Origin of the sequence: Pseudomonas sp. RIT-PI-o (genome assembly GCF_001297215.1) — a bacterium.
Classification (GTDB): domain Bacteria; phylum Pseudomonadota; class Gammaproteobacteria; order Pseudomonadales; family Pseudomonadaceae; genus Aquipseudomonas; species Aquipseudomonas moraviensis_A.
This window is the reverse complement of record NZ_LHPA01000023.1, coordinates 1-230,686: the sequence shown is the minus strand read 5'-3', so window position 1 is coordinate 230,686 and position 230,686 is coordinate 1. Positions and strand designations below refer to the sequence as shown.

The window sequence follows — 230,686 nt, the reverse complement described above, 5'->3', positions numbered from 1 at the left end:
AGGGCCAGATCAAAGACGCGGCTGGCAAAGTCATCTGGAACGTCAACGCCTATGACTTCCTCGCTGAGGACAAGGCGCCGGAATCGGTCAATCCGAGCCTGTGGCGACTAGCCCGACTCAACGCCCACGCCGGTCTGTTCGAGGTCAGCCCCAAGCTGTATCAAGTGCGCGGCCTCGACCTGGCCAACATGACCATCATCGAAGGTGACGAAGGGCTGATCATCATCGATCCGCTGACCATCGCCGAAACCGCCAGGGCTGCGCTGGATCTCTACTACGCCAACCGACCGCGCAAACCGGTCGTTGCGGTGATCTACAGTCACACTCATGTCGATCACTTCGGCGGGGTGCGCGGGGTGATCGATGAGGCCGACGTCAAGGCCGGCAAGGTCAAGGTTTATGCGCCGGTCGGTTTCATGGAACACGTGATGAGCGAGAACGTCATGGCCGGCAATGCCATGAGCCGCCGCGCGCAGTACCAGTTCGGCAGTCTGTTGCCGCGCAGTGAAAAAGGTCAGGTCGACGCTGGCCTTGGCAAGAGCGCGCCCAGCGGCGGCACGGTCACGCTGATCGCGCCCACCGAGCTGATCGCCGAGCCGCTGGAAACTCGCACCATCGCTGGCCTGCAAGTTGAATTTCAACTGACCCCGGGCACCGAAGCGCCGGCGGAGATGAACCTGTATCTCCCCGAGTTGAAAGCCTTGTGCATGGCCGAAAACGCCACGCAGATGATGCACAACATCCTCACTCCGCGCGGCGCGCAAGTGCGTGATGCCAAGGCCTGGTCGCAATACCTCGATGACAGCCTGGCGCGCTATGGTGACAAAGCCGACGTGCTGTTCGCTCAGCACAACTGGCCGACCTGGGGCGGCGAGCGAATTCGAACTCTGCTTGCCGATCAGCGCGACATGTACGCCTTCATCAACGACCGCACTCTGCACTTGCTCAACCAGGGCCTGACGCCGCTGGAAATTGCCGAAGCAATCAAAAAACTGCCCGGCTCGCTCGATCAAAAGTGGTACACCCGTGGTTATTACGGCTCGCTGAGTTTCAATACGCGCGCGGTGTATCAGCGTTACATGGGTTTCTACGACGGCAACCCGGCCAACCTCAACCCGCTGCCGCCGGTCGATGCGGCTAAACGCTCGGTCGAGGCCATGGGCGGTGCCACGTCGGTGCTGGAAAAAATGCGCAGTGCGATGGCCAGCGCTGACTACCGATGGGCCGCGCAGTTGGGCAACCAGTTGCTGTTCGCCGATCCGGACAACGCGGATGCACGCAAGGCTCAGGCCGAGACCCTGGAGCAGCTGGGTTATCAAAGCGAAAACGCCACCTGGCGCAACATGTACCTGACCGGGGCGATGGAACTGCGCGACGGCGTGCCGCCGCGATCAGCCAATTCCGTGTCGGCGGACATGGTGCGGGCGATGAGTCCGGAAATGTTCTTCGACTACCTCGCGGTACGCCTGGACAGCGACAAAGCCGTGGCGAATGACCTGACGCTGAACTGGACGTTCGACGATGTGCAAAGGGATTTCACCCTGACCTTGCGCAATGGCGTGCTGACTCACCGCGCCGGCCTGAATCCGGCGGCGGATGCCAGTGTCAGCCTCAGCCGCGATACGCTGGAAAAGATCAGCCTCAAGCAACTGGACTTCCCGACGGCGATGCAGAAGGGGCTGGTGAAGCTGCAGGGCAATGGTCAGAAATTCGGGCTGTTGATGGGCAGCCTGGATACATTCGGACCGCAGTTCAATATCGTCACGCCGTAAGTCAAAAGCCCCTCACCCTAGCCCTCTCCCGGAGGGAGAGAGGACCGACCGAGTTGCATGGACGAGGTACGCCGACTTGGGATACCGAGTTGAATTCAATTTTGAATAACACGCAGATCGGCTCCCATGAGTCATAAGCCCCCTTCCCGGAGGGAGAGAGGACCGACCGAGTTGCATGGACGAGCTACGCCGACTTGGGATACCGAGTTGAATTCAATTTTGAATAACACGCAGATCGGCTCCCTTTCCCCCTCGCCCCCTTTGGGGGAGAGGGCTGGGGTGAGGGGGGAAATCTTGCTGACACCCTCAATGACGATCAAACACCTCGATCCTGCGTTCAACAGACCTGCCCAGTGTTCAGCCGAAACTGCTTCGGCGTAGTCCCGAACTGTTTGCGGAACGCGCGGATAAAGTTACTGGGCTGCCGATAGCCCAGCCGTTCGGCTATGCGCTCGATCGGCTGATCGCCCGCCGTCAGCCAGTGCCGCGCCATTGTCAGATTGTCCTGGCGCGCAGGTGCGCTGGCTTCAGCGTGCCAGTGGCGCAGCACGCTTTGGTGCAAAAACGGATTGGCGCCAGGCAAGGCCTGATCGAGACATGAGCGCGGCAATGTCAGGCGCAGGTGCTCGCCCTGCTCCACCGCAACACCAATTTCACGCAGCAAGCTCCCGGCCATTTGCGCAGCGCGCAGGCTGACATTCACAAACAAATCTCCCGGCGCCCTGCCTGACCGCCGGGCAATATTGCGCACCAGCGTCACGGCCGCCGCGTCCAGAGCGAAATGATGGAGCGGCCCCTGCAGCGAACTCATGCGCAAATGAGCAACGTCGCCTGCCTCGACCAACTCCACCGCGACGTAGTTGATCACCCGTGGCAAGCAGTCGATGAAGCACTTCAGACTGGCGCGCAAGGTCACCGCCGAGTCGAGGAGAATATTCAGTCCCTGCAGGCAATCGGTCGCCATCCCGTCGGCCAGTTCACAGCCGAACGTCGGCGCCACCCCCGCCCACTCACACTCACGCCACAACTGTTCAACCGATCGTGCGGCGATCAATTGATGCGCCCCAGCGAGCACTGACGGGCAAATCCCGGCGCGCGCCATCAAGTGTTGCGGGCACACGCCTGACTGTCGGGCATGAGCGAGAATCGTGCGGACAAAAGCGCTGGAAGCGAACACAGGCTGGGACATGAAGGCGTGCCATGGAAGACCAGGCGTGTACTTATGCCAGCGGACGTGCTATCGATCCAATGCATTAAAAGTATCCGCAAAATGCAGGAGACGCATGATGGACCTTCGCCAGCTTCGCCACCTGGTCGCCCTCGCAGACTGTCGCAATTTCGGCCGCGCCGCCGAGGCGATCAACTTGAGCCAACCGGCGTTCAGCCGCAGCATCCAGACGCTGGAGCGCGACCTCGATTGCGCGCTGGTCGAGCGCAGCAGCCGTGAATTCCGCCTGACCGGGCAAGGTGAATTGGTGCTGCAGCACGCGCGGCGCCTGCTCGCCGGCAGTCAGGCACTGCACAATGAATTGACGCAATACAACGGCCTCACCGGCGGCGAACTGCAATTCGGTTGCGGCCCGTATCCGGCGCAAGTGCTGGTGCCCGAAGCGCTGGCCGATTTCATTCAGGCGCATCCGGCGATTCGCACGCGCTTTCACCAAGGCGACTGGCAGCAACTGTCGCTGTGGTTGCGCGAACAGCAGATCGAGTTTTTCGTCGCGGACGCGCGGCACTTCGTCAGTGATCCGCAGTATCAGGTGCACCAGCTGCGCAGGCGGCCGGGACGGTTTTTCTGTCGCGCCGGGCATCCGCTGGTTGCGCAGGCAGACCTGCAATTGCGCGCCCTGCTCGATTACCCGATCGTCGGCACGCGCATTCCACCGATGATCCGCAAGGTGCTCGCCGATATCCTCGGTGAGTCCGACTTCACGCCGAGCGTGGAGTGTGCACAATTCGACGCCATCCAGCGTGTGGTCCTGCGCTCTGATGCCGTGGGTCTGGCGACGCTTGAGGCCTTGCGTGAACAGCTCGACGAGGGCCTGATCGAGCTGCTCGATTTTGTCGACGTACCGCACGACGAGGCGGCACTGCAATTGGGTTACGGCATCGTCAGCCGCGCCGGCTATACCCTGACGCCTGCCGCGCGGGCGATGATCGAGGCGATCCTTAGCGTCGATCAACGTTTGCTGACCGCCAATCGATGACCGCAAGAGCCTGCGCACGATGAGCAAATTCACGCCGTTCGCCGCCAATGCCTTTTACGCGCCGACCCTGTTGCCGGCCATTGAAGAATTGCTCGCGCGCGGCATTACCCAAGGCGCAATCGAAGCCCAACTGCGCCGCAGCCTGTCTGATCTGCGCACGCCGTTCATGCGCATGCCGCTGCTGATGTCGCGGCGCTTCTGGTCGTTTGCCGTGGAGCAGAGCGGAGATCCGTCGATCGGTCTGGCGGCGGGTGAACGCTTTGTTTCGACCGCCACCAACGGTTTGACCTATCTGTTCGATGTCGCCGTGTCGCTGCAACGTGCCTGCGAGTTTTTCGCCGAGTATTTTGCGTTTTTCAACGGGTATTTGCGCATGGAGATCATGCGTGAACACCGTGGGGTCACGCTGCGTCTGCTCGAGACGGGCAGTCTCGGTGCTCCGGCAGCGCTGACCGATTACATCCTTGTCAGCCTGTGCAGCCTGGTGCGACGCAAGTTGCTCGCCAGCGGTTTGAAGGGTGACCCGGTGCTGGGTGTGGCGCTGGTGTCGGCAAGCCGCGAACAACACGAAACAGCGTTCCGCGCCCCGGTGAGCGCAGAGCAGTCATGCGCGGCGATTCAACTGGATCCGCAGCTGTTCGCAATGCCGTTGACGCCGGGCAATCCGGCGCTGGAAGCAACCTTGATCGATTTGCTGGAGCAGACCCGCCGTCACAGTGAACCGACCTTGCTGGAACAGCTCAGCGATTACCTGATCGAGGATCTGGCGACAGCGCACTGGCAGCAATTCTGCGCAACGCAGCATGTGCTTGAGCGCACGGCGGCACGGCGCCTGAAGGCGTTGGGCTGGACCTTCAGCGAACTGCTGGACGAGTATCGCCACTACCGGGCCGAGGACCTGTTGCAGGCCGGGGCATTGGAATTGGTGGAAGTGGCGGATCGGTTGGGTTACAGCGATGTGCAGGGATTCAACCGGGCGTGTCTGCGCTGGCTGGGGTGCGCGCCGGGCGTATATCGGGCGCGGTTCATCAAGGGTTGAGATTCTCGCTGGCTGTGCTGTTTTTGTTCGCGAGCAGGCTCGCGAAGAGGCCCGCCCGAGTGACCTGAAACTCACTGCCCCGAAGCCACAGTGGCAGGCGCCCGCTCAGGCGTAACGATGCTGCCCAGATCAATATGCTTCCACTCGGGCTTGGCCCCCAACCGCGCATTGAAGCGGTAGTTGAAGGTGAACTCATCCGCCGTCGGTACGCTCAGCGGTTTGCCATACAGCGCTTCAATCCCCGCCAGGTCGTAACCCATCACCTGCAACAGCGTCGGGAAAATGTTGTAGTGGCTGGAGCGGTCCTTGTTGGCCGGCAGATTCGCCGCCCAGTCCGGCGTCTGCAGCCCACTTCCCTGAATCACCACCAACGGCACCAGCCCCTCCTCTTCCACCGGGTCGCCGCCGCAATGGGTATTCAAACCCGGGTTGCCGCGTTCATGCAGATCCTGGCCATGATCGGAGGTGTAGATCAGCAGCGCGTTGCGCAGATTGGCCTGGGCAAAGACCCGGGCGAAGAACTCGCCGACATTCCACAACAGCGTGTTCTTGTAGGCGTTGCGATACAGCACCCAGTCATCCGGCTGGCCGTTGAAACCGGCACGTTCCCCGGTGTCGGCGACTTCGGTGAACTGCCCGCGTGGCAGCGTTGGCCGGTAAGCCATGAACGCGTCCGGGTATTTGTCGTGCACCGGAAAATGCGCGCCGACCTTGTTGATCACGATCAGCTCGGGACGCTCGTCGTTGAGCAATTCGATCAGCTTCGCCGCTGCCGCCATGTCGCGATCACGGACGCTGGTCTGGTCGAACTGCACAAAGCTGTCGATGTCGTTTTTCTCGGCGGCGGTCATCAGGTTCTGCAGGTTGCCGGCGGTTCGCTGGGCGTCGATGTACACCGTGCCGAGCCCGGCCTTTTTCGCGTACTGCCAGATCGACGGCTGCGTGCTGTTGATGCGCCTGTAATCGGCGCGAGTGCCGCCGTAGCGCAAGGTGACATTGGTATCTGCGCTGCAATTGGCAATGGACGCGGCGTAGCCAAAGTTGAAGACATCGACCCCGGCCGGCGCCTGCTTGAGGTTGCTGTGCACGCCGAACGGCGCGTTGATGTCGAGGTAATTGCCGGAAATGCTTTCATCGATGATCAGCACGATGTCGTGGCCGACGGCAGGCGCGGCGCGCGCCAGTGTGACCGTCTCACGCGGGCCGACAGTGTCGTGCAGCGCTTCATAGGCAAACAGATTCAAATAGGCCAAAGGCGTGTACATGATCGGCAGGCCCCGGGCGCCCTCTCCCGCACGCAAAAACAACAGAGCGCTGAGCATCAACACACCGACGATGGGCGCCGCGATCCGCAACGTGTTCGGTACGACCAGTGGATGACGCGGCTTGAGCCCGATGCCGAACAACAGCAGCAAGCCGCTGAGCACCGCGCGCAGGATCGCGTCGCGATACTGATAGGCGGCTTCCTGAATGAAGCCACCGGAATACACCAGCGAGACAAAATCGCTGTACCTCAGGTAATCCGCAGTGACCCGGGTATAGACATCGAAAAAAACCGCCGCCGCAAACATCGTTAATGCGAATGCATGTCGAACGAGAGCTTGCCTTATATAGGCAGCCAGATATAACGCTAAAGTCAGCGCCAAAAACACCGCGCCAAAAACAAGTGCATTCAAACTCCACCCGATAGCATTTAACCGCTCCAGGTAATAGTCGGAATACAACAGCAAAAAGACAACTAAAAGGAGTTCTTTGGCATATCTGAACATGGCGATACCGGGCGGGCAGAAATGGCTGGATGTCAAAGCTTTGTCGGTCAGACCCTGACACTAGCACCCACCCCTAAAAGCGCAAGAATTGACTGATAGCCGGATTGACCGTCAAAAAAACGGTGCCTCAAATCTGACACACAAAATCTGGAAACCCCTTTAAAACCAATACTTTCGACCGCTTGTCGGTTACTTTAAATCTGAACAAATCTGCAAAAAAACAACAAATTCAATCGCAGCAATGACTTGATGGCCAATCGCCAAAAAGCCCTCAAGTGTTATACCCGTGCAACATGTCATTTTGCTGACACGCTTTTCCAACCCTGCGCTATACCCCTTTAACAATCTCATCCCGTAGTTAACTTTTCTGGTTTTATTTGAGGTGCGCAGATGGACGTGAGCGTATTTGGCACTGGCTATGTCGGACTTATACAAGCCGCCGCACTTGCCGATGTCGGCCATCGGGTTTTATGCATTGATATTGATCCGAACAAGATCAAACAACTGCAACAAGCGGTGCCGCCCATCAGTGAGCCAGGCCTGTCCGCAACACTTGAGGAAAACATCAAGGCCGGGCGCCTGTCGTTCAGCACCCAAGCCAGCGATGCGGTGACTCATGCCGAGCTGATCTTCATCGCCGTCGGCACTCCGGCGGACGAGGATGGCTCCGCCGATCTCAGCCATGTGCTCAACGTCGCCCGGCAGATTGCCGGACTGATGGAAGCCGATCGCACGCTGATCATCAAATCCACCGTGCCGGTCGGTACTGCCGATCAGGTTCTGGCCGCAGCCACCAGCGAATTGCTGCAACGGGGCAAAACCGAGCTGCAGGTACGCGTGGTGTCGAACCCGGAATTCCTCAAGGAAGGCAGCGCCCTCGCCGACTGCATGCGCCCGGACCGGATCATCATCGGCACCCGCGACGACGCTGCCCGCGAGCAGATGAGCGAGCTGTACGCGCCGTTCTGCCGCAACCACGAAAAACTGATGTTCATGGACAACCGCAGCGCCGAACTGACCAAGTACGCGGCCAACGCGATGCTCGCCACCCGCATCAGTTTCATGAACGAACTGGCCAACCTCACCGAACTGCTCGGCGCCGATATCGAGGCGGTGCGCAAAGGCATCGGCTCCGATCCGCGCATCGGCTACCACTTCATTTATCCGGGCTGCGGCTTCGGTGGCTCGTGCTTTCCCAAGGACCTGCGGGCGCTGCTGCACACCGCCGAACACAACGGCATGCCGTTGAAACTGCTGCGCAGCGTCACCGACGTCAACGACAGCCAGCGGCACATCCTCTTCAGCAAATTGCGCGCGCAGTTTCCTCAGGGCCTGGCCGGCAAATCCATTGCGGTCTGGGGCCTGGCGTTCAAACCGAACACCGATGATATGCGCGAAGCCCCCAGCCGTTATCTGATGGACGCGTTGTGGGCCGAAGGCGCCAGCGTGCAGGCCTATGATCCGGAAGCCATGTCCGAATGCCGGCGCCTCTATGGCTATCGCAACGACCTGCACCTGTGCGCCACACGCGACGACACCCTCGAAGACGCCGACGCGCTGGTGATCTGCACCGAGTGGAAAAACTTCCGCGTGGTCGATTTCGAGCTGCTCGCCGAGAAGCTGCGGTCGAAGGTGATCATCGACGGCCGCAACCTCTACAACCCGGAACAAGTGGCCGCCGCCGGCCTGCATTACAGCGGTATCGGTCTGCGCCACATCGCCCCTGAAGGGCCACGGCCATGAAGATTCTGGTGACCGGTGCCGCCGGTTTCATTGGTGCCCATTGCGTCCTGCGCTTGCTGCGCGACGGGCATGCGGTGGTTGGCCTGGACAATTTCAATCACTACTACGACCCGCAACTCAAGCATGACCGCGTGCAGTGGGTGCGCGAGCAGGTTGGCGATTTTCAGCTCGCCACTGTGGATCTGGCTCACGCTTCAGCCATCGACGCATTGTTTGCCCGCGAGCAGCCGCAAGTGGTGATTCATCTGGCCGCGCAAGCCGGGGTGCGGTATTCCCTGGACAATCCACGGGCGTACCTGGACAGCAACCTCAACGGTTTCCTGAACATTCTCGAGAGCTGCCGGCATCACCCGGTCGAGCACCTGATCTACGCCTCGTCGAGTTCGGTGTACGGCGCCAACCAGCACACGCCTTACTCGGTCAAGGATGGCGTCAACCATCCGCTGTCGCTGTACGCCGCCACCAAGAAAGCCAACGAGCTGATGGCGCACAGCTACAGCCATCTGTTCGGCATTCCCTGCACCGGCCTGCGCTTTTTCACCGTCTATGGACCTTGGGGCCGGCCAGACATGTCGCCAATCCAGTTCGCCCGGGCGATCAGCGAAGGTGAGCCGCTGAAGCTGTTCAATTACGGCGAGCATCAGCGCGATTTCACCTACATCGACGACATCATCGAAAGCATTGCCCGCCTGATCAATCAGCCACCGCAGGCCAACCCGCAGTGGGATCGCGAGCAGCCCGACCCCGCCAGCAGCATGGCGCCGTGGCGCCTGTTCAACATCGGCGGGCAGCAGCCGGTCGCGCTGAAAACCTACCTCGCGCTGATGGAAAAACACCTCGACCAGAAAGCCATTGTCGAGCTGCTGCCGCTGCAACCGGGCGACGTGCTCAACACCTGCGCCGAAGCCAGCGATCTGGCCCAGGCCACCGGATTCCAGCCCCGGATAGAACTGGATGAAGGACTGGGCCGCTTCATTGCCTGGTTCCGCGACTACTACCCCACTGCCCGTGCGCCGCTTGCGGCTGAATGAATGCGGAGGACGCCATGACTGGACATGAAAAAAGTGTGTCGATTGCACAGATGCGCCCTGACAAGCGCGTCGACCCGGAACATCGCATGCGTCTCGACGCAGCGATTCATCGCCAGGGTCGCGGCTGGCTCAGCGGCCGCGATGGTGGCCGCCCATGGCAGCTGTCGCGGACCAATCGAGTGGTCGCCTGCCTCGGTGCGCTGACCATTCTGCTGCTGATCTCGCCCTTGCTGTTGGGCCTGGCGCTGGTGATCAAATTCACCAGCCCGGGGCCGGTGCTGTTCGTCCAAAAGCGCACCGGTTATCGCGGGCGCAAGTTCGGCATGTTCAAGTTTCGCACCATGGTCAGCAACGCCGAAGAACTTAAAGAATCGCTGCGCCACCTGAACAAGCACGGCGCTGACGCCATCGATTTCAAGATCGACAAGGACCCTCGGGTCACCGGCATCGGCAGCTTTCTGCGGCGCACCAGCCTCGACGAGCTGCCGAACCTGATCAACGTGGTGACCGGCGACATGCGCCTGGTCGGCCCGCGTCCGACCTCGTTCAATGCCTACCGCTACAAGGACAATCACCTCGCGCGTCTGGCGATCTACCCCGGCATGACCGGTCTGTGGCAGATCTCCGGACGCAGCAACATCGACTTCGACCAGCGCGTTGAGTTGGACCTCAGCTACATCGCCGAGCAGAGCCTTCTGCTTGATCTGAAGATTCTGTTGAAAACCCCCTTCAAAGTATTCAGCGGCCACGGAGCAAGCTAATGGACGGTTCAACCAATAAAAGCCTGAGCATCGCCAGCCCCAGCGAATCGAATCTGACGTCGACCGTGCTGGATCTCGATCTGCGGATCCTGTTCCTGACCGCCGCCAATCCCGGCGCCGGCACCACCACCAGCGCGCTGGCACTGGCCAGTCAACTGGCGCAGATGAGCAGCGGCCAGGTGCTGCTGGTGGACGCCAGCCAGTCGGCGGACAACCTCACCCAGCAGATGAACCTCGGCAAGGAGCGCGGCCTGCGCGACCTGCTGTTCAACCCGGACAACCCGCCGTTGTTGCAGGACTGCGTGGTGCAGGTGTCGAGCCTGCCCTTCCATGTGCTGCCCAACGGCCGGCCGATCCGCACGCTGGAGCATCTGACTGCCGAGCGCCTGAGCCCGTTGCTCGACCAGTTGGGCAGCCAGTACCGCTTCGTGGTGATCGATGGCGACGCGGTGTACTCCGCCGCCGACACCCTGGTCATCAGCACTCAGGTCGACGGCGTGGTGTTTGTCGTCCGCGCTGAAGACACCCGCTGGGAAGTCGCCCAGGCCGCTGTGCAACGCCTGACTCAGGCCGGAGCGAACGTGGTCGGCAGCGTGTTCAACCGGCGCAAGTACTACATGCCCAAATGGCTTTACAAAAACCTGTAAGCGAACGCAAAGGATGACGCCATGAACGCCAGAATGCTTGTCCTGCTGTTGCTGCCGCTTGCGGGCTGCTCCAGCACTTCCGACACCCAGAACATGCCGGTGAATATTCTCACCGCCTCCCCGGCCAACGCCCAGGCGACCGATATGCCGATGATCGAGCAGACCCTGCGCCCGCAGGACGTGCTGGACGTGATCTTCCATATCAGTACCAGCGGCTCGGACGCTTACCGCGTGCAATCGGGCGACCAGATCGGTCTGAACTTCACCGCCGCCAGCCAGCTCAACGGCAATCAACTGGTGCTGCCCGACGGCACCATCGAGCTGCCGGGCGCCAACACCTCGGTGAAAATCGCCGGATTGACCAGCGAAGAAGCGCGTCAGGAAATCCAGCGCGTCTATCAGCGCAAACAACTCTTCCAGCCCAACCGCAACCAGCTCACCGTGCAGATCATCAGCCCTCTGAGCAATGAGCAGAACCTGAAAAGCGCGTTGAACCACCCGGCCACCGGCATGAGCCGCGAGATCACCGTCGGCACTGACGGCTACGCGAGTTTTCCGGAAATCGGCGCCGTGCCGCTGCAAGGCATGACCGTCAATCAACTGGAAACTTTCCTCAACAAAAAGTACGCGCAACTGCCGGGCCGGATGACTGTGGACGTGCTGCTCAAGTCCACCGCCGGCAACGAGATCTACGTGCTGGGTGAAGTCGCACAACCGGGCTCGTATCCGATCCGCCGGCCGGTGTCGGTGCTCGAGGCGCTGACCCTGGCGCGCGGTACCAACGTCAAGGCCCGGCTGGATTCGGTGGTGATCATGCGGCGCAACGGCAATCAGGTGAAAGCGGTGCGCTACGACGTCGAAAAAGCCCTGTCCGGCGATGCTCCGCAAATCGCTTACCTGCAACCGGACGACATGCTCTACGTGCCAAAAACCAAACTGGCCAGCGCCGGCGAACTCGCCCGCCAACTGGCTGATGTGGTGCTGTTCCAGGGCGTCGGTTTCAGCTTCGGCTACCGCGTCGACAACAAAGACAGTGACAACTAACTCACAGGTGACCGACATGAACCCAAAGGAAAACTACCTGCATGAGTTCTTCAGGATCTTCTTCGCCAACAAGCAACTGGTGAAGCGCGTGTTCCTGACCTTTGCAGTCATCGCCCTGCTCCTGCCGCTGCTGCTCAAACAGAGCTTCGACATCACCGCGCAGGTCATCGTACAGTCGAAAAAACTCTCTCAGGGTGACGCCACCACGTCGCTCACGGTGGACAATGCCACCTTCATTCCACCGTCACTGGCGGACATGGAAACCGAGAGCAACATCCTCCGCTCGCCAGCGCTGATCCGTCAGACCATCAGCGAACTGCGCGACAACGGTGAATACAGCCCGCCACCTGGGGTGTTCGCCAAGTTGCTCGGCGAACCGTTCAAGCGCTACGTCTCGACACCGCTGCGCGAGTACGTGATCAACCCGCTGCGCAACGGGCTCGGCATGGAAACCGATCCGGTGCGGGACACCACCCTCGACGCCCTGACCCAGCAAGCCGTCGACAGCCTGAAAATCGAAACCCTGCCCGGCTCCAACGTGATCTCCATCACCTACAGCTTCCCGGATCCGCGCCAAGGCACGACGTTCGTCAGCGCCCTGCTGCAGAACTATCTGGTCAGCCGTCAGGCGTTGCAATCGATCGATTTGCCGCAGTCGTTCTACGAGACCAAAAAGCACCAGTATCAGGTGCGTCTCGATGGTCTGGAAGGTAACCGCCAAGCGCTGCTGGAAAATGTCGGCGCGGCGGATCCGAAGGAAGAAATCACCTTCCGCCTCAATGCAATCAACACTGAAGAACAGGCGCTGAACCTGTATCAGGATCGCCTGCTGCAAAGCCAGCGCTGGCTCGAATATCTGAAAACCGCGCTCGCCGCCGCCAGCAGCAGCAAACTCAACGACTACACCTTTCCCTACACCTTCACCACCACCGTCGACAATGTGGCGTTCGAGGACCGGGAAATCAAACAGATGGGCGAGCAACTGACCAGTCAGGTCAGCCGCTACATGAACGATCTGGCGGTGTTCCAGCCCGGCAGCGAACCGATGCTGCTGACTCGCGAACAGATCGCCCGCACCCGTCAGCAGTTTCTCAAAGTGGTGAGCAACCGCATCCAGGAACGCACCGCCGACCTGGCCGTGGTCAAGCAGGTGATCGAGCAGAAAACCGCGCGCATCGCCGAGTTCAAGAACCGCATCCGCGACCTGCAACAGACCCAGAGCAAACTGCGTCAGATGGACACCGAGATCGATGCGCTGCACGCAGCGTTTTCGACCTATGCCCAGCGCTTTGCCGAAAGCAGCACCACGCGCTCGCTCAACGATGACCTGTCCAACGCCCGGGTACTCAGCCCACCGTTCGAACCGACCGAGGCGGCGTTCCCGAAACCGCTGCTGATCATTCCGTTCGGGCTGTTCACCGGCCTGCTGCTGGCGATCGCCTTCGTCTACGTGCGTGAGTTCTTTGATCACCGCTTCAAGCATCCGGCGCAAATCAGCCACGAGCTGGGCCTTCCGGTCCTGTTGGTGCTCAACGAAGAAACGTCGCAGCCGGGCAATCCGCACAAGAACTGGACCATGCCGAGCCTGGTTCACTGGGTGCGCAATTGAACGCGGTGTCCACCCCAATCGTCGCCCTGCCGATCATTCATTTGCTCAGCAGCGGCGGCTTCTACGGGGCCGAGCGGATGTTGCTGGATCATTGCCTGGCAACGCCGGGACAGCACCAGGTGCTGTTCCTCGATGCGCCACCAGAACTGATCGCGCGCTTTCGTGAAGCCGGGGTGGACGCCCGTGGTTGTGCCGGGCTGGGGGAGCTGTTGCGGCACTTGCGTCAGCGCCGGGGCGACAAGCCGTTGCTCAACACCCACAACTTCAAAGGGCTGCTGTTCGGCTGGGTCGGCGCCACGCTGTTGCGCCTGCCGCTGGTGATCACTCAGCACGGCTTCACGCCGCGCAGTCGCAAGCAGAAGTTCTACACCTGGTTGAGCCTGCAACTGTGCCGCACGGCGTCGGTGAAACGGGTGGTCTGCGTGGCGCAAAGCATCGCCACGCTGCACCTCCAGGCCAACGTCCGCGCGGAGAAGTTGCAGGTGATACCCAACGGTTTGCCAGCCGCGCCGGCGATGCAGCCGGTGGCAGACCGGCAACGCTGGCTGGTCGGGTACGTCGGTCGTTTGAGCAGTGAAAAAGGCCCGGACCTGTTTCTCGATGCGCTGATCGGCCTGTGTCACCAGCATCCGCAACTGGACGCGGTGATGCTCGGTGACGGCCCGGAACGCGAGGCCTTGCAGGCGCGCATTGATGCTGCCGGTTTGCAGCCGCGGATTCGCCTGCCGGGCTATCAGACGGCAATGCAAGGCTGGTGGCAGCAACTCGATGCGCTGGTGATCAGCTCGCGCACCGAGGGCACGCCGATGATTCTGCTCGAAGCGATGCAGGCCGGGGTGCCGGTGGTGGCGTTCGCGGTCGGCGGCATTCCCGATGTCCTGCAGGACCGCCACAACGGCCTGCTCGCCGCGCCGACGGATACCGCCGCCCTCGCCCGCCAGCTCGACACACTGCTGGCCGAACCGAAACTGGCAGCGCAGTTGCGCGACAACGCCAAACGTACACAACAGGAACGCTACGACCTCAAGGCTTTGGCCGAACGCTGGTCGCAGCTGTACATCCACACGGCACGGGAGGCACGCACATGATTTTCCCGCTCTCGATCGTCAGTCTGTTCGCTCTGGTCAGCTTGGGTTTGCTGGCCAGTCCCTGGCCTTATCTGGCTCCGGGAGCGGTGATTGGCCTGGTCGGTTTTACCGTCCTGTACCGCAAGCCGACCTGGGGCCTGCTCGGCATTGCCGCGCTGGTGCCGTTCGAAGGTTTTTTCAAAGACAGCTCAGTATCGGGGAGCAAATTGCTCGGCGCCTCGCTGGCGGTGATCGTGATGCTGCAACTGGCGTTGCACCAGATCCCGTCGCAGCGCCTGCGCAGCAATCTGTGGCACTGCCTGATCGGCTTCATGGTTTTGTATTTTCTCAGCCTGCTCAATACCGATGACATGGGCATGTCGCTGGGACACCTGCGCGAACTCAGCGTTGGTCTGGTGCTGTTTGTCATTACGTTGTTGATTGGCCGCGAACTGAACCTCGACCTGTTCGCCCGGCTGGTGACCCTTGCCGTCACCGCGACCAGCGCCATGGCGATGTTCTCGGCGAAGTTCCAGGATCAGGGGCGCGCCGCCGGCCTGCTCGAAGACCCCAACGCCTTCGCCATGCTCATCGCCTTCGCCATTCCTCTCGGACTGCTGCTGGTGATCCGCAGCCCGAACCTGCTGCACCGCCTGTTCTGGGGCGCCTGCTGCCTGCTGTTGCTGGGTGGCATGACCAAGACCGAATCACGCTCAGGCCTGGTGGTATTGGCGTTGAGCCTGCTCATCGGCATCTGGCACTACCGCGCGCAACTGACCCACATTCGTCCACGGCACCTGGGGTTCGTCATGCTCGGTGCGGCCATCGTGATTCCGCTGGCGATCTACGCCATGCCGGCCGGTTACCTGGCGCGGATCCAGTCATTGAGCATCCTCAGCGCCGGCTCCAAGGCGCAGGACGAATCCCTCGGGCGCCGTGCTTCCTACATCGTCGTCGGCAGCCAGATGATCCGCGAGCACCCGGTGCTCGGCTCCGGCCCCGGCACCTTCCCGTTGCATTACGCGACCACCGGTTACGCCAAGGCGTTTTCCGCCAACCGCAAGATCGGCGACCTGTACCGCCGCGCCCACAACACCTATCTGGAAATCTTCAGCGAACTGGGCGTGCCCGCCGGGCTGTTCTTCGTCGGCATGCTCGGGCTCGGTCTGTACAACCTGATCCGCGCGCGGGCGGCGTGGATGCTGCGCGGTGATGGACACAGGGCAGACATGATGACCCATTTGGGTGTGAGCTTTCTGTCGCTGACCCTGTTCCTGATGTTCCTCAGCGCGCCGAACCAGAAGTACGTGTGGATCATGCTGGCGCTGACCAGCGTGCTGCGCGTCAAGGCCGAGCAGGCGCCACTGACTACGGAGACGCAGGCATGAAGCGGATCAGCATCGTCATTCCGATGTACAACGAGGCGCGGCACATTGGCCGAACCCTGCTCGCCGCACAAAAAGCCGCACACGCGGCCAATGTCGAGTGCGAGCTGATCGTGGTCGACAACGGTTCGAACGACCAGGGCCCGCACATTGCCCGGCAGTTCGGCGCAACCGTGCTCAGTTTGCCGGGGCTGTTGATCGGTGCGCTGCGTAATCGCGGCACGGCGATCGCCAGCGGCGACTGGCTGGCCTTCATCGACGCCGACGTAGAAATGCCGGAAACCTGGCTGCAGCCAACGTTCGACATCGAGGCCAGTGGCCAGGCCGATGTGTTCGGCCTGGACCTGCACACGCCGGCCGAGGCGCCATGGTTCGCCACGGCCTGGCAGCGCCGCACTTCGCAGCCGTCGCACCGCGCCAGCCACAGCGTCGATTGGCTGCCCAGTTCCAACCTGCTGATGCGTCGCGCATGGTTCGACAAGGTCGGCGGTTTCAACGAGGCCCTGCGCACTGGCGAAGACAAGGAATTCACCCTGCGCTTGCACGAACAGGGCGCGCGCCTGCTGTCGGTCAACGACCTCGTCGCGCTGCATTGGGGTTACGAGATGAACTGGCGCGAATGGATGGGCAAAGAAATGTGGCGTCAGGGTAGCCATCTGCAACTGCTGCGCACCCATGGCATGAGCCTGCGCCTGCTGCGCTTCCCGATGCTGTCGTTGTTCGTCTGGCTGCTGGACTTTCTGGCGATCTCGGCGCTGCTCGACGGTTTTCCGCACCACGCGGCGCTAATGGTGACGCTGACCCTGATGCCGGGTCTGGTACTGAGCGTTCGCCAGAGTATCAAGCACCGTGATCCGGTCTTTACCCTGCAACTGTGGGGCCTGCACTGGCTGCGCCTGCACCTGGCCGGCGCCGCTTTCATCCTGAGTCTGTGTCAGTGGAACGCAAGGAGGCCTGCCCGTGGCTGAATTCATTTTCTGGATGTGCCTGTTGCTGCCGGTCTACGCCTACGTCGGCTACCCGCTGTTGCTGACGATCCTCGCGCCGCTGTTTCCGGCGTGGCGACACACGCCGGCACCGCCGCTGAACGTCAGCATCGTCATCGCTGCGCACAACGAGGCGCGGCATATCGAGCACAAGTTGCGCACGCTGCTGGCCCAGGATTATCAACCGGCGACGCTGCAGATCATCCTCGCCAGCGACGGCTCGACGGACGACACCGTGGCCTGCGCGCACAAAGTGATTGATCCGCGCATCACCGTCCTCGACCTGCCGCGTCAGGGCAAAGCCGCCACGTTGAATGCCGGCGCGGCCCTGAGCAGCGGCGACATTCTGGTGTTCACCGATGCCGACAACCAATGGTCGCGCGATACCCTCGGCCACTTGCTCGCGCCGCTGAGCGATCCGCAGGTCGGCGCCTGCGCCGGGCACATGGTGATACCAGTCACCGGAGGCGGCCTGAGCATCGGCGACAGTCTGTATCGGCATTACGAAGGCTGGTTGCGCCGGGTCGAGAATCGCACCGGCTGCATGGTCTCCGCCGACGGCGCCCTGCTCGCGTTACGCCGCGAACTGTTCCAGAACGTGCCGGCCGAAGTCAACGACGACTTCTTTATCAGCACCTGCGCACCGGTGGCCGGCAAGCGCATCGTCTACGTGCCCGAAGCGCAAGTGATCGACCATGGTGTCGACGAGGCGGACAAACAGTTCCGCCGCCGGCAGCGCGTTACCGTCGGTGGCCTGCAAAGCCTGGCCCAGCGCCGCGAGCTGCTCAATCCGCTCAAGCATGGCCTGTATTCCCTGGCGTTGATCAGCCACAAACTGATCCGCCGCCTGGCGCCGGTGCTGCTGCTGCCGTTGCTGCTGAGCAATTGCTGGCTGTGGGAAGAACACGGCTTCTATCGCCTGAGCCTGATCGCGCAACTGTTCGGCTACAGCGTGGCGATTGCCGGGCTGCTGGATGGGCAACACCGCTTGCCGAAACCGTTCCGCCTCGCCGCGTTTCTGCTGGTCACCCTCGCCGGGATGAGTCTTGGCCTGTGGCAGTTCCTGCGTGGCCAGCGGTATGCCCAGTGGAATCCGGAACAGAACCGTTAAGAGGACCGAAGCCATGGCGATCAAACAACTGATAAAAAGCACCAGTGGCTGGCTCTATCTCAACTCCCCGGTGGGTCGTCAGCAGTTGCAGGGCGCCGGGGTGATTCTGATGCTGCACCGCGTGCTGTCGAATGACCGCGCAGCCGACCTGCCGCACCGCAATGAATTGTGCGTCGGGCCCAAGGCGTTCGAGCATTTGCTGGTGTGGCTGCGCAAGCATTTCGACTGCGTGCCGCTGATGGAAATCCTCCAGCCCAACGCTTTGCGCAGCGAACGCCCGCGCGTGGCGCTGACCTTCGACGATGGCTGGCGCGACAACGCGGTCAACGCGTTTGCACTGCTGCAAAAACATCAAGTGCCAGCGAGCATTTTCCTCTCCACCGATTTCATCGGCAGTCGCCAACGGTTCTGGTGGGAAAGCCTCGGCGAAACCCTCTGGGGCAGCCACGGTGAAAAGGCGCGCATGCACCTGATTGAATGCCTGCACGCGTGCAAACATCCGCTGCCAGTGCTGCTCGATGACATCGATGTCGAGCGCCGCAGTCTGGCGTTGCTGCATTACCTGCAAGGGCTGAAAAGCCTGGCGCCGCAGGAGCTGGAACAGCTCACCGACGAATGCCCGAAAGACGCTCTGCCACAGGCACTGGACTGGCATCAGGTGCGTGCGATGGAAGCCTCCGGTCTGGTGCGTTTCGGCCCGCACGGCGCCAGCCACGCGATCCTCACCGGCCTCGACGACGTGCGCCTGAGCGAAGAAATCCGCCGCAGCCGCGACGCCTTGAACAACGGCTGCAACCGACCGTTGCCGGTTTACTGCTACCCCAACGGCGACAACGATGAACGCGTGCGCCAGCAGGTCGCCGATCATGATTACCCGTTTGCGCTGGGCACCGGCACCGGGATCTATCGCGGCGACGGCGACCCGTTGAACCTGCCGCGTTTCGGCGTCAGCCAGCGCACCGCCCGCCATCCGCAATTGCTGTCGTGGCGGATCTACCGGGGAGCGCGGCCATGAGCCGAGGCAACTACCTCAAGCACCTGGCGCTGAGCATGGGCACCAAACTGGCGATGATCGCCCTGCGTTTGCTGCGCAACGTGTTGCTCGCGCGGATTCTCGGGCCCAGCGAACGCGGCTTGTTCGCCCTGCTCAGCACTTTGCCGGATCTGATCAGCGCCGCCACCAGCGGCGGATTGAATGCGGCGGTCGGTTATCAGGCGGCGAAGCAGCGGCCGATGGGTTTGCTGCTCAGCCAAGTACTGGTGTTCGGTTGCCTGTTGGCCGGTTTGCTGACATTGCTGGTGGTCGCGCTGGTACGCGAATTCGGCGCGCAGCTGGACGTGACCGTGCAACTGGGCCTGCTCGCCTGGCTGTTGCTTTTGGCGGTGCCGTTGACCGTGTTGAAAAGCGGCCTGCTGACACTGCACAACGCCTCGGGTGGCGTGGTCGCGTTCAACGTCTTGCGGCTGATCGAATCGCTGGCGCCGCTGTTGCTGTTCGTCGCGCTGTTCTGGATGTGGCAGAGCGCAGCGCTGGAGGCGGCGCTGATCAGCTGGCTGGCAGGTATCAGTCTGGTGGTGCTCGCCGGTTGGGTCTGGCTGAAGCGGGCGCAGCCCTTGCAGCTGCAATGGGATCGCGCCAGCCAGAACGAACTGCTGCGCTTCAGTGCGCGCAGCCATCCCGATCTGCTGTTTCAGCAAGTGATTCTGCGCTCCGATTACCTGTTCATCGGCGCCCTGCTCGGCAGCACCGCGCTGGGCCATTACGCCATGGCGAGCGCTGCTGCCGAATTGCTGCTGATCGTCCCCGAAGCGGTGACCACACCCTTGATGAAGCGCCTGCTGCAACAGGATGAAGGCATGGACAAGGTCACTCCGCTGGCATTGCGCCTGACCGCAACGGTAATGCTCGGCGCCTGCCTGAGCATGGCCGTGATCGGCGAATGGTTGATCGTTACTCTGTTTGGCGCTGCCTACCAGCCGGCATATCCGGCGCTGCTGGCGTTGCTGCCGGGCCTGCTGGGCCTGTGCTACGCGAGCATTCTGCGCCTGGACTTGCTGGGCAAGAATCGCCCCGGCACGGTGTCGTTGTTGATGGGCCTGGGCGCGCTGCTCAATCTGGCGTTGAACCTGATACTGATTCCGGCCTACGGCATTGTCGGCGCCGCTGCCGCCTCATCGATCGCCTATCTGGCAGTGACCGTGGCCATGCTCGTGCTGTATTGCCGTTTGAGCGGCGTGCCGTTCTGGCAAACCCTGATCATCCTGCCCCGCGACGTGCTGCCGATGTGGTCGATGCTGCAGAGGAAGCCGGCATGAAAGGCTGGTACCTGCTGTTCGGACTCGGCTTGTCGCTGGACGCTTTGGCGGCGTCGATGCGCTGGGGCGAGATTCGTGACGGCAGTCTGTTTCTGCAAACCGATCAGCCCGACAGCGTGACTGTGCGCTGGACCCCGGCGTGGCAAGCGGATGCCAATGAAGAGCAGCTCTACCTGCTCGACGGTCGCGGCAAATTGCTCGGCGAACGCTTGATCAAGGCCAGCGAAACCCGTGGCAGTCAGCGCTGGCCGCTGCTGCCCGGTGCGGCGAGTTATCGGCTGGAAATTCCTGGCTACAGCTTCCGCCACTACCGCATCGAACACGATGAGCGCACCGTCGCCTTGTTTGCCCCGGCCAAAGTGCACTTCAGTGCCGAAAGCAAGAATGGCGACGTGCTGTATTTCAAAGTTGCGGCCGGTGAGCACGCGGTGCTCGCCGGCAAATTCCATGGCGGCGTCACCGCACTGCAGGCGCAGCAGGTCGGCGACCACCAGGCGCTGACCCTCGCATTGAAACCCTATCGCGCCTATTGGCAGTTCGATCAGGTTGCGTTGCCGGTCAGCCCGCGCGAGCAGGTCTGGCGCCTGCAACTGCAAGGCAGCGGCAAAGCGGCGTTCTGGCTCGATGGTACGGCCAATCTGTTTGCGCAGAATCCGCAGCAACTGCAACCGCTGCGCGAAGAGGTCGGAGATGTGCGGCTGGTACTGCATGACAAAGTCCTTGGACGCACGCCGGATCTTGGCATCGCTCTGCCCTACGTGATGCCGCCAGCGGCCAGCCATGCGCTGCTCGATGCGCTGAAGCCGACGGCGGCGAGCTATTACAGTTTTGTCGACGTCACCGCGCAGAATCCGCAGTTCGAGGACGCATTCCGCCGGGTCTATCAGCAGCGCTTCGGCATTCGCAACGACATCACCCTGCTGGCTGGCAGTCAGCGCCAGGCCGATCTGCGCGCCGACGTGCAGAGCAACAGCGGCCTCGACGCCTGGCTGGCGAGCACCCGCGCCCTCGGCGGCAACGGCACGCATTACATCGGCTTTGCCGACGAGCCCAATCTCAACTACTCCAGCTATGGGCAATATCAGGCGATTTTCGCCAGCATGGCCCGTCAGGTGCGCAGCGACCCGGCGAATGCCCGCGCCGGTGTACGCATCGCCATGCCGGCCAGTTCGCGATTGGTCAACGGCCCGTTCGCCGATAACGCGGCGGGCAAGCGCGGGATCGATTGGGCGCGGCGCCTGCTCAGCGAGTCAGCCGACCAGATCGATGCACTGGCCTGGCATGAATGGATGATTCGCGATCTGCTCGCCACCCGTGTCTACCGCGACAGTGTGCGGCGCGCCGCCGAACTGGTCGGCCTCGACGCCAATGGTCAGCCGCGCAAGGCCTTGCTCCTCGATCAGACCAACTTGTCCAGCGGCTCCAGCCTCAGCCCCTACGATCAGGAAACCCATTACACCTCGCTGTGGTGGGCGTCGGTGGTGATCAACGCCTCGCAGGACGGTTTGCTGAGCATGCTCAACTGGTTTCAGGCCGCCGATGAGCCGCAATACCCCAAAGGCATGTTGCGCGTATTGGGCGAGGATCGCTTCGAGCTGAAACCGGTCGGTCTGGCCCAGCAATTCATCGCCCGCCACTGGCTGCGGCAAGTGCTGCAATTGGACAACGACGCCTTCGAGGTGGATGTGCTGGCGATGGCCGGCGACGAGCAGCGCACGTTGCTCGGAGTGAACAAAGGAACGCGCCTGCAACGCGTCGATCTGAGCGGCGCCCGCTGCCCGTTGAACCATGGCGCGCTGCGGTACTTCGGCGCCGACAATCGCAGCCGCGACGCACCGTTTGCCTGCGACAACGGGCGCGTGCGTTTCGAACTGCCGGGACAAACCCTGTTTGCCCTGAGCTGGAGCGCTTCATGAGCCGCCCTTCGATGCTCTGCCGCGCGGGCTTGATGCCGCGCATGGCACCCTCATCAGGAGAAGAGACCATGGATGTTTTGCAAAAACTCAGCGGACATATTCGTCGGAAAGGCCTGCGAGCGACCTTGGGCAAGATCCGCAAACTGTACATTTTTTCCCATCAGCAACTGCTGTGGATGGAGCGCGACCTGGTCAGCCCGGTGCCGCCGCACCGCCTCAAACCCTATCCGCCACTGCGCGTGGTCAGGATTACGGCGGACAACGCCAGCGCTTTCGCACGCTACTTTGGCGACCGTGTCGGCACGATGGCCGAGCTGGCCAAAGAGGGCCATACCGGGCACATGCATGTCGACGAGCAAGGCGATGCCGTAGCGTTTATCTGGGGCACCCCGCGCGATTATTTCGACCGGCATTACTACGGCTGCCGGTTCCCGGTGAAACCCGGTGAGTTCTTCGAGTTCGGTGGCGAACTGGCCCGGGCGTACTGGGGGACGGAGCTGTCGGTAGACCTGCAATTGCGCCTGTGGGAAGCCATGGCCGCCCAGGGCTGCCGCAAAGTGGTCGATGTCTGTGAGTCGACCAACATACCGGCGCTCAAGCTGCACCTGCGCATGAGCTATACCGAACAACAGCGGATCATGAATATCTACACGCTGTTCGGTCGCTGGCGCTTCTATCGCGAAACCCGCTACAGCGGTTCGCGCCTGGCGGCGCTGGGTAAAACTTCCCGTCCACCTGTCAACGCAACGGCGGCCTGAACCTATGGTGATGCGATTCGAATGGCGCACGTCCCTGTGCGCCGCCGACTTCCCGGCAACCGCCTATGAAACGCTGCGCCTGGGCGTGGCCGACCATACGCCGTTCAACAACCTCGGCTGGTTGTGCGCGGCGGAACAGGCTTTGGGCGAGGACCAGCGCCTGCACATTCTGCTCGGTTGGGAAGCCGCAGAACTGCGTCTGTGCCTGCCGCTGGTGGCCAGCCGCGAGCGCTTCGCGGGCGTGCCGTTTCGGGTCTTGCATCACTTGGGTTATCCGCTGGCCGATCGTCTGGCTTTGCTGTCGCTGCTCGGCGGCGAGGACATGCACGAAGCGCTGGTGCTGATTCGCCAGCGTCTGCCGCATGCGCTGTTGCAACTCAATGAGCTGTCGGAACCGGCGGGAGAAGAAAGTGCCGTCACCGCATGGATGGCACGCAGCTCCACGGCCGAACGACGCCTGAGCTGCCGGGTGCCGGTGCATCTGATCAGCGAAGCCGACCATCAGGAAGTCTCGGGCGACCCGCGCTACAAACTGCGCCGGGCACGCAAACGGATTGCCGCGTGCGGTGCGCAGATTCGCCGGATCACCCCGGATGCGCTGAGCATGGGTGCCTTGTTGCAGACCCTCGGCGAAGTCGAGGCGGTGAGCTGGAAAGGCGATGAAGGCGTCGGGATTTTCGCCACACCGCGCAGTCGCCAATGGATCGAACGCGCCTTCACCGCCCTCGCCGGCCAAGGCCTGGTGCGCGTGGTGATGCTCGAGCTGAACGGTCGCTGCATCAGCTATCGCCTCGGCCTGCTCGAACAGGGCCGGCTCTACGATTACAACCTTGCATTCCTGCCGCAATACGCCGACCTGGGCAGTGGCCGGGTGTTGCTGGAGGAATGGATTCGCTGGGGCCTGGATGAGCACTGGCGCTGGATCGATGCGTCACGGGTGAGCCTGGAAAACTCCAGCCATCAACTGCACGAGCGCATGACCGGGCAACTGGAACACTGGCGCTGGAGTTTCTATTCGTGGCGCCCAAGTGGGCTGGCATTGGGTCTGGCGCTGCGCATCTGGTATCGCTGCAAGCCCGCCGTGCAGCAGTGGCGAGCCCGCCGTGCAAACAAAAAAACTGCAGCACTGGTGCAACCTGTCGCAATCACTCCGGAGGGCGGCCATGCCTCGCCAAGTCATAGTCAACGCTGATGACTTCGGTCTCAGCGCCAATGAAAACGCGGTGATCTTCGCAGCTTTTCAGGCCGGTCTGATCAGCTCGGCCACCGCCATGGCCAACATGCCGGCGTTCGAAGCCGCCTGCGCGATGGCTCGGCATCCAGCACTGGAAGGTCGGATCGGCCTGCACTTCAACCTGACCTACGGACGCCCGTTGAGCCAGGCGATCCTGGGGCGGCGGGCGTTCTGTGATGGCAACGGCGTGTTCGACCTCAACCTGCCCCGCCACAGCCTGTGGCTGGGTCGCGCAGACCGTGACGCGGTGCACGCCGAATTGCAGGCGCAATGGCAACGCTGCGTCGATCACGGGATGCGCCCGAGCCACATCGACTCCCACCAGCACGTACACAACATCTGGCCGATCGGCGAAGTCGTCGCGAAGTTTGCCGCCGAGCAAGGCGTACCGATCCGGCTGGCGCGCAACCTCGGGCACAACCTCACGCTGCCCAAGCGCATATTCAAAGGTTTGCTCAATGGCCGTCTGCAGAGTCTGGCGCGGGTTTCCGCTGATTACGTCTGCACCCCGGTAGACCTGCGCAATGCCAGCGTGCCCAGCGACGGCGTACTGGAAATCGTCGCTCACCCGACCCGCCTCGGCGTCGATTTCGGCGATGCCTATCTCGGCTCCGGCGAGTCGTTGAGCGAGGTACTCGAGCAGGGTTTGAGGGGCGTCGCGCGGGTCTCGTATGCCGACCTCAATCGACAAGAAACACAGGGCGCCACGGCGCTCGAATGAATCACCGCTGTAACGCAAGCCGACACGACACTCACCACAACACCCGGGCCAAGACCCTGGAGGGGCATCATGAGCATCATCACCAAAGTGCAAGATCGCATAAGACAGAAAGGCCTGGGCCGCACCGTCGGGACGTTGTGGAAACGCTACGTGTTCTTCCACTGGGAACTGCTGTGGATGGAGCGCGATCTGGTCAGCCCGGTGCCACCGCACAAACTGCGCCCGTATGAAGGCCTGCGCAAAGTCGACATCACCGCGCAGAATGCCGTGGCGTTCAGCAAACACTTCGGCGACCGCGTCGGCACCATGGCCGAGCTGGCTGCCGAGGGCCACACCGGGCACATGTATCTCGACGCCGATGGCCATGCCGTGGGCTTCATCTGGGGCAGCATCCGCGACTACCACGATTGTCATTATTACGGCTGCACCTTCCCGGTCAAACCCGGGGAGTTTTTCGAATTCGGCGGCGAAATGATCCGCGCCTACTTCGGCAGCAGCCTGTCGGTGGACGTGCAGGTTGCGCTGTGGCAAGCCATGGCGGCACAGGGTTGCAACAAGGTCGTCGACGTTTGTGAAACCCATAACATCCCGGCGCTGAAACTGCATATCCGCATGGGCTATCAGGAACAAGGCCGGGTGACCCACGTTTACTGCCTGTTCGGCCGCTGGAAGTTCTTCCGCGAAACCCGCTACGAAGGGTCACGCCTGGATCCGCTGCGCAAACCGGGCCGGCCGGTGGTAAGTGCCGCGGCGCAGGCTTGATCCGGCCTTGTGAAATGTGGCGGTCGCAAGGCCGCCATCGCGAGCAGGCTCGCTGCCACATTGGATAGTCGCCGTACGCGAAACCAATGTGGGAGCGAGCCTGCTCGTGAAGAGGCCCGTCGTCGCGACAATGACTCTCAGACCTTGCTCGCCACCAGGCTAAAGCACATCGGCATCTGCGCCTGCTGGTTCAGGTAGCAGTCATACACCTCTTCCCGATTCGAATGCGCATATTCCTGAAAATCAACGATGCTCAGCCCCGCTCCGATGGCGCCGCCGAAGATTGCGCCCAGCGTGTGCACGAACCAGTACGACTTTGCCGCCGGTTGCTCGACTTTTCCTACATAAACGATCGGCTCTTCCTGCACAAACGGCTCGGCACGGAAATACGAGCTGACGAGGCGCAAAGGATCATCTGCTTGCGGGTCAACCATTTCCAGAAACGGATGTGTTTCGTAGATCACCAGTTTGCCGCCCGGCTTCAGCACCTGCGCAACATGACGGAAGAATTCGCCGATGTCAGGCATCCAGTTGAGTACGCCAATGGTGATCAGGGCGACGTCGAAGCGGTTATGCAGCGATGCGGGCAGATGGTGGATGTCGCTCTCGACGAATTCGGCAATGTACGGCGAGCGGCTGTTCAGCTCGCGGGCCTGTGCAAGAAAGGCTGCCGATTGATCCACGCCGACCACACTGCGCGCACCCAGCGCAAACAGCGACAGGCTTTCCCGACCGTTGTTGCAGCCCAGTTGAATCACGTCCTTGCCGTCGACGTCCAGCAAGCCGCGCAAGGTGTCATCGAGACAGCAAAACTCCGCCTGCACGACATCGCGGAGCAATGCCTGCCAGTCCGGTGAATCCTGATGATGGCAGGCGGAATCGTTCCACGCCTGACGATTGCTTTCGATGGCGGTTTTGGGGTTGGGCACTTCCATGGCGCACTCCGGATAAGGCTCGTGATTGAGCGGCGTGAGTCTAGAACAGACCCGGAGTGGCGATTGTTGCAATGTTGTAAGCCCGTCACACGGCGCGAAACAGCGAGTCCTACAGAAAAAGGAAGGCACTCGGCAAACCCCAACCGTTTTCCTACATCTTCCGTCGGTTGGCCGTCGGAAGCGCTCAATCTAGGATTTGTCGAACTACAGATACTCACGGAGCTCGACCAAGATGCAGTTCATCCAGACAACGACGACAGCAATCCCTGTATCGAATAGCCTGCCAGGCATTGATCCTGGAGGCACTATCGAGAGCAAGATCTTCGCGGTTGATTCTGGATTTGAAATCGAAGGCCAGGCTGTAGGACATGATCGCTGGTTGCGAGCCAAGGTGCAGGCGTCCAGAGATGATCCCCATCCGAGCCTCCCCCATGAGGACGTGATGGCGGACATGCATGCCTTGATCGAATCCATTCGCTCAATCGAAAAGCGCCAGTTCCCTGAGAGTCCCACTATCAAAGATTCACATGACTCTGGTTAAGCCGCTCGCGCAAAAACTCCACCAGCGCCTGCACCGGCCGCGAAGCCTGGCGATGCTGCGGATAAACCGCCGACAAGGTCAGTGGCTCCGGGCGTAGATCATCCAGCACCGGCACCAGCCGCCCGTCCTTCAGCGCCGCGCCGACGATGAAGGTCGGTAGATAAGTAATCCCCATCCCCTGCACCGCCGCGTCCCGCAGCAGTTCGCCGTTGTTCACCCGCATGCGCCCGGTGACGTTGATCAGCAGCGGTTTGCCCGGTGCTTCGTTGAAGCGCCATTGCACCGAGCGCCCGTGGCCGTAAGGCAGGCAGTCGTGGCTGTGCAGGTCTTCGGGTTTGAGTGGTGTGCCGCGTTCGGCAAGGTACGCGGGGCTGGCGCAGTACACCCGTTCGATGCTGGCAATGCGCCGGGCGATCAGTGTCGAGTCTTCCAGCACGCCGATGCGCAGGGCCAGGTCGTAGCCCTCGCCGAGCAAGTCGACCGGGCGATCGCTCAAGTCGACTTCGACGGTGACCTCGCGGTACCGCTGCAAGAACAACGGCAACAGACAACCCAGATGCGCCACGGCAAACGACAGCGGCGCGCTCAGGCGGATCGTGCCGCGCGGCTCGGCGGTTTCGCCGGCGATGCCCTGCTCGACCTGCTCCACCTCACCCAGCAGGCGCAGCGCCGATTCGTAATAGCTCTGCCCCAGCGGCGTGACGTCGAGGCGGCGGGTCGAGCGATTCAACAAGCGCACCCCGAGGCGCTCTTCCAGTTGCATCAGACGGCGGCTGACGAACTGCTTGGACAGGCCCAGCTGATCAGCCGCGGCGGTGAAGCTGCCGGAGTCCATGACCTGGCAAAAAATACGCATGTCTTCGAACGGGTTCATTGTCACTCTCTGGTGGACAGTTAAACGCTTTATAGCCGCTTTTTCGCTTTTCAGCAGCCCATTAATCTGTGCTCACGGTGTTGCTGAGGCCGCAAACCCAGTGCCACAGCAGCCCGAAACTCAGGCAAACAATCAAAATTATTCAAAAGGATTTCCACCTATGAACATCGTCAAGAAAACCCTCGCCGCCTCCCTCCTCGCCCTGTCGGTCAGCAGCGCTTTTGCCGCTGGCAGTCCTGGCGTCGAACACAACACTCAGGCATTCCTCGACGCCCTCGCCGCTGGCGGTGGTCGCCCGCTGGAACAGCTGAGCCCAAAGGACGCCCGTGCAGTCCTGACCGGTGCGCAGGCTTCGGTGAAGGTTGATCTGTCCGGTGTGGAAGTCAGCGACAGAGCTATCAAGGTCGACGGCCAGACCATCAACCTGAAAGTGGTGCGCCCGGCCAAGGTCAAAGGCGAGTTGCCGGTGTTCATGTTCTTCCACGGTGGCGGCTGGGTGCTGGGTGACTTCCCGACGCACCAGCGTTTGATCCGTGATCTGGTGGTCGGCTCCGGCGCTGTGGCGGTGTATGTCGATTACACGCCGTCGCCGGAAGCGCAGTACCCGACCGCGATCAACCAGGCATACGCCGCGACGAAATGGGTGGCCGAACACGGCAAGGACATCGGTGTCGATGGCAAGCGTCTGGCGGTGGCCGGCAACAGCGTCGGCGGCAACATGGCGGCGGTCGTGGCGTTGATGGCCAAGGAACAGAAAGCCCCGGCGCTGCGCTTCCAACTGCTGATGTGGCCGGTGACCAACGCGCAATTCGACGACGGCTCGTACCAGCAATTTGCCGAGGGTCACTTCCTCACCAAGGGCATGATGCAGTGGTTCTGGGACAACTACACCACCAACCCGGCCGAGCGTGCGCAGATCCACGCCTCGCCGCTCAACGCCAGCGCCGAACAGCTCAAGGGCCTGCCCGCTGCGCTGGTGCAGACCGCCGAGTTCGACGTGCTGCGTGACGAAGGCGAAGGCTACGCGCGGCATCTGGATGCGGCTGGCGTGCCGGTGACCTCGGTGCGTTACAACGGAATGATTCATGACTTTGGCCTGCTCAATCCGCTGAGCCAGATTCCTGAAGTCAAAGCGGCGGTGCGTCAGGCTGCTGCCGAACTGAAAACTCATTTGCAGCCTTAACCGCAAAAGATCGCAGCCTTCGGCGGCACCTACCCTGGAATACGATTCCCGGTAGGGGCTGCCGCAGGCTGCGATGTTTTTTCTCACTAGCGTCGCGGAGTACCGGTCATGACTCTTTTCTACGCCCACCTGCTGTCCTGGAGTGCCGTCCTGTTGCTGCTCGACGCGGCACTCTGGCATTTCTCGCCCTTCACCCATCGCGCGCCGCGAGTCGGTGTGCGTCTGGCGCTGTTTCTGGCATTCAGCGCGCTGGTGATCAATGCCGGTGTCAGCCCGTTGCAGGCTCCGATATTCGCTGATGATCGCGTGGCACAACTGGGAGCGACGGCGCTGGGGATTCTCTGGTGGCTGTACGCAGCACGGGTGCTGACCGAAGTGATTGGCCTGGCGCTGATGCGCCGCATCGGTCACAGCGGTCGCTTGCTGCAAGACGTCATCGGTGCGCTGGTGTTTCTGGTCGCCATTGTTGCGGCGGCCGGCTACGTGCTGGAGCTGCCGGTCAAGGGCCTGCTGGCCACCTCCGGGGTGGTCGCCATCGTTGTCGGTCTGGCCCTGCAGAGCACTCTCGCCGATGTGTTTTCCGGCATCGTCCTCAACACCACCAAGCCCTATCAGGTGGACGATCTGGTGATGATCGACGGCGTCGAAGGCAAGGTCTTCGATATCGACTGGCGCGCCACGCACCTGCTGACCAGCGCCGGCACCATGGCGGTGGTACCGAACTCGGTGGCGGCCAAGGCGAAGATCGTCAACCTCAGTCGGCCGAGCAACATGCACGGCGTGTCGATCAGCATCCAGGTGCCCAACCACATTCGTCCGCGACGGGTGCTCGACGCCCTTGATCGCACCTTGCAGGGCAGCAGTTCGCTGTTGCTCAGCCCAGCGCCGAAAGCCGTGCTCAAAGAGGCTGGCGAAACCATGTCCGAGTACGTCGCCAGCGGTTTCATTGCCGAGCTGGGCAAGAAAAGCGAAGTGCGCAATCAGCTGTTCGACCTCGCCCACCGCCATCTCGAAGCGGCGGGCATTTCGCGCCATCCCGACGGCGTAATCGAACCGTCGAGCCGTGCTCGTGCGTTGCTGGATGAAGTGAAGATTTTCCGTTCGCTGAGCAGTGAAGAACGCGATCGCCTCGCTGAGTCGATGGTTGCGCAACAGTACACGGCGGGTCAGGTGGTGCTGGATCTGGACGAAGTGCCGGACAGCCTGTTCGTGATTGCCACGGGCGTGGTCAGCGCGACGGTGCCGGACGGCAATGGTCAGACCGAGGCCGGACGCATGGGGCCGAGCGAAGTCATGGGTGAGCAGAGCATCCTCGCCGATACGCCGTCGCAGGCGACGTTCACGGCGCTGACGTCGAGCATCATCTATCGCCTCGACAAGCAGTTGACCCGTGAGTGCATGGACAAGCGCAGCGAAGTCGGCCGGGCCTTGAACAAGTTGCAGGCGGTACGTCAGCAGAACAGTCGCCTCGCGTTGATGGCCAAACCGGTGGCGGTGAAAAAAGGCGGGTTCTTGGGTTGGTTGCAGAAGCGCTGATTCGAGGGCTTGAAAATCAAAAGCTTACCCCCCTCACCCCAGCCCTCTCCCCCCAAGGGGGGCGAGGGGGAAAGGGAGCCGATCTCCATGCGTTTCAAGAGCGGAGCTCGGCTCGGTATTGCAGGTCGATGCAACTCTAGCAAACAACGCCGTCAGTCCCCTCTCCCTCCGGGAGAGGGCCAGGGTGAGGGGCTTTTGACGTTCGACCAAATTACTTGGCGGTGAACTTGGTGTAGCTGTTGATCAGGTTGCGATAGTTAGGCAGACGCTCGGACAGCAGGTGCGCCAGGCCTTCCATGTCGTTGCGCCAGTCGCCCTGCAGCTCGCAAGCCACAGCGAACCAGTTCATCAGGTGGGCACCGGCGGCGGACATCCGCGCCCACGCCGCTTGTTGCACGGTGGTATTGAAGGTACCCGACGAATCGGTCACGACGAACACTTCGAAGCCTTCAGCAATCGCCGACAGGGTCGGGAAAGCCACGCAGACGTCGGTCACTACACCAGCGATGATCAGTTGCTTGCGGCCGGTGGCCTTGATCGCTTTGACGAAGTCTTCGTTGTCCCAGGCGTTGATCTGGCCTGGACGCTGGATGAATGGTGCGTCGGGGAATTGCTCGAGCAGCTCAGGCACGATCGGGCCGTTCGGACCTGCGTCGAAGCTGGTGGTCAGAATGGTCGGCAGCTTGAAGAACTTGGCGATGTCGCCCAGTGCCAGCACGTTGTTCTTGAACTCGTTCGGCGAGAAATCCTGCACCAGCGAGATCAGACCGGTCTGGTGATCGACCAGCAGGACGACGGCATCATCTTTGTTCAGACGCTTGTAAGGAACGCTCATGGCAAAACTCCTGGATGGATGGTTGTTGCGTGAAGCGCCGGCCCTGATGACCGGCGCTTTTTTCGAACTCAGAACGCGAAGCAGGAACAGCCGAACGCGCCCCAGAAACCGGCGAAGTCGCTGACGGGTGCATTCGACATCCGCGCTTTTTCATGGCTGTGGGTGTGCACGGCGCACGGCCCGCTGCACTGGTGAACCTGCGCCTGGAGTGGCGAGTTCGGGCGCCAGTGGCCCGGAACCTTGACCACCGGCGACCAGTCCGGCAGCACCGGAATCGAACGCGGGCCAAGGTCTTCGAAGTCGCCGGCGGCGTAGACAATCTTGCCGCCGACCACGGTCATCACCGACTCGATCCACTTGATCGCTTCTTCTTCGACGCTGAAGAAGTCCGCGCTCAGCGCCGCCAGGTCAGCCAGTTGACCGACGCGGATCTGGCCCTTCTTGCCCTGCTCCGAAGAGAACCAGGCGCTGCCGTGGGTGAACAGTTCCAGCGCGGTGCTGCGTGGCAGACCTTCTTCGTACAGGGCCAGACCGCCAACAGTGCGGCCGCTGACCATCCAGTACAGCGAGGTCCACGGGTTGTAGCTCGATACGCGCGTGGCGTCGGTGCCGGCGCCGACCGGCACGCCTTCAGCGAGCATGCGCTTGATCGGTGGCGTGGCTTCGGCAGCTTGCTTGCCGTAGCGATCGACGAAGTATTCGCCCTGGAACGCCATGCGATCCTGAATCGCGATGCCGCCGCCCAGCGCCTTCACGCGCTCGATGTTTTGCGGGGTGATGGTTTCGGCGTGGTCGAAAAACCACGGCAGACCATTGAACGGAATGTCGCGATTGACCTTCTCGAACACGTCGAGCATGCGGCTGATCGATTCGTTGTACGTGGCGTGCAGACGGAACGGCCAGCGCTGCTCGACCAAGTGGCGCACCACCGGCTCCAGCTCCTGCTCCATGGTCTGTGGCAGGTCCGGGCGCGGTTCGAGGAAGTCTTCGAAGTCAGCGGCGGAGAACACCAGCATCTCGCCAGCGCCGTTGTGGCGCAGGTAGTCGTCGCCCTGATGCAATTTGACGCTGCCGGTCCAGTTCTGGAAGTCGGTCAGCTCTTCTTTCGGCTTCTGGGTGAACAGGTTGTAGGCGATGCGTACGGTCAACTGGTCGTCTTTGGCCAGTTGCTCGATCACTTGGTAATCGTCCGGATAGTTCTGGAAACCACCGCCGGCGTCGATCGCACTGGTCAGGCCGAGACGATTGAGTTCGCGCATGAACTGGCGGGTCGAGTTGACCTGATATTCCAGCGGCAGCTTCGGCCCCTTGGCCAGTGTCGAGTAGAGAATCATCGCGTTCGGCCGCGCAACCAGCATGCCGGTCGGGTTGCCGTTGCTGTCACGGACGATCTCGCCACCTGGCGGGTTCGGCGTGTCGCGGGTGTAACCGGCCACGCGCAGAGCGGCGCGGTTGAGCAGCGCACGGTCGTAGAGGTGCAGGATGAACACCGGGGTATCCGGCGCCGCCTGGTTGATTTCTTCCAGGGTCGGCATGCGTTTTTCGGCGAACTGGAATTCGTTCCAGCCACCGACCACGCGCACCCACTGCGGGGTCGGTGTGCGATCGGCCTGATCCTTGAGCATGCGCAGCGCGTCGGCCAGCGACGGCACGCCTTCCCAGCGCAGTTCGAGGTTGTAATTCAAACCGCCGCGAATCAGGTGCAAGTGCGAGTCGTTGAGGCCAGGAATGACGCAGCGGCCTTTCATGTCGACCACTTGCGTGGCGCTGCCCTTGAGGGCCATGGCCGCGGCATCGTTACCGACGGCAACGAAGCGGCCGTCCTTGATTGCCACGGCGCTGGCCAGTGGTTTTTCCCGGTCTACGGTATGAAATTGGCCATTGAATAAAATCAGATCGGCGCTCATCGCAGTTCCTCAAGCAAAAGTGAAAAGAAGCAAACCCCGCTCAACGCGGCGAGGTTTCTTGGGAATCGAGGTGTTCATGGGCCTGGCTGGCTTCCAGCCACGGGGTGAACAAACGGGTGACCGGCGGCATTACCACGTACACCACCGAGAGGACGATGGTCAGGGTGATCAGGAACGTGGCGACCACGTAGTTGGACAGAAGCGGATGCAGCGCCAGCAGCGGCCCCCAGATCAGCGGCACCAGCAAGGTGTGCGGCAGAATCACCAGCAGCGAAACCACGGCCTGCTTCCAGCGCGGCGGCGGCGAAGCAGCATCGGCCAAGGGGGAGAACCAGAACTCGTTGACCGGGGCGACTTCAGTCTGATCACCGTCGGCCAGCATCGGCGCAGCTTCGGCGACCAGCGCCTGACGCTCGGAGGATTCCAGCCAACCCTGCATGGCCTCGGTGGAGCTGAAGCGCAGCACGCACGTGTAAAAATCCAGACGCCCGCGCTTGCCGCGCACCACGTCCACACCCAGATGCCCTTCGCGCTGCCCGGCAACGCGCACGATGTTGCGCAGCCATGCTTCATACGCCGACTCGAAACCGGCCTTGACCGAGTGTTTGATGATCAACGTGACAGTCTCATCGGCCCCCGGTGCTTGTTGATTAAGGACTTCAGGCATAACGCAGCACTCCGGGCAAACGAACAGGAATCGCCAGCCGTCCAGGCCCGGCGATCAATACAGTGGTGAAAAGAATCAACAGCAACCAGCCGAACTGCCCTTCAGCCACACTCCATTGCGGATGCACGACCAGCAACGCCACCAGCAGCACAAAGAGAATAGGCAAGCAGGCCAATCGCGCCAGCACGCCGGCGACGATCAGTAGGGGGCAGAGGACTTCGGCGAAGATCGCCAGGATCAGGGTCAGGTGGGCGCCGAGGTGGAACGGATCTTCGATCAGTTGCAGTTGCGCGGTGAAGTCCAGCAGCTTGGGCAAGCCGTGCACCCACAACAGAAACAACCCGCCGCTGACCCGCAGGAACAGCAACCCGATGTCGCGTGCCTGTTCATCCCTCGTAGCAATCATGACCCGACCCTTTGAATGTCATTGAGGGAATGATGCCAAGGCCGGGGCGGGAGAAATTGGATGGGTGTGCTTAGTTGCTTTCCATGCCCAGATCGTCTGCCGCCAACGACAAACAAAGGTGGGAGCGAGCCTGCTCGCGAAGGCGTCAGGTCAGTCAAAAAATACTTTGAATGACGCACCGCTTTCGCGAGCAGGCTCGCTCCCACAGGGATTGGCGGCATGCACTCAATTTGCAGACTGCCACAAAACATTGTGGGAGCGAGCCTGCTCGCGAATACGTCGGGTCAGTCAAAAAATACTTTGAATGACGCACTGCTTCACTTGAGTCGCGCTAACCCCGAGGACCTGCCAATACGTGTCCTTTACACACAATCACGGTAGGCCATGCCGTCATAAGGTTTGATTCTGACAGTCACGCCTTTGGCCGGAATGTTTGCAGGATCGAGTACATCGTTCTCCTCTTCGTCTACTGACGGTTTGAGCGGGAGGTTTGTTGTTTTGTGCATGGTGAGACCTCACACGGCGCTCGGTCGAGCGCCGTGTTCCCGGGTTGAAGCAAGGCTCAAGGGCAAGCGTTCATCGCTCGGTGTTCAGCTCGGCCCAGCGACTGGCCAGAAGTGCCCGGCCTCTGGAGGTCGGTGTAGCGTGATAAGACACCTTGCCCCTCAGCCGCTCCTGTACGGCGCTGCTGTCCCCGCCGCCATCGGCATGTCCCCAGGTCACGACGCGGCCGTCAGCGGTGAGCGCAGTAAATCCATGAGTGTTGTCGTATAGCGCTTGTACCTGAGTCAGCTCGGTGACGACCGTCGAGGTGTCGCCACCTACGGTCGCATCCCCCCAGGCGACCACTGTGCCGTTCTTGCGCAACGCGGCGAAAGCCATGGAGGAACCACACACCTGAACAATGTCATCGAGCGCCGCGATTTCGGCAGGCACCAGACCACCCTCCGCGGGAGTGCCCCATGCCACTACATGACCGTTGCCTCGGCGCGCTGCGAATGCGCGCCAGGTGGAACTGACCTCGACAATGTCCGTGAGCCCGCCAATCAGCGCGTCGATCGTCCCGCCATACGCGGCCGTTCCCCACGCCACCACCTGCCCGGTGGCACGCCTTGCAGCGAAGGCCTGCGCATTGGCGCAGCTCAATTCGATGATGTCGGTCAGAGACGCAATTTCAGCCGGCACAACGCCGCCATAGGTGGCGTCGCCCCAGCCGACAAGTCGCCCATTGCCACGATGCGCGGCAAAGGCACCATAGCTGCCGATCAGATTGTCGATATCGGTCAAGCCTGCAATTTCACCGGGAACCACCCCACCATTTGCCGCCAAGCCCCAAGCCACAACATTCCCGGCGGATCGTTTTGCTGCAAAAGCCTGACCCGCCGCCACCACTCGTACAATATCAGTCAGCGCGCTGATCTCTATGGGAATACTACCTCCATCGTCAGGTGTGCCCCAGGCAACCACCTGCCCGGTCGTCTTCAACCCGGTGAACGCAGTCGCATTACCGATGACTTCGACAAAACCCAGCGGATCTATACCGCTCATGCTTCCGCCCTCGGCGGCGGTTCCCCAGGCGACAACTGCACTATTGGCGCGGCGAGCCGCATAAGCGCTGCGCGTGCAGCTCACCTCAACGATGTCATCCATGGTGATAATGGTCGGAGGAATATCGGCGCCGTAAGCAGCGTTGCCCCAACCGGCGACATCCCCGACATCCCGGTGAGCGACGAAGGCAGCGAAACCAGTGACCGTGGTGTCGATCCCGTTGCCAATGATATTCGCCGAGTTGAGCGTGACCAGATCATCGGCAGTGCGCACCTGCAGCAGCTGCTGCGGTGCGGTGTCGCGCCAGATGGCAGCGGTCATCCACTCTGTGTCCGAAGCGTACTTCCACTGCGCTTGCAGCGGCTGCCCCGTGGTGGCGTTGAATGCGCTCAGCACACGCGTGGCACTGGACGCGCGATAAGTACTGCGGTTATAGCGCGCCCCCATGATCTTCAGGGTACCGCTGCCAATAACCCGGCGAACATCGTAAACCGTCGGCGTCGACGGGCCATCGGTCCCTCCCGCCTTGCGCTTGACCTCATAACTCAACGCGATGCTGTCATCGAGGTTGGCGCTGATGACCGTGTGGGCCACCTTGATCACGCTGAGTTCTTTGTCGGCCTCTGCTGCCAGAACCGTGTGGGTGTAGGGAGTGGTGGTTTTACCGACCACGGTCACGGTAATTTCATCGTCGGTCTTCAATTGCGCGGTGGCCGGGATCACCACCGTTGCGCCGTTGGGGTAGACATCGTCCGGGTTCAACTGATCCTTCTGCGCCCCCGTGGCTTCCCTGAAGGTGGCAACCGGTAGCCGGATCTCTTGCGCTTGCACGTTGAAGTCATAAGGTTTGCCGTCGGCCTCGCCGCCGTCAAACAACTCGACCCGATAATCGATAGTCACTTTTTTGTTCAAGCTGGCCTGCACAACGGACAGGTCAACAGTGAACTCGATCGGCTTGCCCTTGTTGTTGCCACTGACCGCTTTGTCATCGGTGTGATTGACCACTCCATCCGATGATGTCCAGGTCATATAGAAGTGATCGCCGGCATTCTCGGGATCATTGGCCGGTATCTCGACTGTCGCTCCGTCTGGAGTATTGGCCGGATCGAGTATGTCATCGGCCGCCTGCACAACGCGGGCCGGATCCAGCAATTGCGTGGACTCGCCGACGGAGAACACGAGGGGGTTGGAATAACTGATCGTGTCAGTTTCTTTGCGCCAGATTTCGTAACTGGCCGTGATCGTGGCACCGCGATTGGGCTCGATATGCTCGGCCACAAACTTGTCGCTGAGCCGGAATGGCACGTCGCTGTTCTCGTTGAGCGCAGTAATGTCGATGGAGTCGCCGGTCTTGCCTGATTGTTCCCCATCCCATTTGTAAGTCACCTTATCGCCGCGTTTCGTCGGTGTGACGATGGGTTTGGGAACAGTCAGCTGACCAACGCCGTTGGGTAAATCAGCAGGCTCCAGTGAGCCATTGCTTTCTCCGAGCACGATCGGTTTAACCAACTCGAATTTTGGCTCGCCCACGCTCAGCGTTGCCGCGGGACGTGACACACGCCTGACAATGGCGCCGTTCCCATCCACACTCAGATGGACATATGACAACACCAGTGTTCCGCCCTCAATGGACTTCAAGTGCAAGCCTTCGACAGTGAGGAAAAAACCGATCGGGTCGGCGATTTCCTCCCGGCTCGGTATATACCTTTCGAATTCCGGGACATAGACGCTGCCTTCCGAACGTTTACCGAACCACACCAGTTCAAACGCATCGCCATAGTTGAACAGCGAATCAGAGCGAATCAGAACCCGGGTATATGCCAGGTCAGGTTCAATGGCACCCTGGTTTTCATCCTCAGCAACAGGGGCATCCAGGCGCGTGGCCTCACCGTTGACTTGCACGAACTGACCTTTGGATTGCAGATCGGAAGTTCCTTCACGCTTGACCTCATAAGAAAAAATCACCTGGGTTCCGACAAGCCTGCGCAGATCGGCATTTTCGAAATCGAATTCATAGGTGTGGGGAAGATTGTCGACCTCCTGCCTGGGCGCAGTGAACGTGACGGTTTGACTGTCCACTGTGGTACCGCTGACTTTTACTTCAATCCAGTCCTGATGTTTGAATTCGCTCGAAGTTGCCCAGACCTGAACAACGACGTTTTTATCACCCAACCGGTCAAGGTCCAGGACATTGTTGAGCGCATCCTTGGCAATAGGGGCAACCAGCCGATTGGTGTTGAGCGAAACCCTGATCCGGGTTTCTCTACACCAGTCCTCCGAATAATTGTGGACGATATCCCGCACGCGAAAGCTCACGGCCAGGCCCACCTCATCGGTATCACCTGCCTTTTCTATAACTGCCCGCTTGACGTAAACAGTGATCGGATTCTTCACCGGATCACTGATTTGCTCCGCCGTCACCGGGTCGGACAAGATCAGCATGCCCCCCCAACTGAGCTCAGCTTGATCGCCCACGGCAATACCAGGATAGGGTTCGCCGCTACCGGATGCGTTTCGAATGACGATAGGCAAACCTACTGTCGGATCCGGATCATCCGGATCCTCCTTCGGCGGAGCGTTCTCGCTGTCAACTCCACCAGAGACGAACTCCGGCGGGATGAACATGTATAGATTGGAATGCCCCGGCCCCTCCTCCGTATCCTGTCCGCCGGGAATTTCCAGCTTGACGAATATTTTCAATGGCGGCGCATACGTCTCGGCGGGATCCAGGCCTAAACGCTTTACCCAATAGTCGATTTCATGGGATCCCGAAGCAAGATGCCGTGGAGCAACGAACAGGGTCGCACGCTGATCAGATTCTGATTGATCACGAATGATGTACCGATCCACCTCGACAGAGCCTTTCCTGAGCACCACCAGGTCGCCTTTATTCTTGGTCGTCCATGGGCTGAGGTAGACCTGCAATCCATCGTCCGGATAGACCCCTTGCGCCGCGGCCCGATTGATCCCCCACTCTCCCGAGGGAAGGATGGGAAGCATGCGACCGGTGATATCCGGCTCAGGAAGTGCCAGCGTTGCGACGTGTTTCTTGAGTTTCAAAAGCATGACAAAACACTCCTGCCGAGGGATTAGGCGACGGAGTGATTAACAGCCAGAAACAGTAAATCGTCACCTGTCACATCTGACAGGTGCAGAGCAGTTTCCGACGAACGGAGGGCTCAAGGTGACGGTATGTCCAGCGGTGCCGCCATGAACTGGCTGATGCGCGAGCGTAGCCACTTCTCCGCCGGGTCGTTGTCGTGCACCCCGCTCCACGCCATCGACAACTGCGCGGCATCAATCGGGAATGGCGGATCTTCGGCACGCAGGGCGCAGCCTTCGACCAGTGCACAGGCCGCGTAATCCGGCACGGTGGCGATCATCTCGGTACCGGCGAGCAAGGCACGCAAGCCACTGAATTGCGGCACACCGAGAACCACCCGGCGGCAGCGGCCGATCTTCGCCAGATCGAGGTCGATATTGCCGCTCAGGTCACCCGAGAACGACACCATCGCGTGCGGACGCTCGCAATATTCGTCCAGCGTCAGCGGCCCCGGACGATCATCGCCGCGCAGCACTTTGCAGGGGATGTCGCGCAGCTTCTTGCGCTTGGCGTTGGCGGGCAGATCCGTGGTGTAGCTGACACCCACGGAGATTTCCCCCGAAGCCAACAACGCCGGCATCAACAGATAGTTGGCGCGGCGCACCACCACGACGATTCCCGGCGCCTCCTGCTGGAGCTGGCGCAACAGCGGTGGAAACAGACCGAACTCGGCGTCGTCCGACAGACCGATGCGGAACACGTCGCAACTGCTCGCCGGTTCGAATTCCTTGGCGCGGCTGACCGCACCGGAAATCACGTCCATCGCCGGTTGCAGCTCCTTGAGGATCGCCAGCGCCCGCGCCGTCGGCTCCATGCCGCGACCGTTGCGCAGCAGCAACGGGTCGTCGAACAGATCGCGCAAGCGCCCCAGCGCCGCACTGACCGCGGGCTGGCCCATGAACAGTTTTTCGGCAACGCGGGTCAGGTTCTTTTCGAACATCAGCGCTTCGAAAATCACCAGCAGGTTCATGTCGACGCGGCGCAGATCGTTACGGTTCATGGGCGTGGTTTCCTTATCGGTGTCAGACGCTTTTTGCCACTGGCGCTGGGCACTTTACTCGATCAATGGCACTTTCGCCGCGCGTTTGTACGGGCCGTACTCCACCGGTACCCACTGGAAATGTTTGCCCTCGGCGGTGATGTGGCCGATGCCCGGAAACGGCAGATGTGCTGCGGTCACCCAGGTCTTGCTTGCTGCCGCGGCACTGAACACGGCCTGACGACTGCTGATCGCTTGCTGACTGTTGACGTCAAAACCGATCGACACTTCCGGGTGCAAAAACTGCACCGCCAGGTTGTGCACCAGATCGCCCATGAACACGATGCTCTGCTGCTGCGAGGTGAAGCGGTACGTCGTGCTGCCCGGCGTGTGCCCGGCTTCGAGGGTGGCTTCGACCAAGCCTGGCAACGGCGACTGCCCGGGGGCGAAAGTCTTGAAGCGACCGGCTGCAACATAGGGCGCGGTGGAGTCCTGGGCAATTTTGAAAAACTCTTTGGCGCCTGCCGGGGCCTTGGCCAGCGCTGCCGGATCGAGCCAGTAGTCGGCCTCGGCCTTGGCCGCATACACGGTGGCGTTGGCGAACAGCGGTTTTTTCTCTGCATCGACCAGACCACAGACGTGATCGAGGTGCAGGTGCGTCAAGAGAATCGTGTCGACCTGCTCAGGCTTGTAGCCGGCGGCCTGCATGTTGGCCGAAAGCTGCCCGGCGGTGGCGCCGATGCACTGCCCGGCGCCGGTATCCACCAGAATCAGCTGTCTGCCGGTGTTGACCAGGAACGCATTGAACGCCGTCTGCACCCCTGGGGTTTCAATCGAACGGCGGGCGAGGAGCGCGCGAATCTGGCTCTGGCTCATGCCCTGCAACAACTTCGGCGACAAATCGTTGTAACCGTCGAACAGCGCGGTGACTTCGTAATCGCCCACGGCCAGCCGGAAGTAACCCGGCGCTTGAGTGCCCACCTGCGGCGCCTGCGCCATCGCGCCGGACATCGCCAGCATGACCGCCACGGTCGTCGCTGCTTTCACCAAGACTTTCATTGCATTCCCCTTGAACCGGGCCGACGGCGGCCGCGCTTTATCGACATCGTCGCGCAAAGTGCCAGGCGCTGACTTGCAAGGATGTGCTGAGTTCCAGCCCGAGCCATGAAATTAACAACGATTAACTCGTCAGGCTTACGCCCTCACCCAACAATGAAGTCCTCTGCGCAGCGTTGCTTTTTTGACCTGAGGGAATGCGCCGACCGTGCCTTCCCCACCGACACGGACCTAGGCCATGGCTTATCCACAGCAAACCGTCGCCCTCGCCCCTGCCTGCGAACCGCGTAAAAACGCGACTGGCGGACTCAGTCCACAGCGCGAACGCCAGATCAAACAGTTGATTCTCGATCGCTTGGGCGAAAGCCTGGAAGTGGCTGAACTGGCCCGCGCCTGTTCGCTGTCACGCAGTCATTTCTCCCGCGCGTTCAAGTGCAGCACCGGCCTGTCGCCACAGGACTGGATTCGCGCCCAGCGTCTGGCCCGGGCCAAGCTGCTGATCCAGCACACCGACCTCAGCCTGACGCAGATCAGCCTGGAATGCGGGTTCTGCGATCAGGCACACTTCTGCCACATGTTCACCCGCAGCGAGGGGATCAATCCGTTCGCCTGGCGCTGTCGAGTCATGGGCAAACCGAAAAACAACGCAGCGCAGCCTGCGGTGTTTTGACTGCTGCCGTTACGCCACCCGTTGCACTGATGCTCAAACCTGAGGATTATGCCCGGACACCCCGGATCAGACGGCCTGCGCACGCGCCAGGCACTGGTTCGCCCTGTTCGCCGCATTACCGCAGGAGCGCGCTGTTGAGCTTTTCCCCGAATCAGGCCATTGCGTTTGGCCCCTATCGGATTCATCCCGGGCAACGACTGCTGATTGAAGGCCAACAGCCTTTGCGCCTGGGACGGCGGGCGATGGACATCCTCCTGATTTTGCTGGCCCACGCCGGCGAAGTGGTGAGCAAACAGCAACTGATGGCTGGCGTCTGGCCAGACAGTGTCGTTGAAGACATCAACCTGCGCGTGCACATGGCGGCGCTGCGCAAGGCGCTGGGCGACGGGCAGAACGGGCAGCGCTACATCGTCACCGTGGCGCAGCGCGGCTACAGCTTTGTCGCACCGATTGTGCTCGACAGCATCGAACAAAAGCCTGCAATGCCCGTCGCCAGGCACAACCTGCCGCTGCGTCGCACGCGAATGATCGGCCGCCAGCCCGTGGTCGATCATTTGATTGCGCAACTGCCGCGCCGACGCTGCATCACCCTGGTCGGCCCCGGCGGCATTGGCAAGACCACCGTCGCCCTGCGTGTCGCCGAACAATTGATCGGCCAGTATCGCGACGGCATCCGCCTGGTAGATCTGGCGCCCATCGCCGATCCCGCGCTGATCGGCTCGCATCTGGCGACGCTGCTCGATCTGTCTGCGCCTGAAGGCGATGCGCAGGCTTGCCTGGTCGATGGCCTGCGTGAACGGCAGATGCTGCTGGTGATCGACAACTGCGAGCACCTGATCGATGCGGTCGCATCGCTCAGCGAGCAGATTCTGCGTGGCGCGCCCAGGGTGCATATCCTCGCGACCAGCCGCGAGAGCCTGCGTGCCGAGGGCGAGTTCGTGCAGCGTCTGGAATCACTCGAATGCCCGTCCATGTCGACCGCGATGGAGCCGGTCCAGGCGCTGGGCTTTGCTGCGCTGCAATTGTTTGTCGAACGCGCCACGGCGGCGCGGGAAAGCTTTCAACTGAGCCACGCCGAGCTGCCGCAAGCGATCGAGATCTGCCAGCGCCTGGACGGTATTCCGCTGGCACTGGAACTCGCCGCCGCGCAGGTCAGCGAATTGGGCATGGATGGATTGCTCAAACAGTTGCGCGAGGGTTTGCCGCCGCTCTCAGCCAGCCACCACAGCAGCGCCGAGCGCCACCTGACCCTGCACGCAACAATGGACTGGAGTTTCAACCTGCTCAACGTCTGTGAGCAAACCTGTCTGCGCCGTCTGGGCATTTTCCGCGGCAGCTTCACTCTCGCCTCGGCGGCGGCAGTGGTCATCGGCCAACAGATCGATCCCGGCGCAGTATTCAACGCAATCACGCAATTGGTGGCCAAATCCCTGCTTAGCGTCGAAGTGGGCGACGAAGATGTTTTCTACCGCTTGCTCGACACCACCCGCCACTATGCACTGGAAAAACTCGAACAAGCCGATGAGCTCAGTGCAACCCGCCGACGCCACGCCGAGCGTTGCCTGACCTTGATGCAGCAGGCACAAGCGGATTGGGACAACACCCCGACCGTGCTGTGGCTGGAGCGCTATGCCCGGGGTCTGGAAGATTTGCGTGCGGCGCTGGACTGGAGCCTCAATGGGCCGGGACCGGATGAGCTGGGCGTTCAACTGGCAGCCGCTTCGGCGCCGTTGTGGCAGGAACTGTCGCTGCTGCGCGATTACAGCCGCTATGTGCGCCGCGCACTAAGCCTGCTTGAGGAAACGACCGCGCCCTGCCCTCGCCTGCAAATCGCCTTGAAACTGGCGCTCGGCAGCGCCAGCTATCACACCTGGGGCGGTACGCCACAAACCATCCAGGCCTTCATCGATGCCTGCCAATTGGCCGAAGAACAGGGCGATCTGGCTGGTCAGTTGCGTGCGATATCGGGGCACATGGCGGTCAATCTGAGTTGCGGGCATTACCGCATGGCGTTGGCCCAGAGTGAGCAATTCGACCGCATCGGCGTGCACGGCGAGCCACTGCTCTCGCTGAGCACACATCGCTTGCGCGTGCTGGCCCTGCATTATGCCGGCGACCAACCGCAGGCGCGCGCGCATGCCGAGCAAGTGCTGCAACGCATGGCCCACAGCGGCCATCTCAATCGTTTCACTCATGGTTTTGGCGTGCAGTACGACCAGAGCGTAGCCTCGTTGACGGTGCTGGCACGGGTGCTGTGGCTGCAAGGTCTGCCCGAACAGGCATGGCGCGCCGCACGGCAGGCGCTGGACATCGCCGTGCAGATCAACCACGGCACCTCGATCTGCTACACCCTGGCACTGGCCAGTTGCCTGATCGCTCATTACAACGGCGACCGCGAAAGCGCCCGCGCGCTGCTGCAGCTGCTGCTGGAGCAGTCGCAGAAACATTCGGTGTTGCTGTTCAATAATTGGGGCCGGCATTACGCGCAGGTCATTGATCCTGACAATGCCGCGCCCGTGTCAGCGCAAAGCAGCGGGCTGATCCGGGAGGTGATGGTTACGCTGGATGAACGTTTCGTGGATGACGCATTGATTGAGCGAGCGCGCAATGGCGATGCGGGTTGGAGTGCGGCAGAGATATTGCGCGCGCGCGCGGCGGCATTGTTGATGGGCTCAGAGAAGCCCCTTCGCGAGCGGGCTCGCGAATCGGCCCTCTCTCTAACCGCTGAAACCCAAGAAGCCGAACAAACCCTGCAACAAGCCTTGACCATCGCCAGAAGCCAAGGCGCGCTGGCCTGGGAACTGCGCAGCGCCACGGACCTCGCAGAGTTATGGCACCGCCAGTCGCGCTACCGCGATGCCCTGGATCTGCTTAACCCGATCTACCAGCGCTTCACCGAAGGCTACGCCACTCCGGACTTGTGCAAAGTACGCCGGCTACTCGACCGCCTGCGCGACCAGTGCCCGGCCTGACGCATTGCGCGTTCGGCTGAGATAGCGCGCATGGCGATGGTCCAGTTCGAGCTTGTCGTCGCTGCGCTCGAATTGATCACGAGCATAGCGACGCACGGTGTTGAGCATCCAATAGCGGACCGTTGCATGGATCGGTTGCTGGATCAGCAACGATTTGCGTGCCAACCCTTCGATTATCGCGCTCAGCCTGGAACCGGCCAGATCCACGCTGCTGATCACGCTCAGTGCGGCCTCCAGAGTAAAGCCCGTGCTGAACACCGACAGACGCAGCAGCACTTGCTGCTCCATTTCTGTCAGGCATTGATAGCTCCAATCGATAGCAGCAGCCATCGACTGATGGCGCGGTTCCGCGGTGCGCCGGCCTTGGCCAAGCAACTGCAGACCGTTTTCAACCTGGGCCTGTAAGCCGATCAAGCCCAACGCATCGATCTGCGCCGCCGCAAGTTCGATCGCCAGCGGCAGACCGTCCAGTTGACGGCAGATCTCGCGCACGCCTGGCAAATCCTGTTCACGCAAAGTGAAGCCATGCTGCCGCGCCCGCGCGCGATTGACAAACAACTGCACCGCCGGATAGCCCATGGCTTCTTCGACGGTGTTCAATGCCGAGCGCTTGGGAATCGCCAACAGCGGGACGTAATGCACGGTCTCCTGAGCGACGTGCAAGGCTTCGCGGGCGCTGACCAGAATCGACAGGCGGGGCGCAGTATGCAACAGGGTTTCTACCAGAGCCGCGCAGCTGTCGTGCTGGTGGTCGCAGTTATCCAGTATCAACAAGGCGTGCCGGCCGGTCAGGGTGAAAAAGTCCGTGTTCAGGGTGCGCAACAGGTGCTCGAGCAATGGAATGTCATCTTCGACGCCGGCGAGGTCGACCCACCAGGCGCCATCGCGAAAGTACTGCAGCAGCAATTCCGCCACGCGCAATGCCACAGTGGTTTTGCCGACTCCCGGCGCACCGGTAATTGTCATCAATCGGCACACCGGCATTTGTCGAACCAGACTACCGACCAAGGCATCGCGCCCACTGACTGGCGTCAGTCGTGCTGGAAGATTATGCACAGGCGTGAGCGCGGCGACGGGCGTGGGCAGCGCATCACTTGTGTGCCGCTGCACCGGGGCGACAAAACTGTAGCCGCATTGCGCCACGTGAACGATGTAACGCTGCCCGTTGGTGCCGTCGCGCAGTGCGCGCCGCAACGCAGCAATGTGCACCCGAAGATTGATCTCTTCGACGATCGACGTCGGCCACACTTGAGCAATCAATTGCTCTTTGCTGACCACCTCGCCCGCGTTATCTAGCAGCACCTGCAGAATGTCCAGGGCGCGCCCGCCCATGCGCAGCGGCTGCTCTCCTTCAAGGACCAGACGCTGGCGCACATGAAAGGCGTAGGGGCCAAAACGCAGCACCGAACCGTGGTTTGTGTCGTTGTGATTATTCATGCCAGACATCTTGGCACCCTTGCGTGACGATACAACCGCCACAGCCGACACAGTACGGACATCCGGCTGCGCCAGACGGACAGAACCGCTCTAGCTGAACTGTTCCCGGTATTGTAACGGTGTAAGACCGAGCTTTTCGGCGAACAGCGAGCGCATGTGCCGGACACTGCCGAAGCCACTTTTATAGGCAATGGTTTTGAGGGGCAGATCGCTGGTCTCCAACAGGTTTCGCGCGCAGTCAATGCGGGCGTTCTGCAGGAATTCCATCGGCGTCATGTTGACGTCACGAGTAAACAGACGCGCGAAGTGGCGTGCGCTCATGTTCGCCAAACCGGCCATGCGCTCGACGGTGAAAGCTTCTTCCAGGTGTTCAAGCACGTAATTCTGCGCGCGGGTGATGGGCGTCTCTTGCGGAGAGACTGCCGCCATCAAAGGGCTGAACTGCGCTTGTCCGCCTTGGCGCTTCATGACCACCAACAAGCCCTTGGCCACGTCCTGGGCGATTTTCTTGCCGTGATCCCGGGCAACCACCGCCAGTGCCAGGTCGATGCCGGCGGTAACGCCTCCCGAAGTGATGAGGTTACGATCCTCGACGTAGATCTGATCGGTGGTCACCGTGGTTTTCGGAAAGGCCTTGATCAGCCGCTCGGTGTAATTCCAGTGCGTGGTGACGCGATAACCGTCCAGCAGACAGGCATGACCGAGGATGAATGCGCCAGTGCAAATCGAACCATAGCGTTCGGCGCGCGGCACGGCGTTTTTCAACCAGGTGAACAGCTCCGGAAATCTCTGGTTGTAAGCGCCGGGTCCGCCGGGCACCAATAGCAGGTCATAGCGCTCGGCGGCTTGGTCGATGTGCAAATCAGCCTGAACCTGCACGCCATTGGACGCCCTCAGCAACCCGCGCTCCGTGCCTAACGTCGTCAGTTGATAATGCAAATCCGGTTTCAAATAACGGTTGGCGACGGAAAACACTTCCAGCGGCCCGGCCATGTCGAGCATCAGAAAGTCAGGAAACAGCACCATTGCCACGGTTTTCATGGGAGGCATCACACATTTCAGGGGTAAATACGCACGCTGCAACCCGGGCATTATGGCCAACTCAGGCGTAATCAGCGCACACGAATGGGTGAACCATAACGCAAAACTGTCAACCTGAGCCGGACAGTCTTTCAATTTCCATCTACTTATTGCCTTGTCCGGTAACCAGTAACCTTCTCCTCACTCGGACGAATTCACGTCCCGCCAGGAGATTTCATCATGCTGACTCTTCGCAAAGCCTCCGATCGCGGCCTCGCCAATCACGGCTGGTTGAAGTCATTTCACACCTTCTCTTTCGCCAGTTACCGCAACCCGCGTGAACAGGGGTTTTCCGACCTGCTGGTGATCAACGATGACCGGGTCGCCGCCGGCAAAGGTTTTGGCCAGCATCCGCACCGCGACATGGAAATCTTTTCCTATGTGCTCGAAGGCGCGCTGGAACACAAGGACACCCTCGGTACTGGCTCGGTGATCCGCCCCGGCGATGTGCAATTGATGAGTGCTGGCAGTGGCGTGGCGCACAGTGAGTTCAACCACTCAGCCGCCAAGCCCGTACACTTTTTGCAAATATGGATCGTGCCGGATGTCAGTGGCGCCAAACCGCGCTATCAGCAGGAGCACTTCAGCGCGGAGAAAAAACGCGGTCGCCTGCAACTGATCATCTCGCCGGACGGTAACAACGGCTCTCTGAAGGTCCGCCAGGATGCGCGGGTCTATGCCGGGTTATTCGACGGCAAGGAAAGTGCCACGCTGAAATTGCCCGCCAATCGTTACGCCTACGTGCACGTTGCGCGTGGCAGCGTCGAACTCAACGGCCAGTCCCTGCAGGAAGGCGACGGTGTGCGGGTTCGTGAAGAACAGCTGCTTACGTTGAGCAACGGTGTCGATGCCGAAGTGCTGGTGTTCGACCTGCGCCCACAGGAGTTGCCTGAAATGCCATGATTTGGCGCGATGCAGAACGGCCTTCCAATGAAGGCCGTTTTTCATTGCGGCGGCACCGTTGTGGGTCGTGCGACTGGTTGGGGGACGGACACCTCCTTGCCAATCTGAATCGCCGCCAGCGTGGTTTGTATTGTGGTCAACACCGCCGCCTGATTGGCGAAATGCGCGCCTACCAGCAACGAAGCCACGCCGAGGAAATGCACGGTGGTGGCAGCCCAATAGTTGGCCTTTACCGTTGATGCCTGCCTGATCGCTTCCCGCGATTCGTCGGCAATTTTCTGCACGCCCATCCACATCAGGTCATAACGCTTGTCCCGTTCCTGTAGGGCCCTGTCCCGTTCAAGATAGACCTTGTTCTGCTCTGCCTGAGCAGCGAGGAACCCGCGAATGTCGGCGCGCATTTCTGCTACGCGACCGTCCATTCTCGTCTCGATGGTTTCTATCCTGGCATCGAATTCTTCGCGGCTTAAGGTGCTCATGATTTGCCTATCCCGACCTGCGTCCGATTTGTCCCCTGCATATTGATTCACTTCCCTGATTTTCAATTCGACACCTTTGTGTGGCTACCGAGGCCTTCCCTGGCGCTTCGTTTCGATGCAGGCCTGAGGTCTGCATCGAACTGCAGTCACAATAGAATTCATCACTGGCGACGACAAGCCGGCCCATTCTGCCTCGGACGTAGGCTGTTTCGTCAGACGTTGTAGCCTCGGCAAAACCCTGAATCCACTATTGGTTTTCCAGCGCAAAAGCCTCAACGATTTGCTCGATGACCGCACGTACCCGCGCGGTGTGACGGAGGTCGGCGTGGGTGACCAGCCACACTTCATACGGCAACGGCCGGGTCCGCTCCGGCCAGAGTCTGACCAGGCCGTCGCACTCGCCCATGTACACCGGGATCTCCCCTACGCCGAGGCCGGCAGCAAGGGAGCGACGCACCAAAAGGCTGGAACTGAGCGTGGCAACAATGCGCCCTCGGCCTAACGGCTCGGAGACCAGCGTGAGGTCTTTTTTGCTCTGCAAATAAGGCTGATAGACCACCAGATCATGGCCTTCGAAAGCTCTGCCCGGCTGCGGTTCGCCGTTGCGATCAACATAGGCCTGCGCAGCGAAAAGTCCTACAGGCCAACGGGCGATTCGCCGGGCGATGAGATCCGGGTTATCCGGCCGGGTATTGCGCACCGCGATATCCGCCTCGCGCTTGGCCAGACTGAGAATCTGCGTCGACGCATCCAGCTGGATCTGCACATCCGGATGCTGACCATGCAGGCGTGCCATCGCCGGGATGATGAAGTCGATGGCCAGCGAGTCAGTGGTGCTGATCCGTACATTACCGGTCAGCCGGTCATCCAGCCCGTGGATGTGCCGCTCCAGTTCCAGTGCCGAATGCTCCATTTTTTCCACGCTTTTGAGTGCAGCTTCACCTACGGCCGTCAACGCATAGCCGTCAGACGTGCGCAGGAACAGCGTCGCGCTCAAAGACTTTTCCAGCGCGGTGATGCGCCGTCCAACAGTGGCTTGGTCAACGCCCAGAACACGCGCCGCACCGCGCAAAGTCGACTCCCTGCAGACCGCCAGAAATACTCGCGCATCATCCCAATTCATGCCGGCTCTCCTAGAAGCATTTTTGCATCACTCTGCCGCTTAATCGCTGCGTATACGCAGCAACGATAGCCGATAAGCTGAGCGCCATACACCTCTGATGAGATCGCTATCATGCGTACTGCAAACTCTTCCGGCATCTGGCTGCCGATCTTCGCCGGACTTTGCGCCAGTCTGGTCAGCATTGGCCTGGCGCGTTTCGCTTACACGCCACTGATCCCTTCGCTGATTCAGGCGCAGTGGTTTTCGGCCAACGATGTCGTCTACCTCGGCGCGGCCAATCTGGTCGGCTACTTGATCGGCGCCCTGCTCGGGCGGCCCATGGCTCATCGTTTGGGTAATCGCAATGCCTTGCGCTTGATGATGCTGGCGGTCACGGGAGCATTTTTTGCCTGTGCTTATCCGCTGTCGGTGAGCTGGTTCTTCGGCTGGCGTTTGCTGTCCGGCATTGCCGGTGGCGCGATCATGGTGCTGGTGGCGGCAACCGTGCTGCCCCACGTTCCGGCGGCGCGCAGAGGTTTGGCCAGTGGCGCAATCTTCCTTGGCATCGGCCTCGGGATTGCCGGCTCGGGAACCCTCGTGCCGCCGCTGCTGAGCCTCGGCTTGCAGGCCACCTGGCTGGGACTGGGCGCGCTGGCGCTGTTGCTGACCGCGTTGAGCTGGTTCGGCTGGCCTGCGGATACCGCGCATCCTGTGGCTGCGCACGCAACGTCGGCTGATGAGCCGACACCGCCGGGCGTGTACCTGTTGTTCGCTCAATACGCGTTCATGGCGGCCGGCCTCGTGCCCGCCATGGGGTTTCTGGTGGATTATGTGGCTCGCGGACTGGGCGCGGGGGCACATACCGGCGCAATGGTCTGGGTCATGTATGGGCTGGGGGCGATTGTCGGGCCAGTGACTTACGGTTTTCTGGCCGACCAGCTTGGCGCACGCACTGGCATTCGCGTGGTGCTCGTAGTGCAAGCCATTGCCCTCGGTTTGCTGGCCGTCTTTCATTCGTTTCTGGCACTGGCTTTACTGGCGGTGATTCTCGGCTCGTTCCCGCCGGGCATTGTGCCGCTGGCCTTGGCCCGGGTGCATGAACTGGTGCCATCCCATCACCGCCAGCAGATTGCCTGGAGCCGCGCCACCGTGTCGTTCGCCACCTTTCAGGCGCTGGCCGGGTTTGCCTACTCCGCACTGTTCAACGCTTCGGGTGGGCAGCACACGCTGCTGTTTGTGATCGCAGCAGGCGCAATAGCAGTGGCTCTGCTGCTGGAGCAAGCCATGCGCTGGCTGCCCGCTGCGACTGAAACCCGTTGCGCGGCGAACTGAAGGGAATCATTGCCCACTGCCGGCGCTCCCATCTACACGACCTTTTTCACAGGAATCGACATGTCACTGCCCAATGAAATGACCCGTATCGAAATCACTGAACCAGGCGGCCCTGACGTATTGCAAGCCAGGCGCGTGCCTCTGCCAACCGTTGCCGAAGGCCAAGTGCTGATCCGCGTTCACGCCGCCGGTATCAATCGCCCGGACGCCCTGCAGCGTGCCGGCAAGTATCCGATGAAACCCGGCATGGACCCGATTCCCGGCCTGGAAGTGGCTGGCAAAGTGGTTGCACTGGGGGCGGGAGTAACGCGGTTCGCAGTCGGCGATCGCGTCTGCGCGCTGACCAATGGCGGCGGCTACGCCGAATATTGCGCGGTTCCAGCCGGGCAAACGCTTCCCGTGCCGGACGGAATCGATTGGGTCCAGGCCGCCGCGATTCCGGAAACCTTTTTCACCGTATGGGCCAACCTGTTCGGCCTCGGCGGTGCCAAGGCCGGCCAGCGCGTGCTGATTCACGGCGGAACCAGCGGCATCGGAACCACCGCGCTGATGCTCTGTCGTGAATTCGGCATCGAGGCGTTCGCTACCGCTGGCAGCGCTGAAAAATGCGCGGCAATCAGTCAGCTGGGCGGACAACCGATCAACTATCGGGAAGAAGATTTCGCCAAGGTCATTGCCGAGAGGACGGCAGATCAGGGCGTGAACGTGATCCTCGACATCATGGGTGGCTCCTATCTGAACGGCAACATCAGTGCCTTGGCAATGGACGGGCGTCTGGTAATGCTCGGCTTCCTCGGCGGCGCCCGCGCCAATGACGTTGATTTGTTGGCCATCCTCGGCAAACGCGCGGTGGTCACCGGTTCGCTGCTGCGCGCGCGCACGGCTGCGGAGAAAGCCGCGATCGCCGATCAATTGCGCGACCAGGTGTGGCCTGCCCTCGCCGCCGGGCGCTGCCTGCCGATCATCGACAAGGTTTACCCGCTCGCTGAAGCGGCCAAGGCCCATGCCCGCATGGAGGGCGGCGACCATATCGGCAAGATCGTGCTGCAGGTGGCGTGAGCGATTGCAGCATCTTGTAATCGTTGCGCATGCACGGTGGTCGAAAAACAGTCACGCGCAGACCGAGGCATCTGGTAAAAAGCGTTCTTTGTCTGCGCCGTGGTGAAACGATTAATGTCCCTGTCCTTCCTGACTCGTCTGCGACGCCGCCGTCTGGTATTTGCCTTGATGGCTGCGCTGATCGTTGGCGTGCCGACGAGTTGTGCCGTACTGGAACACACTGAGCGCAAACTGCTGTTCCGCATCGAACCCGGCACCGCCGGCTGGTATCGCGGTCTGCCCGGCAGCGTTCAGGAACTCGATCTGCAACCGAAAAGCTTCAAGGCCGGGCAGAACATCCATGCCTGGTGGTGGCCGGCGGAACGTGCCAATGCCCCGGCAATCCTTTATTTGCATGGCGTGCGCTGGAACCTGACCGGGCAATTGTTTCGCATCGAACAGCTGCGCGCGGCGGGTTATTCGGTGTTGGCTATCGACTATCGCGGGTTCGGCCAGAGCAAGGGCGATTTACCATCCGAAAGCAGTGTTTATGAAGATGCCCGCGTAGCTTGGGAGCGCTTCCAGCTGCTGCAACCCGATCCGAACAAGCGCCTGATCTACGGCCATTCCCTCGGTGGCGCAGTGGCGATCGATCTGGCGGCTGAGCTTGGGAAGAATGCCGCGCGCAACCACACGCCTCTGCCGGTGCGCGGGCTGGTCATTGAATCGACCTTCACCTCGCTGGCCGATGTGGCCGCCGCCGTGGCGAAGACCTCGCTACCGGTGCGCTGGTTGCTGTCGCAGAAATTCGACTCCATCGACAAGATTGCCGATATTCACATGCCGCTGCTGGTGGTGCATGGCATGGCTGATGCCTTTGTGCCGCCGCGCTTCAGCGAACAATTGTTCAATGCCGCTGAGCAGCCCAAACGCCTGCTCCTGGTGCCCGGGGCGACGCACAACAACAGCATGGCCCTGGGTGGCCAGGGTTATCGCAAGGCTCTGGATGCGTTGATGCAGACCAAACCGTTGCCGCGGATTGCGGGGCCGGCGCTGGGCAAGGGTTCTCGCGACTCCTGAATCATGTAAACGGCTTCGGTAAAACAGCATCAGCGCCGGGCCAATTCGTGGCGCACGCATTGTTCATAATAGGTCTGCTTGACCGCTGCCGGTTTGAGCTTCGAACTGCTGTTATAGGTCTGCTCGGTAATCCCCATTGCCGTCATGCGCATCCAGGGCTGCTGAAATCGGCGAACCTGCAATTGCTTGCGAGCGCCGTACAGCGAAACGCCGGACAGCTTGGATTGCTGCGCACCGGCAGCAATGTCCGAGCCCCACGTGCAGGCAAAGCGATGTCCCTTGCTCAACTCTCTTGCCTGCGCTCCCGAAGCGATCAAAGCCAGGGAAAGCGTCGCAACGGTGATGACAATCGTCCGCATATAGCCAACCTAACCTTTTGAAAAAAGGCGATTTTGCCGGGGCGAATTACCTCTGGGGGCCAGCAATTTGCCTGCTGTCGAGAGATTTTTTATCAGGGAGAGCACAAAACAGGCATCGCCGCTCGTCCACTACCGCGCACCTTTGGCAGGCGGGCCTATCCAAAGCAGTACATCCCCGAGTAGAAGGCCCACGAGATGAATAAGAAAATTCTCGCCCTGTCGTTCTTCAGCCTGTGCTTGATCGGTCCGCTCCATGGCTGGGCAGCCGAAACGACAGCGGGCGCCGCCACCCTTGCCACCGCCCTGCCCGGCGTCAATCACGCAGAAAGCTCTCGCGATCATGATGAGAAGGCAAACAAGAAAGGCGAAGAGTCGTCAGGCGCCAACGCGGGCTCAGAGCCGCATGAGACGGAAAAGGATGCGGCGACGTCGAGCGACTCCGAAGATCTTGAGAAAAAACCCGCTCAGTAGAGTCTTCGATAAACGAAAAGGCCAATGTCATCGACACTGGCCTTTTTATTTCAGTTCTGAGAGAACTGCTTCGTCATTGCTTGGTGCATTGAGCGCCCAGCCCCATGCCCATGGAGCCCAGAGCAACCATCGGGCCGCTTGGCAGCTCGCACGTATATTCACCACCTTCGGTTTGAGCGGTGTAGAAGGTCGTATTGAAGTCGCTGCGAATGTTGGAAACCTTGATGACGGGTTTGCCGATGGTGGTCTGTGCTCGATTCTTGAGATCGCTCTCTCCCGGCTTGACGGTCTGGCATCCAGTGACCGCGAGCGCCAATGTTGCGAATAAAGCGAGAACCGGGATAGTCCTTGATGAGTTCATTGCAGATCGACCTTTTTGATTTTCATACCGGAGAAATTCTGGCAATAAGCTGCCAAGCGAAACGACTTTAAAGTCGAGCCGGAACTGGGGCAATTAGGTTGGATGTGCTAATGGCTGAAGGCTAGCGGCGCTCTCGGTCAACGTTTGCAAATGCCTTCAGGATTGCAGGACGCTGCTAATCGGTTGGTAAAATCTCCAGGCGCAAGCGATCACTGCCCTCCTCCTGGCAATCGATACGCACCGGCAAAAACAGCTGGATGACTTCAATGTTGCTGCGCAGATGATCCGTCATACGCGGCGTGGTGAACGATCCGCCGCCGGCCAGCGCCATTGGCAACAACAACTGATCGGCGAGATGTTCAGCGACCGCGGCATCACTGCGCAACCAATCGGCTGCCTGATTGATCGCGGCATCGGCTACCTTCTCGGCACGCAACGACACCCGGCCAAACGCGCTGAACACTTCAGTCACGTGCTCAAAAGCATATTCCAACAACAACACATTTCCCGGACCGCGTGCCGGATCAATTGTAACGTGTTGCAGCGCATCCGATGGCCAGTTCAAACGCTTGGCCACATGATTGAGTTCGCGCTGAGCAACGGTAGACGCAAGTCCGGCAGTCAGCGCCAAAGCCTGTCGTGAAATCGCCTCGCCGCGCTCACACAGATCCAGTCGCATCAGGCTCGAAGGCTGCACTCGAACTGCAATCTCACCACCGCCGGCCGGGGCAAATCCATGACGCAGCAAGTCCAGCTCGACATCGCCGCCCATGCGCCGCAGCAGCGGTAGCCAACTGCGCGAGAGGAAATCAGTCGGGGGCGCCAGCGGATTGTGCGTACCACCGGAGATCGTCACTCGACTGGCCTGCGGTGCCCGCATCAGGGCTGGCAGCAACGTCTGCAGAACCAGCGTGCAACTGCCCGCCGTGCCGATGGCGAACTTGAAATCGCCTGCGCGGATTACGCCCGGTTCGAAGCTCAAGGCCTGCGAATCCAAATGCGCCCCGCAGATCCGTGCACCACAAACCTCCGCCGCCGCCATTACGGCTGTCAGATGCTGCCGCAACAGTCCCGGACGGCTGCGTCTGGCGCGTATCTGTCCAATGCGAAACGCCCGGCCTGTCACCATCGACAGGCTCAGCGCACTGCGTAACACCTGGCCGCCGCCGATCGCGCCGTCCAGTTCAATTACATCCTGTGTCATTGCACTTCCTTACGCGTACAGCACGCCAGTGTCCCTGAGGTACCGATCCAGCCGCCGCGAGTCTTCCTGAGTTCTGAGTAATGTTGGTACTTCGCGGCTCGGTTCACCCGCGATAAACCAGTGCAGTGCCGCACGATGCCATCGGTAAGCGCTCTCACCGGCACTGCAGTCCCTTATCCTTTGACGCACACCACTTGACGCAAGGTGTGCAGCACTTCCACCAGCTCGCGCTGGGCGTGCATGACTTTGTCGATGTCCTTGTAGGCCATCGGAATCTCGTCGATGACCGCTTCGTCCTTGCGGCACTCCACGTGGGCGGTGGCACGAATCTGATCGGCGACAGTGAACGTGCTCTTGGCCTTGGTGCGGCTCATGGTGCGTCCGGCGCCGTGGCTGCAGGAACTGAACGATTCTTCATTGCCGAGACCACGCACAATGAAGCTCTTCGCGCCCATCGAGCCCGGAATAATCCCCAGTTCATCTTTCTTCGCCGACACCGCGCCCTTGCGCGTGATCAGTACGTCATGACCAAAATGCCGCTCCTTCTGCACGTAGTTGTGATGGCAGTTGACCGCCTCCAGCGCGACTTCAAACGGCTTGCGGATAATCTGCCGCGTGGCCTGGATCACCGCGCGCATCATCAGTTCGCGGTTCTGTCTGGCGAAATCCTGCGCCCAGCCCACCGCCTCCACATAGTCATCAAAATGTCGGCTGCCTTCTTCGAAATAGGCCAGGTCACGGTCAGGCAGGTTGGCGATATGCTGACGCATATCTGCCTGGGCCATCTGGATGAACAGGTTGCCGATGGCGTTGCCGACACCACGCGAACCACTGTGCAACATGAACCACACCCGGTTGGCTTCATCCAGGCACACTTCGATGAAGTGGTTGCCGCTACCGAGAGTTCCCAAGTGCCCACGGTTGTTGGTGTGGGCCAGTTTCGGATGCTTGTCGGTGATCAATTTGAAGCGCGGCTGCAAGCCCGCCCAAGCCTGATCGGCTTGCTGCGGAATCTCGTCCCAAGCGCCTTTGTCTCGCCGCGAACGACTCAAACTGCGGCCATGGGGAACCGCCTGTTCAATGGCACTGCGCAACCCGTGCAGGTTGTCAGGCAAATCGGCGGCGGTCAGCGACGTGCGCGCAGCGATCATGCCGCAACCGATGTCGACGCCCACGGCAGCCGGAATGATCGCGCCAACCGTTGGAATTACGCTGCCGATGGTTGATCCCTTGCCCAGGTGCACATCGGGCATCACCGCCAGATGCTTGAAGATGAATGGCATTTTCGCCGTGTTCATCAACTGTGCGCGGGCTTCGTTTTCAACCGGGACGCCTTCGGTCCACAGTTTGATTGGTTTGCCGTTGGCGACTTCTAGAAGCTGGTAGCTCTGATCTTTCATGTTTTGTTGTCCTGTTCGTTTCCATCAGCAGTGCAGCCGCTGTGCCAGCTCATGACTTTCTCTCTACATATTTTCTAACTCTATGTTTTTGAACGGTTTATCTGAATTGTAACTGGCGACTTGAAACCCATCAGAGACAAACACGCCTTGGAAAATTATCATTGAATATCGTCATTTCTCTTATGAGATAAGCATGTCCAGCAAACGCACGGTCGCCATCGGATTTATCGGAGCCACCCTCGATCGCGTCAACAAAGCTGGCAACCGCTGGAGTCACTGGCGCCCCACAGTAGGCCTGTGCCAGCAAACAGATCTGCCGATTCATCGACTTGAACTGATCCACGGCCTCGATGCCCGCGACGTGAGCCTCGCGGAGCGCATTACTGTTGATATTCAGCAGACATCTCCAGGCACCGAAGTGCGCCTGCATCCAATGTCGCTGCGCGATCCCTGGGATTTCGAGGAGGTCTACGGCGCCCTGCACGATTTCACCACTGCTTACAGCTTCGACACTGAGACCGAGGATTACCTTGTACACATCACCACCGGCACCCACGTCGCGCAGATCTGCTGGTTCCTGCTCACCGAAGCGCGCTATCTGCCGGCCAGACTGATCCAGACCTCCCCCGCCAAGCGCAACAGCGATAACGAGCCCGCCTGCGGCACCCATGCGCTGATCGATCTCGACCTGTCGCGCTATGATCGCATCGCCTCACGCTTCGCCAGCAAGCGCCTCGAAGGCCTGGAGTTTTTAAAGTCCGGTATCGCCACGCGCAACGCTGCATTTAACCGCTCCATTGAGCAGATCGAGCGCGTAGCGGTGCGCTCCAGAGCACCAATGTTGCTGATTGGCCCGACCGGCGCCGGCAAATCCTTCCTGGCCCGACGCATCTACGAACTCAAACGCAATCGCCATCAGATGCAGGGACGCTTTGTCGAAGTCAATTGCGCCACCCTGCGGGGCGACGGCGCAATGTCTGCCTTGTTTGGTCACGTCAAAGGTGCCTTCACCGGCGCACAGAACGCTCGCGAAGGCCTGCTGCGCGCTGCCAATGGTGGAATGTTGTTTCTCGACGAGATCGGCGAGCTTGGCGCAGACGAACAAGCAATGCTGTTGAAGGCCATCGAAGAGAAACGCTTCTTCCCGCTGGGTTCGGACAAGGAAGTGGAGAGTGATTTCCTGATCATCGCCGGCACCCACCGCGACTTGCGCAGCCGAGTCGCCGAGGGAATGTTTCGCGAAGACCTGTACGCTCGGATCAACCTGTGGACGTTCGACCTGCCCGGCCTCGCCGGCCGCCGCGAAGATATCGAGCCGAACATCGACTTCGAACTGGAACGCCACGCTCGCGAACATGGGCAACGGGTGCGCTTCAATCTCGAAGCGCGCCGACGCTACCTGGACTTCGCCAGCTCACGCGAAGCAGCCTGGCTGGGCAACTTTCGCGAACTGTCCGCATCGATCACGCGGATGGCGACTTTGGCCGACAGCGGGCGCATCGATGAAGAGCAGGTAGACGATGAGATTGATCGATTGCGGTATGCGTGGGGCCTGGCGCAACCCACTGCGGTGTCAGACGAGTTGCCGGGAGATGGCGAGAAGATGGACTTGTTCGACCGTTTGCAACTGAAGGCAGTTCTTGAGGTGTGCCGACAGGCAAATAGTCTGTCGGATGCCGGTCGACAGCTGTTCGGTGTTTCCCGGCAGGCCAAGGCTCAGCCCAATGATGCTGATCGGCTGAGGAAGTATTTGGGGCGCTTCGGGCTTGAGTGGGCTGAGATCGCAGGCACGAAGTGAAGTGCAGCGCCCCTGATTACCCAGGCTCAATGATCTCCGTAGAAAAAATGAATTAGCCGGCTGATCTCTCGGTCAAGAATTATGAACGTAGTAAATCTGACGAGGTGACAGCAATGACTATCCAGGCAGAGACACTCGTACAACTGACCGAAGCGCTTCAAGAGCGCGGCATGAAGATGGTCTCAGACGTCCATTTCACCCGCGCACCTTACCGATACAACCACCGCTGGATTTGCATCGTAGAGTGAACATGCTTGTTGCCGGCGCCTGGATCGAAGCATCCAGCCGCCGGCGCCGCTCGCATTCGCCCCTGACGCCTAGATGACCTTCTCCCTATCCATCCCGGCTACGTTGGTAGCATGTTCGATGGCAATAAAAACCCGGCGCGATGGCCGGGTCGATATCGATTGATGGCGGCTATTTCGCGCCGCCGTTATTCCGGCCTGTCTGGGCATCTTGATCAGAGCCAGGATTTCCGGGTGGCGGATTCCAGTCCTCTGGTCGTTCGTCGGTACCCTGCTTTGGCTCAGAGTCAGCTTGCTCCAGACCGGAGTCATGACCCTCGCCAGAGTCAGGTGTTTGCTCGCCTGGTCCCGGATATGGCGCTTCCGGGCCGTTGTTGTCGTCGATCATCATTCTCTCCCGTCAGTGGCGCAGGGGCTGCGCTTATTGTTGAGAGAAGGCGCGCGGATTCAGAGTGCGATCTGCTCGACGAGCGGGCATAAAAAAGCCCCGTGCAACGACGAGGCCGGGTGTCCGATAAATCATTTATTGCGTTGCAGCCAACCTATCAACATGAAAGCCAAGCCAGGTATCAATAGGCCCGGCGCGACGTACGCAAAGGTTCCGCTGACGAGAAGACCATTAAGGCCGAAAACAAAGCCGCAAATTGCAAGTGGCAGCCCAACAACAAACATTGGCTGTTTGAACGCCTTATCCATGACTCGACTCCATTCGCAAATCTCACGCACATGAAAAAGGCCAATGCTTTGAACATTGGCCTAAGTCATTGAAAAATATGGTCGGGACGGAGTGATTCGAACACTCGACCCCTAGCACCCCATGCTAGTGCGCTACCGGACTGCGCTACGCCCCGACTGATGTTGCATTTCGTTCTTCATCTCGAAGAACGCTCAAGAATATATCGCAAGCTTTTGAAAACTGGAAGTATTCAAACGCAGCTTTTTATTTCTTGAGCACCACAAGCACATCTTCCAGTTCGGCAATCATCTGCCGAATCATCTGTTTGTACTGGGTGGTGTCGTCTTTGGCTTCGTCGCCGGAGAGGCGCAGACGCGCGCCGCCGATGGTGAAACCCTGATCGTAAAGGAGCGCGCGGATCTGCCGGATCATCAGCACGTCCTGGCGCTGATAATACCGGCGGTTTCCGCGGCGTTTGACGGGGTTGAGCTGAGGAAACTCCTGCTCCCAATAGCGCAGTACGTGTGGCTTTACGGCGCACAGCTCGCTGACTTCACCGATGGTGAAGTAGCGTTTGCCCGGGATGACGGGTAGTTCGTCGTTATGACTTGGTTCCAGCATAAGCCTCAACTCGGGCCTTCAACTTCTGCCCTGGACGAAAGGTGACCACACGGCGAGCCGTGATCGGGATTTCTTCCCCCGTTTTCGGGTTGCGGCCAGGCCGCTGGCGTTTGTCCCGAAGGTCGAAATTGCCGAAACCGGACAATTTGACCTGCTCGTTGTCTTCAAGAGCGTGCCTGATTTCCTCGAAAAACAGCTCAACCAATTCCTTGGCTTCCCGCTTGTTCAGGCCCAGCTCTTCATACAGACGTTCCGCCATCTCAGCTTTCGTCAAAGCCCCCATACGTCACTTCCTTAACGTGGCGTTCAACCTTTGTTCGAGCGAGGTGAGGATATTTTGCGTCGTCGAATTCACCTCATCGTCATTAAGAGTGCGCGATGGATGCTGCCAGGTCAAGCCGACTGCAAGGCTTTTTCTATCAGGATCAATACCTTTACCCTGATACACGTCAAACAGCCTGAGCTCTGTGAGCCATTCGCCTGCATTTTCACGGATTACGTCCAGCACAGCCGAGGCCGCGACGTCTTTGTGCGCGATCAGTGCAAGGTCACGACGCACTTCAGGAAAGCGCGACAACTCGTGGAATTTCGGCATTTTACCGAGCGCCACTTCCGCCAGAACCAGCTCGAAGACGAATACCGGACGATCCAGACCCAGTGTTTTCGACAGCTCAGGGTGAATAGCACCGATAAAGCCTACTTCACGACCGTCACGCTCGATGCGCGCAGTCTGACCCGGATGCAGCGCCGGGTGTTTGCCCGGTGCGAAGGTGAACGAGTCCAGGGCACCGGCGAAACCCAGTACCGCTTCAACATCGGCCTTCACATCGAAGAAGTCGACGGTATCGCGACCCTGCGCCCAGCCTTCCGGCAAGCGGCTACCGCAGACAACCCCGGATAGCATCGGCTCCTGCTTCAAGCCTTCAAGCTGACCGACGAAGCGCAGGCCGCTCTCGAACAGACGCACACGGTCCTGCTGGCGGTTGAGGTTGTGCTGCAGAGCCTTGACCAGACCTGGCCACAGCGACGAACGCATGGCAGCCATGTCGTTGGAGATCGGATTGGCCAGCAAAAGCGGCTCGACGCCTGGATTGAACAGCTCGAACTGCTTCGGATCGATGAAGCTGTAGGTGATCGCTTCCTGATAACCACGGGCGACCAGCAACCGGCGCAGCTCAGGCAGATCGCTACGCGCTTCGGCCTTGGCTTGTGGCGCAAGACGCGCTTGGGGGTAGCGAACCGGCAGACGATTGTAGCCGTACAGACGAGCCAGCTCTTCGATCAGGTCGACTTCGAGACTGATATCGAAGCGATGGCTTGGCACTTCGACGCGCCACTGCCCTTCTCCGTCAGCGGTAATGTTCAGGCCCAGGGCGCTGAGCAGACGCTCGACCTGTGCCGAATCCATCTCCATACCGAGCATCTGAGTGATGCGCTGGGCACGCAGAGTAATCGGCGCGATCGACGGCAGATGTTGCTCGCTGACGGCCTCGATGATTGGGCCAGCTTCGCCGCCGGTGATTTCCAGCAGCAGGCCAGTGGCTCGTTCCATGGCCTCACGGGCCAGCTGCCAGTCAACCCCGCGCTCGTAACGATGCGACGCGTCGGTGTGCAGGCCGTAGGAACGTGCCTTGCCAGCCACTGCAATCTGATCGAAGAACGCAGATTCGAGGAACACATCACGCGTGGTTGCGGAAACGCCGCTGTGCTCGCCACCCATGACACCAGCGATCGCCAGCGCACGAGTGTGGTCGGCGATCACCAGCGTATCGCTACGCAGGCTGACTTCCTGACCGTCGAGCAGCACCAGCTTCTCACCCTCTTCCGCCATGCGCACACGAATGCCGCCATTGATTTCGGCGAGATCGAAGGCGTGTAGCGGCTGACCCAGTTCGAGCATCACGTAGTTGGTGATGTCGACCGCAGCGTCGATGCTGCGTACGTCAGCGCGACGCAGACGCTCAACCATCCACAGCGGGGTTGGCTTCGACAGATCGACGTTGCGGATGACCCGCCCCAAGTAACGTGGACAGGCGGCTGGCGCCAGCACCTCAACCGAACGCACTTCGTCGTGCACCGCTGCAACCGCAGCCACCGCAGGGCGGCTTACCGGCACGGCGTACAGCGCGCCGACTTCACGGGCCAGACCGGCCAGGGACAGGCAATCGCCGCGGTTCGGGGTCAGGTCGACCTCGATGCTGGCGTCTTCCAGATCCAGGTACACACGGAAGTCTTCGCCTACTGGCGCGTCGGCCGGCAGCTCCATCAGACCGTCGTTGCCTTCACCGACCTGCAACTCGGCTTGCGAGCACAGCATGCCGTTGGACTCGACGCCGCGCAGCTTGGCTTTCTTGATCTTGAAGTCGCCCGGCAGTTCTGCGCCGATCATGGCGAACGGAATCTTCAGGCCCGGGCGCACATTTGGCGCTCCGCACACGACCTGAAAGGTTTCCGCGCCATTGCTGACCTGGCACACACGCAACTTGTCGGCGTCCGGGTGCTGCTCAGTGCTCAGCACCTCGCCCACCACGACACCACTGAATACACCGGCGGCCGGAGTAACACTATCGACCTCAAGACCGGCCATCGACAGACGGGCAACCAGCTCGTCGCGATCTACCTGCGGGCTAACCCAGCCACGCAGCCATTGTTCACTGAATTTCATCCTGCTCTCCTAAGAATTCGTTACGACTAGCGAAATTGCGCGAGGAACCGCAAGTCGTTGTCGAAGAACAGACGCAAGTCGTTCACGCCGTAACGGAGCATGGCCAGACGCTCGACGCCCATGCCGAAGGCAAAGCCGGAGAATTCTTCCGGGTCGATGCCGGACATGCGCAGCACGTTCGGGTGAACCATGCCGCAGCCCATCACTTCCAGCCAGCCGGTCTGCTTGCAGACGCGGCAGCCTTTACCGCTGCACATCACGCATTCCATATCGACTTCGGCGGATGGCTCGGTGAACGGGAAGTACGAAGGACGGAAACGTACGGCCAGTTCTTTCTCGAAGAACACCCGCAGGAATTCTTCGATGGTGCCTTTGAGATCGGCAAAATTGATATCGCGATCAACCAGCAGGCCTTCGACCTGGTGGAACATCGGCGAATGGGTGATATCGGAGTCGCTGCGATATACGCGGCCAGGGCAGACGATGCGGATCGGCGGCTGCTTCGATTCCATGGTGCGGACCTGTACCGGCGAGGTATGGGTGCGCAGCAACATGTTGGCATTGAAATAGAAGGTGTCATGCATCGACCGGGCCGGGTGATGGCCTGGGATGTTGAGCGCTTCGAAGTTGTGATAGTCGTCTTCAACCTCTGGGCCTTCGGCGATGCCGTAGCCGATGCGGGTGAAGAACTGCTCGACACGCTCCAGAGTCCGGGTGACCGGATGCAGACCACCAGAGGTCTGGCCACGGCCCGGCAATGTCACGTCGATGGATTCGGCGGACAGTTTGGCAGCCAGTTCGGCTTCTTCAAACAGGGCCATGCGCGCATTGAGAACGCCTGTAACACGTTCCTTGGCAACGTTGATCAGCGCACCGACTTGCGGACGCTCTTCGGCCGGCAGATTCCCCAGGGTCTTCATCACCTGAGTCAATTCGCCCTTCTTGCCAAGGTATTGAACCCGGATTTGCTCCAGGGCATTGATATCTTCAGCGCTTTGCACAGCCTCTAGTGCTTGAGAGACCAGCGCATCCAGGTTTTCCATGTACAGACTCCAGATACAAAATAGGGGAAGAGCTTGTAGGCTCTTCCCCTATTTATGACGTTTAACACCTGGCCCCACAGAGGTGAGGCCGGGTGACTGTCGGGGGTACTTAAGCCAAGGTGGCTTTAGCTTTCTCGACAATCGCAGCAAACGCCGCTTTTTCGTTCACTGCCAGATCAGCCAGAACCTTGCGGTCGATCTCGATGGACGCTTTTTTCAGGCCAGCGATGAAACGGCTGTAGGACAGACCGTTAACACGAGCACCAGCGTTGATACGAGCGATCCACAGAGCGCGGAACTGACGTTTTTTCTGACGACGGTCACGGTAGGCGTATTGGCCTGCCTTGATTACCGCTTGCTTGGCAACACGGAATACGCGGGAGCGTGCGCCGTAGTAGCCTTTAGCAAGTTTCAGAATTTTTTTGTGACGCTTACGGGCAATGACGCCACGCTTTACACGAGCCATGAGTTACTTCCTCTATTCTTGACTAAATTAACGAAGGCGCAGCATGCGCTCGACTTTTGCCACGTCAGACGGATGCAGCAAGCTGCTACCGCGCAGTTGACGCTTACGCTTGGTCGACATTTTAGTCAGGATGTGGCTCTTGAAAGCGTGCTTGTGCTTGATGCCGTTAGCAGTTTTCAGAAACCGCTTGGCAGCACCACTTTTGGTTTTCATTTTTGGCATGTTCGGATACTCCGCATTCAGTTGATAAACATAATCAGAAGGCCTGCCGTGCCCTGTTGATTACTTCTTCTTTTTCGGGGCGATGACCATGATCAGCTGGCGTCCTTCCATCTTAGGATGCTGTTCGACCGAACCGTACTCGAGCAGGTCTTGTTCAACCCGCTTGAGGAGTTCCATCCCCAGCTCCTGGTGGGCCATCTCACGGCCGCGGAATCGCAAGGATACCTTGGCCCTGTCCCCGTCACTCAGGAAACGTACCAGGTTGCGCAGTTTTACCTGGTAATCCCCTTCCTCCGTCCCTGGACGAAACTTGATTTCTTTAACCTGAATCTGCTTCTGGTTTTTCTTCGCCGCGGCAATCTGCTTCTTCTTCTCGAAGATCGACTTGCCGTAGTCCATCACCCGGCAAACAGGCGGGACTGCGTCGGCGGAAATTTCCACCAGATCAAGCTTTGCTTCTTCAGCGATACGAAGCGCTTCATCAATCGAGACGATGCCAATCTGCTCGCCATCAGCGCCAATTAACCGAACCTCGCGTGCCGAGATATTCTCGTTGATCGGGGCTTTCGGTGCAGCTCGTTTATCTTGTCTCATTTCACGCTTAATAATAATTACTCCGAATCTGGGCGACCACGCCGGGAAACCGCTTGCGCGAGAAACTCAGCGAACCGGGCGACGGGCATCGAGCCCAGGTCAGCACCTTCACGAGTACGCACAGCGACAGTCTGCATCTCGACTTCCTTATCTCCGATAACCAAAAGATAGGGAACCTTGAGCAAAGTATGCTCGCGGATTTTAAAGCCGATCTTTTCATTTCTCAAGTCGGACTTGGCACGAAATCCGCTTTCGTTGAGAGTTTTTTCAACCTCTGCAACAAAATCTGCCTGTTTATCAGTGATATTCATGATCACCGCCTGGGTTGGCGCGAGCCACGCAGGGAAAGCACCTTCGTAGTGCTCGATCAGAATCCCGACGAAACGCTCGAACGAGCCGAGGATCGCCCGGTGCAGCATCACAGGGTGTTTGCGGCTGTTGTCTTCGGAGACGTATTCAGCGCCCAAACGGACAGGCAGGTTAAAATCGAGCTGCAAGGTACCACACTGCCACACGCGACCGAGACAATCTTTCAGCGAAAATTCGATCTTCGGACCGTAGAAAGCACCCTCGCCCGGCTGCAGATCGTATGGCAAGCCAGCGGAATCAAGGGCTGCAGCCAATGCGGCCTCAGCGCGATCCCACAGTTCGTCGGAGCCAACGCGTTTTTCCGGACGAGTGGACAGTTTCATCTCGACTTCGGTAAAGCCGAAATCGCGATAGACGTCCATGGTCAGCTTGATGAACGCAGCGGACTCGGCCTGCATCTGCTCTTCGGTGCAGAAGATGTGCGCGTCGTCCTGAGTGAACGCTCGCACGCGCATGATGCCGTGCAACGCACCCGACGGCTCGTTACGGTGGCAGGCACCGAACTCGGCCAGGCGCATCGGCAACTCGCGGTAGCTCTTCAGGCCCTGATTGAACACCTGCACGTGGCACGGGCAGTTCATCGGCTTGATCGCGTAGTCGCGGTTTTCCGACTGAGTGGTGAACATGTTGTCGGCGTAGTTGGCCCAGTGCCCGGATTTCTCCCACAGGCTGCGGTCAACGACTTGAGGGGTCTTGATCTCAAGGTAGCCGTTGTCACGCTGGATCTTGCGCATGTACTGCTCGAGCACTTGGTACAAAGTCCAGCCGTTCGGGTGCCAGAACACCATGCCCGGGGATTCTTCCTGGGTGTGGAACAGGCCCAGGCGCTTGCCGATCTTGCGGTGATCGCGCTTCTCGGCTTCTTCGATGCGCTGGATGTAAGCTGCCAGCTGCTTCTTGTCAGCCCAGGCGGTGCCGTAAACGCGCTGCAATTGCTCGTTCTTGGCGTCGCCGCGCCAGTAGGCACCCGACAGCTTGGTCAGCTTGAAGGATTTCAGGAAGCGCGTGTTCGGCACGTGCGGACCGCGGCACATGTCGACGTATTCTTCGTGATAGTACAGACCCATGGTCTGTTCGTTCGGCATGTCTTCGACCAGGCGCAGCTTGTAGTCTTCGCCGCGAGCCTTGAACACTTCGATCACTTCGGCGCGCGGAGTGACTTTCTTGATGACGTCGTAATCCTTCTCGATCAGCTGCTGCATGCGCTGTTCGATGGCCGCCATGTCTTCCGGCGTGAAAGGACGCTCGTAGGCGATGTCGTAATAGAAGCCTTCGTCGATGACCGGGCCGATGACCATTTTCGCGGTCGGGTACAGCTGCTTGACCGCGTGGCCGACCAGGTGCGCGCAAGAGTGGCGAATGATCTCCAGCCCCTCTTCATCCTTTGGCGTAATGATTTGCAGGGTCGCGTCGCTGCTGATGATGTCGCTGGCGTCGACCAGTTGGCCATTGACCTTGCCGGCGAGCGTGGCTTTGGCCAGGCCTGCACCAATGGATGCGGCGACCTCGGCTACGGAAACCGGGTGATCGAATGAACGTTGACTGCCGTCGGGAAGAGTAATAGTTGGCATGGCGCCTCCTCTCCTAGTGGTGACCCCTACCAAAGGTCACGTGGGTTGGGATGAGCCAGTACAAGATCCGATCCAGGCCATTCAATGACGAACGCCTGCCTTACAGCGGCAGGAGCCTTGCGGCCAACCGGAAAACCGAACCAGAGTGACTGGGATTCAAATCGGAAAAATTCGCACGCCGACCGCTTCGGGACTGAAGGTCATCCGAAGCCTGAGAACGCTTGAGCCCGGCATGCTAGCACAGATGAGCGGTCGCTCACGCCCTGATTTGGCAGAAGGCCAAATGTCCGTTTTTATGCCAGAGTGCTGAACTTGATCGGCCTTTGCGCCCTCAGATAACAAGACATTGACCCACAAGGAGCATCCTCGATGCGTCTGAAAAGCTTATTCGCCGCCGTCGCCCCCGTCGTTCTGCTGCTGCCACTGAGCGCCCATGCCGACTGGCCGAAGGGCGAGCGCGAGAAGTACATGGCCCAGTGCACCCAGGCTGCCACCCCACAAATCGGTGCTGCTGCAGCGAAATCGCACTGCGCTTGCGGTGCTGACGCCATCAAGTCCTATCCGGCCAGCGATATTCAGGCATTGATGGACAACAAGGCGGCTCCGGAACTGCAGCAGAAAGCCCTTGGTCAGATCGCCAAATGCAAGGCAAATACCCCGGCGAAAAAATAACAAAACCGAGCATCCTGATCGCTTGAAAGGCCGAAAAAAGTGTTGGAAATGAGCCTTTTTGAACGATTTATGCAGGTTTTACAGGTTTTTTTATCGTCTTTACGTTTCGCTGCAAGCCTTTCAAACCGGGGCTTTCAGCAGAAACAGGCGGTAAAGAAAACACGACTGATTGGCAAACAGCACGTCCGGGGGGCTACCAAAGCGAACATTTCGACTATGATACCCGGGTGTGCCCAGTTGGCCTGAGCAGCACAGTACTACTGAAAATATATGTTTCTTGGAGATACACCATGTCTAATCGCCAAACCGGCACCGTTAAATGGTTCAACGATGAAAAAGGCTTCGGCTTCATCACTCCTCAAGGTGGCGGTGACGACCTGTTCGTACACTTCAAAGCTATCGAATCCGACGGTTTCAAAAGCCTGAAAGAAGGCCAGACCGTCTCTTTCGTGGCTGAGAAAGGCCAAAAGGGTATGCAAGCTGCACAGGTTCGCCCAGAGTAATTTCTCGGCGCACTAAAAAAACCCCGTCCAGGTGACGGGGTTTTTTATGCCTGACACAAAAGCGCTCAGCCGCAGTTGACGCGGGTAACCACCAGGCTGTTGTCAGTGTTCAGGTTCAGGCGGTCGGAGCGATATTCCAGCGTGATCATGTCGTTCGGCTTGAGGAAACGCGCATTTTGCGCTCCAGCCTTGGCACGCGCCTGATCCAGCAGCTCAGGGGATGCTTTCTTGCCAACGGCAAATTGTGCTGCCGATGCTTCGCAGCGGCTATTTCCGGATTCAGCCGCCACGGGCTCCTTTGCCGACTCGCTGGAGGTTGTGCTGCAACCGGCCAATAGAGCAGCGGCCATAAGTGCACCCAGTGTCGCGAACTTCAAAGGCATGAAGCCTCCTTGTTTTCAAATGTTTAAGCAGAGATCGTGCGACCGCCATCTCGGCGTTTGGTTTCACGGCCAGAGCCATGCCCTGCCCCACGAGCGGAAAAATGCCGAGTGTGCCTGAGCTGCCCTGCCCGGCTCATCAAACAATCGTGACTGAATATTAACGACGCTTAATAAACGTCGATGTAGTCAAAGGGCGGATTCGGCCAGTTGTCCCTGAGCGCGTTGAAAATCTGCATGACCCAGACTTCATCGCTGGCCGCGACCTTGCCGACATAGCCCGAGCCTTTCGCCCAGGTTTCAAGACGAAACAGCAGACCGTCAATGTCCTGCCCGCCAGTCACGCTGGACAAATAGGCGATGCCGCCCTTGGTCACGCGCAATTGAGTATGTTCGTCGTCGCTGCCCGCGGCGAGCAATTGGCGCACAGCGTCGAGCGTGAGGCCGTCAGGGGTATTCAGATCGATCTGCACAACAGGGTCCTTGGTAGGCCGTAAAAGACCAAGTGTCGCATAGCACTCCGCTCATGCCTAAGTCGCAGTGCCAAACGCCGCGCAAAATGGTTAACTCGAAAAACAGACACCCTGACCTTCGAGCCTTCTCATGACCAGCCTCAGCATCGACGCCGACATCAAAGCCAAATGGGCAGACGGACACAGCTCTTACAGTCCTGGTACGACGGAAGAGCTGGCGCTGATCGGCATCGACCTGTTGGTCAAGGAGCTGGGAATCGAGGCGGCGCAGCAATTCATCAATCAGGTATTCGAACGATACCCGACCGTATCGGCCGAACACGCCCAGTGAAACCCGCAGGCAGGGGCCTGCGGGTCAGCGGACTTATTTGAGGCGCTTCAGGCGCTCGGTCAGCAGATCAAAGAATCCCTGGGCATCGCCATTTTCGACCCAGAACGCATTCTTCGGTGCTTTCAGACCGTCGTACCAGTCGACAATGGTCTGGCCGAATGTCGGACCTTCCCGACTATCCACCACGACATTGACCGCCCGACCGGTAAACAGCTCAGGCTTGAGCAGGTACGCCACAACAGTCGCGTCATGCACCGGCCCGCCGGGAATGCCGTAGTGCTCCATATCGCCCTTGATGTATTCGTTGAGAATGTCGCCAACGATCTTGCTCGCATTGTTGTTCAGCGCGGCAATCTGCTTCAGGCGTGCATCACTGGTGAGGATCTTGTGCGTCACGTCCAGCGGCAGATACGTCAGCTTCACCCCGCTCTTGAGCACCACCTCGGCAGCCTGTGGATCAGCGAACAGGTTGAATTCTGCGACGGGGGTGATGTTGCCACCGTTGAAATGCGCCCCGCCCATGATCACCACTTCCTTGATGCCCTGAACGATCTCGGGCTCCTGGATCAGCGCCAGCGCCAGATTGGTCTGCGGACCGAGCATGGCGATGGTGATGCTGTGTGGCTTGGCCGATTTAAGGGTGTCGATCAGATAATTGACCGCATTGCCTTTCGCCAGGCCTTTTTTCGGTTCGTGAACCGTAACGCCCGACAAGCCTTCCTTGCCATGAATGTTCTCGGCGTAGATCGGCGTGCGCATCAGCGGTTTCGGCGCGCCGGCGTAAACCGGTACGTCTTCGCGCCCTGCCCATTCGCGAGCCAATCGCGCGTTACGCGAAGTCTTGTCCAGGCGCACATTCCCGGCCACCGTCGTCAGCGCGCGAATATTCAGTTCATCCGGCGACGCCAGAGCGAACAGCAAGGCGACCACGTCGTCAGCGCCAGGATCGGTGTCGATGATCAGGTCGATTTTTTCCGCCGCCTGAGCGCCGGTCGCAGTTAGCACGGACACAAGCAGCAGGCTCCGGATCAGTTGGTGAAGTTTTTCAGCATAGCGTTGCATGGCGCATTCCTTGTGCAGGTGAATCGGAAATCAGAATGTAACCCCGGCGACCAGAACGATGTTGCAGTACGGCTGACATTCTCCTGTACGAATGATCGCCCTGGCCTGTCGGCTCAGCACCTTGAACTGTTCGTGGGTGAGCAGATCCCTACGGCCCAGCGCACCCTCTTCGTTCAAGGCGTCCAGATCCGCCAGTGCCGTCGGTTGCTTGTCGAAGATCTCCTTGGCCAGCACATGGCTTTCCACCTGCATTTCGCTGAGCACGACTTTCAGTGTGCTGACGAAATCAGGGATGCCATGGGTCAGCGCCAGATCGATCAATTCGACACCCGGCGGCACCGGCAAACCGGCGTCGCCAATCACGACCATGTCACCGTGGCCAAGAGATGCGATCAGTCGCGACAGCGCGACGTTGAGCAAAGGAGTCTTTTTCATGCGGGTCTGAACGCCTGTACTTCGGACATGGTTGGAATGGAGGGTTGCGCACCGGCACGGGTGACCGACAGTGCAGCAGCAATCTGGCCATAGCGAATCGCCTCCGCCTCAGACTTGCCATTGGCCAGCGCTGCAGCGAAACCACCGACAAAGGTGTCGCCCGCCGCCGTGGTGTCCACCGCCTTCACGGTCGGTGCGGGAAAATGTTCGAAGCCTTTGCCATCGGCGAACAACGAACCCTGCGCGCCTAACGTGACGATGACTTTGCCCGCGCCCATGGCAATCAATTGAGTGGCGGCCGTTTCTGCCGACTGCAGCGAGTCGACAGAGAGACCGCTCAATGCGGCTGCTTCGCTCTCATTGGGAATCAGATAGTCGATGGCGGCGAACCAGTCTGCCGGCAACGGGCGACTGGCCGGCGCCGGGTTGAGGATTACGGTTTTGCCCAGTTCACGCGCACGCTTGAGCGCATGTCCGACCGTCGCATCGGGAATCTCGAGCTGGCAGATCACCACATCGGCGGCCTGCAACACCGCATCAAAACGGTCGATAACTGCCGGGGTCATCGCGCCGTTGGCACCGGCGACAATCACGATGGCGTTCTGGCTGTTGTCATCGACCACAATCAGCGCTACGCCACTGGAATCCTCCACGACGCTGACAGCCTGGCAATCGATGTGCTCGGCCAGCAACGCATCGCGCAACCGCACACCATAGTCGTCATTTCCGACGCAACCGATCATCGCCACCTGCGCGCCCAGGCGCGCTGCGGCAACTGCCTGATTGGCGCCCTTGCCGCCGGAAACCGTGGCGAAGGTATGACCGATCAGTGTTTCACCGCCGCGAGGCAGCCGTGGCGCCCGGGTGACCAGATCCATGTTCAGACTGCCTATTACCACTACATTTGCTGGCATACATCACTACTCATCAATTCGGTTTCAGCGATATTCGGTGAACACGCCGGACAGCGGCGCGGTCGATTCGCGCAGGACAATGCTGGGAGTCACGATGCGTTGCTCGGTACCTGAATCAGGCGCAGCAATTCTTCGCAAGAGCACTTCGGCAGCCATTTCGCCGAGTTGCAGGATCGACTGGCCGACCGTGGTCAGCGCCGGATAGACATAACGACTCATTTGAATGTCATCGAAGCCGATCACCGATAACTCGGCCGGCACCCGCACGTTACGTTCGGCCGCTGCACGCAGCACACCTATGCCAATCATGTCGTTACCGGCAAAAATCGCACTCGGCGGATTGCTTTCAAGCAGCCGTGCGGCGGCGTTGTAACCACCGGTGCTGGTGAAATCGCTTTCGAGCATGCGCTCTTCGCGCGCCTCGATTCCCGCCTCTTGCAGCGCCCGGCAATAACCGGCCTGACGCATTTGCGCCACGCTGGTGCTCGCCGGGCCGCCGATGGTGGCGATGTCGCGATGCCCCAACTCAAGCAGGTGGCGCGTCGCCAGATAAGCGCCGTATTCGTGATCGATGCGCACCAGATCGGCATTCACACCCTCCAGGCCACGGTCGACGATCACCATCGGCGTCTTCACGCCCGCCAGCCCTTCTGCCAGACCGCTGTCACCGCCGGCGGAGGCAACGATCAAGCCGTCGATGCGCTTTTCCAGCAACACGCGCAAATAACTGCGCTGCTTTTCCGGGTTGTCGTCGGAGTTGCAGAGGATCACGCAGTAGCCATTACGCTCGCAATAATCCTCGATTCCCCGCGCCAATTCGGCGAAGTACGGGTTGAGGCTGTTGGGCACCAGCAGGCCGATGGTCGCCGTGGTTTTGGCTTTCAGCGAGCGCGCCACGGCACTGGGTACGTAGTCGAGGCTCTTGATCGCCGCCTCCACTTTGCGCCGCACTTCCTGACTCACCGGGCGGGTGTTGTTTACCACGTGCGACACGGTCGTGTAGGAAATGCCCGCGAGTGCCGCTACATCCTTGATCGTTGCCATGGTTCAGCCCCGGCGACTGGCGCGTTGACTGCGATAGGTGTCGAGCACCACGGCGATGACGATCACCGCACCGGTAATAATGCGCTTGGTCGGCTCCGTCGCACCAATCTGTGCGAGTCCGGCAGCGAGGACGGAAATGATCAACACGCCAAAGAAAGTGCTGATCACCGAACCGCGACCACCCATCAGGCTGGTGCCGCCGATGACCACGGCCGCGATCACTTGCAGCTCCAGGCCCGAACCTGCGTTCGGGTCAGCCGCTTCCAGACGCGAAATCTGAAACAGCGCAGCGATGCCCGCCAGCAAACCCATCAGGCTGAACACCAGAATCTTGTAGGGCTTGGGATTGATCCCGGCCAGACGCACCGCTTCTTCGTTGGTGCCGATGCCGATCAGGTAGCGACCGAAAACGGTGCGGGTCAAAACCGCCTGCGCGATGAAAATCACCAGCAAAGCGATGATGAACGAGGGGGAAATACCGAACGCGATCGGATTCGACAGCCAGGCAAACGCATCACCAATGTAAGCGGTACGCGAGCCGGTCATCTGATAGGCCACACCGCGGGCCATCTCCAGCACGCCGAGGGACACGATGAACGACGGAATCCGCCAGGCCACGGTGATCGAGCCCGTGATGGTCCCGGCCAGAGCCGCTACGGCCATGCCGAGCAGGGCTGCCGGTAAAACGCTCCAGCCCCAACCGAGAATCGCAACGCTGACCGTAGATGCAGCCAGCGCCAGCACCGAGCCAACCGACAGGTCGATGCCGCCGATGATCAGCACGAAGGTCATGCCCACTGCCAGCACCATCAGGTCGGGAATCTGGTTGGCCAGGGTGCTGAACGTGTTGTACGAGAGGAAATGGCTGCTCAGGACCGAGAACAGCGCAATCATCGCCAGCAAGGCACCGGCCAGGCCCAGGTAAGTACCCAGGCCGAAAAAATTGCCACTACGTTTACTGGCAGAGGATGCAGTTTTCATGGGAGATCCCTAGGCGCTGCTTCGTTGAGCAACGCATCACGTTTTTGGTAGCCGGCGAATGCGGCGGCAAGCAAATCATCCTGGGTCCAGCTGTCGCGCTCGAAGGTGTCGATCAGGCGCCCCGCCGAGAGCACGCCGATCCGGTCGCAGATCAACATCAACTCGCGCAGGTCACTGGATACCACGACCAGCGCTTTGCCCTGACGGGTCAGTTCGCCGAGCAAACCGTAAATGTCGAACTTGGCGCCGACGTCGATACCGCGAGTCGGCTCGTCGAACAGCAGCACTGAGCAGTCGCGTTCCAGCCAGCGGCCGATCACGACCTTCTGCTGATTGCCGCCCGACAGCTCCGAGACCAATTGCGTCGGGCTCGAACTGCGGATGCGCATGGCCTCGATCTGACGCTGTGCCAGGGAGATTTCGTCGCCGTCATTGATGAACCCGCCACTGGATATTTCCGGCATGTTGCCCAAGGCAATGTTGGCGCTGATCGATTGACCGAGCAGCAGCCCTTCGCCCTTGCGATCCTCGGTGATCAGGGCAATGCCATTGCGCACGGCATCCACTGGCGAGCGAACACTCACAACTTTGGCCGGGGAGCCGAGCGCGATGGTTCCGCTGTCGGCCGTGTCGGCACCGAAGATCAGCCGCAGCAATTCCGTGCGCCCTGCCCCGATCAACCCGGAAATGCCGTAAATCTCTCCGGCACGCACTTCGAAGGAGACGTCACGGACTTTGTCCGAACGCGTCAGGCCGGTGACCGTCAACGCCGGAGCACCGATCTTGCGCGGCCCCATGTCGATGTGTTCGCCCAGTTCGCGACCGACCATCAAGGTGACCAGTTGCTCGCTGTTGTAGTTGGCCATCGGCTCGACGCAGACCAGATTGCCGTCACGCAGCACAGCAATGCGCTGTGCCACGCGCGCCAGTTCTTCGAGGCGGTGGGAAATATAAATGATGGAAACGCCACGGGCCTGCAATCGGGTGATCTGCTCGAAGAGCATTTCGACTTCGCGCGCCGTGAGCATCGCGGTCGGCTCATCGAGGATCAGCACGTGGCAGTCGCCGATCAGGTTGCGCGCGATTTCGACCATCTGCTGGTGACCGATACCGAGTTCGCCGACCAGCGTGTCCGGATCGATCGCATCAAGGCCGACCTGCGCCATGGCTTCGATCGCCGCCTTGCGCAATTGCTTGCGGCTGATCCAGCCAGCGCTGCTCGGCAGATTATCCAGAAAGAGGTTTTCCGCAACCGACAGCGTCGGCAACAGATTGAGTTCTTGCATGACCATGCGCACGCCAAGCTCTTCAGCCTGGGTACGGCTGCCCGGACGGTAGTCCCTGCCCTGGAATTGCATCTGGCCAGTGGTGGGCGTGACCAGACCACCAATGATTTTCGACAGGGTACTTTTGCCGGCACCATTTTCGCCGGTCAGCGCCAGTACTTCACCGCGCATCAGCGTCAGATCGATGCCGGTGAGCACCGGTTGCGCATAGGTCTTGCCGATACCGCTGACCGAGAGGACAGCGTTCGGAGCGGAAACTGACATAGGAATCTCCACGCGCTCGCCCGGACGGACGAGCGCCGTTGTATCGCCAGAGGACTTACTTGGTGACCAGCTCGACCGGTGTTTCGATCACGCCGTTGGCACCGCTGTCGACTTTTTCGCCCTTGATGATCTTCAGCGCGGTTTCGATGCCGAACACGGCTTGCTTGGCAGCAAACTGGTCAGCCGTAGCCAGCACGCGACCGTCCTTGAGCATTGGCTTGATCGCGTTGATGTTGTCGTAACCGACGACCTGAACCTGGCCCGCCTTGCCGGCGGCACGGACCGCGGAAACGGCGCCGACCGCCATGCTGTCGTTACCGGCCAGCAGCGCTTTGACGTCCGGGTATTCGCTGAGGATCGAAGCCGCAACCTTGTTGCCCTTGTCGATCTCCCAATCACCGGATTGCAGCGAGACCACTTTGATCTGCGCGGCTTCCATCGCGTCCTTGAAACCGGCCGTGCGCGCCTGCGCGTTGGTGGTGGTGGACACGCCTTCGATGATGCCGACCTGGTCGCCCGCCTTCAGTTGTTTGGCCAGGTATTCGCCAACCAGACGCGCACCCTTGCGGTTGTCCGGCCCTACGAACGGCACGGTGATGTTTTTGCTTTTTACCACGGCGGGATCGAGCTGATTGTCGATGTTGATTACGGTGATACCGGCGTCCACAGCCTTCTTGATCACCGGCACCATGGCTTTGGAGTCAGAAGGCGCGATCACCAGTGCGTTCACCTTGGCCAGGATCATTTGTTCGACGATGCGGGTCTGCCCGGCGGTGTCGGTTTCGTCCTTGATTCCGTTGGAGATCAGATCGAAATCGGCGGAGTGTTCTTTCTGATAGGCCTTGGCGCCGTCTTCCATGGTCAGGAAGAATTCATTGGCCAGGGATTTCATGACCAACGCGACCTTGGGTTTTTCCGCAGATTCGGCGAACGCCGAAGAGACAGGTAGTGCAGCGGCGGTAGTAGCCAGCATAGCGACAGCAAGAAGACGTGCGGCGAAGGGCAGCTTCATGGGTTCACTCCGATCTTATGATTATTGTGAGCAACGTTTGCGCTGACGTAAGCTACGTCACGGCCGTGTACATCAGCCCTGTTGAAGCCGCGCAAACGTTTGCGTAGATCGAACTATGAGAATCCCGCCGACTTTTGTCAACAATCAGAAATCGTCATTTGTTGTAGGGCGAATCGCTGACTCGCCCCTACGACACATTACGCGGTGGTGTTGACCAGGCCACCACTGGCGCCCTTGGACATTTCCTTGACCAGTGCACCGGCGACTTCCGTCATTGCCGCGCTGGTCTGCGCGATCTGCCCCTGAATGGACATGATGGCCTGGGACTTGGCTTCGGGCGTTGGATAACTCGCAGCCTGCGCTGCGGCCAATTGCTGCTGCTGTTCCTGAAGCTGCTTCTGCAACTCCTGCATGCGCTTGAGCAACGTCTTGACGGTGACGCTCTGGTTGCCGCCGCTCTCGGTTTTGCTCTCTTGCTGTACAGGACCGCCACCGGTTCTGACCTGATTTGTTTCGGTCTTCTCGGTACCCAGCGCCTGCGCCGCTGCCTCATTGGTCGCGTCGTTCAGGGTGTTGATCGTCGCTGCAGTTTTACCGCCGATGGTGACTGCAGCGGGATTGGCAAAACCGACCGTCAGTGACATGTGAACTCCTAAGATTTGGTTTCCTTGAGGACGCATCGGCCTGAGAGCACATTTCTTTAGCGGGTATTTGCTATTCAGCAGGCGTTAAGCGATTGCCTATCGGTGAGCCGAACACGAATCCGTCCGTCGTTCGGAATCCCGGATGGAACAGTCCGCAAGAACATTCCGTCTCTCGACAAATATTGATTTAAATCATCGGGTTAAACATTTTCCGCGGGCACATTACCCATGGTATGAATCCTGCTCCCCTCCCTGCACCCCAAGCATTCAGATCGGCTTGGGGCGCATCTAGATGAACCTGCATCAGCACCGTCTCACGACTAGAGAGAAAAATAATGAAATCTGCTTTCAATACCTTGGTTCCGGGCGCATTGGCCCTACTGCTGCTCCTGCCCACTGCCCTTCAGGCAAAAGAAGTCGAAACCCAGACCAAACTGGCCAACGTCGTTGTCCTCGCTACGGGCGGCACGATCGCCGGCGCCGGCGCGAGCGCCGCAAACAGCGCCACCTATCAGGCAGCGAAAGTCGGTATCGAACAACTGATCGCCGGCATTCCCGAGTTGAGCAAACTGGCTAACGTGCGTGGCGAACAAGTCATGCAGATCGCATCGGAAAGCATCACCAACGACAACCTGCTGCAATTGGGCCGTCGCGTTTCCGAACTGGCGGACAGCAAGGACGTCGACGGCATCGTCATTACCCACGGCACCGACACCCTGGAAGAAACCGCGTACTTCCTGAACCTCGTCGAGAAGACCGACAAGCCAATCATCGTCGTCGGCTCGATGCGTCCTGGCACCGCGATGTCGGCAGACGGCATGCTCAACCTGTACAACGCTGTAGCCGTGGCGAGCAGCAAGGAAGCGCACGGCAAAGGCGTGCTGGTCACCATGAACGACGAGATCCAGTCCGGTCGCGACGTCAGCAAGATGATCAACATCAAGACCGAAGCATTCAAAAGTGCCTGGGGCCCGCTGGGCATGGTCGTCGAAGGAAAATCCTACTGGTTCCGCCTGCCGGCCAAGCGTCACACCATGGATTCGGAATTCGATATCAAGAACATCAAGAGCCTGCCTGACGTCGAAATCGCCTACTCCTACGGCAACGTCAGCGATACCGCCTACAAGGCACTCGCCCAATCCGGTGCCAAAGCGATCATCCACGCCGGCACGGGCAACGGTTCGGTATCCTCTCGCGTGGTCCCTTCCCTGCAAGCCTTGCGCAAGGATGGCGTGCAGATCATTCGTTCGTCCCATGTCAATGCCGGCGGTTTTGTCCTGCGAAACGCCGAACAGCCTGACGACAAATATGACTGGGTTGTCGCTCACGACCTGAACCCGCAAAAAGCCCGCATCCTGGCGATGGTCGCACTGACCAAGACCAACGACAGCAAAGAACTGCAGCGGATGTTCTGGGAATATTGATTGACCTTCGCCTGATCAGCTCTCGATCAGGCAATTGCTCACCACCTGCCGGACTTGGCGGGTGGTGGCTCCCTCACACGCTTCAAGCATTCTTCCCACAAAAAACTCGACGAGCCTTACACCAAAATCGGAAACCTGCTGTCAGAGGATTTTCTTGAATTTTAAGCAGTTGCGAAATCGCTTACAGTTAAATACTGTATGCACGTACAGCTTAATAAGGATAACCTCGTGGCCACCTCTCCTGCTGCTCCTGACGCCTACGAACGCATGGGTATGCGCGTTCAGAAAATCATCAATTCCCCTACCGCACAAAAAGCCAAAGCCGCACTGATTTTCCGTTTGCCGGATGAGCCGATGGATGACTGGGAGCGTTTGCTTGAGGAAATCGACGAGAACGACAACGTTACCCTCGCCTATCGCGATGACGGTGGCGTGCAGATTTTTTGGGTTGTGCCGAAGGAAGATTGATTCAATGAGTGTCCGCTGTGTTGCTTTGCTGTTGTTATTTTTTGCCGTGGGCGCCCAGGCTGGCGCCCCACGCACCTTTTCGGAAGCCAAGAAAGCGGCGTGGAAACTATACGCACCGCAGTCCACGGAGTTTTACTGCGGCTGCAAGTACACCGGCAACAAGGTCGATCTGAAAGCTTGCGGTTACGTGCCGCGCAAGAACGCCAAGCGTGCATCGAGAATCGAATGGGAGCACATCGTGCCAGCCTGGCAGATCGGTCACCAGCGACAATGCTGGCAACAAGGCGGACGCAAGAATTGCACACGCTACGACCCGGTTTATCAAAAGGCCGAAGCTGATTTACACAATCTGGTGCCGAGCATTGGAGAGGTAAACGGTGACCGCAGCAACTTCAGCTACGGCTGGTTGCCGGTACAGTCCGGCCAGTACGGATCCTGCCTGACCCAGGTCGATTTCAAGGCAAAGAAGGTCATGCCCCGCCCTTCGATTCGCGGCATGATCGCCCGCACCTATTTTTATATGAGCAAACAATACGGACTGCGATTGTCGAAGCAGGATCGGCAGTTGTACGAGGCGTGGGACAAGACTTACCCGGTGCAGGACTGGGAGCGTCAGCGCAACCAGAGCGTGGCGTGCGTAATGGGACGCGGCAATGAATTTGTCGGCTCGGTAAATCTGAAAGCCTGCGGCTGATCGCAGCGCGAACAAAAAAGGCCTCGAGCGTTATGCTCGAGGCCTTTTTCATGTCCGGCGTTTTACCTGGGTTGAAAGCGCTTCGCTTATGGCGTGAGCGGATGCTCAATCACCACCGATTCAATATTTTGTTTCTTGGCTTTTACCAACGCTGCATCCACCTGCACCTTGCGCGCCTCGGCCTCGGCCTGAGAGTTGAACGGACCGATCAGAATTCGTGTTTTACCGCTGCCATCCTTGACGACCGTCGGAACGAAAGCGTGCTCGATCAACCAGCCGCTCAGGTCACTGACGGCCTGAGGCGTTTCGCCACGCACTTCCAGATCCCACTGTGGCGCGGCAGCCGCCGACGCAGTTGCAACCTTCGTCTCGGGCTTCGGCGCATCTACATTTTTGCCTTCACCGCAGCCTGCCAATGCCAGTGCCGCTACCAGCCAAACCAATTTGCGCACAACGCTGTCCTCGGAATTCGTAAAGCGGCGATCTTATCATTCATAAATACTTCGCGAGCCCCGCAAAATGGGCACAAAACAACGAGAATGATGATTGCAGCCTCTGTATAGTTACGCCCTGGGAATTAATGCCGCATCTGCGCGTCAGAAAGAGGCACCCAAACCGTGAGACTTCGCACTAATCTATAGATACCACCGACCTCTGCACTGTCTGAATCAGGTGCCCTACAAAGCAATCAAGGAGAAGACCATGCTGATACTCACCCGCAAAGTCGGTGAAAGCATAAACATTGGTGATGACATCACGATCACCATCCTCGGAGTCAGCGGCCAACAGGTTCGCATCGGCATCAACGCTCCGAAAAACGTGGCAGTGCACCGTGAAGAAATTTACCAACGCATCCAGGCTGGCCTGACCGCTCCGGACAAGCCGCAAACGCCCTGAGCCACACTGCATCACGTAGCCAGTCCCTTTGCCGCCGCGCAAGACTGGCTAAAGATTCACGCGCCGTTTAGCCATCCGCATTTCCCCCCGCTGGGCACGGCGCCTGAAGCATGCTGACTGTCTTGATTTGCCCCCTCTAACGCCCTTGCGCCGATATTACCTTTCACTCCTGAAGCTGGCTGTCGGACGTTTCCGATACAGAGCGGAGAATTTCGCCCTCTAAGCGAATATCACCCCACGAGCCATGCCTGTGGCCGCGACCATCATCAAAACCAGAAGCAGCGCTTCAACGTGACTGATTCGCGCGTACAACCTCGCCCGTCCGGTATCAAGCGCTGCACCGCGCGAGGATGCGATGCGCCATTTGATCAGGGTGATCATCGGTGCAAGCTCCATGAGAAGGATCAGCACAAACAGCGTCATCTTTAGATGAAACAGTGGCTGATGCAGGTAATAGTCAGAGCCCTTCTCGTAACCGCCAAACGCACGCATCCCGCCCGTGACCAGCAGTGTCAAAGCCGCAAGTCCCCACAGGTTATCCGCGAGCAGAACCCGCGTGACGTGTTCATTACCCGCTGCGAGCTGGCTGAACGCTCTGCCGCGCGTCAGCACCGCCCAGACAGCCAGGGCAAACGCGAATAGATGAACAGCCGCAAGAACCCACTGACTCAGCATCGACGCACTCCCTTACAAAGAGTTGAATATCGGCCAGTCAGTAGTAGACGAAAAAGCGGGGCCTCGCCTGGAGGTCAGGGAGGGACAGGAGCCAAATGCCAAATCGCAGGCAAAAAAAATCCCAAGCAGCTGATGGAAGCTTGGGATTTAAAAATGCATAAACCGTGGTGGTGAACGCGGGATGGATGTTACTTAAATTCACAATCACCAACAAGGTTTTTTCGATAGCCGGTTGCAGGAAAAAAGCTGTAAGCCTTTAAATATGCAGGCGTTTTTCCACGACGGATCGGAAGCGGAGCGCACCAGAATGGCGCTTGATCGTTTTGCGGAAACACTAATGAGTGCAGAACTGAACAAAGCGGGGCGAAAATTACCAGGAAGAAGCGTTACGCAAATCCCAGACAACAAAAAAGGGCCCACCTTTCGGTGAGCCCTTCCAGACCGCCCAGCAGAGCGGATTTTGTTTGGTAGGCGCGATTGGACTCGAACCAACGACCCCCACCATGTCAAGGTGGTGCTCTAACCAACTGAGCTACGTGCCTGCTGTGAGGCGGCATTCTACGGAATTTCGGAGGGGTGTCAACACCTTTTTTTCACCTAACCCTATGAATATGCAAAATATTTAATTTCAGCTTAGCAACGAAGACTTTCCGGTGGCTGGCGGAGGTTTTTCAACTCGGGTAGGATCGACGCACTCGTAAAATATATTAAACAGAGGCGGCAGGATGGCGAACACCCAATACCCAGAGTCTTATTACGCCGCGTCGGCCACTGCCGTACCGCCACGTCCTATGCTGCAGGATGATGTGGAGACGGACGTCTGTGTGATCGGTGCCGGGTATACCGGGCTGTCTTCCGCCTTGTTCCTGCTGGAGAACGGTTTTCGCGTAACCGTACTGGAAGCCGCCAAGGTTGGTTTCGGTGCCTCGGGGCGCAATGGTGGGCAGATCGTCAACAGCTACAGCCGCGACATTGATGTCATCGAGCGCAGCGTCGGCCCCAGGCAAGCGCAACTGCTCGGTGAAATGGCCTTTGAAGGCGGCCGGATCATTCGCGAGCGCGTGGCGAAATACAACATCCAGTGCGACCTGAAGGACGGCGGTGTGTTCGCCGCCCTCTCCGCCAAACAGATGGGTCACCTTGAATCGCAGAAACGCCTGTGGGAACGCTTCGGACACACGCAGCTGGAGTTGATGGACCAACGCCGCATCCGCGAAGTCGTCGGTTGCGATCAATACGTTGGTGGCATGCTCGATATGAGTGGCGGCCACATCCATCCGCTGAATCTGGCGCTCGGTGAAGCGGCGGCGGTCGAGTCTCTCGGCGGCACCATCTACGAGCAATCTCCCGCCGTGCGCATCGAGCGCGGCGCCAATCCGGTCGTGCATACGCCGCAAGGCAAGGTCAGGGCCAGGTTCATCATCGTTGCCGGCAATGCCTACCTCGGTAATCTGGTGCCGGAACTGGCGGCCAAATCAATGCCGTGTGGCACTCAGGTGATCACCACCGAGCCTTTGGGCGATGAGCTGGCGAAGGCGCTTTTGCCGCAGGATTACTGCGTGGAGGACTGCAACTATCTCCTCGACTACTATCGCCTGACCGCCGACAAGCGCTTGATCTTCGGCGGCGGCGTGGTTTATGGCGCTCGCGATCCGGCGAACATCGAGGCGATCATTCGCCCGAAGATGCTCAAGGCTTTCCCTCAACTCAAGAACGTCAAGATCGATTACGCCTGGACCGGCAACTTCCTGCTGACCCTGTCCCGCCTGCCGCAGGTCGGACGCTTGGGCGACAACATCTATTACTCGCAGGGTTGCAGCGGTCACGGTGTCACCTACACGCACTTAGCGGGCAAGGTCCTCGCCGAAGCGTTGCGCGGTCAGGCCGAGCGTTTCGATGCCTTTGCCGACCTGCCGCACTACCCTTTCCCCGGCGGGCAACTGCTGCGCACACCGTTTGCCGCGCTGGGCGCGTGGTACTACGGGCTGCGCGATAAATTCGGGATGTAAAAAAGGGCCGCGTAGTGCGGCCCTTTTCATTTACACACGGAACTCAGAGCTGATCCCGAGCAATTCCGCTGCGAATCCTCAGGATATCCGCGAGCACCGCCAAAGCGATTTCCGCCGGCGTCTTGCTGCCGAGGTTCAGGCCGATCGGCGCGTGAATCCGCGCCAGCTCCACCTCCCCCAGACCGCCAATGCGGCGTAAGCGCTCGAAGCGTTTCTGCGATGTTTGCAGAGACCCCATTACACCGATGTAGAACGCCTCGGTGCGCACCGCTTCCATCATCGCCAGATCGTCGATACGCGGATCGTGGGTCAGCGCCACCACCGCGGTGTCGCGATGACAGCCACCGTCGGCAATGAACACCGAAGGCAACTGCCGACGGATCTCCACGCCATTGAGCACCACACCTTCAAGCACTTCATCGCGCGGATCGCAGAGAATCACTTCGAAGCCGAGCCCTACCGCGAACTCGGCACAGGCCTGCGCCACACTGGAATAGCCAGCGAGCAACAAGCGCTGTGCTGCGCCGATACGAATGCGCACCCGGTCGATCTCACGCTCGATCCGCGCGCCCTGCTTACGGTCAGCAAACAGAGTACGTGCACCGCTGGTCAGATCGACTTCGCGAAGCAGACGACACTGCCCCAGCAGTGCCGATTCCAGTTCACGCAGATGCGCCTGCACCTCGCAGTCGGCGTCAAGTTTCTCTACCAACACATCGAGAATGCCACCACAAGGCAGGCTGAGCCGCGATCGTGGATCGTTGCCTTCGCCGTAGCGCACGACGCTGACCGCCTCGAGAAACGCACCTTCGGCGACGCGGTCAAGGAAATCCTCCTCGACGCAACCGCCCGACAGCGAGCCGATCCACTGCCCGCCGTCGTTCACCGCCAGCAGCGAACCCGGCGCGCGCGGTGCCGAGCCGTAAGTGCTCAGTACCGTGCACAGCCAGATTCGCTGCCCGGCCACCGACCATTCCAGCGCCCGGCGCACCACTTGCAGATCGAGATGCTGCATATCAGTGGGCCTTGTGCTCGACGCTTGGCGCGTCGGCTTGCAGCTTCTGCACTTCACTTACTGCCAGCTCAGCGCTCTGTCCGCCCCAGCCTTGACGCAGGTAGTTGAGCAGATCGGTCAATTGCTCAGGACTGAGCTTGTCGGCGAAACCCGGCATCGGCTGCATGTGCTCGAACCCGGAGAACTTCTGTTCGCCAATGCCATCTTCGATCACTCGCAACAGGTTGCGCGGATCGTCCAGACGCAACGTGGTGTTGCCGCGCATGGCCACTGCGATGTGCGGCTTGCCTTCACCGCCAGCGGCGTGACAACCGGCGCAGACGTTGAGGTATTCCTGACGGCCGCGCTGGGCACTCAGGCTGAGCTTGTCCAGCGGTACTTCGACGAGCTCTTTGGCTGCCGGCGGTTGTTCGCCAAGCAGGAACGTCGCCATTGCCGCCAGATCAGCATCGCTCAAACCCTGAGTGCTGTTGTGAAACACCGGGAACATTTCGTTGAACATCGTTCCTTGCGCGCTCATGCCGTGCTTGAGAAACGTGCTCAGATCCTGCTGATTCCAGCCGCGCGCGGCCAGGTCAGTGGCCAACAGGCTCGGCGCCAGATAACCATTGAGGATGCCTCCGGTCATGCGCTTGTCCATTTGCATCGCGCCGGGCAGGCCGCGTGGCGTGTGACATTCACCGCAATGTCCGAGGACGTCGACCATATATTGGCCGCGCTTCCACGCCTCATTCTTGCCTACGGCGGGCTCAAGCTTGACGTCTTTGCCATAGAGCATGTTCCAGCCGGTCAGGCCCAGACGCACGTTGAACGGAAAGCTCAGGCTGGTTACCGGTGCTGCGCGTTCGATCGGCGCGATGGTTTTCAGATACGCGTGAATCGCATCGGAATCGGCGCGCGGCATCAGGTGGTACGAGGTGTACGGCATCGCTGGATAGAGATTGGCACCGTCGCGACGCTTGCCTTCGGTCAACGCGGCGAAGAACTCGTCATCGCTGTACAGACCGATGCCATGCTCTTTGCTCGGGGTGATGTTGGTGCCGTAGATCGTGCCGAATGGCGAAACGATCGGCAGGCCGCCGGCATAGGGCGCGCCACCCGGTGCGGTGTGGCACGCCATGCAATCGGCGGCGCGGGCGAGGTATTCGCCGCGCTTGACCTGATCGTCGGCGTGGGCAAAAAACGCTGGTGCAGCGACGCCAACCGCTAGGGCCAAGCGGGTCAGTAAACGCTTCATGCTCAACCCTCCTTGACCAGGCCGAGATCGCTCAGCACGTTGCGCGTGGCGTTGTAATAACGCACGTACCCGGTGCAGCGGCAGACGTGGTGGCCAAGACTGTCCTCGATCACCTGTTCAAGCTGACTTTTGACGATCGGCTGACGTTGCAGCTTCTCGACCAGCACGGTCGCGGCATTGACGAAGCCCGGCGCGCAGTAGCTGCACTGGAAGGCGAACTCGTCGACGAAGCGCTGCTGGATCGGGTTCAGCTCATTGACCTGGCCCTGCTCGTCGCGTTTGGCGTGGCCTTCGATCGTACGGACTTTCTTGCCCTCGAAGTAATGCGCACCGGTGATGCAGGTGCGCACTTCTTCGCTGGTGCCGTCGGGGTTATCGACGATCACCACGCAGGCGTGGCAGATGCCCTGGCCGCAGCCCAGACGCGAGCCGGTGAGGTTTTTGTATTCGTGCAGGTAGTCGATCATCGGCAGGTCATCAGGGATGTCCACCGGACCGACGGATTGACCATTGAGGGTCAGTTGAAGCGGACGGTTAGCCATTGAGGGCCTCCTTGATGCGCGCAGCGGTGATAGGCAGGTCACGAACACGTTTACCGATGGCATGCGCCACGGCGTTACCGATGGCACCGACGATCGGGATCATCACCACTTCGGCGATGCCTTTGGACGGATCGCTCGGCGACAGCGGCGGCAGGATCTCCGCGGTCTGCTTCCACACCGCAACGTGACGTGCCATCGGCAGACGGTATCGGTTGAAGTTCCAGTCACCCTCCCCCGGACCGCCTTCATACAACGGCATCTCTTCCATCAGCGCATGACCAATACCCATGGCGATGCCACCTTCGAGCTGGCCCTTGACCAATTCTTCCACCAGCACGCGGCCGCACTCGATCCACGAATGGTGATTGAGCACTTCGACTTCCGCCGAGCCTTTGTTGACCTTCAGCTCGACCAGAGTGGCGACCGGGCTGTAATAGGTCACGGCGGCGTTGTTCAACTGCACCACCGGGTAATTGACGTTCTGCCGATCGAGCAGGTGGAAGCCAGCGCTGTTCATCTGCGCCTTCTTCGCTTGCGGCGCGCCATCGCCGTACTTCACCGCCAGACCGTCGAGCGGCAGGCGCTCGCGCACGCCGTCGATGCTGTACTCGGCCTCGGCCCAGCTCCAGCGGTTGAAACCATGCACCGTGGCGCCCGTCACCAGACCACGTTCGTGGGCGCGCTTGGCCAGTTCCTCGAAGCTCAGCGGCTGCATGCCGTTGGCGGTCAGCTTGCCGTCGACCCAATGCGCATCTTCCCGGCGCACTACGTAAGGGTTGGCCTGGCCGCCGTACGGACCCTGGCGCCAGATCTCCAGTGCCGCCGGCCATAAACCGTGGTTGAACAGCACGCGCGCCGCTTCCCGGGTTGCATGGCTGAAGTAATAGGCGGAGTTGGTCGCCGACGACGCTGAGGCCAGCTTGCCGACCCAGCGCGGGTTGCGCAGCAGATTGTCCTGCTCGGCCTGGCTCATGATGTACGGGTTGCCGCTGGTGATCAGCTGCATCTCCTGCCATTCGGTTTCGCCGGTCTTCACATCGTGCGCCGGGCTGCCGAGGAAATCGGCGACGACCAAGGCTTGCGAAGTGGACATGCCGGTGCCGATTTCGATACCGATGTGGCGCAGGGTGATGCGCCCGTCCGCGGTGAATTCGATGCTGGCCATCGGCGCTTCGGAGCCGGTGCCGAAGTCTTTCTGGCAGATGGCGAAACCGACGCCGTACCAGTTATCCGGGTCTGCCGCTTCACGTTGCTGCTTGATCGTGTCGCGGTTTTTCCAGACCTCGTGCACCGAGGCCTTGTCGAGAATTTCGTGCAGACGCAACGCACCGGCCGGAATCGCACCCTGGGTGTTTTTCATGCCGGAACGCAACGCATTCTTGCGGCGCAAATCGATCGCGTCGACACCCAGACGATTGGCGATCTCGTCGACCATCATTTCGGTCGCCGCCATGCTTTGCAGGGTGCCGTAACCACGCATCGAACCTGCCTCTACCGCCCGCGAGTGATACGCGGTGACTTGCAGATCGTTCTGCGGCATGTAGTAGATCGACTGCGCTGCGGTGGCGCCCACTGCTGCCACAGATGGGCTGTAGTTGACCCGGCCACCGCCGTCGACGCTCATCTCGGCGCGGAAAATCTTGAAGGTGTAGTCGTTCTTGTCCACGGCCAACTGGTAGCGGATGTCGAACGGGTGACGCTTGATGCCGCTCTGGAACTGCTCGTAGCGGTCGTTGGCCAGACGCACCGGCACACCGCCGCCGTAAAGCGCGGCCAAGGCTGCGTAGTAGACAAAAATGTTGTGGTCTTTGGAGCCATAGCCAACGGTATAGCCTGGGTGCATGTTCAGATTGGCCAGGCCAAACCGCGACGGCCCGATCATCTTCGCGGTCTCGGTCGCAACTTCCAGCGGGCACTGCGTCGCCACGACGAAATGCAGGGTTTTGGTTTTCGGGTCGTACCAGCCGTTGCCGTTATCCGGCTCGAGTGCGGCCGGTTCGATCGACGGCGTTTTGTAGCGCTCATCGAACACCAGCCAGTTGTCTGGCGGCGTGTCGATCTCCTGCTTCATGCGGTCGGCGTAGAACAGCCCGCGCTCGGTGAGGTTGCCGTGCAGGTTCGGCGAGGCATTCCACACCGGACGGCGGTTCTTCAGCATCGGGAACAGGATCGAATCCTTCAGGCTGGCGAATTCGTCTTCGTCCGCCGAGGTCGCACCGCCGACGCGCACGTAGCGGAAGCTGCCGTAGGGATCGCCTTCGTAGAACGGCACTTTGGCGCCGTAACGAATCGCTTTGTCATTGAATTTCAGTTGGTTCTTGGCCTGACGAAAACGCTCGAAATCGTTCCAGATCAGGATGGCCACCGGGTGACCGATGAACATCGGCACTTTGCCTTCGGGAAGCAATGGATCGGGAGCGTGCTCTTCGGGGAAGACGATGCCGTCCTTGTCCAGATCGGCAGCGGTGACGATGCGATCCGGCTGCAGCTCGGCGCCGAGCCACGACAGGTCGTAGCCTGCATAGATGCGGTCGGCCTTGATGGTTTTCAGCAGCATCGCGTGGCCCTGTTGCTCAGGCCAGCCGGGCATGTCCTTGGCACGGATGTCACGGGCGAAGACTTTGCTGCCGCAGACCTTGGACAGGGCGTCGTTGCGTTGCCGCGCCTTGCCATTGTTGCCGAGCCATTTCTCGGACGGCACGGTGACGCTGTTTTCCATCAAGGCAGCCAGCGCCTGACTGCTGAGCGGCGTAAGCGTAACGCTCACACCCGCCACCAGCCCGCCCTGGAGGAACGAGCGCCGGGATATTTCACGGTTGGACATGGATCATCCTCTGGGCGGTTATAGGTCCGCCCTTGTGGTTATCTACTGGGGATCTCGAGTCGTGCAGAAGCTCTTTCTGGCGAAGCAAAGAGCTGTGTTGACAGTGCAAAGCTGACCGAAAGGTTAACTTTAAAGGTTTCCGCGCCCGCAGCAAACAACCAGTTACAAAAACCTGACTAAATAATCAAAAAAATCAATGCGACGTGGGATCGCAGCAATTTGGTTTGGAATCAAATCCTTGTAGGAGTGAGCCTGCTCGCGATGGCGGTGTGTCAGTTGCGGATACCGGCGACTGGAATATAGCTATCGCGAGCAGGCTCACTTCTACGGAAGGATTTGTGCAGGAGTTCGAGAGAGGGATAGCCAAATTTCAGACACAAAAAACCCCGGTCTTTCGACCAGGGTCTTTGCTATCGATCCGATTCAGCCTGTGGCTGGTTTCGGCGCTTCAAGGCGTTCAGTGGTCCTTGAGGCAGATATGGCGCAGCGGACGGGACTCGAACCCGCGACCCCCGGCGTGACAGGCCGGTATTCTAACCGACTGAACTACCGCTGCGTATCGCTTTGAGCTTGCGCTCAAGTAACTCGTGTTGATCGCAGGCTTCGGTGCCTGGCGATCGCGAATCAGATAAATCTGACTCGTAAAATATGGCGCAGCGGACGGGACTCGAACCCGCGACCCCCGGCGTGACAGGCCGGTATTCTAACCGACTGAACTACCGCTGCGCGTCGGTGCAGGCACTTTCAGCCTACTCTCTTGCTTGCGCAAGCTTCTCGGGAGTGGTGGGTGATGACGGGATCGAACCGCCGACATTCTGCTTGTAAGGCAGACGCTCTCCCAGCTGAGCTAATCACCCGTTTGCATCTCCGAGGCCGCGAAATTTACGCAGGTGGCGAAGCTAAGTCAATAGCAGGATTGGAGTTTTTCTGAAAAAGACAAAATTGCTTCATTCCTGAAGAAGCCATCGACCCATAGACCGCATTCGCGAGCAGGCTCGCTCCCACAGGACGCGGCTTCGCTTGTTATTCGGTGTAGATCATCTTTTTCGTCATACCGCCATCGACGACGAATTCCTGCCCGGTAACGAACCCGGCATTGCGCGACAGCAGCCAAGCGACCATCGCCGCCACGTCCTCGACGGTCCCCACCCTGCCCGCCGGATGCTGAGCATGATCGGCGTCGGCCAATGGTTCGGCGCGACGCACCGAGGGATCACGCGCATCGATCCAGCCCGGGCTGACAGCATTCACACGAATTTCCGGCCCGAGGCTGATTGCCAGCGCATGGGTCAGCGCCAGCAACCCGCCCTTGCTTGCAGCGTAAGCCTCGGTATCCGGTTCCGACTGCGCGGCGCGGGTCGAGGCCAGATTGACGATCGAACCGTTGTGCGCACGCAGATAGGGCGCACAGTGCTTGGCGAGCAACATCGGCCCGCTCAGGTTCACCGCCAGCACCCGATTCCAATAGGCAAGATCAAGGCTTTCCAGGGTGATGTTGTGCGGATCGGCCACCGCTGCGTTGCAGACCAGCGCATCCAGGCGACCGAATTGCCCCAGCACCTCGGCCACGCCCAGTGCGACCTGATTTTCGTCTGCGACGTCCATGGCGATGAACCAGGCGTTCTCGCCGAGCACCTTCGCCACTTTCGAACCACGCGCCCGATCGAGATCGGTCAGCACCACCTGCCAGCCTTCGCTGATCAGCCAGGCGGCGATGCCCAGACCGATCCCGCGTGCAGCGCCGGTGACCAGCGCCACGCGGCCATGGGTACTGGCCGCCGGTGTGGACAACTCGATCACAATGCCGCCAGACCGCGCGCCAGATCAGCTTGCAGGTCAGCCACATCCTCCAGACCGACCGCGACGCGGATAAGGCTGTCGCGAATGCCTGCTGCTTCACGCTCCTGGGGCGCCAGACGGCCGTGGGAGGTGGTGCTCGGATGGGTGATAGTGGTTTTGCTGTCGCCGAGGTTGGCAGTGATCGAAATCAACCGCGTGGCATCGATAAAGCGCCAGGCGCCCTCTTTGCCGCCCTTGACCTCGAAGCTGACCACGGCACCGAAGCCCTTCTGCTGGCGCTGAGCCAACTCGTGCTGTGGATGGCTCTTGAGACCGGCGTAATGGACTTTCTCGATGCCGTCCTGCTGCTCCAGCCATTCGGCCAGCGCCTGGGCGTTGGCGCAGTGAGCTTTCATGCGCAGGTTCAGCGTCTCGAGCCCCTTGAGGAAGATCCACGCGTTGAACGGGCTGAGGGTCGGCCCGGCGGTCCGCAGGAAACCGACCACTTCCTTCATCTGTTCGCCGCGACCGGCGACAACGCCGCCCATGCAACGGCCCTGACCGTCGATGAACTTGGTCGCCGAGTGCACGACAATGTCCGCGCCGAGCTTCAGCGGCTGTTGCAGCGCCGGGGTGCAGAAGCAATTGTCGACCACCAGTTGTGCGCCCTTGGCATGGGCGATTTCTGCCAGCGCGGCGATATCCACCAGCTCGGCCAACGGGTTGGACGGCGACTCGACGAAAAGCAGTCTGGTGTTCGGCTTGATCGCCGCATCCCAGGCCGACAGATCGGCCAGCGGCACGTAATCAACTTCGACGCCGAAGCGCTTGAAATACTTTTCGAACAGACTGATGGTCGAGCCGAACACACTGCGCGACACCAGCACATGATCGCCAGCACTGCACAGACTCATCACCACAGCCATGATCGCGGCCATGCCGGTTGCCGTGGCGACGGCTTGCTCGGCGCCTTCCAGCGCGGCGATGCGCTCTTCGAACGCGCGCACGGTCGGGTTGGTGTAGCGCGAATAAACGTTGCCCGGCACTTCGCCGGCAAACCGCGCCGCCGCATCGGCAGCGGTGCGGAACACGTAGCTGGAGGTGAAGAACATCGGATCACCGTGCTCGCCTTCCGGCGTGCGGTGCTGACCGGCACGGACGGCCAGGGTATCGAACGCTACGCCTTCGAGGTCGCTGTCCAGCCGACCGGCATCCCATTCCTGACTCATGCTGTCTCTCCTTGCTGTGTTCTCGAAAAAATGTCAGATACAAAACCGGCCCCTCAGGGCCGGTGGAAACTCAGTTGTTGTACAGATCGATGATCGCACTGACTGCCTGGGTCTTGACCTTCGAGGCATCGTTGCGCGCCTGTTCGATCTTGTCCAGGTAAGCCTCGTCGACATCACCGGTCACGTACTTGCCATCGAATACCGCGCAATCGAAGTTTTCGATCTTGATCTTGCCGCCGCCGACCGCTTCGATCAAGTCAGGCAAGTCCTGATAGATCAGCCAGTCGGCGCCGATGAGATCAGCCACGTCCTGGGTCGAACGGTTGTGCGCGATCAGTTCGTGAGCGCTCGGCATATCGATACCGTAGACGTTCGGGAAGCGCACCGCGGGTGCCGCCGAGCAGAAATAGACGTTCTTCGCACCGGCTTCGCGAGCCATCTGGATGATCTGCTTGCAGGTGGTGCCGCGTACGATCGAGTCGTCGACCAGCATCACGTTCTTGCCGCGGAACTCCAGCTCGATGGCATTGAGCTTCTGGCGTACCGATTTCTTGCGCGCAGCCTGGCCGGGCATGATGAAGGTACGACCGATGTAACGGTTCTTGACGAAGCCTTCGCGGAACTTCACACCCAGGTGATTAGCCAGTTCCAGCGCCGCGGTACGGCTGGTATCGGGAATCGGGATGACCACGTCGATGTCGTGCTCAGGACGCTCGCGCAGGATCTTTTCGGCGAGTTTCTCGCCCATGCGCAGACGCGCCTTGTACACCGATACGCCGTCGATGATCGAGTCCGGACGCGCCAGGTAGACGTGTTCGAAAATGCACGGGGTCAGCGACGGATTGGTCGCGCACTGACGGGTGTGCAGTTTGCCGTCTTCGGTGATGTACACCGCTTCGCCCGGTGCGAGGTCGCGGATCAGGGTAAAACCGAGCACGTCCAGCGAAACGCTTTCCGAGGCAATCATGTACTCCACGCCTTCGTCAGTGTGACGCTGGCCGAACACGATTGGACGAATGCCGTGCGGGTCGCGGAAACCGACGATGCCGTAACCGGTGATCATCGCCACAACGGCGTAACCGCCAACGCAACGATTGTGCACGTCGGTCACGGCGGCGAACACGTCTTCTTCGGTCGGCTGCAGCTTGCCGCGCTGGGCCAGCTCGTGGGCGAACACGTTGAGCAGCACTTCCGAGTCGGAACTGGTGTTGACGTGACGCAGATCGGATTCGTAGATCTCTTTGGCCAACTGTTCAACGTTGGTCAGGTTACCGTTGTGCGCCAGGGTGATGCCGTACGGCGAGTTGACGTAGAACGGCTGGGCTTCGGCCGACGTCGAGCTGCCGGCAGTCGGGTAACGGACGTGGCCGATACCCATGTGGCCGACCAGACGCTGCATGTGACGCTGCTGGAACACGTCACGCACGAGGCCATTATCCTTGCGCAGGAACAACCGGCCATCATGGCTGGTCACGATACCGGCAGCGTCCTGGCCGCGGTGCTGGAGCACGGTTAGCGCGTCATACAGCGCCTGATTGACGTTCGACTTACCGACGATACCGACGATGCCACACATGCGACGCAACCCCTACTTAATGGATCTGAACTGAACAACACTCACTGAGGCGTTTTCGCCGTCGGCAAGAGCTGCTCCTTGAACGGAATCTCAGCGGGTACGCTGATTCCGCTGGCAAGCCACTGACTGCTCCACCCCAATATCAGGTTCTTGGACCAGTCGGCGACCAATAGAAACTTGGGCACGAGCTGTGATTCTTTCCACCACCCGTCCTGCTGTACCGGCCCCAGGCTCAACAGCCCGACCGCCACGACCACCAGCAACACGCCACGCGCTGCACCGAAGGCCATGCCGAGGAATCGATCGGTTCCGGACAACCCGGTGACGCGAACCAACTCGCCGATAAGATAATTGATCATTGCGCCCACGATCAGTGTGGCGACAAACATGATGGCACAGCCCGCGATCACGCGAGCCGATGGGGTTTCGATGTATCCGGCGAGGTACTCGGACAGTGAGCCACCAAACATCCAGGCAACCGCTCCTGCGATGATCCAGGTCAGCAGCGATAAAGCTTCTTTTACGAAGCCGCGGCTCAGACTGATCAAAGCGGAGATGGCGATGATTGCAACGATCGCCCAGTCAACCCAGGTAAATGGCACAGTGCAGCCTACAGACGGATAAGGCGGCGCATTTTAGCAGAGCGCATGGCTGTCGGTAAGCTGCGATTGTCAGTGGTTTTCAATCGAGGTGATAGATTTCAGCCACGTTCAGGCTGAAAACGGACAACGAAGCCTTTGAGGTTCTGCTGGCGACTCAGCAGATCGCGCAAGCGATCGGCTTCGGCACGCTCGATCAGCGGACCGACGAACACCCGGTTCTTGCCATCAGCCGAACGGATATAGGCGTTGTAGCCCTGGCTGCGCAGGTTTTTCTGCAGGCTTTCGGCGCTGGCGCGGCTCGACAGACTGGCCAGCTGCACCGACCAGCTCACCGACAGACCGTTGGCATCGACGCGGCTCTGCGTGGTATCGGGCTTGCTCGTTGCCGAGGTGATCGGCTGGGCCGGCGCCGGGATCGGCTTGGCCACCGGTGGCGGCGTTGCCGGGCGGGCAATCTGCGCAGGGATGGTCGGTGCTGGCGCAGCCGGGGCTGCCGGAGCAGCCGGGGCGGCTTCTTCAGCGACTTCTTCGTCCGTCGGCACCGGCTCTTGCGGCAGGGCTTGCGGTTCAGGCACGGCGACCGGATCCATTTGCACTTGCGGCATCGTCGGAGCTTGCGGCGCCGCCGGGGCCTCGACCGTCACCTGACGCTGCTCGTCCTGGCGGGAAAACAGCATCGGCAGGAAGATCACCGCCAGCGCCACCAGCACCAGCGCGCCAACCATGCGCTGCTTGTACGCTTTATCCAGCAAAGCCATTTGCCGCTTCCTCCGTGGAGCGCCGGGCCAGCCATTCAAGGGCCTCGGCGACACAATAAAATGATCCGAACAACAGAATCTCGTCATCACTGGTCGCTACCGCGCACTGGCCTTCCAGAGCAGCGGCGACGCTGTCGTAGGACGCGACCGCAGCGCCAAGGTTCTGCAGCGCTGCCTGCAACTCTGCGACCGGGCGCGCGCGTGGCGAATCCAGCGGCGCGACAGCCCAATGCGCGACACTAGCATTCAATTCGCCAACAACACCATCGAGATCCTTGTCACCCAGCAGGCCGAACACCGCCAGGCGCTTGCCAACCGGCGGCCGTGCGGCCAGACGCCGCGCAAGGTATTCGGCGGCATGCGGGTTGTGACCGACGTCCAGCAACAGATTCAGACGCTTGCCATTCCACTCGAATGAACGACGATCAAGGCGTCCGACCACGCGCGTCGCCTGCAATGCAGCGACAATCTGTTCGGCATTCCATGACAACCCCGTCAGCAGATAGGCTTGCAGCGCCAGCGCGGCGTTTTCCATCGGCAGATCGAGCAGTGGCAAGTCGCGCAGTTCGACCGCTTGGCCCTGTGCATCGGTACCGCGCCACTGCCAATGCTGCTCGGTGATGCCGAGATCGAAATCGCGTCCACGCAGGAAAAACGGGCAAGCCAGCTCGCGGGCTTTATCCAGAAGTGGTTGCGGGGGATTCAGATCGCCACACAGGGCCGGTTTCCCTTGCCGGAAGATGCCGGCCTTCTCGAAAGCCACCGATTCGCGGGTATCGCCCAGATAATCGGCGTGATCGACGCCAATGCTGGTGACCAGTGCGATATCGGCATCGACTACATTGACGGTATCCAGACGTCCGCCCAGCCCCACCTCAAGCACCACAGCGTCAAGCGCGGACTGCTGGAACAGCCAGAACGCCGCCAGGGTCCCCATTTCAAAGTAAGTCAGGGAAGTCTCGCCGCGGCCCGCCTCGACTGCAGCAAAGGCTTCGCACAGCTGGGCGTCAGTGGCTTCGACGCCGTTGAGCTGCACCCGCTCGTTGTAACGCAGCAGGTGCGGAGAATTGTAGACCCCAACACTCAGGCCCTGCGCGCGCAGCAACGAAGCCACGAACGCACAGGTCGAACCTTTGCCGTTGGTGCCGGTGACCGTAATCACCCGAGGTGCAGGCTGGCCCAGCCCCATGCGGGACGCGACCTGTTGCGAACGCTCCAGGCCCATGTCGATGGCCGACGGATGCAACTGCTCGAGGTAGGCGAGCCATTCACCAAGGGTGCGCTGGGTCATACGTTGGCAGGCACCGGCGGCACCACGATCGGCTCGATCGGCGCGGCAACGAACTTCGGCGTCGGCTTGCCGGTCATCTGCGCCAGCAGGTTACCCAGACGCGGGCGCAGCTCCTGACGGTGAATGATCATGTCGATCGCGCCGTGCTCCAGCAGGAATTCGCTGCGCTGGAAGCCTTCCGGCAGTTTCTCGCGCACGGTCTGCTCAATCACACGCGGGCCGGCGAAGCCGATCAGGGCCTTCGGCTCGCCAACGATGACATCGCCGAGCATCGCCAGACTGGCAGAAACACCGCCGTAGACCGGGTCGGTCAATACGGAGATGAACGGAATGCCTTCTTCACGCAGACGCGCCAGCACGGCCGAAGTCTTGGCCATCTGCATCAGCGAGATCAGCGCTTCCTGCATGCGCGCGCCACCGGAAGCGGCGAAGCAGATCATCGGGCAGCGGTTTTCCAGGGCGTAGTTGGCAGCGCGGACGAAGCGCTCACCGACGATGGCGCCCATGGAACCGCCCATGAAGTTGAATTCGAACGCCGAAACCACCACCGGCATGCCCAGCAAGGTACCGCTGACCGAGATCAGCGCGTCTTTTTCGCCGGTCTGCTTTTGCGCGGCAACCAGGCGATCCTTGTACTTCTTGCCGTCGCGGAATTTCAGACGGTCAACCGGCTCCAGATCGGCGCCCAGTTCGTTGCGGCCTTCCGGATCGAGAAAAATGTCGATACGCGCACGTGCGCCGATGCGCATGTGATGGTTGCACTTGGGGCAAACGTCCAGGGTCTTTTCCAGCTCTGGACGGTACAACACCGCCTCGCAGGACGGGCATTTGTGCCACAGACCTTCAGGCACCGAGCTCTTCTTGACCTCCGAGCGCATGATCGAAGGGATCAGTTTGTCTACTAACCAGTTGCTCATGCTTTCTTTCTCCAGTACCGGCGGCCCGAACGCTCTGGTTCGCAGCCCCGCGTATGCCCTTGAGCTAAATTCATGTGTGTGGCGATGGTTGATGAGGAGTCGCGGTCAGCGCGAAACATGACCTGCGTACGATTCAGCAACCCTCAGCCGCGCCTGCTTTGTGCAAGTGCATTGATGGACGGCGGCAGACTGCCAGCCGTCACATCGACGATGTATTGCCGCGCACCGCGTTGATGAATGCGCGAATCTTGTGGTGATCCTTGATGCCTTTGCTCGCCTCTACCCCGCCGCTGACATCCACCGCGTAGGGCTTGACCCGTGCCACCGCGTCGGCAACGTTCTCCGGCGTCAGGCCTCCGGCCAGAATCAGCGGTTTGCTCAGGCGTTGCGGAATCAGTGACCAGTCAAACGCCTCGCCGGTTCCACCGGGCACCCCTTCGACATAGGTGTCGAGCAACACGCCACTGGCGCCGGGAAAGGCATCGCAGGCAGCAGCAATGTCATCACCCGCCTTGACCCGCAGCGCTTTGATGTACGGACGATGCCAGCCTTCGCACTGCTGCGCGCTTTCGTCGCCATGGAACTGCAGCAGATCCAGCGGCACCGCATCGAGGATTTCTCCGAGCTCGCAACGGCTGGCATTGACGAACAGCCCCACGGTGGTAACGAACGGCGGCAGCGCCTTGATGATCGCCCGCGCCTGCTGCACGTTCACCGCTCGCGGACTCTTGGCGTAAAACACCAGGCCGATCGCGTCGGCACCGGCTTCGACGGCGGCCAGCGCATCTTCGATGCGGGTAATGCCGCAGATCTTGCTGCGAACGGCTGACATGTCAGGAAAACCTCAAGGCAAAATCCGAAAACGTCCCGGATGGTAACAAAAGCGTTCGAGGGCGTCAGCCGTCAAGTTCGGAGAAACCCGTAAGGAAATGTGGCCCGATAAAGCGCTCGGGCAACGGAAATTCGTCGTGATACTCGACCTGCACCAGATACAACCCGTAGGGATGCGCCGTGACCCCGCCGGAGCGACGCTCGCGACTTTCCAGCACTTCCTTCATCCACTCCACCGGACGCTCACCGGCACCGATGGTCATCAGCACACCGGCAATATTGCGCACCATGTGGTGCAGGAACGCGTTGGCACGAATATCGAGCACGATCATCTTGCCGTGACGGGTTACGCGCAGGTGATGCATCTTCTTGATCGGCGACTTGGCCTGGCACTGACCAGCCCGGAACGCGCTGAAATCGTGGGTACCAATCAGGTACTGCGCGGCCTCGGCCATGCGTTCTACGTCGAGCGGACGGTGGTTCCAGGTGATTTCTTCGTTGAGGTGCGCCGGGCGAATCTGATCGTTGTAGATCACATAGCGATAACGCCGGGCGATGGCTTTGAAGCGGGCGTGAAAATGCGCGGGCATGACCCTCGCCCAACTGACGCTGATATCGTGGGGCAGATTGATGTTGGCGCCCATGACCCAGGCTTTCAGCGAGCGATCAACCTGAGTGTCGAAGTGCACTACCTGGCCGCAGGCATGCACGCCAGCGTCGGTACGCCCGGCGCATTGCAGTGACACCGGCGAATCGGCGACTTTCGACAAGGCTTTTTCAAGCTCTTCCTGCACCGTCGCCACGCCGGTCAACTGCCGCTGCCAGCCGCTGTAGCGCGAGCCTTTGTACTCAACGCCCAGCGCGACGCGGTAAAAGCCGTCGGGCGCCATTTCGGCGACCGGGTTATCTATGTTTGCCAAGGTGGGACAGCCTGCTGATTTGCAAAGGCGGGCATTATAAGGCGGCGGGCCGGGGACGCCAGAGTTCTCTGTCGCCAGTTCGGCCCCAATCGCGAGCAGGCTCACTCCTACAAGGGGTACGCATTTCAACTGTAGGAGTGAGCCTGCTCGCGATAGCGATTTTCTGAACACCGCAGAAACGGGCACAAACAAAAACGGCAGCCTCACCGGGCTGCCGTTTTTGTTTGTTGCTGAACTCAGACCAGGTTGGAAAGCATTTCCTTGGCCTCGCCCCGCTGCTTCTCGTCACCCTCGGTCAACACTTCGTTGAGGATGTCACGCGCACCGTCGGCGTCGCCCATGTCGATGTAAGCCTGGGCCAGATCGAGTTTGGTCGCCGCTTCGTCAGTACCGGCGAGGAAGTCGAAATCATCTTCGCCCAAGTCATCGCCCAACGCTGCGTCCGCTTCGGTAAAGGTCGGTTCGGCCATGCTTTGCGACAGGCGATCGAGCTCGGCATTGACGTCGTCCAGTTCGGCCGCGAACGCATCCGGCTCGGCTGCTGGATTGGTGTCCATTTCGTCGGCCAGTGAGAGGTCGAAATCGGCTGGCAACTCCAGATCATCCTGCGGCACCTCAGCCACTGCCGGCGTCTCGACCGCAGGCAAATCTTTCACGCCCTCGTCCAGATCCAGCAGGAAGTCATCTTCAGCCAAAGTGGCCGGCGATGGTTCGGCGCCTAGATCCATGTCCAGATCGAAGTCCGACAGATCGTCGAGATTGTCTTTCATCTCGGTCTGCTCTTGCAGCACCGAGGCGAAGCTCAGATCGTCTTCAGCCGGGAACTCATCCAGCTCGACCGGCGCTTCTGGCTCAACCACTGGGGCAGGGTCGACCGGAGTGATGTTGTCGAGATCATCCAGGCTCAAATCGAACGCCGTGTCAAGATCGTCAGTCGCAGGCTCAGGCGCTTGCGGCTCGTCCTGCAACAGATCCTTGACGTATTGCGCGTCCAGTTCGGCAGCAACGGCGGCCGCCGCCAGCCCACCGGCAGCTACCACGGCCATGGCCGGGAAGCGGCTTTTCAGTGCTTCGACCTTGGCGAAGTTATCGCCATTGGCCACCAGTTGACGCTCTTGCGCGACGAACGCATCGCGGTCGCCCTGCTGACCGTAGACTTCCATCAGTTTCAGGCGCAGATCGCTGCGTTCCGGCTCGAGGCTGACACCCTCTTCCAGCAGCGCGGCGGCCTGATTCAGGCGACCGGCATTGATGTGCGATTGCGCCTTGTCGAGCACGTCATCCGAGCGCTCGCCGGCCGGGGCCACCAGAGGCGCGGCGATCGGCGCAGCCATCACCACCGGAGTGACAACCGGTGCGGGCGTTGGCGCAGGTGCCGGAGCAGGCGTGTTGAGCTTGACGCTCGCCGCGGGAGTTTCCAGGCCAGAGAAGCTGCTTTCCGGCAAATCATGCTCGGCGGAAAACTCTTGTTCTTCAGCCAGGGCGCGGGCCATGCGCAGATGCTTTTCAGCTTCCTGCTGGGCTTTGCGACGGCGCGCCAGCAGCAACAACAGAAGCAGCAGAACCACCGCACCGCCGCCGATCAGGCCGAGCAGGATCGGATTGGTCAGCAGGTCGTTGAAGGCCTTGTCATCGTCAGCAGCAGCCGGTGTGGTTTCGACCACCGGTTCTACAACCGGCTCCACTGGCGTTTCCGCTGGCGGCGCAATCGCCGACTCCGGGGTGGGCGAAGCCGCTGCGGCGTCCGCCGGAGTCGCCGGCGGAGTCGCGGCCAGTTCGGCGGTAATCGCCGGCACCGGCGGCACAGCACCGTTGGCGCCAGCCGCTGCGCCCGGCGCGACACCGGTGCCATCAGCCTGCATCTTCGCCAATTGATTGTTCTTCAGCTCGATCAGCTTCTGCAGCTTGTCCAGCTGACTTTGCAGATCAGCCATGCGGCTTTTCAGTTCCTCGTTGTCACGACGGGTCGTGTCGAGGTTTTCCTGAGTGATCGCCAGTTTGTTGCTCAGCGCCTTGGCATCACCTGCCGGGCCTTTCGCGCCGGGCTTGGCGTTTTCCGCCGAGACCAGGCTCAGGTTGTCCTGGGTGTTGGGCGCAGCCCCCGTGTTGCCACGGCCGCGATTGGTCGCGTCGAGTTGCTGCTGACCGGTGCCTGGCTTGGCCACGTAACGACGGCCCTGACGCCAGGCTTCGTTCTGCGCCGCCACTTCAGCGATGGCCGCAGACTGTGGCAGCGCCGTGCTTTGCACCGAGTCCGGCAGACGCAGCACCTGACCGGTTTTCAGACGGTTGATGTTGCCGTCGATAAAGGCATTCGGATTGAGTGCCTGAATCGCCAGCATGGTCTGCTGCACCGAGCCGCCGTTGCGCGCCTTCGCGGCGATTTCCCACAGGGTATCGCGCGGTGTGGTGGTGTATTGATTGCGATGGGTGGCGCCAGTGGTTGGCGCAGTGATGGTCTGCGACGGCGCTGGTTGCGCGGCAGCGTCAGCGGTCTGCGGCGAGAACTTCGACGGATCCAGCAGCACGCTGTAATCACGCAGCAAGCGGCCATTGGGCCACATCACTTGCACGAGGAACTTCACCATCGGTTCCGACAACGGTTGGCTCGAGGTGACGCGCAACACGCTTTTGCCGTTGGCGTTGAGCACCGGGGTGAAGGTCAGATCATTGAGAAACGCCTGGCGGTCGACGCCGGCCTTGGCGAAATCTTCGGGTGAAGCCAGGCTCGGCACCACCTCGGCGGCGGTGAGATCCTTGACGTCGAGCAGCTCGATTTCAGCCACCAACGGCTGGTTCAGGGTCGACTTCAGGGTCAGCTCCCCGAGCCCGAGGGCATGCGCCATACCGGAGGACAGCGCCGAGGCGGCCGCTATTGCTAACACCAGTTTGCGAACTTGAACCATAGCCTCATCCTTTGTTTGAACGTTCCTCGGCCAGCGAGAAGCTTTTGAATACCGCTGCCGTAAGGCATTGCGCGCGACGACGGAAGTCGCCGCGCGCGATCATTTCTGTGCTGCCCCGGAAAGTCCCGGAGAGTGACTCGTCATCGATCGCTTCGGGCAAGCATAGCGCGCACCTAGAATCAGTCGACAAATTGTTGCCAAGTATCTTTTACAGCAGGTCTTTTATCAACAACTCAGCCAGTTGCACGGCATTGAGCGCCGCGCCTTTGCGTACGTTATCTGACGTCAGCCAAAGATTTAGTTCCGCCGGGTCGTCGACGCCGCTGCGCACGCGCCCGACATAGACCACGTCCTGCCCCACTGCGTCGCCGACAGCGGTCGGATAATCGCCGGCATCAACCAGCTCGATGCCCGGCGCAGCTTCGAGCGCTGCGTTGACCTTTTCCAGGTCAACAGCACTACCTGACTGCAAGGTCACGCTAAAGCTATCGCCAAAAAACACCGGGGCTTGAACGCAAGTGGCAGAAATCTTCAATAAAGGTTTCGCCAGTACCTGCCGCAGCTCACGCACCAGGCGTTTTTCCAGCAGCGTATGGCCCTGCGCATCCGGCGTGCCGACCTGGGCCAGCAGGTTGAACGCCATCTGCCGATCAAAGAACGTCGGCTCCAGCGGACGCATGTTCAGCAGTTCGGCGGTCTGCCGCGCGAGTTCGGTGACCGCCTCACGACCTTGCGCAGAAACCGCCAGATTGGCGGTGACGTTGACGTACTGCAGGTCGATCAGATCGAGCAGCGGCGCCAACACCACCGCAAGGGTCGTGGCCGACGGACTTGGGCTGCTGACCTGGAACGGGCTTTTCAGACTGGCGAGGACTTCGGCATTCGCCTCCGGCACCACCTGCGGCGCCTGATCCGCCGGCAAGGCGCCGGACAGGTCGATCAACGAGCAACCGGCGGCGTGGGCGCGCGCCGCGTAGCTCAGGGACACCGCAGCGCCGGCGGCGAAGAACACCAGTCTGACCTTGCTGAAATCGAACTCGTCGACCTCACGCACGCGCACGTTCTTGTTGCGGAACAGCACCGAACTGCCAGCCGATTCACTGCTGGCCAACAGGTGCAGGTTGCCGACCGGAAAGTCGCGCTCTTCGAGAATCTGTACGAGGGTTTCGCCGACAGTACCGGTGGCGCCGATAACGGCGATATCGAAAGTCTGGGTCATGGAGCTACCTCTGGCAAAACGGGGGGAGCGGCACTTTACCGGCTGACTGCCATGCAGGCAATTCGGGGGTGCCTGTACCGCCCTCTTCGCGAGCAGGCTCGCTCCCACAGGGAGAATGCATTTCAAAGGTGGGAGCGAGCCTGCTCGCAAAGATGCCAGGCAAGGCACCGCATCTTCAGGCATAAAAAAACCCGCACCTCTCACAAGGCACGGGCTCTTTCACAACTTCAAGCGATCAACGCTCCAGCAGGATCCGCAGCATGCGGCGCAGCGGTTCAGCCGCGCCCCACAGCAGCTGGTCGCCGACGGTGAAGGCTCCGACGAATTGCGAACCCATGTTCAGCTTGCGCAGACGGCCGACCGGGACGTTCAGGGTGCCGGTGACCTTGGTCGGGCTCAGCTCCTGCATGCTGATCTCGCGCTGGTTCGGCACCAGTTTGACCCAAGGGTTGTGCTGGCTGATCAGCCCTTCGATGTCGGCGATCGGCACGTCTTTGTTCAGCTTGATGGTCAATGCCTGGCTATGGCAGCGCATGGCACCGATGCGCACGCAGATGCCGTCGACCGGGATCGGGCTCTTGAAGCGACCGAGGATCTTGTTGGTCTCGGCCTGGGCCTTCCATTCTTCGCGGCTCTGGCCGTTCGGCAGTTCCTTGTCGATCCACGGGATCAGGCTGCCGGCCAGCGGTACGCCGAAGTTTTCCGTCGGGTACGCATCACTGCGCATGGCTTCGGCCACGCGACGGTCGATGTCGAGAATCGCGCTGGCCGGGTCGGCCAGTTGATCGGCAACAGCGGCATGGGTCGCGCCCATCTGCTTGATCAGTTCACGCATGTTCTGCGCGCCGGCACCGGAGGCCGCCTGATAGGTCATGGCGCTCATCCACTCGACCAGACCGGCTTCGAACAGACCGCCCAGGCCCATCAGCATCAGGCTGACGGTGCAGTTGCCGCCGATGTAGTTCTTGGTACCCGCGTCCAGCTGCTGGTCGATGACCTTGCGGTTGACCGGGTCAAGAATGATCACCGCGTCATCGTTCATGCGCAGGCTCGACGCCGCATCGATCCAGTAACCCTGCCAGCCGGCTTCGCGCAGCTTGGGGAATACTTCGCTGGTGTAGTCGCCGCCCTGGCAGGTCAGGATCACGTCGAGGGTCTTCAGCTCGTCAATGCTGTAAGCGTCCTTGAGCGGAGCAATGTCCTTGCCCACGGACGGGCCTTGGCCACCGACATTGGACGTGGTGAAAAACACCGGCTCGATAAGATCGAAATCCTGCTCTTCCAGCATCCGCTGCATGAGCACGGAACCGACCATCCCGCGCCAACCGATCAGACCTACACGTTTCATCGCAACTACACCTTCTTGAAAAGTGGGCCGCTGCTTTGTATTGAATTTCGCAGCGGGCCCGAGAGATTACAGATTCCGCAGCGCGGCGACTACTGCGTCGCCCATTTCCTGCGTACCGACTTTGGTACAACCGGCGGAATGAATGTCGCCGGTGCGCAAGCCCTGATCGAGCACGACGCTGACGGCTTTTTCGATGGCATCGGCAGCATCGTGCAGATTGAAGCTGTAACGCAGCATCATTGACACCGACAGGATCGTCGCCAGCGGGTTGGCAATGCCTTTACCGGCAATGTCCGGGGCCGAACCGTGGCACGGCTCGTACATGCCCTTGTTGTTGGAGTCCAGCGAGGCCGACGGCAGCATGCCGATCGAGCCGGTGAGCATCGACGCTTCGTCGGAGAGGATGTCGCCGAACAGGTTGTCGGTGACGATCACGTCGAACTGCTTCGGCGCACGCACCAGTTGCATGGCGGCGTTGTCGACGTACATGTGGCTCAGTTCGACTTCCGGGTAATCCTTTGCAACCTGCTCTACCACTTCACGCCACAACTGGCTGGACGCCAGGACGTTGGCCTTGTCCACCGAGCAGAGCTTCTTGCCGCGGACCATGGCCATGTCGAAACCGACACGGGCGATGCGGCGGATTTCGCTTTCGCTGTACGGCAGCGTGTCGTAGGACTGACGCTCACCGTTGTCCAGCGTACGGGTGCCACGCGGCGCGCCGAAGTAGATGCCGCCGGTCAGCTCACGGACGATGAGAATGTCCAGGCCGGCGACGATTTCCGGCTTCAGGCTCGACGCGTCGGCCAGTTGCGGATACAGGATCGCCGGGCGCAGGTTGCCGAACAGACCCAGTTGCGCACGGATTTTCAGCAGACCGCGCTCGGGGCGGATGTCACGCTCGATGGTGTCCCATTTCGGGCCACCGACCGCGCCCAGCAGCACCGCATCGGCAGCACGGGCGCGATCGAGGGTTTCGTCGGCCAGCGGCACGCCGTGCTTGTCGATGGCCGCGCCACCGATGACGTCGTGGCTCAGCTCGAAGCCCAGGCTGTACTTGTCATTGGCCAGTTCCAGCACCTTGACCGCTTCGGCCATGATTTCCGGACCAATACCGTCACCCGGGAGAATCAGAATCTGCTTGCTCATGCTTTCCTCGTGTCTTCAAGCGGTGCGCCACTGAACGGCGCGCCCGGAAAAATGCTTATCGCTCAGCCATCAGTACGATCACATCGGTACTGAACGAGCCGTCGGCATCAATTTCAAAATATTCACGCACTTCGCTGCCCATCGACTGCTGCAACTGGCGAATCGCCGCGCGCAGCACTTCAGGCGTGCGCATGCGCTCGACCCAGCTGTTGTACTCCAGACGCAGGCGCTGGCGCGAGGTGCTGCGCACATGCAGACCGGCCTCGCTGACGTGGCGCAGCCACTCGGCGGCGGAGTAGTCGCGGACGTGACTGGTATCGCGCAGTACTTCAACGCTTTGCAGGTAAGTGTCGAACAACGGACTGCCCGGTGACAACACATCGACGAACGCCGCCACTCCGCCCGGCTTGAGCACCCGGCGCACTTCGCGCAGGGCCAGGCCGAGGTCGCTCCAGTGATGCGCCGAATAACGGCTGAACACAAAATCGAACTCACCCTCGGCGAATGGCAAGCGCTCGGCAGCGCCATTGACCGTGACGATATTGCTCAAGCCGCGATCGACGGCAGCGCCGGCAACCACATCAAGCATTTGCTGCGACAGGTCGTAAGCCACAACCTCCTTGACCAGCGGTGCGACATGAAAACTGACATGCCCGGCGCCACAACCCAGATCCAGCACCCGTGCCGCGCCCCGCCCGGCCAGCTCGGCCTGCAGCAGTGCGAATTCACTGCCTTGGGCGTGAACGGCGCTGCTCAGGTAAGCGGCGGCCTGTTCGCCGAATTGTGTCTGGACGACCTGGGAGTGCTGGGTGGTGCTGGTCATGGGGACATCCTGTTCAATTTTGTGTTGCTTTGGAGGGCCCCATCGCGAGCAGGCTCACTCCTACAGGGGAACGCATTTCAAATGTAGGAGTGAGCCTGCTCGCGATAGCGCCATTCGCCATACGCAAATCAGGCGTCGCGAAACAACCACGGCTGGCTAACCCGATGCTTCGCCTCGAACGTCGCAATCGCATCGCCGTCCTGCAGGGTCAGGCCGATATCGTCCAGACCATTGAGCAGGCAATGCTTGCGAAACGCGTCGATCTCGAAGCTGTAGATTTTGCCATCCGGGCGGGTCACGGTCTGCGCTTGCAGATCGATCTGCAATTGATAACCCGGCTCGGCTTCAACCTGCTTAAACAGTTCATCAACTTCTGCATCGCTGAGGATGATCGGCAGCAGACCGTTCTTGAAACTGTTGTTGAAGAAGATGTCGGCATAACTGGGCGCGATGATGCTGCGAAAACCATACTCTTCCAGCGCCCAGGGCGCGTGTTCACGGCTCGAACCGCAGCCGAAGTTCTCGCGGGCGAGCAGCACGCTGGCCCCCTGATAACGCTCGGCGTTGAGGACGAAATCCTTGTTCAACGGGCGCTTGGAGTTGTCCTGATACGGCTGGCCAACATCCAGATAACGCCACTCGTCGAACAGGTTCGGACCAAAACCGGTGCGCTTGATCGACTTCAAGAACTGCTTGGGAATGATCTGATCGGTGTCGACGTTGGCACGATCCAGAGGCGCGACAAGACCAGTGTGCTGAGTAAATGCCTTCATCTTTACTGTGCTCCTTGGATCAATTCACGAACGTCGATGAAACGGCCGTTCACCGCTGCTGCCGCCGCCATGGCCGGGCTGACGAGGTGGGTACGGCCACCGGCGCCCTGACGGCCTTCGAAGTTGCGGTTGGAAGTCGAGGCGCAATGCTCGCCGGACTCCAAACGGTCCGGGTTCATCGCCAGGCACATCGAGCACCCGGGCTCGCGCCATTCGAAACCGGCCTCGAGGAAAATCTTGTCCAGCCCTTCGGCTTCGGCCTGCGCCTTGACCAGACCCGAGCCCGGCACGACGATCGCCTGCTTGATGGTCGAGGCGACCTTGCGACCCTTGGCGATGACCGCAGCCGCGCGCAAGTCTTCGATGCGCGAGTTGGTGCAGGAACCGATGAACACGCGATCAAGCTGAATGTCGGTGATCGCCTGATTGGCGGTCAAACCCATGTATTTCAGGGCGCGGACGATTGAGTCGCGCTTGACCAGATCCATTTCCTTCGCCGGGTCCGGCACGTTCTGATCAACAGCCAAAACCATTTCCGGGGAAGTGCCCCAGCTGACTTGCGGCTTGATCTGCGCGGCGTCCAGCTCGACCACGGTGTCGAATTTGGCATCGGCGTCGGAAACCAGATCTTTCCAGGCTTCGACGGCCATGCCCCACTGCTCGCCCTTCGGCGCGAATGGACGACCTTTGACGTAATCGATGGTCTTCTGATCCGCTGCCACCAGGCCGACACGGGCGCCGGCTTCGATGGACATGTTGCAGATGGTCATGCGGCCTTCGACGGACAGATCGCGGATCGCGCTGCCGGCAAATTCGATGGCATGGCCGTTACCGCCGGCGGTGCCGATCTTGCCGATCACGGCGAGGACGATGTCCTTGGCGGTCACGCCGAACGGCAGTTGGCCTTCGACGCGCACCAGCATGTTTTTCATTTTCTTCGCCACCAGGCATTGCGTGGCGAGCACGTGCTCGACCTCGGATGTGCCGATGCCGTGGGCCAACGCGCCGAATGCGCCATGGGTCGAGGTGTGCGAGTCGCCGCAGACTACGGTCATGCCCGGCAAGGTCGCGCCCTGCTCCGGGCTGATGACGTGGACGATGCCTTGGCGAACGTCGTTCATCTTGAACTCGACAATGCCGTATTCATCGCAGTTGTCGTCGAGGGTCTGTACCTGCAAACGCGAAACCTGGTCGGCAATGGCTTCGATGCCGCCCTTGCGCTCCGGGGTGGTCGGTACGTTGTGGTCCGGTGTGGCGATGTTGGCATCGATGCGCCAAGGCTTGCGCCCGGCCAGACGCAAGCCCTCGAAGGCTTGCGGCGAAGTCACTTCGTGAATGATGTGACGATCGATATAGATCAGCGCCGAGCCATCGTCGCGCTGCTTGACCAAATGCGAATCCCAGAGCTTGTCGTAGAGCGTTTTGCCGGCCATCAGACGGTTCCTCATCAGCTTGTTTCTATGCCCTGGGCTTATCAATGACCCTTTGGCTTGTGAGGCCGATCCTATGGGGTTAGATTAAATAACTCAAATTCATATTTTTCATGCTTTGGATAACCAACTGGAATGCGACATGGATCTGGCTAACCTCAATGCGTTTATTGCCATCGCCGAGACCGGCAGCTTCTCCGGCGCGGGCGAACGCCTGCACTTGACCCAACCGGCGATCAGCAAGCGCATTGCCGGGCTTGAGCAGCAATTAAAGGTGCGCCTGTTCGATCGCCTGGGACGTGAAGTCGGCCTGACCGAGGCTGGCCGCGCCCTGCTGCCACGGGCTTATCAGATTCTCAATGTGCTCGACGACACCCGCCGCGCCCTGACCAACCTGACCGGGGAAGTCAGCGGTCGCCTGACCCTGGCCACCAGTCACCACATCGGCCTGCACCGCTTGCCTCCTCTATTAAGGGAGTTCACTCGCCGCTACCCACAGGTTGCGCTGGATATTCAGTTCCTCGATTCGGAAGTGGCCTACGAGGAAATTCTCCACGGCCGCGCGGAACTGGCGGTCATCACCCTGGCGCCGGAGCCGCACACCCTGGTCAAAGCCACGCCGGTGTGGGACGACCCGCTGGATTTCGTCGTGGCCCCGGAGCACTCGCTGATCAACAACGGCGCCGTCAGCCTGGCGGACATTGCCGGCCATCCGGCGGTTTTCCCCGGCGGCAATACGTTTACCCATCACATCGTCCAGCGTTTGTTCGAAGCCCAGGGCCTGACGCCGAACATCGCCATGAGCACCAACTACCTGGAAACCATCAAGATGATGGTCTCCATCGGCCTGGCCTGGAGCGTGCTGCCGCGCACCATGCTCGATGAGCAAGTGGCAAGCATCGCATTGCCGGGCATACAGCTCACTCGCCAGCTAGGCTATATCTTGCACACCGAACGGACGCTATCGAATGCAGCAAGAGCCTTCATGGCCCTGCTGGATGCACAAATCGATCGGCCAGGGACTCCGGCCTGACTTGTGCTAATCCTATAGAGCCGCCCCCTGTGCCTAACGCCACTCAGCTCAAGGCCCGCTGACAATGCCGAAATCTGTTGACCGAATTCCGCCGATGCCGCGAATCCAGGCTGTTGATCCGCGCCATTCCGAGCAGAGCTGGGAAAGCGCGCCGCAATTGCTCGCCGCGCTCAACGGCGCGCGGCTCGGTGCCTGGTATTGGGACATCGAGCGCGGGCAGATCAGCTGGTCGCGGGGCACTCAGGCATTGTTCGGGTTTGATCCACGGCAGCCATTACCCGCCGATCTGGAATACCTCGACCTGTTGCCGCCGGAAGACCGCGCGAAAACCGTGCGCGCCTTCCACGCGGTGATCGCCGGCGCCCCGCTGGAACAGGCGATGCATCACCGCATTCGCTGGCCCGACGGCAGTCTGCATTGGCTGGAAATCAGCGGCAGCCTGTTGCCGGACAAGAACGGCCGGCCCCGAATGATCGGGGTGATTCGCGAAATCACCCACCAACGCCAGCGCGAGCAGGCCCTGAGCAGCTCGGAGAAACGTTTCGCTACACTTTTCCACCTGTGCCCTAACATGGTTCTGCTGACCCGTCAGGAGGACGGTCTGATCAGCGAAGCCAATCAGTATTTCGAAAGCCTGTTCGGCTGGCCGGTGCAAAGCGCCATCGGCCGCACCACGCTGGAACTGGGCTTGTGGGTGCATCCCGAGCAACGTGCCGAACTGGTGAAAAAAACCAAGGCCAAGGGCGAACTGATCAGCATGGAAGTGCAGTTCCGCGCCAGCAACGGCCAAGTCCACGACGGCATCCTCAGCGCGCAGAAAGTCGAGCTCGAAGGCCAGCCCTATCTACTCAGCACGTTCCTCGACACCACCGAACGCAAAGCCGCCGAACTGGCCTTGAAGGACAGTCAGGAACGCCTCGACCTGGCGCTGGACTCCGCGCAACTCGGCACCTGGGACTGGCACATCCCCAGCGGCATGCTCTACGGCTCGGCGCGCGCCGCGCAATTGCACGGGCTGGAGCCGATTCCATTCCATGAATCATTCGAGGAGTTTTTCGAAGGGGTACCCGGTGAGGAACGCGACACCATGCGCGACGCCTACCGCAGCCTGCGCGAAGGTCCGGCCGGCAACTATCAACTGACCTATCGCGTGCAATTGCCCGATGGCAGCTCGCGGTATCTGGAAAGCCGCGCGCGCCTGTATCGCGACGACAATGGCGCGCCGCTGCGCATGGCCGGCACGCTGCTGGACATCACCGATCAGGTCGAGCGCGAACAGCGCCTGGTGGCCTCGGAAGAGAAGTTCGCCACGCTGTTTCAGGTCAGCCCCGATCCAATCTGCGTCACGCGCCAGGAAACCGGGGAATTCATCGAGATCAACTCCAGCTTCAGCCAGACCTTTGGCTGGAGCGCCGCCGACGTCATCGGCCACACTGCCGAAGAAATCGGCCTGTGGGACGCCTCGGCCAAAAGCCTGCAACGCATCGAACGGGTGATTCGCGAACAAGGCCTGAGCAACGTCGCGATTCTGGTTCAGCACAAGGACGGCCAGTCGCTGACCTGCGTGATTTCCAGTCGGCAGATCAGCGTCGGCGATCAGCCGTGCATCGTCACCACCCTGCGTGACATCACCCAACAACAGCGCTCGGAAGCGGCGCTGAAGGCCAGTGAAGAAAAGTTCGCCAAGGCATTTCACTCCAGCCCCGACGCCATCACCATCACCGAGCGCGACACCGGGCGTTATCTGGAGGTCAACGACGGCTTCTGTCGCCTCACCGGCTACCGCGCCGACGAAGTGGTGGGCAAAACCGTTTATCAAGTAGGGATCTGGGCCGAAGAAAAACAGCGCTCGACCCTACTCGCCGAACTGCAGATCAAGGGCCGCGTGCATCATCAGGAAATGCTCGGGCGCAACAAGCGCGGCGAATTGCTCACGGTAGAAGTTTCGGTCGAACCGATCACCCTTAACGAAACCGCCTGCCTGCTACTTACGGCGCGCGACGTCAGCCTGCTGAAGAACGCCGAAGCGCAGATTCGTCACCTGGCCTATCACGACCCGCTGACCAACCTGCCCAACCGCGCCCTGCTGATGGATCGCCTGAGTCAGCAGATCGCCCTGCTCAAGCGCCACAATCTGCGTGGCGCCTTGCTGTTTCTCGATCTCGATCACTTCAAACACATCAACGATTCCCTCGGCCACCCGGTCGGCGACACCGTGCTGAAAATCATCACCGCACGGCTCGAAGCCAGCGTGCGCATGGAAGACACCGTGGCGCGCCTCGGTGGCGACGAATTCGTGGTGTTGCTCAGCGGCCTCGAAGGTTCGCGCAGTGAAGTCAGCGAGCAAGTGCGCGCGCTGGCCGACACCATTCGCGAACTGCTCTCGGAGCCGATGTTCCTCGACGGCCAACGCCTGCAAGTGACGCCGAGCATCGGCGTGGCATTGATTCCCGATCACGGCTCGACCCCGACCGACCTGCTCAAACGCGCCGACATTGCCCTGTACCGAGCCAAGGATTCCGGGCGTAACACCACGCAGATGTACCACAACACCATGCAGAAAGCGGCCAGCGAACGCCTGCGCATGGAGACCGACCTGCGTCTGGCGCTGTCCCGCGGCGAGTTCAACGTGCACTTCCAGCCGCAAGTCGATGCCCGCGACAACCGCATCATCGGCGCCGAAGCCCTGGTGCGCTGGAACCATCCCGAACTCGGCGCGCAATCGCCCACCGAGTTCATCAAGGTGCTGGAAGACAGCGGCCTGATCCTTGAAGTCGGCACCTGGATTCTCGATGAAGCCTGCAACGCCTTCAAACAACTGATCGCGCTGAAACTCGTCGACCCGTTCAACTTCAGCCTGTGCGTGAACATCAGCCCGCGGCAGTTCCGCCAGAACGATTTCGTCGAACGCATCGAACACAGCATGACCAGCCACGGCCTGCCGTGTTCGCTGCTGAAACTGGAAATCACCGAAGGCATCGTCATCCAGAATCTGGACGACACCATCAGCAAAATGCGCCGCTTGAAAAAACTTGGCGTGAGCTTCGCCATGGACGATTTCGGCACCGGTTATTCATCGCTGACGTACCTGAAACGCCTGCCGGTCGACACGCTGAAAATCGATCAGTCGTTCATCCGCGATGCGACCACCGACTCCAATGTCGCGGAGATCATTCGCGCAATTGTCGCGATGGCCCGCAGCCTCGAGCTGGAAGTCATTGCCGAAGGCGTGGAGACGTCGGCCCAACTGGCGTTTTTGCAGGGGCTGGACTGCCATTTGTATCAGGGCTATCTGCACAGCCGGCCGGTGGGGTTGGAGGATCTGAAAAAACTGCTCGAATAGCGGACACAAAAAAGGGCGCCATCACTAGCGCCCTTTTTGTTGCCCGACGTTATTGCAGGACAGGCTGTTGCGCTCCATTGATCGGGATGCGCTTGGCTTTCGCTTCTTCCGGGATCACACGGAGCAGGTCGATGCTCAACAGGCCGTTGCGCAGGGCAGCGTCCTTGATCTCGATGTGATCGGCCAGACGGAACGACAGCTTGAAGGCCCGCTGAGCGATGCCCTGGTGCAAGAACGTGACGTTCTCGTCGGTGTCGCGCTTGCCGCCACTGATAGTCAGCACACCCTTCTCGACTTGCAGGTCCAGGTCTTCTTCCTGGAAACCGGCGGCCGCAACGACGATGCGGTATTGGTCATCACCGTGTTTTTCGACGTTGTAGGGTGGGTAGCTGCTGCCTGGCTCGTTACGCAGCGCGGTTTCGAACAGGTCGTTGAAACGGTCGAAACCTACCGAGGAACGGAACAGTGGCGCGAGGGAAAATGCAGTACTCATGATTCAAATCTCCTGAAAACAATCAGCAAGGTTTTGTGTCTCCGCGACCCGAATTCGGCATCGCGTACCCCTTAGATAGGGACCGCTGTTTTGATTTCAAGAGATTATTTTCAGATTTTTTACGCGGCCTCGACGAGCGGCAATCCGAGCAAATGCGAGACGTGATCAGGCTCGGTTTCGCGGCGCAGAACGGTGAAAAGCTCGGCGGCTTCCGGGTAGTTGCGCGTCAGCATGGCCAGCCATTGCTTGAGGCGACCGGGCGATTGGCGCGCGGTCATCTGCGCTTTGGCCTGCAGCCAGAAGTCCTGAATCAGCGGCATCAGCTCGGCCCAGGTCATCTCGACGACTTCTTCGCCGGCGCGGGCGGCAGCGATCTGCCGGGCCAGATCCGGGCGGGAGACCAGACCACGACCGAGCATGATGTCTTCGACGCCACTGATTTCGCGGCAACGGCGCCAGTCTTCGACGCTCCAGATATCACCGTTGGCGAACACCGGCACTTTGACCACGTCTTGTACGCGCGGAATCCACTCCCAATGTGCCGGCGGTTTGTAGCCGTCCATTTTCGTCCGCGCATGTACGACGATGTGCTCCGCCCCGCCTTCGGCCAGCGCCGTGGCGCAGACCAGCGAACCGTCAGGACTGTCGAAACCCAGGCGCATTTTTGCCGTGACCGGGATGTGCGCCGGTACGGCACGACGCACGTGCTCGACGATCTGATTGAGCAGCTCCGGCTCTTTCAGCAGCACGGCACCGCCGCGGGATTTGTTGACGGTCTTGGCCGGGCAGCCGAAGTTGAGGTCGATCACTTCCGAGCCAAGCTCGCAGGCCAGCGCGGCGTTTTCCGCCAGGCACACCGGATCGGAACCAAGCAACTGCACGCGCAGCGGCACGCCAGACGCGGTGCGGGCGCCGTTGAGCAACTCGGGGCCGAACTTGTGGAAGTACGCCGGGGTGAGCAACTGATCGTTGACCCGAATGAATTCGGTCACGCACCAATCGATGCCGCCAACGCGGGTCAGCACGTCGCGCAGGATGTCGTCGACCAACCCCTCCATGGGCGCCAGAGCAATTTGCATGGGGAAACACTACTTGAGGAAAAAACGTGCGGCAGTTTACTGGATTACGCGCAAAACCGCAGATCCCTTGTAGGAGTGAGCCTGCTCGCGATAGCGGTGTGCCAGGCGATGCATACGTGGCGGATACACCGCCATCGCGAGCAGGCTCACTCCTACAGGTTAGATTTGAGCAGATTCCGGGATATGGATCGCCGGGCCATAACCTTCGATGAACTCGGCCGGCATCCGCTTGGGCTTGCCGGTCGACAGCTCGATGCAGACGAACGTGGTCTGCGCGCGCAACAGGGTGGCGTTGTCGCTGGGGCGTTTGAGCTGGAAATGCCGGGTCATTTTCAGGCGCTGATCCCAATCGACGATCCAGGTCGCCAGTTGCAGTTCATCACCCTCATAGGCCGCGGCCAGGTAATCGATTTCGTGGCGGACGACAGCCATCGCCCGATCCAGTCGCCGGTATTCGACCAGGTCCAGGCCGAGGCGCTGCGAGTGGCGCCAGGCGCAACGTTCAAGCCAGGTCACGTACACGGCGTTATTGGCGTGCCCGAGCCCGTCAATGTCCTCGGCGCCTACTTGCAGATCAATGGTAAACGGCGTTGCCCGATCCCAGCCCATGCCCCACTCCCGGTCAAAGTTTTCAACCGGGGCAGTGTAACGGAGCTCAGGCCGATTGGCGCGCCTGAAGGCTGCGACCGGCGAGCAGTGATAACACGCCATCAATCACTCGAGGGTCGGCCAGCACCCGTTGATGACCACCACTCTCCAGGCGCAGCAGACGGCTGTCGAACCAGGCCTCGTGAATCAGTTGCGATTCCTTGACCGAGACGAAGTTGTCGTCCTCGGCGTGCACGATCAGGCCGGGCATATCCAGTTGATAGTGGGCAACGTCAAGCGTCGCGGCGCGCATGCCGACGTCCTGCTCGACCTGACGAATGAACGCCGAGCGCGCACGCGGCGGCATGCCGACCATGCGCGCGAATCCGCGCAGTACGCCGAGAATGCGCGACGGTGCGGCGATGCTGACCAGGGTTTCGGTGCGCAACCCCAATTGCACGGCGAGCATTGCGCTGGCGCCACCCATGGAGTGACCGATCACCGCTTGCAGCGGCGGCAACTCGGCAGCGGCTTCAAGCATGGCGCGGGCGAACAGCACCACGTTGGCTTCGCGCCCGGGCGAACGACCATGGGCCGGGCCGTCGAGTGCGACGACGGTATAACCGGCGTCGACCAGCGCTTTGATCAGCGAAGCGAACTGCGTGGGCCGCCCTTCCCAACCATGCATGAGCAACACCGTAGGGCCTTGCCCCCAACGCAGCGCCGACAGGCCGAAGCGCAAAGTGATGCGCTCGGAACTCGCCAGCAGCGGCAGCTCCCAGTCCCGCAGCGGAAGCGCGCGGGGCGTCATGAACGCCAGGCGCATTTTGCTCGCCACCAGTTTCGGTGCAAACCAGCCCAAGGTACCGTTAACGCCACGAACCCACTTCAACGCGTTCATCGCACTCTCCTCAGGCTGTTGCCTTCAGGTCAACGCACCGCCGACTTGGCGGCGCGCAGCAATCGATCGGATAACTCTCCCGGACCCAGCGCTCTTGCCAGCGCCAGACCACCTACCATCAGCGCGACATCGGCCAGGGCCTTGTCGGTGTCTTCAGGACTGGCAGCCAGTTGCGCCACCATCAGCTCCAGATGCTCGTTCAGCGCAATGCGGAACGATTCCGGCAAACGCCCCAGTTCGCCGATCGAGGCCGGAATCGGGCACGCCGCATCGCTGGAATCCCGGTGTTTGCGCGACAGGTAGAACGCAGCCACCAAGGCGCGACGTTCTTCGCCGGTCAGGTCGGCATCCATGTCGGCGATCAGATCGCGACGCCGGCCCAGCAGCTGCTTGAACGCTTCGAGCATCATTGCGTCCTTGCTTTCGAAGTGCGCATAGAAGCCACCGACGGTCAGGCCGGCTGCGCCCATCACTTCGCCCACGCTCGGGTCGGCCGGGCCACGCTGGATCAGTGCGGCGCTGGCAGCCTTGAGGATGCGTTCGCGGGTTTGAGCTTTTTTATCGTTCATCGTTGCCTCCGAATATTACGACTAGAATATTATTCGCATAATAATATTCCGCAAGTCATGAATATGACCGCTGGTCTGAAGCACAGTGTAAGGAAAATGGAGAGTTGGCCAAACGCCAGACAAACAAAAGGGCCATTCAATAATTGAATGACCCTTATAAAATCCCGCAGAGCGGGTAATCGTGGCGTCCCCTAGGGGACTCGAACCCCTGTTACCGCCGTGAAAGGGCGGTGTCCTAGGCCACTAGACGAAGGGGACACAAACCCTTCTATACAACTGATCAGTGCTGAGAGCTGATCGATTCAAGGCCGGTGTGGCCAGACCTTGAACTGTAAAATTGGTGGAGCTAAGCGGGATCGAACCGCTGACCTCCTGCATGCCATGCAGGCGCTCTCCCAGCTGAGCTATAGCCCCGGATTTTTCGCCTCGCGGCGGAGTGATCTCTTGCAACATCACTTCTGTAAAACTGGCGTCCCCTAGGGGACTCGAACCCCTGTTACCGCCGTGAAAGGGCGGTGTCCTAGGCCACTAGACGAAGGGGACGCAAACCCTTCTATACAACTGATCAACGCTGAGTGTTGATCGCTTCAAGGCCGGTGTGGCCAGACCTCGAAGTGTAAATTGGTGGAGCTAGACGGGATCGAACCGTCGACCTCTTGCATGCCATGCAAGCGCTCTCCCAGCTGAGCTATAGCCCCTCATCGCTGAGGACGGGGCGAATCTTAAGGGCGTATCGAAAGCCTGTCAAACTTATTTTTGAAAAATTTCAAAATTTTTTGTCGGGATAACAATCACTTACCGCCCTCCCCCGTAAATTCGGGAGAAACGCCGAAGGCAGGATCAAAAGATCGCAGCCTTCGGCAGCTCCTACAGAGAAGCAAAAGCAATCAAGCGATGGCGCCCAGAAGCTTTTCCCACTCTTTGTTTTCTTTCTTCGACACGCCACCCAGCAGGTCAATCGCCTGGCGCAAGCGGAAACGGGTCAGGTCCGGGCCAAGGATTTCCATCGCATCAAGCACCGACACCGAACTGGCCTGCCCGGTGATCGCGGCAAACATCAGCGGCATCGCGTCGCGCAGTTTCAATTCGAGGGAATCCACCACCGCCTGAATCGTCGCGGTGATGCTGTCCTTCTCCCACTGACGCAGGCTTTCCAGCTTCCACAGGATCAGCTGCATCAACTGGCGAACCTGATCGCCGGAGAGCTTTTTCGATTCAAACAGCTTGGCATCCGGGTTAACGCCGCCGGCAAAGAAGAATCCCGCCAGCGGTGCGACCTGGCTGAAGGTTTCGACGCGCCCCTGCACGTGGGGCGCGATCTTCATCATGTATTCGGAATTGAACGCCCACTTCTGCACGCGGGCGGCAAACTCTTCCACCGGCAGATCGCGCAGCCACTGACCGTTGAGCCACGACAATTTCTCGATATCGAAGATCGGCCCGCCGAGGGAAACGCGCTTGAGATCGAAATTGTCGACCATCTCCTGCAGCGAGAACTTCTCGCGCTCGTCCGGCATCGACCAGCCCATGCGGCCGAGGTAGTTGAGCATGGCTTCGGGCATGAAGCCCATGCGCTCGTAGAACGTGACCGAGGTCGGGTTCTTGCGCTTGGACAGCTTGCTCTTGTCCGGGTTACGCAGCAGCGGCATGTAGCACAGCTCTGGTTGTTCCCAGCCGAAGTATTCGTAAAGCAGGATCAGTTTTGGCGCCGATGGCAGCCATTCTTCGCCACGCAGGACGTGGGTGATGCCCATCAGATGGTCATCGACGACGTTGGCGAGGAAGTACGTCGGCAGGCCGTCGGTCTTCATCAGCACTTGCATGTCCATGCGATCCCACGGGATCTCGACGTCGCCACGGAGCATGTCCGGCACCACGCAGACGCCTTCGCTCGGCACTTTCATGCGGATCACGTGCGGTTCGCCAGCAGCCAGGCGCGCGGCGACTTCTTCTTTCGACAGCAGCAGTGCGCGGCCGTCGTAGCGCGGGGTTTCGCCGCGAGCCATTTGCTCGGCGCGCATCTGATCGAGTTCTTCAGCGGTGCAGAAGCACGGGAACGCATGGCCCATGTCGACCAGTTGCTGGCAGTACTTCTGATAGATATCGCCGCGCTCGCTCTGTCGGTATGGGCCGTGCGGGCCGCCGACATCCGGACCTTCGCTCCAGTCGATGCCGAGCCAGCGCAGGGCGTCGAAGATCTGCTGTTCGGACTCGCGGGTCGAGCGCAACTGATCGGTGTCTTCGATGCGCAGGATGAATTCACCGCCGTGCTGCTTGGCAAAGCAGTAGTTGAACAATGCGATGTAAGCGGTACCTACGTGGGGGTCCCCGGTAGGCGATGGCGCGATGCGAGTGCGGACGGTGGTCATGGCATGTCTCGAAAAAATGAAGAGCAGAACAATCAAGCGGCGAATGGTAACAGGCGACACCGGCCCCGCTCCAGCGGGCAGGGTATTTAAGCCAGATGCCCCAAGGCCTTGCGATTGTGTGAAGGCCATTCGCGAGCAGGCTCGCTCCCACAGGGACAGGCAATTGCTCTGTGGGAGCGAGCCTGCTCGGGAAGAGGCCGGTCAGGCGATGACAATCAAACGGTGAGCAATCGTTCGCGCAGTTTGGCAATCTCGTCGCGCATCTGCGCCGCCGCTTCGAACTCCAGATCCCGTGCCAACTGATACATCTTCTCTTCCAGTGCGCGGATGCGTTTGGTGATTTCGCTGGGCGAGCGCAGTTCGGCTTCGTACTTGGCGTTCTCTTCGGCGGCCTTGGCCATGCCTTTGCGCTTCTTGCTGCGCGAGCCCGGTACCGTGGCGCCTTCCATGATGTCGGCGACGTCCTTGAACACGCCTTTCGGAGTAATGCCGTTTTCCAGGTTGAAGGCGATCTGCTTCTCACGACGGCGCTCGGTCTCGCCAATCGCCCGCTCCATCGACCCGGTCATGCGATCAGCGTAGAGAATCGCCCGGCCATTGAGGTTACGCGCCGCGCGGCCGATGGTCTGGATCAGCGAGCGCTCGGAACGCAGGAAGCCTTCCTTGTCGGCATCGAGAATCGCCACCAGCGACACTTCCGGCATGTCGAGGCCTTCACGTAGCAGGTTGATCCCGACCAGCACATCGAACACGCCAAGGCGCAAATCGCGAATGATCTCGACGCGTTCGACAGTGTCGATGTCCGAGTGCAGGTAACGCACGCGCACGCCGTGGTCGGCGAGGTAATCAGTCAAGTCTTCGGCCATGCGCTTGGTCAGCGTGGTGACCAGCACGCGCTCTTCGATCGCCACACGCTTGGTGATTTCCGAGAGCAAGTCGTCGACCTGGGTCAGCGCCGGCCGCACTTCAACCTGCGGGTCGACCAGACCGGTCGGCCGTACCACCTGCTCGACCACGCGCCCGGCGTGCTCGGCTTCGTAGTTGCCGGGGGTTGCGGATACGAAAATGGTTTGCGGGCTGACCCCTTCCCACTCGTCGAAACGCATTGGCCGGTTGTCCAGCGCCGATGGCAGGCGGAAACCGTACTCGACCAGGGTTTCCTTGCGCGAACGGTCGCCCTTATACATCGCGCCAACCTGCGGCACGCTGACGTGAGATTCGTCGATTACCAACAGCGCATCGGCGGGCAAGTAGTCGTAAAGCGTGGGTGGCGCCGCGCCGGATGGCCGCCCGGACAGGTAGCGCGAGTAGTTCTCGATGCCGTTGCAGTAACCCAGTTCGAGAATCATCTCGAGGTCGAAACGGGTACGCTGCTCCAGGCGCTGGGCCTCTACCAATTTGTTGTTGCTGCGCAGGTATTCGAGACGCTCCTGCAGTTCGACCTTGATGCCTTCGATGGCGTCGAGCAGGGTTTCACGAGGTGTCACGTAGTGACTCTTCGGATAAAAGGTGAAGCGCGGCATCTTGCGAATGACTTCGCCGGTCAGCGGATCGAACGCGGAAATGCTCTCGACCTCGTCATCGAACAGCTCGATGCGGATCGCTTCCAGATCGGATTCCGCCGGGAAGATATCGATGACGTCGCCACGCACGCGGAACGTCGCCCGGGCGAAATCCATGTCGTTGCGGGTGTATTGCAGATCCGCCAGGCGCCGCAGCAGCGCACGCTGATCGAGCTTGTCGCCACGATCAACGTGCAAGACCATTTTCAGATAGGTTTCCGGGCTGCCCAGACCATAGATGCATGACACCGTGGTGACGATGATCGCGTCCTTGCGCTCCAGCAACGCTTTGGTCGCGGACAGCCGCATCTGCTCGATGTGGTCGTTGATCGACGCATCCTTCTCGATAAAGGTGTCGGACGACGGCACATACGCTTCGGGCTGATAGTAGTCGTAGTAGGAAACGAAATATTCCACCGCGTTGTTCGGGAAGAACGCCTTGAACTCCCCGTACAGCTGCGCGGCCAGGGTCTTGTTCGGCGCCAGCACCAGCGTCGGACGCTGTACCTGCGAGATGACGTTGGCGATGCTGAAGGTCTTGCCCGAGCCGGTCACACCGAGCAGCGTCTGGTGCGCCAGCCCGGCGTCAATGCCCTCAACCAACTGGCGAATGGCTTCCGGCTGATCGCCGGCAGGCTCGAAGCGGGTGACTAGCTGGAATTCCGACATACACACCTCTGGAATCGTGGCGTTCCGCGTCAGACGGAGCACCACGAGGACGACCGCAAACGACCGATGTCGCGCAAGAAAAAACCTGGATTGTGCTTAATGTGGTGGCGATTGCCTGACCTTTCAAGGCAAACGTCCTACATCCGGTAAAGACTCTGACAAAGTCAATCGACTAACGGTCAAGAAATAATCGGAAAAACTTACCGCAAAAGCCGATTCGCCTGTCGCCATCGCGCGGTGATGGCCTCTATACTAGCTCCCCGTTTGTGCACCGCTCTAGTGCATTCGGCTGGAGCGCGACACGTCCCTCCACTCTCCATTCAGAGCCGCCGTAATAATGAGCCTGTTCTCCGCTGTCGAAATGGCACCCCGCGATCCAATCCTGGGCCTCAACGAAGCATTCAACGCCGATACCCGGACCACCAAGGTCAACCTGGGCGTGGGCGTGTACTGCAACGAAGAGGGGCGAATTCCACTGCTGCGCGCGGTGATCGAAGCCGAGACGATTCGCGTCGCTCAACACGCTTCGCGCGGTTACCTGCCGATCGATGGCATCGCTGCCTACGACCAGGCCGTGCAAAAACTGCTGTTCGGCAACGACTCGCCGCTGATCAGCTCCGGTCGCGTCATCACGACCCAGGCGGTCGGCGGGACTGGCGCACTGAAAATCGGTGCCGACTTCCTCAAGCAACTGCTGCCAAACGCTGTCGTGGCGATCAGCGATCCAAGCTGGGAAAACCACCGCGCGCTGTTCGAAACCGCTGGTTTCCCGGTGCAGAACTACCGTTATTACGACGCTGCCACCCACGACGTAAATCGTGCCGGCATGCTCGACGACCTCAACGCCCTGCCGAACGGCTCGATCGTTGTCCTGCACGCTTGCTGCCACAACCCGACCGGCGTCGACCTGACCCCAACGGACTGGAAAAACGTGCTGAACGTTGTCAAGGCCAAGGGACACGTACCGTTCCTCGATATGGCTTACCAAGGTTTCGGCGACGGCATCGATGAAGACGCCGGCGCTGTGCGCCTGTTCGCCGAATCCGGTCTGACCTTCTTCGTTTCGAGCTCGTTTTCCAAGTCGTTCTCGCTGTACGGCGAACGTGTTGGCGCACTGTCAATCATCAGCGAATCGAAAGAAGAAAGCGCGCGCGTGCTGTCGCAGGTCAAACGCGTGATCCGCACCAACTACTCCAACCCGCCGACCCACGGCGCCAGCATCGTTGCTGCGGTGCTGAACAGCCCGGAACTGCGTGCGCAGTGGGAAGCCGAGCTGGCCGAGATGCGTCTGCGCATTCGCGGCATGCGCGAGCAGATGGTTGCCCTGCTGGCAGAGAAAGCCCCGGGCCGCGATTTCAGCTTCGTCGGTCGTCAGCGCGGCATGTTCTCCTACTCCGGCCTGACCACCGAACAGGTGCATCGCCTGCGTAACGAGTTCGGCATCTACGCCCTGGACACCGGCCGCATCTGCGTGGCCGCACTAAACCAGAGCAATATCAAGGCTGTGACGGACGCGATCGTGCAGGTCATCTGATTTCGCCGCGTGATCAAAAAACGGGAAGCCTTGAACGGCTTCCCGTTTTTATTTGTCCCGGAATGATGTCCACACCCTCTAGACTGCACACAAATCAGACTGTAGGAGTGAGCCTGCTCGCGATTGCGGTGTGTCAGGTATGAAGCTTCGGCTGACACGACGCTATCGCGAGCAGGCTCACTCCTACCGGTTTTGCGTACACCCAAGAATTTTGAGAGAACCCACATGAAAAACGACAACCTGCGCGCCGACCGTGACGATCTGGATGATTTCATCCCGCGCGCCCCGGCCAAGCGTGAGAAGAGCCTGGTGCTGCAAGTGGCCACCGGGGTATTCCTCGGCGGCCTGGCCCTGTGGCTGGTGCAACTGGCGGCGACGGCAGCCTATGCCAAGCTGATGCTCGGCACGATCACCTTCGGCAGTTAAGCCAGTTCGGCCGAGCGCTGAGCGGCGGCGTCGTCGTAAATCACATACAGGGATTCGGCGATCTGACTCTTGATGGCCTTGCTGCTTTCGAGGCCGAGCACGAAACCCTCGGCCTTGCCGCCGGCACGATTCAATTCTTCGGCGGTGCTGGCGCCGGTGATGGCATCGAAAAGTTTCTCGGCGTGCGGGCCGATGCCTTTGGGCAGGCTGATCTGTGCGGTACTCATGCGAGCACCTCGGTGTTGCGAGTGACTTGAATCATTGGCGCGTACCTTTGCGGCGAATGGCCGGCAGCGCGTGTGACCACTTCCGGGCTGCCATGGTAGACCTCTGAGGCCATTCTGGTAACCGCCAATCGCTGACAAAACACCGTCTGTCCAGGCGAAACGCAAAAAACGCCAGGCGACGCTTGACTTCTCTTTTTGAATCAGTAACATACGCACCAATTCCGCAATAGCTCAGTTGGTAGAGCAAGTGACTGTTAATCACTGGGTCCCTGGTTCGAGTCCAGGTTGTGGAGCCAAATAGCAAAGCCCCTGAATCGCAAAGTTCAGGGGCTTTTTTGTGGGCGCCTGAAAAGATCAAAAGATCGCAGCCTTCGGCGGCTCCTACAGGGAAACGCTGATCCCGATGTAGGAGCTCCCGAAGGCTGCGATCTTTTAATCTGCAAACTAAAAGGCCGATCTGTACAACCAGATCGGCCCTTCTGTCTTCAGCAGCAGTCAGACATGTTCGCTGCTTTTCACCTGCACCTTCGGCGCGCCATGCCCATGGTCGTGGTCATCCGGCTCGATCACCGGTACCTCCTTGCCATCGCAATCATGCAGCTTGCCGTCGCTGAAGTAGTCGCCTTCGCGCAGCGCGGCCAGATCGCGATAACGCAGGGTGCGCTCTTCCGCTGCGGCAAACACCGACTGCTGATCCGAGTTGCCAGCCGTAAAGTGGTTGAACGCCAGGTTGAGCAGGATCGCCATGATTGCCGACGAGCTGATGCCCGAATGGAAAATCGTCGCGAACCAGCTCGGGAAATGATCGTAGAAGTTCGGCGCGGCGATCGGGATCATGCCGAAACCGATCGAGGTGGCAACGATGATCAGGTTCACGTTGTTGCGGTAATCCACCTTCGACAACGTGCGGATGCCGCTCGCGGCCACGGTGCCGAACAGCACGATTCCCGCGCCGCCGAGTACCGACGTCGGCACAGCGGCAATCACTCGGCCCATAAACGGCAGCAGGCCGAGGACCACCAGGAACACGCCGCCGGTGGCGACCACGAAACGGCTCTTGATCCCGGTAACCGCCACCAGCCCGACGTTCTGCGCGAAAGCACTTTGCGTGAACGAACCGAAGATCGGCGCAAACATGCTCGACAGCATGTCGGCACGCAGGCCGTTGCCCAAGCGTTTCGAGTCGACCTTGGTGCCGATGATTTCACCCACGGCGAGGATGTCCGCCGAGGTCTCCACCAGGGTCACCATGACCACAATGCACATCGACAGAATCGCGGCGAAATGGAAGGTTGGCATGCCGAAGTGGAACGGCGTCGGGAAGCCGAACATCGGGCCGGTGGTGACACTGGAGAAATCCGCCATGCCGAGGAACACCGCCAGCACCGTGCCGATGACCATGGCCAGGAGGATCGACAACCGCGAAATGGTCGAACTGCCGACCTTGCTCAGCAGCAACACCAGCACCAGCGTTACCGCCGCCAGGCCGATGTTCTGCATGCTGCCGAAGTCCGGCGCGTGGCTGTTGCCGCCCATTGCCCAGCGTGCGGCAACGGGCATCAGCGTCAGGCCGATGGTGGTGATCACGATGCCGGTGACCAGCGGCGGGAAGAACTTGGTGATACGCGAGAACACGGGCGTGATCAGCAAGCCGATCAACGAGGCGGCAATCACCGCGCCCAGCACCGATTGGAAACCGCCCTCCCCGCCGCTGCTGACAATCGCGACCATGGTCGCCACGCCGGAGAACGACACGCCCTGCACCAGCGGCAGCTGACAGCCAAAAAACGGTAGACCCAGGGTTTGCAGCAATGTCGCCAGCCCCCCCGCAAACAATGAAGCAGCAATCAACAGACCAATGTCCGCCGGCGACAGACCGGCCGCCTGGCCAATGATCAGTGGCACCGCAACGATACCGCCGTACATGGTCAGAACATGTTGCAGGCCGTAAGCCATATTCGCGCCGACCCCGAGGTTTTCGTCCTCGGGCCGTTGGTGTGAAACATGGGGCGTTTTCATGGTGGGGGGTTCCCTGGTTTTTGTTATGCGCACACTGTATTCAATCATCAGGACAAATGTCCATAGAGTTGTATACAACTTATCGGTCACATAATGGTTAGGTAGCCACCCAAGCTTCTGGCCCGCGGCTTTCGCGCCCACAAACCCGGCAACACATCCACGCTGCGTTCGCGCCAGTGCCCACCAGGCTGAAGTGTTCACGGCGACCGACGGTAGAGTCGCGCTCTTTTTTATGCATATAATGTATGCATAGTGAAATCAGTGGGATTTATTAACGACGGGAGTTAAGGAGGCTTGACCGATGAAAGACGAATATGACTTTTCTGCAGGCAAACGCGGCGCAGTAGCGCCGAGCAAGGGCAAGACGCGCATCACCATCATGCTTGATGACGCGGTGATCGAAGCGGCGCGCACCGTCGCAGAAACCGAAGGCTTTGGCTACCAGACTGTGATCAACAATACCCTTCGCCATGCTCTGCTTGATGGCGCACGCCAGCCGGAGCGCGCTGACGATTCAGGTTTGACGGGGCAATTCAAGAAAGGCATCACCGCTACCGATCTCAAGAGTCTCGAGCGAAAGCTCTCGGCAGCCATCGGCGAAATCCGTCGCGTGCTGGAGCCTGACGTGAAGCCCTAGACCGGTACTGGCGCGATTACCCGAGCCAGCGCTTGTCGCACGCCGGGTGATTCAGGCAACTGAAGATCAAACTCATGCCGCAGCAACCCCATCAACTCGTCGACGTCCGCCACTTCACGCCGCTGACTTTCTGCCCCCATCGAGTGAATGGCAAAACTGCCGTTGTTCAGGGTCTTGCGCCAGCCATCGCCGGTACGCGCGACCATCAGGCGCTGGGCGAAAGGTGATTCTGGATGGGTCGAGACGTACCAGTTGCCGACGGTGTAATCGATGTCTTCCTGGCGTTGCAGATCAAACAGGTACATCGGTCGCCACTCTCCTGCCACCTTGGCGCGCAGCAAGTAGCCATCGGTCTGCTTGTCGATGCGGTAGGGTTCGTGCGCAGTGGATTGCTCATCTTCGCTGTCGAGCAGCAGCGGTGCCGTTGGCACCATGCCGCCGAAGCCGACGTCGGCGATATAGCGAGTGTCGTCGATGGTGACCAGGCTCAAGCGATGCGTGCGCGCCGTCCAACTGCCTTCCGGTTGATTCATCACCACGCGACCGCTGATGCCGCGCGCTTCAAAACCCAGTTCAAGCAGCAGCGCATAGAACAAATGGTTGAGCTCATAACAGTAGCCGCCCCGTCCTCGCCGTAGCACCTTGTCTTCGATAGAGACCAGGTCGATCAACACCGGCACTCCGCTGATGGTTGCCAGATTTTCGAAAACAAACTCAGCGGTATGGCGCAGCTGCAATTGACGCAACGTGTCCAGCGTTGGCGGCGGCGCTTTGTCGAAACCCAAACGTCGCAGGTACAGATTGGTATCGGTCAGCCGTGGCGCACTCATTGCTCAGTCCTTATGCATGGGGCCGCAGAACACTGCATGAATGTTGCCCTGTATACGGGATCGAGCACGGCTTGCGACAATTGATTTCGCCAATCGCCCGCTCAGCGTTTTTTCCGCGAGCCAATACGAATCCATGTCGGTGCATGGTCACTGGCGTGCGACTCGTTGCGCACCCAGGCGTCAACCCCGGCGTCATGCAGATACGGAGTCAATGCAGGGTTGAGCAGCAGGTGATCGATGCGCAGGCCGGAGTTGGTTTGCCAATGATTGCGGAAGTAATCCCAGAAGGTGTAGATGCGTTCTTCGGGATACACGTGGCGCAGGGAATCGGTCCAGCCCTGATCCAGCAGCCGCTGGTAGCACTCGCGGCTTTCCGGTTGCAACAAGGCATCCTTGAGCCACGAGCGGGTGTTGTAGATGTCCATGTCGGTGGGCACGACATTGAAGTCACCGGCCAGCACCACCGGATGATCGCTGCTCTGCAAGTCTTTGGCGTAACTGATCAGGCGTTCGAACCAGGCCAGTTTGTAATCGAATTTCGGCCCCGGCTGCGGGTTTCCATTGGGCAGATACAGGCAACCGACCAACACACCGTGCACCGCCGCTTCGATATAGCGACTGTGGGTATCATCGGGATCCCCCGGCAAACCACGCCGACTTTCCAGCGGCTGCGCATCCCGCGCCAGAATCGCCACGCCATTCCATGACGCCTGGCCTTGCCAGATCGCCCCGTAACCGGCGGCTTCCAGTTCTGCGGCGGGAAACGCGCTGTCCACCGATTTCAGTTCTTGCAGACAGGCGATGTCCGGCTGCTCGCGCTCGAGCCATTCCAGCAGATTCGGCAGCCGCGCACGCATGCCGTTGACGTTGAAGGTGGCGATTCGCAGGTTTTTCATCGTCCGCAACTCCTGCCCGGTGGGATTGAAAATTGTGACCCCGCGAGCGCCGCCCAGGTTGCATCGAATGACGCCGAGATAGCTCAGACGCTATTACGCAACCACTGCAGAAAGCCTCTTTTTGGCGCGACTACGGGCGCTTCCTCGGTCAGCGATTGCGCCTTGTGCAGGCGGAAATCGAGCAATGCCTGCATCGCATCGTGGATGTCGTGGCGCGCGTCCAGGCAGGGTTTCAGGTAGGACTTCTCGATGCGATACAGGGCGCAGAAAGTCTTCGCGGAAAAATCCGCCGGCAGCGCGGTGTCCGAGAGGATCCCGGCCTCGCCGATCACCTCGCCCGGCCCCATGCGTCCGGACTCCAGTGGCGCGCCGTGGCGCTTGAGCGTCACGGAAACCACGCCGGATTCAATGATGAACAAATGATCGCTGACCTCCCCGCCTGCCAGAATCGTCTCGCCAGCGCGGAAAGTTTGCAGGGTCATGTTCTGGCTGAAGGTGTCTTTCTCTTCTTCGCGCAGGGTCGAGAAGATCGGCGAGCTTTCCAGCAGCGCCCGTGGCCGCGACAAATGCGGCGCGGCGCTGGTTTCGGTGCTCGACAGCAGATTGACTCCGGACGCCTGCAAATGTCGGTAAGCGAGGTCGAACAGCTGATTGCGCACCACGCGCTTCTCGCCCATCGAAGCGACAAACCCACTGATCTCATATTCGGCGCCGCCGCTGGCAGAGCTTTTCAGCGCTACGCTGGGCGCGGGTGTGTCGAGCAACTGCCGACAGCCCTGCATCGCCCGCTCCAGCGCCTCGATCACCGAGCTGGGTCGGGCATGGGGGCTGACGGGCACGCTGACCGAAACACCGAACATGTTGCTTGGGCGACTGAAGTTGATGATCTTGGCTTTGGCCGCCAGCGAGTTGGGAATCACTGCCATGCTGCCCTGGCTGGTCTGTAAACGTGTTGCGCGCCAGTCGATGTCGGTGACGCGGCCCTCGGTGCCGTCGATCGAGATCCAGTCATCGAGTTGATAGGGCTTGGTGGTGTTGAGGACAATCCCGGAGAACACGTCGCTCAAGGTGCTCTGCAAGGCCAGACCGACGATGATCGCCAACGCCCCGGACGTCGCCAGCACGCCTTTGACCGGCAGATCGAGCACGTAAGCCAGCGCCGCAATGATCGCGATGAGGAAAATCACCGCGCCGAGCAAGTCCTGCAACAATCGGCCGGTGTGGCCGACCCGTTGCATCATCACCGCACCGATCAATACCGTCAGGGTGCGCGCACCGAACAGCCACCAACCGATCTGCAACCCGGTCGCCGCCAGATGCAACGGCACATTGTCGGCCCACGGCGCCGGCTCCATCGGGTTGAGCCCTTCGTTGAACAGCACAATGCTGAACAGGGCGAAAATCAGCACACGCACCAGCAGTTTCCATTCGCTGCCGCGAGAGCTGATCAGCCGCCACAGGCCCAGATCGAGCAGGATCAGGATCAATGCGCAAAACAACGGATGTTCGGTCAGCAGAGACAGCATCAAACAACTCCGACAAAGGCCAATCGCGAGAAGATCGCACAGATTGGCTCAGTGTAGGAGCAATTGATTTCGGCGAATGACCAGCGTCTCGAAAACGCTGAAAAACCTGTGGGAGCGAGCCTGCTCGCGAAGGCGTCCTGTCAGTCACTACCTCTTAGACTGAATCAGAGCATTCGCGAGCAGGCTCGCTCCCACAGGGGCGTTTCAGTTGCCAGTAAAGCTCAGCGTCAGGCGTGCATCTGGCCAAAGCGCCCGGACTGGAAGTCGGCAAAAGCCTGGTGGATTTCCTGCTCGGTGTTCATCACGAACGGGCCATGGCCGACGATCGGTTCGTCGATCGGCTCGCCGCTGAGCAGCAATACCACAGCGTCTTCGCTGGCTTGCAGGGTGAGTCGATCACCATCGCGTTCGAACAGCGCCAACTGCCCCACTCCCACCGATTCCACGCCGTTGACCTGCACCGCGCCCTTCAACACCACCAGCGCGGTGTTGCGTCCTTCGTGCAAATCAAGCGTCAGCAACTTGCCGGCATTGAGGCGCAGATCCCAGACGTCGATGGGCGTGAACGTCCGCGACGGGCCGGTGTGCCCGGCGAATTCACCGGCGATCAGACGCAGGCTGCCGGCGTCGTCCTTGAGCGCGATGTTCGGAATATCCCGATCGAGAATGGTCTGGTAACCCGGCGCGGCCATTTTGTCCTTGGCCGGCAGGTTGACCCACAGCTGGACCATTTCCAGCTTGCCGCCGGTTCTGGCGAAGTTCTCCGAATGAAACTCTTCATGGAGGATGCCGGACGCTGCGGTCATCCACTGTACGTCGCCCGGGCCGATGGTGCCGCCACTGCCAGTGGAATCGCGGTGCTGCACTTCACCGTCATAAACGATGGTCACGGTTTCGAAACCACGGTGCGGGTGCTGGCCGACGCCACGCTGTTCTGTGGTCGGGGTGAATTCGGCGGGTCCGGCGTGATCGAGCAACAGAAACGGGCTGATGTGCTTACCCAGGTTGTCGTAGGAAAACAGCGTGCGCACCGGGAAACCATCGCCGACCCAATGGCCGCGCGGGCTGGTGTAGATGCCGATGATGTTTTTCATGGGGTCTCCAATGTGTCATTGCATTGGATTCAGCCTAAAGGCATATCGAATATTCGACTAGAGGGTGCAAATCGGCCTGAGTGTTCCATGTGCAGAACAGTGACTCGGTGGCGCCTTTCGCGAGCAGACTTGCTCCCACACGAGACGGCATGGGCTCAGAGACAGCGCGCGAGGCTGTGCATGGCTTCGCGCAACCTGTCGATGGTGCGGTCGATGACCCCGTTATCCCTGTCTCGGCAAGCCGTTTCCAGCTCAACACACGCCGCAACAACCCGCGCAGCCCCGACCATCTGCGCCCCGCCCCTGATGCGATGGGCCAACTCGCGCAAGTCTTCGCGGTCGCTCGCCTGCAATTGATCCAGAGCCTGGAGATCATCGCGCAGGCTGTTACCGACTTCCTTGCGCAAGCGTTCGATCAACGAGTGGTCGGCACCGGCCATCTGTTCCAGGGCACTCAGATCAATCTCGACAGGCTCGGCGGCGGGCGGGTGATCTTTGTGCGGCTCGCAAGAGTGGGCGCCGCTCAGGGCTTGCGCCAGATCATGCAAGCGAATCGGTTTGAACAGGCAGCCGTCCATGCCGGCATCCAGACACCGCAGGCGCTCTTCGATCTGCGCGTTGGCGGTAAAACCGAGAATCAGGCAGCGCCTGCGTCCGGTGGCGGCTTCTTCGTCGCGAATCGCCTGCGCCAGTTCATAGCCATTGCGTCGCGGCATGTTGCAGTCGGTGATTAGCACATCGAAGGCCTGGGTTCGCCAGCGATCCAGCCCCTGTTCACCATCGCCGACGTCTACCGTGCGATGCCCGAGTTCGCTCAGTTGCCAGCACATCAGCAAGCGGTTGACCGGGTGATCGTCCACCACCAGCACGTTCAATACACAGGTGGCGGCCGCCGCGTCGGGGGTTGCCGCGGTGGTCGCCATCGCGGTCAGCAGTGGCAACTGCAGGTTGATTTCCACGCGTGTGCCTTGCCCGGGATCGCTGTCCAGACGCAACGTGCCGCCCATCATTTCGCAAAGGTTGCGACTGATCACCAGCCCCAGACCGGACCCGCTGCGCGCCGCTTGTGGACTATTGCCTGCTTGAACGAAGGGATTGAACAGGCGCTTTTGATCGGCGGCACTGATACCGATGCCGCTGTCTTCGATAAGCACTCGCACATTCACCTGCTCGTCCAATATCGCACCGATCTGCAGTTGCAGGCTGACCTCGCCAGCCTCGGTGAACTTGATCGCATTGCTCAGCAGATTCGACAGCACCTGCTTGAAGCGCGTCGGATCGATCAGCACGTCCATGTCGGCACGCGGATCGAGTTCGATGCGCCACAACAAACGCTTCTGCCGCGCCAGCCCCTCGAACACCCGGCACACCGATGAAACGGTCTCGCGCAGATTGGCCCGCTCGGGGGCGAGGGACAAATGCCCCGACTCGATGCGGGCGATGTCGAGAATATCGCCAATTAACGCCAATAATTGCTGGCCGGCATTCGAGGCCACTTGAATCGCCAAGCGGTCAGTCACGCCCTCCTCCGCACGCTTGAGGGCCAGTTCGAGCATGCCGATCAACGCGTTCATTGGTGTGCGGATCTCATGGCTCATGGTCGCCAGAAAGGTGCTCTTGGCCCGATTGGCCTCGTCTGCGACATCCTTGGCCTGTTGCAGCTGCAGCAACCACTGTTGACGCTGGTGAATCTGCCGACGCTGCCAGCCGATCCAGAGCATTGCCAGCAGGAGCAAGGCCGCTGCGCCGGCGAAACCCAGCAGAATCTCCTGACGGTGGCGCAGCCAGTAGCTGTCCTCGACCACCACATCGTGGCTCCAGCGCTCGACCAGTTCATCCATCTGCTGCGGCGCGATGCTCAGCAACGCCTTGTTCAGAATCGAATGCAGCAACGCCGATTGCGGCGCCGTGGCCAAAGCGATGCGCGCCGGCTGGTCGCCAACGGTGCCGGTGATCCGCAGGCGGTCACGGTACTGCCGAGCGATCAGAAAACGCGCCACCAGTAATGAGCTCACCGTCACGTCGACCTGTCCTCTGGCAATCAGCGCCATGCCTTCGGCGGGGCTCTTGACCTCGACCAGACGCAGACCGGGCACGCGTTGCAGCAGGTAATCGCGCAATGGGTGGCCGCGATAGATGGCCAGGCGTTTGCCCGCCAGCGCCTCCAGCGGCAGTGGATGCGGCCCATGCGCAGCGCTGACCAGCACGAACGGATTGTTCAGATAGGCGCGGGTGAATTGCAGCTGCGCTTCACGCTCGGTGCTGGGCGTCACCACTGGCAATACATCGAGCTCACCGGCCTGGAGTTGTTCGAACTGATCGTTCAGTGAAGCGCCGCGCACGATCTCGAAATTCAGCCCGCTGCGCTGCGCAATCAGGCTCAATAACTGCGCCGACAATCCGCTGAAACGCCCGTCGGCACCGAAAAACGCCAGGGGCGCAAAGTCCTCGACAGCCCCCACCCGCACCGTCGGATGCTGATCCAGCCACTGCTGCTCGGCGGCGCTGAGCTGCACCCGAGACTGTTCGGCCATTTCGGCGAGGCCGACACTCCAGCGTTGTTCGATCAGATGCCGGCGCTCCATGGGCACGGCCTGCAATGCCTTGTCGACGAGGCGCTTGAGCACCACGTCGCTGCGCAACAACGCAAAAGCGAAGGGGTTGGCGTCAAGCCCCGACGGCCCGGCCAATTGCAGGTCGTTGCGGTAATTGTTGTTGATCAGGTAGTTGGCACTGATGAAGTCGCCCAGATAGGCATCGTCGACACCGAAAGCGACCGCGCCGAGTGCATCCATTGCCGAGGCATAAAGTTGCACCTGCGCGTCGGGGTAGAACGCCTGAACAGCGGCCAGTGGCAGGTAATCTTCGACCAGGGCGATGCGTTTGGCCGCCAGATCGGCAGGCAGTTTTTCGTCATGGCGGGTGACCAGCATCGGCTGATCTTCAGCGTAGGGGCGCGAAAGGATAAAAGCCGGGTCAGCCACTTCAAAACTGTTCGATGTGCCCAGCAGATCGATCTCGCCGCGCTTGAGTGCGGCCATGACCGCAGGACGATCGGAGAAGCGCTGCACCTGGAGTTCGACGCCGAGCAGTTGCGCCACGAGATCGGCGTAATCGGCGGTGAGCCCCTCCAGCTCGTGCCGATTGCGGGTGATCTCGAACGGCGGATAGTCCCGCCCTGAAATGCCCATGCGCAACAGCGGATGCTCACGCAGCCACTGGCGCTCCCGCTCGTCGAGGCGAACCTGGACGTTGCCCGGTTCGGGGCGGGCCAGCACCTCCAGTATCTGCGGCGGTGCACCGGCGCAGACCGACGTTACCAGCCCCAGCCACAGCCATAGAACCCGCAGTCCCTGCGTCATGTCGGACACTCAGATCAAGTGATTGCGCTTGGCAAATTCGCGCAGGAGCACCAGTGACCCCAGACAGAGTTTCGCCATCATGCGGGTTTTATAGGTGCTGACGGTCTTGTGGCTCAAGTGCATTTCCTGGGCAATGGCTTTGTTCGGCTTGCCCAGCGCCAATTGCACGAAAATACATAACTCTCGATCGGACAGTTGATCGATCATCTCCTTTTCAGTGCGTTGCACGGCGTTGTACAGACCGCTGGTATTAGGCAACGCGGAGAAATAGGTGTGGCCGGACATCAGTGCCTTGATGGCTTCGTGCAGCAGGGTCAACTGATTGCTCTTGGTCACGTAGCCCATCGCCCCGGCACGCAAACAGCGCTCTTGATAATGCGTGGGCTCATGCATGCTGAACACCAGGACCCGGCAGCGCGCCGTCGGCGCCTTGATCTGGATGCGCGTGAGCACTTCCAGCCCGTCCATGGAGCCCAGTCCCAGATCAAGCACCACCAGTTGCGGATCATGCTCGCGGATCAACGGCACGACTTCATTGCCGTTGGACGCTTCATGAATCTGGGTGAAACCTTGAGCCTGCAGGACGATTCGGATAGCCGCGCGCACTACGGGGTGATCATCAACGATCAGCGCTGACTTCATTGGCACTCCTGCACAATCGTAAAAGACACCGCACCAGACCGTTTCGGAGTCGGTGGCTGCGCCGGCACTGTTACATGGATGGACAAGGGAATCACCTGTCAGGTCTGACAGTTGTGCAGTCTGGATTTTTATGCATTGGCATGGCGCAACAACCAATGTGAGTCAGATGCTTGCCGGCGTTCGTCGGCGGCTTCGACCCTTGCCATCACCTGCCCGACGAGCTGTGAATTGGGCAGTGGCGCCGGGCTGATCTGCACGTTTTCCTGAGCGAAGCCTGCCAGTGCCTGCAACGGTGCTGACTGTTCGTTGTAGATCAGAGCGTGGCGAACCTGTGGGTTATCGAGCAGAAAGCCCAGCAGGTCCAGGGAGCCTGCCGCCAGTTCTGCATTGATCACCAGTACATCGAACGGCTCGCAGCCGTAGTCGACCAGGGTCAACAATTCGCCGAGATTCTGCACCGGGGCCACGCGGTAGTAGCCGAGCTCATTGAACAGGCGCTCGATTTTCATTCGATGAAAATGCTGCGGGTCGGCGATCAGGATGCGCAACGCTTTGTTGCTCATGGTCATTCTCCCGGTGAGGTTTGGGGAGGGCAAGACTACGCAAGCGCCGAGGCTAGCTCTGTAGGACTTTTCCTAAAAATCCGGCCATTCATCCGGGCATCCCCGCACTGACGGACGCACCGGTACTCCTGTAGGAGTGAGCCTGCTCGCGATGGCGGTGTGTCAGTCAACTTCAATGTCACTGCAATACCGCTATCGCGAGCAGGCTCACTCCTACAGGGGGCAGCATTATTGCCAGCCGAACCGACGGATGTAGAAGCCCTTCACCGCCTGGGTCAGCGCCATGTACGCCAGCAGGATCAGCGGCAGAAACAGGAAATACAGCGGCGGCAGAGCCTGCAATTTGAAGTAGTGCGCCAGCGGCCCCATCGGCAGGAAAACTCCCACCGCCATGATGATCGCGGTCATGACCATCAACGGCATGGCTGCACGGCTTTGCAGGAACGCAATCTTCGGCGTGCGGATCATGTGCACGATCAGCGTCTGGGTCAGCAACCCGACCACGAACCAGCCGGACTGGAACAGCGTCTGGTGATCCGCGGTGTTGGCATCGAACACGTACCACATCAAGGCGAACGTGGTGATGTCGAAAATCGAACTGATCGGGCCGAAGAACAGCATGAAGCGCCCGACATCCCCCGGTTGCCAGCGTTGCGGTTGTTTCAGCATCTCCTCATCGACGTTGTCGAAGGGAATGGCGATCTGCGAAATGTCGTAGAGCAGGTTCTGCACCAGCAGGTGCATCGGCAGCATCGGCAGGAACGGGATGAACGCACTGGCGACCAGCACCGAGAACACATTGCCGAAGTTGGAACTGGCGGTCATCTTGATGTACTTGAGCATGTTGGCGAAGGTGCGCCGCCCTTCGAGCACGCCCTCCTCCAGCACCATCAGGCTTTTTTCCAACAGAATGATGTCCGCCGCTTCCTTGGCGATGTCTACCGCGCTGTCGACGGAAATGCCGATATCGGCGGTGCGCAGCGCCGGCGCGTCGTTGATGCCGTCGCCCATGAACCCGACCACATGGCCATTGCCCTTGAGCACACGGACGATGCGCTCCTTGTGCGACGGCGTCAGTCTGGCGAAGACGTTGGTGCTCTCGACCGCCACGGCCAGTTCGGCATCGCTCATGCGCTCGAGGTCGTTGCCCAGCAGCAACCCCTGTTGGGCGAGGCCGACCTCGCGGCAGATCTTCGCCGTGACCAGTTCGTTGTCGCCGGTCAGCACCTTCACCGCTACGCCATGCTCGGCCAAGGCCTTGAGCGCCGGTGCGGTGCTGTCCTTCGGTGGATCGAGGAACGCCACGTAACCGATCAGGGTCAGTTCATTTTCATCAGCCAGGCTGTAAGTGTCGCGACCTTCGGACATCGAGCGGGCGGCCACGGCCACCACGCGCAAGCCTTCAGCGTTGAATGCTGCGGTGACCTGGCGAATCCGGGTCAGCAATTCATCGCTCAAGGCTTCATCGACTTCGCCATGACGCACGCGACTGCACACCGCCAGCACTTCCTCGACCGCGCCTTTGCAGATCAGCTGATGCGGCTGATCGCGGCCCTTCACGACGACCGACATACGCCGGCGATTGAAATCGAACGGGATCTCGTCGACCTTGCGAAACGCCGTGCCGACTTTCAGTTCACGGTGGATTTCCACATGTTCCAGCACCGCCACATCCAGCAGGTTTTTCAGGCCGGTCTGGTAGTAGCTGTTGAGGTAGGCCAGTTCCAGCACTTCGTCGCTGTCTTCGCCCCAGACGTCGACGTTGCGCGCGAGAAAGATCTTGTCCTGAGTCAGCGTGCCGGTCTTGTCGGTGCACAGCACGTCCATGGCGCCGAAATTCTGGATCGCATCAAGGCGTTTGACGATGACCTTTTTGCGCGACAGAAACACGGCGCCTTTGGCCAGGGTCGAGGTGACGATCATCGGCAGCATTTCCGGGGTCAGGCCGACGGCGATCGACAGCGCGAACAGCAGCGCTTCGGTCCAGTCGCCCTTGGTGAAACCGTTGATGAACAGCACCAGCGGCGCCATGACGAACATGAAGCGGATCAGCAGCCAGCTGACCTTGTTGACGCCCTGCTGGAACGAGGTCACCGCCCGGTCCGTCGCGCCGACCCGTTGTGCCAGCGCGCCGAAATAGGTGCTGTTGCCGGTGGTGAGAATCAGCGCAACAGCACTGCCGGAGACGACGTTGGTGCCCATGAACAGAAGGTTGTCCAGCTCCAGCGGATTGCGCGTATCGCGATCCGCCTGATGAATGAATTTCTCCACCGGCATCGATTCGCCGGTCATCGCAGCCTGACTGACGAACAGGTCCTTGGCGCTGAGCACGCGGCAATCGGCGGGAATCATGTCGCCGGCCGACAGTACGATGAGATCGCCGGGCACCAGTTGCCTGATCGGCACTTCCCGGCGTGGGCCATCCCGGCGCAGCACCGTGGCGGTGTTGCTGACCATGGCTTTGAGCGCATCGGCGGCCTGGTTGGATTTGCTCTCCTGCCAGAAGCGCAGCAGCGTCGACAGCACCACCATGGAGAAAATCACCACGGCCGCCTTGAGGTCTTCGGTCAGCCAGGAGATCACTGCGAGCAAGGTCAGCAGCAGGTTGAACGGGTTTTTGTAGCAGTGCCACAGATGGGTCCACCACGGCAGCGGTTGCTCGTGTTCGACCTCATTGAGGCCATGTCGCGCGCGCAGTGCATCGGCCTCGACATCGATGAGCCCCTCGCCGTGGGTGCCCAGTGACGACAGCAACGCAGCGCTATCCTCATGGGCGGCAGCGACCAGCTTACTGGCGAGCGTCGGCGGCACTTCACGGCTGACCGTGGTGTCGTTGATCGAGTCCAGCAGCGCCAGACGACGAAAGTGTCGGGCGATATGGCGGCTGCGCAGAAAGCCTGCGAAAAATTCCTTGAGCTTCAGTTTCATGGCTGTGTCCCCTGTGGTCAGCCGGGAAACCGTCGAGCAGGTACCGCCGCGCCCCGACACCGGGAAAAACCGGCACGGCAAGGCGTGGCGCGCCGGTCGGCAATGACAGGCGCGTCGATAGGCGGCGATGACGACTGAGGTCGTCAGCACGCTTGGTTCAGTGTCGATGAGAGGGACGTCGAGACATGGCCCAGGACTGGCCATGCACGGGATGCCGCTGCTCGCTGTTACGGCGAGACAACGGCAGGGAAGGACTGCGCGTTATCTTGCCGAGAATCTGCCGGTGATCGAGACCGGCCGACAACTGTCACTCGAACAAGTACCCACTGTGGGTCTCCGCAATTGATGAAAACGCGCGCAGCTTACGCCCGCAGCGAAACGGCTGGAAGAGGTGTTGGCGGGGAATGTGGCGGGTGTTCAGGAAGGGTTCAGGATTCAGCTTTGCGGTGCTGGCAAAGGCCCCTTCGCGAGCAGGCTCACTCCTACATTTGTCCTGCGTACACAGATCCTTGTAGGAGTGAGCCTGCTCGCGATAGCGGTGTGACAGGCGACGCAGAACTCAGCTGGCAGTCGCCAACAGCAACTCCGCCACCGAGCGACTATGCCCGCGCTGTTTGCCATGCTCATACAGCGAGCCAGCGATTTCGTCGGCGCGGATCGGCAGCACCGACAGCAGCGTATCGCTCAGGCCATGGCTGGCCTGGCAGAAGCCCTGCATATAAATGCCAGCCTTGCAGCGCTCGTCAGTGATCAGTTTGTAATTGCGATCGACTTCGAATTCGCCGAGGTACTCCTCCAGCGGCGCGAGCAATTTGCGGTGCATCTGCCGCTCGTAACCGGTGGCGAGCACCACGGCGTCATAAATGCGCACCGTGAGCTCGCCTGTGGCGTTGTTGCGCACCGCCAGCTCGATGCCGTTTGCCGTGGCAGTGGCGCTCTCGACGGTGGTCAGGGTGCGGAAGGCATGGCGGGCAATCCCGGAAACCTTCTGCCGGTAGAAGATGCCGTAGATGCGTTCGATCAGGTCGATGTCGACCACCGAATAGTTGGTGTTGTGGTACTCGTTGACCAGCCGTTCGCGCTCGACGCTGTTCTGCTGGAACACCAGGTCGGTGAACTCCGGCGAAAACACTTCGTTGACGAACGGGCTGTCGTCCGCAGGCTTCAAGGCCGAGCCGCGCAGGATCATGTCGACCTGCACCGAAGGGAACGAATCATTGAGGTCAATGAAGGCTTCCGCCGCGCTCTGCCCGCCACCGATGATCGCGATACTCATCGGTTGATTGTTCACACAGGGCTGGCGGGCCATTTGCGACAGGTATTGCGAATGGTGGAACACCCGGTGATCGCCCTTTAGCGCCTTGAATGCCTCCGGAATACGTGGTGTGCCGCCGGCGCTGACCACCACCGAACGCGTGGTGCGCACGAACTGCTGGCCGTCGCTGCCGCGGGAAATCACGCGCAAGGCTTCCACCTGCTGGTTATGCAGGACCGGTTCGATGAACTGCACTTCTTCACCGTAACGGCTCTGCTCGGTGAACTGCCCGGCGACCCAGCGCAGGTAGTCGTTGTACTCCATGCGGCATGGATAGAAGGTGCCGAGGTTGATGAAATCGACCAGCCGTCCGTGGTGCTTGAGGTAATTGACGAAGGAATACGGGCTGGTGGGATTGCGCAGGGTCACCAGGTCCTTGAGGAAGGAAATCTGCAATTCGCTCTGCGTCGACAACGTATTGCCGTGCCAGCTGTAATTGGCCTGCTTGTCGAGGAACAGCACATCCAGTTCGCCCTGGGTCGCGCCGCGTTCCTGCAAGGCGATGGCCAGTGCCAGGTTCGAAGGGCCGAAACCGACGCCGATCAGGTCGTGAACGATGGGCGATGCATTTGCCTGTGTCATTTCCAGTGTCCTCTGGATGAACCCCTCAACGCGGGGAAAAAAGCCTGGGTGGCCTGACCGGCCTGAATCAGGTCAGCAGGTCGTCTGTTGAGTAGGAACGAGGACGATGAGAGGAAATTTAACCGGCGCGGATCACTGGCCATCCCATTGCTGGATGCGCAAGCGGCAATGCTTCATGGCGTTGACGATGTGTTTTTCCACCAGCGCCCGGGAGATGCCGAGGGTCTGGGCGATTTCCGGGTGGGACAGGCCTTCGATCTTGCGCAGCAGAAAACTGTCGCGACACAGCGGCGGCAATTCGGCCAGCGCGCGCTGGAGCATTTCCAGACGCTGACCATGATCGAGGGTGCCATGAGGCGAGGGAGTGAAATAGCGCTCTTCGTTATCCAGCACGTCCAGCGATTCAACCTGGCGCAGCGCGTTGCGGCGGTGATCGTCGATAACCAGGTTCAGCGCGGTGCGATAAAGGAAGGCCCGCGGTTGTTCGATCGGCACTTCGCTGGAGCGCTCCAGCACGCGTACATAGGCGTCATGCACCACATCCTCGGCGACCTGACGGTTGCCCAGTCTGGCGTTGAGGAAACACACCAGCTCACGATAGTAGTTTTCCAACATGACTCCCGACCGCATCGATGCCGTTTCTGTCCTTGAGCGCACTGATCCGGCCTGCGGATAACGCAGTAGCAAGATAGTGGCAACTTGAAGTGCGTAATTTATAGTAATTCTCATATAGATTTAAAGAGCTGATTCCATATACCGGACAAATAGTGGTAGTCCGGCGCGCGGCAACGCGATATGTCCACGGCTAAATTCCATGGCCCATGCCTCGTTTACAGGACAGCCCCTGTGTCTGTCGTGCCTTGCGACGGGCCGCAACCACTGGCCGGAACCCTGCATGAATCGTCCCCGCCCCGCCCGCCGAGCGCTGTTCGCCGCCCTCTGTCTGATTCCCGTGATCGCCGTTGCTGCCTGGCAGGTTTTGCCGCCCGGTCGCGACGCCGTTGCCACCGTGCAGGTCAGCCGGGGCGATATCGAAAACAGCGTGACGGCGTTGGGCACCCTGCAGCCGCGCCGTTACGTGGATGTCGGCGCGCAGGCCTCGGGGCAGATTCAGAAGATTCACGTCGAGGCCGGTGACGCGGTCAAGGAAGGTCAGTTGCTGGTGGAAATCGACCCGTCGACGCAGAAAGCCAAGCTCGATGCCGGACGCTTCTCCATCGAAAATCTCAAGGCGCAGCTGCAGGAGCAACGTGCCCAGCACGATCTGGCGCAGCAGAAATACCAGCGCCAGCAGAAACTGGCCGCCGGTGGCGCCACCCGCGAGGAAGACGTGCAGACTGCCCGCGCCGAGGTGCGTGCGACCCAGGCGCGCATCGACATGTTCCAGGCACAGATCCGTCAGGCCCAGGCCAGCCTGCGCAGTGACGAGGCGGAACTCGGCTACACGCGCATCTACGCACCGATGAGCGGAACCGTGGTGGCCATTGGTGCGCGTGAAGGCCAGACCCTCAACGCCCAGCAACAGACCCCGCTGATCCTGCGCATCGCCAGGCTTTCACCGATGACGGTGTGGGCCGAGGTTTCAGAGGCCGACATCGGCCATGTCAAACCGGGCATGACCGCCTATTTCACTACTCTCAGCGGCGGCAACCGACGCTGGAGCAGCACCGTGCGGCAGATCCTGCCGGTGCCGCCGCGCCCGCTCGAACAGAATCAGGGCGGCAGTCCCACCAGTGGCCGCAGCGGCAGCGAACGCGTGGTTCTGTATACCGTGCTGCTCGACGTCGATAACGCCGATCACAGCCTGATGACCGACATGACCGCGCAGGTGTTCTTCGTCGCGCAACAGGCGCAGGACACCCTGACCGTGCCGAGCGCCGCCCTGCAACCGGGCTCGCGTCCACAGTGGCAACGGGCGCAGATCGTCGCCGCCAACGGTGATATTCAGGCGCGGGAAGTGCGCACCGGCATCAGCGATCGCCTGCGCACCCAAGTCCTGGAAGGTCTGGCCGAGGGCGAACATATTCTCAGCGCGCCGGCCAGCGGTCATGGGGGCTGAATGCACACGCCTCTGATCGAACTGCGGCAGATCCGCAAAGCCTACGGCGGTGATGACAGCCCGCTGGTGGAAGTGCTGCGCGGGATCGATCTGTCGATCCACGCCGGCGAGTTCGTCGCCATTGTCGGCGCCTCCGGTTCGGGCAAGTCGACGCTGATGAACATCCTCGGTTGCCTTGACCGGCCTACCAGCGGCGAATATCGCTTCGCCGGGGAAAATGTCGCTCAGCTGGACAGCGATGAACTGGCCTGGCTGCGCCGCGAAGCATTCGGATTTGTCTTTCAGGGCTATCACCTGATCCCCTCCGGCTCGGCGCAGGAAAACGTCGAGATGCCGGCCATCTACGCCGGCACCCCGGCCGCCGAGCGGCATGCCCGCGCCTTTGCGCTACTGGAACGTCTTGGCCTCGGCAGTCGCACCGGCAACCGTCCGCATCAGCTTTCCGGCGGTCAGCAACAGCGGGTGTCGATTGCCCGCGCGCTGATGAACGGCGGCCACATCATCCTCGCCGACGAGCCGACCGGCGCTCTCGACAGCCACAGCGGCGCCGAGGTCATGACCCTGCTCGACGAGCTCGCCGATCAGGGTCACGTCGTCATCCTCATCACTCACGACCGCGAAGTGGCGCAACGGGCCAAGCGCATCATCGAAATCCGCGACGGCCTGATCATCAGTGACAGCGCCGAGCATGCGTCCACGCCCTCTTCGGCCAATCCCGGCGCGCTGCAAGCGGTCGACCTGCGCCAGCGCCTGAGCAGTGGCAGCAGCCAGACCGGCGCCTGGAAAGGTGAACTGGTCGACGCCGTGCAAGCCGCGTGGCGAGTGATGTGGATCAACCGTTTTCGCACGGCGCTGACACTGCTGGGCATCGTTATTGGTGTGGCCTCAGTGGTAGTGATGCTCGCCGTTGGCGAAGGCAGCAAGCGCCAGGTCATGGCGCAAATGGGTGCGTTCGGCTCCAACATCATTTACCTCAGCGGCTCGGCACCGAACCCGCGCACGCCCGAGGGCATCATCACCCTCGACGACGTCGCCGAACTGTCCGCCCTGCCCCAGGTGGAGCGGATCATGCCGGTCAACGGCTCGACCGCCGGCGTGCGGTTTGGCAATGCCGACCACAGCAGTTACGTCGGCGGCAATGACACCAATTTCCCGGTGATTTTCAATTGGCCGGTGATCCAGGGCAGCTATTTCACCCAGGCCGATGAAGACAGCGCCGCCGCTGTCGCGGTGATCGGCACCAAGGTCCGCGACAAGTTGCTCAAGGATGTCGCCAACCCGATCGGTCAATACATCCTCATCGAAAACGTGCCGTTCCAGATCCTCGGCGTGCTCGCGGAAAAAGGCGCCAGCTCTGGCGACTCGGATAGTGACAACCGCATCGCCGTGCCCTATTCGGCGGCGAGCATGCGCCTGTTCGGCAGTCGCAATCCGCAATACGTGGTGATCGCCGCCAAGGATGCGCGCAAGGTCAAGGACGCCGAACAGGCCATCGAACAGGCGATGCTGCGGCGGCACCACGGCAAGAAGGATTTCGAGCTGACCAACAATGCCGCCATGATCCAGGCCGAGGCGCGCACGCAAGGCACGCTGTCGCTGATGCTGGGTGCGATTGCGGCGATTTCCCTGCTGGTCGGCGGCATCGGCGTGATGAACATCATGCTCATGACCGTGCGCGAACGTACGCGGGAGATCGGTATTCGCATGGCCACTGGCGCACGCCAGCGCGACATCCTGCGCCAGTTCCTCACTGAAGCGGTGATGCTCTCGGTGGTCGGCGGTATTGCCGGGATCGGCCTGGCGCTGCTGGTCGGCGGCGTGTTGTTGCTCAGCGGTGTGTCGGTTGCCTTTCAAGCGCTGGCGGTGATCGGCGCGTTTGCCTGTGCGCTGGTCACCGGTGTCATTTTCGGCTTCATGCCGGCCCGCAAAGCTGCCCGGCTCGACCCGGTCACGGCCCTTACCAGTGAATGATCGACCTATGAAAGTGCGACTGACGTTTCTCGCCGCCAGCCTGTTGCTGGCGGCCTGCAGCAGCCCGGCGCCGCGCCTCGACAGCGGCGTGCAGCCACCACGCGCGTGGCAGTCCGCCGACAGCCACGGCGCGTTGCAAAGCAATCGGCAATGGTGGACGCAGTTCGGCAGCCCTGAACTGGAGCGGCTGGTGGACCAGGCGCGGCTGGGCAGCTACGACCTCGCCGCCGCGATGGCGCGGGTCCGACAGGCCCAGGCCAGCGCAACCATCGCCGGCGCGCCGCTGCTGCCGGAACTCAAGGCCGGATTGAATGCCAACCGGCAGAAACTGATCCACGGCAAGGGCTACAGCCAACTGGATGTCAGCCCGGAAAATCGTTCGCTGGATTATTACGATGCCGAGCTCAGCGCCAGTTACGAGATCGATTTCTGGGGCGGCAATCGTGCCGCGCGCGACAGTGCCGCGTTCGCTGTGCAGGCCAGCGAGTTCGACCGCGCCACCGTCGAACTGACCTTGCTCAGCGGCGTCGCCAACAGCTACACCCAGGCCCTCGCCTTGCGTGAGCAGGCGCGCATTGCCGAACTCAATCTGAAAAATGCGCAGAACGGGCTGCATCTGGTGCAGACCCGTTTCGACGCCGGCAGCGCCACCGCGCTGGAACTGGCCCAGCAGAAAAGTCTGGTGGCCGAACAACAACGTCGCCTGCCGCTGGTGCAACAACAGGCCCGCGAAGCACAGATCAGCCTCGCCGCCCTGCTCGGCCAGCCGGTGCAGGCGTTGCGGTTGCCCGAGCAATCCTTCGCCCAATTGCACTGGCCGGACATCGCCAGTGGCGTGCCGAGCGACTTGCTCAGCCGCCGCCCGGACATTGCCAGCGCTGAAGCCAGACTGGCAGCGGCGCAGGCTGATGTCACTGTTGCCCGCGCCGCGATGCTGCCAAAAATCACCCTGACCGCCAGCCTCGGCACCGGCGCCGATCTGGCCGCCGACCTGCTGCGCACGACGTTCTACAACCTGTCGACAGGACTCACCGCGCCGATCTTCAACAACGGCCGCCTCAGCGCCGAACGCGACAAGGCCAAGGCCCGCCAGGACGAACTGCTGGAATCCTATCGCGGGGCGATCATCAACGGTTTCGCCGACGTCGAAAAAGCCCTCAGCAGCATCCGTGGCCTCGACGAACAGCGGCAATGGCAAAGCGAAGAACTGACCCAGGCACAAACCGCCTTCGACATCGCCCAGAGCCGCTACCAGGCCGGCGCCGAAGACCTGCTCACCGTCCTGCAAACCCAGCGCACGCTGTATGCCGCGCAAGACCTGAACGTGCAACTGCGCCAGTCGCGGCTGCAGGCGAGCATTGCGCTGTACAAAGCGTTGGGGGGTGACTGGTAGGAGCTGACGAGTGCAACGAGGCTGCGATCTTTTGATCTTGATCCTTGAATGCAAGATCAAAAGATCGCAGCCTTCGGCAGCTCCTACACGGATATCGTGTCCACCGTGTGCAAATCCAGGGCACGCTGAATGCGGTGCTTGCGCTGTACAAAGCGCTGGGGGGGGTGGCTGGGAAGAGATCTGAGAGCGACGCGGCGACTGGACTGACGCCTTCGCGAGCAGGCTCGCTCCCACAGGGATCTGTCAGTCCGGCCAAAATACTCGCCACGCCAAATACCTCCTGTAGGAGTGAGCCTGCTCGCGAAGAGGTCGTGTCAGGCAATGATGCATTGGATGACACACCGCATTTGCGGGCAGGCTCTCAAAGTGGGTATTGGGCACTTTGAGATAGCTATCGCGAGCAGGCTCACTCCTACAAAAGCAAGAGCAAGAGCAAGAGCAAGATCAAAAGATCGCAGCCTTCGGCAGCTCCTACAGTCTCCGCGTCCACCTCTAGGTCGAGTGTCAGCTCGCCTGCGGCTTTTGATCTTGATCCTCCAGCGACGTCGGAAGGCTGAGCGGAGGGATTGATCCGGGCGTGGGAGCGCAGCGACCGTCTGGCGCAGCCAGACACAGCGGAAGGAGGTGCAGCGAAGCAAACCGGAGCCGCTGCGCCCGGATCGATCCCGCAGCGAAGGAACCCCGAGCCCGCGAGGGGCCGAACGCAGGAGCAAGCCTTTTCGGTTACCTTTTTGGCGTTTGAAAAAGGTGACCCGCCGTAAGGGCGGAACCCTAAGCAGTCGTTACCGCAGCAATGGATATGTACTCACTCAAAAAGACCCCCCCCCAAAAAAAGCCTTCGCGAGCAAGCTCCCACAGGGGTCATTCGGTCAGGCCAAAATCTTCGCCACGATAAATACCCCCTGTAGGAGTGAGCCTGCTCGCGATGGCGGTGGGTCATCCGGCATAACGGGTGACTGACACGACGTCATCGCGAGCAGGCTCACTCCTACAAGGGATTGCGATCAATTCAGAGTATGTGTTGAACCGATCTAGAGCTGTCGGCCCTTGACCTTCAGATGCCGTGCATACCACGGTCGCCGAGGGACTTTGCGGAACAGTTCGGTCATGTTGTCTTCGTCGCCGAAGGTGATGCGCAGCGCCAGTTTCATGGTTTCCGGGTCCATCTCCACCGAGCGCCCGACTTGCAGGCCGGGCACGGTACTGCAGCCGTGGGTGTCGGGGCCGAGCCAGGGGTCGGCGACTTCCACCCAGCGCCCCGGTGCAAACCACGGCACGCCATTGACTTGCAGACGGGTCACCTCACCCGGATGAAAGCGCTCGTGGGCGCGGAACCAGTCTTCCAGGCGATCATCGATCCAGCCGTGGAAACGCCAGAACACCGGGTTCACATGAGAGGAAAACGGGTCGCCGAGAAAGTCGTTTTCCGGTGCATACCAGCGCGCGGCGAAATCCGCCTGATCGCGTGCCATCGGCACCGGAATGTCGTTGGACGGATCACGCGCCACCGAAGCCCAGCGCATGTGCAGCCAGTCGTGCAGGCCCAGTTCGACCTCGGAACCGAACTGGCCGAGGGTCAATTTCGATAAATAACGCGGATCACGGTACTGCGATTCCCAGACCAGAAAATTGCTCTGGAAAGTCTCCGCCGCTTTGATGTCGCTGACCCATTTGGTGTATTCGTCATCGCCCTCGGCCAGCCAGGTCGGCGGTAGTGAGTTGCCGTCGTGATTGTCGAAATAACGGGCGAAGCCCTGTCGGTCACGTTCCAGCTCTGGCTGCGGCTGCGGGAACGCTGGCCACGACGGCAAATCCTGCATCGACCGGGCGATGCCGAGCATGTGCCGATGCATGAAGAAAAAGTCCACGCCGGAGCCATTGCGATCCTTGCGTGGGCCACGGGCATCGCGCTCCCTGTCGCGCGGCCCGGGCTGCCAGCCGATACCGCGCAGCGCTTCGCGTTTTTTCTCCGAGAGCTTGTGCCACTTGTCGCGCGTGGCGTGCCAGAGCTGATGGAACAACCGATGTTCGGGCGCCACCAGCCAGGCCAACAGTTGCGGATTGAGCCCGGTGCGTTCGCGGGCTTCGGGAAAGCGTCGCTTGATGGCGATGAACTGATTGTCCAGCTCGGGCAACGCCAACGGCCGATCCAGGCGCAAGACCTGCCCGGTGAACGTGGCGCTGCCGGCATTGCCGAATGCCGCCCAGACTTCGTCCAGTTTGACTTTGAACTCATACACCGGTGGCGCTAACGGCGCATCGGTGCGCAGCAGGCGCCAATACATCTCGGCGCCGTTGCCCGGCGCCAGATCACCGATCACTTGATAACGCGCAGGCCCCTCGGCACGCAGATTGGTACCGGTGTCGAGATAACCGCGCAGCCCACGGCCACGGTGAGCGATGTCGAGAAACAGCTCCAGGCCTTGCGCCGGCAAGCCATCGAGCCCGGCCGCCGCACCGGTAAAGCGAATGTCCCAGACCCCGCGAAGATTGTCCGCCAGTTGTTGCCCGGCGGTGTCCGCCAGATCGACCGTGGCCTCGCCCGGGGTGATCGGAAACTCCTCGCGAGTCAGTTCACGATGTGCATAAAAAGCGGCAGGCAGCGCGGCGCCCGTGAGTGCCATGCCCGCCATGAACCAGCGTCGAGAGATCGTCATTGCCCTACCTGTGTCAGCCATGAAGCAGGCTTTATCCAAGCTAGAACGTTTGCTCGACGGGGAAATTTACGCTGCCGGCAAAACATCGCGACGGCGGCGCCGGGCATTTGTAACGCCGCCTAAATTAGCCACCCGGCCACTCGTTCTTCCCAGATAGCAAAGGCCCCTGCGCCTGTACCTCGACGGCGAACCTGAATGAGATGGCAATGACAAAACCGCGTTGGAAAAAGGCTCTATTCATCGGCCTGCCACTGGCCCTGGCGATCAGCGCCGGCGCAGGATTTCTGGCCTGGGATTACTGGAACAACCCCGGCTACCCGGTGAAGGTGATGAAACAGGCGAGCGAATTGCAGGATCGCCTGCTGTCGTTCGACAGCCACATCACCGTGCCGCTGAGTTTCGGCAGCCACGACCACGAAGCCGACAAGGATGGCTCGGACCAGTTCGACCTGGTCAAGGCCAATCGCGGGCGCCTGTCCGGTGCGGCGCTGACGGTGTTCGGCTGGCCGGAAATGTGGAACGGCCCGAACGCCCCGCACCGCCCGACCGAGGGTTTTGTCGAAGAGGCGCGCAACCAGCAGGAAGTGCGCTACAAGATCATCTCCGGGATCGTTCGCGACTTCCCCAATCAGGCCGGCATCGCCTACACGCCGGATGATTTCCGCCGGCTGCACGGCGAAGGCAAGTTTGCGATTTTCATCAGCATGCTCAACGCCTACCCGCTGGGCAACGACCTGAGCAAGCTCGACCTGTGGGCCGGGCGCGGCATGCGCATGTTCGGTTTCAGTTACATCGGCAACAACAGCTGGGCCGACTCGTCGCGACCGCTGCCGTTTTTCAATGACTCGCCCGACGCCCTCAACGGGCTCTCTGATATCGGCAAACAAGCGGTGCAACGCTTGAACGATCTGGGCGTGATCATCGACGTTTCGCAGATGTCGACCAAAGCCCTTGAGCAAGTCGCCGGACTCAGCCGCACTCCGCTGGTGGCCTCGCACTCGGCGCCCCGGGCGGCCGTAGACATTCCGCGCAACCTCAGCGACAAAGAGCTGCAACTGATCAAAAACAGTGGCGGCGTGGTGCAGGTCGTCGCTTTCTCGCAGTACCTGAAACCGCTGACCCAAGGCACCCAAGACAAACTCAATGCGTTGCGTGCGCGTTTCGATCTGCCGCCGCTGCCCAATCTGGCCATGGCGCTGATGCCCGGCGATCCGATCATCACTGCCTGGTCGGAACAGAAGCTCGGCCAGTACGCCAGCGGCCTCTACGCGATCCTCGAAGAAGAACCGAAAGCCACCCTCAAGGATTTCGGCGACGCCATCGATTACACGGTGCGCAAGATCGGTATCGACCACGTCGGCATCGCTTCGGACTTCAACGATGGTGGCGGGATCAAAGGCTGGGAAAACGTCGGTGAAATTCGCAACGTCACCGCCGAACTGCTGCAGCGCGGCTACTCCGAAGCGGACATTGCCAAGCTCTGGGGCGGCAACTTCATGCGCGTCTGGGATCAGGTGCAGAAAGCCGCGAAACCGGCACTGGCGTCGCGCCAGGAGGTGGCCCGGCCATGACTGATCGCCGCACTTTTCTGAAACACGCCGGCCTGCTCGCCGCCGCCCTGCCCCTGGGCGCCAGCCTCACTGCGCCGGCGGCAATCGCTGCGCCGGCCGCTGCGCCGCGGGATAAATGGACGCAGTTGCGTCAGTTGTTCGATCAGGATCCCCAGGCGATTCACTTCGCCAATTTCCTCGTCACCTCGCACCCCAAACCGGTGCGCGAAGCCATCGAACGCTATCGCGCGGCGCTGGATCTGAATCCGGGTCTGGCGATGGATTGGGATCTGGGCGTCACCGAGAAACGCGAAGAAAACGTGCGCCACTGGGCCGGCCAGTACCTGCAAGCCAAACCGGGGCAGATCGCCCTGACCGGCAGCACCACCGAAGGTCTGGCGATGATCTACGGCAGCGTGCAGGTGCGCGAGGATCAGGAAATCCTCACCACGGTTCACGAGCATTACTCGACGCGCAACATCCTCGATTTCCGCAGCCGTCGCGACGGCACCCAGGTGCGCAAACTCAAGCTGTTCGACACCCCGCAGAGCATTTCTCTGGATCAGGTGCTCGACACGATCAACCGCAATATCCGCCCCGAGACCCGCGTGCTGGGCATGACCTGGGTGCATTCAGGCAGCGGTGTGAAGCTGCCGATCAGCGAGATCTCACATCTGGTCGACGAGCACAATCGTCAGCGCGACGACAAGGACAGGCTGATCTATGTGGTCGATGGCGTGCACGGTTTCGGCGTCGACGACCTGAGTTTCCCGCAGATGAACTGCGACTTTTTCATCGCCGGCACCCACAAGTGGATGTTCGGCCCGCGCGGCACCGGCATCGTCTGCAGCCGCACCGAAGAACTGAAATACGTCAGCCCCAGCGTGCCGACCTTCTCCGAGGCCACAGCCTTCTCGACCATCATGACCCCGGGCGGCTATCACGCCTTCGAGCATCGCTGGGCGCTGGACGAAGCCTTCAAGTTGCACCTGCAACTGGGCAAGGCCGAGGTACAGACGCGCATTCATCAGCTCAACAGCTACCTCAAGCAACGCCTGCAGGAGCACCGCAACATCGAACTGGTGACCCCGCTCGATCCGCAGTTTTCCGCCGGTTTCACCTTCTTCCGGATCAAGGACCAGGACAGCGATGCAGTGGCTGCCTGGCTGATGCAGAACCGGGTGATCTGCGACGCGGTCAGCCGCGACGTCGGGCCGGTGATTCGTACCGCGCCGGGCTTGCTCAACAGCGAAGCCGAAGTGGATCGCTTCATGAACATCCTCGGCAACAAGCTGCGCGCCTGATCCTCGACTGCCGTTTTCCCTTTCAAAGAGACGACCCATGAAAAAGCCTCACGCGTCACTCCTCTCCAAAGCCCTGCCCGCACTGGCGCTGAGCGCCCTCTGCGGCGCACTGATGCCCGGCACTGCGCTGGCGGCGACCGCGCCCGCGCCCGCGCCGGGCAAAGTGTTCAAGGACTGCAAGGACTGCCCGGAAATGGTCGTGCTGCCGACCGGCAGCTACACCATGGGCACGCCGGACGATGAAGTCGGCCGTCAGCCCGATGAAGGCCCGTTGCACACGGTGACCTTCAGCAAACCGTTCGCCATCAGCCGCTCGCAGGTGCTGGTGGGCGAATGGGACGCCTATGTCCGCGAGACCGGCAACAAGCCCTACGACTTCGATGATCGCCCCGGCCGCCGCTGCACCGCCGGCAAGCCCGAGTTCAAACAGACGCCCCGCGACCCGGCGGTGTGCATGAACGTCGCCGAGGCCCAGGGCTACATCGACTGGCTGTCGAAAAAGACCGGCCACGCCTATCGCCTGCAAAGCGAATCGATCCGCGAATATGCCGCCCGGGGCGGCAGCACCGGGCCCTTCCCGTTCTCGTTCGACGAGGGCAAGGATTACCAGATCGCCAAACACGCCAACACCTACGGCGCGGCCGACGGCTACAACTTCACCTCGCCGGCCGGCACCTTCCCGGCCAACGCGTTTGGTGTGTTCGACGCCCACGGCAACGTCTACGAATGGACCGCCGACTGCTACCACCCGGACTACTCCGGCGTGCCCGCCGACGGTCGCCCGTGGACCCAGGAAAACTGCGAGCGCCAGGTCATGCGCGGCAACGACTGGGGCGAGGCGCCGATCTTCTCCCGCTCCGGCAACCGCAACAGCAGCTGGCCGACCAGCAAGGGCGACTGGCTGGGCTTTCGCGTAGTGCGCGACCTCTGACACTGCCCTCGACGAGCGCAGCCCGTCTGCGCTCGTTTAAAGAAACTCCGCGACCATTCGTTTTCCTTAAGTACCGGCACTCCCTCCGCATCGAAGCAGGAATCCTCCATGACCAAGCCTACGCGTGGGGCGATCAACGAATTGTTCGCCCTGCTCAAGCCCTTCCGCCTGATCGTTTCGGCCTCTATCGTGCTCGGCATGCTCGGCGGCCTGAGCGTCACCGTGCTGCTGGCGACCATCAACAACGCCCTGCACTCCGATGACGGCCTGACCCGCACGGTAGTGATGATCTTCGCCGGACTCTGTGCCCTCGCCCTGCTGACGACGATCCTCTCGGACATCGGCACCAACTATGTCGGCCAGCACATCATCGCCAAACTGCGCAAAGAGCTCGGGGAGAAAGTCCTCTCGGCGCCGATCGACCAGATCGAACGCTACCGCAGCCATCGCCTGATTCCGGTGCTGACCCACGACGTCGACACCATCAGCGACTTCGCCTTCGCCTTCGCGCCGCTGGCGATCTCGATGACCGTGACCCTTGGCTGCCTCGGCTATCTGGCCATGCTGTCGTGGCCGATGTTCCTGATGATGCTGGTCGCTATCGCCATCGGCACCACCATTCAGGCGATTGCGCGGGCCAAGGGCATGCGCGGTTTCTATGCCGCCCGCGACTCCGAAGACGAACTGCAGAAGCACTACAACGCGATCGCCGAAGGCGCCAAGGAACTGCGCATCCACCGCCCGCGCCGCCAGCGCATGTTCGTCGCCGGCATTCAGAAAACCGCGGAAAAGATCTGCGACACCCAAATCAAATCGATCAACACGTTTGTCATCGCCAAGTCGTTTGGCTCGATGCTGTTCTTCGTGGTCATCGGCATGGCTCTGGCCCTGCAATCGCTGTGGCCGAGCGCCGACAAAGCGGTGATGAGCGGCTTTGTTCTGGTCCTGCTGTACATGAAGGGGCCGCTGGAACACCTGATCAGCACCCTGCCGATCATCAGCCGCGCGCAGATTGCCTTCCGCCGCATCGCCGAACTCAGCGAACAGTTCTCCTCGCCGGAGCCGCACCTGCTGCTGCAGGATCAGGGCAACAAGCCTGCCGCCGTCGAGAGCCTGGAACTGCGCAACGTGCGCTACGCCTTCCCGGCCGTGGAAGGCAGCGAACCGTTTCGCCTGGGCCCGGTAAACCTGCGCATCGAACAGGGCGACATCGTGTTCATCGTCGGTGAGAACGGCTGCGGCAAAACCACACTGATCAAATTGCTGCTGGGCCTGTATGCGCCGACCGAGGGCGAAATCCGCGTCAACGACAAGCCGATCACCGCGGTCAACCGCGATGATTACCGCCAGAACTTCACGACGATTTTCGCCGACTACTACCTGTTCGATGACCTGATTCAGGGCGATCGTGAAGTGCCACAGGATGCCACCCGCTACCTCGAGCGCCTGGAGATTGCGCACAAGGTCAGCGTGCGCGATGGCGCCTTCAGCACTACCGACCTGTCCACCGGCCAACGCAAACGCCTGGCACTGGTCAATGCCTGGCTCGAAGAGCGCCCGGTGCTGGTGTTCGATGAATGGGCCGCGGATCAGGATCCGACGTTCCGGCGGATCTTCTATACCGAGCTGCTGCCCGACCTCAAGCGTCTGGGCAAAACCATCATTGTGATTTCCCACGACGACCGTTACTTCGACGTCGCTGATCAGCTGGTGCGCATGGAGGCCGGCAAGGTCAAAAGCGAACTGCAACCCGCCTGATCGAGGCAGCCGCGAACGAGCCGGAGAAAAAACTTTTCCGGTTTGCCGCGGCTTCCTCGTCTTAATGAGATGAATAAGAACCATTAACAACTATACCTGCCAAGGTCTTAACCTCATGTCCGCATCCCGTTTCATGCTTCGCCCTCTGACTCGAGCCCTGCTGATGCACGGCGCGACCCGCACTCGCCTGGCCGGTAGCGGCCTGGGTCTGGCACTGACCCTCGCGGCGGCGCCCTATGTCCAGGCCCAGGAATGGACCCTGAACATCCCTGCCCAACCGCTGGCCCAGGCCCTGCAGACCCTCGGTCAGCAAACCAGCCTGCAAATCGTCTACAGCCCGGAGAGCCTGCAAGGCCTGCGTTCCAGCGCCCTCAACGGCCGCTATCAGGACGACGAGTCGCTCAAGGCGATGCTCAGCGGCACCGGCATCCGTTATCAGCGTGACGGCAACACCGTCACCGTGCTCGGCCCGGCCACCAGCGGCAGTGCGATGGAACTGGCCCCGACCAACGTCAACGCCAACCGCCTCGGCGCCACCACCGAGGGCAGCAACTCCTACACCACCGGCGGCGTGACCATCGGCAAGGGCGTGCACTCGCTCAAGGAAACACCGCAGTCGGTCACGGTGATGACCCGCAAGATGCTCGACGACCAGAACCTCAACACCATCGAACAGGTGATGGAGAAGACCCCGGGCATCACCGTTTACGACTCGCCCATGGGCGGCAAGTATTTCTACTCGCGCGGTTTCCGCATGACCGGCCAGTACCAGTACGACGGCGTGCCGCTGGACATCGGCAGCAGCTACGTGCAGGCGGACAGCTTCAACAGCGACATGGCCATCTATGACCGCGTGGAAATCCTTCGCGGCGCGGCCGGCATGATGAAGGGCGCGGGCGGCACCGCCGGCGGCGTCAACTTCGTGCGCAAGCGCGGCCAGGACACCCCGCACACGCAGCTGTCGCTGTCGGCGGGCACCTGGGACAACTATCGCGGCCAGGTCGACACCGGCGGCCCGCTGAACGACGCCGGCACCGTGCGTGGTCGCGCCGTCGTCACCCAGCAGACCCGGCAGTATTTCTACGATGTGGCTGAACGCCGCGACCAGATCTACTACGGCGCGCTGGACTTCGATCTCAGCCCCGACACCACCCTCGGTCTGGGCATGGCCTATGAAGACGTCGACGCCACCCCGTGCTGGGGCGGCCTGCCGCGCTACGCCGACGGCTCCGACCTGCACCTGAAACGCTCCACTTGCCTGAACACCTCGTGGAACAACCAGCGCAGCAAACGCGCCACCTACTTCGCCGACGTCAAACACCAGTTCAACGACGACTGGTCGCTGAAAGTCGCCGGTGTCTACTCGCGCAACACCCAGGACATGGAATATTCCTTCCCGAGCGGCACCGTGCCATTGGGCGCCACCGCCACCAATACGCTGATGCTCGGCAGTACCTATGACTACGACCAGCGCGATTACGGTTTCGATGCCTACGTCGACGGCAAATTCGACGCTTTCGGCCAGCAGCACGAACTGATCGTCGGCGCCAACGCCAGCCGTTCGCACAAGGATGACTTCTACGCGGTGGCGGCATTGCCACAGCGCCAGAACGTCTTCAACCCGAACCACAACATCCCGCAGCCGGATGAAAGCTACTACCTGGCCAACGCCTCCCGTGGCGGCCCGGTGGACATGCACATCAAGCAATACGGCGCTTACTCGATCGCCCGCCTGAAACTCGCCGACCCGATGACACTGGTGCTGGGCAGCCGGGTCAGCTGGTACAAATCCGACACTGATTCGGTGCAGTACTTCCGCGGCGAAGGCACCGACGTCAACACCAAGTCCACCGAAACCGGCCAGGTCACGCCGTTCGCCGGCCTGCTCTACGACCTCAACGACAACCTGACCGCCTACGCCAGCTACACCGACATCTTCACCCCGCAAGGCTCGTACAAGACCATCGACGGCAGCACGCTGAAACCGCTGATTGGCCAGAGCTACGAACTGGGGATCAAGGGTGAGTGGTTCGATGGTCGTTTGAACACCACGTTCAACCTGTTCCGCACCATTCAGAAAGATGCGGCCCAGGATGACCTGCGTTGCGAAGACAGTTCGTGCCAGATCAACTCGGGCAAGGTCCGCGCCCAGGGCTTTGAAGCTGAAGTCAGCGGTGAAGTGATCGAGCGCCTGCAATTGCTGGCCGGTTATACCTACACCCAGACCAAGGTGCTGGAAGATGCCGATGCCACTCAGGATGGCGCGGTCTACAACTCTTACGTGCCGCGTCACCTGTTGCGCGTATGGGGTGATTACGCCCTGAGCGGGCCGCTGGATCGGGTGACGATTGGTGCGGGTGTCAATGCGCAGACGGGCACCTACCGGGTTTCGCCTCTGGGCGGGGACAATGTCGATGGCGCGGGTTATGCGGTCTGGAACGGTCGCATTGGTTATCGGATTGATGACACCTGGTCGGTGGCGTTGAACGGCAACAACCTGTTTGACAAGCGTTATTACGCGACCATCGGGACCGAGGGGTTCGGTAACTTCTACGGCGAACCGCGGAATTTTGTGATGTCGGTGAAGGCTGATTTCTGATTGGTCTTAGTTGTGTGGAAGCCCCGCTTTGGCGGGGCTTTTTGTTTTTTGGGATTGGGGGCATATCCGTTGCTGCGGTGAAGGCTACTTAGGGTTCCGCCCTTACGGCGGGTCACTTTTTCCAAACGCCGAAAAAGTAACCAAAAAGGCTTTGCCCCGGCGTACGGCCCGCTCGCTGGGGCTCGGGGTACCTTCGTTACGGGACCGATCCGGGCGCAGCGGCTCCGGTTGGCTTCGCTGCACCTACACTCGCTGTGTACGACTGCGTCGTACGGTCGCTGCGCTCCCACGCCCGGATCGATCCCGTAACGAAGCCTGCCGAAGGGGCAAAAGATCAAAAGCCAGAGCAAAAGCAGAAGCAGAAGCAAAAGCCAGATCAAAAGCCCCTCACCCTAGCCCTCTCCCAGAGGGAGAGGGGACTAAACCGGGTTGCACATGCGAAGTACGGCGACCTGAGATACCGAGTCGAATGCAAATATGCAGAAATCAAAAGCCCCTCACCCTAACCCTCTCCCCGAGGGAGAGGGGACTAAACCGGGTTATACATGCGAAGTACGGCGACCTGAGATACCGAGTCGAATGCAAATATGCAGAAATCAAAAGCCCCTCACCCTAACCCTCTCTCCGAGGGAGAGGGGACTAAACCGGGTTATACATGCGAAGTACGGCGACCTGAGATACCGAGTCGAATGCAAATATGCAGAAATCAAAAGCCCCTCACCCTAGCCCTCTCCCGGAGGGAGAGGGGACTGACCGAGGTGTTTGGGCAAGGTACGCCGACTTGCGATACCGAGTCGAATGCAGATTCTGAAAAGCCCGCAAATCGGCTCCCTCTCCCTCGGGAGAGGGCTGGGGTGAGGGGCGAATCCAACACAGATCCAAAGCACACCACACGCTTTTCACCACTCAACAATGAGCGTTAGCTCGAGTGCTCTTGATCTTGATCCACGGGCGACGTCGGAAGGCTGAGTGGAGGGATTGATCCGGGGGTGGGAGCGCAGCGACCGTTTGGCGCAGCCAAACACAGCGAGTGTAGGTGCAGCGGAGCAAACCGGAGCCGCTGCGCCCGGATCGATCCCGCAGCGAAGGGACCCGAGCCTGCGAGGGCCGAACGCAGGAGCAAGCCTTTTTGGTTACTTTTTCGGCGTTTGGAAAAAGTGACCCGCCGTAAGGGCGGAACCGTAATCAGCACCCCCCGCAGCAACGGATATGCACACTAAACCAGAACCCGCGCAAGCGCCCCACCAACCCTCGAATAAACCTCCAAAACCCCAGGCACCACCGACCCCAACCGCAACAAATCATGGGTCAACCCGGCACAAACCTCGACCTCGACCTCAACCCCCTGCCCACGCAGCCTGTCGACATAAGCCTGCCCCTCATCCAGCAACGGATCAAACCCGGCCAATACCACAATGGCCGGCGCAACCCCGCGCAAATCCTCCGCCAGCAACGGCGAAAAACGCCAATCCAGATAATCCTCCGGCCCACGCGCATAGTGCTGATAAAACCAGTCCAGCGTGTCGTTCTCCAGCAAATACCCCTCGCCAAACAACAGCCGCGAATCATGCACTCGCGAAGCGTCGGTCACCGGATAACACAACAACTGCGCCTTGGGTGCGATGGCCACCGTGTGCGGCTGCCGCACCGCCTGAATCGCCAGCACCGTCGCCAGCGTGGCGCCCGCGCTGTCGCCGCCAAAGGCTACCCGCGAACAATCCAGGCCGAGGCTCACAGCCTGTTCGGCCAGCCACGCCAACGCGTCCTCGCCATCCTCCAGCGCCGTCGGAAAGCGATGCTCCGGCGCCAGCCGATAACCGACCGAGAGCACCGCACACGGCGTGCGCTGGCAAAACTCACGGCAGACACCGTCGTGGGAATCCAGACTGCCGACCACAAACCCGCCACCGTGGAAATACACCAGCACCGGCAGCGGCGACTCAACGCCGTTGGGCCGATACAAACGCAAGGCCAGTGCCGCGCCGTCCCGGGCCAATGTTTCGATCTCGGTGACTTCAAGGTCCTGCGGCGCCGGCCAGCGCAACTGCGCGGTGGTCTGTTCGAATGTGCCGCGGGCCTCGCTCGGGGTCAGTTGGTGCATGGCCGGCAGGCCGGCGTCCTGGCTGTCTTGAGCCAGGTCGAGAAACGCTTCCAGATCAGGGTGCAACGACATCGATAAGATCCTTTATCCGCAAAAAACCGGGCGCGCCTCGGCAGCGCCCGCACAAAAAGAGCGATCAACCCGCCCGTGCCATGCAGTGCTCGATCAACGCTTCAAGCTCACGCTGGTAATCGCTCATCAGCGCATCCATGGTGCCGGCGCGGTAACGCTGGTTGCTGTAGATGCAGCGCAAGGCCAGTTGCCCGTCATAGACCTGGCCGACGATTTCCAGCCAGTTGCCCAGGTTCGCCTTGAGGCTGTAGTTGTCGCCGGTTTCTTCCAGTGCCGGCACCAGCAACGCCTGTTCATCGAAGCTCTGGTCGAACTGCCCGAGGTAGTTGAACGTCACCCGCGCCTGCGGCAAACCGGCGAGTTGCGCGCAGATGTCCGGGCCGGCCAGATGACGCAGCACGCCGTAGCCGATGCCCTTCTGCGGTACACCTGCCAGTTGCGCCTGCACATCGATGATCGACCGGCCGATGTCGTCACTGTCCGGGCGCAAACGCACCGGGAACATGCTGGTGAACCAGCCGAGGCTGCGGCTCAGGTCGATCGATTCGAAGAGGTCTTCGCGACCGTGCCCTTCAAGCAGAATCAGCGCCGACGGTTGCTGGCTCCAGCGGCACAGGGCGCGGCTGAGCGCTGACAGCAGCAGGTCGTTGATCTGCGTGCCGTACACCGCCGGGGCCTGTTTGAGCAGTTGTTCGGTGTGCTCGCGGGACAGCTTGAGCCGCGCCTGCGCCTGTTGCCGCACGAGGTTCTTGCCGCGCGGGTTGTCGCACGGCAGATCAACGCCGGGCTGATCCAGTTGCTCCAGCCAATAGCTCAATTCCTGCTCGGCAATCACCGGCGCCTGCGCCTGCAATGCCTCGGCAAACGAACGATAACTGCTGGTGCGAATCGGCAGTTGCGGCGCCAGCCCCTGCACGCACGCCTCATAAGCGACTTTCAGATCGTCGAGCAGAATCCGCCACGACACGGTGTCGACCACCAAGTGATGAATCACCACCAGCAAGCGTGCCTGACCGTCCGGCAAGGCCACATGCATGACCCGCCAGACCGGTCCGTCATCAAGTTTGAGGCTGCGCTGCGCAAGGTTGGCCAGGGCTTCGACCTCGTCGCTGTTCTGCGCTTCACGGCGCCACAGCACAGCCTCGTCGGATGCGCTGGTGCTGTAGCGCTGCAACCAGCGCCCGCCGTCCTTGGAAAAGCGCAAACGCAGCGAATCGTGATGTTGTTCGATCAAGCCCAGTGCCTGTTCCAGGGCATCGAGATCCAGTGGCTGACGTGCGCTGAGCAGCAACGACTGGTTGTAGTGATGCGCCTCGGCCATGCCTTCGGCGAAGAACCATTCCTGGATCGGCAACAGATTGAACGCGCCTTCTGCGGCCACCTGGGTCAGGTCCGGCAGCGCTTGCCCAGCGCCCTCCTTCGCCACTTGCTGCTCGACGATGCCGGCGATGGTCTGATAGCGCATCAGATCACGCAGCTTCAGCTCCATCTGCAGGGTCGGATGGTTTCTCACCCGCGAGATCACTTGCAGGCTGAGGATCGAGTCGCCGCCCAGTTCAAAGAAGTTGTCGCTGATACCCACCTGCTCGACCTGCAGCACCTGCGCCCAGATTTGCGCCAGCAGGCTTTCCTGCTCAGTGCGCGGGGCAAGGTATTCGTCGCTTTTGAATTGCGGTTCAGGCAGCGCCTTGCGATCGAGCTTACCGTTGGGCGTGACCGGGAATGCGCTGAGGCAGACGATCTGCGCCGGCACCATGTATTCCGGCAGCGAGGCGCGCAGCCCGGCCTTGAGTTCATCGCCGAGGTCTTCACCGCTGGCGGTGACCACGTAACCGATCAGTTGCTTGCCGGACGCATTGTCCCGAGCGATGACCAAAGCATCACTGACCGTTGGTAATTGACGCAGGCTGGCCTCGACTTCGCCCAGCTCGATACGGAAGCCGCGCACCTTGACCTGATGGTCGATGCGCCCGACGTAATCGACCACACCGTCCGGGCGACGGCGCACCAGATCGCCGCTGCGGTACAGGCGTTCGCCCGGGGCAAACGGGTTGGGCACGAAGCGCTCGGCGCTCAGATCGGGGCGCCCGTAATAACCGCGAGCAATACCGTAACCGCCGATGTACAACTCACCGGCAAAACCTGGCGGCAGCGGATTCAGATCGTCGTCGAGCACGTACAGCGAACGCGCACCGACGGCGCGACCGATCGGCGCGTACGCCGCTTCGCAATGCTGGCTGATGGCGACTTTCCAGAGCATCGGCGTGACCACGGTTTCGGTCGGGCCATAACCGTTGGTGAAGTACTGCGGACGCAACGCCGCTTTCACCTGTTCGAAGGTTTGCTCCGGCACCGCGTCGCCACCGAAGCAGTAGATGCGTACCGCTGGCGGCGCGATGCCGCTGGCTGCCGCGTACTCGGCCAGTTGCTTGAGGTAGGCCGGCGGGAAGCAGGCGATGGTCACGCCGTAATCGTGCAGGGCCTGATAGGTCTGCTCCGGGGTCCATAGGCAACCGTCGCGGATCACCAGGCGACCGCCGCTGTACAAAGTACTCAGCCAGCGTTCATGGGCGCCGTCGAAAGCGAACGACATGAAGTGCAGCTCGCAACTGCTGGCGTCCATTTCATACAACTCGGCGATGGCCTGGCAGTGCATGCTCAGCGGGCCCTGGGTGACGGCCACGCCTTTCGGCCGCCCGGTGGAACCGGAGGTGTAAACCAGATAGGCCAGGCTCTGCTCATGAACATCGCAAACCGGAGCAGCGTCGCTGTAGAGGCTGCGGTCGAGCTGATCGATTTCCAGACGCAGCACGCCCTGCGGCGTCGGAATCGTCGCGCGCAGGCTGGTTTGCGTCAGCAGCAAAGCCATGCGCGAATCTTCGATCATGTAGGCCAGGCGCTCTGGCGGATAATCGATATCCAGCGGCACGTACGCGGCGCCGCTCTTGAGCACGGCAAGGAAGCTCACCAGCATTTCCAGCGAACGCGGCAACGCCACGCCGATCACCACTTCCGGCCCGGCACCGTGGGCGATCAGGCACTGCGCCAGTCGGTTGGCCTGACGTTCAAGTTCGGCGTAGCTCAGGCTTTCGCCAGCGCATTGCACGGCGATCGCGTCGGGTTGCTGTTGCGCATGGCGACTGATCAGCTCCGGCAGCAACTGCGGCGCGTGGCGGTGGGAAGGCTCGGCACTCCAGGCCTGCGCCGCGTGCCATTGTTCGGCGGACAGACGCTGCAGATTACCCAATCGCTCATACGGCGCGGCCATCATCGCCGCGAGGGTGTTTTCCAGAGTCAGGCGAATGCCTTGCACCGCTTCGGCGCTGAAGTGGCTGCGCAGGTACAGGTATTCGATCGACAGCTCGTCGCCGAGCATCACCGCAAGGTCCATCGGCACGTTGGTCACGCCATGGCCGATGGATTTGCCGAAGGTCAGCTCGGTGTCGGTTTCTTCCTGCAAGCGCTCGTCGATCGGGAAGTTCTCGAACACGACAATGCTGTCGAACAGCGCCTGACCACCGAGGTTCGACCAGCGCTGCACATCCGCCAGCGGTGCCTGCGAATAGTCGCGAATGTCGAGGTTGTAGGCCTGCACTTCGCCCAGCCAGTCGGCCAGACGCTGATCGGCCTGTGGGGTCTGAATGATCGGCAAGGTGTTGATGAACAGGCCGAGCATGTTGCCGACATTCGGCAGACTTTCCGGACGCCCCGACACCGTGGCGCCGAAGGTCACCGTTTGCTGGCCGGTGTAGCGCTGCAACAGCAGCAACCACGCGCCCTGGATCAGCGTGTTGGGGGTGATGCGCAGGTCGCGGCAGAACTCCAGCAGACGCGCGGTTTGCGCCTTGTCCCAATTCGAATAGAGCGCATCGTGGCCGGTAACGTCGGCGCTGTGGCGCGGGTGCATGGCCTGACTCAGCGCGGTCGGTTCGTTGACCACCGCCAGACGTGCTTTCCAGAACAGCTCCTGGGCGTCCTGATCCTGTGCCTGCAACCAGGCAATGAAGTCGCGATAGCGGCCATTTTCGCCAGTCACCTGGCCCGTGGAGTAATACTGCAAAACCTCGCCGAACAGCCGCGAACTGCTCCACCCGTCCATCAGAATATGGTGGCTGGTCCAGATCATCTGGTACTGCTGCTCGCCCAGATGCAACAGGGTCACGCGCTGCAAACGCGCTTCGGACAAATCAAAACCCAATGCGCGGTCGGCGCTGGCGAAATCGGCAATCGCCGCCTCGCTGCAGTCCTGCCCACGCCAATCGAGCACCTGCATCTGCAGCGACGCATGGCGATGCACGACCTGCAACGGCTTGGCCAACCCATCCTGCCAATGGAAACTGGTGCGCAGGATCGCCTGCCGGACGATGACGAATTCCCAGGCCCGGCGGAAACGCTCCACGTCGAGACCCTTGATCGGCAGGCTGACCTGTTGCACGTAAAGGCTGCTGCCGTTATCCGACAGCGTATGGAACAGCATGCCTTCCTGCATCGGCGACAGCGGGTAGACGTCTTCGATCAGCTCCGCCGGCACCGGCAAGGCATCGAGCTGCGCTTGATCCAGCTGCGCCAACGGGTAATCGGCAGCGCTGGCAGATTGCGCGTCTTCAAGCGAAACCACTGCGGCCAGTTTCTGCACCGTCTGCTGCTGGAACAGGTCCTTGGGGGTGAAGCAAATGCCCTGCTGCCGCGCGCGGCTGACCAGTTGAATCGAGATGATCGAATCGCCGCCGAGGGCGAAGAAATTGTCGGTCACGCCGACCCGCTCGATCTTCAGAATGTCCTGCCAGACCTCAGTCAGTTGCTGCTCCAGCGGCGTCGACGGTGCCACGTAATCGCGTTGCGCCTGAATGGCATCCGCTGCCGGCAAGGCCTTGCGATCGAGTTTGCCGTTGGGTGTCAGCGGCAATTGCTCGAGGAACAGCCACTGCGCCGGCACCATGTAGTCCGGCAGATGCGCCTTTAGCGCGGTTTGCAACTCAGCACTCAGCGCGTCCAGTTGCGCGAGGCTTTGATCGGCTTCGGCCGGCACCACATAAGCCACCAGTTGCTGGCCGCCAACGCCGTCCACCGCCAGCACCACGCCTTCGCGCACGCTGGCCTGGGCCAGCAGACGCGCTTCGATTTCCCCCAGTTCGATACGGAAGCCGCGCACCTTGACCTGATGGTCGATGCGGCCGACGTATTCGATTCGGCCGTCATCCAGCCAGCGCGTCAGGTCGCCAGTGCGGTACATGCGCTCGCCGTTGCTCGCCAACGGATTGGGCACGAAGCGCTCGGCGGTCAGGCCCGGGCGCAACAGATAGCCACGGGTGATGCCGTCGCCGGCCAGATACAGCTCCGCGGCGATGCCGATTGGGGCTGCCTGCAATTGCTCGTCGAGCAGGTATGCAGTGGTGTTGCGCAATGGCCGGCCGATGTTGGCCTGACCGCCGAGTTCGCGGCGCGTCCAGGTCGAATACGTGGTGTCTTCGGAAGGCCCGTACAGATCGTAGACGTGGGCGACCGAGGTCTCGCGGTACAGCGTGTCGACCAGCGCCTGCTTCAGCGGCTCGCCCGCCAGATTGATGATGCGTACGCCCGGCGGGATCTGGCCAATGCGTTGCAGCGCGGCAATCGCCGACGGCACGGTGTTGATCAGGCGCACCTGATCACGCTCGGGCAAGTCCGGCAGTTCCAGGGCATTGCGTGCCATGACGACGGATCCGCCACGTGCCAGGGTGACGAAAATCTCCCACACTGACAGGTCGAAGCACACTGACGTCGAGGCCAGCACGCCTTGCAGGTCGTCTTCGCTGTAGACCTCGGCGGACCAGTGAATCAGTGCCTGCACGTTGCGATGGGCGATGGCCACGCCTTTCGGTTTACCGGTGGAACCGGAGGTATAGATCACATAGGCAAGATTGGCCGAGTCAGCGCGCGCCGGCAGGTTGTCCGGTGCCTGCGCGGCAAACGCCTCGCCGCCGGCCTCGACCAGCACCACCTGCGCTTCGGTGGACGGCAATTGCGCCAGCAACGCTTGCTGGGTCAACAGGACTTTCGCCTGGCTGTCGTCGAGCATGTAGGCCACGCGGTCGGCCGGGTAGTCAGGGTCCAGCGGCACATAGGTGCCCCCGGCCTTGAGCACTGCCATCAGGGCGATCACCAGTTCCGCCGAACGCGGCAGTGCCACGCCGACGCGCACCTCGGCCGTCACGCCGAGCGTCAACAGATGTCGGGCCAACTGGTTTGCACGCCGATTCAGTTCGCCGTAGCTCAAGGCCACGCCGGCATGACTCAACGCCAGTGCCTGCGGATGTGCCGCCACCCGCGCTTCAAAGCTCTGCGAGATCAGGCGCTCGGCCAGATAAGCCGCGTGATTGTCGTTCCACTGCGCCAGCGTCTGACGCTCGGCCAGCGGCAGCAGACCGATCTCGCCGAGTGCCCGCTGCGGGGCCTGGATAAATTGCTCGAGCACTTCGCGCAAATGCCCGGCCAGACCGAGCACGCTGCGTTCGGCAAAGTGCTCGGTGAGGTAGTTGAAATCGAGGTTGAGCACTTCGCTGGCGCCGGCGATCAGGGTCAGACCGTAGTTGGTCTGCTCGCGATGTTCCAGGCCGGAGAAACGCAGCCCGCCCGGATTGGCCTCCAGCGCTTCGGAGACCGGGTAGTTCTCGAACACCAGCAAGGTGTCGAACAACGCCTCGCCGCTCAAAGCGGCCAGACGCTGAATGTCCTGCAGCGGCGTCTGTTCGTAATCGCGTAGCAGCAGGTTCTTGTCCTGCACGCTGCGCACCCAGTCACCCACGCTGAGGGTGGCCTGCGGGCTGGCGATCACCGGCAAGGTGTTGATGAACAGCCCCAGTTGTTCCTCGATGCCCGGCAGCTCCACCGGACGCCCGGACACGGTGGCGCCAAACGCCACGGTGGCCTGACCGGTGTAGCGTTGCAACACCAGCAGCCATGCCGCCTGCACCAGACTGTTGAGCGTTACCTGTTGCTGGCGGGAGAAGTTGTTCAGACGCTGAGTGAACGCTTCGTCGAAGTGCAGACGATGCATCTGCTTGCCCGGCCCCGGCACGGTGCGTCCGTGGCAGGCCGACGCCAGGCGGGTCGGCTCGTCGAGTTCGGCCAATTGCCCGCGCCAGAAATCCTGCGCAGCCGCCTTGTCCTGGCCCTGCAGCCACACCAGAAAGTCCCGATAGCGGCCCTGCGCGCTCGGCACTGGCTGGCCGGCGTAATCCTGCAGCACTTCGCCGAACATCCGCGAGTTGCTCCAGCCATCCATGAGGATATGGTGGCAGGTGAAAATCAGCCGATGGCGATCGTCGGCGGTGCGCAGCAGGCACAGGCGCAACAACGGTGGATTCTGCAGATCGAAGCCGCGTTCACGGTCAGCCTGCGCCCGTGCTTCAAGCACCGCCGACAGATCGGCGACATCGCGCACATCGATTTCCGGCATTTCCAGGGTCAGTTGGCGGTTGATCACCTGCAACGGCGCGTCGAGGCCATCGCGGCCCCAGATGAAACCGGCGCGCAGCACTTCATGGCGATCGACCACGCGCTGCCAGGCTTGCTGGAACCGCACGACGTCGAGGCCGTCGATGTCCAGCAGCATCTGATAGACGTAGGCGCTGGCGTCCGCGTCGTACAGGCTGTGGAACAGAATGCCTTGCTGCATCGGCGCCAGCGGATAGATGTCCTCGATGCGCTGGGCGGCGATCGGCAGGCTGTCCAGATGCGCCTGGGACAAACCGGCCAGCGGCACGTCGGACGGCGTGAGGCCGCCCGAGTGGCTGAGACAGTGGTCGATCAACTCGCTCAGCGCCACTTCGTAAGCGCGGGCCAGAGCGGCAATGGTCGCCTCTTCGAAGACGTCGCTGCTGTAGGTCCAGGTCAGGCTCAACTGGCCCTGATAAACCCGGCCATCGATGGTCAGCCAATTGGCCATCGGCGCGTTTTCGTCCTGACCGGCGCCCTTGTCTTCGGTGGCCGGCCGCCACAAAGCGTCTTCGTCGAAGTTGTTATCGAACTGGCCGAGGTAGTTGAACGTCACCTGCGGTTGCGCCAGTTCATGCAACGCCGCTTGTGCGTCGGGCGTGCCGAGATAACGCAGCAAACCGTAGCCGATGCCCTTGTTGGGGATCGCGCGCAGTTGTTCCTTGATGCCTTTGATCGAGGTTTGCAGACTGGCGTTTGGCGTCAGGCGCACCGGGAACATGCTGGTGAACCAGCCCACGGTGCGGCTCAGGTCGATGTCGTCGAAGAGGTCTTCGCGGCCGTGCCCTTCGAGCTGCACCAGCGCGCTGTCGCTGGCGGTCCACTCACACAACACTCGCGCCAGTGCGGTCAGCAGCAGGTCGTTGACCTGGGTGCGGTAGACCGCCGGGGCCTGTTGCAGCAACTGGCGAGTCCGTTCGGCGTCCAGCCGGGTGTCGACGCTGCGCTCGAAGCGGTTGTTCAACTGGCCCTGCGGATTGTCCAGCGGTAAACCGAGCGGCGCGTCGCGCAACTGCTCGCGCCAGTAGGCCAGTTCACTGTCCAGCGCCGCGCTGCGCGCATGCTCTTGCAGGCGCGAGCCCCAGTCTTTGAACGCGCTGGTCTTCGCCGGCAGGTGCACGCTCTGTCCGCTGCTGATCTGCTGATAGGCGCTTTGCAGGTCTTCCAGCAGGATTCGCCACGACACGCCGTCGACCACCAGGTGATGGATGACCAACAGCAGACGCTGACTGGCGTCCGGCAAGTCGACCAGCGCCGCGCGGATCAGCGGGCCGTTTTGCAGGTCGAGGCTGCGCTGCAGGTCCAGGCACAGCGCTGGCAAGGCCGCGCTGTCGTCCAGCGTGAAAGTGCGCAACAACGCTTGTGGCTGATCCGCCGCGCCATGGCTTTGCTGCCAGCCCTGTTCGGTTTGGCGATAACGCAGACGCAAGGCGTCGTGCTGTTTTTGCACTTGTGCCAAGGCCTGTTGCAGCGCAGCGGCTTGCAGGGTTTTTGCCGGGGTCAGCAGGATCGACTGGTTCCAGTGATGGCGCGCCGGGATGTCGCTGTGGAAGAAGTAATGCTGGATCGGCGTCAGCGGCGCGTCGCCGAGCACCTCGCCCTGCTCCGTTTGCACGGCGTCGCTCTGTTGCGCGACGGTGGCCAGACGCTGCACGGTCTGGTGCTGGAAAATGTCCTTGGGCGTGAAGCGAATGCCGGCCTGCCGCGCGCGACTGACTACCTGAATCGAGATGATCGAATCACCGCCCAGCTCGAAGAAGTTGTCGTGCAGCCCTACCCGTTCGACCTTGAGCACGTCTTGCCAGATCTCGGCCAGACGCTGTTCCAGTTCACTGCGCGGTGCGGCGTACGCCTCCTGCACCTGGGCGACGTCCGGCTGCGGCAGCTGCTTGCGATCGAGTTTGCCGTTGGCGGTCAGTGGCAGCAGTTCAAGGAACGCCCAACTGACCGGGACCATGTAATCCGGCAGGGTTTCGCGCAGGTGCGCCTTGATCGAATCGCGCAGGGCGCCCTGCTCGTCCGCGTTCACTGCCTCGACGGGCACGACCCAGGTTGCCAGTTGCTGGCCGCTGAGGCCGTCCACCGCCAGCACCACCGCTTCGCGCACCTGCGGATGCTTGAGCAGTTGCGCTTCGATTTCGCCCAGTTCGATGCGGAAGCCACGGATCTTCACTTGGTGGTCGATACGGCCGATGTACTCGATCACCCCGTCGCCGCGCAGCCGTGCAAGGTCGCCGGTACGGTACAGGCGCTCGCCTGCCTTGCGATTGAACGGGTCGGGCACGAAGCGGGTGGCGCTCATGCCGGACTGATTCAGATAACCACGGGCCAGACCGGCACCGGCGATGTACAACTCGCCGATGCAGCCTTGCGGCACCAGGTTGAGCGAGCCATCGAGCAAGTACCACGACAGGTCGACAATCGGCGCGCCAATCGGGCTGCTGTGGTTGCTGTGCAGATCCGCCAGCGACAACGGCCGGTAAGTGACGTGCACGGTCGTTTCGGTGATGCCGTACATGTTGATCAGCGTCGGCGCGCGGTCGCCAAAACGTTCGAACCACGGGCGCAGGTTCTGCACTTCCAGCGCCTCGCCACCGAACACCACGTAACGCAGGGCATTACTGCGCGCAGAGTCACAGGCGACCTGCATCAACGGCTTGAATGCCGACGGCGTCTGGTTCAACACCGTGACATTTTCATCGCAGAGCAGCGTGTAGAAATCCTCCGGCGAACGGCTGACGTCGTGAGGCACGACCACCAGTTTGCCGCCATACAACAGCGCGCCGAAAATCTCCCACACCGAAAAGTCGAACGCGTAGGAATGGAACAGCGTCCAGCTGTCCTGCGGGCCGAAATCGAACCACTGCTCGGTGGCGCTGAACAGGCGCATGACGTTGCCGTGCGGCAGCAACGCGCCTTTGGGTTTGCCGGTGGAACCGGAGGTGTAGATGACGTAGGCCAGATTGTCCGGCGTGATCAGGCATGGCGGGTTGCTTTCGATGCTGTGTTCCGGCGCCTGATCCAGATCGAGGCAGACCAGCCCCGGCGGAATCGGCAACTGCCCGAGCAAATGTCCCTGGGTCAACAGCAATTGAATGCCGCTGTCGTCGATCATGTAGCTCAAGCGATCATCCGGGTAGCTCGGGTCCAGCGGCACATAGGCACCGCCGGCCTTCAGCACCGCGAGAATGGCGACGATCATGTCCAGCGAACGCTCCACCGCAACGCCGACGCGCACGTCCCCGCCCACACCCCGCTCGATCAGCGTATGCGCCCATTGGTTGGCGCGGCGATTGAGTTCAGCGTAGGTCAGGCATTGCCCGGCAAAGGTCACGGCCACCGCGTCGGCATGCCGCGCGGCCTGGGCTTCGATGGCTTGCTGGATGCACTGGGTCAGCGGTTGTTCGACCCGCGGCGGATTCCATTGCGCCAATAGCTGTTGCTGCTGGCCGGCGTCGAGTATCGGCAATTGGCCGATGCGCTGGGTCGGCTCGGCGACGATCGCCTGCAACAGCGCAGTCCAGTGTTGCGCAAGGCGCTCGATAGTCGCCGCGTCGAACAGGTCGGTGGCGTACTTGAGTACCGCTTCGATGCCGTGGGCCTGTTCGGTGGTGTTGAGGGTCAGGTCGAATTGCGCGGTCTGGCTCTGCCATTCCAGCGGCGCGATGTTCAGACCGTTCAGGCGCGTCGCAACGCTCGCACGGCGCTCGGCCTGGTGGTTGAACATGACCTGGAACAGCGGATTGTGACTGAGGCTGCGGCCCGGCTCCAGCGCTTCGACCAGTTGCTCGAAGGGCAAGTCCTGATGCGCCTGCGCCTCCTGCGCGGTCTGTTTGACCTGACGCAGCAGCTCAACAAATGGCAGCTCTGCGTCGACATCCGCCTTGAGCACCTGGGTATTGACGAAGAAGCCGATCAGGCGCTCGATTTCCACCCGGCCACGGTTGGCCACCGGCACGCCGACACGGATATCGCTTTGCCCGCTGTAGCGATGCAACAAGGCGTGAAACGAAGCCAGCAGCAACACGAACAGCGTGACGTTTTCCTGCCGGGCGAAGGCCTTGAGGGCATTGCTCAGCACCGGGTCAAGAATCAGGTTATGGCTGGCGCCGGCGAAGCTCTGCTCGACCGCGCGCGGGCGATCCAGCGGCAGCTCCAGCACCGGCTGTTCACCGCCGAGTTTTTCCTGCCAGTAGGCCAGTTGGCGCTCCTGCTCCCCGGCTTCCATCCACTGGCGCTGCCACAAGGCGTAATCAGCGTACTGGATCGGCAGCGCGGGCAGACCGGCGTCGTGACCGAGGTTGAAACCGGCGTAGAGCTGCACCAGTTCCTCGATCATCACTTGCAGCGACCAGCCATCGGAAACGATGTGGTGCAGGGTCAGCACCAGCACATGCTCAGCGGGGCTGACCTGGAGCAGCGCGGCACGCAGCAACGGGCCGTGCTGCAGGTCGAAAGTCTTCTGGCTCTGGGTCTGGACGAAGGCCTGGATCGAGCTGTCCGGGTCGTTCGCCAGATCAGCGCTCAGGTGATGGATCTCCAACGCAAAAGGTCCTGCGGGCAGGACCACTTGCAAGGGTTGTGCACTGTCTTGAGTGAATACCGTGCGCAAGGTTTCGTGGCGTTCGATCAGCGCCGCGATGCTGCGTTCCAGTGCCGGCACATCCAGCGGCCCCTGCAAGCGCAGGGCCGTCGGAATGTTGTAGGCCGCGCTGTGCGGTGCCCACTGCCAGAGGAACCACTGGCGCTGCTGAGCGTAGGACAGCAGCAACGGCTCTTCAGCCGTGCGCTTGAAAACCGGGGCAATGTCAAAGAGGTTGACGCCTTTCTGCTTGAGCAGAACCGCCAGAGCCTTTCTTTGCTTAGCCGAAAGTTGTCCTACCGACTCGATTAACTCTTGCACGCGTTTTTCCCTCTCAAGAAATCAGTTTTTCCAGATCATCGAGGGATAGACGTTTGAGGGCCTCCAGTGATTTAGCCAATTCATCCTGAACGGGCGACATTTCGACGCGCAGCGCTTCGATCCGCGCGCAGAATTCCTTGAGCGTGTCGGTTTCGAACAGCGCCTTGAGCGGCACCTTGTCGCCGAGACGCTCCTGCACCCGGGTCACCACCAGCGTCGCCAGCAGCGAATGCCCGCCAAGCTGGAAGAAGTTGTCCGCCAGCCCTACCCGCTCGACCTCCAGCACCTCCTGCCAGATCGTTGCGATCTCCCACTGCAGGTCGCTTTGCGGCGCCTGGTATTGCTCCTGCATCGGGCTCTCGGCCAACGCCATCAGCGCCTTGCGATCGAGCTTGCCGTTGGGCGTCAGCGGGATCGCGTCGATCAGGTGCAAATGCCCCGGGACCATGTGCGCCGGCAAGCGGCTGACCAGCGCACTGCGCACCCGCTCGGTCAGGGTCGACCGCTCGCTGTCCGGCGCGGCGACGAGATAGGCATGCAGGTGTCTGCCGGCGGCGCCGTCCTGCGCCAGCACCACCGCTTCGCCGATGTCGTCGAGCTCCAGCAGGCGCGCTTCGATCTCGCTGAGTTCGATACGGAAACCGCGAATCTTCACCTGATGGTCGGCGCGACCGATGTACTCGATGTTGCCGTCGTCGCCCTGGCGCACCAGATCGCCGGTGCGGTACAGACGCTCGCCATTGCCCGCGTAAGGATTCGGCACAAAGCGTTCGGCGGTCAGCGCGGCGCGGCGCAGATAGCCGCGCGTCACCCCGGCACCCGCCAGGTACAGCTCAGCCGGCACACCCGCGGGCAGCACCTGCAACTGACTGTCGAGCAGGTACGCCACGGTGTTGTCCAGCGGCCGGCCAATGTTCGCCCGCCCCTGCGGCGTGCGCAGTGTGAAGGTCGAATAGGTGGTGTCTTCCGACGGCCCGTAGAGGTCGTAGACCTGCTGCACCTGGGTGCTGGCATAGAGGCTGTCGACCAGACTCTGTTTGAGCGGTTCGCCGGCCAGATTGATGGTGCCGACCGAAGCCGGAATCTGCCCGGCCCGTTGCAACGCGGCAATCGCCGAGGGTACGGTGTTCATCAGGGTGACCTGATCGCGAGCCGGCAAGTCGGCCAGCGCCAGGGCGTTGTCGGCCAGCACCAGACAGCCACCGCAGGCCAGCGTGACGAAGATTTCCCACACCGACAGATCGAAGCAGATTGAGGTAGAGGCCAGCACGCCGCGCAATTGCTCTTCGCGATAGACCCCCGCCGACCATTGAATCAGTGCCGACAGATTGCCGTGACTGATCGCTACGCCTTTCGGTTTGCCGGTGGAGCCGGAGGTGTAGATCACGTACGCCAGATTGTCTGCAGCGAGGTTAACCAGCGGCGCAGTGACCGGGCATTCGCTGGCGACGCTCGCGTCCACCAGCAGCACCTGCGCACTCAAGGTGTCGGGCAGCATCGCCAACGCCGCCGGTTCGGTGAGCAGCACGGCGGCGCGACTGTCGTCCAGCATGTGCAGCAAGCGTTCCTGCGGATAATCCGGGTCCAGCGGCACGTAGGCGCCACCGGCCTTGAGGATCGCCAACAGTGCGACCAGCATCTCCGGCGTGCGGCGCATGCATACGCCGACGCGCACCTCCGGCCCGACGCCCATGCCTTGCAGCTTGTGCGCCAGACGATTGGCCCGGGTATCGAGGCTTTGGTAATCGATGGACTGCTCAGCGAACCGCACCGCGCTCGCTTGTGGCTGTCGCTGCACTTGCGCGGCGATGTGCGCCAGCACCGTGCGTTGATCCGGCGCGGTCACCGGCGCCTTGCCCCACGCGATCGCTTGTTGCCGTTGTGGCTCGGCGAGCAGTTGCAGCGCACCCAGCGGCTGGGTGGCGTCGGCGAGGAACTGCTCGAGCAGACCTTGCAGCTGCCCACTCAACGCACTGATCGCCGGAGCGTCGAAACTGGCCTGATCGTAACTCACGCCCAGACTCAGCTCGCGGCCGGTAACAGCGACCAGCGTCAGCGGATAGTTGGTCTGCTCCTGCCGGCGGATTGCCGAGAACTTCAGGCCCGTCTCAGAGCCCTGCGTCAGTGCTTCAGCCATCGGATAGTTTTCGAACACCAGAATACTGTCGAACAACGCCCCGGCACCCGTGCCGGCCCAGCGCTGAATGTCATACAGCGGCGTGTGTTCGTGCTCGCGCAACGCCAGGTTGAGGTCCTGCACCAGTTGCAGCCATTGGCTGACGCCGATCTCCGGCGATGGCGCCGCCACCACCGGCAAGGTGTTGATGAACAGGCCGATCTGCTGCTCGACGCCCGGCAAATCCGTCGGCCGCCCAGCGACCGTCGCACCAAACGCCACGTGATCCTGCCCGGTGTAGCGCTGCAACAGCAGCAGCCACGCCGCTTGCACCAGCGTGTTGAGGGTGACTTTCTGTTCGCGGGCGAAGCGGTTCAGTTCGGCCGTCAGCTGTTCGCTGAACACATGCTCATGATCGGCATAACCGCTTGCGTCGCGCTGCCGGACCGGCATGGCGCTGGCCAGTCGCGTCGGCTCTGCGAGTTCCGCCAGCGCCGCGCTCCAGAATTGCCGACTTGCCTGCTGATCGCGCTGGCCAAGCCATTCGATGTAATCGCGATAGCGCCCCTGCCCTGCGCTCGGCGTGATGCCGGCGTAGCGTTGCAGCACTTCGCCGAACAACTGCGAAGTGCTCCAGCCGTCCATGAGGATGTGATGACAGGTGTAGATCAGGTGATGAGTGTTCTCATCGGTGCGCACCAGCGTCACGCGCAACAGCGGCGCGTCGAGCAGATCGAAACCGTTGTGCAGGTCTTCAGTGGCCAGATGATCAAGCGCTGAACCGAGGCCATCGCGACCGCGCCAGTCCTGCACCTGCCACGGCATCTGCACACGGCTGCGCACCACCTGCACCGGCGCGGCGGCATCCTGCGGCCAGACGAACGCGGTACGCAGAATATCGTGGGCTTCGAGGGTATGCTGCCAGGCCTGGCGGAAGCGCTCGCTGTCGAGTTGTTCCACGTCGACCCGCAGTTGATTGGTATAGGCCGGGCTGTCCGGCTCGTTGCGGCTGTGGAACAGAATGCCTTGCTGCATCGGCGACAGCGGGTACAGATCAACGATGTCACGCGGCGCGATCGGCAGCGCCGACAGCTGCGCTTGCGTGAGGTTGGCGAGGTTGAAGTCCGAGGGTGTCACGCCACCGGCGCCGCTCTCGCAGCAATGTTCGATCAGGCGTTCCAGCTCGCGGCCATAGGCCTCGGCCAACGCCTCGATGGTCGCGGCGCGGTACATGCCGGTGCCGAAGGTCCAGGTCAATTCCAGCTCACCGCCGAAGACCTGACCGTCGACACTCAGCCAATTGCCCAGCGGCGCCTGCTCATCCTGATTGGCACCGGTGCTGTCAGCGCTTGGCACGAACAACGCGCCTTGCTCAGCATTGAACGCGCCGTCGAACTGGCCGAGATAATTGAAGGTCACCCGGGGTTGCGCCAGCGCCTGCAACTCGGCAGAACGCGTGAGGTAACGCAGCACGCCATAACCGATGCCCTTGCCCGGCACCGCACGCAGTTGCTCCTTGATCGCACACAGCGACGCAACGGGATTTTCCTGCGGGGCCAGGCGCACCGGGAACAGGCTGCTGAACCAGCCGACCGTACGGCTCAGGTCGATGTCGTCGAACAGGTCTTCACGACCATGACCTTCGAGCTGGATCAACACCGAAGGCTGCTCGCTCCAGTCACACAGCACCCGCGCCAATGCAGTCAGCAACAGATCATTGATCTGCGTGCGATACGCCGCCGGGGCGACTTTCAGCAGCTTGTCGGTCAGTGTCTGGCTCAGGCGCGTACTGGCGCGGGCGGCCTCGGCGCGGGTCTGGCTGTCCTCGGCAAAATCCCGTGGCAGGGCCGCGTCGTCGGCCTCAAGGGTCTGGCGCCAATAAGCGCTTTCGGCCGCCAACGTTTCGCTCTGTGCATAACGATGCAACTGCCCGGCCCAGTCGTGCAGCGAACTGCTTTTGCCCGGCAACGCGAGCGCCGCTCCCGCCGCCAGGGCGTGATAGGCCTGCTGCAAGTCCTCCAGCAGAATGCGCCACGACACGCCATCGACCACCAGGTGATGGATGACCAGCAACAGACGTTGCTCGGCATTCGGCAGATTGACCAGCAACGCGCGCAGCAAATGCCCGCGTTGCAGATCCAGGCTGCGCTGCGCCGCGTCGACCAGCGCTGGCAAGGCGTCGAGGCTGTCCAGCTCGCGGACCCAGAGCAGTTCGGCATCACCCTGCGACTGCGGCAATGCCTGCCAGCGATCGCCCGACTGCACAAAGCTCAAGGCCAGTGCTTCGTGCTGTTCGAGCAACGTCGCCAGCGCCTTGCGCAGATGCACGGCGTCCAGCGCCAGGGTCGGTTGCAACATCACCGACTGATTCCAGTGCTGGCGCTGGACAATCGGCGTCTCGAAGAAACGCTCTTGAATCGGCAGCAACGGCAATGGCCCGCGTGCCACAGTTGCGGCAGCGGCAGCCGGTTTGGCCTCGATCAGTTTGGCCACAGCGGCGAGTTGGCCGATGGTCTGTTTTTCGAACAACTGCTTGGGGCTGAGCTTGATGCCCTGGCGCTTGGCCCGGGCGATGATCTGCAGACTGAGAATCGAGTCGCCACCCAGTTCGAAGAAGTTATCGCTGCTGCCGACCCGCTCGAGCTTGAGCACCTCGGCCCAGATGGCAGCCAGTTTCTCTTCGATCTCACCGACCGGCGCGACGAACTGCTGGCTGACCACGCCGGGCACGGGCAAGGCGCGTTTGTCGAGTTTGCCGTTGGCCGTCAGCGGCAGCTTATCGAGCAACAGCAACTGCGCCGGCACCATGTAGTCCGGCAGCCGCGCCTGCAATTGCTCGCGCAGATCCTGCGCCTGCACTTTCGCTCCCGCTAGCGGCACGCACCAGGCAAGCAGTTGCAGGCGCGCCGGATCGTCATCCAGTGGCAGCGCGAGCACGGCGGCTTCGCTGACGCCGTCGAGGCTGAGCAACAGCCGCGCGACTTCCGCGGGCTCGACGCGGTAGCCGCGCACTTTCACTTGATCGTCGGCACGACCGATGAATTCCAGCGCCTGCTCGCGGTTGCGCCGGACCCGGTCGCCGCTGCGGTACACCCGCGCGCCGGCTGCGCCGAGCGGGTCGGGCAGGAAACGTTCGGCGGTCAGCCCCGGCTGATTCAGGTAACCCAGGGCAACGCTGTCGCCGCCGATGTACAGCTCACCGGCAACCTGATCGGCCACCGGGTTGAGCACATCGTCGAGCACATAGATATGGGCACCGGCCAACGCGGTGCCGACCGGAACGCTGCGCGTCTGCGCGGCAAGTGCTTCGACCTCATGGGTCAGCACGCCTACGGTGGTTTCGCTCGGGCCATAGTGATTGATCAGGCGGCAGCCCGATTTCAGTTGCTGCACGCGCTCGACCAGCGCCGGCGAACAGGCTTCGCCGCCGACGATCAATGCGTGTTCCGGCAGCACGTCGGCTGGCTTGGCCGCCTGCAACAGCGCGGCGAGATGGCCGGGAACGATTTTCAGCACGCCGACGCGATGGCGGGCCATGTAGTCGGCAAAGCGGTCCGGGTCGAAACCGAGCTCTTCCGGCAGCACATGCAGCAGGCGGCCCGAGCACAACGCGCCGAACAGCACGGTGAAGCCAAGGTCGGCGGCGATGGTCGAAACCAGCGCCATGCTCGCCTCGGGCGCAGGCGCCAGACGCTCGAGGACGCCGCGCACATAACTGCCCAGCGCGCCGTGGCTGACCAGCACGCCCTTGGGTTGCCCGGTGGAACCGGAGGTGTGAATCACATAGGCCGGCGATTGTGCATGTAGCGTCAGCTCAGGCGCGGACGCCGGCAGCGACTGCCATTGCTCCGGGGCAAATTCAAGACCCTGACAGCCCTCGACCGCCAGTTCGCTGACCCGCGCACCGCTTTCGGCAGCGATCAATGCCCGTGCCTGCGCAGCCCCGAGCATCTGTTGCAGGCGTGCGCTCGGTGCCTTGACGTCGAGGGGCATGTACACCGCGCCAGCCTTGAGAATCGCCAACACGCAAGTCAGCCAGTCCAGCGAACGCTCCAGCAGCACCGCCACCGGTTCGCCAACATTGATGCCCTGCGCACGCAAATAATGGGCGAGACGATTGGCTTGCTCATCCAGTGCCTGGAAAGTCATGGTCTGCTGGAGATCACGGGCGGCCAGCGCCTGCGGCTGGCGGGCCACTTCACGGGTCCAGTGCTGCAACACCGTCAACGCCGGTTCGCGTTGAATGGCAAGCGCCGCAGGCCGTTGCGTGGCGACCGTGTGCAGCGGCGCCTGCGGCGCATTGAGCAATTGGCTGAACAGGTCGAGCAACATCGGCACGAAAGCGGCGACCGTTTCCGCCCGATAGAGATCGCTGGCGTAGGTCATCTGACCGTGGATCAGCGCGCCGTCGTCGGTGATGTCCAGGGCCAGATCGAAATGCGTGCCGTCCTTGGCCAGCGGGTATTCACTGACGGTCAGACCGGGCAAGGCCATCGAGCGTTGTTTCTGCATGCCGACGTTCTGGTTGAACTTGGCCTGGAACAACGGGTTGTGACCGAGGGTGCGTTCGGCGACCAATTCGTCGACCAGTTGCTCGAACGGCAATTCCTGATGCGCCTGCGCGCCGAACGCCGCTTCACGCACCTGCGCCAGCAAATCCGCGAAGCTGGCGCACTCATCAATCTGGCAGCGCAGCACCTGAGTGTTAACGAAGAAACCGATCAGCCCTTCGACTTCGGCGCGGCTACGGTTGGCATTCGGCACGCCAACACGTATGTCGCGCTCGCCGGCCAGACGCGAGAGGAACAGCGAGAACCCGGCCAGCACCAGCATGAACAGGCTGATCCCCTGGCTGCGGGCAAAAGCATTGAGCTGGCGCGACAGGTCGGCACCGAAATCGAAGCTCAGGGTCTGCCCCGCAAAACTCTGGGTCAGCGGTCGGGCAAAGTCCGGCGCCACTTCCAGCAGCGGATGCTCGTCGCCCAGTTGCTGACGCCAGTAGTCGAGCTGGCGCTCGCCCTCGCCTGCTTCCAGCCAGCGTCGCTGCCAGATCGCATAGTCGGCGTACTGCAATGGCAACGCAGGCAACTGCGGCTCGCGCTGCAGACTGAAAGCCTGATAGCACTGGACGAATTCCTTGACCATGACGTCCATCGACCAGCCGTCGGAGACGATGTGATGCATGCTCACCACCAGCACGAACTCTTCGTCGGCCAAGGCAAACAGACTGGCGCGCAACAGCGGGCCATGGCGCAGATCGAATGGTTGCGCGGTGACGTCCTGCACGTGTTGCGCGAGTACTTGCTCGCGCTCTTGCGCCGCGATGCCCGTCAGGTCGAAGCGTTCCAAGGCAATACTCTGCTGCTCGAGAATCACCTGTTGGGGCTGATCGCCGTCAGTGTGGAACACCGTGCGCAACACTTCATGGCGCGCCAGCAGATGATCGAACGAACGGTTCAGCGCCGACTCGTCCAGCAGCCCCTTCAGACGCAAGCCGGCGGCCATGTTGTACGCGGCACTGTGCGGTTCCAGTTGCCAGAGAAACAACAGGCGCTGCTGGGCGAACGACAGGGGAATCGACGCGCAGTCATGGCGGCTGACCGGCAGCGGCAGCAGGCTGAAATCCTTGCCCTCCTCACGCAGCCTGGCCAGAAACAGCCGACGCTGTTCCAGCGGCAGGCCGACGAATCTTTGCGCAATACGTTCCGCCATCGTGCCGTTCATACTTCTTCTCCTTGCAAAGCATTCATGAACTGATCCATGTCGGACCAGTCGTCGTCGCCGCTCGCCTCGGCCAGTTGCCCGAGCACCTCGGCGAGATCCGCCAGCAGCGGTTTTTCGAACAGACTGCGCAGCGGCAGCACCACACCCATCTGCTCCTTGATTCGCGCGATCACCTGCGCGGCCAACAACGAATGGCCGCCCAGTTCAAAAAAGTGATCGTCCAGACCCACACGCGGCACCTGCAGCACCTCGGCCCAGACCTGCGCCAGGCACTGCTCGGCCGCCGATTGCGGGGCACGGTAATCGCCCTGCAACTGCGCCGGATCCGGCGCTGGCAAGGCCTTGCGGTCGAGCTTGCCACTCGGCGTCAGCGGCAGGTTCGCCAGCAACAGCAGATGCCCCGGCACCATGTAATCCGGCAGGCTGGCTTGCAGCGCGGCGCGGGTCTGCTGACGGAACAGCGCTTGCGTCGCCGCACTGGCGAGCGCTGCCGGTTCCGTCACCACGTAGGCGACCAGTTGCGTACCGCCCGCGAACGGCACCGCCAGCACCACCGCTTCGCGAACCCCGGGACATTGCTGCAGGCGCGATTCGATCTCGCCCAGTTCGATGCGGAAACCGCGAATCTTCACCTGATGATCGACCCGACCGACGTACTCCAGCGCGCCATCGCCGCGCAGCCGCGCACGATCGCCGGTGCGGTACAGGCGCTGACCGTCGGCGAACGGGTCGGCAATGAAACGCTCGGCGCTGAGGCTCGGCTGACGGTGATAACCCCGTGCCAGTCCCGGCCCACCGATGTACAACTCGCCCACCGCGCCTTGCGGCAGCAGGTTCAGGTCATCGTCGAGCACGTACAGGCGCCGCGCTGCCAGGCCCTTGCCGATCGGCATGCCGCGCCACGACAAGTCCTGCGCGGTCAGCGCGGTGCAGTCATGAATCGTCGAGACCACCGTGGCCTCGGTCGGCCCGTAGGTGTTGAGCAGGCGCACATGGCCGAGCCCGGCCTGCTGCCACAGGCGCAAGCCGTCCACCGCCATGGCTTCGCCGCCAACGTGAACCTGGCGCAGCGCGGCGAAACTTGCTGGCGGTTTCGCCGCGTATTCCTGCACCAGCCAATACCAGTAGGCCGCCGGCAGGTCGGCAAGAGTGATGCCCTGATCGACGATGACCTGATGCAGCGTCGCGCTGTCCCACAACGGCGCGTCACGCATGACCACGCTGGCGCCATGGCACAACGGCGAGAAAAACTGCTCGACGAAACCGTCGAAACTGCTGGTGGCGAATTGCAGAACCCGGTCGCCTTCGTGCAGATCGCTGTAACCGATGGCGCGGGCGATGAACTCGCTCAGCGCACCGTGACTGACCGCCACGCCTTTCGGCCGCCCGGTGGAGCCAGAGGTGTAGATCACGTAGGCGAGGTTGTCGGCTTCGACCGTGACCGGCAGATTGTCGGCCTGCTCACTGTCGGGCAACTGCTCCAGACACAGGCACTCGACACCATCGAGGGGCGGCAGGCTGGCGAGGCTTTGCCGGTCGCTGAGCAACAGTTTCAGACCGCTGTCATCGAGCACATGGCGCAAGCGTTCGGCCGGGGTCTGCGGGTCCAGCGGCACGTAGGCACCGCCGGCCTTGAACACCGCCAGCAGCGCCACCGCCAGTTCCAGCGAGCGCCCCAGCGCAACACCGACCAGCACGTCCGGGCCGACACCCTGTGCGCGCAACTGATGGGCCAGACGATTGCTGCGAGTGTTGAGTTCGGCGTAGCTGAATGCCGGCGCAGGCGCAGTGGCCAACCGCACCGCCGGCGCTTGCCCAGTGCGCGCGACCTGCGCTTCGAACAGGGTTTGCACGCTGGTGAAACGAGGCGCAGGCGCAGTGGACTGAATCAGCGCTTGCCGTTCGCTATCGGCGAGCATCGCCACGTCACCGATCAACTGTTGCGGGTCGCGGCACACCGACTGGAGAATGTTGCGCCAATGCCCGGCCAGCGCGGCGATGGTCGCGGCGTCAAAAATATCCGTGGCGTAAGTGAAGGCGGCAAACAGTTGCTCGCCCTCCTCACGGGTGTCGAGCATCAGGTCACTGGTGGCCGCGTGTTGCCGAGCGCTGCCGGCCAGTTGTTCTTCGCTCAGATAGCCCACGCGCAAGCCTGAAGCGAGTTGCGCCTGATGCAAATCGGTGACCAGCGGTTGATGGTTGAACATCACCTGAAACAGCGGATTGTGGCTCTGGCTGCGTGCCGGTTGCAGGGCTTCGATCAGGGCGTCGAACGGCAGATCCTGATGGGCCTGCGCACCCAGTGCCGCCTGGCGCAGGCTCTGCAGCAGCTCAGTGAACGGCGTCTGCGCAGTGACCGCGCTGCGCAGGATTTGCGTGTTGACGAAGAAACCGATCAGGCCTTCGGTTTCACTGCGGGTGCGGTTGGCGATCAGTCCGCCGACACGAATATCGGTCTGGCCGCTGTAGCGATGCAGCAGGGTTTTGAACGCCGCCAAAAGCACCACGAACAACGTCACGCCCTGACGCTGGGCAAGGCTTTTCAGCTCTTCACGCAGGGCTGCATCGATCACCGTTTCCAGGCGCGCGCCCTGATGGCTGGATTGCGCCGGATAGGCGCGGTCGGTGGGCAATTCCAGCACCGGATGCTCGTCGCCCAGTTGCGTGCGCCAGTAGTCCAGTTGCCGCTCACGCTCGCCAGCCTCCAGCCAGCTGCGCTGCCACAACGCGTAGTCGCGATAGTGCACGGTCAGCGGCGCCAGCGTCAGTTCGCGCCCGGCCACCAGCGCATCGTAGGTGCGCATGAACTCATCGATCAGAATGTTCATCGACCAGCCGTCGGCGATGATGTGATGCAGGGTCAGCAGCAGCACATGTTCCCGCTCGGCCAGGCGCAACAGACGCAGACTCAGCAGCGGGCCGTTCTGCAGGTCGAAGGCCTGGGTCGCCTCGGCCATCATGTGCTGCTGCGCGAGCGGCCAGCGCTGTGCTTCGGGCAACCCGCCCAGGTCAGTGACGGGCAACTTCAGTGGCTGCGGCTCGGCCACACGCTGGAAGGCACGCTCGCCGTCCTGACCGAAGGTGGTGCGCAAACATTCGTGGCGTGCCGCCAGGCGGCTGAAGGCCTGCTCAAGTGCCTCGACTTGCAGATCGCCATCCAGACGCACCGCCATCGGCAGGTTGTAGGCTGCGCTGGTCGGCTCCAGTTGCCAGAGAAACCACATGCGCTGCTGCGCGTAAGACAGGCCGTCGCGCTCAGCGATGCCGTCGCAGGCAGTCATGGGAAGCTGCGCAAAATCGATGCCTTCGCGGGCCATGCCGGCGAGGAACAAACGACGTTTGTCCTGGGGCAATTCGATAAAGCGGCGGGCTAGTTTCTGTGCGTCTGCGGCATTCATGCGTGGAGTCCTTGCTGATCGGCGGCGTGACCTGGAGACCCGGTCGTATCAACAAGAACGAATGGCCCGCGCAACGATTTAGCGCACCAGCGGCAATCGCAGCCCGACGGTACGAACGCCAGACAGACAAATGCCGAAGCCCGGTACAGGCCCGGCTTCGGCATTCAAATTGAAGCGTTGCGATCTGCTCAGCGCGCGTCCTGCGAATGCCCCTCGGCCATCGCCACAATCACTTTGCGCGGCCCTTCGAACGGTGAGCGAGCATGCGCGGACAACATGTTATCGAGCATCAGCACATCGCCCTCCTGCCACGGAAAACTGATCGCACAGTCATCGAGCACCGCGCGAATCTGCGCCAGCACTTCGTCTTCGATCGGCGAACCATCGCCGTAGTAGACGTTACGAGGCAGGTCTTCTTCGTCGACGATGTCGAGCAGGCTTTCGCGCACTTCCGCTTGCAGGTTGGAGATGTGAAACAGGTGCGCCTGATTGAACCAGACGTGATCGCCCGTTACCGGGTGCACCGCCACCGCCTGACAGGTCTGCCGCGTGCGCAGCTCGCCGTCGTCCTTCCATTCACAGACAATGCCGTGGGCCTTGCAGTAGGCCTCGACGACCTCGCGGTCTTCGGTGTTGAACACGTCTTCCCAGGCGACGTCGAGGCCGTTGCCGAAGTTGCGCACGTACATCAGGCCTTTGCTGACGAAGCGCTCACGGATCGCCACCGGAATGCGCCGGTAGACTTCACGGCTGTCGGCAATCGGCGTCTCACCGCCGGACTTCGCCGCGATCATGCTGTAGAACCAGATTTTCATCGGCCAGTCGCGGGAATACGCCTGTTCGTTGTGCAACGGAATACTCTGGTGCGCCGGGTATTCCGTGGACGTGTACACGCCTTGGGTGACGTTGGTACGCGGGGTCGAGCCGAACTCGTAGTTCAGCAGCGGATGACCGAAGCTCGCGGCGAACTGGCGGAACTGCTCGGCGCCATCGAGGCGGAAACCGCGAAACAACACACCACCGTCGCGCAGCAGATGCTCGTCGACCAGCTCCTTCAATTCATCGAATACCGCCAACAGATCAGTGTCGGCATCGCTCGCCTCGATCAACAGCGGCAAGCGTCCGCGCTGCGGCAGCAATGGCCGAACGGAAAATCCCAAAGCAACAGCCATGACTGGCCTCCTGACTATGCGTGATGGATGAGTCGCTTTTCAGAACGCCGGTTGCGCGGCCTGCGCAAGGCGCCGGTGATGCACTTCCAGATGGCTCTTGATCGTGCGAATGACCCGCGCTTCATGTTCATGAATGAAGAAATGCCCGCCGGTCATCATGTCCACCGAGAAACTGCCCAGGGTCTCTTTGCTCCAGCCGATCAGTTGTTCAGTGGTGGCGCGGTCTTCCTTGCCGCCGAGCACGTGCACCGGGCAATTGAGCAAGGGCCGCTCGGCAGGCGTGAAGCGCCCGCACATCATGAAATCGGCGCGCAGCACCGGCAGGGTCAGGCTCATCAATTCCTGATTGGCGAGAATTTCTTCGCTGGTACCTTGAAAGGTGCGCAGCTGTTCGATGAGCTCCTCATCGCTGCGCGGCTCGGCAAAGCCGCGGTCGTAGTCGCTACGCATGGTCGGCGCAGCGGTGCCGGAGGCGAACAGCGCCAGCGGCTCCGGCGCGCCGAGCTCGCGAAAGGCATGGGCCAGTTCGCAAGCGAGCAACGCGCCGAGGCTATGCCCGAACAACGCATACGGGCCTTGCAGACCCGGTTTGTGTTCGCGCGCCAGTTGCCGCGCCAACGCGCGCATGTCGGTTTGCAGAGGTTCGTCGAACCGCGCGCCACGCCCCGGCAGTTCCACCGGTTGCAATTGCAGCCACGTCGGCAGTTGACGCCGCCAGCGGCTGTAAACCATGGCGCTGGCACCCGAATAGGGCAGGCACAGCAATGTCAGCTTGGTCACCGCGCTTTCCTTGAAAAATGTGTCTGCAAGAAAGACGGATCAATGGCCGGACAAATTAGTCACCGATCGCTAAATTCCCCCGCCGGCCGCTCGTTGCCTGTTCAGGAAAAAAACAACAATCGCGAGGGAATCACCGTGGACCTGCAGAGCATTCTGGGCAAGTTGTTCGCCAACGCCGGCGCGGTCGGCATCGAGGGCGTTTTCCAGTTCATCTTCAGTGCGCAACAGGCGTACTGGTACGACATCAAGACCAGCCAACGCACGGAGCTCGGGCGCCACCCAAGCCCGGACGTGACCATCGAAGTGGCAGAAAAGGACTTTTTGGGGATCATGGCCGGGGTGGTCAATGTCGAGGAACTGTTCGCCAGCGGTCGGCTGAAGATCGGCGGCAACATGGGCCTGGCGACAATGCTGCCGCAGATCATCGACCACGCCCGCCAGGGAGGCGGCACGGTGGAAAAGGTCGACATGAACAAGCGCTACCCGACCCCGCCGCGCTTCAGTGAAAAGCTCACTGCCGCACTGCCTCGGCAGACCAGCGTCGAACGTCGCACGCGCGCCGAATTGAGCCGACATGAATTCGAAACCCGTTATCTGCCCAATGGCATTCCGTTGGTGATCAGCAACGCCCTGCACGACTGGCCGTTGTTCAGCCTGAGCCGCGAAGAGTCGCTGGTGCATTTCGCCGAACTGCAGGGCATCACCCGCCATGGCGATTACGTGAAGAAGACCTTCTCCACCGAGCGTGATTTCCGCTCGACCTCGATGGCCGAATTCATCGCCTCGCTGGACAGCCCGGCGGTCAAGGGCGCGGACGGCGAGCCGCCGGCGTACATGGGCAACAACATCCTGCCCGCGCAATTGCTGCAACAGATCCAGTACCCGCCCTACTTCGACACCTCGCTGTTCATCCCGCCGCGCATCTGGATCGGCCCCAAGGGCACGCTGACGCCGCTGCATCGCGATGACACCGACAACCTGTTCGCCCAGGTCTGGGGGCAGAAAAAATTCACCCTCGCCGCACCGCATCATCGCGAGGCGCTGGGCACCTGGTCGACCGCGCCCAAGGGTGGTCTGGATGGCTGCGATTTCAACCCGGACGCGCCGGACTATGAGCGTTTCCCGGCGGCGCGGGAGGTGACATTTTTGCGCGTGACGCTGGAGGCTGGGGATCTGCTGTTTTTGCCCGAGGGGTGGTTTCATCAGGTGGAGTCGGTGTCGACGTCGCTATCCGTCAACTTCTGGGTCAACTCAGGACGAGGCTGGTAACCCGATCTCCTGTAGGAGCGTAGGAGCTGACGAGTGCAACGAGGCTGCGATCTTTTGATCTTGATCTTGATCTTCAAAATCCAAAGTCAAAGTCAAAAGATCGCAGCCTCGTTGCACTCGTCAGCTCCTACGCTCCTACCCGGAGGTGGCGGTAACTCTGGATCGCTGAGCCCAGCACCACCGCCCCCGCCGCGATTGCCAGCCAAAACCCGCTGCGCGCGCCTAACGCATCCACCAGCGCGCCGGAACCGGCGGCGCCGATTGCTACGCCGATGCTCAGCCCGGTCACCAGCCAGGTCAGGCCTTCGGTGAGTTTGGCCGGCGGCACGATGCGTTCGATCAGCGCCATCGCCACGATCAGCGTCGGCGAAAAGAACAGGCCGGCGATGAATACCGCAAGCGACAAGCCGAGGATATTGCTCGCCAAAAGCAGCGGCAGCGTGGTCACCGCCGTCGCCAGCCCGCCGTAGAGAAACAGGCGCGGCAGCGGCAATTTCGAGCGCATCGCACCAAAGGCGATGCCGGCCAGGCATGAGCCGATCGCGTATACCGACAAGACAATACTCGCCGCTGCCGGCTGGCCCTGATGCTGGGCGAAGGCGACGCTGACCACGTCGATGACTCCGACGATCACGCCCATCGCCAGCATCAAGGCCAGCAGCCATTGCACATCGGTCGAGCGAATGATCGAGCCCTGATGCTGCGACTCCTGCGCGTGCACTGGCGGCTCGGTGCTGCGCTGGGCGACAAACGCCGTCACGCCGATGGCCAGCGCCAACAACGCCGCCAACGGCCCGGCCTCGGGAAACACTGCGACCGAGAGGCCCACCGACAGCGGCGGCCCGACGATAAAACACACTTCGTCGAGCACCGATTCCAGCGCATACGCCGTCTGCAACTGCGGCTGGCCCCGGTAGATTTCGGTCCAGCGCGCCCGCACCATCGCCGACATGCTCGGCATGCAACCGGCCAGCGCGGCGAACACGAACAACGTCCAGTTCGGCGCCTGCACACGCGTGCACAGCAGCAGCATCAACAACCCGCCGCCACCGGTCAGCGCTGCGATTGGCAGCACCCGCCCCTGCCCATAACGGTCAACCAGCCGTGACACCTGCGGCGCGCAAAACGCCGTGGCCAGGGCGAACGTCGCCGCCACCGCGCCCGCCAGCGCATAGCCGCCGTTCAACTGCGCGAGCATGGTGATCAGGCCGATGCCGGTCATCGAAATCGGCATGCGCGCCAGCATCCCGGCCATTACAAAAGCACGGGCGCCGGGGGCGGTGAACAATTCGCGGTAGGGGTTTGCCATCGATTGCAGCCTCATCAGGGGCGGCCAAGTTGCCATAGGCTTGGATGCCGTGGAAGCGCGCAATTGTTGGTGGAGTGTGAAAGCCAGCTGATCTCTCCAGCACTGACGACGATGACCATTTGTCGAAAATGCGCGTTGACCTGTCAGACCTGACAGGTGCGCTTCATTGTCGTTTGCGCTCTGATGAGGCCGTTGATCTTCACGTATCACCTTGGAACCCTGCAACCACACTCAGGAGCCTGGCCATGGACGAATCGTCAATGCTCGTCTTACCCGAAGCGGAAAAGGCGCCGTGGGCCGTGCCCGCCCTGTATGGACTGGCACCCTTTCGCAACGACGCCGCGCTGGCGGCTGCGGTGGATGATCGGCTGATGCCGTGGATCGAGCAGGTGGGGATTTTTCCGGGGCGGCACGACAAGGTCCGCGCCATGGCTTTCGGGCGCTTCGCCATGCTGTGTCATACCGACACCGATGAGCCCGATCGGCTGTTGCTGGCGGCGCAATGTTTCGCCGCGCTGTTTGCCGTGGACGATTACTATTGCGACGACGAGCGAATCGGGTCTGAGCCGAGAATGGTCGGGCCGCGCCTCTCTCTGGCGCTGGCAGCCCTGGAGCCGGTTCACTTGAGCGAACGATTTCGCCCGGAGCTTGAGCAGGCATTGAACAGTGATCCGGTGTTGGTCGCCCTGCGTGCCTGGCTGGCGCGGGTCGAGGCATTCGCGACAGCGGCGCAGGTTGCCCGCGTGCGCCATGAAATCATTGCCATGTTCGTCACCATGACCGCCGAAGCGGCTTGGCGTATCGAAGGAATCACGCCCGCGCTCTGGGAATATCTGGCTCAACGGCAGGTCAACAGTTTCCTGCCGTGCCTGGCGCTGATCGACATCATTGGCGGGTATGAATTGCCCGCCAACGTCTACAGTTCATCCGCGGTGAGGCGCGTCACGACGCTGGCCGCCAGCGCCACGATGATTGTCAATGACCTGTTTTCCGCGCTGAAGGAACAGCAGGCGGGGATCGGCGATTTCAACCTGCCCTTGTTGCTGATCCGCGAACAGGGCTGCTCGCCCGCTCAGGCGATGGCAAAAAGTGCTGCCGTTCACGATGAAATCATGCATCTGTATGAGTCGGCAGAACGAGCATTGTTGCCGCACGCCTCGCTGCGACTCAAACGCTACCTGCGCGGAATCAAGAGCTGGTTGGCTGGCAACGTCGAATGGCATCGCAGCAGTGGCCGCTATCAGGTCTGACGCGCGAACTTTTCATGGTTGCAGATGAACTCTCGCCGCCGGCCATCAGTCAGCTACTTAAGTCTCTGGAACCAAGGCGTGAATCGTCATGCAGATCTCCCTCGCTCATCAGGTGGCACTGGTCACCGGCGCCAGCTCCGGCATCGGCCATGGCGCCGCGAAAGCACTCGCCGCGGCCGGCGCGGCGGTCGTGATCAACTACAACAGCAGCGCCGGCCCCGCTGAAGAACTGGCCGCGCAAATCAACGCCAAGGGCGGTAAAGCACTGGCTATCGGTGCCGACGTCTCGAAAGAGGACGAGGTCGAGCGGCTGTTCAAAGAGACCGTCGACGCGTTCGGCTCGCTGGACATTCTGGTGGCCAATTCCGGCCTGCAAAAAGACGCTGCCGCCGTGGACATGACGCTCGACGACTGGAACACGGTGATCGGCGTCAACCTCACCGGGCAGTTCCTCTGCGCACGTGCGGCGCTGCGGATTTTCCAGCGTCAGGGCGTGCGCGAAGGCGTGTCGCGCGCGGCGGGCAAGATCATTCACATGAGCTCGGTGCACCAGCGCATTCCATGGGCCGGGCATGTCAACTACGCGGCGTCCAAAGGCGGCGTCGATCAATTGATGCAGAGCCTCGCCCAGGAAGTCAGCCACCAGCGCATCCGCATCAACAGCATCGCGCCCGGTGCGATCAGCACTGCGATCAACGCTGAAGCCACCGCTGGCGAAGCCGGCAAAAAGCTTCTCGAACTGATCCCCTACGGACGCATTGGTGACGTCGAGGACGTTGCCAATGCAGTGGTCTTCCTCGCTTCCGACCTGTCCGATTACATCGTCGGCACCACCCTGTTCATTGATGGCGGGATGAGCCTCTATCCGGAGTTTCGTGGCAATGGCTGAGCCTGAAATGGAACAACAGAGCGCCATCGGTGCTCACGGCATCATCGGCGACATGCGCAGCGCCGCGCTGGTCAACGACAAGGGCAGCGTGGATTTTTTCTGCTGGCCGGAGTTCGACAGCCCGACAATTTTCTGCTCGCTGCTCGATACCCCTGAAGCAGGCATTTTCCAGCTCGCGCCGGACTTGCCGGACGCACGCCGGGAACAGATTTATCTGCCCGACACCAACGTCTTGCAGACCCGTTGGCTGAGCGAACACGCCGTGGTGGAGATTACCGATCTGCTGCCCATCGGTGACGATGTCGATTCCCTGCCGCTGCTGATGCGCCGCGTGCGAGTAGTCAGCGGCTCGGCGACGTTCAATCTGCGTTGTGCGGTACGCCATGACTACGGCCGCGCCGAAACCCAGGCAGAGATGGACGCAAAGGACGTAACGTTCCATGCCGCTGGCCAGCCGTCGATACGCCTGGCTTCAGATCAAACCCTGCAGGTCGACGCACAGGCAGCCGTCGCGCAATTCACCCTCAAGCACAATGAAACCGCCGCGTTCATGCTCGGCGGCATTGATGATCCGCGTTTCACCGAGGGCGCTGCCGAGCTGTGCATGGAGCGCACATTGAAATACTGGCGCGGCTGGATCGGCCAATCCAACTATCGCGGCCGGTGGCGGGAAATGGTCAATCGCTCCGCCCTTGCCCTGAAACTGCTGACCTCCCGTCGCCAGGGTGCGATCCTCGCCGCCGCCACCTTTGGCCTGCCGGAAACCCCCGGGGGCGAGCGCAACTGGGATTATCGCTACACGTGGATTCGCGATGCGTCGTTCACGGTTTATGCGTTCATGCGCCTGGGCTTCGTCGACGAGGCCAACCACTACATGCAATGGTTGCGCGGACGGGTCAGCGATTGCTGCGGCAAACCGATGAAGCTCAACATCCTCTATGCCATCGACGGCCAGCAGGAGTTGCCGGAAACCGAACTCACGCACCTGGCCGGCCACGGCGGCGCGCGACCGGTGCGCATCGGCAACGGTGCCTACGAGCAGGTCCAGCTGGACATCTTCGGCGAACTGATGGACGCCGTGTACCTGGTCAACAAATACGGTGACGCGATTTCCCATGAAGGCTGGCGGCACGTCGGCGAAGTGGTCGATCAGGTCTGTGAGAACTGGCAGACCGAGGATGTCGGCATCTGGGAAATGCGCGGTGAGACCCATCATTTCCTGCACTCGCGGCTGATGTGCTGGGTGGCCCTGGACCGCGCGATCCGTCTGGCTTCCAAGCGTTCGCTGCCGGCGCCGTTCGCCCGTTGGGATCAGACCCGGCAAGCGATCTACACCGACATCTGGGACAACTTCTGGGATGAAGAACGCGGGCATTTCGTTCAGTACAAGGGCGGCACCGCGCTGGACGGCTCGATGCTGCTGATGCCGCTGGTGCGTTTCGTCAGCGCCAAGGACCCGCGCTGGCTCTCGACTCTGGAAGCGATCGAAAAAACCCTGGTGCGCGACGGCATGGTCTATCGCTATCGCAACGAAGACGCCAACATCGATGGCCTCAACGGCACCGAAGGCGCATTCGCTGCGTGCTCGTTCTGGTACGTCGAATGCCTCGCGCGCGCCGGGCAGGTGGAAAAAGCCCATCTGGAGTTCGAGCAGTTGCTGCGTTACGCCAACCCGCTGGGGCTGTACGCCGAAGAGTTCGACAGCCATGGCCGCCATCTGGGTAACACGCCGCAAGCGCTGACGCATCTGGCGCTGATCAGTGCAGCGAGTTTTCTTGATCGCAAGTTGAGTGGCGAGAAGAGTTCCTGGCAGCCGTAATTGACATCAGGGGCTGTAGGAAACAGCCCTGATCAACGCCGAATTGTGGAATTGACGCCACGCAAACAGGCAACTGCTCCCAGCCTCTGTGGCGAGGGAGCTTGCTCCCGCCGGGTCGCGAAGCGCACCCGTCACTTGACTGCCCACTGACTGAAAGCCCCCGCAGCCACTGGCTTTGCGCCTGCTGCGCAGCCAAGCGGGTGCAAGCTCCCTCGCCACAGTTTCAAGCGTGGGCCGCTGCCGTGTTGGTTAAACAGAGCCTACGCAGACCTACCCGGCAACGTACGCTTACACGCCGAAATACCTTGTTGCCAGCCGTTACATCCACACCTACCATCCAACGCAACGGGCACAGCGGAGCTGTCCAACCACCCCCGAATTCAAGGAACCGGAATGCCTCACCATGTCCAGCGCAGCATCGACTCCCCTCTTCGCACCGGGCTGAGCCGCACCCAGCTCTGGGAAGCCGCCGACAAAGGCCTGATCAAATGCTGGGAAATCGGCCGCCAGCGCGCCGAACGCTTTCCCGAACTCGCCCAGCGCTGCCAGGCCGGTGAATTGCCGGTACTTGGCTGGAAGGGTGGCGTCAGTCGCAGCCTGAAGAAAAACGAGAAATATGGCTCCCTGAAATACCTGGCGCAGTGGCAGGGTCTGCGCGGTGAGGATCTGGATATTGATCTGGCGCAGGAGCGTGCGCTGACGTGTTCGCGGACGAAGATGAAGGTGACGTTTACGCCGGATCGGACGAAGTATTTCAATCAGGTGGCGGAAGTTGAGGCTTAAGGAGAGGCAGAGATGGTCGATTTACACCAAGAGTTTCAAAGCAGCGGTTTCTTTCACGAAGCGCGTATTGATCGCCGCTCTGCGGATGCCTTGGTTGGTGTCGCGGCGGGACTTGCCGCCGACGGCAAGATCAACCAGCAAGAAGCAGAATTTCTCAAGACATGGATTGAATCTCATCTGGTTCATCTAAGCGATCCGGTGGTTAACATCCTTTACAAGCGCCTTGCGGAGATGCTCAGCGATGGCGTGCTGGATTCGGATGAATCAGTGGAGCTATTGGGAATGCTTCATCAGTTTGCCGGGGTGCCCGTCGGGTCAATCCAAACCTTTACAGCGCCAAATGCCCTCCCCTTCGATAATCCAGTCCCAACCTTGAGCTGGACGGATCGCGTCTTTCTTTTTACCGGCGTCATGGCTTACGGGCCGCGCAAGGAATGCGAATTGCGCGTGACTGAGCGAGGGGGATTGATTGGTGGCGGCGTCAGCAAAAAAATTCATTATCTGGTGGTAGGCAGCATCGGTAATGAGCAATGGCTTCACAGTACCTATGGCACCAAGATCAAAAAAGCCGTCGAACTTCGAGACAGCGGCGCACCGATAGCAATCATCAGTGAAGACCATTGGCAAAAAGTGTTGTTTGGCTAGCGTCAGGTCATTGGTCGATCTTCATCAATAGAGCCCAGAACGCATTAAAACATTGGATCTGCTGCAACGCTGACCGAAAACCGCTCCCGATACGCCTGTGGCGTCACGCCAATAGCCCGCAGAAAACTGCGCCGCAGTGTCTCTTCACTGCCAAATCCGCAATTGGCGGCGATGCGTTTGACCGGCAGGCCGGTATCGCTGAGCAGTCGCCGGGCGGTTTCGACGCGGATCAATTCGATCGCCCGCGCCGGGGTCTGGCCGGTGTCGGCGCGGTAGTGGCGGATGAAGCTGCGTTCGCTCATGCCGGCCTGTTCGGCGAGGGTCGGGATGCCGAGATCACAGGTCAGGTTCTCGGCGATCCAGGCGTGCAGTTCATCGAAGCGGTTGCCCTGTTGTTGCAGCGACAACGTCACACTGAATTGCGACTGCCCGCCCGGGCGTTTGAGGAACACCACTAAATGCCGGGCCACGTCGAGGGCAATGTCGCGACCGAGGTCTTCTTCGACCATCGCCAGCGCCAGATCGATACCCGCCGTGACCCCGGCGGAAGTCCACCCCGGGCCGTCGTTGATGAAAATCGGGTTGGCTTCCACACGCAGATTCGGATGTTGCTCGGCCAATTGTTCGCAGCGGGTCCAGTGCGTGACCACGCGGCGGCCGTCGAGCCAGCCGCTGGCCGCGAGCAGAAAGGCCCCGGTGCACACCGAAGCCACGCGCCGGCAGCCGTGCGCATGTTCGCGCACCCAGTCGACCAGTTGCAGATCTTCCGATGCCGCATAAATGCCCCAGCCGCCGGCGACGATCAATGTGTCGCTGGGCGTTTGCGGCAACGGTTCGGCGAGCACCGCCAACCCCGCCGACGACAGCACCGCCCCGCCACCGCTGGCGATCACGCTCGGCGCATAGGGCGTCGGCAACCCGCGCTGGCGGGCGAGATCATTGGCTGAGGCAAACACCTGCAACGGCCCGGTGATATCGAGAATCTGCATGTTGGCAAACGCGAGGACGTGAATGGCTTTGGACATTTGGCGTGATTCGTGGGGTGATTGGCGTATGCGCCAGAACCTACGCGCCTACAGTGAAGTCGTCCACTTCTTTCAACGGAGCAAGAACGATGACGCTGCAGATCGGTTTTCTGTTATTCCCGCAGGTTCAGCAACTCGACCTGACCGGCCCTTACGACGTGCTCGCCTCGCTGCCCGACGTGCAGGTGCATCTGGTCTGGAAGGACCTGATGCCGGTGACGTCCAGCACCGGCCTGCTGCTGAAACCGACCACGACCTTCGACGACTGCCCGGATCTCGATGTGATCTGCGTGCCCGGCGGTGGCGGCGTCGGGCCGTTGATGGAAGACCAGCAGACGCTGGATTTCATCAAGCGCCAGGCCGCCCAGGCAGGTTATGTGACCTCGGTGTGCACCGGCTCGCTGGTACTTGGCGCGGCGGGTCTGCTGCAAGGCAAACGCGCGACCACCCATTGGGCGTATCACGAGTTGCTGCCGAAGCTGGGGGCGATTGCGGTGAAGGATCGGGTGGTGCGCGACGGCAATCTGTTTACCGGTGGCGGGATCACCGCCGGGATCGATTTTGCCTTGGTATTGGCCGCTGAATTGGTTGATGCGGATACCGCGCAGCTGGTGCAGTTGCAGCTGGAATACGCCCCGGCGCCGCCGTTCAATGCCGGCAGCCCGGACGTGGCACCGAGTGCAGTTGTCGACGAAGCACGGTTGCGCGCGGCGCCTTCGTTCAAGCTGCGTACCGAGATTACCGAGCGCGCGGCGGCCAGACTGAACCTGCACTAATTTCCCCGCCAAATGCAAAACCCTTGTAGGAGTGAGCCTGCTCGCGATAGCGGTAGATCAGCCAACATCTGCGGGGAATGACACACCGCTATCGCGAGCAGGCTCACTCCTACAGGGGATCCGGGGTTTGCCGTGATGTCTGATCGTTCCCATGCTCTGCGTGGGAATGCAGCCGGGGACGCTCCGCGTCCCACAGCCTCAAGATCGCAGCCTTCGGCAGCTCCTACAGGTCGGTGTGAAATTATCAGCGGCGGTTTTCTCGCTGCCCTTCACTTGTCCCCACCCCCTCGCCCGTGTAGAAAGCCCCTTCCAGAATTTCGCACAAGGACTTTCGATGAAGGCGCTGCCCTGGCTCTATCTTGCGCTGCTCGGCCTCGGTTACGGACTGGCCCTGAGCTACGGCCAACTCGGTTGGCTGGCATTGATCTCCGTGGGGCTTTTGCTGTTCGCCGCGTTCGCCGTGCGCCAGCAACAGGTGCCGGTCGCGCGCTGGCTCGGCCATGGCCTGTTTGTCGTCCTGGCCCTGGCACTGGCGCTGCACTGGCTGCCGGGTTTCGCCAACGGCCGCGCGATCAATCCACAACGTTTCACTGAAAACGCCGTGCCGTTCGCGATGTACCTCAACCTCGACAAACCGCTGGTGGGTTTCTGGCTGCTGCTGGTGTGCCCGTGGATTGTTGCGCGGCGGTCGTTGCGACTGACGGTCTACGCCACCGCCCTCGCCCTGACGCTGTGCGCGATTCTCGCCCTCGGCGGTGCGCTGCTGCTCGGCGTGATTGCCTGGGCGCCAAAGTGGCCGGATCAGGCCTGGCTCTGGGTGCTGAACAATCTGCTGCTGGTGACGCTGGTCGAGGAAGCGCTGTTTCGCGGCTATATACAGGGCGGACTCAGCCGTCGTCTCAAGCACTTGCCGTATGGCGACAACCTCGCGTTGCTGTCGGCCTCACTGTTGTTCGGTCTGGTGCATGCCGGCGCCGGCTGGACCTGGGTGTTGCTGGCGGGACTGGCCGGGGTCGGCTATGGTCTGGCCTACCGTTTCGGCGGACTGGGCGCGGCGATCGCCACGCATTTCGGCTTGAACCTGTTGCACTTCGGCCTGTTCACCTATCCGATGCTGGCCAGTTGACGCAAGCGCCGTTTTGCGACGCCGTACTTAATTCTGAAAAAAAACTTCAATAAAAACCTGTCAGCGCCGACAACCTTTCAAAGCCTTGCGGATTGAAAAACCATGCGTAACAACCAGCCCATTACACAACGCGAGCGGACCTTTCCAGCTCAGCAACGGTTGATTTCCACCACCGATGCCAAGGGCGTGATCACCTACTGCAACGACGCGTTCGTTGAAATCAGCGGGTTTTCGCGGGAGGAACTGATCCGGGCGCCGCACAATCTGGTCCGTCACCCTGACGTGCCGTCGGCGGTGTTCTCGCACATGTGGGGCACATTGAAACAAGGCTTGCCATGGATGGGCATTGTCAAGAATCGCTGCAAATCCGGCGACCACTATTGGGTTAACGCCTACGTCACGCCGGTGTTTGATGGCAGCCAGGTAATCGGTTACGAGTCGGTGCGCGTCAAACCCACCGCCGAACAGATCCGCCGCGCCGAAGCGCTCTATCAACGCATCAACCAGGGCAAGTCGGCGATTCCTTCGACGGACAAATGGCTGCCGATCCTGCAGGACTGGTTGCCGTTCATTCTGGTCAGCCAGTTGAGCTTCATGATCGGCGCGACGCTGAACTCGCAGTGGGGCTTCGCCCTTGCCGCCGGTCTGTCGGTGCCGCTGGGCCTGATGGGCCTGCAATGGCAGCAACGCGGGCTCAAGCGCCTGCTGCGCCTCGCCGAGCAGACCACCTCCGACCCGCTGATCGCGCAGATGTACACCGACAGCCGTGGCGCCCAGGCGCGTCTGGAGATGTCGATCCTCAGCCAGGAAGCGCGCCTGAAAACCTGCCTGACCCGTCTGCAGGACACCGCCGAACACCTGACCGATCAGGCCAAGCAGTCCGACGCCCTGGCGCACAACAGCTCGACCGGCCTGGAACGCCAGCGCGTGGAAACCGAACAGGTCGCCACCGCCGTCAACCAAATGGCCGCCACCACCCAGGAAGTCGCCAGCCACGTACAACGCACCGCTGACGCCACCCAGGAAGCCAACCGCCTCACCGGTCGCGGCCGTGACATCGCCGGGGAAACCCGCGAAGCCATTCAGCGTTTGTCCGTGGTTGTTGGGGAAACCGGCCTGACCGTGACGCAACTGGCCAAGGACAGCGACGAAATCGGCGGCGTGGTCGACGTGATCAAAGGCATCGCCGACCAGACCAACCTGCTTGCCCTTAACGCCGCCATCGAGGCTGCACGTGCCGGCGAAATGGGCCGAGGTTTCGCCGTGGTGGCAGACGAAGTTCGTCAACTGGCGCAACGTACCAGCGAATCCACCGGGCAGATTCACGCGCTGATCGCCAAGTTGCAACAGACCGCGTCCAGCGCTGTGCAAACCATGGAAGCCGGACATCGTCAGGCCGAAGAAGGCGTGGCGCGGGTACTGGAGGCGGATCAGGCCCTGGTCGGGATCAGTGAAGCGGTGGCCAACATCACCGACATGACCACACAGATTGCTGCCGCGACCGAAGAGCAAAGTGCCGTGGCTGAAGAAATCAGCCGCAACATCAGCAATATCTCGGAACTGGCGGATCAGACGTCGGAACAGGCGCATAACTCGGCGTTGCTGAGTGAAGAGCTGACCAAGACGGCCAACACGCAGTACTCGTTGGTAGAGCGGTTTAACCGCTAAAAGCAAAAGATCGCAGCCTTCGGCAGCTCCTACATTGGAATGCATGTTCCTGTAGGAGCTGCCGAAGGCTGCGATCTTTTGATCTTCAAAGCCCGGACGGCGAAAGCTTCCGGGTTTTTTGTTGCCTATGTGAAATCAATGGCATCTGGCAGACCGCCATCGCGAGCAGGCTCACTCCTACAGGGGATCTGCGGTGACCACAGCTTTTGTGTCCAACGACAATCCCTTGTAGGAGCGAGCCTGCTCGCGATGAGGCCATAACAGCCGGCGAAATTACTGAGGCAACTTCAGCTTATCCAACAGTCGATTGACCAACAGCTCGTTGAGCATGATTACCTGTTGCAGCGCCAGCAGTGGTTTGCGTTCCGGGCCGCCTATCGAGTTGGCGATGTTACCGGCCATGGCATGGGCGTAGGAAAGCGACTCGCAAGCCTCGACCAGCAGGGTTTCGTCATCCAGCGTGGGGTCTACAACGTAGATCGGGCGATATTTTGGTGAACTTGGTGGAGCAGCCAGGTCTTCGGGTTTGAGGTAGTAGTCGAGGGCGCGGTCGGTGGCTTCCTGGACTTTTTGCGGATCGAGTGCGGGGTCGTGGGGGATTGGCGGGTTGGGGGTTACTTTGAACATGATGAAACTCCTATCGCAGACTGAAGGAGCCATCACCTTCGCTACCAAACGAGGGTGGCGGCCATACGCGGGTTGGTAGACCGGCTGCAATAGGAACCCGGCGCCCGCGAACGAGCCCCACGCATGACCACCATATAAACCGAGCCCCAAAAAAGGACGGTCTGAAGGCGTAGACATACGGCCATTACAGACGGGCTACCAAACCCGATCACTGCTTTTTTTCAGTGACCGAGAAACGATATAGCCAACCTCATAGCCGTGTAAGCCGGCGGATTCTGGCGTACGCGTAGGCAACGGCGCAAGGAGTTGTAGCCGGGATGGCGTAACGGATCGTGTAGTTTAAACGTTGGAATTTGAAGATGTTTAATAGCCGGGATTGCCTCTGACAGGCAGGTGGTTTGATGTCGTCTGGAAGGGAGCTTTCGCGAGCAGGCTCGCTCCCACATTTGGACCGGGTACATCAGTGAGGGATTGGTCGGCTTGGAGGTTGCCATCGCTGGCAAGCCAGCTCCCACAGGGATTGGGTCCAGCCGGTAGATAATGGCCGGTTGTCAGGGCGTCATCGCGAGCAGGCTCACTCCTACAGTTGGACTGGGTACAACCGCAAGAATCAGGTCGGCTTTAAGGCCGCCTTCGCGAGCAAGCTCGCTCCCACAGAAAAGCAAAGCAGCGCAGCTGCCCGCGGCGAAGCCGCACCACTCAACAATGAGCGCAAGCTCGAGTGCTTTTGATCCACGGGCGACGTCGGAAGGCTGAGTGGAGGGATTGATCCGGGGGTGGGAGCGCAGCGACCGTCTGGCGCAGCCAGACACAGCGGAAGGAGGTGCAGCGAAGCAAACCGGAGCCGCTGCGCCCGGATCGATCCCGGAGCGAAGGGACCCGAGCCTGCGAGGGCCGAACGCAGGAGCAAGCCTTTTTGGTTACTTTTTCGGCGTCTGGAAAAAGTGACCCGCCGTCAGGGCGGAACCCTAAGGAGCCGTTACGGCAGCAACGGATATGCCCCCAAAAGCAAGATCAACAGCTACCCCAACCCTCTCCCCCAAGGGGGCGAGGGGGAAAGGGAGCAGATCTTCATGCAACGCAAAATCCCGGCCCGGCTCAAAATCAGTCACGGAGAAATTCAGCCACCTTCTGCGCAGCACCCGCCAAATGATCGGAATGCGTAAAGCCAGAAGCCTTGAGCGGCTTCAAATCATGATCCCCCGCCGCCAGCCACATCACCTCAATACTCGGTGACAAGCTGTAAGCCTCAACCGCCTCGCGATTACCCAGAGCATCCCGCTCCCCCTGCACAATCAACGTCCGCGTGCGCAACGAAGCCAAATGCTCCACCCGCGGTTTCTCCGGCTTCCCAGCCGCATAAAACGGATAGCCCAGACACACCAACCCATCAGCCCCCAACTCACCCGCCACCAGACTCGCCATCCGCCCGCCCATCGACTTGCCGCCAATCGCCAACCGCCCAGCGACATGACGCCGCACCCCCCCAAACCCCCCCCCCCAACATTCCTGCAGCTTGCCAGCAGGATTCGGCGGCCGCTTTCCCCCATCCCCCCGCCGCTGCGCCATATAAGGAAACTCAAACCGCAACACATTCACCCCAAGTCCCGCCAGGCGCCCAGCCATGTCATTCATCCAGTCACTATCCATCGGCGCCCCCGCCCCGTGCGCCAGAATCAGCGTTGCCGAAGCCTCACCAACAGCGGCATCCCACAGCCACCCATGATCACGCACACACTGCGCCCATTGATCCCCGTCAATACTGGCCTTGTGCTGTTTGTCCATGCTTGCCTCGCTTTTAGTCTGCCTATAACTCCAGGCGAAGGATTCGCGCCGTTTGCGCGCGCTCACTTCGGCTGAACCGTGGATGGGGAACCATGAACACTTCTATCAGTACCGCCTACAACTACAAGGTGGTCCGCCAATTCGCCATTATGACGGTGGTGTGGGGCATCGTCGGCATGGGCCTCGGGGTTTTTCTCGCGGCGCAATTGGTCTGGCCGGAACTCAACTTCAATCTGCCCTGGACCAGTTTCGGCCGTCTGCGCCCGCTGCACACCAACGCGGTGATCTTCGCTTTCGGTGGCTGCGCGCTGTTCGCCAGCTCTTTCTACTCGGTGCAACGCACCTGCCAGACGCAATTGTTCGCGCCGAAAATCGCCGCGTTCTGCTTCTGGGGCTGGCAACTGGTGATCCTGCTGGCGGCGATCAGCCTGCCGCTGGGTTACACCAGTTCCAAGGAATACGCCGAGCTGGAATGGCCGATCGACATCCTCATCACCATCGTCTGGGTCGCCTACGCCATTGTGTTCTTCGGCACGATCATGCAGCGCAAGACCAAACACATCTATGTCGGCAATTGGTTCTTCGGCGCGTTCATCATTACCGTGGCGATTCTGCACATCGTCAACAATCTTGAGTTGCCGGTGAGTTTCACCAAGTCCTATTCGGTTTACGCCGGTGCCACCGACGCGATGGTGCAATGGTGGTACGGCCACAACGCTGTGGGCTTTTTCCTCACCGCCGGCTTCCTCGGCATGATGTATTACTTCGTGCCGAAACAGGCCGAGCGCCCGGTGTATTCGTATCGCCTGTCGATCGTGCACTTCTGGGCGCTGATCACCCTGTACATCTGGGCCGGCCCGCACCACTTGCACTACACCGCGTTGCCGGACTGGGCACAGTCGCTGGGCATGGTGATGTCACTGATTCTGCTGGCACCGAGCTGGGGCGGCATGATCAACGGCATGATGACCCTCTCGGGCGCCTGGCATAAGTTGCGCAGCGACCCGATCCTGCGCTTCCTCGTGGTGTCGCTCGCCTTCTACGGCATGTCGACCTTCGAAGGGCCGATGATGGCGATCAAGACCGTCAACGCCCTCTCCCACTACACCGACTGGACCATCGGCCACGTTCACGCCGGCGCGCTCGGCTGGGTGGCGATGATCTCCATCGGCGCGCTGTACCACATGATCCCGAAAATCTTCGGCAAGACGCAGATGCACAGCGTCGGTCTGATCAACGCGCATTTCTGGCTCGCGACCATCGGCACCGTGCTCTACATCGCCTCGATGTGGGTCAACGGCATCGCCCAGGGCCTGATGTGGCGCGCGGTCAACGAGGACGGCACGCTGACGTATTCCTTCGTCGAAACCCTGGTGGCCAGCCATCCGGGCTTTGTCGTGCGCCTGATCGGTGGGGCGATTTTCCTCAGCGGCATGTTGCTGATGGCTTACAACACCTGGCGCACCGTGCGGGCCTCGCAGCCTGCTGAAGTCGTCGCTGCCGCGCAGATGGCCTGAGGAGTCCGCCATGAAACACGAAACCATTGAAAAGAACGTCGGCCTGCTGATGCTGCTGATGGTGTTCGCCGTCAGCATCGGCGGCCTGACCCAGATCGTCCCGCTGTTCTTCCAGGACGTCACCAACAAACCGGTAGAGGGCATGAAGCCCTACACCGCGCTGCAACTGGAAGGCCGCGACATCTATATCCGCGAAGGCTGCGTCGGTTGCCACTCGCAGATGATCCGCCCGTTCCGCGCCGAAACCGAGCGTTACGGGCACTACTCGGTAGCGGGCGAAAGCGTTTGGGATCACCCGTTCCTGTGGGGCTCGAAACGTACCGGGCCGGACCTCGCCCGGGTTGGCGCGCGCTACTCGGATGACTGGCACCGCGCGCACTTGTACAACCCGCGCAACGTCGTGCCGGAATCGAAGATGCCGGCTTATCCATGGCTGGTCACCCAGGCCGTCGACAGCAGCCACACCGAAACCAAGCTGAAAACCATGCGCACCCTCGGCGTGCCGTACACCGACGACGACATCAGCGGCGCGGTCGCCAGCCTCAAGGGCAAGACCGAAATGGACGCCCTCGTTTCCTATCTGCAAGTGCTCGGCACTGCGATCAAGAGCAAGAGGTGAGCACGATGATCTTTGAGATGAGTGCAGGCCTGATCCGCGGCCTCGGCACGGTCGTGGTGTTCGTCGCCTTCGTTGGTTTGACGCTCTGGGTGTTCAACCGCAAGCGCACCCCGGAGTTTGCCGAAGCACGTCTGCTGCCGTTCGCCGACGAGCCGCTGCCCGACACAACCCCAGCAAATGAAACAAGGAGTACCCGGCCATGACCACCTTCTGGAGTACGTGGATCTGCGTACTGACCCTCGGCAGCCTGATCGGCCTGACCTGGCTGCTGATCGGCACGCGCCGGGGCGAAACCAAGGGCAGCGTCGACCAGACCATGGGCCACAGCTTCGACGGCATCGAGGAATACGACAATCCGCTGCCGCAGTGGTGGTTCATGCTGTTCGCCGGCACACTGGTGTTCTCGGTGGGCTATCTGATTCTGTATCCGGGCCTGGGCAACTGGAAAGGCATCCTGCCCGGTTACGAGGATGGCTGGACCGGCGTGCACGAGTGGGAAAAGGAGATGAACAAGGCGGACGCCCGGTTCGGGCCGATCTTCGCCAAATTCGCTGCCATGCCCGTGGAAGAAGTGGCCAAAGATCCGCAGGCGCTGAAAATGGGCGGTCGCTTGTTCGCCTCCAACTGCTCGGTGTGCCACGGCTCCGACGCCAAGGGCGCATTCGGGTTCCCTAACCTCGCCGACAGCGACTGGCGCTGGGGCGGCGAGGCCGAGACGATCAAGACCACCATCCTGGGCGGACGGATGGCGGCGATGCCGGCCTGGGGCGAAGTGCTCGGTGAAGCCGGGGTGAAAAGCGTCGCAGCCTACGTGCGCCACGAGTTGGCCGGCCTGCCGCTACCCGCCGACAGCAAGGCGGATCTGCAAGCCGGGCAGCAAGCGTTCAGCACCACTTGCGTGGCGTGCCACGGCGCAACTGGCCAAGGCACCCCCGCGCTGGGCGCACCGAATCTTACCCATCCGGCCGGCTTCATCTACGGCACTAGCCTGACCCAACTTGAACAGACCATTCGCCATGGCCGCCAAGGACATATGCCGGCGCAGAGTGAGTTGCTGGGCAACGATAAAGTGCAATTGCTCGCAGCCTATGTGTACAGCCTGAGCCATAGATTGAATACAGAAAATCAGGCAAATGAAGACATAAAGAAATAAAAACTGCGCACACAACTGCCGCGACTTTTTCGTTGCGGCAGTTTCCCGCCCCATTGCGACGCATTGTCGCACCCCTTCCCACCTCACCTTTCGGTTCGCCTGATTCAGGTCTACGCTTGTTCGAGAGCGGATTGGTGCGTGACAGTTTCAGATCACTCCCGGGCGATGCGGCCGCTGAACCGGCTGACGGATTCGCCGCAAGGGCTGGTAGATAACGGCTGTTGCGCCGAATGCCTTTCGTCCCCCGATCATGACGTCGAAAAAGACGCCGTCGATGGCCATCCGAACTCCGCGTTTTTTTCACTCACAGCGACATTTTGACAGGGGCCGTTTTTGACCCTACACGGCGCATGGAAAGGCCGCAGAATCAGCGCTGGAAAGCATTGACCCAGGTCATGGCGCGTTGCAATGACCCCCTGCTCTCTGCATACTTGCGGCCGATTCCAATCCTAATAAAACACCCAAACCGTGGAACCTTAGAATGAGCACAGCAATCAGTCCGACTGCTTATAACTATAAGGTAGTCCGCCAGTTCGCCATCATGACGGTGGTCTGGGGGATCCTTGGCATGGGGCTCGGTGTCTTCATTGCCTCGCAACTGGTCTGGCCGGAATTGAACTTCGGTCTGCCGTGGACGAGCTTTGGACGCCTGCGCCCGTTGCACACAAACCTGGTGATTTTCGCCTTCGGCGGTTGTGCACTGTTTGCCACCTCCTACTATGTCGTGCAGCGAACCTGCCAGACGCGACTGATTTCCGACAGCCTCGCAGCCTTCACCTTCTGGGGCTGGCAAGCGGTCATCGTCGGCGCCATCATTACCTTGCCGCTGGGTTACACCACCACCAAGGAATACGCCGAACTGGAATGGCCGATCGCCATTTTGCTGGCCATTGTCTGGGTCACCTACGGTCTGGTGTTCTTCGGCACCATCACCAAGCGCAAGACCAAGCACATCTATGTCGGCAACTGGTTCTACGGCGCGTTCATCGTCGTCACCGCGATGCTGCACATCGTCAACCACATGTCGTTGCCGGTCAGCCTGTTCAAATCGTATTCGGCCTACTCCGGCGCCACTGACGCGATGATCCAGTGGTGGTACGGCCACAACGCGGTGGGTTTCTTCCTGACCACCGGTTTCCTCGGGATGATGTACTACTTCGTGCCGAAACAGGCCGAACGTCCGATCTATTCCTATCGCCTGTCGATCGTGCACTTCTGGGCCCTGATCACCCTGTACATCTGGGCCGGCCCGCACCACCTGCACTACACCGCCCTGCCGGACTGGGCACAATCGCTGGGCATGGCGATGTCGATCATTCTCCTGGCGCCGAGCTGGGGCGGCATGATCAACGGTATGATGACCCTGTCGGGCGCCTGGCATAAATTGCGCACCGACCCGATCCTGCGCTTCCTGGTGGTATCGCTGGCGTTCTACGGCATGTCGACCTTCGAAGGGCCGATGATGGCGATCAAGACCGTCAACTCGCTTTCGCACTACACCGACTGGACCATCGGGCACGTACACGCCGGCGCACTCGGCTGGGTGGCGATGATTTCCATCGGCGCGATCTATCACATGATCCCCAAACTGTTCGGCCGGGCGCAGATGCACAGCATCGGGCTGATCAACGCGCACTTCTGGCTCGCGACCATCGGCACCGTGCTCTACATCGCCTCGATGTGGGTCAACGGCATCACCCAGGGCCTGATGTGGCGTGCAATCAACGATGACGGCACCCTCACCTACTCGTTCGTCGAAGCGCTGCAGGCCAGCCACCCCGGCTTCATCGTCCGTGCGCTGGGCGGTGCTTTCTTTGCCAGCGGCATGCTGCTGATGGCTTACAACGTGTACCGCACCGTTCGTGCGTCGGATCCGGTTGAAGCCGAAGCCGCCGCCAAGATTGCCGTCGTTGGAGCTCACTGATGAAGCATGAAGCTGTCGAGAAGAATATTGGCCTGCTGGCCTTCTTCATGGTCATCGCCGTCAGCGTCGGTGGCCTGACCCAAATTGTTCCGCTGTTCTTCCAGGACGTCACCAACAAGCCGGTCGAGGGCATGAAGCCACGCTCGGCGCTGGAGCTGGAAGGCCGCGACGTGTACATCGCCAACGGTTGTGTCGGCTGCCACTCGCAGATGATCCGCCCGTTCCGCGCTGAAACCGAACGCTATGGCCACTATTCGGTTGCCGGTGAAAGCGTCTGGGACCACCCGTTCCTGTGGGGTTCCAAACGTACCGGTCCGGACCTGGCCCGTGTGGGCGGTCGTTACTCCGATGACTGGCAGCGTGCGCACTTGTACAACCCGCGCAACGTGGTCCCCGAGTCGAAAATGCCGGCTTACCCGTTCCTCGTGGAAAACAAGCTCGACGGCAAGGAAACCGCGAAGAAAATGGAAGTGTTGCGCACTCTCGGCGTGCCTTATACCGACGAAGACATCGCCGGTGCTCAGGAGGCCGTGAAGGGCAAGACCGAAATGGACGCGCTGGTGGCCTACCTGCAAGGCCTGGGCACCATCATCAAAAGCAAACGGTGAATCTGATGGATATCGGGATGATTCGAGGCCTGGGCACCGTTGTCGTGATGGTGGCCTTCATCGGTCTGGCCTTGTGGGTGTTCAGCCCCAAGCGCAAGTCGGAGTTTGACGACGCGACCATGTTGCCTTTTGCAGATGATCCCGAAGCCATCAAGCACGTCGAGCAAGCTTCTAGGAGTAACAAAGAATGACTACATTCTGGAGTCTGTACGTCACAGTCCTCAGTCTCGGTACGATCTTCGCACTGACCTGGCTGCTGCTGTCGACCCGCGAGGGCCAGCGCAGCGAACAGACGGACGAGACGGTCGGCCACTCCTTCGACGGGATCGAGGAGTACGACAACCCGCTGCCGAAATGGTGGTTCATGCTGTTCGTCGGCACCATCGTGTTCGCCCTGGGTTACCTGGTGCTGTACCCCGGCCTGGGCAACTGGAAAGGTCTGCTGCCGGGCTACAACTATCTCGATACCGAGAAGCAGACCGCGTTCGCCAATGGCCAGACCGGCTGGACCGGCGTCCACGAATGGGAAAAGGAAATGGCCCGTTCCGACGCTCGCTTCGGTCCGATCTTCGCCAAGTTCGCGGCGATGCCGATCGAAGAAGTTGCCAAGGATCCGCAAGCACTGAAGATGGGTGGCCGTCTGTTCGCCTCCAACTGCTCGGTGTGCCACGGTTCCGACGCCAAGGGCGCCTACGGTTTCCCCAACCTGACCGACGCCGACTGGCGCTGGGGCGGCGAGCCGGAAACCATCAAGACCACCATCATGGGCGGCCGCCACGCGGTGATGCCGGCCTGGGCGGAAGTGATCGGCGAGCAAGGCGTGGCCGACGTGGCGGCCTTCGTGGTGACCAACCTCGACGGGCGCAAACTGCCGGAAGGCACCAAGGCCGACCCGGCCAATGGCGGCAAACTCTTCGCCGCCAACTGCGTGGCCTGCCACGGCCCTGCCGGCAAAGGCACCCCGGCCATGGGCGCGCCAGACCTGACTCACCCGGGCGCGTTCATCTACGGCTCGAGCTTCGCGCAACTGCAACAGACCATCCGTTACGGCCGTCAGGGCCAGATGCCGGCGCAGGAACAACTGCAGGGCAATGACAAGGTTCACCTGCTGGCGGCGTATGTATACAGCTTGTCCCACGGTGAAAAAGCACCGGAAGCAAAGGCTGAATAAGTTCAGCGCTTGAAGCATAAAAGGCCCCGCCAATCAGATTGGCGGGGCCTTTTTTCATGGTGGCATTCATGATTCGAAACGTTTGCTCGATGGACCGCAATTGCAATGCACGGTAGGTTTTTTCCGCCCGATAAGCCCTATCGGGAGCACTTCAAGGATGAAGCCCGAATGTCCAAAGATGACCAGATAACACTGCAAAATCCGCCTCAACCCAGCTCAACCGAAAGGGCAGGCTTCGAACCAACATCTGTCAAACCGTTACTTGAGGTTTCGCACAAATCCATGAACAGCCCCGGTAACGGTGGCGGACTCGACGGCCTCGGCGGCGGTAGGCTGCCCTGACAAGGGGCAGCAAAAACACCGAATATCACCGGCGGGGCTTTTTCATGGGCGTTGGGCAAAAACCGAATGCACTGGCGTGGTGTCGATCAGAGTCCGCTCACGCCATTGGTTGTTCTCTACCAGATAGATCTGCAACTGCTTGCGATCCTCGGTAAAGCTCGCAGTCAGATAGGTCTGCTGGGACGTACTGCCGCTCAGGTACATCGGCACACTGCCCTGCCAGTAGGCGTCACCGCCATCTGTATGCAAATGGCCGGCAAAGATCGCCGTCACCTGGTATTTGTTGACCATGTCACGGAAACGCTTCAGTTGCTCGGGGCTGCCCTTGTGCCTCAGCGGCTTATGCATATTGATGATGATTGCATAGCCCTGAGCTCGCGCTACCCTGAGATCTGTCTCAAGCCAGTCCAGTGCGTCGTTGATTTCGAATGTCGTCGGGTTCAGCGCATGGGCAATCCGTGTGGTGTAGGTCGGCTCGTTATTGAGCTGGACCAAATGCACTTCGCCAACATTTTTCGAATAGGCGAGACTGCCGGAATACGTTTTGCTCAGAAAGCCGCTAGTAATCTCCAGGTCGAAGTTATCGACTTTACCTTCATGATGTTCTTTGAACTCGACGATGCTGCCTGCTGCACAGCTGTTACTGAAACAGTCATCGACATTATTTTCATAGTCGTGATTGCCCAGCCCGTACAAGTAGTCACCACCGAAATACTTGTTCAATGCCGCCTTCATATAAGACCGCTGCCAGCCATGACCAAAAGCAGTGATATCGCCATTGATCATCAGAGGCACCTGCGCTTGAGAGCCGTGCTGGTTTCTGAATTCGGCGATGCTCGCAAGTTGGCTTTCAACCAGCCATTTCGAGCGCTCCTTGAATTCCGAATCCGATTCCGGTTCGCGGCTATCGGTCTTGTCTGTCCACGGATATTGGGTATCCGAAGCAAAGACCATGTGTTTGGGCAGGCCAGTAGCCGCGTGAGCGGTAATAGCCGAAGCCAGCAAGCAAGCACTTATAAAAATGCGCACAAGATTATTAAAAACCATACGTTAAATTCCATTTAGATTGATTATTAAAACGCGAAACATGATTCGCGAGGAGCCAACTTATTCGAACACGACGAAAACTTCAAAGCTCTTGCAAACAACAATCAAGTGAATATATTTCAGACCAAACAACTTACAACATACATATCAACTGAAACCTGTCGCTTAGTGCCGGGCCAGGCACCGTCAAAGAATCCCACCGATTACTTGTAATCAAACTTGCGGAATCAACGGCGATGGTGTGAACAAGCGATTGAAAAAAGATGAACTAGCCGCTTCGGCAAAACCGTCCATACTCAACAAGTCAATTGATCTGCGTCAGGCTTTTCTGCAATCGCTACACCATTCGGATTTTTTACCCAACGCGACCAAAGGTCGCACCCTTGAGCCAGAGCGGCAGGCGTATCATCGCGCTACTGCAACAGCCCTTTTTGACCTTGGTTGGCACGTATCGACCGGGGCATTTTTCCACTGCCGTGGGATGCAATGATGAGCAATCAGATTCCGGTACACGACGTCACGCCGCCAAACAAGAACGCGAACAACAGCGTCGATCTTTATGCCTCAAGAGAAAAAATCTACACCCGCGCCTTCACCGGCCTGTTCCGCAATTTGCGGATGCTCGGCGGTGCAGCGCTGTTTCTGCTGTACTTCGGTACGGTGTGGCTGAACTGGGGCGGGCACCAGGCGGTGTGGTGGAACCTGCCGGAGCGCAAGTTCTTCATTTTCGGCGCCACCTTCTGGCCACAGGATTTCATTCTGCTCTCGGGCCTGTTGATCATTGCCGCGTTCGGCCTGTTCTTCATCACGGTCTACGCCGGACGCGTCTGGTGCGGTTACACCTGCCCGCAGAGCGTGTGGACGTGGATTTTCATGTGGTGCGAAAAGGTCACCGAAGGCGACCGCAACCAGCGCATCAAACTCGACAAGGCGCCGATGAGCGCCAACAAATTCCTGCGCAAACTGGCCAAGCACTCGCTGTGGCTGCTGATCGGCTTTGTCACCGGCATGACCTTCGTCGGCTACTTCTCGCCGATCCGCGAACTGGTCAGCGAATTCTTCACCGGCCAGGCCGATGGCTGGTCGTATTTCTGGGTCGGTTTTTTCACCCTCGCCACGTACGGCAATGCCGGTTGGTTGCGTGAGCAGGTGTGCATCTACATGTGCCCGTATGCGCGCTTCCAGAGCGTGATGTTCGACAAGGACACGCTGATCGTGTCGTACGACCCGCGCCGTGGCGAGAGCCGTGGGCCGCGCAAGAAAGGCATCGACTACAAGGCCCTGGGGCTGGGCGATTGCATCGACTGCACGATGTGCGTGCAGGTCTGCCCCACCGGCATCGACATCCGCGATGGCCTGCAGATCGAGTGCATCGGCTGCGCCGCGTGCATCGACGCCTGCGACAGCATCATGGACAAGATGGATTACCCGCGCGGGCTGATCAGCTACACCACCGAACACAACCTCTCCGGGCAGAAAACCCATAAACTGCGCCCGCGCCTGATCGGCTACGCCGTGGTGCTGCTGGCGATGATCAGCCTGTTGGTCGCCGCGTTTTTCATGCGTTCGCTGGTCGGTTTCGATGTCAGTAAGGACCGCGTGCTGTACCGCGAAAACGCCGAAGGCCGGATCGAAAATGTCTACAGCCTGAAGATCATGAACAAGGATCAGCGCGACCACACTTACCTTCTGCAAGCCGAGGGTCTGCCGGACCTGCGCCTGCAAGGCAAGCGCGAGATCAAGGTGGCTGCCGGGGATATCGTCAGCATGCCGGTCGAATTGTCGAGCGCACCGGAACAACTGCCATCGAGCACCAACGAGGTGAAATTCATCCTCAAGGACGCCGATGACGACAGCGTCCACGTTGAAGCCAAGAGCCGATTCATCGGCCCACAAATCCGTTGAGAGAATTTTGAACATGCCCGCTGCAAACGCCGCAAGTCCCTGGTACAAGCACCTCTGGCCGTGGATCATCATCGCGATTCTCGCCTGCTCGGTGGCCTTGACCCTGTCCATGGTGACCATCGCGGTGAACAACCCGGACAATCTGGTCAACGACAACTATTACGAAGCAGGCAAAGGCATCAACCGTTCGCTGGACCGTGAACTGCTGGCGCAAACCCTGAAACTGCGCGCGGCGGTGCATCTGGATGACGTGACCGGTGAAGTCGATTTGCGCTTGAACGGTGACAGCCAACCGCAAACCCTCGAGCTGAACCTGATCTCGCCGACCCAGCCGGAGAAGGATCGCAAGATCGTGCTGACCCGCAGTGACAGCGAGAGCGGGCGCTACATTGGCCAGTTGAGCGACAAGGTCGAAGGGCGGCGGTTTGTCGAGCTGCTCGGCAGTCAGGATGAACACGTGTGGCGCATGTTTGAAGAAGAACTGGTCAGCCATGACAAGGAACTGCTGCTGGGTGATGAGCCGTTGCAGGGCGCGGAAGACCTGAAGAAGTGAATCAAGGTCTAGAGCCCCTCACCCTAGCCCTCTCCCTGAGGGAGAGGGGACTGATCTCGGCTGCCTGGAAGCGTGGCGTATGACAGTGACAATGTCGGCGACTGAAGCCGCTTTTCCGGCTCACACCGATCGGCGCCCTCTCCCTCCGGGAGAGGGCTGGGGTGAGGGCAAGCGGATACACCCAATGCAAGGGTTCACACCCTCAACGATGCCATGACCACCCCACTTGCCTGCTACCACTGCGCCCTGCCCGTCCCGTCCGGCAGCCGCTTCACCGCCGTCGTCCTCGGGCAGGCCCGCGAGTTCTGCTGCCCGGGCTGTCAGGCGGTGGCCGAGGCCATCGTCGCCGGGGGGCTGGAAAGTTATTACCAGCATCGCAGCGAAGCCTCGGCCAATCCCGAAGCGCTGCCGGTGCAACTGACCGATGAACTGGCGCTGTACGACCGCGCCGACGTGCAACAACCCTTCGTCCGCCACGAAGGCGATCTGGCCGAAACCACCTTGTTGATGGAAGGCATCAGTTGCGCCGCCTGCGGCTGGCTGATCGAGAAACACCTGCGCACCCTGCCCGGCGTCGCCGAAGCGCGGCTGAACCTGTCCAACCATCGCCTGCACGTACGCTGGGCCGACGCTCAACTGCCGCTGAGCCAGATTCTCGCCGAGCTGCGCCACGTCGGTTACGCCGCCCACCCGTACCAGGCCGACCGCGCCAGCGAACAGCTGGCCAGCGAGAATCGCCTGGCCCTGCGCCAACTTGGCGTCGCCGGGTTGCTGTGGTTTCAGGCGATGATGGCGACCATGGCCACCTGGCCGGAATTCAATATCGATCTGAGCCCCGAGCTGCACACGATCCTGCGCTGGGTCGCGCTGTTTCTGACCACGCCGATCGTGTTCTACAGCTGCGCGCCGTTCTTCAAAGGGGCGATGCGCGATTTGCGTACCCGCCACCTGACCATGGACGTCTCGGTGTCGCTGGCGATCGGCAGCGCCTACATCGCCGGGATCTGGACGTCGATCACCGGGGTCGGCGAGCTGTACTTCGATGCGGTCGGCATGTTCGCGCTGTTTCTGCTCGCCGGGCGTTATCTGGAACGCCGCGCCCGCGAGCGCACCGCCGCTGCCACTGCGCAACTGGTGAACCTGTTGCCGGCCTCGTGCCTGCGCCTGGATAGCAACGGTCAGAGCGAACGCATCCTGCTCAGCGAGCTGCGTCTCGGCGAACGGATTCTGGTGCCGCCCGGTTCGATTCTGCCGGCTGACGGCAAGATCATCGATGGCCAGTCGAGCATCGACGAATCGCTGCTGACCGGCGAATACCTGCCGCAACCGCGTGCGCTGGGTGATGCGGTCACCGCCGGTACCCTCAACGTTGAAGGCGCATTGACCGTGGAAGTGCAGGCGCTGGGGCAGGACACGCGGCTCTCCGCGATCGTGCGCCTGCTCGATCGCGCTCAGGCGGAAAAACCGCGTCTGGCAGAAATCGCCGACCGCGCCGCGCAATGGTTTTTGCTGTTGTCGCTGATTGCCGCGGCAGCGATCGGCCTGCTGTGGTGGCAGCTGGATTCATCGCGGGCGTTCTGGATTGTTCTCGCCATGCTGGTGGCGACCTGCCCGTGCGCACTGTCGCTGGCGACGCCGACCGCCCTCACCGCCGCCACCGGCACGCTGCACAAACTCGGGCTGCTGCTGACCCGCGGCCACGTGCTGGAAGGGCTGAACCAGATCGACACAGTGATCTTCGACAAGACCGGCACGCTCACCGAAGGGCGCTTGGTACTGCGTTCGATTCGCCCGCTCGGCGCGCTCGACAGCGAGCAATGCCTGAGCCTCGCCGCCGCGCTGGAAAACCGTTCGGAACACCCGATTGCCCGCGCTTTCGGCCGCGCACCATTGGCCGCTGAAGAGGTGCACAGCAGCCCGGGACTGGGCCTTGAAGGGGTGGTCGGTGAACGACGCTTGCGTATCGGTCAGGCGCAGTTCGCCTGTGCCCTGAGCGGCGCGCCACTGCCGTCGATGCCCGACGAGGCCGGGCAATGGCTGCTGCTCGCCGACACCCACGGCCCGCTGGCGTGGCTGGTCCTCGATGATCGCCTGCGTGACGACGCCCCCGCCCTGCTCGCGGCCTGCAAAGCGCGGGGCTGGCGCACCTTGTTGTTGTCCGGCGACAGTTCGCCGATGGTCGCCAGTGTCGCCGCCGAACTGGGTATCGACGAGGCCCGCGGCGGTTTGCGCCCCGATGACAAACTGCAAGCGCTGCAACAACTGCACAAGGAAGGTCGCAAGGTGCTGATGCTCGGCGACGGCGTCAACGACGTGCCGGTGCTGGCCGCGGCCGACATCAGCGTGGCGATGGGCTCGGCCACCGATCTGGCGAAAACCAGCGCCGATGCGGTGTTGCTGTCCAACCGTCTCGGCGCCCTGGTGCAAGCTTTCACGCTGGCGCGACGTACGCGCCGGGTAATCATCGAAAACCTGCTGTGGGCGGCGCTGTACAATGGCCTCATGTTGCCGTTCGCCGCCCTCGGCTGGATCACTCCGGTGTGGGCGGCGGTCGGCATGTCGATCAGTTCGCTAACCGTGGTGCTCAACGCCCTGCGCCTGACTCGCCTGCCGAGCGCGCCGGCCGCCAGCAGCCCGACCCACACCCGCCCGCTGCCGGCCTGAGCCGCGCGGGCCTGGAGTTACCGATGCCAGCTCTCTACGTGATGATTCCCGCTGCCTTGCTGATCGTCGCCATCGCCGTGTACATCTTCTTCTGGGCGGTGGACAGCGGTCAGTACGACGACCTCGACGGCCCTGCGCACAGCATCCTCTTTGACGATCAGGACCCCAACCACACCGCCGCGGTGGATGAAGCCAACGCCGGCAAACCGGACGACAAGGCGCCACCCCATGCTTGAACTGGCGCCCCTGCTGGTTTCGGCACTGATCCTCGGCCTGCTCGGTGGCGGCCATTGCCTGGGCATGTGCGGCGGTCTGATGGGCGCGCTGACCCTGGCGATCCCCAAGGAACAGCGCAGCCGGCGCTTTCGCCTGTTGCTGGCTTACAACCTCGGGCGGGTTCTCAGTTACGCCACGGCGGGATTGCTCATCGGCCTGGCCGGCTGGGCCGTCGCCAACAGCCCGGCGGCGCTGGTCATGCGCGTGCTGGCCGGCTTGCTGCTGATTTCCATGGGGTTGTACCTGGCCGGTTGGTGGAGCGGGCTGACCCGTATCGAAGCGCTCGGGCGTGGCTTGTGGCGCTTCATTCAACCGGTGGCGAACCGCTTGCTGCCGGTTTCAAGCCTGCCGCGCGCCTTGCTGCTCGGTGCGCTGTGGGGCTGGCTGCCGTGCGGACTGGTTTACAGCACGCTGTTGTGGAGCGCGAGTCAGGGCAATGCGCTGGACAGTGCGCTGTTGATGCTTGCGTTTGGCCTCGGCACCTGGCCGGTGCTGCTCGCCACCGGGCTGGCGGCTGAACGGGTCACCGCGATCCTGCGCAAACGCAGCGTGCGTATGGCCGGCGGTTTGCTGGTGATTCTGTTCGGCTTATGGACCCTCCCCGGCCCGCATCAGCATTGGCTCATGGGCCATTAAAAGCAAAAGATCGCAGCCTTCGGCAGCTCCTACAGGAGGTCGCATTCCAAGGTAGGAGCTGCCGAAGGCTGCGATCTTTTGACCTTGTGCTGTTGATGCAAATCAACAGCCCCATCGCCGCACCCCGATAGACTCGCCACACTGCCAGCCTATCCGGGGGAATGCCCGCATGCTCGACGCCATTCGTTGGGACTCTGATCTGATCCGCCGCTACGATCTGGCGGGGCCACGCTACACCTCGTACCCGACTGCCGTGCAATTTCACGGGCAGGTCGGCACGTTCGACCTGTTCCACGCCCTGCGCGACAGCCGCAAGGCCCAGCGGCCGTTGTCGCTATACGTGCATGTGCCGTTCTGCGCAAACATTTGCTACTACTGCGCCTGCAACAAGGTCATCACCAAGGATCGCGGTCGCGCGCAGCCATATCTGCAACGGCTCGAGCAGGAAATCCAGTTGATCGCCTGCCACCTCGACCCGGCGCAAAAAGTCGAGCAACTGCATTTCGGTGGCGGCACGCCGACCTTTCTCAGCCACGACGAACTGCGCCAGCTGATGGCGCACCTGCGCAAGCATTTCAATCTGCTCGATGACGATTCCGGTGATTACGGCATCGAAATCGACCCGCGCGAGGCCGACTGGTCAACCATGGGCCTGCTGCGCGAATTGGGTTTCAACCGGGTCAGCATCGGTCTGCAGGATCTTGATCCGGCGGTGCAGCGCGCGGTCAATCGCCTGCAAAGTCTGGAGGAAACCCGCGCGGTGATCGACGCGGCGCGGACCCTGCAATTTCGCTCGATCAACATCGATCTGATCTACGGCCTGCCGAAGCAGACGCCAGACAATTTCGCCCGCACCGTCGACGAAGTGATCAGCCTGCAACCGGATCGCCTCTCGGTGTTCAACTACGCGCATCTCCCGGAGCGCTTCATGCCGCAACGGCGGATCAACAGCAGCGAATTGCCCAGCCCCGCGCACAAGCTGGAGATGCTGCAGCGCACCATCGAACAACTGATCGCTGCCGGTTACCGCTACATCGGCATGGACCACTTCGCCCTGCCCGATGACGATCTGGCAATTGCCCAGGAGGAACAGACCCTGCAACGCAACTTCCAGGGTTACACCACCCACGGCCATTGCGATCTGATTGGTCTGGGCGTGTCGGCGATCAGCCAGATTGGCGATTTGTACTGCCAGAACAGCAGCGACCTCGCTGCTTATCAGAACAGCCTCGCCAGCGCGCAACTGGCGACCAGTCGCGGCCTGGTGTGCAACGCCGACGATCGCTTGCGCCGCGCGGTGATTCAGCAGCTGATCTGTAATTTCGAACTTGAGTTCGCTGAAATCGAGCAGCAGTTCAATGTCGACTTCCAGGGCTATTTCGGCGGGCTGTGGCCGCAATTGCAGGGGATGGCCGAGGATGGCCTGATCAGGATTGATCGCGACGGGATCGGGGTGTTGCCGGCGGGCCGATTGCTGGTGCGCTCGGTGTGCATGGTCTTCGATGCGTACCTTGAGCAGCAGAACCGCCAGCGTTTCTCGCGGGTGATCTAAGGCTTGGTCAGCAACGAGCCGACCTTGAGGTTCTGATCAGGGCTCAGCGCCGACTGGTTCATCACTTTCGACAAAGCCAGGTTGGCGGTGATCAGGCCGCTGTTGAGGGCGGCGATGGCTCCACGCAATGCGGCGAGCTTGTTGATCTTTTCTTCATTGGAGAGGGTTTTGTCGGACATGACCGCCGCCATCCGCGCTTTCTTTTCGATAATTTCTTTCTGGATTTTGCGGATCATCTTCAGCAATTGCTGGATGTTCTCCGGTAGGCCGCTGTTGTCGATGTCGCTGTTTTCGCCGCCGACAGCGGCGGACTTGGCGATGGCCGCACCGGACAGCGACACTTTGACGCCCTCGACCAAGGTCGGGCTTGCCGTTATCGACAGGTCGTCGTCGCGGTCGCTCGCAGCGTCGGTATTGTTTAACTCCGGCGCGGCAGCAACGCCGCTGCTACCGGGGCCTAGCGTGCCAATGGCGGTCATCGGAACCTTCCGTGGATGAATGCTGATAGCTGTTTATCGGCCGCCGGTGCTGCGGCTTTATGTCTGTGGGACAACTTCGCCGCGTGCTGGCCTGAATGTCCTTGGGTGGGTTACCCTTACGTCTTATGTGTGTTTTCCCACAAGGATTGAAGAAATGTCCGAGCCAGTCAAACTGCGCGCTCACAACCAGGCCCACTGCAAGGATTGCAGCCTGGCCCCGCTCTGCCTGCCACTTTCTCTGAATCTGGAAGACATGGATGCGCTCGACGAAATCGTTAAACGCGGCCGCCCGTTGAAGAAAGGCGAGTTTCTGTTTCGCCAGGGCGACACCTTCGATTCGGTTTATGCAGTTCGCTCCGGCGCCCTGAAAACCTTCAGCCTGAGCGATGCCGGCGAAGAGCAACTGACTGGTTTCCATCTGCCGAGCGAACTGGTTGGACTGTCGGGCATGGACACCGAGAAACACCCGGTGTCAGCCCAGGCGCTGGAAACCACTTCGGTCTGCGAAATCCCCTTCGAACGCCTCGACGAACTGGCCCTGCAATTGCCGCAACTGCGCCGCCAGTTGATGCGGGTGATGAGCCGCGAGATCCGCGACGACCAGCAAATGATGCTGCTGCTGTCGAAAAAGACCGCTGACGAGCGCATCGCCACCTTCCTGGTCAACCTGTCAGCACGCTTCCGCGCTCGCGGCTTCTCGGCCAACCAGTTCCGCCTGAGCATGTCGCGCAATGAAATCGGCAATTACCTGGGTCTGGCGGTGGAAACCGTGTCGCGGGTGTTCACGCGCTTCCAGCAGAACGAGCTGATTGCCGCCGAGGGCAAGGAGATCCACATTCTCGATCCGATCCAGCTGTGCGCGCTGGCCGGCGGTTCGATCGAAGGCTGATCACGACCCGCGGTTGAGCGAATCGTTTCAGCCGCGGGTATACTGCGCCGTTTGCAGCCCTGCCAGGACACCCCGATGGTCTTCGACTCCTTCGACATCAAATCCCTGATCCGCCCCGTGATCGACTTTCCCAAGCCGGGCGTGATCTTTCGCGACATCACCCCGTTGTTCCAGTCGCCTACGGCCCTGCGCCTGGTGATGGACAGCTTCGCCCATCGCTACGTCGAAGCCGACTTCACCCACATCGGCGCCATGGACGCCAGGGGTTTCCTGATCGGTTCGGTATTGGCCTATCAGTTGAACAAACCGCTGGTGCTGTTCCGCAAGCAAGGCAAACTGCCGGCGGACGTGCTCGCCGAAGGTTACGCCACCGAGTACGGCGAAGCGTTTCTGGAAGTGCACGCCGACAGCCTGTGCGAAGGCGATTCGGTGGTGATGTTCGATGACCTGATCGCCACTGGCGGCACGCTGATCGCGGCGGCCAACCTGATTCGCCGCATGGGCGCACGGGTGCATGAGGCCGCGGCGATCATTGATTTGCCGGAGCTGCAAGGTTCGCAGCGTCTTGAGGATATGGGCATCCCGACTTTCTGCCTGACGCAGTTTGCGTTGACTGATAAATAATCAAGAGCAAAAGATCGCAGCCTTCGGCAGCTCCTACATTGGGATGTGCGTTTCCCTGTAGGAGCTGCCGAAGGCTGCGATCTTTTGACTTTAAAGCCCCATCTGCTTGCTGATGATTTCATTCATCACCTCCCGCGTCCCGCCACCAATCGACAGGATGCGGTTATCCCGGTACAGCCGTTCCACCAGGCTTTCGCGCATATAACCGAGCCCGCCAAGAATCTGCACCGCCTCCGTCGTAATCCGGTCCGAGGTGTCGGTGGCGAAGTTTTTCGCCATGGAAATTTCCTTGATCACACTCTGCCCCGCCGCCATCTTCGCCGCTTGCCGGTAAGTGAACTCCCGCGACACTTCCAGCGCTGTGGCCATTTCGGCGAGGCGATGCTTGATCACCTGAAACTTGCCGATGGGTTTGCCGAACGCTTCACGCTCGCGCGCCCACTTCAGGCTCTCCTCCAGCGCCAATTGCGCGGTCATGTTGGCCATCAGCGCCAGCGCCAGCCTTTCGCTCTGAAAATTGCCCATGATGCAGGCGAAGCCCATGTTCTCTGCGCCAATCAGATTGCCTACAGGCACGCGGCAATCGTCGAAGAACAATTCAGCGGTATCCGACGCCCACCAACCCATTTTCTTCAGTTGCCGACCGACGCTGAAACCTGGCGTGCCCTTCTCGATCAGCAACAAACTGATGCCGCCAAACCCCGGCGCACCGGTACGCACCGCGACGGTGTAGAAATCCGCGCGCACGCCGCTGGTGATAAAGGTTTTGCTGCCAGTGACCCGGTAGCAATCGCCGTCGCGCACGGCGCGTGTTTGCAGGTTGGCGACGTCGGAACCGCCACCGGGCTCGGTCACGGCCAAGGCGCTGATCTTCGCGCCACTGAGCACCTGCGGCACGACCCGCTCACGGACTTGCGGGCGTGCCCATTTGACGATCGGCGGCAGACCGATATCCAGCGAGCCAAGGCCCGCTACCAGGCCGCCAGAGCCACAGCGCATCAACTCCTCACTGGCGGCGACCTTGGCGAACAGATCGCCTTCATGGCTACCGCCGAGCGCTTCGGGATAACCAATACCGAGAATGCCCGCCGCTCCGGCCTTGAGGTAAAGCTCGCGAGGAAAGCTTTCGGCTTCTTCCCACTGATCGATGTCCGGCAGGATCTCGCGTTCGACGAAACGTCTGACGCTGTCACGGACCAATTGGTGACTGGGGTCGAAGTATTCCTGAAAGGCAGGCATGGGCGAGCTCCACGGAAGGGTTCGCCGACGTTAACCGAGCGCTTGCTTGGTTTTCAATGAAATTGTGTGAATCAGATAGGCCGCGGCGCGCCATTCGCGAGCAGGCTCGCTCCCACAGGGGATTTGTAAACGACACAAAACCAATGTGGGAGCGAGCCTGCTCGCGAAGGCGTCAAAACAGACACCGCATAATCAGAGGGAAATCGGTTTACGCCCGGCAAACGAATGCGCCAGCGTGCCGCCATCAACCAGCTCCAGCTCACCGCCCAGCGGTACGCCGTGGGCAATCCGCGAGGCGATCAGACCTTTGTTCTGCAACAACTGCGCAATGTAATGGGCGGTGGCCTCGCCTTCGACCGTCGGGTTGGTGGCGAGAATGACTTCGGTAAACGTCCCCGCCTCTTCAATCCGCGCCATCAATTGCGGAATGCCGATCGCCTCCGGCCCCAAACCATCGAGCGGCGACAAATGCCCCTTGAGAACAAAATAGCGGCCACGGAATCCGGTCTGCTCCACCGCATAGACATCCATCGGACCTTCGACCACGCAGAGCAGCGTGTCATCACGGCGTGGGTCGGCGCATTGCGGGCACAGATCGTCTTCGGTCAGCGTGCGGCACTGGCGGCAGTGGCCAACGCCTTCCATGGCCTGGCTCAAGGCCTGCGCCAGACGAGTGCCACCGCTGCGATCACGTTCGAGCAACTGCAACGCCATGCGCTGAGCGGTTTTCTGACCCACGCCTGGCAAGGTGCGCAGGGCGTCGATCAGTTGGCGAATCAAAGGGCTGAAGCTCATGGGTAAACAGTCCGACTAAACAACGAGACGCGGTTTATACCCGCGCCTCTGGCCAGCGTCAAATCCTCAGTCCTGGGCGACCCGGACCACCAGTTTGCCGAAGTTGCGCCCTTCCAGCAGACCGATGAACGCCTCGGGCGCCTGCTCCAGGCCTTCGACCACGTCCTCGCGGAATTTCACCTTGCCGTCGCGTACCCACGGCACCATGTGGCTGATGAATTCCGGCTGACGATCACCGTAGTCATCGAAGACGATAAAGCCCTGAATGCGCACACGCTTGGTCAGTAGCGTGCGTTGCAGCATGGGCAGGCGATCCGGGCCGGTGGGTGCCTCGGCGGCGTTGTAGCCGGCGATCAGACCGCACAACGGGATGCGCGCCTTGGGGTTGAGCAATGGCACGACCGCGTCGAATACATGGCCGCCGACATTCTCGTAGTAGATGTCGATACCGTTGGGACAGGCCTTGGCCAGTTGCTCAGCGAAGTCGTCGGCCTTGTGGTCGATGCAGGCATCAAAACCCAACTCCTCGACCACGTATTTGCACTTCTCGGCACCGCCAGCCACGCCAACTGCACGCAGGCCTTTGATCTTCGCCACTTGCCCGACCACCGAGCCGACGGCGCCGGACGCAGCGGCCACCACGAGGGTTTCGCCTTCTTTCGGCTGACCGATGTCCATCAGGCCCATGTACGCGGTCATGCCCGGCATGCCCAGCACCCCGAGAGCCATCGACGGACTCGGCAGACCGGCAGGAATCGGCATGATGTTGCGGCCGTCGCTGATGCTGTGGCTCTGCCAGCCAGTCGCACCCACTACCAGATCGCCGGTGTGGAATTTTGGATGATTGGATTGCTCGACCCGGCTGACCGCGCCACCGGTCATGACTTCGCCGATCTGCACGGGTGCGGCGTAGGACGGTGCATCGCTCATGCGTCCGCGCATGTACGGATCGAGCGACAGGTACAGGGTTTTCAGCAAGACCTGACCGTCCTGCAGATCCGGCAAAGCCTCGCGCTCGAGACGGAAGTTTTCCGGAGTCGGCGCACCGGTCGGGCGCGAGGCAAGGACGAAGCGTTGGTTGAGGGTGAGAGGGTCGGACATGTCAGCGTCTCCTGTGAATGGGGAATTCGGTGTATAGGGAGCAGACCTTTGTGGCGGTGGTGTGTTCGATGTTTCTTCAGTTTTGACCCAGGCGCGCCCTTCGCGAGCAGGCTCGCTCCCACAGGGATTGCATTTCCAAGTGTGGGAGCGAGCCTGCTCGCGAAAGCGCCAGTCCTGCCGGCACATGCCCATCATGCAGAAACAAAAATGCCAGGCGCGATGCCTGGCATTTTGTGTAGCTCATCTGCCGCGCAGTGGCGAATCAGAACGGCAGTTTCATACCCGCTGGCAGGGTCATGCCGGCGGTCATGCTGCCCATTTTTTCCTGGCTGTTGGCTTCGATCTTGCGCACGGCGTCGTTGACGGCGGCGGCGACCACGGCTTCCAGCATCTCTTTGTCGTCTTCGCTCAGGCCTTCAACCAGGCTCGGGTCGATGCTCACGCTCTTGACGTCGTGACGACCGGTCATCACCACGGTGACCATGTCGCCGCCGGCCTTGCCGGTGACTTCGGCGTTGGCCAGTTCTTCCTGCATCTTGGCCATTTTTTCCTGCATCTGCTGCGCCTGCTTCATCAGGCCGGCCATGCCACCTTTCATCATGGGAATCACCTCAAACGTACTTGGATAAAACAGCGCCCGGCCATCGCGGCCGAGCGCCTTCAGTTATTAGCCTTGGGTGACCAAGGCGTCGACAGGTTCAATAGTATCGCTTCGCACCACCGCACCGAACTGCTGAACCATCTGCTGGATGAACGGATCACCATGGATCGATTCCTCCGCCTCGCGCTGCCGATTGGCGCGGCGACGGGAGGCGGCCTGGGCCGGGGTTTCCTGTTCGGGTTTGATCAGCTCGATGGTCAGCGTCAGCGTGCGCCCGTGGAACTGGTTCAACGCGTCGTTGAGACGACGCTGTTGCGTAGTGTTGAACAGTGCGCTGTGAGCCGGATCAAGGTGCATCAGCCAGTGATCGCCGTCGACCGCAATCAAGGTGCAGTTGGCGGCGATGCTGCCGGTCATGCCGGAAATCGGCAGTTTCGGGAAGAGCTCCAGCCACTGAAGGGCCAGACCGGTTGCCGGCGCGGCGGCAGGTTCCGGCTCGGGCTCAGGTTCGGGATCGGCGGCGTGTTCGCTGGCCAGTTCGTCGAGATAGCTGTAGGCCGAATCCATGTCCGGCTCGATGTAGTCCTCGTCCAGCGGCGGTTCGCCGCCCATGTCCATGCCTGGCGGGGCGGCCTCGACGCCAGCGACGGACGGCTCGGGAATCGGCGCGGCGGCCCACTCCGGCGCGGCCGGCACCACGCTGTCCGGGGGTGGCAACGGCATTGGCGGCAGCTCGGGCTGTTCGCCAGCGGTTTCCAGCACCGGCTCGACGGCAGGTTGCTGTGCCGGCGCCGGCTCAGGCTCGGGCTCGGCTTCAACCGGGTCGTTCCACGGCAGATCGACCACGGCTTCGACGGCGACCGGCTCAGGCTCCGGTTGCGCTTCGACAACCGGCGCAACAGGTTCCGGCTCGGCAGTCGGCGCGGTTACCGGCGCAGGCTCAGCCACGGGCGCTGGCGCAACAACCGCAGCGACCACCGGCGCAGGCTTCGGCGCGGCAGCCACGGAGTTTGCGGAATCAACTGTGGCCTGGCTGATCCCCACTGGCTTTAGCGGTTGCCTCGGCGCGTCCGCCGTATCCGCCGGTCGGAACGCCAGCATTCGCAGCAGGACCATCTCGAAGCCGCCACGCGGGTCCGGCGCCAGCGGCAAGTCGCGGCGGCCAATCAGGCCCATCTGGTAATAGAACTGCACGTCCTCGGCCGGCAACGCTTGGGCCAAAGCCAACACCCGATCACGGTCGCCGTGGCCGTTGTCGACGCCTTCCGGCAGCGCCTGAGCGATGGCCACACGGTGCAGCACGTTGAGAATTTCCGAGAGCACGCCGTTCCAGTCCGGACCTTGCTCGGCCAGATGCCGCACGGCTTCGAGCAGCGCCTTGGCGTCACCCTCGATCAATGAATGCAGGACGTCGTAGACCTGACCGTGATCCAGGGTGCCGAGCATCGCCCGTACGTCAGTAGCCAGCACCTTGCCTTCGCCGAAGGCAATGGCCTGATCGGTCAGGCTCATGGCGTCGCGCATCGAGCCGTCAGCAGCGCGGCCAAGCAGCCACAGTGCATCGTCTTCAAACGGTACGTTTTCCGCCGTGAGCACGTGGGTCAAATGCTCGACCACACGCTCGGGCGTCATGTTCTTCAGGGAGAACTGCAGGCAGCGCGAAAGAATCGTTGCCGGAAGCTTCTGCGGATCGGTGGTCGCCAGGATGAACTTGACGTAGGGCGGCGGCTCTTCAAGGGTTTTCAGCAGCGCATTGAAGGAATGGCTGGAAAGCATGTGCACTTCGTCGATCAGGTAGACCTTGAAGCGCCCACGGCTTGGCGCGTACTGCACGTTGTCGAGCAGTTCGCGGGTGTCTTCGACCTTGGTGCGGCTGGCGGCGTCGATCTCGATCAGGTCGACGAAACGGCCTTCGTCGATCTCGCGGCACACCGAACATTCGCCGCAGGGGCTGGAGGTGATACCGGTCTCGCAGTTCAGGCACTTGGCAATGATCCGCGCGATGGTGGTCTTGCCGACCCCGCGCGTCCCGGTGAACAGATAGGCGTGGTGCAGCCGCTGGCTGTCCAAGGCATTGATCAGAGCCTTGAGCACATGGGTCTGGCCGACCATTTCGCGGAACGAGCGCGGACGCCATTTACGTGCAAGAACCTGATAACTCATCGAAAACCGTCGCAGCGAAGGAAGCAGAAGCGGCTAATGCTAGCGGAGCAAGGGCAAAATTGCATCCGGTGTCCTCGTCTAATATGGCTAAGCTGCATCAGCAGAGGCTTTTATCGGCTCGGGACGGCGAATGACCGGAGCGTTTATGCGGTGGGCCCTGGGGGCATTGCTGGGAATCAGCCTCAACGCGATGGCAGCGCAAGCGCCGTTGCGCTTCGCCGTGCCGGACAGCTGGGCGATGCCAATGGTGCAACTGGAAAGCGGCAGGCCGACCCAAGGCATCCTGCACGACATCCTCCTCAGCCTGGCGACCCAGGTCGGCGCGCCGGCGCAGTTCATCGTCCTGCCGCGCGCGCGGGTCCAGAGCGCCATGGAACACGGCGACATCGACGTGCGCTGCTATGCCGCACAGTCGTGGCTGCCGAATCAGTCCGGCGATTACATCTGGAGCGTGCCGCTGTGGTTTCAGCGCGACCTGCTTGTCAGCCGCGAAGATCAATCGGCGCAGATCAATCCCGCCGATCTGCCGCGACAGGCCATCGGCACCGTCCTCGGTTACAGCTACCCGACCCTGCAATCACTGTTCGACGCCGACCGGTTGCAACGCGAAGACGCGCGCAATCAGGAACAGGTGCTGGAAAAGCTCCTCGCCGGCCGTTATCGCTACGCGGTGAGCAATCAGTGGACGCTGGACTGGATCAATCAGCGCCTGCTGCCGGAGCAGCAGTTGCGAGGGGTCGCGGTGCTGCAGGAACAGCATATCGGCTGCTATGTGAGGAACGACCCGAAGGTGCCGGTGCAGCGGATTCTGCGCACGTTGCTGCGGATGAAAATGTCCGGCGAGATAGACGAGATCATCCGGCTCTACACCGGCACCTCCGAACACACCCCATAACCCTGTAGGAGTGAGCCTGCTCGCGATAGCGGTGTATCAGTCAAATGATGATTGGCTGGCCGGACGCTATCGCGAGCAGGCTCACTCCTACAGGGGGATATCAATAGCCGTGCGATTCGCGGAATTTCTGGTAATCGTGAAAGTCGATCCACTCGACCACGTCGTAAGGCAGGTACAGCTGTTGTCGGGCGCGGGAGATGGCGATGTAGACGGCACAGATGCGCTGATCGAACTCATAGGCGTCCTTGAATTTCTCATTGCTGAGCAAGGCCCGCGTCAACAGCACCCGTTTGAACTCCATGCCGCCGGCCCGCTCGGCCATCATCAACAGGCAGGCCTTGCCCGGCTCGATGATCTTCTGGCTCAGTCGAGTCAGGTCGGCAATCATGAAGCCTTCTTGCAGTTGCGCTTCGATCCACAAAAACGCCTCGTCGAAACGATGGGTCTCACGCACCTGCTGCCAGTCGGCCATGTCGCTGAAAAACGGGTGCGGCCCTTTCTCGCTGGACCCGGCGCTGTAGAAATCGCGGCGGAACAGCTCGATGGCGGTGGTCATGAAATGCTTGATGTCGTCCTGCGCTTCCCTGTCGGGAAAACTAAAGGCGCAACTGGAATCATGCAGGTGGATGGCCCACATCATCGTGTCCCACGGTGACGCAGTCAGCACCACGCAACCCTCCGGCGGCACGAAGGCCTGCGGGTAGTACTCGATATCGACGTCCGCATGGCGAGCACCTTCAAACGGCACTTTGCTCTTCTGCGTGTGGCGCGAAATCAGCGGGTTGACCAGGCGCTCGACGTTGCGTCCCGAGCGCACCGAATAGCAGATATCACTCTGGCGGACCTCACGCTTGCGCTTGAGCGGCTCGCCCTTGGCCTGCTGATATTCATCGCCGAGGGTGATCAGCACCTGCTGCCCGCGCTCGATGATCTGCAGCAGCGACGCCGGCACATCCTGGCTTTCGTCGATGATCACATGGGTGTATCGCGGCGGGACGCGGCAACCGGCCAAACTGGCGCGCTTGATCATCAACAACGTCTGAAAACCGCTCTGGCTGGCCCAGGCCGGGTTGGCCTCCAGATACACCCACAGGCGACTGGAATACTCCAGCAGCGCCTGCGAGTCTGCGGCGGTCAAGGGCTGCTGGAAATGGGGCAGATGCCTGGCGGACAGCGTGTGGTCTCTTGACGCGCAATACAGCTCCAGCACGCGCAGACAGACCTCAAGCGTGCCCGGCCCATCATGGTGGCGAAAGCCGAAGATATTCAGTTCCTGCGCCAGCGCCTGCTTGCTCGGGATCCGTGCTGGCGTCCCGGCCCTGTGCATCCGTGGGCCAAGCAACTGGGCCTGGGCAAAGTCGAAAAAAGTCTGACCGATCTCGGTGTTGTGCACTTGCGTGATGTGTTTGCGCAACGTCGCCAGTTTCGCCGGGGTGCGTGCCAGCACCAGGGTGCGTTTCGAGCGCAGGCATTCGATCAGCGCACTGAGCATGTAACTCTTGCCGATGCCCGCATAGCCCTGCACGTGCAGGTCTTCGTCGAGATTGGCGCGAAAGGTCCGCAGCAGCTTGTCCTGCGCGGCGCTTAACCAGTGCTCACGCTCGCGAGGTGTGACCATTTGCTGACTGAACGGGTTGTTCTGTTTCTGATGGCGAATCTTGTACTCGACATCCCATTGCCCGTCGGGCAGCAGGTATTCCTGCGCAGTGACTTCGTCAGCCATGAGAAACCGCAGGTTCAGGCCTTTGAGCGCATTGAGGCCGAAATACAGTTTGCGCGAATCGAACAATCGCCGCGCCTCTGAAATCAGTCCCGTCGATCCAGAGCGCCGGGAGGTGACGGACCAGTCAATGAGTCTGGCGAGAATTTTCTCTGCCGCGCTGGCGCTCAAATCCGGTTCCTTGGCCTGGGCGAGGTTCTGGATAACCAGCAGCGCCGCCAGTTCCGGGTCAGTCAGGTCGGCCAGTGCCGCTTCACCCTCGGGCTGCAACAACGCCGTACATGCATCATGGGTAATCGGTAGAAGTACCGGGGTGGCCAAATCAAAATGTTCCGGGTGCATACAACCTCGCCGCCTGGGCTTTGACACAACACCAGATCAGTCCTGGTCATTCTCGTCGCGCAGTTCATGGGTGGGAGGCAAGCATCCCTCACTGCCGGCCTCGGGGTGGATCCGCAGCTCGAAGGAGTAGTCGCCCAGCGTGCCGGACATGCCGCGTCGAGCTGCGCAGTCAGTCATCGAGTCCGCATCGATCTGTGCCTGCACTTCGTAGAGCGCCATTTCGAGCAGTTTGCGCAAGTGTTCAGGGCTTTGAGCGCTGGCGTGCAATTGCAGGTCGTACTGGCCGGCCCTCGGTTCAGCGGCGGGCTGGTCCTGCACCGCGACCGGCTGCGCCGTTTCTTCGACCGCGTTGAACACGGTCGAAGCCGCCAGAATCGCGGCGTGCTCTTCATCCATCAGGTCGAGCAAGCGCGACAGCTCCAGGGTTCGCTCGGGCTGTTCCCGCATCTGTTCCTTGACTTCCAGACGACGCAACTGCCATTCGCGCAGTTTTTCCCGAGTCAGATCGTCAATTTCACCCACTTGCCTTACCTCTCGATGCCAGGCGAGGGAGTATGCCACTGTTCAGCTTCGACAGCCGCACGGCCAACGGGACGCTGCGCTGCTGATCTGAGCGTTTCTGATAGCGGATCAACGCCAAAAGCCAAATCACAGGCATAAAAAAACCGCAGTGGGCGAAACCCATGCAGTTCTGTCTGAAGCCTTCGATGGTTCGTTAAGGTGGTGCCCCCACCAGCCACACCCCGGCACACAATGTTCCCGCTGTGGCTGCTTCCTTCCGGATCTGACCAGGTTCACGGGTAATCGTTGCGGGGGGACCGATGGGGTCACCATAACGACGCTTGCCTGTCGGCGAGCCGCGCCATTGTACCTGTCTGAGATGAAGTTACAACCGTTGGTTGCAGATTAAAAACATGAACGGGTTCAAGGACATAAAGATCGCAGCCTTCGGCAGCTCCTACAGGGCCAGAACTTCGTCTGCACGACCGCCCGCCTGCTGGATCACCAGATGAATGAAGTGCAGCTTGGCGATCGCCGCGGCCGGCAGTACGAACGGATAGAAATCCGGCTGGCCCATGCTGCGCGACAGTTCGTTGAGCATGCCGGCCAGTTCGATCCATGCGTTGACGAATGACAGGAACGCGCTCCCGCCGGGGTGCTCCGGGTCGTACAGGGTGCTGGTCGGAAACGGCTGGTAATCGAAGTCCATTTCCCGCGCGCTCATGCCGAAACCCAGCGCAGTGTCTACGGCGTCCATCATGTGCAGGTAATGCGCCCAGGTTTCCGCCCAGTCTTCCCATGGGTGCATGGTCGCGTAGGCACTGACGTAATGCTGCGGCCAGTCCAGCGGTGCGCCTTGCTGATAATGCCGGTCCAGCGCCTCGGCGTAACTGGCGCGCTCGTCGCCGAACAGGTTGCGGAATGCGCCGAGCCAAGGGCCGTTGGCGATCAGGCGATCCCAGTAATAGTGCCCGACCTCATGGCGAAAATGCCCGAGCAGCGTGCGATAGGGCTCGTGCATCTGCGCCCTGACCTGCTCGCGATGGGCATCGTCGGCTTCCTGGATGTCGAGAGTGATCAGACCGTTGGCATGACCGGTCATTGGTGCGTTGCCTTGCAGGTCGACTCCGATGAAGTCGAACGCCAGCCCGGTTTCTTCAACCACGGTTTTCGCGATCACCGGCAGGCCGAGGGTGATCAATTGCGCGACCAGTCGACGCTTGGCGATCTCGACCTTGCGCCAGCGCTCGGGGTTTTCCGGGACGGACAGGTCGGGAATGGTGCGGTTGAGGCTGCAAGCGATGCACAAGGTGTCGTGATCGTTGGCCGGCAGCAGCCAGTTGCAGGCGGCGGGCATGTCGAGGTTGGCGCAGCGGCGGAACAGGCCGGCGTCGGGATCGACGTCGAGTGTCCAGGTGCCCTCTTCCGGCCCAGGCTGCAGCGAGGTCAGGCGACTTTGTTCAGGTTGATAACCGAGCAAGGCGTTACAGGCCAGGCACTGACTGTTGCGAAAGAACAGCGACTGGCCGCAACGGCACGGCCAGACTTTGCTGTTGCGTGAGGATCCGGCCACGAACGGCGCGATGATGCGGGAACTGAGCTGCTCGAAAAAGCGGTGCATGGCGATCTCTCCCTGGGACTGGCCAAGACTAGATCATCCTCAAGACAACATCGTTCCCGAATACCGCGCGCTACCCGATCACCTCGCCACAAGAGCGGCGCATCCCTTACACGGTGACGCCGTGGGTTTTGAGGAAGGCGATAAACGCTTCTTCGTCCATGACCTTGACCCCGAGTTCATTGGCCTTGGTCAGTTTCGAGCCGGCACCGGGGCCTGCGACCACGCAATGGGTTTTCGCCGACACGGAACCGGCAACCTTGGCACCAAGGCTTTCCAGATGATCCTTGGCCACATCCCGGCTCATCAGTTCGACCTTGCCGGTCAGCACCCAGGTTTCGCCGGACAATGGCAAACCTTCAACGACTTTCTTCTCGCTCTGCCAATGCATGCCGAAATTGCGCAGTTGTTGCTCAGACTGCTCGGCGAGTTGGCGACTCTCGGGCGAGGCGAAGAACTCGCGCACCGAGTTGGCCTGCTTCTCCGGCAGCGCCTGACGCATGTCCAGCCAGTCAGCGTTCATCACCGCTTCCAGCGATCCAAAGCGGTCTGCCAGTTTCTGTGCACCACCGGGGCCGACGAAAGGAATGTGCAGCTTGTCGAGCAAGCCGCCCAGCGTGGTACTGGCGGCGAACTCCGCGCCCAACTCCCCTTGGTCCTGAATCTGCAAACCGTGGCCGAGCAGTTCGCCGATGACCTGCTGGTTGTGCGCATCCTCGAAGAAGCTGTGAATCTCGTGCGCCACTTCCAGACCGACATCCGGCAGGTAGGTCAGGACGTGCGGCAAGGCCTGTTGCACGCGCTCCAGCGAACCCAGAGAACGTGCCAGCACCTTGGCTGTTTCTTCGCCGACATCGGGAATGCCGAGGGCGTAGATGAAACGTGCCAGGCTCGGTTGCTTGCTGTCTTCGATGGCTTTCAGCAGCTTGTTGCTCGAGACTTCGGCAAAGCCTTCCAAATCGACGATGTCATCGAACTTCAGGGCATACAGATCGGCTGGCGAACTGACCAGACCTTCGTCGACCAGTTGCTCGACGCTCTTGTCGCCCAGACCTTCGATGTCCATGGCCCGGCGTGAAACGAAGTGAATGATCGCCTGCTTGAGTTGCGCGCCACAGGCCAACCGGCCGACGCAGCGATACACCGCGCCTTCGCTGAAGGTTTCCTTGCCCTTGCTGCGCTTGACCAGTTGCGTGCGTTCGACATGCGAGCCGCACACCGGGCAGCTTTCAGGGATGGCGACCGGGCGCGCGTTATCAGGACGACGCTCGGTGACCACCTGCACCACTTGCGGAATCACATCGCCGGCGCGGCGAATGATCACCGTGTCGCCGATCATCAGGCCCAGTCGCGCCACTTCGTCCATATTGTGCAATGTGGCGTTGGCCACGGTGACGCCGGCGACTTTAACCGGTTTCAGACGCGCCACCGGAGTCACCGCACCGGTGCGGCCGACCTGGAATTCAACGTCGAGCAGCTCGGTGAGTTCTTCCATCGCCGGGAATTTATGCGCGATCGCCCAGCGCGGTTCGCGGGCGCGGAAGCCCAGCTCGCGCTGGTCGGCAATGCTGTTGACCTTGAACACCACGCCGTCGATTTCATAAGCGAGTGCATTACGCCGTGCGCCGATGTCGTGGTAGTACTCCAGGCACTCGTCGATGCCCTTGGCCAGCTTCAGTTCGTGACTGATCGGCATGCCCCACTTCTGCAACTGCTTGAGGTTGCCGATGTGGGTGTCGGAAATGTCGTGGGACACCTGACCGATGCCGTAGCAGCAGAATTCCAGCGGCCGGTTGGCGGTGATCTTCGAATCGAGCTGGCGCAGACTGCCCGCAGCAGCGTTGCGCGGGTTGGCGAAGGTCTTGCCGCCGATCTCCAGTTGCGAGGCGTTGAGCCGTTCGAAACCGGCCTTGGACATGAACACTTCACCGCGCACTTCCAGCGTCGCCGGCCAGCCGTCGCCGTGCAGCTTCAGAGGAATGTTGCGCACGGTGCGCACGTTGACACTGATGTCTTCGCCAGTGGTGCCATCGCCTCGAGTGGCGCCACGTACCAGCAGACCGTCCTGATACAGCAGGCTGACCGCCAGGCCATCGAGCTTCGGCTCGCAGCTGTATTCCACCGCCGCGCCACCACCGAACAGATCGCCGGCCGGCACGTCGAGACCTTCGTTGACGCGACGATCGAACTCGCGCATGTCGGATTCTTCGAAGGCGTTGCCGAGGCTGAGCATCGGGATTTCGTGACGCACCTGAGTGAACGCAGTCAGCGCCATGCTGCCGACGCGCTGGGTCGGCGAGTCGCTGGTGATCAGTTCCGGGTTGGCTGCTTCCAGTGCCTTGAGCTCGTGGAACAAGCGGTCGTACTCGGCGTCCGGAATGCTCGGTTCGTCGAGAACATGGTAGCGATAGTTGTGCTGATCCAGCTCAGCGCGCAGCTCTAGAATGCGGGTTTTGGCGGCGGTCATGGGTGTTCTCTCACAAAGCAAAAGAGCAGCCGAGGCTGCTCCAGTGTCTAATCATAGTCGCTCAAGGTGGTAGACCTTGTGGCGAGGGGGGGGCGTCTCCCCCCGGGGGGGAGGCGCCGCCCAGTTGTGGGGGCGTCCCCACCCCGCGGGGGGAAAGCCCCCCCCCCCCACACCGCCCCCGCCTCACCGCGCCCCTGGCCACGCGCGGGGGGCGCGCCCG

At 61.0% G+C, this 230,686-nt stretch carries 181 protein-coding genes, 10 tRNA genes and 1 other RNA gene (1 of these 192 cut by a window edge); 80 read left to right on the top strand and 112 right to left on the bottom strand.

The genetic code is table 11. The features are described from left to right. On the top strand, nucleotides 1-1,772 hold the 3' portion of the coding sequence (locus tag AEQ63_RS15005) for an alkyl/aryl-sulfatase (protein WP_064363976.1). The gene continues 202 nt to the left of window position 1, outside the view; only the last 1,772 of its 1,974 coding nucleotides appear in the window; the start codon falls outside the window, past its left edge; the stop codon is at nucleotides 1,770-1,772. Nucleotides 1,773-2,109: 337 nt separating this feature from the next. On the opposite strand, the gene AEQ63_RS15000 is transcribed toward AEQ63_RS15005, so the two are convergent. Further along, nucleotides 2,110-2,961: an AraC family transcriptional regulator gene (locus tag AEQ63_RS15000; RefSeq protein ID WP_064363975.1), complete on the bottom strand. Its 852-nt coding sequence runs from the start codon at nucleotides 2,959-2,961 to the stop codon at nucleotides 2,110-2,112. Nucleotides 2,962-3,058: 97 nt separating this feature from the next. On the opposite strand from AEQ63_RS15000, the gene AEQ63_RS14995 reads away from it, so the two are divergent. Then, a complete protein-coding gene (locus AEQ63_RS14995) occupies nucleotides 3,059-3,979 on the top strand; it encodes a LysR family transcriptional regulator (protein WP_064363974.1) in 921 nt (306 codons plus the stop codon). 19 nt (nucleotides 3,980-3,998) lie between these two features. Further along, complete coding sequence (locus tag AEQ63_RS14990; RefSeq protein ID WP_064363973.1) at nucleotides 3,999-5,018, top strand: AraC family transcriptional regulator; 1,020 nt, start codon at nucleotides 3,999-4,001, stop codon at nucleotides 5,016-5,018. Nucleotides 5,019-5,089: 71 nt separating this feature from the next. On the opposite strand, the gene AEQ63_RS14985 is transcribed toward AEQ63_RS14990, so the two are convergent. Further along, the gene (locus AEQ63_RS14985; RefSeq protein ID WP_064363972.1) at nucleotides 5,090-6,787 is read right to left on the bottom strand and encodes a sulfatase-like hydrolase/transferase; all 1,698 of its coding nucleotides are present in this window, start codon (nucleotides 6,785-6,787) and stop codon (nucleotides 5,090-5,092) included. Nucleotides 6,788-7,177: 390 nt separating this feature from the next. On the opposite strand from AEQ63_RS14985, the gene AEQ63_RS14980 reads away from it, so the two are divergent. The 17 genes from AEQ63_RS14980 (at nucleotide 7,178) to AEQ63_RS14900 (ending at nucleotide 25,878) form a co-directional block, all read left to right on the top strand. Beyond that, nucleotides 7,178-8,530, top strand: a complete 1,353-nt coding sequence (locus AEQ63_RS14980; protein WP_064363971.1) for a UDP-glucose dehydrogenase family protein — start codon at nucleotides 7,178-7,180, stop codon at nucleotides 8,528-8,530. Next, entirely contained in the window at nucleotides 8,527-9,561 is a 1,035-nt protein-coding gene (locus AEQ63_RS14975) for an NAD-dependent epimerase (protein WP_064363970.1), read from the top strand. Before AEQ63_RS14980 ends, AEQ63_RS14975 begins: the two co-directional genes overlap by 4 nt. Nucleotides 9,562-9,575: 14 nt before the next feature. Then, nucleotides 9,576-10,322, top strand: coding sequence for a sugar transferase (locus AEQ63_RS14970; protein ID WP_042609497.1), 747 nt, complete (start codon nucleotides 9,576-9,578; stop codon nucleotides 10,320-10,322). Then, entirely contained in the window at nucleotides 10,322-10,969 is a 648-nt protein-coding gene (locus AEQ63_RS14965; protein ID WP_042609496.1) for a CpsD/CapB family tyrosine-protein kinase, read from the top strand. Before AEQ63_RS14970 ends, AEQ63_RS14965 begins: the two co-directional genes overlap by 1 nt. 21 nt (nucleotides 10,970-10,990) lie before the next feature. Continuing rightward, nucleotides 10,991-12,013: a polysaccharide biosynthesis/export family protein gene (locus AEQ63_RS14960; RefSeq protein ID WP_064363969.1), complete on the top strand. Its 1,023-nt coding sequence runs from the start codon at nucleotides 10,991-10,993 to the stop codon at nucleotides 12,011-12,013. Between the two features lie 16 nt (nucleotides 12,014-12,029). Continuing rightward, a complete protein-coding gene (locus AEQ63_RS14955) occupies nucleotides 12,030-13,622 on the top strand; it encodes a GumC family protein (RefSeq protein ID WP_064363968.1) in 1,593 nt (530 codons plus the stop codon). After that, nucleotides 13,619-14,710: a glycosyltransferase family 4 protein gene (locus tag AEQ63_RS14950; RefSeq protein ID WP_064363967.1), complete on the top strand. Its 1,092-nt coding sequence runs from the start codon at nucleotides 13,619-13,621 to the stop codon at nucleotides 14,708-14,710. The genes AEQ63_RS14955 and AEQ63_RS14950 overlap by 4 nt, the downstream gene beginning before the upstream one ends. Further along, on the top strand, nucleotides 14,707-16,077 hold the full coding sequence (locus AEQ63_RS14945) for an O-antigen ligase family protein (RefSeq protein WP_064363966.1): 1,371 nt from the start codon (nucleotides 14,707-14,709) through the stop codon (nucleotides 16,075-16,077). Before AEQ63_RS14950 ends, AEQ63_RS14945 begins: the two co-directional genes overlap by 4 nt. Continuing rightward, complete coding sequence (locus AEQ63_RS14940; protein ID WP_064363965.1) at nucleotides 16,074-17,042, top strand: glycosyltransferase; 969 nt, start codon at nucleotides 16,074-16,076, stop codon at nucleotides 17,040-17,042. Before AEQ63_RS14945 ends, AEQ63_RS14940 begins: the two co-directional genes overlap by 4 nt. Continuing rightward, on the top strand, nucleotides 17,035-18,171 hold the full coding sequence (locus AEQ63_RS14935) for a glycosyltransferase family 2 protein (RefSeq protein ID WP_064363964.1): 1,137 nt from the start codon (nucleotides 17,035-17,037) through the stop codon (nucleotides 18,169-18,171). The genes AEQ63_RS14940 and AEQ63_RS14935 overlap by 8 nt, the downstream gene beginning before the upstream one ends. 13 nt (nucleotides 18,172-18,184) lie before the next feature. Continuing rightward, nucleotides 18,185-19,186, top strand: coding sequence for a polysaccharide deacetylase family protein (locus AEQ63_RS14930; RefSeq protein WP_064363963.1), 1,002 nt, complete (start codon nucleotides 18,185-18,187; stop codon nucleotides 19,184-19,186). After that, nucleotides 19,183-20,487, top strand: coding sequence for an oligosaccharide flippase family protein (locus AEQ63_RS14925; protein WP_064363962.1), 1,305 nt, complete (start codon nucleotides 19,183-19,185; stop codon nucleotides 20,485-20,487). Before AEQ63_RS14930 ends, AEQ63_RS14925 begins: the two co-directional genes overlap by 4 nt. Beyond that, nucleotides 20,484-22,403 carry a hypothetical protein gene (locus AEQ63_RS14920; RefSeq protein ID WP_064363961.1) on the top strand — a complete coding sequence of 640 codons (1,920 nt, stop codon included), beginning with the start codon at nucleotides 20,484-20,486 and terminating at the stop codon, nucleotides 22,401-22,403. The genes AEQ63_RS14925 and AEQ63_RS14920 overlap by 4 nt, the downstream gene beginning before the upstream one ends. A 68-nt stretch (nucleotides 22,404-22,471) precedes the next feature. After that, nucleotides 22,472-23,161 (top strand): hypothetical protein, encoded by a 690-nt coding sequence (locus AEQ63_RS14915; RefSeq protein ID WP_064363960.1) that lies wholly within the window; start codon nucleotides 22,472-22,474, stop codon nucleotides 23,159-23,161. Nucleotides 23,162-23,165: 4 nt separating this feature from the next. After that, complete coding sequence (locus AEQ63_RS14910) at nucleotides 23,166-24,353, top strand: GNAT family N-acetyltransferase (RefSeq protein WP_064363959.1); 1,188 nt, start codon at nucleotides 23,166-23,168, stop codon at nucleotides 24,351-24,353. Then, complete coding sequence (locus AEQ63_RS14905) at nucleotides 24,325-25,116, top strand: carbohydrate deacetylase (RefSeq protein ID WP_064363958.1); 792 nt, start codon at nucleotides 24,325-24,327, stop codon at nucleotides 25,114-25,116. The genes AEQ63_RS14910 and AEQ63_RS14905 overlap by 29 nt, the downstream gene beginning before the upstream one ends. 69 nt (nucleotides 25,117-25,185) lie before the next feature. Then, nucleotides 25,186-25,878 carry a GNAT family N-acetyltransferase gene (locus tag AEQ63_RS14900; protein WP_064363957.1) on the top strand — a complete coding sequence of 231 codons (693 nt, stop codon included), beginning with the start codon at nucleotides 25,186-25,188 and terminating at the stop codon, nucleotides 25,876-25,878. A gap of 137 nt (nucleotides 25,879-26,015) precedes the next feature. Here AEQ63_RS14900 and AEQ63_RS14895 read toward each other — a convergent pair whose 3' ends face one another. Further along, on the bottom strand, nucleotides 26,016-26,813 hold the full coding sequence (locus AEQ63_RS14895; protein WP_064363956.1) for a class I SAM-dependent methyltransferase: 798 nt from the start codon (nucleotides 26,811-26,813) through the stop codon (nucleotides 26,016-26,018). A 232-nt stretch (nucleotides 26,814-27,045) separates the two neighbouring features. Here AEQ63_RS14895 and relB point away from each other — a divergent pair, with 232 nt between their 5' ends. Beyond that, nucleotides 27,046-27,354 carry a type II toxin-antitoxin system RelB family antitoxin gene (gene relB / locus AEQ63_RS27270; RefSeq protein WP_309298210.1) on the top strand — a complete coding sequence of 103 codons (309 nt, stop codon included), beginning with the start codon at nucleotides 27,046-27,048 and terminating at the stop codon, nucleotides 27,352-27,354. On the opposite strand, the gene AEQ63_RS14890 is transcribed toward relB, so the two are convergent. After that, nucleotides 27,329-28,228, bottom strand: a complete 900-nt coding sequence (locus tag AEQ63_RS14890; RefSeq protein WP_024012435.1) for a LysR family transcriptional regulator — start codon at nucleotides 28,226-28,228, stop codon at nucleotides 27,329-27,331. The genes relB and AEQ63_RS14890 overlap by 26 nt on opposite strands. Nucleotides 28,229-28,388: 160 nt before the next feature. Between AEQ63_RS14890 and AEQ63_RS14885 the strand changes: the two genes are divergently transcribed. Beyond that, a complete protein-coding gene (locus tag AEQ63_RS14885; protein ID WP_064363955.1) occupies nucleotides 28,389-29,411 on the top strand; it encodes an alpha/beta hydrolase in 1,023 nt (340 codons plus the stop codon). A gap of 108 nt (nucleotides 29,412-29,519) precedes the next feature. Then, nucleotides 29,520-30,947 carry a mechanosensitive ion channel family protein gene (locus AEQ63_RS14880; protein WP_042609478.1) on the top strand — a complete coding sequence of 476 codons (1,428 nt, stop codon included), beginning with the start codon at nucleotides 29,520-29,522 and terminating at the stop codon, nucleotides 30,945-30,947. Between the two features lie 211 nt (nucleotides 30,948-31,158). Here AEQ63_RS14880 and ycaC read toward each other — a convergent pair whose 3' ends face one another. The 7 genes from ycaC to AEQ63_RS14845 all read right to left on the bottom strand — a co-directional run bounded on the left by ycaC (nucleotide 31,159) and on the right by AEQ63_RS14845 (nucleotide 41,451). Continuing rightward, nucleotides 31,159-31,782 carry an isochorismate family cysteine hydrolase YcaC gene (gene ycaC, locus AEQ63_RS14875; RefSeq protein WP_016774080.1) on the bottom strand — a complete coding sequence of 208 codons (624 nt, stop codon included), beginning with the start codon at nucleotides 31,780-31,782 and terminating at the stop codon, nucleotides 31,159-31,161. Between the two features lie 68 nt (nucleotides 31,783-31,850). Then, nucleotides 31,851-33,689 carry an amidohydrolase gene (locus AEQ63_RS14870; protein ID WP_064363954.1) on the bottom strand — a complete coding sequence of 613 codons (1,839 nt, stop codon included), beginning with the start codon at nucleotides 33,687-33,689 and terminating at the stop codon, nucleotides 31,851-31,853. A gap of 40 nt (nucleotides 33,690-33,729) precedes the next feature. Then, nucleotides 33,730-34,356 (bottom strand): antibiotic biosynthesis monooxygenase, encoded by a 627-nt coding sequence (locus AEQ63_RS14865; protein ID WP_027611590.1) that lies wholly within the window; start codon nucleotides 34,354-34,356, stop codon nucleotides 33,730-33,732. Continuing rightward, nucleotides 34,349-34,762: a DoxX family protein gene (locus AEQ63_RS14860; RefSeq protein WP_024012430.1), complete on the bottom strand. Its 414-nt coding sequence runs from the start codon at nucleotides 34,760-34,762 to the stop codon at nucleotides 34,349-34,351. Before AEQ63_RS14860 ends, AEQ63_RS14865 begins: the two co-directional genes overlap by 8 nt. 576 nt (nucleotides 34,763-35,338) lie before the next feature. After that, nucleotides 35,339-39,376: a hypothetical protein gene (locus tag AEQ63_RS14855; protein WP_064363953.1), complete on the bottom strand. Its 4,038-nt coding sequence runs from the start codon at nucleotides 39,374-39,376 to the stop codon at nucleotides 35,339-35,341. Between the two features lie 113 nt (nucleotides 39,377-39,489). Continuing rightward, on the bottom strand, nucleotides 39,490-40,413 hold the full coding sequence (locus tag AEQ63_RS14850; RefSeq protein WP_042609475.1) for a LysR family transcriptional regulator: 924 nt from the start codon (nucleotides 40,411-40,413) through the stop codon (nucleotides 39,490-39,492). Between the two features lie 54 nt (nucleotides 40,414-40,467). Next, on the bottom strand, nucleotides 40,468-41,451 hold the full coding sequence (locus AEQ63_RS14845; RefSeq protein ID WP_064363952.1) for an MBL fold metallo-hydrolase: 984 nt from the start codon (nucleotides 41,449-41,451) through the stop codon (nucleotides 40,468-40,470). Between the two features lie 235 nt (nucleotides 41,452-41,686). Here AEQ63_RS14845 and AEQ63_RS14840 point away from each other — a divergent pair, with 235 nt between their 5' ends. Beyond that, nucleotides 41,687-42,118 (top strand): helix-turn-helix domain-containing protein, encoded by a 432-nt coding sequence (locus AEQ63_RS14840; RefSeq protein WP_042609473.1) that lies wholly within the window; start codon nucleotides 41,687-41,689, stop codon nucleotides 42,116-42,118. 134 nt (nucleotides 42,119-42,252) lie between these two features. Next, nucleotides 42,253-45,090, top strand: coding sequence for an ATP-binding protein (locus AEQ63_RS14835; protein WP_064363951.1), 2,838 nt, complete (start codon nucleotides 42,253-42,255; stop codon nucleotides 45,088-45,090). Here AEQ63_RS14835 and AEQ63_RS14830 read toward each other — a convergent pair. Further along, entirely contained in the window at nucleotides 45,055-46,527 is a 1,473-nt protein-coding gene (locus AEQ63_RS14830; RefSeq protein WP_064363950.1) for an ATP-binding protein, read from the bottom strand. The genes AEQ63_RS14835 and AEQ63_RS14830 overlap by 36 nt on opposite strands. Nucleotides 46,528-46,617: 90 nt before the next feature. Then, on the bottom strand, nucleotides 46,618-47,568 hold the full coding sequence (locus AEQ63_RS14825) for a GlxA family transcriptional regulator (protein WP_064363949.1): 951 nt from the start codon (nucleotides 47,566-47,568) through the stop codon (nucleotides 46,618-46,620). 219 nt (nucleotides 47,569-47,787) lie between these two features. Here AEQ63_RS14825 and AEQ63_RS14820 point away from each other — a divergent pair, with 219 nt between their 5' ends. Continuing rightward, a complete protein-coding gene (locus AEQ63_RS14820; RefSeq protein ID WP_042609469.1) occupies nucleotides 47,788-48,510 on the top strand; it encodes a pirin family protein in 723 nt (240 codons plus the stop codon). 41 nt (nucleotides 48,511-48,551) lie between these two features. On the opposite strand, the gene AEQ63_RS14815 is transcribed toward AEQ63_RS14820, so the two are convergent. Both AEQ63_RS14815 and AEQ63_RS14810 read right to left on the bottom strand, forming a co-directional pair. Next, nucleotides 48,552-48,989: a hypothetical protein gene (locus tag AEQ63_RS14815; RefSeq protein ID WP_042609665.1), complete on the bottom strand. Its 438-nt coding sequence runs from the start codon at nucleotides 48,987-48,989 to the stop codon at nucleotides 48,552-48,554. Nucleotides 48,990-49,236: 247 nt separating this feature from the next. Next, nucleotides 49,237-50,112, bottom strand: a complete 876-nt coding sequence (locus AEQ63_RS14810; protein ID WP_064363948.1) for a LysR family transcriptional regulator — start codon at nucleotides 50,110-50,112, stop codon at nucleotides 49,237-49,239. A 111-nt stretch (nucleotides 50,113-50,223) separates the two neighbouring features. Between AEQ63_RS14810 and AEQ63_RS14805 the strand changes: the two genes are divergently transcribed. The 3 genes from AEQ63_RS14805 to AEQ63_RS14795 all read left to right on the top strand — a co-directional run bounded on the left by AEQ63_RS14805 (nucleotide 50,224) and on the right by AEQ63_RS14795 (nucleotide 53,541). Beyond that, nucleotides 50,224-51,423 carry a YbfB/YjiJ family MFS transporter gene (locus AEQ63_RS14805; RefSeq protein ID WP_064363947.1) on the top strand — a complete coding sequence of 400 codons (1,200 nt, stop codon included), beginning with the start codon at nucleotides 50,224-50,226 and terminating at the stop codon, nucleotides 51,421-51,423. A gap of 60 nt (nucleotides 51,424-51,483) precedes the next feature. Continuing rightward, a complete protein-coding gene (locus tag AEQ63_RS14800) occupies nucleotides 51,484-52,482 on the top strand; it encodes an NAD(P)H-quinone oxidoreductase (protein WP_064363946.1) in 999 nt (332 codons plus the stop codon). Between the two features lie 114 nt (nucleotides 52,483-52,596). After that, nucleotides 52,597-53,541: an alpha/beta hydrolase gene (locus AEQ63_RS14795; RefSeq protein ID WP_064363945.1), complete on the top strand. Its 945-nt coding sequence runs from the start codon at nucleotides 52,597-52,599 to the stop codon at nucleotides 53,539-53,541. Between the two features lie 29 nt (nucleotides 53,542-53,570). On the opposite strand, the gene AEQ63_RS14790 is transcribed toward AEQ63_RS14795, so the two are convergent. Beyond that, entirely contained in the window at nucleotides 53,571-53,900 is a 330-nt protein-coding gene (locus tag AEQ63_RS14790; RefSeq protein WP_064363944.1) for a hypothetical protein, read from the bottom strand. 195 nt (nucleotides 53,901-54,095) lie between these two features. Between AEQ63_RS14790 and AEQ63_RS14785 the strand changes: the two genes are divergently transcribed. Next, the gene (locus AEQ63_RS14785; RefSeq protein ID WP_064363943.1) at nucleotides 54,096-54,371 is read left to right on the top strand and encodes a hypothetical protein; all 276 of its coding nucleotides are present in this window, start codon (nucleotides 54,096-54,098) and stop codon (nucleotides 54,369-54,371) included. Between the two features lie 73 nt (nucleotides 54,372-54,444). Here the strand turns inward: AEQ63_RS14785 and AEQ63_RS14780 are convergent, their stop codons facing one another. The 3 genes from AEQ63_RS14780 to AEQ63_RS14770 all read right to left on the bottom strand — a co-directional run bounded on the left by AEQ63_RS14780 (nucleotide 54,445) and on the right by AEQ63_RS14770 (nucleotide 57,336). Continuing rightward, nucleotides 54,445-54,732 carry a hypothetical protein gene (locus tag AEQ63_RS14780; protein ID WP_042609462.1) on the bottom strand — a complete coding sequence of 96 codons (288 nt, stop codon included), beginning with the start codon at nucleotides 54,730-54,732 and terminating at the stop codon, nucleotides 54,445-54,447. A 175-nt stretch (nucleotides 54,733-54,907) separates the two neighbouring features. Next, the gene (gene rtcA / locus AEQ63_RS14775; protein ID WP_064363942.1) at nucleotides 54,908-55,936 is read right to left on the bottom strand and encodes an RNA 3'-terminal phosphate cyclase; all 1,029 of its coding nucleotides are present in this window, start codon (nucleotides 55,934-55,936) and stop codon (nucleotides 54,908-54,910) included. A 173-nt stretch (nucleotides 55,937-56,109) separates the two neighbouring features. Further along, nucleotides 56,110-57,336, bottom strand: coding sequence for an RtcB family protein (locus AEQ63_RS14770; RefSeq protein ID WP_064363941.1), 1,227 nt, complete (start codon nucleotides 57,334-57,336; stop codon nucleotides 56,110-56,112). A 193-nt stretch (nucleotides 57,337-57,529) separates the two neighbouring features. Here AEQ63_RS14770 and rtcR point away from each other — a divergent pair, with 193 nt between their 5' ends. Further along, nucleotides 57,530-59,134, top strand: a complete 1,605-nt coding sequence (gene rtcR, locus AEQ63_RS14765) for an RNA repair transcriptional activator RtcR (protein WP_064363940.1) — start codon at nucleotides 57,530-57,532, stop codon at nucleotides 59,132-59,134. Nucleotides 59,135-59,898: 764 nt separating this feature from the next. On the opposite strand, the gene AEQ63_RS28790 is transcribed toward rtcR, so the two are convergent. The 10 genes from AEQ63_RS28790 to thrS form a co-directional block, all read right to left on the bottom strand. After that, the gene (locus AEQ63_RS28790; RefSeq protein WP_165839172.1) at nucleotides 59,899-60,075 is read right to left on the bottom strand and encodes a hypothetical protein; all 177 of its coding nucleotides are present in this window, start codon (nucleotides 60,073-60,075) and stop codon (nucleotides 59,899-59,901) included. Between the two features lie 78 nt (nucleotides 60,076-60,153). After that, nucleotides 60,154-60,230 (bottom strand) — tRNA-Pro (locus tag AEQ63_RS14755). A gap of 89 nt (nucleotides 60,231-60,319) precedes the next feature. After that, entirely contained in the window at nucleotides 60,320-60,676 is a 357-nt protein-coding gene (locus AEQ63_RS14750; protein ID WP_003179985.1) for a MerR family transcriptional regulator, read from the bottom strand. Next, nucleotides 60,657-60,959, bottom strand: a complete 303-nt coding sequence (gene ihfA, locus AEQ63_RS14745; RefSeq protein WP_002553164.1) for an integration host factor subunit alpha — start codon at nucleotides 60,957-60,959, stop codon at nucleotides 60,657-60,659. The genes AEQ63_RS14750 and ihfA overlap by 20 nt, the downstream gene beginning before the upstream one ends. A gap of 3 nt (nucleotides 60,960-60,962) precedes the next feature. Then, nucleotides 60,963-63,341, bottom strand: coding sequence for a phenylalanine--tRNA ligase subunit beta (gene pheT / locus AEQ63_RS14740; RefSeq protein WP_064363938.1), 2,379 nt, complete (start codon nucleotides 63,339-63,341; stop codon nucleotides 60,963-60,965). Between the two features lie 26 nt (nucleotides 63,342-63,367). Further along, a complete protein-coding gene (gene pheS / locus AEQ63_RS14735) occupies nucleotides 63,368-64,384 on the bottom strand; it encodes a phenylalanine--tRNA ligase subunit alpha (protein WP_003226365.1) in 1,017 nt (338 codons plus the stop codon). 109 nt (nucleotides 64,385-64,493) lie between these two features. Continuing rightward, nucleotides 64,494-64,850 (bottom strand): 50S ribosomal protein L20, encoded by a 357-nt coding sequence (rplT, locus tag AEQ63_RS14730; RefSeq protein ID WP_002553161.1) that lies wholly within the window; start codon nucleotides 64,848-64,850, stop codon nucleotides 64,494-64,496. A gap of 27 nt (nucleotides 64,851-64,877) precedes the next feature. Then, entirely contained in the window at nucleotides 64,878-65,072 is a 195-nt protein-coding gene (rpmI, locus tag AEQ63_RS14725) for a 50S ribosomal protein L35 (protein WP_002553160.1), read from the bottom strand. Nucleotides 65,073-65,132: 60 nt separating this feature from the next. Continuing rightward, the gene (gene infC, locus AEQ63_RS14720) at nucleotides 65,133-65,684 is read right to left on the bottom strand and encodes a translation initiation factor IF-3 (protein WP_169432615.1); all 552 of its coding nucleotides are present in this window, start codon (nucleotides 65,682-65,684) and stop codon (nucleotides 65,133-65,135) included. Then, nucleotides 65,684-67,606 (bottom strand): threonine--tRNA ligase, encoded by a 1,923-nt coding sequence (gene thrS / locus AEQ63_RS14715; RefSeq protein ID WP_042609455.1) that lies wholly within the window; start codon nucleotides 67,604-67,606, stop codon nucleotides 65,684-65,686. The genes infC and thrS overlap by 1 nt, the downstream gene beginning before the upstream one ends. Before the next feature lie 369 nt (nucleotides 67,607-67,975). Between thrS and AEQ63_RS14710 the strand changes: the two genes are divergently transcribed. Then, nucleotides 67,976-68,278 carry a hypothetical protein gene (locus AEQ63_RS14710; RefSeq protein ID WP_042609454.1) on the top strand — a complete coding sequence of 101 codons (303 nt, stop codon included), beginning with the start codon at nucleotides 67,976-67,978 and terminating at the stop codon, nucleotides 68,276-68,278. 290 nt (nucleotides 68,279-68,568) lie between these two features. Beyond that, nucleotides 68,569-68,781 carry a cold-shock protein gene (locus AEQ63_RS14705; protein ID WP_003179963.1) on the top strand — a complete coding sequence of 71 codons (213 nt, stop codon included), beginning with the start codon at nucleotides 68,569-68,571 and terminating at the stop codon, nucleotides 68,779-68,781. Nucleotides 68,782-68,846: 65 nt separating this feature from the next. On the opposite strand, the gene AEQ63_RS14700 is transcribed toward AEQ63_RS14705, so the two are convergent. Together AEQ63_RS14700 and AEQ63_RS14695 are read right to left on the bottom strand one after the other, a co-directional pair. Next, nucleotides 68,847-69,164 (bottom strand): I78 family peptidase inhibitor, encoded by a 318-nt coding sequence (locus AEQ63_RS14700; protein ID WP_042609453.1) that lies wholly within the window; start codon nucleotides 69,162-69,164, stop codon nucleotides 68,847-68,849. A gap of 167 nt (nucleotides 69,165-69,331) precedes the next feature. Next, entirely contained in the window at nucleotides 69,332-69,634 is a 303-nt protein-coding gene (locus tag AEQ63_RS14695) for a hypothetical protein (protein WP_042609452.1), read from the bottom strand. 130 nt (nucleotides 69,635-69,764) lie between these two features. Between AEQ63_RS14695 and AEQ63_RS14690 the strand changes: the two genes are divergently transcribed. Then, the gene (locus AEQ63_RS14690) at nucleotides 69,765-69,965 is read left to right on the top strand and encodes a hypothetical protein (protein WP_042609451.1); all 201 of its coding nucleotides are present in this window, start codon (nucleotides 69,765-69,767) and stop codon (nucleotides 69,963-69,965) included. 33 nt (nucleotides 69,966-69,998) lie between these two features. Here the strand turns inward: AEQ63_RS14690 and AEQ63_RS14685 are convergent, their stop codons facing one another. The 8 genes from AEQ63_RS14685 to AEQ63_RS14650 all read right to left on the bottom strand — a co-directional run bounded on the left by AEQ63_RS14685 (nucleotide 69,999) and on the right by AEQ63_RS14650 (nucleotide 77,607). Next, nucleotides 69,999-71,027, bottom strand: coding sequence for a nucleoside hydrolase (locus tag AEQ63_RS14685; RefSeq protein ID WP_064363937.1), 1,029 nt, complete (start codon nucleotides 71,025-71,027; stop codon nucleotides 69,999-70,001). Nucleotides 71,028-71,057: 30 nt separating this feature from the next. Continuing rightward, entirely contained in the window at nucleotides 71,058-71,462 is a 405-nt protein-coding gene (gene rbsD / locus AEQ63_RS14680) for a D-ribose pyranase (RefSeq protein ID WP_041478553.1), read from the bottom strand. Continuing rightward, nucleotides 71,459-72,376: a ribokinase gene (rbsK, locus tag AEQ63_RS14675; protein WP_042609449.1), complete on the bottom strand. Its 918-nt coding sequence runs from the start codon at nucleotides 72,374-72,376 to the stop codon at nucleotides 71,459-71,461. Before rbsK ends, rbsD begins: the two co-directional genes overlap by 4 nt. Before the next feature lie 24 nt (nucleotides 72,377-72,400). After that, nucleotides 72,401-73,420, bottom strand: a complete 1,020-nt coding sequence (locus AEQ63_RS14670; RefSeq protein WP_064363936.1) for a LacI family DNA-binding transcriptional regulator — start codon at nucleotides 73,418-73,420, stop codon at nucleotides 72,401-72,403. 3 nt (nucleotides 73,421-73,423) lie between these two features. Continuing rightward, on the bottom strand, nucleotides 73,424-74,401 hold the full coding sequence (locus AEQ63_RS14665) for an ABC transporter permease (RefSeq protein ID WP_016774040.1): 978 nt from the start codon (nucleotides 74,399-74,401) through the stop codon (nucleotides 73,424-73,426). After that, a complete protein-coding gene (locus tag AEQ63_RS14660; protein WP_064363935.1) occupies nucleotides 74,398-75,951 on the bottom strand; it encodes a sugar ABC transporter ATP-binding protein in 1,554 nt (517 codons plus the stop codon). The genes AEQ63_RS14665 and AEQ63_RS14660 overlap by 4 nt, the downstream gene beginning before the upstream one ends. Before the next feature lie 55 nt (nucleotides 75,952-76,006). Beyond that, nucleotides 76,007-76,963: a sugar ABC transporter substrate-binding protein gene (locus tag AEQ63_RS14655; protein WP_064363934.1), complete on the bottom strand. Its 957-nt coding sequence runs from the start codon at nucleotides 76,961-76,963 to the stop codon at nucleotides 76,007-76,009. 197 nt (nucleotides 76,964-77,160) lie between these two features. Then, complete coding sequence (locus AEQ63_RS14650; protein ID WP_042609445.1) at nucleotides 77,161-77,607, bottom strand: hypothetical protein; 447 nt, start codon at nucleotides 77,605-77,607, stop codon at nucleotides 77,161-77,163. A gap of 335 nt (nucleotides 77,608-77,942) precedes the next feature. Here AEQ63_RS14650 and AEQ63_RS14645 point away from each other — a divergent pair, with 335 nt between their 5' ends. The 3 genes from AEQ63_RS14645 to AEQ63_RS14635 all read left to right on the top strand — a co-directional run bounded on the left by AEQ63_RS14645 (nucleotide 77,943) and on the right by AEQ63_RS14635 (nucleotide 80,193). Next, nucleotides 77,943-79,031, top strand: a complete 1,089-nt coding sequence (locus tag AEQ63_RS14645; protein ID WP_039762072.1) for an asparaginase — start codon at nucleotides 77,943-77,945, stop codon at nucleotides 79,029-79,031. 198 nt (nucleotides 79,032-79,229) lie between these two features. Next, the gene (locus tag AEQ63_RS14640; protein ID WP_016774035.1) at nucleotides 79,230-79,499 is read left to right on the top strand and encodes a DUF1654 domain-containing protein; all 270 of its coding nucleotides are present in this window, start codon (nucleotides 79,230-79,232) and stop codon (nucleotides 79,497-79,499) included. 4 nt (nucleotides 79,500-79,503) lie between these two features. After that, nucleotides 79,504-80,193 (top strand): endonuclease, encoded by a 690-nt coding sequence (locus tag AEQ63_RS14635; protein WP_016774034.1) that lies wholly within the window; start codon nucleotides 79,504-79,506, stop codon nucleotides 80,191-80,193. A gap of 86 nt (nucleotides 80,194-80,279) precedes the next feature. Here AEQ63_RS14635 and AEQ63_RS14630 read toward each other — a convergent pair whose 3' ends face one another. Continuing rightward, on the bottom strand, nucleotides 80,280-80,645 hold the full coding sequence (locus AEQ63_RS14630) for an SPOR domain-containing protein (protein WP_064363933.1): 366 nt from the start codon (nucleotides 80,643-80,645) through the stop codon (nucleotides 80,280-80,282). Nucleotides 80,646-80,895: 250 nt separating this feature from the next. Between AEQ63_RS14630 and csrA the strand changes: the two genes are divergently transcribed. Next, the gene (gene csrA, locus AEQ63_RS14625; protein WP_003179932.1) at nucleotides 80,896-81,090 is read left to right on the top strand and encodes a carbon storage regulator CsrA; all 195 of its coding nucleotides are present in this window, start codon (nucleotides 80,896-80,898) and stop codon (nucleotides 81,088-81,090) included. A 219-nt stretch (nucleotides 81,091-81,309) separates the two neighbouring features. On the opposite strand, the gene AEQ63_RS14620 is transcribed toward csrA, so the two are convergent. Both AEQ63_RS14620 and AEQ63_RS14615 read right to left on the bottom strand, forming a co-directional pair. Further along, complete coding sequence (locus AEQ63_RS14620; protein ID WP_064363932.1) at nucleotides 81,310-81,765, bottom strand: DUF2214 family protein; 456 nt, start codon at nucleotides 81,763-81,765, stop codon at nucleotides 81,310-81,312. Between the two features lie 465 nt (nucleotides 81,766-82,230). Beyond that, nucleotides 82,231-82,307, bottom strand: a tRNA-Val gene (locus AEQ63_RS14615). Nucleotides 82,308-82,490: 183 nt separating this feature from the next. On the opposite strand from AEQ63_RS14615, the gene AEQ63_RS14610 reads away from it, so the two are divergent. Next, nucleotides 82,491-83,774 (top strand): NAD(P)/FAD-dependent oxidoreductase, encoded by a 1,284-nt coding sequence (locus AEQ63_RS14610; RefSeq protein ID WP_064363931.1) that lies wholly within the window; start codon nucleotides 82,491-82,493, stop codon nucleotides 83,772-83,774. Between the two features lie 43 nt (nucleotides 83,775-83,817). On the opposite strand, the gene AEQ63_RS14605 is transcribed toward AEQ63_RS14610, so the two are convergent. From AEQ63_RS14605 to leuC, 23 genes are all read right to left on the bottom strand, one after another. Next, nucleotides 83,818-84,789: an XdhC family protein gene (locus AEQ63_RS14605; RefSeq protein ID WP_064363930.1), complete on the bottom strand. Its 972-nt coding sequence runs from the start codon at nucleotides 84,787-84,789 to the stop codon at nucleotides 83,818-83,820. A gap of 1 nt (nucleotide 84,790) precedes the next feature. Then, nucleotides 84,791-86,026: a c-type cytochrome gene (locus tag AEQ63_RS14600; RefSeq protein WP_064363929.1), complete on the bottom strand. Its 1,236-nt coding sequence runs from the start codon at nucleotides 86,024-86,026 to the stop codon at nucleotides 84,791-84,793. A gap of 2 nt (nucleotides 86,027-86,028) precedes the next feature. Continuing rightward, nucleotides 86,029-86,568: a (2Fe-2S)-binding protein gene (locus AEQ63_RS14595; RefSeq protein WP_064363928.1), complete on the bottom strand. Its 540-nt coding sequence runs from the start codon at nucleotides 86,566-86,568 to the stop codon at nucleotides 86,029-86,031. Further along, nucleotides 86,561-89,392 carry a xanthine dehydrogenase family protein molybdopterin-binding subunit gene (locus tag AEQ63_RS14590; protein ID WP_064363927.1) on the bottom strand — a complete coding sequence of 944 codons (2,832 nt, stop codon included), beginning with the start codon at nucleotides 89,390-89,392 and terminating at the stop codon, nucleotides 86,561-86,563. Before AEQ63_RS14590 ends, AEQ63_RS14595 begins: the two co-directional genes overlap by 8 nt. Nucleotides 89,393-89,871: 479 nt before the next feature. Continuing rightward, nucleotides 89,872-89,948, bottom strand: a tRNA-Asp gene (locus AEQ63_RS14585). A 93-nt stretch (nucleotides 89,949-90,041) separates the two neighbouring features. Beyond that, nucleotides 90,042-90,118: transfer RNA gene (locus AEQ63_RS14580), tRNA-Asp, on the bottom strand. 55 nt (nucleotides 90,119-90,173) lie between these two features. Beyond that, nucleotides 90,174-90,249, bottom strand: a tRNA-Val gene (locus tag AEQ63_RS14575). A gap of 166 nt (nucleotides 90,250-90,415) precedes the next feature. Further along, complete coding sequence (locus AEQ63_RS14570; RefSeq protein WP_064363926.1) at nucleotides 90,416-91,192, bottom strand: SDR family oxidoreductase; 777 nt, start codon at nucleotides 91,190-91,192, stop codon at nucleotides 90,416-90,418. Next, nucleotides 91,189-92,400: an O-succinylhomoserine sulfhydrylase gene (locus AEQ63_RS14565; RefSeq protein ID WP_042609435.1), complete on the bottom strand. Its 1,212-nt coding sequence runs from the start codon at nucleotides 92,398-92,400 to the stop codon at nucleotides 91,189-91,191. The genes AEQ63_RS14570 and AEQ63_RS14565 overlap by 4 nt, the downstream gene beginning before the upstream one ends. 70 nt (nucleotides 92,401-92,470) lie before the next feature. Next, on the bottom strand, nucleotides 92,471-93,976 hold the full coding sequence (purF, locus tag AEQ63_RS14560; RefSeq protein WP_003226416.1) for an amidophosphoribosyltransferase: 1,506 nt from the start codon (nucleotides 93,974-93,976) through the stop codon (nucleotides 92,471-92,473). Nucleotides 93,977-94,017: 41 nt separating this feature from the next. After that, on the bottom strand, nucleotides 94,018-94,578 hold the full coding sequence (locus AEQ63_RS14555; RefSeq protein WP_016773942.1) for a CvpA family protein: 561 nt from the start codon (nucleotides 94,576-94,578) through the stop codon (nucleotides 94,018-94,020). A 98-nt stretch (nucleotides 94,579-94,676) separates the two neighbouring features. Continuing rightward, on the bottom strand, nucleotides 94,677-95,336 hold the full coding sequence (locus AEQ63_RS14550; RefSeq protein ID WP_064363925.1) for an SPOR domain-containing protein: 660 nt from the start codon (nucleotides 95,334-95,336) through the stop codon (nucleotides 94,677-94,679). Next, entirely contained in the window at nucleotides 95,320-96,627 is a 1,308-nt protein-coding gene (gene folC / locus AEQ63_RS14545; protein WP_064363924.1) for a bifunctional tetrahydrofolate synthase/dihydrofolate synthase, read from the bottom strand. Before folC ends, AEQ63_RS14550 begins: the two co-directional genes overlap by 17 nt. After that, on the bottom strand, nucleotides 96,624-97,544 hold the full coding sequence (accD, locus tag AEQ63_RS14540) for an acetyl-CoA carboxylase, carboxyltransferase subunit beta (protein ID WP_016773939.1): 921 nt from the start codon (nucleotides 97,542-97,544) through the stop codon (nucleotides 96,624-96,626). The genes folC and accD overlap by 4 nt, the downstream gene beginning before the upstream one ends. Nucleotides 97,545-97,743: 199 nt before the next feature. After that, nucleotides 97,744-98,376 carry a phosphoribosylanthranilate isomerase gene (locus AEQ63_RS14535; RefSeq protein ID WP_064363923.1) on the bottom strand — a complete coding sequence of 211 codons (633 nt, stop codon included), beginning with the start codon at nucleotides 98,374-98,376 and terminating at the stop codon, nucleotides 97,744-97,746. Between the two features lie 64 nt (nucleotides 98,377-98,440). Then, nucleotides 98,441-99,265: a tRNA pseudouridine(38-40) synthase TruA gene (gene truA, locus AEQ63_RS14530; protein WP_042609431.1), complete on the bottom strand. Its 825-nt coding sequence runs from the start codon at nucleotides 99,263-99,265 to the stop codon at nucleotides 98,441-98,443. Nucleotides 99,266-99,531: 266 nt separating this feature from the next. Further along, on the bottom strand, nucleotides 99,532-102,201 hold the full coding sequence (locus AEQ63_RS14525) for a FimV/HubP family polar landmark protein (protein ID WP_064363922.1): 2,670 nt from the start codon (nucleotides 102,199-102,201) through the stop codon (nucleotides 99,532-99,534). A 208-nt stretch (nucleotides 102,202-102,409) separates the two neighbouring features. Then, nucleotides 102,410-103,420: an aspartate-semialdehyde dehydrogenase gene (locus tag AEQ63_RS14520; protein ID WP_064363921.1), complete on the bottom strand. Its 1,011-nt coding sequence runs from the start codon at nucleotides 103,418-103,420 to the stop codon at nucleotides 102,410-102,412. Nucleotides 103,421-103,655: 235 nt separating this feature from the next. Continuing rightward, nucleotides 103,656-104,768: an aspartate-semialdehyde dehydrogenase gene (gene asd, locus AEQ63_RS14515; RefSeq protein WP_064363920.1), complete on the bottom strand. Its 1,113-nt coding sequence runs from the start codon at nucleotides 104,766-104,768 to the stop codon at nucleotides 103,656-103,658. Nucleotides 104,769-104,834: 66 nt separating this feature from the next. After that, complete coding sequence (gene leuB, locus AEQ63_RS14510) at nucleotides 104,835-105,917, bottom strand: 3-isopropylmalate dehydrogenase (protein ID WP_042609427.1); 1,083 nt, start codon at nucleotides 105,915-105,917, stop codon at nucleotides 104,835-104,837. Between the two features lie 55 nt (nucleotides 105,918-105,972). Continuing rightward, nucleotides 105,973-106,740, bottom strand: a complete 768-nt coding sequence (locus tag AEQ63_RS14505; RefSeq protein ID WP_064363919.1) for a class I SAM-dependent methyltransferase — start codon at nucleotides 106,738-106,740, stop codon at nucleotides 105,973-105,975. A 128-nt stretch (nucleotides 106,741-106,868) separates the two neighbouring features. Further along, nucleotides 106,869-107,513 carry a 3-isopropylmalate dehydratase small subunit gene (gene leuD / locus AEQ63_RS14500; RefSeq protein ID WP_064363918.1) on the bottom strand — a complete coding sequence of 215 codons (645 nt, stop codon included), beginning with the start codon at nucleotides 107,511-107,513 and terminating at the stop codon, nucleotides 106,869-106,871. 2 nt (nucleotides 107,514-107,515) lie between these two features. Continuing rightward, nucleotides 107,516-108,946: a 3-isopropylmalate dehydratase large subunit gene (gene leuC / locus AEQ63_RS14495; RefSeq protein WP_064363917.1), complete on the bottom strand. Its 1,431-nt coding sequence runs from the start codon at nucleotides 108,944-108,946 to the stop codon at nucleotides 107,516-107,518. 139 nt (nucleotides 108,947-109,085) lie between these two features. Here leuC and AEQ63_RS14490 point away from each other — a divergent pair, with 139 nt between their 5' ends. Next, a complete protein-coding gene (locus tag AEQ63_RS14490) occupies nucleotides 109,086-109,976 on the top strand; it encodes a LysR family transcriptional regulator (protein WP_042609424.1) in 891 nt (296 codons plus the stop codon). A 64-nt stretch (nucleotides 109,977-110,040) separates the two neighbouring features. After that, complete coding sequence (locus tag AEQ63_RS14485; protein WP_064363916.1) at nucleotides 110,041-113,319, top strand: PAS domain S-box protein; 3,279 nt, start codon at nucleotides 110,041-110,043, stop codon at nucleotides 113,317-113,319. Between the two features lie 49 nt (nucleotides 113,320-113,368). Here the strand turns inward: AEQ63_RS14485 and AEQ63_RS14480 are convergent, their stop codons facing one another. The 11 genes from AEQ63_RS14480 to uvrB all read right to left on the bottom strand — a co-directional run bounded on the left by AEQ63_RS14480 (nucleotide 113,369) and on the right by uvrB (nucleotide 121,549). Next, entirely contained in the window at nucleotides 113,369-113,812 is a 444-nt protein-coding gene (locus AEQ63_RS14480) for an Hsp20 family protein (RefSeq protein WP_042609422.1), read from the bottom strand. A 119-nt stretch (nucleotides 113,813-113,931) separates the two neighbouring features. Continuing rightward, nucleotides 113,932-114,891, bottom strand: a complete 960-nt coding sequence (locus AEQ63_RS14475) for a tRNA dihydrouridine synthase (protein ID WP_064363915.1) — start codon at nucleotides 114,889-114,891, stop codon at nucleotides 113,932-113,934. Nucleotides 114,892-115,050: 159 nt separating this feature from the next. Continuing rightward, the gene (locus tag AEQ63_RS14470) at nucleotides 115,051-115,500 is read right to left on the bottom strand and encodes an acyl-CoA thioesterase (protein ID WP_042609420.1); all 450 of its coding nucleotides are present in this window, start codon (nucleotides 115,498-115,500) and stop codon (nucleotides 115,051-115,053) included. A 46-nt stretch (nucleotides 115,501-115,546) separates the two neighbouring features. Then, nucleotides 115,547-116,380: an alpha/beta fold hydrolase gene (locus tag AEQ63_RS14465; protein WP_064363914.1), complete on the bottom strand. Its 834-nt coding sequence runs from the start codon at nucleotides 116,378-116,380 to the stop codon at nucleotides 115,547-115,549. 29 nt (nucleotides 116,381-116,409) lie between these two features. After that, nucleotides 116,410-116,949, bottom strand: a complete 540-nt coding sequence (locus AEQ63_RS14460; protein WP_039762033.1) for a TetR/AcrR family transcriptional regulator — start codon at nucleotides 116,947-116,949, stop codon at nucleotides 116,410-116,412. 182 nt (nucleotides 116,950-117,131) lie between these two features. Further along, nucleotides 117,132-117,207: transfer RNA gene (locus tag AEQ63_RS14455), tRNA-Glu, on the bottom strand. A gap of 80 nt (nucleotides 117,208-117,287) precedes the next feature. Next, a tRNA-Ala gene (locus AEQ63_RS14450) sits at nucleotides 117,288-117,363 on the bottom strand. Between the two features lie 53 nt (nucleotides 117,364-117,416). Further along, nucleotides 117,417-117,492, bottom strand: a tRNA-Glu gene (locus AEQ63_RS14445). Nucleotides 117,493-117,571: 79 nt separating this feature from the next. Next, nucleotides 117,572-117,647 (bottom strand) — tRNA-Ala (locus AEQ63_RS14440). A 189-nt stretch (nucleotides 117,648-117,836) separates the two neighbouring features. Further along, nucleotides 117,837-119,318: a glutamate--tRNA ligase gene (gene gltX, locus AEQ63_RS14435; RefSeq protein WP_064363987.1), complete on the bottom strand. Its 1,482-nt coding sequence runs from the start codon at nucleotides 119,316-119,318 to the stop codon at nucleotides 117,837-117,839. A gap of 215 nt (nucleotides 119,319-119,533) precedes the next feature. Continuing rightward, the gene (uvrB, locus tag AEQ63_RS14430) at nucleotides 119,534-121,549 is read right to left on the bottom strand and encodes an excinuclease ABC subunit UvrB (RefSeq protein WP_042609418.1); all 2,016 of its coding nucleotides are present in this window, start codon (nucleotides 121,547-121,549) and stop codon (nucleotides 119,534-119,536) included. A gap of 337 nt (nucleotides 121,550-121,886) precedes the next feature. Here uvrB and AEQ63_RS14425 point away from each other — a divergent pair, with 337 nt between their 5' ends. Then, a complete protein-coding gene (locus tag AEQ63_RS14425; protein WP_064363913.1) occupies nucleotides 121,887-123,083 on the top strand; it encodes an amino acid aminotransferase in 1,197 nt (398 codons plus the stop codon). Between the two features lie 225 nt (nucleotides 123,084-123,308). Beyond that, on the top strand, nucleotides 123,309-123,509 hold the full coding sequence (locus AEQ63_RS14420; protein WP_016773917.1) for a hypothetical protein: 201 nt from the start codon (nucleotides 123,309-123,311) through the stop codon (nucleotides 123,507-123,509). Here AEQ63_RS14420 and AEQ63_RS14415 read toward each other — a convergent pair. Next, the gene (locus tag AEQ63_RS14415) at nucleotides 123,506-123,736 is read right to left on the bottom strand and encodes a hypothetical protein (protein WP_042609416.1); all 231 of its coding nucleotides are present in this window, start codon (nucleotides 123,734-123,736) and stop codon (nucleotides 123,506-123,508) included. The two genes, AEQ63_RS14420 and AEQ63_RS14415, sit on opposite strands and share 4 nt — an antisense overlap. 220 nt (nucleotides 123,737-123,956) lie before the next feature. On the opposite strand from AEQ63_RS14415, the gene AEQ63_RS14410 reads away from it, so the two are divergent. Beyond that, nucleotides 123,957-124,032, top strand: a tRNA-Asn gene (locus AEQ63_RS14410). Between the two features lie 199 nt (nucleotides 124,033-124,231). On the opposite strand, the gene AEQ63_RS14405 is transcribed toward AEQ63_RS14410, so the two are convergent. Beyond that, nucleotides 124,232-125,755 carry a nucleobase:cation symporter-2 family protein gene (locus AEQ63_RS14405; RefSeq protein WP_042609415.1) on the bottom strand — a complete coding sequence of 508 codons (1,524 nt, stop codon included), beginning with the start codon at nucleotides 125,753-125,755 and terminating at the stop codon, nucleotides 124,232-124,234. A gap of 301 nt (nucleotides 125,756-126,056) precedes the next feature. Between AEQ63_RS14405 and AEQ63_RS14400 the strand changes: the two genes are divergently transcribed. Continuing rightward, nucleotides 126,057-126,392 (top strand): BrnA antitoxin family protein, encoded by a 336-nt coding sequence (locus tag AEQ63_RS14400; protein WP_064363912.1) that lies wholly within the window; start codon nucleotides 126,057-126,059, stop codon nucleotides 126,390-126,392. On the opposite strand, the gene AEQ63_RS14395 is transcribed toward AEQ63_RS14400, so the two are convergent. The 10 genes from AEQ63_RS14395 to AEQ63_RS14350 form a co-directional block, all read right to left on the bottom strand. Continuing rightward, entirely contained in the window at nucleotides 126,389-127,222 is an 834-nt protein-coding gene (locus AEQ63_RS14395; protein ID WP_064363911.1) for an arylamine N-acetyltransferase family protein, read from the bottom strand. The two genes, AEQ63_RS14400 and AEQ63_RS14395, sit on opposite strands and share 4 nt — an antisense overlap. A 101-nt stretch (nucleotides 127,223-127,323) precedes the next feature. Next, on the bottom strand, nucleotides 127,324-128,118 hold the full coding sequence (gene xth / locus AEQ63_RS14390; RefSeq protein WP_042609412.1) for an exodeoxyribonuclease III: 795 nt from the start codon (nucleotides 128,116-128,118) through the stop codon (nucleotides 127,324-127,326). Nucleotides 128,119-128,201: 83 nt separating this feature from the next. Further along, nucleotides 128,202-129,644, bottom strand: coding sequence for a mechanosensitive ion channel family protein (locus tag AEQ63_RS14385; RefSeq protein WP_064363910.1), 1,443 nt, complete (start codon nucleotides 129,642-129,644; stop codon nucleotides 128,202-128,204). A 227-nt stretch (nucleotides 129,645-129,871) separates the two neighbouring features. Beyond that, complete coding sequence (locus AEQ63_RS14380; RefSeq protein ID WP_064363909.1) at nucleotides 129,872-130,738, bottom strand: pirin family protein; 867 nt, start codon at nucleotides 130,736-130,738, stop codon at nucleotides 129,872-129,874. A 155-nt stretch (nucleotides 130,739-130,893) separates the two neighbouring features. Continuing rightward, the gene (locus tag AEQ63_RS14375; RefSeq protein WP_064363908.1) at nucleotides 130,894-134,100 is read right to left on the bottom strand and encodes a transporter substrate-binding domain-containing protein; all 3,207 of its coding nucleotides are present in this window, start codon (nucleotides 134,098-134,100) and stop codon (nucleotides 130,894-130,896) included. A gap of 9 nt (nucleotides 134,101-134,109) precedes the next feature. After that, on the bottom strand, nucleotides 134,110-134,742 hold the full coding sequence (locus AEQ63_RS14370) for a response regulator transcription factor (RefSeq protein WP_042609408.1): 633 nt from the start codon (nucleotides 134,740-134,742) through the stop codon (nucleotides 134,110-134,112). Nucleotides 134,743-134,870: 128 nt separating this feature from the next. Further along, the gene (locus tag AEQ63_RS14365; protein ID WP_064363907.1) at nucleotides 134,871-135,305 is read right to left on the bottom strand and encodes a hypothetical protein; all 435 of its coding nucleotides are present in this window, start codon (nucleotides 135,303-135,305) and stop codon (nucleotides 134,871-134,873) included. A 228-nt stretch (nucleotides 135,306-135,533) separates the two neighbouring features. Beyond that, entirely contained in the window at nucleotides 135,534-138,233 is a 2,700-nt protein-coding gene (mgtA, locus tag AEQ63_RS14360) for a magnesium-translocating P-type ATPase (protein WP_064363906.1), read from the bottom strand. A gap of 559 nt (nucleotides 138,234-138,792) precedes the next feature. Beyond that, on the bottom strand, nucleotides 138,793-140,130 hold the full coding sequence (locus AEQ63_RS14355) for a lysine N(6)-hydroxylase/L-ornithine N(5)-oxygenase family protein (RefSeq protein WP_064363905.1): 1,338 nt from the start codon (nucleotides 140,128-140,130) through the stop codon (nucleotides 138,793-138,795). Nucleotides 140,131-140,262: 132 nt separating this feature from the next. Continuing rightward, entirely contained in the window at nucleotides 140,263-140,745 is a 483-nt protein-coding gene (locus AEQ63_RS14350) for a sigma-70 family RNA polymerase sigma factor (protein ID WP_041478511.1), read from the bottom strand. A 280-nt stretch (nucleotides 140,746-141,025) separates the two neighbouring features. Here AEQ63_RS14350 and AEQ63_RS14345 point away from each other — a divergent pair, with 280 nt between their 5' ends. Genes AEQ63_RS14345 through AEQ63_RS14335 form a run of 3 tightly spaced genes read left to right on the top strand, consistent with a single transcriptional unit; the run spans nucleotide 141,026 to nucleotide 145,553 of the window. After that, a complete protein-coding gene (locus tag AEQ63_RS14345) occupies nucleotides 141,026-142,189 on the top strand; it encodes an efflux RND transporter periplasmic adaptor subunit (protein ID WP_064363904.1) in 1,164 nt (387 codons plus the stop codon). Beyond that, nucleotides 142,190-144,160 carry a MacB family efflux pump subunit gene (locus tag AEQ63_RS14340; protein ID WP_064363903.1) on the top strand — a complete coding sequence of 657 codons (1,971 nt, stop codon included), beginning with the start codon at nucleotides 142,190-142,192 and terminating at the stop codon, nucleotides 144,158-144,160. It begins immediately after the preceding gene. A 7-nt stretch (nucleotides 144,161-144,167) separates the two neighbouring features. Beyond that, the gene (locus tag AEQ63_RS14335; protein WP_064363902.1) at nucleotides 144,168-145,553 is read left to right on the top strand and encodes an efflux transporter outer membrane subunit; all 1,386 of its coding nucleotides are present in this window, start codon (nucleotides 144,168-144,170) and stop codon (nucleotides 145,551-145,553) included. Nucleotides 145,554-146,584: 1,031 nt separating this feature from the next. Here AEQ63_RS14335 and pvdP read toward each other — a convergent pair. After that, a complete protein-coding gene (gene pvdP, locus AEQ63_RS14330) occupies nucleotides 146,585-148,210 on the bottom strand; it encodes a pyoverdine maturation tyrosinase PvdP (protein ID WP_064363901.1) in 1,626 nt (541 codons plus the stop codon). Nucleotides 148,211-148,416: 206 nt separating this feature from the next. Between pvdP and pvdM the strand changes: the two genes are divergently transcribed. The 5 genes from pvdM to AEQ63_RS14305 all read left to right on the top strand — a co-directional run bounded on the left by pvdM (nucleotide 148,417) and on the right by AEQ63_RS14305 (nucleotide 156,352). Next, entirely contained in the window at nucleotides 148,417-149,781 is a 1,365-nt protein-coding gene (pvdM, locus tag AEQ63_RS14325; RefSeq protein WP_064363900.1) for a pyoverdine-tailoring dipeptidase-like protein PvdM, read from the top strand. Continuing rightward, nucleotides 149,778-151,064: a pyoverdine-tailoring periplasmic protein PvdN gene (gene pvdN, locus AEQ63_RS14320; RefSeq protein ID WP_064363899.1), complete on the top strand. Its 1,287-nt coding sequence runs from the start codon at nucleotides 149,778-149,780 to the stop codon at nucleotides 151,062-151,064. Before pvdM ends, pvdN begins: the two co-directional genes overlap by 4 nt. A 37-nt stretch (nucleotides 151,065-151,101) precedes the next feature. Then, nucleotides 151,102-151,995 carry a dihydropyoverdine dehydrogenase gene (pvdO, locus tag AEQ63_RS14315; protein WP_064363898.1) on the top strand — a complete coding sequence of 298 codons (894 nt, stop codon included), beginning with the start codon at nucleotides 151,102-151,104 and terminating at the stop codon, nucleotides 151,993-151,995. Between the two features lie 108 nt (nucleotides 151,996-152,103). After that, nucleotides 152,104-153,753, top strand: a complete 1,650-nt coding sequence (locus AEQ63_RS14310) for a cyclic peptide export ABC transporter (protein ID WP_042608389.1) — start codon at nucleotides 152,104-152,106, stop codon at nucleotides 153,751-153,753. 115 nt (nucleotides 153,754-153,868) lie between these two features. Beyond that, nucleotides 153,869-156,352 (top strand): TonB-dependent siderophore receptor, encoded by a 2,484-nt coding sequence (locus tag AEQ63_RS14305; RefSeq protein WP_173867339.1) that lies wholly within the window; start codon nucleotides 153,869-153,871, stop codon nucleotides 156,350-156,352. Between the two features lie 1,216 nt (nucleotides 156,353-157,568). Here the strand turns inward: AEQ63_RS14305 and AEQ63_RS14300 are convergent. The 6 genes from AEQ63_RS14300 to AEQ63_RS14275 all read right to left on the bottom strand — a co-directional run bounded on the left by AEQ63_RS14300 (nucleotide 157,569) and on the right by AEQ63_RS14275 (nucleotide 184,094). Continuing rightward, entirely contained in the window at nucleotides 157,569-158,525 is a 957-nt protein-coding gene (locus AEQ63_RS14300; RefSeq protein WP_064363896.1) for an alpha/beta hydrolase, read from the bottom strand. A 64-nt stretch (nucleotides 158,526-158,589) separates the two neighbouring features. Next, entirely contained in the window at nucleotides 158,590-170,904 is a 12,315-nt protein-coding gene (locus tag AEQ63_RS14295) for a non-ribosomal peptide synthetase (RefSeq protein WP_064363895.1), read from the bottom strand. A 13-nt stretch (nucleotides 170,905-170,917) separates the two neighbouring features. Beyond that, nucleotides 170,918-178,744, bottom strand: a complete 7,827-nt coding sequence (locus AEQ63_RS14290) for a non-ribosomal peptide synthetase (RefSeq protein ID WP_064363894.1) — start codon at nucleotides 178,742-178,744, stop codon at nucleotides 170,918-170,920. After that, nucleotides 178,741-182,142, bottom strand: coding sequence for a non-ribosomal peptide synthetase (locus tag AEQ63_RS14285; protein WP_064363893.1), 3,402 nt, complete (start codon nucleotides 182,140-182,142; stop codon nucleotides 178,741-178,743). The genes AEQ63_RS14290 and AEQ63_RS14285 overlap by 4 nt, the downstream gene beginning before the upstream one ends. A gap of 188 nt (nucleotides 182,143-182,330) precedes the next feature. Next, the gene (locus AEQ63_RS14280) at nucleotides 182,331-183,314 is read right to left on the bottom strand and encodes a TauD/TfdA family dioxygenase (RefSeq protein WP_064363892.1); all 984 of its coding nucleotides are present in this window, start codon (nucleotides 183,312-183,314) and stop codon (nucleotides 182,331-182,333) included. Between the two features lie 39 nt (nucleotides 183,315-183,353). After that, nucleotides 183,354-184,094 (bottom strand): thioesterase II family protein, encoded by a 741-nt coding sequence (locus AEQ63_RS14275; RefSeq protein ID WP_042608396.1) that lies wholly within the window; start codon nucleotides 184,092-184,094, stop codon nucleotides 183,354-183,356. Nucleotides 184,095-184,229: 135 nt separating this feature from the next. Here AEQ63_RS14275 and AEQ63_RS14270 point away from each other — a divergent pair, with 135 nt between their 5' ends. Beyond that, nucleotides 184,230-185,363, top strand: coding sequence for a cupin-like domain-containing protein (locus AEQ63_RS14270; protein ID WP_064363891.1), 1,134 nt, complete (start codon nucleotides 184,230-184,232; stop codon nucleotides 185,361-185,363). Nucleotides 185,364-185,490: 127 nt separating this feature from the next. Here the strand turns inward: AEQ63_RS14270 and AEQ63_RS14265 are convergent, their stop codons facing one another. Then, nucleotides 185,491-186,672: an MFS transporter gene (locus AEQ63_RS14265; protein ID WP_064363890.1), complete on the bottom strand. Its 1,182-nt coding sequence runs from the start codon at nucleotides 186,670-186,672 to the stop codon at nucleotides 185,491-185,493. Between the two features lie 128 nt (nucleotides 186,673-186,800). Here AEQ63_RS14265 and AEQ63_RS14260 point away from each other — a divergent pair, with 128 nt between their 5' ends. The 5 genes from AEQ63_RS14260 to AEQ63_RS14240 all read left to right on the top strand — a co-directional run bounded on the left by AEQ63_RS14260 (nucleotide 186,801) and on the right by AEQ63_RS14240 (nucleotide 192,058). Further along, entirely contained in the window at nucleotides 186,801-187,922 is a 1,122-nt protein-coding gene (locus tag AEQ63_RS14260) for a family 2 encapsulin nanocompartment cargo protein terpene cyclase (protein WP_236705267.1), read from the top strand. An 88-nt stretch (nucleotides 187,923-188,010) separates the two neighbouring features. Next, complete coding sequence (locus tag AEQ63_RS14255; RefSeq protein WP_064363888.1) at nucleotides 188,011-188,811, top strand: glucose 1-dehydrogenase; 801 nt, start codon at nucleotides 188,011-188,013, stop codon at nucleotides 188,809-188,811. Further along, nucleotides 188,804-190,630, top strand: a complete 1,827-nt coding sequence (locus tag AEQ63_RS14250) for a glycoside hydrolase family 15 protein (protein ID WP_064363887.1) — start codon at nucleotides 188,804-188,806, stop codon at nucleotides 190,628-190,630. Before AEQ63_RS14255 ends, AEQ63_RS14250 begins: the two co-directional genes overlap by 8 nt. Before the next feature lie 393 nt (nucleotides 190,631-191,023). Further along, the gene (locus AEQ63_RS14245; protein ID WP_064363886.1) at nucleotides 191,024-191,413 is read left to right on the top strand and encodes a hypothetical protein; all 390 of its coding nucleotides are present in this window, start codon (nucleotides 191,024-191,026) and stop codon (nucleotides 191,411-191,413) included. Between the two features lie 12 nt (nucleotides 191,414-191,425). Continuing rightward, a complete protein-coding gene (locus AEQ63_RS14240; protein WP_064363885.1) occupies nucleotides 191,426-192,058 on the top strand; it encodes a BRCT domain-containing protein in 633 nt (210 codons plus the stop codon). Between the two features lie 44 nt (nucleotides 192,059-192,102). Here AEQ63_RS14240 and AEQ63_RS14235 read toward each other — a convergent pair whose 3' ends face one another. Continuing rightward, nucleotides 192,103-193,083, bottom strand: coding sequence for a GlxA family transcriptional regulator (locus tag AEQ63_RS14235; RefSeq protein WP_064363884.1), 981 nt, complete (start codon nucleotides 193,081-193,083; stop codon nucleotides 192,103-192,105). 89 nt (nucleotides 193,084-193,172) lie between these two features. On the opposite strand from AEQ63_RS14235, the gene inhA reads away from it, so the two are divergent. The 3 genes from inhA (at nucleotide 193,173) to AEQ63_RS14220 (ending at nucleotide 196,653) form a co-directional block, all read left to right on the top strand. Then, complete coding sequence (gene inhA / locus AEQ63_RS14230; RefSeq protein WP_064363883.1) at nucleotides 193,173-193,859, top strand: isonitrile hydratase; 687 nt, start codon at nucleotides 193,173-193,175, stop codon at nucleotides 193,857-193,859. A gap of 334 nt (nucleotides 193,860-194,193) precedes the next feature. Continuing rightward, entirely contained in the window at nucleotides 194,194-194,985 is a 792-nt protein-coding gene (locus tag AEQ63_RS14225; protein WP_042608405.1) for a CPBP family intramembrane glutamic endopeptidase, read from the top strand. 102 nt (nucleotides 194,986-195,087) lie between these two features. Beyond that, entirely contained in the window at nucleotides 195,088-196,653 is a 1,566-nt protein-coding gene (locus AEQ63_RS14220; RefSeq protein ID WP_042608406.1) for a methyl-accepting chemotaxis protein, read from the top strand. Nucleotides 196,654-196,926: 273 nt separating this feature from the next. Here AEQ63_RS14220 and AEQ63_RS14215 read toward each other — a convergent pair whose 3' ends face one another. After that, a complete protein-coding gene (locus tag AEQ63_RS14215; RefSeq protein WP_064363882.1) occupies nucleotides 196,927-197,280 on the bottom strand; it encodes a DUF6124 family protein in 354 nt (117 codons plus the stop codon). Nucleotides 197,281-198,384: 1,104 nt separating this feature from the next. After that, on the bottom strand, nucleotides 198,385-199,065 hold the full coding sequence (locus AEQ63_RS14210) for an alpha/beta family hydrolase (protein WP_064363881.1): 681 nt from the start codon (nucleotides 199,063-199,065) through the stop codon (nucleotides 198,385-198,387). 92 nt (nucleotides 199,066-199,157) lie between these two features. Between AEQ63_RS14210 and ccoN (AEQ63_RS14205) the strand changes: the two genes are divergently transcribed. The 4 genes from ccoN (AEQ63_RS14205) to ccoP (AEQ63_RS14190) are packed head-to-tail and all read left to right on the top strand — an operon-like array spanning nucleotide 199,158 to nucleotide 202,354. Continuing rightward, the gene (gene ccoN / locus AEQ63_RS14205; protein ID WP_042608409.1) at nucleotides 199,158-200,582 is read left to right on the top strand and encodes a cytochrome-c oxidase, cbb3-type subunit I; all 1,425 of its coding nucleotides are present in this window, start codon (nucleotides 199,158-199,160) and stop codon (nucleotides 200,580-200,582) included. Between the two features lie 10 nt (nucleotides 200,583-200,592). After that, nucleotides 200,593-201,201 carry a cytochrome-c oxidase, cbb3-type subunit II gene (gene ccoO, locus AEQ63_RS14200; protein WP_003223389.1) on the top strand — a complete coding sequence of 203 codons (609 nt, stop codon included), beginning with the start codon at nucleotides 200,593-200,595 and terminating at the stop codon, nucleotides 201,199-201,201. Nucleotides 201,202-201,206: 5 nt separating this feature from the next. Next, a complete protein-coding gene (locus tag AEQ63_RS14195) occupies nucleotides 201,207-201,404 on the top strand; it encodes a cbb3-type cytochrome oxidase subunit 3 (protein ID WP_064363986.1) in 198 nt (65 codons plus the stop codon). Next, nucleotides 201,401-202,354 (top strand): cytochrome-c oxidase, cbb3-type subunit III, encoded by a 954-nt coding sequence (ccoP, locus tag AEQ63_RS14190; protein ID WP_064363880.1) that lies wholly within the window; start codon nucleotides 201,401-201,403, stop codon nucleotides 202,352-202,354. The genes AEQ63_RS14195 and ccoP (AEQ63_RS14190) overlap by 4 nt, the downstream gene beginning before the upstream one ends. 147 nt (nucleotides 202,355-202,501) lie before the next feature. Here ccoP (AEQ63_RS14190) and AEQ63_RS29100 read toward each other — a convergent pair whose 3' ends face one another. Beyond that, nucleotides 202,502-202,636, bottom strand: coding sequence for a hypothetical protein (locus AEQ63_RS29100; protein WP_268893363.1), 135 nt, complete (start codon nucleotides 202,634-202,636; stop codon nucleotides 202,502-202,504). 199 nt (nucleotides 202,637-202,835) lie between these two features. Here AEQ63_RS29100 and ccoN (AEQ63_RS14185) point away from each other — a divergent pair, with 199 nt between their 5' ends. Genes ccoN (AEQ63_RS14185) through ccoP (AEQ63_RS14170) form a run of 4 tightly spaced genes read left to right on the top strand, consistent with a single transcriptional unit; the run spans nucleotide 202,836 to nucleotide 206,057 of the window. Further along, on the top strand, nucleotides 202,836-204,278 hold the full coding sequence (ccoN, locus tag AEQ63_RS14185) for a cytochrome-c oxidase, cbb3-type subunit I (protein WP_042608412.1): 1,443 nt from the start codon (nucleotides 202,836-202,838) through the stop codon (nucleotides 204,276-204,278). Then, nucleotides 204,278-204,886 (top strand): cytochrome-c oxidase, cbb3-type subunit II, encoded by a 609-nt coding sequence (gene ccoO / locus AEQ63_RS14180; RefSeq protein WP_042608413.1) that lies wholly within the window; start codon nucleotides 204,278-204,280, stop codon nucleotides 204,884-204,886. The genes ccoN (AEQ63_RS14185) and ccoO (AEQ63_RS14180) overlap by 1 nt, the downstream gene beginning before the upstream one ends. A 5-nt stretch (nucleotides 204,887-204,891) precedes the next feature. Further along, a complete protein-coding gene (locus AEQ63_RS14175; protein WP_016775513.1) occupies nucleotides 204,892-205,077 on the top strand; it encodes a CcoQ/FixQ family Cbb3-type cytochrome c oxidase assembly chaperone in 186 nt (61 codons plus the stop codon). Beyond that, nucleotides 205,074-206,057: a cytochrome-c oxidase, cbb3-type subunit III gene (ccoP, locus tag AEQ63_RS14170; RefSeq protein ID WP_064363879.1), complete on the top strand. Its 984-nt coding sequence runs from the start codon at nucleotides 205,074-205,076 to the stop codon at nucleotides 206,055-206,057. Before AEQ63_RS14175 ends, ccoP (AEQ63_RS14170) begins: the two co-directional genes overlap by 4 nt. A gap of 384 nt (nucleotides 206,058-206,441) precedes the next feature. On the opposite strand, the gene AEQ63_RS14165 is transcribed toward ccoP (AEQ63_RS14170), so the two are convergent. Further along, entirely contained in the window at nucleotides 206,442-207,446 is a 1,005-nt protein-coding gene (locus tag AEQ63_RS14165) for a metallophosphoesterase family protein (RefSeq protein ID WP_064363878.1), read from the bottom strand. Between the two features lie 241 nt (nucleotides 207,447-207,687). On the opposite strand from AEQ63_RS14165, the gene AEQ63_RS28145 reads away from it, so the two are divergent. The 7 genes from AEQ63_RS28145 (at nucleotide 207,688) to hemN (ending at nucleotide 215,032) form a co-directional block, all read left to right on the top strand. After that, nucleotides 207,688-207,936 carry a hypothetical protein gene (locus tag AEQ63_RS28145; RefSeq protein ID WP_152972376.1) on the top strand — a complete coding sequence of 83 codons (249 nt, stop codon included), beginning with the start codon at nucleotides 207,688-207,690 and terminating at the stop codon, nucleotides 207,934-207,936. After that, nucleotides 207,936-209,351: a cytochrome c oxidase accessory protein CcoG gene (gene ccoG, locus AEQ63_RS14160; protein WP_064363877.1), complete on the top strand. Its 1,416-nt coding sequence runs from the start codon at nucleotides 207,936-207,938 to the stop codon at nucleotides 209,349-209,351. Before AEQ63_RS28145 ends, ccoG begins: the two co-directional genes overlap by 1 nt. 13 nt (nucleotides 209,352-209,364) lie before the next feature. Further along, entirely contained in the window at nucleotides 209,365-209,904 is a 540-nt protein-coding gene (locus AEQ63_RS14155) for a FixH family protein (protein WP_064363876.1), read from the top strand. Between the two features lie 213 nt (nucleotides 209,905-210,117). Then, nucleotides 210,118-212,568 carry a heavy metal translocating P-type ATPase gene (locus tag AEQ63_RS14150; protein WP_064363875.1) on the top strand — a complete coding sequence of 817 codons (2,451 nt, stop codon included), beginning with the start codon at nucleotides 210,118-210,120 and terminating at the stop codon, nucleotides 212,566-212,568. A gap of 23 nt (nucleotides 212,569-212,591) precedes the next feature. After that, nucleotides 212,592-212,804 (top strand): cbb3-type cytochrome oxidase assembly protein CcoS, encoded by a 213-nt coding sequence (gene ccoS / locus AEQ63_RS14145; RefSeq protein ID WP_039763029.1) that lies wholly within the window; start codon nucleotides 212,592-212,594, stop codon nucleotides 212,802-212,804. Then, on the top strand, nucleotides 212,797-213,480 hold the full coding sequence (locus AEQ63_RS14140) for a sulfite exporter TauE/SafE family protein (RefSeq protein WP_064363874.1): 684 nt from the start codon (nucleotides 212,797-212,799) through the stop codon (nucleotides 213,478-213,480). The genes ccoS and AEQ63_RS14140 overlap by 8 nt, the downstream gene beginning before the upstream one ends. Nucleotides 213,481-213,649: 169 nt before the next feature. Further along, the gene (gene hemN, locus AEQ63_RS14135; RefSeq protein WP_064363873.1) at nucleotides 213,650-215,032 is read left to right on the top strand and encodes an oxygen-independent coproporphyrinogen III oxidase; all 1,383 of its coding nucleotides are present in this window, start codon (nucleotides 213,650-213,652) and stop codon (nucleotides 215,030-215,032) included. On the opposite strand, the gene AEQ63_RS14130 is transcribed toward hemN, so the two are convergent. Then, nucleotides 215,029-215,511 carry a hypothetical protein gene (locus tag AEQ63_RS14130; protein WP_064363872.1) on the bottom strand — a complete coding sequence of 161 codons (483 nt, stop codon included), beginning with the start codon at nucleotides 215,509-215,511 and terminating at the stop codon, nucleotides 215,029-215,031. The genes hemN and AEQ63_RS14130 overlap by 4 nt on opposite strands. A gap of 154 nt (nucleotides 215,512-215,665) precedes the next feature. Here AEQ63_RS14130 and fnr point away from each other — a divergent pair, with 154 nt between their 5' ends. Next, nucleotides 215,666-216,400, top strand: coding sequence for a fumarate/nitrate reduction transcriptional regulator Fnr (gene fnr, locus AEQ63_RS14125; protein WP_016773865.1), 735 nt, complete (start codon nucleotides 215,666-215,668; stop codon nucleotides 216,398-216,400). A 75-nt stretch (nucleotides 216,401-216,475) separates the two neighbouring features. After that, nucleotides 216,476-217,024 carry an adenine phosphoribosyltransferase gene (locus AEQ63_RS14120; protein ID WP_007918333.1) on the top strand — a complete coding sequence of 183 codons (549 nt, stop codon included), beginning with the start codon at nucleotides 216,476-216,478 and terminating at the stop codon, nucleotides 217,022-217,024. Nucleotides 217,025-217,114: 90 nt separating this feature from the next. On the opposite strand, the gene AEQ63_RS14115 is transcribed toward AEQ63_RS14120, so the two are convergent. The 5 genes from AEQ63_RS14115 to dnaX form a co-directional block, all read right to left on the bottom strand. Continuing rightward, nucleotides 217,115-218,263: an acyl-CoA dehydrogenase family protein gene (locus tag AEQ63_RS14115; protein ID WP_042608424.1), complete on the bottom strand. Its 1,149-nt coding sequence runs from the start codon at nucleotides 218,261-218,263 to the stop codon at nucleotides 217,115-217,117. 192 nt (nucleotides 218,264-218,455) lie between these two features. Next, on the bottom strand, nucleotides 218,456-219,058 hold the full coding sequence (recR, locus tag AEQ63_RS14110; RefSeq protein ID WP_064363871.1) for a recombination mediator RecR: 603 nt from the start codon (nucleotides 219,056-219,058) through the stop codon (nucleotides 218,456-218,458). 66 nt (nucleotides 219,059-219,124) lie between these two features. Further along, entirely contained in the window at nucleotides 219,125-220,159 is a 1,035-nt protein-coding gene (locus AEQ63_RS14105; protein WP_016773860.1) for an NADP-dependent oxidoreductase, read from the bottom strand. 262 nt (nucleotides 220,160-220,421) lie between these two features. Further along, nucleotides 220,422-220,760 (bottom strand): YbaB/EbfC family nucleoid-associated protein, encoded by a 339-nt coding sequence (locus AEQ63_RS14100; protein ID WP_064363870.1) that lies wholly within the window; start codon nucleotides 220,758-220,760, stop codon nucleotides 220,422-220,424. 66 nt (nucleotides 220,761-220,826) lie between these two features. Next, entirely contained in the window at nucleotides 220,827-222,923 is a 2,097-nt protein-coding gene (gene dnaX, locus AEQ63_RS14095) for a DNA polymerase III subunit gamma/tau (RefSeq protein ID WP_064363869.1), read from the bottom strand. A 145-nt stretch (nucleotides 222,924-223,068) separates the two neighbouring features. Between dnaX and AEQ63_RS14090 the strand changes: the two genes are divergently transcribed. Continuing rightward, complete coding sequence (locus AEQ63_RS14090; RefSeq protein ID WP_064363868.1) at nucleotides 223,069-223,818, top strand: substrate-binding periplasmic protein; 750 nt, start codon at nucleotides 223,069-223,071, stop codon at nucleotides 223,816-223,818. Between the two features lie 100 nt (nucleotides 223,819-223,918). Here AEQ63_RS14090 and AEQ63_RS14085 read toward each other — a convergent pair whose 3' ends face one another. The 5 genes from AEQ63_RS14085 to ligA form a co-directional block, all read right to left on the bottom strand. Continuing rightward, nucleotides 223,919-225,880 (bottom strand): hypothetical protein, encoded by a 1,962-nt coding sequence (locus AEQ63_RS14085; protein WP_064363867.1) that lies wholly within the window; start codon nucleotides 225,878-225,880, stop codon nucleotides 223,919-223,921. A gap of 36 nt (nucleotides 225,881-225,916) precedes the next feature. Further along, nucleotides 225,917-226,402 carry a hypothetical protein gene (locus tag AEQ63_RS14080; RefSeq protein WP_065614970.1) on the bottom strand — a complete coding sequence of 162 codons (486 nt, stop codon included), beginning with the start codon at nucleotides 226,400-226,402 and terminating at the stop codon, nucleotides 225,917-225,919. 205 nt (nucleotides 226,403-226,607) lie between these two features. Further along, nucleotides 226,608-226,704: signal recognition particle sRNA small type (gene ffs, locus AEQ63_RS14075), an RNA gene on the bottom strand. A gap of 134 nt (nucleotides 226,705-226,838) precedes the next feature. Beyond that, a complete protein-coding gene (locus AEQ63_RS14070) occupies nucleotides 226,839-228,002 on the bottom strand; it encodes a zinc-binding metallopeptidase family protein (protein WP_064363866.1) in 1,164 nt (387 codons plus the stop codon). A gap of 106 nt (nucleotides 228,003-228,108) precedes the next feature. Continuing rightward, nucleotides 228,109-230,466 carry an NAD-dependent DNA ligase LigA gene (gene ligA / locus AEQ63_RS14065; protein ID WP_064363865.1) on the bottom strand — a complete coding sequence of 786 codons (2,358 nt, stop codon included), beginning with the start codon at nucleotides 230,464-230,466 and terminating at the stop codon, nucleotides 228,109-228,111. Nucleotides 230,467-230,686 lie beyond the last annotated feature (220 nt).

Coding starts and splice junctions, on each gene's coding strand:
- AEQ63_RS14805 (WP_064363947.1), top strand. CDS start 50,224: ATGCGTACTGCAAACTCTTCCGGCATCTGGCTGCCGATCTTCGCCGGA.
- AEQ63_RS14880 (WP_042609478.1), top strand. CDS start 29,520: ATGACTCTTTTCTACGCCCACCTGCTGTCCTGGAGTGCCGTCCTGTTG.
- AEQ63_RS14985 (WP_064363972.1), bottom strand. CDS start 6,787: ATGTTCAGATATGCCAAAGAACTCCTTTTAGTTGTCTTTTTGCTGTTG.
- AEQ63_RS14480 (WP_042609422.1), bottom strand. CDS start 113,812: ATGAGTACTGCATTTTCCCTCGCGCCACTGTTCCGTTCCTCGGTAGGT.
- AEQ63_RS14120 (WP_007918333.1), top strand. CDS start 216,476: ATGGTCTTCGACTCCTTCGACATCAAATCCCTGATCCGCCCCGTGATC.
- leuD (WP_064363918.1), bottom strand. CDS start 107,513: ATGAAGGCATTTACTCAGCACACTGGTCTTGTCGCGCCTCTGGATCGT.
- AEQ63_RS14980 (WP_064363971.1), top strand. CDS start 7,178: ATGGACGTGAGCGTATTTGGCACTGGCTATGTCGGACTTATACAAGCC.
- AEQ63_RS14860 (WP_024012430.1), bottom strand. CDS start 34,762: ATGATTGCTACGAGGGATGAACAGGCACGCGACATCGGGTTGCTGTTC.
- AEQ63_RS14820 (WP_042609469.1), top strand. CDS start 47,788: ATGCTGACTCTTCGCAAAGCCTCCGATCGCGGCCTCGCCAATCACGGC.
- AEQ63_RS14460 (WP_039762033.1), bottom strand. CDS start 116,949: ATGAACGATAAAAAAGCTCAAACCCGCGAACGCATCCTCAAGGCTGCC.
- AEQ63_RS14525 (WP_064363922.1), bottom strand. CDS start 102,201: ATGGTTCAAGTTCGCAAACTGGTGTTAGCAATAGCGGCCGCCTCGGCG.
- AEQ63_RS14610 (WP_064363931.1), top strand. CDS start 82,491: ATGGCGAACACCCAATACCCAGAGTCTTATTACGCCGCGTCGGCCACT.
- AEQ63_RS14400 (WP_064363912.1), top strand. CDS start 126,057: ATGAAAGACGAATATGACTTTTCTGCAGGCAAACGCGGCGCAGTAGCG.
- AEQ63_RS14905 (WP_064363958.1), top strand. CDS start 24,325: ATGCCTCGCCAAGTCATAGTCAACGCTGATGACTTCGGTCTCAGCGCC.
- accD (WP_016773939.1), bottom strand. CDS start 97,544: ATGAGCAACTGGTTAGTAGACAAACTGATCCCTTCGATCATGCGCTCG.
- AEQ63_RS14305 (WP_173867339.1), top strand. CDS start 153,869: ATGTCCGCATCCCGTTTCATGCTTCGCCCTCTGACTCGAGCCCTGCTG.
- AEQ63_RS14650 (WP_042609445.1), bottom strand. CDS start 77,607: ATGTCACTGACGGTCGGTTTTGCCAATCCCGCTGCAGTCACCATCGGC.
- AEQ63_RS14370 (WP_042609408.1), bottom strand. CDS start 134,742: ATGAAGTCAGCGCTGATCGTTGATGATCACCCCGTAGTGCGCGCGGCT.
- AEQ63_RS14520 (WP_064363921.1), bottom strand. CDS start 103,420: ATGACCCAGACTTTCGATATCGCCGTTATCGGCGCCACCGGTACTGTC.
- AEQ63_RS14710 (WP_042609454.1), top strand. CDS start 67,976: ATGCGTCTGAAAAGCTTATTCGCCGCCGTCGCCCCCGTCGTTCTGCTG.
- AEQ63_RS14535 (WP_064363923.1), bottom strand. CDS start 98,376: ATGTCAGCCGTTCGCAGCAAGATCTGCGGCATTACCCGCATCGAAGAT.
- AEQ63_RS14490 (WP_042609424.1), top strand. CDS start 109,086: ATGGATCTGGCTAACCTCAATGCGTTTATTGCCATCGCCGAGACCGGC.
- AEQ63_RS14220 (WP_042608406.1), top strand. CDS start 195,088: ATGCGTAACAACCAGCCCATTACACAACGCGAGCGGACCTTTCCAGCT.
- AEQ63_RS14900 (WP_064363957.1), top strand. CDS start 25,186: ATGAGCATCATCACCAAAGTGCAAGATCGCATAAGACAGAAAGGCCTG.
- ligA (WP_064363865.1), bottom strand. CDS start 230,466: ATGACCGCCGCCAAAACCCGCATTCTAGAGCTGCGCGCTGAGCTGGAT.
- AEQ63_RS14990 (WP_064363973.1), top strand. CDS start 3,999: ATGAGCAAATTCACGCCGTTCGCCGCCAATGCCTTTTACGCGCCGACC.
- AEQ63_RS14210 (WP_064363881.1), bottom strand. CDS start 199,065: ATGGACAAACAGCACAAGGCCAGTATTGACGGGGATCAATGGGCGCAG.
- relB (WP_309298210.1), top strand. CDS start 27,046: ATGCAGTTCATCCAGACAACGACGACAGCAATCCCTGTATCGAATAGC.
- AEQ63_RS14155 (WP_064363876.1), top strand. CDS start 209,365: ATGCCCGCTGCAAACGCCGCAAGTCCCTGGTACAAGCACCTCTGGCCG.
- AEQ63_RS14300 (WP_064363896.1), bottom strand. CDS start 158,525: ATGTCGTTGCACCCTGATCTGGAAGCGTTTCTCGACCTGGCTCAAGAC.
- AEQ63_RS14385 (WP_064363910.1), bottom strand. CDS start 129,644: ATGCTGTCTCTGCTGACCGAACATCCGTTGTTTTGCGCATTGATCCTG.
- pvdM (WP_064363900.1), top strand. CDS start 148,417: ATGACAAAACCGCGTTGGAAAAAGGCTCTATTCATCGGCCTGCCACTG.
- AEQ63_RS14910 (WP_064363959.1), top strand. CDS start 23,166: ATGGTGATGCGATTCGAATGGCGCACGTCCCTGTGCGCCGCCGACTTC.
- AEQ63_RS14175 (WP_016775513.1), top strand. CDS start 204,892: ATGGATATCGGGATGATTCGAGGCCTGGGCACCGTTGTCGTGATGGTG.
- rtcR (WP_064363940.1), top strand. CDS start 57,530: ATGTCCAGCAAACGCACGGTCGCCATCGGATTTATCGGAGCCACCCTC.
- AEQ63_RS14405 (WP_042609415.1), bottom strand. CDS start 125,755: ATGAAAACGCCCCATGTTTCACACCAACGGCCCGAGGACGAAAACCTC.
- AEQ63_RS14955 (WP_064363968.1), top strand. CDS start 12,030: ATGAACCCAAAGGAAAACTACCTGCATGAGTTCTTCAGGATCTTCTTC.
- AEQ63_RS14345 (WP_064363904.1), top strand. CDS start 141,026: ATGAATCGTCCCCGCCCCGCCCGCCGAGCGCTGTTCGCCGCCCTCTGT.
- AEQ63_RS14380 (WP_064363909.1), bottom strand. CDS start 130,738: ATGAAAAACATCATCGGCATCTACACCAGCCCGCGCGGCCATTGGGTC.
- ccoN (WP_042608412.1), top strand. CDS start 202,836: ATGAGCACAGCAATCAGTCCGACTGCTTATAACTATAAGGTAGTCCGC.
- AEQ63_RS14285 (WP_064363893.1), bottom strand. CDS start 182,142: ATGAATGCCGCAGACGCACAGAAACTAGCCCGCCGCTTTATCGAATTG.
- AEQ63_RS14565 (WP_042609435.1), bottom strand. CDS start 92,400: ATGAGTCAGGAATGGGATGCCGGTCGGCTGGACAGCGACCTCGAAGGC.
- ccoO (WP_003223389.1), top strand. CDS start 200,593: ATGAAACACGAAACCATTGAAAAGAACGTCGGCCTGCTGATGCTGCTG.
- AEQ63_RS14660 (WP_064363935.1), bottom strand. CDS start 75,951: ATGTCAGTTTCCGCTCCGAACGCTGTCCTCTCGGTCAGCGGTATCGGC.
- AEQ63_RS14340 (WP_064363903.1), top strand. CDS start 142,190: ATGCACACGCCTCTGATCGAACTGCGGCAGATCCGCAAAGCCTACGGC.
- AEQ63_RS14780 (WP_042609462.1), bottom strand. CDS start 54,732: ATGAACTCATCAAGGACTATCCCGGTTCTCGCTTTATTCGCAACATTG.
- AEQ63_RS14250 (WP_064363887.1), top strand. CDS start 188,804: ATGGCTGAGCCTGAAATGGAACAACAGAGCGCCATCGGTGCTCACGGC.
- AEQ63_RS14130 (WP_064363872.1), bottom strand. CDS start 215,511: ATGACCGCCATTGGCACGCTAGGCCCCGGTAGCAGCGGCGTTGCTGCC.
- AEQ63_RS14600 (WP_064363929.1), bottom strand. CDS start 86,026: ATGAAGCGTTTACTGACCCGCTTGGCCCTAGCGGTTGGCGTCGCTGCA.
- ccoS (WP_039763029.1), top strand. CDS start 212,592: ATGCCAGCTCTCTACGTGATGATTCCCGCTGCCTTGCTGATCGTCGCC.
- AEQ63_RS14810 (WP_064363948.1), bottom strand. CDS start 50,112: ATGAATTGGGATGATGCGCGAGTATTTCTGGCGGTCTGCAGGGAGTCG.
- fnr (WP_016773865.1), top strand. CDS start 215,666: ATGTCCGAGCCAGTCAAACTGCGCGCTCACAACCAGGCCCACTGCAAG.
- pvdO (WP_064363898.1), top strand. CDS start 151,102: ATGAAAAAGCCTCACGCGTCACTCCTCTCCAAAGCCCTGCCCGCACTG.
- ccoN (WP_042608409.1), top strand. CDS start 199,158: ATGAACACTTCTATCAGTACCGCCTACAACTACAAGGTGGTCCGCCAA.
- AEQ63_RS14595 (WP_064363928.1), bottom strand. CDS start 86,568: ATGGCTAACCGTCCGCTTCAACTGACCCTCAATGGTCAATCCGTCGGT.
- AEQ63_RS14070 (WP_064363866.1), bottom strand. CDS start 228,002: ATGCACCGCTTTTTCGAGCAGCTCAGTTCCCGCATCATCGCGCCGTTC.
- pvdN (WP_064363899.1), top strand. CDS start 149,778: ATGACTGATCGCCGCACTTTTCTGAAACACGCCGGCCTGCTCGCCGCC.
- leuB (WP_042609427.1), bottom strand. CDS start 105,917: ATGAGCAAGCAGATTCTGATTCTCCCGGGTGACGGTATTGGTCCGGAA.
- AEQ63_RS14705 (WP_003179963.1), top strand. CDS start 68,569: ATGTCTAATCGCCAAACCGGCACCGTTAAATGGTTCAACGATGAAAAA.
- AEQ63_RS14355 (WP_064363905.1), bottom strand. CDS start 140,130: ATGACACAGGCAAATGCATCGCCCATCGTTCACGACCTGATCGGCGTC.
- AEQ63_RS14870 (WP_064363954.1), bottom strand. CDS start 33,689: ATGAGCGCCGATCTGATTTTATTCAATGGCCAATTTCATACCGTAGAC.
- AEQ63_RS14260 (WP_236705267.1), top strand. CDS start 186,801: ATGCGCGTTGACCTGTCAGACCTGACAGGTGCGCTTCATTGTCGTTTG.
- AEQ63_RS14335 (WP_064363902.1), top strand. CDS start 144,168: ATGAAAGTGCGACTGACGTTTCTCGCCGCCAGCCTGTTGCTGGCGGCC.
- AEQ63_RS14770 (WP_064363941.1), bottom strand. CDS start 57,336: ATGAAAGATCAGAGCTACCAGCTTCTAGAAGTCGCCAACGGCAAACCA.
- AEQ63_RS14790 (WP_064363944.1), bottom strand. CDS start 53,900: ATGCGGACGATTGTCATCACCGTTGCGACGCTTTCCCTGGCTTTGATC.
- AEQ63_RS14265 (WP_064363890.1), bottom strand. CDS start 186,672: ATGGCAAACCCCTACCGCGAATTGTTCACCGCCCCCGGCGCCCGTGCT.
- AEQ63_RS14970 (WP_042609497.1), top strand. CDS start 9,576: ATGACTGGACATGAAAAAAGTGTGTCGATTGCACAGATGCGCCCTGAC.
- AEQ63_RS14800 (WP_064363946.1), top strand. CDS start 51,484: ATGTCACTGCCCAATGAAATGACCCGTATCGAAATCACTGAACCAGGC.
- AEQ63_RS28790 (WP_165839172.1), bottom strand. CDS start 60,075: ATGGATAAGGCGTTCAAACAGCCAATGTTTGTTGTTGGGCTGCCACTT.
- hemN (WP_064363873.1), top strand. CDS start 213,650: ATGCTCGACGCCATTCGTTGGGACTCTGATCTGATCCGCCGCTACGAT.
- AEQ63_RS14890 (WP_024012435.1), bottom strand. CDS start 28,228: ATGAACCCGTTCGAAGACATGCGTATTTTTTGCCAGGTCATGGACTCC.
- ccoP (WP_064363879.1), top strand. CDS start 205,074: ATGACTACATTCTGGAGTCTGTACGTCACAGTCCTCAGTCTCGGTACG.
- AEQ63_RS14420 (WP_016773917.1), top strand. CDS start 123,309: ATGAAAAACGACAACCTGCGCGCCGACCGTGACGATCTGGATGATTTC.
- AEQ63_RS14255 (WP_064363888.1), top strand. CDS start 188,011: ATGCAGATCTCCCTCGCTCATCAGGTGGCACTGGTCACCGGCGCCAGC.
- purF (WP_003226416.1), bottom strand. CDS start 93,976: ATGTGTGGCATCGTCGGTATCGTCGGTAAGTCGAACGTCAATCAGGCG.
- AEQ63_RS14140 (WP_064363874.1), top strand. CDS start 212,797: ATGCTTGAACTGGCGCCCCTGCTGGTTTCGGCACTGATCCTCGGCCTG.
- AEQ63_RS14750 (WP_003179985.1), bottom strand. CDS start 60,676: ATGCTGGAACCAAGTCATAACGACGAACTACCCGTCATCCCGGGCAAA.
- AEQ63_RS14945 (WP_064363966.1), top strand. CDS start 14,707: ATGATTTTCCCGCTCTCGATCGTCAGTCTGTTCGCTCTGGTCAGCTTG.
- AEQ63_RS14895 (WP_064363956.1), bottom strand. CDS start 26,813: ATGGAAGTGCCCAACCCCAAAACCGCCATCGAAAGCAATCGTCAGGCG.
- AEQ63_RS14700 (WP_042609453.1), bottom strand. CDS start 69,164: ATGCCTTTGAAGTTCGCGACACTGGGTGCACTTATGGCCGCTGCTCTA.
- AEQ63_RS14975 (WP_064363970.1), top strand. CDS start 8,527: ATGAAGATTCTGGTGACCGGTGCCGCCGGTTTCATTGGTGCCCATTGC.
- AEQ63_RS14685 (WP_064363937.1), bottom strand. CDS start 71,027: ATGCAACGCTATGCTGAAAAACTTCACCAACTGATCCGGAGCCTGCTG.
- AEQ63_RS14840 (WP_042609473.1), top strand. CDS start 41,687: ATGGCTTATCCACAGCAAACCGTCGCCCTCGCCCCTGCCTGCGAACCG.
- AEQ63_RS14845 (WP_064363952.1), bottom strand. CDS start 41,451: ATGAAAGTCTTGGTGAAAGCAGCGACGACCGTGGCGGTCATGCTGGCG.
- AEQ63_RS14815 (WP_042609665.1), bottom strand. CDS start 48,989: ATGAGCACCTTAAGCCGCGAAGAATTCGATGCCAGGATAGAAACCATC.
- AEQ63_RS14640 (WP_016774035.1), top strand. CDS start 79,230: ATGCACGTACAGCTTAATAAGGATAACCTCGTGGCCACCTCTCCTGCT.
- pheT (WP_064363938.1), bottom strand. CDS start 63,341: ATGAAATTCAGTGAACAATGGCTGCGTGGCTGGGTTAGCCCGCAGGTA.
- xth (WP_042609412.1), bottom strand. CDS start 128,118: ATGAAAAACCTGCGAATCGCCACCTTCAACGTCAACGGCATGCGTGCG.
- ccoO (WP_042608413.1), top strand. CDS start 204,278: ATGAAGCATGAAGCTGTCGAGAAGAATATTGGCCTGCTGGCCTTCTTC.
- AEQ63_RS14100 (WP_064363870.1), bottom strand. CDS start 220,760: ATGATGAAAGGTGGCATGGCCGGCCTGATGAAGCAGGCGCAGCAGATG.
- AEQ63_RS14830 (WP_064363950.1), bottom strand. CDS start 46,527: ATGAATAATCACAACGACACAAACCACGGTTCGGTGCTGCGTTTTGGC.
- csrA (WP_003179932.1), top strand. CDS start 80,896: ATGCTGATACTCACCCGCAAAGTCGGTGAAAGCATAAACATTGGTGAT.
- AEQ63_RS14485 (WP_064363916.1), top strand. CDS start 110,041: ATGCCGAAATCTGTTGACCGAATTCCGCCGATGCCGCGAATCCAGGCT.
- AEQ63_RS14825 (WP_064363949.1), bottom strand. CDS start 47,568: ATGAAAACCGTGGCAATGGTGCTGTTTCCTGACTTTCTGATGCTCGAC.
- AEQ63_RS14785 (WP_064363943.1), top strand. CDS start 54,096: ATGAATAAGAAAATTCTCGCCCTGTCGTTCTTCAGCCTGTGCTTGATC.
- AEQ63_RS29100 (WP_268893363.1), bottom strand. CDS start 202,636: ATGGCCATCGACGGCGTCTTTTTCGACGTCATGATCGGGGGACGAAAG.
- AEQ63_RS14965 (WP_042609496.1), top strand. CDS start 10,322: ATGGACGGTTCAACCAATAAAAGCCTGAGCATCGCCAGCCCCAGCGAA.
- AEQ63_RS14915 (WP_064363960.1), top strand. CDS start 22,472: ATGGATGTTTTGCAAAAACTCAGCGGACATATTCGTCGGAAAGGCCTG.
- AEQ63_RS14885 (WP_064363955.1), top strand. CDS start 28,389: ATGAACATCGTCAAGAAAACCCTCGCCGCCTCCCTCCTCGCCCTGTCG.
- AEQ63_RS14920 (WP_064363961.1), top strand. CDS start 20,484: ATGAAAGGCTGGTACCTGCTGTTCGGACTCGGCTTGTCGCTGGACGCT.
- AEQ63_RS14690 (WP_042609451.1), top strand. CDS start 69,765: ATGACCAGCCTCAGCATCGACGCCGACATCAAAGCCAAATGGGCAGAC.
- leuC (WP_064363917.1), bottom strand. CDS start 108,946: ATGGCCGGCAAAACGCTCTACGACAAGCTCTGGGATTCGCATTTGGTC.
- AEQ63_RS14085 (WP_064363867.1), bottom strand. CDS start 225,880: ATGCACCCGGAACATTTTGATTTGGCCACCCCGGTACTTCTACCGATT.
- AEQ63_RS14235 (WP_064363884.1), bottom strand. CDS start 193,083: ATGTCCAAAGCCATTCACGTCCTCGCGTTTGCCAACATGCAGATTCTC.
- AEQ63_RS14865 (WP_027611590.1), bottom strand. CDS start 34,356: ATGCCTGAAGTCCTTAATCAACAAGCACCGGGGGCCGATGAGACTGTC.
- AEQ63_RS14550 (WP_064363925.1), bottom strand. CDS start 95,336: ATGGCTTTGCTGGATAAAGCGTACAAGCAGCGCATGGTTGGCGCGCTG.
- AEQ63_RS14115 (WP_042608424.1), bottom strand. CDS start 218,263: ATGCCTGCCTTTCAGGAATACTTCGACCCCAGTCACCAATTGGTCCGT.
- AEQ63_RS14930 (WP_064363963.1), top strand. CDS start 18,185: ATGGCGATCAAACAACTGATAAAAAGCACCAGTGGCTGGCTCTATCTC.
- truA (WP_042609431.1), bottom strand. CDS start 99,265: ATGGCGCCCGACGGCTTTTACCGCGTCGCGCTGGGCGTTGAGTACAAA.
- AEQ63_RS14960 (WP_064363969.1), top strand. CDS start 10,991: ATGAACGCCAGAATGCTTGTCCTGCTGTTGCTGCCGCTTGCGGGCTGC.
- ihfA (WP_002553164.1), bottom strand. CDS start 60,959: ATGGGGGCTTTGACGAAAGCTGAGATGGCGGAACGTCTGTATGAAGAG.
- AEQ63_RS14940 (WP_064363965.1), top strand. CDS start 16,074: ATGAAGCGGATCAGCATCGTCATTCCGATGTACAACGAGGCGCGGCAC.
- rpmI (WP_002553160.1), bottom strand. CDS start 65,072: ATGCCAAAAATGAAAACCAAAAGTGGTGCTGCCAAGCGGTTTCTGAAA.
- thrS (WP_042609455.1), bottom strand. CDS start 67,606: ATGCCAACTATTACTCTTCCCGACGGCAGTCAACGTTCATTCGATCAC.
- AEQ63_RS14240 (WP_064363885.1), top strand. CDS start 191,426: ATGGTCGATTTACACCAAGAGTTTCAAAGCAGCGGTTTCTTTCACGAA.
- inhA (WP_064363883.1), top strand. CDS start 193,173: ATGACGCTGCAGATCGGTTTTCTGTTATTCCCGCAGGTTCAGCAACTC.
- gltX (WP_064363987.1), bottom strand. CDS start 119,318: ATGACCACCGTCCGCACTCGCATCGCGCCATCGCCTACCGGGGACCCC.
- AEQ63_RS14375 (WP_064363908.1), bottom strand. CDS start 134,100: ATGACGCAGGGACTGCGGGTTCTATGGCTGTGGCTGGGGCTGGTAACG.
- ccoP (WP_064363880.1), top strand. CDS start 201,401: ATGACCACCTTCTGGAGTACGTGGATCTGCGTACTGACCCTCGGCAGC.
- AEQ63_RS14310 (WP_042608389.1), top strand. CDS start 152,104: ATGACCAAGCCTACGCGTGGGGCGATCAACGAATTGTTCGCCCTGCTC.
- AEQ63_RS14225 (WP_042608405.1), top strand. CDS start 194,194: ATGAAGGCGCTGCCCTGGCTCTATCTTGCGCTGCTCGGCCTCGGTTAC.
- dnaX (WP_064363869.1), bottom strand. CDS start 222,923: ATGAGTTATCAGGTTCTTGCACGTAAATGGCGTCCGCGCTCGTTCCGC.
- AEQ63_RS14925 (WP_064363962.1), top strand. CDS start 19,183: ATGAGCCGAGGCAACTACCTCAAGCACCTGGCGCTGAGCATGGGCACC.
- pvdP (WP_064363901.1), bottom strand. CDS start 148,210: ATGACGATCTCTCGACGCTGGTTCATGGCGGGCATGGCACTCACGGGC.
- AEQ63_RS14415 (WP_042609416.1), bottom strand. CDS start 123,736: ATGAGTACCGCACAGATCAGCCTGCCCAAAGGCATCGGCCCGCACGCC.
- AEQ63_RS15000 (WP_064363975.1), bottom strand. CDS start 2,961: ATGTCCCAGCCTGTGTTCGCTTCCAGCGCTTTTGTCCGCACGATTCTC.
- AEQ63_RS14850 (WP_042609475.1), bottom strand. CDS start 40,413: ATGAACCGTAACGATCTGCGCCGCGTCGACATGAACCTGCTGGTGATT.
- AEQ63_RS14620 (WP_064363932.1), bottom strand. CDS start 81,765: ATGCTGAGTCAGTGGGTTCTTGCGGCTGTTCATCTATTCGCGTTTGCC.
- AEQ63_RS14645 (WP_039762072.1), top strand. CDS start 77,943: ATGAAATCTGCTTTCAATACCTTGGTTCCGGGCGCATTGGCCCTACTG.
- AEQ63_RS14590 (WP_064363927.1), bottom strand. CDS start 89,392: ATGTCCAACCGTGAAATATCCCGGCGCTCGTTCCTCCAGGGCGGGCTG.
- AEQ63_RS14665 (WP_016774040.1), bottom strand. CDS start 74,401: ATGAAAACTGCATCCTCTGCCAGTAAACGTAGTGGCAATTTTTTCGGC.
- ycaC (WP_016774080.1), bottom strand. CDS start 31,782: ATGAGCGTTCCTTACAAGCGTCTGAACAAAGATGATGCCGTCGTCCTG.
- rplT (WP_002553161.1), bottom strand. CDS start 64,850: ATGGCTCGTGTAAAGCGTGGCGTCATTGCCCGTAAGCGTCACAAAAAA.
- ccoG (WP_064363877.1), top strand. CDS start 207,936: ATGAGCAATCAGATTCCGGTACACGACGTCACGCCGCCAAACAAGAAC.
- AEQ63_RS14795 (WP_064363945.1), top strand. CDS start 52,597: ATGTCCCTGTCCTTCCTGACTCGTCTGCGACGCCGCCGTCTGGTATTT.
- AEQ63_RS14995 (WP_064363974.1), top strand. CDS start 3,059: ATGGACCTTCGCCAGCTTCGCCACCTGGTCGCCCTCGCAGACTGTCGC.
- AEQ63_RS14395 (WP_064363911.1), bottom strand. CDS start 127,222: ATGAGTGCGCCACGGCTGACCGATACCAATCTGTACCTGCGACGTTTG.
- AEQ63_RS14470 (WP_042609420.1), bottom strand. CDS start 115,500: ATGGGCTGGGATCGGGCAACGCCGTTTACCATTGATCTGCAAGTAGGC.
- AEQ63_RS14855 (WP_064363953.1), bottom strand. CDS start 39,376: ATGCTTTTGAAACTCAAGAAACACGTCGCAACGCTGGCACTTCCTGAG.
- AEQ63_RS14350 (WP_041478511.1), bottom strand. CDS start 140,745: ATGTTGGAAAACTACTATCGTGAGCTGGTGTGTTTCCTCAACGCCAGA.
- pheS (WP_003226365.1), bottom strand. CDS start 64,384: ATGGAAAACCTGGATGCGCTGGTCTCTCAAGCACTAGAGGCTGTGCAA.
- rbsK (WP_042609449.1), bottom strand. CDS start 72,376: ATGCCAGCAAATGTAGTGGTAATAGGCAGTCTGAACATGGATCTGGTC.
- AEQ63_RS14670 (WP_064363936.1), bottom strand. CDS start 73,420: ATGGCAACGATCAAGGATGTAGCGGCACTCGCGGGCATTTCCTACACG.
- AEQ63_RS14245 (WP_064363886.1), top strand. CDS start 191,024: ATGCCTCACCATGTCCAGCGCAGCATCGACTCCCCTCTTCGCACCGGG.
- AEQ63_RS14105 (WP_016773860.1), bottom strand. CDS start 220,159: ATGTCCGACCCTCTCACCCTCAACCAACGCTTCGTCCTTGCCTCGCGC.
- folC (WP_064363924.1), bottom strand. CDS start 96,627: ATGACCCAGCGCACCCTTGGTGAATGGCTCGCCTACCTCGAGCAGTTG.
- mgtA (WP_064363906.1), bottom strand. CDS start 138,233: ATGAAACTGAAGCTCAAGGAATTTTTCGCAGGCTTTCTGCGCAGCCGC.
- AEQ63_RS14465 (WP_064363914.1), bottom strand. CDS start 116,380: ATGAACGCGTTGAAGTGGGTTCGTGGCGTTAACGGTACCTTGGGCTGG.
- AEQ63_RS14165 (WP_064363878.1), bottom strand. CDS start 207,446: ATGGTTTTTAATAATCTTGTGCGCATTTTTATAAGTGCTTGCTTGCTG.
- AEQ63_RS14475 (WP_064363915.1), bottom strand. CDS start 114,891: ATGCAAATTGCTCTGGCGCCCATGGAGGGGTTGGTCGACGACATCCTG.
- AEQ63_RS14505 (WP_064363919.1), bottom strand. CDS start 106,740: ATGACCAGCACCACCCAGCACTCCCAGGTCGTCCAGACACAATTCGGC.
- AEQ63_RS14215 (WP_064363882.1), bottom strand. CDS start 197,280: ATGTTCAAAGTAACCCCCAACCCGCCAATCCCCCACGACCCCGCACTC.
- AEQ63_RS14425 (WP_064363913.1), top strand. CDS start 121,887: ATGAGCCTGTTCTCCGCTGTCGAAATGGCACCCCGCGATCCAATCCTG.
- AEQ63_RS14655 (WP_064363934.1), bottom strand. CDS start 76,963: ATGAAGCTGCCCTTCGCCGCACGTCTTCTTGCTGTCGCTATGCTGGCT.
- AEQ63_RS14290 (WP_064363894.1), bottom strand. CDS start 178,744: ATGAACGGCACGATGGCGGAACGTATTGCGCAAAGATTCGTCGGCCTG.
- AEQ63_RS14280 (WP_064363892.1), bottom strand. CDS start 183,314: ATGGCTGTTGCTTTGGGATTTTCCGTTCGGCCATTGCTGCCGCAGCGC.
- AEQ63_RS14090 (WP_064363868.1), top strand. CDS start 223,069: ATGCGGTGGGCCCTGGGGGCATTGCTGGGAATCAGCCTCAACGCGATG.
- AEQ63_RS14150 (WP_064363875.1), top strand. CDS start 210,118: ATGACCACCCCACTTGCCTGCTACCACTGCGCCCTGCCCGTCCCGTCC.
- recR (WP_064363871.1), bottom strand. CDS start 219,058: ATGAGCTTCAGCCCTTTGATTCGCCAACTGATCGACGCCCTGCGCACC.
- rtcA (WP_064363942.1), bottom strand. CDS start 55,936: ATGACACAGGATGTAATTGAACTGGACGGCGCGATCGGCGGCGGCCAG.
- AEQ63_RS14605 (WP_064363930.1), bottom strand. CDS start 84,789: ATGCAGCATCTCGATCTGCAAGTGGTGCGCCGGGCGCTGGAATGGTCG.
- asd (WP_064363920.1), bottom strand. CDS start 104,768: ATGAAACGTGTAGGTCTGATCGGTTGGCGCGGGATGGTCGGTTCCGTG.
- uvrB (WP_042609418.1), bottom strand. CDS start 121,549: ATGTCGGAATTCCAGCTAGTCACCCGCTTCGAGCCTGCCGGCGATCAG.
- AEQ63_RS14635 (WP_016774034.1), top strand. CDS start 79,504: ATGAGTGTCCGCTGTGTTGCTTTGCTGTTGTTATTTTTTGCCGTGGGC.
- AEQ63_RS14195 (WP_064363986.1), top strand. CDS start 201,207: ATGATCTTTGAGATGAGTGCAGGCCTGATCCGCGGCCTCGGCACGGTC.
- AEQ63_RS14365 (WP_064363907.1), bottom strand. CDS start 135,305: ATGAGCAACAAAGCGTTGCGCATCCTGATCGCCGACCCGCAGCATTTT.
- rbsD (WP_041478553.1), bottom strand. CDS start 71,462: ATGAAAAAGACTCCTTTGCTCAACGTCGCGCTGTCGCGACTGATCGCA.